The organism is Psychromonas sp. 14N.309.X.WAT.B.A12 (assembly GCF_030397575.1).
Classification (GTDB): Bacteria; Pseudomonadota; Gammaproteobacteria; order Enterobacterales; family Psychromonadaceae; genus Psychromonas.
Genome location: NZ_JAPNXS010000007.1, coordinates 1 through 227,290 on the forward strand (window position 1 = coordinate 1; position 227,290 = coordinate 227,290).

General features: G+C 38.1%; 223 protein-coding genes, 4 tRNA genes and 1 pseudogene. 60 read left to right on the forward strand and 168 right to left on the reverse strand.

Annotated elements, in window-relative coordinates:
• Positions 1–340 precede the first annotated feature (340 nt).
• A complete protein-coding gene (locus tag OW492_RS10245; RefSeq protein ID WP_290039863.1) occupies positions 341–679 on the forward strand; it encodes a zinc ribbon domain-containing protein YjdM in 339 nt (112 codons plus the stop codon).
• Positions 680–1,135: 456 nt separating this feature from the next.
• Entirely contained in the window at positions 1,136–1,600 is a 465-nt protein-coding gene (locus tag OW492_RS10250) for a hypothetical protein (RefSeq protein WP_290039864.1), read from the forward strand.
• Between the two features lie 66 nt (positions 1,601–1,666).
• Here OW492_RS10250 and OW492_RS10255 read toward each other — a convergent pair whose 3' ends face one another.
• The 7 genes from OW492_RS10255 to OW492_RS10285 all read right to left on the reverse strand — a co-directional run bounded on the left by OW492_RS10255 (position 1,667) and on the right by OW492_RS10285 (position 8,569).
• On the reverse strand, positions 1,667–2,086 hold the full coding sequence (locus OW492_RS10255; protein WP_290039865.1) for a hypothetical protein: 420 nt from the start codon (positions 2,084–2,086) through the stop codon (positions 1,667–1,669).
• Positions 2,087–2,091: 5 nt separating this feature from the next.
• Positions 2,092–2,787, reverse strand: a complete 696-nt coding sequence (locus tag OW492_RS10260) for a DUF6796 family protein (protein ID WP_290039866.1) — start codon at positions 2,785–2,787, stop codon at positions 2,092–2,094.
• 59 nt (positions 2,788–2,846) lie between these two features.
• Positions 2,847–4,448 carry a CRTAC1 family protein gene (locus OW492_RS10265; RefSeq protein ID WP_290039867.1) on the reverse strand — a complete coding sequence of 534 codons (1,602 nt, stop codon included), beginning with the start codon at positions 4,446–4,448 and terminating at the stop codon, positions 2,847–2,849.
• Positions 4,449–4,813: 365 nt separating this feature from the next.
• On the reverse strand, positions 4,814–5,245 hold the full coding sequence (gene trxC / locus OW492_RS10270; RefSeq protein WP_290039868.1) for a thioredoxin TrxC: 432 nt from the start codon (positions 5,243–5,245) through the stop codon (positions 4,814–4,816).
• 15 nt (positions 5,246–5,260) lie between these two features.
• Positions 5,261–6,295 carry a glycosyl hydrolase family 8 gene (locus OW492_RS10275; RefSeq protein ID WP_290039869.1) on the reverse strand — a complete coding sequence of 345 codons (1,035 nt, stop codon included), beginning with the start codon at positions 6,293–6,295 and terminating at the stop codon, positions 5,261–5,263.
• 103 nt (positions 6,296–6,398) lie between these two features.
• The gene (locus OW492_RS10280; protein ID WP_290039870.1) at positions 6,399–7,280 is read right to left on the reverse strand and encodes a CPBP family intramembrane glutamic endopeptidase; all 882 of its coding nucleotides are present in this window, start codon (positions 7,278–7,280) and stop codon (positions 6,399–6,401) included.
• Positions 7,281–7,390: 110 nt separating this feature from the next.
• Positions 7,391–8,569, reverse strand: a complete 1,179-nt coding sequence (locus tag OW492_RS10285) for a cystathionine beta-lyase (protein ID WP_290039871.1) — start codon at positions 8,567–8,569, stop codon at positions 7,391–7,393.
• A 189-nt stretch (positions 8,570–8,758) separates the two neighbouring features.
• Here OW492_RS10285 and OW492_RS10290 point away from each other — a divergent pair, with 189 nt between their 5' ends.
• Entirely contained in the window at positions 8,759–9,244 is a 486-nt protein-coding gene (locus tag OW492_RS10290) for a YcxB family protein (RefSeq protein ID WP_290039872.1), read from the forward strand.
• Positions 9,245–9,332: 88 nt separating this feature from the next.
• On the opposite strand, the gene OW492_RS10295 is transcribed toward OW492_RS10290, so the two are convergent.
• Positions 9,333–10,064 carry a hypothetical protein gene (locus tag OW492_RS10295; protein WP_290039873.1) on the reverse strand — a complete coding sequence of 244 codons (732 nt, stop codon included), beginning with the start codon at positions 10,062–10,064 and terminating at the stop codon, positions 9,333–9,335.
• On the reverse strand, positions 10,057–10,839 hold the full coding sequence (gene truC, locus OW492_RS10300; RefSeq protein ID WP_290040069.1) for a tRNA pseudouridine(65) synthase TruC: 783 nt from the start codon (positions 10,837–10,839) through the stop codon (positions 10,057–10,059). Before truC ends, OW492_RS10295 begins: the two co-directional genes overlap by 8 nt.
• A 292-nt stretch (positions 10,840–11,131) precedes the next feature.
• Here truC and OW492_RS10305 point away from each other — a divergent pair, with 292 nt between their 5' ends.
• The 10 genes from OW492_RS10305 to OW492_RS10350 all read left to right on the forward strand — a co-directional run bounded on the left by OW492_RS10305 (position 11,132) and on the right by OW492_RS10350 (position 20,828).
• On the forward strand, positions 11,132–12,349 hold the full coding sequence (locus OW492_RS10305) for a glycoside hydrolase family 88 protein (protein ID WP_290039874.1): 1,218 nt from the start codon (positions 11,132–11,134) through the stop codon (positions 12,347–12,349).
• A gap of 160 nt (positions 12,350–12,509) precedes the next feature.
• On the forward strand, positions 12,510–13,160 hold the full coding sequence (locus OW492_RS10310) for a PEP-CTERM sorting domain-containing protein (protein ID WP_290039875.1): 651 nt from the start codon (positions 12,510–12,512) through the stop codon (positions 13,158–13,160).
• 540 nt (positions 13,161–13,700) lie between these two features.
• Positions 13,701–14,582, forward strand: coding sequence for an NAD(P)-dependent oxidoreductase (locus tag OW492_RS10315; protein ID WP_113820498.1), 882 nt, complete (start codon positions 13,701–13,703; stop codon positions 14,580–14,582).
• Between the two features lie 462 nt (positions 14,583–15,044).
• A complete protein-coding gene (gene katG / locus OW492_RS10320; protein ID WP_290039876.1) occupies positions 15,045–17,198 on the forward strand; it encodes a catalase/peroxidase HPI in 2,154 nt (717 codons plus the stop codon).
• Between the two features lie 165 nt (positions 17,199–17,363).
• On the forward strand, positions 17,364–17,681 hold the full coding sequence (locus OW492_RS10325) for a DUF6693 family protein (RefSeq protein WP_290039877.1): 318 nt from the start codon (positions 17,364–17,366) through the stop codon (positions 17,679–17,681).
• 113 nt (positions 17,682–17,794) lie between these two features.
• Positions 17,795–18,841: a DUF3549 family protein gene (locus OW492_RS10330; protein WP_290039878.1), complete on the forward strand. Its 1,047-nt coding sequence runs from the start codon at positions 17,795–17,797 to the stop codon at positions 18,839–18,841.
• An 11-nt stretch (positions 18,842–18,852) separates the two neighbouring features.
• Positions 18,853–19,173 carry a DUF3301 domain-containing protein gene (locus OW492_RS10335; RefSeq protein WP_290039879.1) on the forward strand — a complete coding sequence of 107 codons (321 nt, stop codon included), beginning with the start codon at positions 18,853–18,855 and terminating at the stop codon, positions 19,171–19,173.
• Between the two features lie 9 nt (positions 19,174–19,182).
• The gene (locus OW492_RS10340; protein ID WP_290039880.1) at positions 19,183–19,521 is read left to right on the forward strand and encodes a hypothetical protein; all 339 of its coding nucleotides are present in this window, start codon (positions 19,183–19,185) and stop codon (positions 19,519–19,521) included.
• 2 nt (positions 19,522–19,523) lie between these two features.
• Positions 19,524–20,300 (forward strand): Zn-ribbon-containing protein, encoded by a 777-nt coding sequence (locus OW492_RS10345; RefSeq protein WP_290039881.1) that lies wholly within the window; start codon positions 19,524–19,526, stop codon positions 20,298–20,300.
• A 36-nt stretch (positions 20,301–20,336) separates the two neighbouring features.
• Positions 20,337–20,828, forward strand: a complete 492-nt coding sequence (locus OW492_RS10350; RefSeq protein WP_290040070.1) for a CreA family protein — start codon at positions 20,337–20,339, stop codon at positions 20,826–20,828.
• A gap of 83 nt (positions 20,829–20,911) precedes the next feature.
• On the opposite strand, the gene hemH is transcribed toward OW492_RS10350, so the two are convergent.
• The 8 genes from hemH to OW492_RS10390 form a co-directional block, all read right to left on the reverse strand.
• The gene (gene hemH / locus OW492_RS10355; RefSeq protein WP_290039882.1) at positions 20,912–21,931 is read right to left on the reverse strand and encodes a ferrochelatase; all 1,020 of its coding nucleotides are present in this window, start codon (positions 21,929–21,931) and stop codon (positions 20,912–20,914) included.
• Between the two features lie 184 nt (positions 21,932–22,115).
• Complete coding sequence (ubiG, locus tag OW492_RS10360; protein ID WP_290039883.1) at positions 22,116–22,892, reverse strand: bifunctional 2-polyprenyl-6-hydroxyphenol methylase/3-demethylubiquinol 3-O-methyltransferase UbiG; 777 nt, start codon at positions 22,890–22,892, stop codon at positions 22,116–22,118.
• A gap of 21 nt (positions 22,893–22,913) precedes the next feature.
• The gene (locus OW492_RS10365) at positions 22,914–23,171 is read right to left on the reverse strand and encodes a DUF3081 family protein (RefSeq protein WP_290039884.1); all 258 of its coding nucleotides are present in this window, start codon (positions 23,169–23,171) and stop codon (positions 22,914–22,916) included.
• Between the two features lie 146 nt (positions 23,172–23,317).
• Positions 23,318–24,652 (reverse strand): DEAD/DEAH box helicase, encoded by a 1,335-nt coding sequence (locus OW492_RS10370; RefSeq protein ID WP_290039885.1) that lies wholly within the window; start codon positions 24,650–24,652, stop codon positions 23,318–23,320.
• 198 nt (positions 24,653–24,850) lie between these two features.
• Complete coding sequence (locus OW492_RS10375; RefSeq protein ID WP_290039886.1) at positions 24,851–25,168, reverse strand: DUF406 family protein; 318 nt, start codon at positions 25,166–25,168, stop codon at positions 24,851–24,853.
• A gap of 104 nt (positions 25,169–25,272) precedes the next feature.
• Complete coding sequence (locus OW492_RS10380) at positions 25,273–27,750, reverse strand: glycogen/starch/alpha-glucan phosphorylase (RefSeq protein WP_290039887.1); 2,478 nt, start codon at positions 27,748–27,750, stop codon at positions 25,273–25,275.
• A 346-nt stretch (positions 27,751–28,096) separates the two neighbouring features.
• The gene (gene pgm / locus OW492_RS10385; RefSeq protein WP_290039888.1) at positions 28,097–29,749 is read right to left on the reverse strand and encodes a phosphoglucomutase (alpha-D-glucose-1,6-bisphosphate-dependent); all 1,653 of its coding nucleotides are present in this window, start codon (positions 29,747–29,749) and stop codon (positions 28,097–28,099) included.
• 29 nt (positions 29,750–29,778) lie between these two features.
• The gene (locus tag OW492_RS10390; RefSeq protein ID WP_290039889.1) at positions 29,779–30,390 is read right to left on the reverse strand and encodes a replication initiation regulator SeqA; all 612 of its coding nucleotides are present in this window, start codon (positions 30,388–30,390) and stop codon (positions 29,779–29,781) included.
• 139 nt (positions 30,391–30,529) lie between these two features.
• Between OW492_RS10390 and OW492_RS10395 the strand changes: the two genes are divergently transcribed.
• The 4 genes from OW492_RS10395 to fur all read left to right on the forward strand — a co-directional run bounded on the left by OW492_RS10395 (position 30,530) and on the right by fur (position 33,203).
• Complete coding sequence (locus OW492_RS10395) at positions 30,530–31,315, forward strand: alpha/beta fold hydrolase (protein ID WP_290039890.1); 786 nt, start codon at positions 30,530–30,532, stop codon at positions 31,313–31,315.
• 617 nt (positions 31,316–31,932) lie between these two features.
• On the forward strand, positions 31,933–32,211 hold the full coding sequence (ybfE, locus tag OW492_RS10400; RefSeq protein ID WP_113820484.1) for a LexA regulated protein: 279 nt from the start codon (positions 31,933–31,935) through the stop codon (positions 32,209–32,211).
• Between the two features lie 10 nt (positions 32,212–32,221).
• Entirely contained in the window at positions 32,222–32,749 is a 528-nt protein-coding gene (gene fldA / locus OW492_RS10405; protein ID WP_290039891.1) for a flavodoxin FldA, read from the forward strand.
• A 28-nt stretch (positions 32,750–32,777) separates the two neighbouring features.
• Positions 32,778–33,203 carry a ferric iron uptake transcriptional regulator gene (gene fur / locus OW492_RS10410; protein ID WP_290039892.1) on the forward strand — a complete coding sequence of 142 codons (426 nt, stop codon included), beginning with the start codon at positions 32,778–32,780 and terminating at the stop codon, positions 33,201–33,203.
• Between the two features lie 88 nt (positions 33,204–33,291).
• On the opposite strand, the gene OW492_RS10415 is transcribed toward fur, so the two are convergent.
• The 6 genes from OW492_RS10415 to clcA all read right to left on the reverse strand — a co-directional run bounded on the left by OW492_RS10415 (position 33,292) and on the right by clcA (position 39,524).
• Positions 33,292–34,335: a TAXI family TRAP transporter solute-binding subunit gene (locus OW492_RS10415; RefSeq protein WP_290039893.1), complete on the reverse strand. Its 1,044-nt coding sequence runs from the start codon at positions 34,333–34,335 to the stop codon at positions 33,292–33,294.
• The gene (argA, locus tag OW492_RS10420; RefSeq protein ID WP_290039894.1) at positions 34,332–35,666 is read right to left on the reverse strand and encodes an amino-acid N-acetyltransferase; all 1,335 of its coding nucleotides are present in this window, start codon (positions 35,664–35,666) and stop codon (positions 34,332–34,334) included. Before argA ends, OW492_RS10415 begins: the two co-directional genes overlap by 4 nt.
• Before the next feature lie 291 nt (positions 35,667–35,957).
• On the reverse strand, positions 35,958–36,584 hold the full coding sequence (locus tag OW492_RS10425) for a trimeric intracellular cation channel family protein (RefSeq protein WP_290039895.1): 627 nt from the start codon (positions 36,582–36,584) through the stop codon (positions 35,958–35,960).
• A gap of 337 nt (positions 36,585–36,921) precedes the next feature.
• A complete protein-coding gene (gene erpA, locus OW492_RS10430; RefSeq protein ID WP_290039896.1) occupies positions 36,922–37,272 on the reverse strand; it encodes an iron-sulfur cluster insertion protein ErpA in 351 nt (116 codons plus the stop codon).
• 105 nt (positions 37,273–37,377) lie between these two features.
• The gene (locus tag OW492_RS10435) at positions 37,378–38,088 is read right to left on the reverse strand and encodes a DUF6776 family protein (RefSeq protein ID WP_290039897.1); all 711 of its coding nucleotides are present in this window, start codon (positions 38,086–38,088) and stop codon (positions 37,378–37,380) included.
• Entirely contained in the window at positions 38,085–39,524 is a 1,440-nt protein-coding gene (gene clcA / locus OW492_RS10440) for a H(+)/Cl(-) exchange transporter ClcA (RefSeq protein ID WP_290039898.1), read from the reverse strand. Before clcA ends, OW492_RS10435 begins: the two co-directional genes overlap by 4 nt.
• 210 nt (positions 39,525–39,734) lie before the next feature.
• Here clcA and hemL point away from each other — a divergent pair, with 210 nt between their 5' ends.
• The 4 genes from hemL to rraB all read left to right on the forward strand — a co-directional run bounded on the left by hemL (position 39,735) and on the right by rraB (position 44,699).
• Positions 39,735–41,012: a glutamate-1-semialdehyde 2,1-aminomutase gene (gene hemL, locus OW492_RS10445; protein WP_290039899.1), complete on the forward strand. Its 1,278-nt coding sequence runs from the start codon at positions 39,735–39,737 to the stop codon at positions 41,010–41,012.
• Positions 41,013–41,231: 219 nt separating this feature from the next.
• Complete coding sequence (gene parC / locus OW492_RS10450) at positions 41,232–43,508, forward strand: DNA topoisomerase IV subunit A (RefSeq protein WP_290039900.1); 2,277 nt, start codon at positions 41,232–41,234, stop codon at positions 43,506–43,508.
• 6 nt (positions 43,509–43,514) lie between these two features.
• Entirely contained in the window at positions 43,515–44,258 is a 744-nt protein-coding gene (locus tag OW492_RS10455; RefSeq protein WP_290039901.1) for a 1-acylglycerol-3-phosphate O-acyltransferase, read from the forward strand.
• Between the two features lie 75 nt (positions 44,259–44,333).
• On the forward strand, positions 44,334–44,699 hold the full coding sequence (rraB, locus tag OW492_RS10460; protein WP_290039902.1) for a ribonuclease E inhibitor RraB: 366 nt from the start codon (positions 44,334–44,336) through the stop codon (positions 44,697–44,699).
• A 106-nt stretch (positions 44,700–44,805) separates the two neighbouring features.
• On the opposite strand, the gene OW492_RS10465 is transcribed toward rraB, so the two are convergent.
• The 4 genes from OW492_RS10465 to OW492_RS10480 all read right to left on the reverse strand — a co-directional run bounded on the left by OW492_RS10465 (position 44,806) and on the right by OW492_RS10480 (position 47,312).
• On the reverse strand, positions 44,806–45,195 hold the full coding sequence (locus OW492_RS10465) for a DUF2750 domain-containing protein (protein ID WP_290039903.1): 390 nt from the start codon (positions 45,193–45,195) through the stop codon (positions 44,806–44,808).
• An 8-nt stretch (positions 45,196–45,203) separates the two neighbouring features.
• Positions 45,204–45,467, reverse strand: a complete 264-nt coding sequence (locus OW492_RS10470; protein WP_290039904.1) for an accessory factor UbiK family protein — start codon at positions 45,465–45,467, stop codon at positions 45,204–45,206.
• A gap of 93 nt (positions 45,468–45,560) precedes the next feature.
• Positions 45,561–46,442, reverse strand: coding sequence for an HTH-type transcriptional activator IlvY (ilvY, locus tag OW492_RS10475; protein WP_290039905.1), 882 nt, complete (start codon positions 46,440–46,442; stop codon positions 45,561–45,563).
• A 9-nt stretch (positions 46,443–46,451) separates the two neighbouring features.
• Positions 46,452–47,312 (reverse strand): sulfurtransferase, encoded by an 861-nt coding sequence (locus tag OW492_RS10480; protein WP_290039906.1) that lies wholly within the window; start codon positions 47,310–47,312, stop codon positions 46,452–46,454.
• 303 nt (positions 47,313–47,615) lie between these two features.
• On the opposite strand from OW492_RS10480, the gene ilvC reads away from it, so the two are divergent.
• Both ilvC and OW492_RS10490 read left to right on the forward strand, forming a co-directional pair.
• Positions 47,616–49,100 carry a ketol-acid reductoisomerase gene (gene ilvC / locus OW492_RS10485; protein WP_290039907.1) on the forward strand — a complete coding sequence of 495 codons (1,485 nt, stop codon included), beginning with the start codon at positions 47,616–47,618 and terminating at the stop codon, positions 49,098–49,100.
• A 293-nt stretch (positions 49,101–49,393) separates the two neighbouring features.
• Positions 49,394–50,716: a PAS domain-containing methyl-accepting chemotaxis protein gene (locus OW492_RS10490; RefSeq protein ID WP_290039908.1), complete on the forward strand. Its 1,323-nt coding sequence runs from the start codon at positions 49,394–49,396 to the stop codon at positions 50,714–50,716.
• Between the two features lie 79 nt (positions 50,717–50,795).
• Here the strand turns inward: OW492_RS10490 and OW492_RS10495 are convergent, their stop codons facing one another.
• The 4 genes from OW492_RS10495 to OW492_RS10510 form a co-directional block, all read right to left on the reverse strand.
• Complete coding sequence (locus tag OW492_RS10495; protein ID WP_290039909.1) at positions 50,796–52,271, reverse strand: HAMP domain-containing sensor histidine kinase; 1,476 nt, start codon at positions 52,269–52,271, stop codon at positions 50,796–50,798.
• Positions 52,271–53,008, reverse strand: coding sequence for a response regulator transcription factor (locus tag OW492_RS10500; protein ID WP_290039910.1), 738 nt, complete (start codon positions 53,006–53,008; stop codon positions 52,271–52,273). The genes OW492_RS10495 and OW492_RS10500 overlap by 1 nt, the downstream gene beginning before the upstream one ends.
• Before the next feature lie 77 nt (positions 53,009–53,085).
• On the reverse strand, positions 53,086–53,799 hold the full coding sequence (locus OW492_RS10505; protein ID WP_290039911.1) for a spondin domain-containing protein: 714 nt from the start codon (positions 53,797–53,799) through the stop codon (positions 53,086–53,088).
• Between the two features lie 8 nt (positions 53,800–53,807).
• The gene (locus OW492_RS10510) at positions 53,808–54,482 is read right to left on the reverse strand and encodes a spondin domain-containing protein (RefSeq protein ID WP_290039912.1); all 675 of its coding nucleotides are present in this window, start codon (positions 54,480–54,482) and stop codon (positions 53,808–53,810) included.
• Between the two features lie 257 nt (positions 54,483–54,739).
• On the opposite strand from OW492_RS10510, the gene tcdA reads away from it, so the two are divergent.
• On the forward strand, positions 54,740–55,528 hold the full coding sequence (gene tcdA / locus OW492_RS10515; RefSeq protein WP_290039913.1) for a tRNA cyclic N6-threonylcarbamoyladenosine(37) synthase TcdA: 789 nt from the start codon (positions 54,740–54,742) through the stop codon (positions 55,526–55,528).
• Between the two features lie 92 nt (positions 55,529–55,620).
• Here tcdA and OW492_RS10520 read toward each other — a convergent pair whose 3' ends face one another.
• Positions 55,621–60,426 (reverse strand): NAD-glutamate dehydrogenase, encoded by a 4,806-nt coding sequence (locus OW492_RS10520; RefSeq protein WP_290039914.1) that lies wholly within the window; start codon positions 60,424–60,426, stop codon positions 55,621–55,623.
• A gap of 408 nt (positions 60,427–60,834) precedes the next feature.
• A complete protein-coding gene (locus OW492_RS10525) occupies positions 60,835–61,434 on the reverse strand; it encodes a DUF4202 domain-containing protein (protein WP_290039915.1) in 600 nt (199 codons plus the stop codon).
• A 261-nt stretch (positions 61,435–61,695) separates the two neighbouring features.
• Between OW492_RS10525 and OW492_RS10530 the strand changes: the two genes are divergently transcribed.
• Positions 61,696–61,857 carry a hypothetical protein gene (locus tag OW492_RS10530; protein WP_290039916.1) on the forward strand — a complete coding sequence of 54 codons (162 nt, stop codon included), beginning with the start codon at positions 61,696–61,698 and terminating at the stop codon, positions 61,855–61,857.
• A 275-nt stretch (positions 61,858–62,132) separates the two neighbouring features.
• Here the strand turns inward: OW492_RS10530 and OW492_RS10535 are convergent, their stop codons facing one another.
• From OW492_RS10535 to OW492_RS10555, 6 genes are all read right to left on the reverse strand, one after another.
• Positions 62,133–63,065 carry a DMT family transporter gene (locus OW492_RS10535; RefSeq protein ID WP_290039917.1) on the reverse strand — a complete coding sequence of 311 codons (933 nt, stop codon included), beginning with the start codon at positions 63,063–63,065 and terminating at the stop codon, positions 62,133–62,135.
• Positions 63,066–63,265: 200 nt separating this feature from the next.
• Positions 63,266–63,649: a GtrA family protein gene (locus tag OW492_RS17035; protein WP_354669231.1), complete on the reverse strand. Its 384-nt coding sequence runs from the start codon at positions 63,647–63,649 to the stop codon at positions 63,266–63,268.
• Entirely contained in the window at positions 63,642–65,036 is a 1,395-nt protein-coding gene (locus OW492_RS10540; RefSeq protein WP_290039918.1) for a glycosyltransferase family 39 protein, read from the reverse strand. Before OW492_RS10540 ends, OW492_RS17035 begins: the two co-directional genes overlap by 8 nt.
• Positions 65,036–66,058, reverse strand: coding sequence for a glycosyltransferase family 2 protein (locus OW492_RS10545; RefSeq protein ID WP_290039919.1), 1,023 nt, complete (start codon positions 66,056–66,058; stop codon positions 65,036–65,038). The genes OW492_RS10540 and OW492_RS10545 overlap by 1 nt, the downstream gene beginning before the upstream one ends.
• A gap of 110 nt (positions 66,059–66,168) precedes the next feature.
• The gene (locus OW492_RS10550) at positions 66,169–67,578 is read right to left on the reverse strand and encodes an ATP-binding protein (protein WP_290039920.1); all 1,410 of its coding nucleotides are present in this window, start codon (positions 67,576–67,578) and stop codon (positions 66,169–66,171) included.
• The gene (locus tag OW492_RS10555) at positions 67,575–68,252 is read right to left on the reverse strand and encodes a response regulator transcription factor (RefSeq protein WP_290039921.1); all 678 of its coding nucleotides are present in this window, start codon (positions 68,250–68,252) and stop codon (positions 67,575–67,577) included. The genes OW492_RS10550 and OW492_RS10555 overlap by 4 nt, the downstream gene beginning before the upstream one ends.
• Positions 68,253–69,085: 833 nt before the next feature.
• Between OW492_RS10555 and OW492_RS10560 the strand changes: the two genes are divergently transcribed.
• Positions 69,086–69,505 carry a DUF3429 domain-containing protein gene (locus OW492_RS10560; RefSeq protein WP_290039922.1) on the forward strand — a complete coding sequence of 140 codons (420 nt, stop codon included), beginning with the start codon at positions 69,086–69,088 and terminating at the stop codon, positions 69,503–69,505.
• Between the two features lie 229 nt (positions 69,506–69,734).
• Here the strand turns inward: OW492_RS10560 and OW492_RS10565 are convergent, their stop codons facing one another.
• Positions 69,735–70,484 (reverse strand): sulfite exporter TauE/SafE family protein, encoded by a 750-nt coding sequence (locus OW492_RS10565; protein WP_290039923.1) that lies wholly within the window; start codon positions 70,482–70,484, stop codon positions 69,735–69,737.
• A gap of 314 nt (positions 70,485–70,798) precedes the next feature.
• On the opposite strand from OW492_RS10565, the gene OW492_RS10570 reads away from it, so the two are divergent.
• Positions 70,799–71,701 carry a LysR family transcriptional regulator gene (locus OW492_RS10570; protein ID WP_290039924.1) on the forward strand — a complete coding sequence of 301 codons (903 nt, stop codon included), beginning with the start codon at positions 70,799–70,801 and terminating at the stop codon, positions 71,699–71,701.
• A gap of 15 nt (positions 71,702–71,716) precedes the next feature.
• Here OW492_RS10570 and OW492_RS10575 read toward each other — a convergent pair whose 3' ends face one another.
• From OW492_RS10575 to OW492_RS10620, 10 genes are all read right to left on the reverse strand, one after another.
• A complete protein-coding gene (locus OW492_RS10575; RefSeq protein WP_290039925.1) occupies positions 71,717–72,778 on the reverse strand; it encodes a carbon-nitrogen hydrolase family protein in 1,062 nt (353 codons plus the stop codon).
• Positions 72,779–72,854: 76 nt separating this feature from the next.
• Positions 72,855–74,807 carry a TRAP transporter fused permease subunit gene (locus tag OW492_RS10580; RefSeq protein WP_290039926.1) on the reverse strand — a complete coding sequence of 651 codons (1,953 nt, stop codon included), beginning with the start codon at positions 74,805–74,807 and terminating at the stop codon, positions 72,855–72,857.
• A gap of 46 nt (positions 74,808–74,853) precedes the next feature.
• Positions 74,854–75,879, reverse strand: coding sequence for a TAXI family TRAP transporter solute-binding subunit (locus tag OW492_RS10585; protein WP_290039927.1), 1,026 nt, complete (start codon positions 75,877–75,879; stop codon positions 74,854–74,856).
• Between the two features lie 1,009 nt (positions 75,880–76,888).
• Complete coding sequence (gene groL, locus OW492_RS10590; RefSeq protein ID WP_290039928.1) at positions 76,889–78,523, reverse strand: chaperonin GroEL; 1,635 nt, start codon at positions 78,521–78,523, stop codon at positions 76,889–76,891.
• A 44-nt stretch (positions 78,524–78,567) separates the two neighbouring features.
• A complete protein-coding gene (locus tag OW492_RS10595; RefSeq protein ID WP_113819130.1) occupies positions 78,568–78,858 on the reverse strand; it encodes a co-chaperone GroES in 291 nt (96 codons plus the stop codon).
• Positions 78,859–79,044: 186 nt separating this feature from the next.
• Positions 79,045–79,290, reverse strand: coding sequence for a DUF1107 domain-containing protein (locus tag OW492_RS10600; RefSeq protein ID WP_290039929.1), 246 nt, complete (start codon positions 79,288–79,290; stop codon positions 79,045–79,047).
• A 114-nt stretch (positions 79,291–79,404) separates the two neighbouring features.
• Positions 79,405–79,875 (reverse strand): FxsA family protein, encoded by a 471-nt coding sequence (locus OW492_RS10605; protein ID WP_290039930.1) that lies wholly within the window; start codon positions 79,873–79,875, stop codon positions 79,405–79,407.
• 128 nt (positions 79,876–80,003) lie between these two features.
• Complete coding sequence (locus OW492_RS10610; protein ID WP_290039931.1) at positions 80,004–81,155, reverse strand: 3-phenylpropionate MFS transporter; 1,152 nt, start codon at positions 81,153–81,155, stop codon at positions 80,004–80,006.
• Positions 81,156–81,328: 173 nt separating this feature from the next.
• A complete protein-coding gene (locus OW492_RS10615; protein ID WP_290039932.1) occupies positions 81,329–81,940 on the reverse strand; it encodes a prepilin-type N-terminal cleavage/methylation domain-containing protein in 612 nt (203 codons plus the stop codon).
• Positions 81,934–82,458 carry a GspH/FimT family pseudopilin gene (locus OW492_RS10620; RefSeq protein ID WP_290039933.1) on the reverse strand — a complete coding sequence of 175 codons (525 nt, stop codon included), beginning with the start codon at positions 82,456–82,458 and terminating at the stop codon, positions 81,934–81,936. Before OW492_RS10620 ends, OW492_RS10615 begins: the two co-directional genes overlap by 7 nt.
• A 196-nt stretch (positions 82,459–82,654) precedes the next feature.
• Between OW492_RS10620 and OW492_RS10625 the strand changes: the two genes are divergently transcribed.
• A complete protein-coding gene (locus tag OW492_RS10625; protein WP_290039934.1) occupies positions 82,655–82,840 on the forward strand; it encodes a DUF3545 family protein in 186 nt (61 codons plus the stop codon).
• Positions 82,841–82,920: 80 nt separating this feature from the next.
• Here the strand turns inward: OW492_RS10625 and rpoS are convergent, their stop codons facing one another.
• The 9 genes from rpoS to OW492_RS10670 form a co-directional block, all read right to left on the reverse strand.
• On the reverse strand, positions 82,921–83,910 hold the full coding sequence (rpoS, locus tag OW492_RS10630; RefSeq protein ID WP_290039935.1) for an RNA polymerase sigma factor RpoS: 990 nt from the start codon (positions 83,908–83,910) through the stop codon (positions 82,921–82,923).
• A 109-nt stretch (positions 83,911–84,019) separates the two neighbouring features.
• Positions 84,020–84,859 carry a peptidoglycan DD-metalloendopeptidase family protein gene (locus tag OW492_RS10635; protein ID WP_290039936.1) on the reverse strand — a complete coding sequence of 280 codons (840 nt, stop codon included), beginning with the start codon at positions 84,857–84,859 and terminating at the stop codon, positions 84,020–84,022.
• Positions 84,860–85,441 (reverse strand): YqaA family protein, encoded by a 582-nt coding sequence (locus OW492_RS10640; protein WP_290039937.1) that lies wholly within the window; start codon positions 85,439–85,441, stop codon positions 84,860–84,862.
• Between the two features lie 67 nt (positions 85,442–85,508).
• Positions 85,509–86,255: a 5'/3'-nucleotidase SurE gene (gene surE / locus OW492_RS10645; RefSeq protein ID WP_290039938.1), complete on the reverse strand. Its 747-nt coding sequence runs from the start codon at positions 86,253–86,255 to the stop codon at positions 85,509–85,511.
• A complete protein-coding gene (locus tag OW492_RS10650; RefSeq protein ID WP_290039939.1) occupies positions 86,252–87,295 on the reverse strand; it encodes a tRNA pseudouridine(13) synthase TruD in 1,044 nt (347 codons plus the stop codon). The genes surE and OW492_RS10650 overlap by 4 nt, the downstream gene beginning before the upstream one ends.
• Positions 87,292–87,774 carry a 2-C-methyl-D-erythritol 2,4-cyclodiphosphate synthase gene (ispF, locus tag OW492_RS10655; protein WP_290039940.1) on the reverse strand — a complete coding sequence of 161 codons (483 nt, stop codon included), beginning with the start codon at positions 87,772–87,774 and terminating at the stop codon, positions 87,292–87,294. The genes OW492_RS10650 and ispF overlap by 4 nt, the downstream gene beginning before the upstream one ends.
• A 40-nt stretch (positions 87,775–87,814) precedes the next feature.
• A complete protein-coding gene (gene ispD, locus OW492_RS10660; protein ID WP_290039941.1) occupies positions 87,815–88,495 on the reverse strand; it encodes a 2-C-methyl-D-erythritol 4-phosphate cytidylyltransferase in 681 nt (226 codons plus the stop codon).
• Positions 88,488–88,778, reverse strand: coding sequence for a cell division protein FtsB (gene ftsB, locus OW492_RS10665; RefSeq protein ID WP_181817696.1), 291 nt, complete (start codon positions 88,776–88,778; stop codon positions 88,488–88,490). Before ftsB ends, ispD begins: the two co-directional genes overlap by 8 nt.
• A 107-nt stretch (positions 88,779–88,885) precedes the next feature.
• Positions 88,886–89,446 (reverse strand): phosphopyruvate hydratase, encoded by a 561-nt coding sequence (locus tag OW492_RS10670; protein ID WP_290039942.1) that lies wholly within the window; start codon positions 89,444–89,446, stop codon positions 88,886–88,888.
• A 262-nt stretch (positions 89,447–89,708) separates the two neighbouring features.
• Between OW492_RS10670 and OW492_RS10675 the strand changes: the two genes are divergently transcribed.
• Positions 89,709–90,341 (forward strand): LysE family translocator, encoded by a 633-nt coding sequence (locus tag OW492_RS10675; protein WP_290039943.1) that lies wholly within the window; start codon positions 89,709–89,711, stop codon positions 90,339–90,341.
• Positions 90,342–90,564: 223 nt separating this feature from the next.
• Here OW492_RS10675 and eno read toward each other — a convergent pair whose 3' ends face one another.
• The 7 genes from eno to mazG all read right to left on the reverse strand — a co-directional run bounded on the left by eno (position 90,565) and on the right by mazG (position 98,353).
• Positions 90,565–91,863, reverse strand: coding sequence for a phosphopyruvate hydratase (gene eno, locus OW492_RS10680; RefSeq protein ID WP_290039944.1), 1,299 nt, complete (start codon positions 91,861–91,863; stop codon positions 90,565–90,567).
• 122 nt (positions 91,864–91,985) lie between these two features.
• On the reverse strand, positions 91,986–93,623 hold the full coding sequence (locus tag OW492_RS10685) for a CTP synthase (protein ID WP_290039945.1): 1,638 nt from the start codon (positions 93,621–93,623) through the stop codon (positions 91,986–91,988).
• A 409-nt stretch (positions 93,624–94,032) separates the two neighbouring features.
• Positions 94,033–94,755 carry an amino acid ABC transporter ATP-binding protein gene (locus OW492_RS10690; protein WP_290039946.1) on the reverse strand — a complete coding sequence of 241 codons (723 nt, stop codon included), beginning with the start codon at positions 94,753–94,755 and terminating at the stop codon, positions 94,033–94,035.
• Positions 94,752–95,402: an amino acid ABC transporter permease gene (locus tag OW492_RS10695; RefSeq protein ID WP_290039947.1), complete on the reverse strand. Its 651-nt coding sequence runs from the start codon at positions 95,400–95,402 to the stop codon at positions 94,752–94,754. The genes OW492_RS10690 and OW492_RS10695 overlap by 4 nt, the downstream gene beginning before the upstream one ends.
• On the reverse strand, positions 95,402–96,073 hold the full coding sequence (locus OW492_RS10700; protein ID WP_290039948.1) for an amino acid ABC transporter permease: 672 nt from the start codon (positions 96,071–96,073) through the stop codon (positions 95,402–95,404). Before OW492_RS10700 ends, OW492_RS10695 begins: the two co-directional genes overlap by 1 nt.
• A gap of 204 nt (positions 96,074–96,277) precedes the next feature.
• Positions 96,278–97,105 (reverse strand): transporter substrate-binding domain-containing protein, encoded by an 828-nt coding sequence (locus OW492_RS10705; protein ID WP_290039949.1) that lies wholly within the window; start codon positions 97,103–97,105, stop codon positions 96,278–96,280.
• 432 nt (positions 97,106–97,537) lie between these two features.
• Positions 97,538–98,353 carry a nucleoside triphosphate pyrophosphohydrolase gene (gene mazG, locus OW492_RS10710; protein ID WP_290039950.1) on the reverse strand — a complete coding sequence of 272 codons (816 nt, stop codon included), beginning with the start codon at positions 98,351–98,353 and terminating at the stop codon, positions 97,538–97,540.
• Positions 98,354–98,461: 108 nt separating this feature from the next.
• Between mazG and OW492_RS10715 the strand changes: the two are divergent.
• A pseudogene (locus tag OW492_RS10715) lies at positions 98,462–98,749 on the forward strand (cation:dicarboxylase symporter family transporter); the annotation flags it as partial.
• Positions 98,750–98,805: 56 nt separating this feature from the next.
• Here OW492_RS10715 and OW492_RS10720 read toward each other — a convergent pair.
• The 7 genes from OW492_RS10720 to lepA form a co-directional block, all read right to left on the reverse strand.
• Complete coding sequence (locus OW492_RS10720) at positions 98,806–100,032, reverse strand: cysteine desulfurase (protein ID WP_290039951.1); 1,227 nt, start codon at positions 100,030–100,032, stop codon at positions 98,806–98,808.
• Positions 100,033–100,108: 76 nt separating this feature from the next.
• Positions 100,109–100,849, reverse strand: a complete 741-nt coding sequence (gene pdxJ, locus OW492_RS10725; protein WP_290039952.1) for a pyridoxine 5'-phosphate synthase — start codon at positions 100,847–100,849, stop codon at positions 100,109–100,111.
• A gap of 24 nt (positions 100,850–100,873) precedes the next feature.
• Positions 100,874–101,575: a DNA repair protein RecO gene (recO, locus tag OW492_RS10730; protein ID WP_290039953.1), complete on the reverse strand. Its 702-nt coding sequence runs from the start codon at positions 101,573–101,575 to the stop codon at positions 100,874–100,876.
• 34 nt (positions 101,576–101,609) lie between these two features.
• Positions 101,610–102,512 carry a GTPase Era gene (gene era, locus OW492_RS10735; RefSeq protein ID WP_290039954.1) on the reverse strand — a complete coding sequence of 301 codons (903 nt, stop codon included), beginning with the start codon at positions 102,510–102,512 and terminating at the stop codon, positions 101,610–101,612.
• A 58-nt stretch (positions 102,513–102,570) separates the two neighbouring features.
• Positions 102,571–103,257, reverse strand: a complete 687-nt coding sequence (gene rnc / locus OW492_RS10740) for a ribonuclease III (protein ID WP_290039955.1) — start codon at positions 103,255–103,257, stop codon at positions 102,571–102,573.
• Positions 103,254–104,174 (reverse strand): signal peptidase I, encoded by a 921-nt coding sequence (lepB, locus tag OW492_RS10745; protein ID WP_290039956.1) that lies wholly within the window; start codon positions 104,172–104,174, stop codon positions 103,254–103,256. The genes rnc and lepB overlap by 4 nt, the downstream gene beginning before the upstream one ends.
• A 142-nt stretch (positions 104,175–104,316) precedes the next feature.
• Positions 104,317–106,113 carry a translation elongation factor 4 gene (gene lepA / locus OW492_RS10750; RefSeq protein WP_290039957.1) on the reverse strand — a complete coding sequence of 599 codons (1,797 nt, stop codon included), beginning with the start codon at positions 106,111–106,113 and terminating at the stop codon, positions 104,317–104,319.
• A gap of 567 nt (positions 106,114–106,680) precedes the next feature.
• Between lepA and OW492_RS10755 the strand changes: the two genes are divergently transcribed.
• Positions 106,681–107,142 (forward strand): RNA-binding protein, encoded by a 462-nt coding sequence (locus OW492_RS10755; RefSeq protein ID WP_290039958.1) that lies wholly within the window; start codon positions 106,681–106,683, stop codon positions 107,140–107,142.
• 74 nt (positions 107,143–107,216) lie between these two features.
• On the opposite strand, the gene OW492_RS10760 is transcribed toward OW492_RS10755, so the two are convergent.
• A complete protein-coding gene (locus OW492_RS10760; protein ID WP_290039959.1) occupies positions 107,217–108,083 on the reverse strand; it encodes a LysR substrate-binding domain-containing protein in 867 nt (288 codons plus the stop codon).
• A 190-nt stretch (positions 108,084–108,273) separates the two neighbouring features.
• On the opposite strand from OW492_RS10760, the gene hisC reads away from it, so the two are divergent.
• Positions 108,274–109,362, forward strand: coding sequence for a histidinol-phosphate transaminase (gene hisC, locus OW492_RS10765; protein ID WP_290039960.1), 1,089 nt, complete (start codon positions 108,274–108,276; stop codon positions 109,360–109,362).
• Positions 109,363–109,378: 16 nt separating this feature from the next.
• Complete coding sequence (locus OW492_RS10770; RefSeq protein ID WP_290039961.1) at positions 109,379–110,155, forward strand: transporter substrate-binding domain-containing protein; 777 nt, start codon at positions 109,379–109,381, stop codon at positions 110,153–110,155.
• 112 nt (positions 110,156–110,267) lie between these two features.
• On the opposite strand, the gene OW492_RS10775 is transcribed toward OW492_RS10770, so the two are convergent.
• The 6 genes from OW492_RS10775 to OW492_RS10800 form a co-directional block, all read right to left on the reverse strand.
• Positions 110,268–112,346, reverse strand: coding sequence for a S9 family peptidase (locus tag OW492_RS10775; RefSeq protein ID WP_290039962.1), 2,079 nt, complete (start codon positions 112,344–112,346; stop codon positions 110,268–110,270).
• A gap of 188 nt (positions 112,347–112,534) precedes the next feature.
• A complete protein-coding gene (locus tag OW492_RS10780; protein ID WP_290039963.1) occupies positions 112,535–113,122 on the reverse strand; it encodes an HD domain-containing protein in 588 nt (195 codons plus the stop codon).
• Between the two features lie 47 nt (positions 113,123–113,169).
• Positions 113,170–114,702 (reverse strand): DHA2 family efflux MFS transporter permease subunit, encoded by a 1,533-nt coding sequence (locus OW492_RS10785; protein WP_290039964.1) that lies wholly within the window; start codon positions 114,700–114,702, stop codon positions 113,170–113,172.
• Between the two features lie 8 nt (positions 114,703–114,710).
• On the reverse strand, positions 114,711–115,892 hold the full coding sequence (locus OW492_RS10790) for an efflux RND transporter periplasmic adaptor subunit (protein WP_290039965.1): 1,182 nt from the start codon (positions 115,890–115,892) through the stop codon (positions 114,711–114,713).
• 96 nt (positions 115,893–115,988) lie between these two features.
• Positions 115,989–116,432, reverse strand: a complete 444-nt coding sequence (locus OW492_RS10795) for a MarR family transcriptional regulator (protein WP_290039966.1) — start codon at positions 116,430–116,432, stop codon at positions 115,989–115,991.
• A 243-nt stretch (positions 116,433–116,675) separates the two neighbouring features.
• Entirely contained in the window at positions 116,676–117,302 is a 627-nt protein-coding gene (locus tag OW492_RS10800; protein WP_290039967.1) for an HD domain-containing protein, read from the reverse strand.
• A 219-nt stretch (positions 117,303–117,521) separates the two neighbouring features.
• Here OW492_RS10800 and OW492_RS10805 point away from each other — a divergent pair, with 219 nt between their 5' ends.
• A complete protein-coding gene (locus tag OW492_RS10805; protein ID WP_290039968.1) occupies positions 117,522–118,721 on the forward strand; it encodes a diguanylate cyclase in 1,200 nt (399 codons plus the stop codon).
• Between the two features lie 199 nt (positions 118,722–118,920).
• Here the strand turns inward: OW492_RS10805 and OW492_RS10810 are convergent, their stop codons facing one another.
• Together OW492_RS10810 and pip are read right to left on the reverse strand one after the other, a co-directional pair.
• Complete coding sequence (locus tag OW492_RS10810) at positions 118,921–119,943, reverse strand: sugar kinase (protein WP_290039969.1); 1,023 nt, start codon at positions 119,941–119,943, stop codon at positions 118,921–118,923.
• Positions 119,944–120,284: 341 nt separating this feature from the next.
• Positions 120,285–121,238, reverse strand: coding sequence for a prolyl aminopeptidase (pip, locus tag OW492_RS10815; RefSeq protein ID WP_290039970.1), 954 nt, complete (start codon positions 121,236–121,238; stop codon positions 120,285–120,287).
• 206 nt (positions 121,239–121,444) lie between these two features.
• On the opposite strand from pip, the gene OW492_RS10820 reads away from it, so the two are divergent.
• On the forward strand, positions 121,445–122,287 hold the full coding sequence (locus tag OW492_RS10820; RefSeq protein ID WP_290039971.1) for a phytanoyl-CoA dioxygenase family protein: 843 nt from the start codon (positions 121,445–121,447) through the stop codon (positions 122,285–122,287).
• 326 nt (positions 122,288–122,613) lie between these two features.
• Here OW492_RS10820 and OW492_RS10825 read toward each other — a convergent pair whose 3' ends face one another.
• The 21 genes from OW492_RS10825 to rlmE all read right to left on the reverse strand — a co-directional run bounded on the left by OW492_RS10825 (position 122,614) and on the right by rlmE (position 142,650).
• Positions 122,614–122,811: a hypothetical protein gene (locus OW492_RS10825; RefSeq protein ID WP_290039972.1), complete on the reverse strand. Its 198-nt coding sequence runs from the start codon at positions 122,809–122,811 to the stop codon at positions 122,614–122,616.
• Positions 122,812–122,908: 97 nt separating this feature from the next.
• Positions 122,909–123,472 carry a hypothetical protein gene (locus tag OW492_RS10830; protein ID WP_290039973.1) on the reverse strand — a complete coding sequence of 188 codons (564 nt, stop codon included), beginning with the start codon at positions 123,470–123,472 and terminating at the stop codon, positions 122,909–122,911.
• A complete protein-coding gene (locus tag OW492_RS10835; RefSeq protein ID WP_290039974.1) occupies positions 123,469–124,656 on the reverse strand; it encodes a DUF3500 domain-containing protein in 1,188 nt (395 codons plus the stop codon). Before OW492_RS10835 ends, OW492_RS10830 begins: the two co-directional genes overlap by 4 nt.
• 48 nt (positions 124,657–124,704) lie before the next feature.
• Complete coding sequence (locus OW492_RS10840) at positions 124,705–125,016, reverse strand: hypothetical protein (RefSeq protein WP_290039975.1); 312 nt, start codon at positions 125,014–125,016, stop codon at positions 124,705–124,707.
• 18 nt (positions 125,017–125,034) lie between these two features.
• Positions 125,035–125,490, reverse strand: coding sequence for a DUF1499 domain-containing protein (locus OW492_RS10845; RefSeq protein WP_290039976.1), 456 nt, complete (start codon positions 125,488–125,490; stop codon positions 125,035–125,037).
• Between the two features lie 81 nt (positions 125,491–125,571).
• Complete coding sequence (locus OW492_RS10850; protein WP_290039977.1) at positions 125,572–127,362, reverse strand: DEAD/DEAH box helicase; 1,791 nt, start codon at positions 127,360–127,362, stop codon at positions 125,572–125,574.
• A gap of 107 nt (positions 127,363–127,469) precedes the next feature.
• Positions 127,470–129,329, reverse strand: coding sequence for a TIGR00341 family protein (locus OW492_RS10855; protein ID WP_290039978.1), 1,860 nt, complete (start codon positions 129,327–129,329; stop codon positions 127,470–127,472).
• A 141-nt stretch (positions 129,330–129,470) separates the two neighbouring features.
• Positions 129,471–130,073, reverse strand: a complete 603-nt coding sequence (locus OW492_RS10860) for a protein-disulfide isomerase (RefSeq protein ID WP_290039979.1) — start codon at positions 130,071–130,073, stop codon at positions 129,471–129,473.
• A gap of 23 nt (positions 130,074–130,096) precedes the next feature.
• Positions 130,097–130,306, reverse strand: coding sequence for a hypothetical protein (locus OW492_RS10865; protein WP_290039980.1), 210 nt, complete (start codon positions 130,304–130,306; stop codon positions 130,097–130,099).
• A 27-nt stretch (positions 130,307–130,333) separates the two neighbouring features.
• Entirely contained in the window at positions 130,334–131,275 is a 942-nt protein-coding gene (gene truB / locus OW492_RS10870) for a tRNA pseudouridine(55) synthase TruB (RefSeq protein WP_290039981.1), read from the reverse strand.
• The gene (gene rbfA / locus OW492_RS10875) at positions 131,275–131,685 is read right to left on the reverse strand and encodes a 30S ribosome-binding factor RbfA (protein WP_290039982.1); all 411 of its coding nucleotides are present in this window, start codon (positions 131,683–131,685) and stop codon (positions 131,275–131,277) included. The genes truB and rbfA overlap by 1 nt, the downstream gene beginning before the upstream one ends.
• Positions 131,686–131,776: 91 nt before the next feature.
• A complete protein-coding gene (infB, locus tag OW492_RS10880; protein WP_290039983.1) occupies positions 131,777–134,428 on the reverse strand; it encodes a translation initiation factor IF-2 in 2,652 nt (883 codons plus the stop codon).
• Between the two features lie 25 nt (positions 134,429–134,453).
• Entirely contained in the window at positions 134,454–135,956 is a 1,503-nt protein-coding gene (gene nusA / locus OW492_RS10885) for a transcription termination factor NusA (protein ID WP_290039984.1), read from the reverse strand.
• Between the two features lie 14 nt (positions 135,957–135,970).
• A complete protein-coding gene (rimP, locus tag OW492_RS10890) occupies positions 135,971–136,429 on the reverse strand; it encodes a ribosome maturation factor RimP (protein WP_290039985.1) in 459 nt (152 codons plus the stop codon).
• A gap of 278 nt (positions 136,430–136,707) precedes the next feature.
• Positions 136,708–136,784, reverse strand: a tRNA-Met gene (locus OW492_RS10895).
• Between the two features lie 313 nt (positions 136,785–137,097).
• Positions 137,098–137,182, reverse strand: a tRNA-Leu gene (locus tag OW492_RS10900).
• 9 nt (positions 137,183–137,191) lie between these two features.
• Positions 137,192–137,515, reverse strand: a complete 324-nt coding sequence (secG, locus tag OW492_RS10905) for a preprotein translocase subunit SecG (protein WP_290039986.1) — start codon at positions 137,513–137,515, stop codon at positions 137,192–137,194.
• 218 nt (positions 137,516–137,733) lie between these two features.
• On the reverse strand, positions 137,734–139,065 hold the full coding sequence (glmM, locus tag OW492_RS10910; protein ID WP_290039987.1) for a phosphoglucosamine mutase: 1,332 nt from the start codon (positions 139,063–139,065) through the stop codon (positions 137,734–137,736).
• 34 nt (positions 139,066–139,099) lie between these two features.
• Positions 139,100–139,930 (reverse strand): dihydropteroate synthase, encoded by an 831-nt coding sequence (gene folP, locus OW492_RS10915; RefSeq protein WP_290039988.1) that lies wholly within the window; start codon positions 139,928–139,930, stop codon positions 139,100–139,102.
• Between the two features lie 77 nt (positions 139,931–140,007).
• Positions 140,008–141,945, reverse strand: coding sequence for an ATP-dependent zinc metalloprotease FtsH (gene ftsH, locus OW492_RS10920; RefSeq protein ID WP_290039989.1), 1,938 nt, complete (start codon positions 141,943–141,945; stop codon positions 140,008–140,010).
• A 51-nt stretch (positions 141,946–141,996) separates the two neighbouring features.
• Entirely contained in the window at positions 141,997–142,650 is a 654-nt protein-coding gene (gene rlmE, locus OW492_RS10925) for a 23S rRNA (uridine(2552)-2'-O)-methyltransferase RlmE (RefSeq protein ID WP_113818231.1), read from the reverse strand.
• 109 nt (positions 142,651–142,759) lie between these two features.
• Here rlmE and yhbY point away from each other — a divergent pair, with 109 nt between their 5' ends.
• Entirely contained in the window at positions 142,760–143,056 is a 297-nt protein-coding gene (gene yhbY, locus OW492_RS10930) for a ribosome assembly RNA-binding protein YhbY (RefSeq protein ID WP_113818288.1), read from the forward strand.
• 80 nt (positions 143,057–143,136) lie between these two features.
• Here the strand turns inward: yhbY and greA are convergent, their stop codons facing one another.
• The 7 genes from greA to OW492_RS10965 form a co-directional block, all read right to left on the reverse strand.
• On the reverse strand, positions 143,137–143,616 hold the full coding sequence (gene greA, locus OW492_RS10935; protein WP_290039990.1) for a transcription elongation factor GreA: 480 nt from the start codon (positions 143,614–143,616) through the stop codon (positions 143,137–143,139).
• 78 nt (positions 143,617–143,694) lie between these two features.
• On the reverse strand, positions 143,695–144,480 hold the full coding sequence (locus tag OW492_RS10940; protein WP_290039991.1) for a TatD family hydrolase: 786 nt from the start codon (positions 144,478–144,480) through the stop codon (positions 143,695–143,697).
• 74 nt (positions 144,481–144,554) lie between these two features.
• Positions 144,555–146,141 carry a peptide chain release factor 3 gene (gene prfC / locus OW492_RS10945; RefSeq protein ID WP_290039992.1) on the reverse strand — a complete coding sequence of 529 codons (1,587 nt, stop codon included), beginning with the start codon at positions 146,139–146,141 and terminating at the stop codon, positions 144,555–144,557.
• Between the two features lie 213 nt (positions 146,142–146,354).
• On the reverse strand, positions 146,355–147,017 hold the full coding sequence (gene leuE, locus OW492_RS10950) for a leucine efflux protein LeuE (protein ID WP_290039993.1): 663 nt from the start codon (positions 147,015–147,017) through the stop codon (positions 146,355–146,357).
• Between the two features lie 117 nt (positions 147,018–147,134).
• Positions 147,135–147,554, reverse strand: a complete 420-nt coding sequence (locus OW492_RS10955; protein WP_290039994.1) for a GNAT family N-acetyltransferase — start codon at positions 147,552–147,554, stop codon at positions 147,135–147,137.
• A gap of 72 nt (positions 147,555–147,626) precedes the next feature.
• A complete protein-coding gene (gene rhtB, locus OW492_RS10960; protein WP_290039995.1) occupies positions 147,627–148,244 on the reverse strand; it encodes a homoserine/homoserine lactone efflux protein in 618 nt (205 codons plus the stop codon).
• Positions 148,245–148,310: 66 nt separating this feature from the next.
• Positions 148,311–148,724 (reverse strand): GNAT family N-acetyltransferase, encoded by a 414-nt coding sequence (locus OW492_RS10965; RefSeq protein WP_290039996.1) that lies wholly within the window; start codon positions 148,722–148,724, stop codon positions 148,311–148,313.
• 256 nt (positions 148,725–148,980) lie between these two features.
• Between OW492_RS10965 and OW492_RS10970 the strand changes: the two genes are divergently transcribed.
• The gene (locus OW492_RS10970) at positions 148,981–149,826 is read left to right on the forward strand and encodes a LysR family transcriptional regulator (protein ID WP_290039997.1); all 846 of its coding nucleotides are present in this window, start codon (positions 148,981–148,983) and stop codon (positions 149,824–149,826) included.
• On the opposite strand, the gene OW492_RS10975 is transcribed toward OW492_RS10970, so the two are convergent.
• On the reverse strand, positions 149,777–150,559 hold the full coding sequence (locus OW492_RS10975; RefSeq protein ID WP_290039998.1) for a TSUP family transporter: 783 nt from the start codon (positions 150,557–150,559) through the stop codon (positions 149,777–149,779). The genes OW492_RS10970 and OW492_RS10975 overlap by 50 nt on opposite strands.
• Positions 150,560–150,799: 240 nt before the next feature.
• On the opposite strand from OW492_RS10975, the gene OW492_RS10980 reads away from it, so the two are divergent.
• Entirely contained in the window at positions 150,800–151,177 is a 378-nt protein-coding gene (locus tag OW492_RS10980) for an RNA-binding protein (RefSeq protein WP_354669232.1), read from the forward strand.
• A gap of 45 nt (positions 151,178–151,222) precedes the next feature.
• On the opposite strand, the gene OW492_RS10985 is transcribed toward OW492_RS10980, so the two are convergent.
• Both OW492_RS10985 and OW492_RS10990 read right to left on the reverse strand, forming a co-directional pair.
• Positions 151,223–151,600 (reverse strand): hypothetical protein, encoded by a 378-nt coding sequence (locus OW492_RS10985; RefSeq protein WP_290039999.1) that lies wholly within the window; start codon positions 151,598–151,600, stop codon positions 151,223–151,225.
• Positions 151,601–151,641: 41 nt separating this feature from the next.
• On the reverse strand, positions 151,642–152,868 hold the full coding sequence (locus OW492_RS10990; RefSeq protein WP_290040000.1) for a cystathionine gamma-synthase family protein: 1,227 nt from the start codon (positions 152,866–152,868) through the stop codon (positions 151,642–151,644).
• Positions 152,869–152,982: 114 nt separating this feature from the next.
• On the opposite strand from OW492_RS10990, the gene OW492_RS10995 reads away from it, so the two are divergent.
• Positions 152,983–154,578: an ATP-binding protein gene (locus OW492_RS10995; protein WP_290040001.1), complete on the forward strand. Its 1,596-nt coding sequence runs from the start codon at positions 152,983–152,985 to the stop codon at positions 154,576–154,578.
• 308 nt (positions 154,579–154,886) lie between these two features.
• On the opposite strand, the gene OW492_RS11000 is transcribed toward OW492_RS10995, so the two are convergent.
• Positions 154,887–155,093: a cold-shock protein gene (locus tag OW492_RS11000; protein ID WP_019613006.1), complete on the reverse strand. Its 207-nt coding sequence runs from the start codon at positions 155,091–155,093 to the stop codon at positions 154,887–154,889.
• 330 nt (positions 155,094–155,423) lie between these two features.
• Here OW492_RS11000 and OW492_RS11005 point away from each other — a divergent pair, with 330 nt between their 5' ends.
• Positions 155,424–155,873: a YaiI/YqxD family protein gene (locus OW492_RS11005; protein WP_290040002.1), complete on the forward strand. Its 450-nt coding sequence runs from the start codon at positions 155,424–155,426 to the stop codon at positions 155,871–155,873.
• A gap of 72 nt (positions 155,874–155,945) precedes the next feature.
• Here OW492_RS11005 and nqrM read toward each other — a convergent pair whose 3' ends face one another.
• The 9 genes from nqrM to OW492_RS11050 form a co-directional block, all read right to left on the reverse strand.
• Positions 155,946–156,170 carry a (Na+)-NQR maturation NqrM gene (nqrM, locus tag OW492_RS11010; RefSeq protein WP_113820155.1) on the reverse strand — a complete coding sequence of 75 codons (225 nt, stop codon included), beginning with the start codon at positions 156,168–156,170 and terminating at the stop codon, positions 155,946–155,948.
• Entirely contained in the window at positions 156,170–157,201 is a 1,032-nt protein-coding gene (locus OW492_RS11015; RefSeq protein ID WP_290040003.1) for an FAD:protein FMN transferase, read from the reverse strand. Before OW492_RS11015 ends, nqrM begins: the two co-directional genes overlap by 1 nt.
• A gap of 5 nt (positions 157,202–157,206) precedes the next feature.
• Complete coding sequence (gene nqrF, locus OW492_RS11020) at positions 157,207–158,430, reverse strand: NADH:ubiquinone reductase (Na(+)-transporting) subunit F (protein WP_290040004.1); 1,224 nt, start codon at positions 158,428–158,430, stop codon at positions 157,207–157,209.
• 67 nt (positions 158,431–158,497) lie between these two features.
• Positions 158,498–159,106, reverse strand: a complete 609-nt coding sequence (gene nqrE, locus OW492_RS11025) for an NADH:ubiquinone reductase (Na(+)-transporting) subunit E (protein ID WP_113820158.1) — start codon at positions 159,104–159,106, stop codon at positions 158,498–158,500.
• A gap of 5 nt (positions 159,107–159,111) precedes the next feature.
• Positions 159,112–159,744, reverse strand: coding sequence for an NADH:ubiquinone reductase (Na(+)-transporting) subunit D (locus OW492_RS11030; RefSeq protein WP_113820159.1), 633 nt, complete (start codon positions 159,742–159,744; stop codon positions 159,112–159,114).
• Positions 159,737–160,516 (reverse strand): Na(+)-translocating NADH-quinone reductase subunit C, encoded by a 780-nt coding sequence (locus tag OW492_RS11035; protein WP_290040005.1) that lies wholly within the window; start codon positions 160,514–160,516, stop codon positions 159,737–159,739. Before OW492_RS11035 ends, OW492_RS11030 begins: the two co-directional genes overlap by 8 nt.
• Positions 160,509–161,714, reverse strand: coding sequence for an NADH:ubiquinone reductase (Na(+)-transporting) subunit B (locus OW492_RS11040; protein ID WP_290040006.1), 1,206 nt, complete (start codon positions 161,712–161,714; stop codon positions 160,509–160,511). Before OW492_RS11040 ends, OW492_RS11035 begins: the two co-directional genes overlap by 8 nt.
• Before the next feature lie 2 nt (positions 161,715–161,716).
• Positions 161,717–163,057, reverse strand: coding sequence for a Na(+)-translocating NADH-quinone reductase subunit A (locus tag OW492_RS11045; protein ID WP_290040007.1), 1,341 nt, complete (start codon positions 163,055–163,057; stop codon positions 161,717–161,719).
• A 279-nt stretch (positions 163,058–163,336) separates the two neighbouring features.
• The gene (locus tag OW492_RS11050; protein ID WP_290040008.1) at positions 163,337–163,648 is read right to left on the reverse strand and encodes a BolA/IbaG family iron-sulfur metabolism protein; all 312 of its coding nucleotides are present in this window, start codon (positions 163,646–163,648) and stop codon (positions 163,337–163,339) included.
• A gap of 327 nt (positions 163,649–163,975) precedes the next feature.
• On the opposite strand from OW492_RS11050, the gene OW492_RS11055 reads away from it, so the two are divergent.
• The gene (locus OW492_RS11055; RefSeq protein ID WP_290040009.1) at positions 163,976–164,692 is read left to right on the forward strand and encodes an arginyltransferase; all 717 of its coding nucleotides are present in this window, start codon (positions 163,976–163,978) and stop codon (positions 164,690–164,692) included.
• Between the two features lie 109 nt (positions 164,693–164,801).
• Entirely contained in the window at positions 164,802–165,020 is a 219-nt protein-coding gene (infA, locus tag OW492_RS11060; RefSeq protein WP_007419779.1) for a translation initiation factor IF-1, read from the forward strand.
• A gap of 151 nt (positions 165,021–165,171) precedes the next feature.
• On the opposite strand, the gene clpA is transcribed toward infA, so the two are convergent.
• The 4 genes from clpA to OW492_RS11080 all read right to left on the reverse strand — a co-directional run bounded on the left by clpA (position 165,172) and on the right by OW492_RS11080 (position 169,843).
• The gene (gene clpA, locus OW492_RS11065) at positions 165,172–167,427 is read right to left on the reverse strand and encodes an ATP-dependent Clp protease ATP-binding subunit ClpA (protein ID WP_290040010.1); all 2,256 of its coding nucleotides are present in this window, start codon (positions 167,425–167,427) and stop codon (positions 165,172–165,174) included.
• A 44-nt stretch (positions 167,428–167,471) separates the two neighbouring features.
• Positions 167,472–167,798, reverse strand: coding sequence for an ATP-dependent Clp protease adapter ClpS (clpS, locus tag OW492_RS11070; protein WP_290040011.1), 327 nt, complete (start codon positions 167,796–167,798; stop codon positions 167,472–167,474).
• Positions 167,799–168,142: 344 nt separating this feature from the next.
• A complete protein-coding gene (locus tag OW492_RS11075) occupies positions 168,143–169,096 on the reverse strand; it encodes a chemotaxis protein CheV (protein WP_290040012.1) in 954 nt (317 codons plus the stop codon).
• A 171-nt stretch (positions 169,097–169,267) separates the two neighbouring features.
• Complete coding sequence (locus OW492_RS11080; RefSeq protein ID WP_290040013.1) at positions 169,268–169,843, reverse strand: hypothetical protein; 576 nt, start codon at positions 169,841–169,843, stop codon at positions 169,268–169,270.
• Positions 169,844–169,917: 74 nt separating this feature from the next.
• On the opposite strand from OW492_RS11080, the gene OW492_RS11085 reads away from it, so the two are divergent.
• Complete coding sequence (locus tag OW492_RS11085) at positions 169,918–171,933, forward strand: methyl-accepting chemotaxis protein (RefSeq protein ID WP_290040014.1); 2,016 nt, start codon at positions 169,918–169,920, stop codon at positions 171,931–171,933.
• 73 nt (positions 171,934–172,006) lie between these two features.
• Here the strand turns inward: OW492_RS11085 and nrdG are convergent, their stop codons facing one another.
• Together nrdG and nrdD are read right to left on the reverse strand one after the other, a co-directional pair.
• Positions 172,007–172,468: an anaerobic ribonucleoside-triphosphate reductase-activating protein gene (nrdG, locus tag OW492_RS11090; protein ID WP_290040015.1), complete on the reverse strand. Its 462-nt coding sequence runs from the start codon at positions 172,466–172,468 to the stop codon at positions 172,007–172,009.
• 30 nt (positions 172,469–172,498) lie between these two features.
• Positions 172,499–174,643 (reverse strand): anaerobic ribonucleoside-triphosphate reductase, encoded by a 2,145-nt coding sequence (nrdD, locus tag OW492_RS11095; RefSeq protein ID WP_290040016.1) that lies wholly within the window; start codon positions 174,641–174,643, stop codon positions 172,499–172,501.
• Positions 174,644–174,923: 280 nt separating this feature from the next.
• Between nrdD and rsxA the strand changes: the two genes are divergently transcribed.
• The 8 genes from rsxA to OW492_RS11135 all read left to right on the forward strand — a co-directional run bounded on the left by rsxA (position 174,924) and on the right by OW492_RS11135 (position 182,375).
• A complete protein-coding gene (rsxA, locus tag OW492_RS11100; RefSeq protein WP_290040017.1) occupies positions 174,924–175,502 on the forward strand; it encodes an electron transport complex subunit RsxA in 579 nt (192 codons plus the stop codon).
• Entirely contained in the window at positions 175,499–176,071 is a 573-nt protein-coding gene (gene rsxB / locus OW492_RS11105) for an electron transport complex subunit RsxB (protein WP_290040018.1), read from the forward strand. Before rsxA ends, rsxB begins: the two co-directional genes overlap by 4 nt.
• Before the next feature lies 1 nt (position 176,072).
• Positions 176,073–178,535: an electron transport complex subunit RsxC gene (gene rsxC, locus OW492_RS11110; protein WP_290040019.1), complete on the forward strand. Its 2,463-nt coding sequence runs from the start codon at positions 176,073–176,075 to the stop codon at positions 178,533–178,535.
• Positions 178,536–178,538: 3 nt separating this feature from the next.
• Positions 178,539–179,594: an electron transport complex subunit RsxD gene (gene rsxD, locus OW492_RS11115; protein ID WP_290040020.1), complete on the forward strand. Its 1,056-nt coding sequence runs from the start codon at positions 178,539–178,541 to the stop codon at positions 179,592–179,594.
• Positions 179,591–180,226, forward strand: coding sequence for an electron transport complex subunit RsxG (gene rsxG / locus OW492_RS11120; RefSeq protein ID WP_290040021.1), 636 nt, complete (start codon positions 179,591–179,593; stop codon positions 180,224–180,226). The genes rsxD and rsxG overlap by 4 nt, the downstream gene beginning before the upstream one ends.
• Before the next feature lie 41 nt (positions 180,227–180,267).
• Complete coding sequence (locus OW492_RS11125; RefSeq protein ID WP_290040071.1) at positions 180,268–180,954, forward strand: electron transport complex subunit E; 687 nt, start codon at positions 180,268–180,270, stop codon at positions 180,952–180,954.
• Entirely contained in the window at positions 180,954–181,589 is a 636-nt protein-coding gene (nth, locus tag OW492_RS11130; protein WP_290040022.1) for an endonuclease III, read from the forward strand. The genes OW492_RS11125 and nth overlap by 1 nt, the downstream gene beginning before the upstream one ends.
• A 180-nt stretch (positions 181,590–181,769) precedes the next feature.
• Complete coding sequence (locus OW492_RS11135; protein ID WP_290040023.1) at positions 181,770–182,375, forward strand: DUF3157 family protein; 606 nt, start codon at positions 181,770–181,772, stop codon at positions 182,373–182,375.
• 185 nt (positions 182,376–182,560) lie between these two features.
• Here OW492_RS11135 and OW492_RS11140 read toward each other — a convergent pair whose 3' ends face one another.
• The 13 genes from OW492_RS11140 to ybgC all read right to left on the reverse strand — a co-directional run bounded on the left by OW492_RS11140 (position 182,561) and on the right by ybgC (position 191,426).
• A complete protein-coding gene (locus OW492_RS11140) occupies positions 182,561–182,980 on the reverse strand; it encodes a GFA family protein (protein WP_290040024.1) in 420 nt (139 codons plus the stop codon).
• Between the two features lie 126 nt (positions 182,981–183,106).
• Positions 183,107–183,313 (reverse strand): hypothetical protein, encoded by a 207-nt coding sequence (locus tag OW492_RS11145; RefSeq protein ID WP_290040025.1) that lies wholly within the window; start codon positions 183,311–183,313, stop codon positions 183,107–183,109.
• Between the two features lie 51 nt (positions 183,314–183,364).
• Positions 183,365–183,646: a hypothetical protein gene (locus OW492_RS11150; RefSeq protein WP_290040026.1), complete on the reverse strand. Its 282-nt coding sequence runs from the start codon at positions 183,644–183,646 to the stop codon at positions 183,365–183,367.
• A gap of 422 nt (positions 183,647–184,068) precedes the next feature.
• Positions 184,069–184,569 carry a DUF1456 family protein gene (locus tag OW492_RS11155; RefSeq protein WP_290040027.1) on the reverse strand — a complete coding sequence of 167 codons (501 nt, stop codon included), beginning with the start codon at positions 184,567–184,569 and terminating at the stop codon, positions 184,069–184,071.
• 59 nt (positions 184,570–184,628) lie between these two features.
• Positions 184,629–185,687, reverse strand: coding sequence for a quinolinate synthase NadA (gene nadA, locus OW492_RS11160; RefSeq protein ID WP_290040028.1), 1,059 nt, complete (start codon positions 185,685–185,687; stop codon positions 184,629–184,631).
• A gap of 108 nt (positions 185,688–185,795) precedes the next feature.
• Positions 185,796–185,871 (reverse strand) — tRNA-Lys (locus tag OW492_RS11165).
• 318 nt (positions 185,872–186,189) lie between these two features.
• Positions 186,190–186,918: a tol-pal system protein YbgF gene (gene ybgF, locus OW492_RS11170; RefSeq protein WP_290040029.1), complete on the reverse strand. Its 729-nt coding sequence runs from the start codon at positions 186,916–186,918 to the stop codon at positions 186,190–186,192.
• Positions 186,919–186,925: 7 nt separating this feature from the next.
• On the reverse strand, positions 186,926–187,480 hold the full coding sequence (gene pal / locus OW492_RS11175; RefSeq protein WP_290040030.1) for a peptidoglycan-associated lipoprotein Pal: 555 nt from the start codon (positions 187,478–187,480) through the stop codon (positions 186,926–186,928).
• A gap of 28 nt (positions 187,481–187,508) precedes the next feature.
• Positions 187,509–188,822, reverse strand: a complete 1,314-nt coding sequence (gene tolB, locus OW492_RS11180) for a Tol-Pal system beta propeller repeat protein TolB (protein WP_290040031.1) — start codon at positions 188,820–188,822, stop codon at positions 187,509–187,511.
• Between the two features lie 9 nt (positions 188,823–188,831).
• Positions 188,832–189,911, reverse strand: a complete 1,080-nt coding sequence (gene tolA / locus OW492_RS11185; RefSeq protein WP_290040032.1) for a cell envelope integrity protein TolA — start codon at positions 189,909–189,911, stop codon at positions 188,832–188,834.
• Positions 189,912–190,343 carry a protein TolR gene (tolR, locus tag OW492_RS11190; protein ID WP_290040033.1) on the reverse strand — a complete coding sequence of 144 codons (432 nt, stop codon included), beginning with the start codon at positions 190,341–190,343 and terminating at the stop codon, positions 189,912–189,914.
• Positions 190,344–190,348: 5 nt separating this feature from the next.
• Entirely contained in the window at positions 190,349–191,032 is a 684-nt protein-coding gene (tolQ, locus tag OW492_RS11195; protein ID WP_290040034.1) for a protein TolQ, read from the reverse strand.
• Positions 191,022–191,426 (reverse strand): tol-pal system-associated acyl-CoA thioesterase, encoded by a 405-nt coding sequence (gene ybgC / locus OW492_RS11200; protein WP_290040035.1) that lies wholly within the window; start codon positions 191,424–191,426, stop codon positions 191,022–191,024. Before ybgC ends, tolQ begins: the two co-directional genes overlap by 11 nt.
• A 517-nt stretch (positions 191,427–191,943) precedes the next feature.
• Here ybgC and cydD point away from each other — a divergent pair.
• Both cydD and cydC read left to right on the forward strand, forming a co-directional pair.
• A complete protein-coding gene (gene cydD, locus OW492_RS11205; protein WP_290040036.1) occupies positions 191,944–193,755 on the forward strand; it encodes a cysteine/glutathione ABC transporter permease/ATP-binding protein CydD in 1,812 nt (603 codons plus the stop codon).
• Positions 193,755–195,554: a cysteine/glutathione ABC transporter ATP-binding protein/permease CydC gene (cydC, locus tag OW492_RS11210; RefSeq protein WP_290040037.1), complete on the forward strand. Its 1,800-nt coding sequence runs from the start codon at positions 193,755–193,757 to the stop codon at positions 195,552–195,554. The genes cydD and cydC overlap by 1 nt, the downstream gene beginning before the upstream one ends.
• A gap of 447 nt (positions 195,555–196,001) precedes the next feature.
• Here the strand turns inward: cydC and cydX are convergent, their stop codons facing one another.
• The 8 genes from cydX to OW492_RS11250 all read right to left on the reverse strand — a co-directional run bounded on the left by cydX (position 196,002) and on the right by OW492_RS11250 (position 203,912).
• Positions 196,002–196,115 carry a cytochrome bd-I oxidase subunit CydX gene (gene cydX / locus OW492_RS11215; protein WP_290040038.1) on the reverse strand — a complete coding sequence of 38 codons (114 nt, stop codon included), beginning with the start codon at positions 196,113–196,115 and terminating at the stop codon, positions 196,002–196,004.
• 15 nt (positions 196,116–196,130) lie between these two features.
• On the reverse strand, positions 196,131–197,270 hold the full coding sequence (cydB, locus tag OW492_RS11220) for a cytochrome d ubiquinol oxidase subunit II (RefSeq protein WP_290040039.1): 1,140 nt from the start codon (positions 197,268–197,270) through the stop codon (positions 196,131–196,133).
• Positions 197,270–198,835 (reverse strand): cytochrome ubiquinol oxidase subunit I, encoded by a 1,566-nt coding sequence (locus OW492_RS11225; RefSeq protein ID WP_290040040.1) that lies wholly within the window; start codon positions 198,833–198,835, stop codon positions 197,270–197,272. Before OW492_RS11225 ends, cydB begins: the two co-directional genes overlap by 1 nt.
• 705 nt (positions 198,836–199,540) lie before the next feature.
• Positions 199,541–200,548, reverse strand: a complete 1,008-nt coding sequence (gene ruvB, locus OW492_RS11230; protein WP_290040041.1) for a Holliday junction branch migration DNA helicase RuvB — start codon at positions 200,546–200,548, stop codon at positions 199,541–199,543.
• Between the two features lie 49 nt (positions 200,549–200,597).
• Entirely contained in the window at positions 200,598–201,221 is a 624-nt protein-coding gene (gene ruvA, locus OW492_RS11235) for a Holliday junction branch migration protein RuvA (RefSeq protein ID WP_290040042.1), read from the reverse strand.
• A 90-nt stretch (positions 201,222–201,311) separates the two neighbouring features.
• Positions 201,312–202,199, reverse strand: coding sequence for an EamA family transporter RarD (gene rarD / locus OW492_RS11240; RefSeq protein WP_290040043.1), 888 nt, complete (start codon positions 202,197–202,199; stop codon positions 201,312–201,314).
• Positions 202,200–202,259: 60 nt separating this feature from the next.
• A complete protein-coding gene (ruvC, locus tag OW492_RS11245) occupies positions 202,260–202,781 on the reverse strand; it encodes a crossover junction endodeoxyribonuclease RuvC (protein WP_290040044.1) in 522 nt (173 codons plus the stop codon).
• Between the two features lie 189 nt (positions 202,782–202,970).
• The gene (locus OW492_RS11250) at positions 202,971–203,912 is read right to left on the reverse strand and encodes a LysR family transcriptional regulator (RefSeq protein ID WP_290040045.1); all 942 of its coding nucleotides are present in this window, start codon (positions 203,910–203,912) and stop codon (positions 202,971–202,973) included.
• 102 nt (positions 203,913–204,014) lie between these two features.
• Here OW492_RS11250 and OW492_RS11255 point away from each other — a divergent pair, with 102 nt between their 5' ends.
• The gene (locus OW492_RS11255) at positions 204,015–204,650 is read left to right on the forward strand and encodes a carbonic anhydrase (RefSeq protein ID WP_290040046.1); all 636 of its coding nucleotides are present in this window, start codon (positions 204,015–204,017) and stop codon (positions 204,648–204,650) included.
• Between the two features lie 132 nt (positions 204,651–204,782).
• On the opposite strand, the gene OW492_RS11260 is transcribed toward OW492_RS11255, so the two are convergent.
• The 3 genes from OW492_RS11260 to OW492_RS11270 all read right to left on the reverse strand — a co-directional run bounded on the left by OW492_RS11260 (position 204,783) and on the right by OW492_RS11270 (position 206,286).
• Entirely contained in the window at positions 204,783–205,076 is a 294-nt protein-coding gene (locus OW492_RS11260; protein WP_290040047.1) for a hypothetical protein, read from the reverse strand.
• A gap of 179 nt (positions 205,077–205,255) precedes the next feature.
• A complete protein-coding gene (gene arfB / locus OW492_RS11265; protein WP_290040048.1) occupies positions 205,256–205,669 on the reverse strand; it encodes an alternative ribosome rescue aminoacyl-tRNA hydrolase ArfB in 414 nt (137 codons plus the stop codon).
• Positions 205,669–206,286, reverse strand: coding sequence for a tRNA-uridine aminocarboxypropyltransferase (locus OW492_RS11270; RefSeq protein ID WP_290040049.1), 618 nt, complete (start codon positions 206,284–206,286; stop codon positions 205,669–205,671). Before OW492_RS11270 ends, arfB begins: the two co-directional genes overlap by 1 nt.
• Positions 206,287–206,319: 33 nt before the next feature.
• Between OW492_RS11270 and rrtA the strand changes: the two genes are divergently transcribed.
• Positions 206,320–206,892: a rhombosortase gene (rrtA, locus tag OW492_RS11275; protein ID WP_290040050.1), complete on the forward strand. Its 573-nt coding sequence runs from the start codon at positions 206,320–206,322 to the stop codon at positions 206,890–206,892.
• Between the two features lie 138 nt (positions 206,893–207,030).
• Here the strand turns inward: rrtA and OW492_RS11280 are convergent, their stop codons facing one another.
• The 4 genes from OW492_RS11280 to flgJ all read right to left on the reverse strand — a co-directional run bounded on the left by OW492_RS11280 (position 207,031) and on the right by flgJ (position 213,650).
• On the reverse strand, positions 207,031–208,764 hold the full coding sequence (locus OW492_RS11280; protein WP_290040051.1) for a flagellin: 1,734 nt from the start codon (positions 208,762–208,764) through the stop codon (positions 207,031–207,033).
• Between the two features lie 302 nt (positions 208,765–209,066).
• Positions 209,067–210,554, reverse strand: coding sequence for a flagellar hook-associated protein FlgL (gene flgL, locus OW492_RS11285; protein WP_290040052.1), 1,488 nt, complete (start codon positions 210,552–210,554; stop codon positions 209,067–209,069).
• Between the two features lie 65 nt (positions 210,555–210,619).
• A complete protein-coding gene (gene flgK / locus OW492_RS11290; RefSeq protein ID WP_290040053.1) occupies positions 210,620–212,629 on the reverse strand; it encodes a flagellar hook-associated protein FlgK in 2,010 nt (669 codons plus the stop codon).
• On the reverse strand, positions 212,622–213,650 hold the full coding sequence (gene flgJ, locus OW492_RS11295) for a flagellar assembly peptidoglycan hydrolase FlgJ (RefSeq protein ID WP_290040054.1): 1,029 nt from the start codon (positions 213,648–213,650) through the stop codon (positions 212,622–212,624). The genes flgK and flgJ overlap by 8 nt, the downstream gene beginning before the upstream one ends.
• Positions 213,651–213,828: 178 nt before the next feature.
• On the opposite strand from flgJ, the gene OW492_RS11300 reads away from it, so the two are divergent.
• On the forward strand, positions 213,829–215,154 hold the full coding sequence (locus tag OW492_RS11300) for a Na+/H+ antiporter family protein (RefSeq protein WP_290040055.1): 1,326 nt from the start codon (positions 213,829–213,831) through the stop codon (positions 215,152–215,154).
• A gap of 84 nt (positions 215,155–215,238) precedes the next feature.
• Here OW492_RS11300 and OW492_RS11305 read toward each other — a convergent pair whose 3' ends face one another.
• From OW492_RS11305 to OW492_RS11345, 9 genes are all read right to left on the reverse strand, one after another.
• A complete protein-coding gene (locus tag OW492_RS11305; RefSeq protein WP_290040056.1) occupies positions 215,239–216,363 on the reverse strand; it encodes a flagellar basal body P-ring protein FlgI in 1,125 nt (374 codons plus the stop codon).
• A gap of 40 nt (positions 216,364–216,403) precedes the next feature.
• Positions 216,404–217,192: a flagellar basal-body rod protein FlgG gene (gene flgG / locus OW492_RS11310; protein ID WP_290040057.1), complete on the reverse strand. Its 789-nt coding sequence runs from the start codon at positions 217,190–217,192 to the stop codon at positions 216,404–216,406.
• 36 nt (positions 217,193–217,228) lie between these two features.
• A complete protein-coding gene (locus OW492_RS11315) occupies positions 217,229–217,975 on the reverse strand; it encodes a flagellar basal body rod protein FlgF (RefSeq protein WP_290040058.1) in 747 nt (248 codons plus the stop codon).
• A 193-nt stretch (positions 217,976–218,168) separates the two neighbouring features.
• Complete coding sequence (gene flgE / locus OW492_RS11320; RefSeq protein WP_290040059.1) at positions 218,169–219,542, reverse strand: flagellar hook protein FlgE; 1,374 nt, start codon at positions 219,540–219,542, stop codon at positions 218,169–218,171.
• A 15-nt stretch (positions 219,543–219,557) separates the two neighbouring features.
• Complete coding sequence (locus OW492_RS11325; protein WP_290040060.1) at positions 219,558–220,253, reverse strand: flagellar hook assembly protein FlgD; 696 nt, start codon at positions 220,251–220,253, stop codon at positions 219,558–219,560.
• Positions 220,254–220,263: 10 nt separating this feature from the next.
• Complete coding sequence (gene flgC / locus OW492_RS11330) at positions 220,264–220,680, reverse strand: flagellar basal body rod protein FlgC (protein ID WP_113820364.1); 417 nt, start codon at positions 220,678–220,680, stop codon at positions 220,264–220,266.
• 20 nt (positions 220,681–220,700) lie between these two features.
• The gene (gene flgB / locus OW492_RS11335) at positions 220,701–221,102 is read right to left on the reverse strand and encodes a flagellar basal body rod protein FlgB (protein WP_290040061.1); all 402 of its coding nucleotides are present in this window, start codon (positions 221,100–221,102) and stop codon (positions 220,701–220,703) included.
• A gap of 276 nt (positions 221,103–221,378) precedes the next feature.
• Entirely contained in the window at positions 221,379–222,209 is an 831-nt protein-coding gene (locus tag OW492_RS11340; RefSeq protein WP_290040062.1) for a protein-glutamate O-methyltransferase CheR, read from the reverse strand.
• 106 nt (positions 222,210–222,315) lie between these two features.
• The gene (locus OW492_RS11345) at positions 222,316–223,221 is read right to left on the reverse strand and encodes a chemotaxis protein (RefSeq protein WP_290040063.1); all 906 of its coding nucleotides are present in this window, start codon (positions 223,219–223,221) and stop codon (positions 222,316–222,318) included.
• A 96-nt stretch (positions 223,222–223,317) separates the two neighbouring features.
• Between OW492_RS11345 and flgA the strand changes: the two genes are divergently transcribed.
• The 3 genes from flgA to OW492_RS11360 all read left to right on the forward strand — a co-directional run bounded on the left by flgA (position 223,318) and on the right by OW492_RS11360 (position 224,865).
• Complete coding sequence (gene flgA / locus OW492_RS11350; RefSeq protein ID WP_290040064.1) at positions 223,318–224,016, forward strand: flagellar basal body P-ring formation chaperone FlgA; 699 nt, start codon at positions 223,318–223,320, stop codon at positions 224,014–224,016.
• Between the two features lie 84 nt (positions 224,017–224,100).
• Positions 224,101–224,421, forward strand: a complete 321-nt coding sequence (gene flgM / locus OW492_RS11355; RefSeq protein ID WP_290040065.1) for a flagellar biosynthesis anti-sigma factor FlgM — start codon at positions 224,101–224,103, stop codon at positions 224,419–224,421.
• Positions 224,422–224,445: 24 nt separating this feature from the next.
• Positions 224,446–224,865, forward strand: coding sequence for a flagellar protein FlgN (locus OW492_RS11360; RefSeq protein WP_290040066.1), 420 nt, complete (start codon positions 224,446–224,448; stop codon positions 224,863–224,865).
• Between the two features lie 45 nt (positions 224,866–224,910).
• On the opposite strand, the gene OW492_RS11365 is transcribed toward OW492_RS11360, so the two are convergent.
• On the reverse strand, positions 224,911–225,390 hold the full coding sequence (locus tag OW492_RS11365) for a hypothetical protein (RefSeq protein ID WP_290040067.1): 480 nt from the start codon (positions 225,388–225,390) through the stop codon (positions 224,911–224,913).
• A gap of 295 nt (positions 225,391–225,685) precedes the next feature.
• On the reverse strand, positions 225,686–226,444 hold the full coding sequence (locus tag OW492_RS11370) for a FlgO family outer membrane protein (RefSeq protein WP_290040068.1): 759 nt from the start codon (positions 226,442–226,444) through the stop codon (positions 225,686–225,688).
• 224 nt (positions 226,445–226,668) lie between these two features.
• Here OW492_RS11370 and OW492_RS11375 point away from each other — a divergent pair.
• A tRNA-Arg gene (locus tag OW492_RS11375) sits at positions 226,669–226,745 on the forward strand.
• The last annotated feature ends 545 nt before the right edge of the window (positions 226,746–227,290 follow it).

The window sequence follows — 227,290 nt, forward strand, 5'->3', positions numbered from 1 at the left end:
CTCTCCTTCCGCACCATGCTTAACCACACGTTAAGAAATAAATAAACCAGCTAATATGCTGGTTTTTTTATACCTAAAATTCAATGGATTGAAAGACACGCTAGGTTTAGGCTCAGCGACTATCAAAGAACGCGCAAGGAGTGAGAGTTCAAGTCTCTCCTTCCGCACCATGCTTAACCACACGTTAAGAAATAAATAAACCAGCTAATTTGCTGGTTTTTTTATACCTAAAATTCAATGGATTGTGCACCCTAGCACTTATTACAATATTTAAATGACTAGTGGTAATATAACTCATGTTTCAAAGGCGATATTATTAAAAATAAAAAACGAGAAATTTATGTCTAATCCCCCCTGTCCAAAATGTCATTCTGAGTTTGTTTACGAAGATCAAAATCTACTGATTTGCCCTGAATGTGGATACGAATGGAGTCCTGCAGAACTGCTTGCAGAAGCTGCGCTTTTACAAGTCAAAGATAGCAACGGCACGCCATTAAATGATGGTGATAAGGTCACCATGATTAAAGACCTTAAAGTAAAGGGTAGCTCTACGGTGATTAAGGTTGGTACTAAAGCAATTGTGAAACGAGTAATTGAAGGCAAAGATCATCAACTTGACTGTAAAGTAGATGACATTGGTGAAATGATGGTAACAGCACAGTTTGTGAAGAAAGCCTGAGAAAAATAAAGAATCAAAACAAGGAAGTTCGACGTTCATAATTAAGGCTTTAATCTTAATTGGGTTAATGCAAATTCTATTAAAAATACCATCAACAAGTTTATATGCCGGACCTTAAACAGGCATTGTTTTGTGTTTAGCCTTACCATGGAATGGGAGCTCTTTAATGCGGTGATCGACACTTCAATTTCAGGCGTAATACTCTTTACTGTTGGTTATTAGGTCGATGGAGTGATTGATATTTGTGGTCTTAGCATAGGGTTAGTTTATCTTTGATACGTCATTTTATTAATGTCGTAAACAAACGATGTTTAAGGCCATTTAAAAATGCACGATGCCGCTACCCTATAAAACAATATTAGGTTAAGTTACAATTAGTTAAGTTTAACTCGTTACAATATCTCATTAAGTTAATGATAATATCTAGTAATGCCATAAAGGAGAAATGGAGACATTATGTTTACTAAAGAAATGGTACATACCGCCTTACAAACTTGGTGTGACAATGTTGTTAAAGTAGGAAAGGTTCACTCTGAAGGTGGCGATGCACAGGCATTTTCTCTTCAAGTATTATCCGAAAGTTACGACTACGATAACGGCCACGTACTGTTTAAGCCAACCCTCACATTTGGCCAACAAACTTTCCGCCCTACTAAAGAAGGCGCACTTTCATATTTTGTTGGTGGCAATAGTGAGTTTCCAAATGATAACGGCTTTAAGCTTAAGCCTTGGGTAAAAGTTTGGTACAGCAAAGAAGATTTTATACTGCATGGTGATTTAGCGATAGTGCAATGTAATGTGCATTTCATCGGTGAAGATGACAGCCATATTTTTGTAAATAAGAGCTTTGTATTTAAGATATGTGAAGATGGCAAAGTACGTATTATCTTGCATCAATCTTCGTTACCTTATCAACCTTAAGTAGTTCTTCATCCACTTATATGTTTTTTAAAAAATGAAACCAGCTCTTTGCTGGTTTCATTTTAATTACCTATTTAGCTTTGTTATTTTTAGCCAATATAAAAGAGCCACAAACACACCAAAGCTCAATGATATATAACAAAGCGGCGTTCCCATTTCACTTCTTGGGCAAACTCCCCCTTGAAAAAACTCCAACAAGCTACCTACAACAGCAAGTAATACAACCGGGATCCAACCTATGATAAATAGCCACTTTGAATATTTTATGCGCTCAAATAAAGTAGCTATCAACATTAAAAAATAACCTATGCTAACAATATAACAAGCCGGTATATTGATAACCGATGGGCAAAGGGCAATACCTGTTACAGTTAAATAAGATACAGAAACGCCGCTGTACAACCCTACACTCAGCGACACTAATAAAGCTGCTGTGATGATTCCGACAATCAATTTTTTTAAACTATCATTTACGTTAGCTGGCATACTAATCATCTTTTATAAAAATTTTTGTACGTTCTGTGTAATGCATAAATTGAAATAGAAAATATAATCAGATGCACGACATTCATTGCTGCAGGTAATAACCACACTCCAATACTTAGACCAGTGAAGTAAGTTGCAAAGATCCCACCTAAAATAACGGCAGGGCTAAACAAAGCTACCCAGCGAGGATAAAGGGTTTTACCTATTGCAATACGCCATATCCAAAGTATAGAGACAATAAGCACTGCTAAACGTAAAGCATTCACCAAGGGTTCATTATGCGCGCCAAATTCGCTTAATAAATGTTGTAATTGCAAAGCAACGTCTGGATCTGTTGTATTAGTTATTTCATGGGCTGTTAACGCTAAATAAATACGCCCTCCTAACCAAGCATTTCCTACCATAAAAGCATACCCCCCCAGTAAAGTAATAATACAACCATGTACTTTACTACCGCCTTTAATAAACATTTGCCCTAAGTGCCAATACCCTAAAATATATAATGGAGCCGCTAAGGTACTAAAAAAGTGTCCTATTGTTAGCCTTTCTTTGCTCACATTGGCGAAGTAACCATACCCTTTAGCTTCATAGCCACCAAGTGGAGAGAACTGTAAAGTAAACTCTCCTATTCCTACTAACAAAGCGGCTAGAAACCCAGCCACACCTGTAACCAGTAGTATGTTATATGTTTTTTTATCCACAAAAATACTCTCTTATTAATAATTTAAAGCGCTAGGCTTTTATTTAATATCAATGTTGATTATTGATAATCAGCAAGGTTAATCGTGGAATCCACTTGAGGTGAATCAATACTCACTGTTTTGCCACTTTGATAATTAACCTGTATTGACTTAATCTCAGTTTGATTATTTAAACCAAAAAACAGGTCACTAGTCTGATCAGAGCCCAAGCCTTCGCTACTATAAAACTGGTTAGTATAGGTTTGGCCATTTTCCATAGTGAGTGTCACTATTGCACCTAATGAGTGAGTTTCGTCTTTAAATCGTACTTTTAACCAATGACGCTCACCACCATTGTTAATAAAAGCACGTAACTTACCGTTTAAATTACCAATAACTGCATCAGGCCAACCATCTTGATTAAAATCAGAGACAACTGTAGTTACACCAAAGTGTTTATTGATAATGCCAGCGACTTCCTCTACGGGTTTGAATGTGTTCTCCTGGTATTGCTGTAATAGGTTTCCAGGATAGAGATCTAAGTGTTCAACAGCAGGAAAACGGATATAGTTTTGAGTTATAAGGTAATCAGCTAAAGAATCGTTATTAAAGTCATAAGAGACAAGCCCCCAGCCAAATCCATATTTTGCTGCATTGTTTTCTAATGCAGTGTCCTTGAATTGAAAGTCACCTTGGTTTTCTAGCAAGATGTAATCTTTATTTAAGGTTTGATCTTCAGTTAAATCCCCTACTACTAAAAAGTCAGGCAAGGTTTTTCCTACGTTACTGAAGTATAAATCTAAGAATCCATCATTATTATAATCACTAACAGCAATACCCATGGGGTAACTATAGGTAACAGGCAAAGTGATATTATTAAAAGTTAAATCGCCGTTGTTTTTAAATACACGGACAAACCCAGTGTCTTGAGCAACAACTAAATCACTTAACCCATTATTATTTAAATCAACAAAAACAGCTGTGAAGGTATTATGTTGCTCAAATACACCTGAAGATTGAGTAATATCAGCGAAAGTATTATCACCGTTATTTAAAAGTAAATTACTAATGCCGCCATAAACTTGATTAAAGATAGTTTCACCTTCTACGTATTCAGGACGAATATAGTTAGAGACATATAAATCAACAGCACCATCATTATTAATATCACCGAATGAAATAGATAAAGGCAATGATTTTTTGTCTAAGGGAAATTCTAATTTTTTCCCAATAAAACCTTCACCTGTGTTTTCATAAAGGTATACCCCACTGCTTCGAGCAACAAAGAGATCTACCCAACCATCGTTATTCGCATCAATCGAAGCAGCCCCATAGGTAGGGTCATCTTTGGCTTTATTAAACCATCCCTGCATTGGCATACTAACCAAGGAATTATTTACATATTTTTGTAAGCTATCTTGCTGGCCAATGCCACCACCAACAAAGATCTCATCGATATTGTCATTATCTATGTCGATAGTAGATAGCGCCATAAAAGGTAATCCCACAACAAAATCAGATTGATGTGTAAAATCAGTGCTAATTTCAATAAAACGTAAATCTGTTTCGCCTTGTGCTTGTTCTGCACCTTGTATGATATAAGTTACAATTCTAGTAAAAAAGAATGAAACACATATTAGAATACCGATAATAATCAACGATATTTTTTTCCATTTACTCATAGTTTTCTCCGGTAGGTGTTCAATATATTCGTCCTTGATAGGAGTAATAATAATGAGACCCGAAAAAACGCTTAAAACATTCAATTTTTATACAAAGTGAGTGTAATAAGTAAAATATAAGGCTAGGAGAAAAATAAAACCGTGATGGTTTAATAGAGGGAATTAAAGAAAAAAGTTATTTCTAGTAAGGAAAACGCTACAAATAAGTAGCGCACGACTGATAAAGTAGCTAAACCAATGATCTATTAAAGTGAGGTCAAATACTTTTAAACACTTATGCAGTTATAAAGCTATGTTGAGATGAGCTACCTGTATTCATCTGTTTGGCATGAGGTTTTACCCTATGCCGGCATACTTTTTAGCAGCTACTTTAACAATGCCTGTGCTAACCATGCTTTGAATTGCCCAGCTGGTAAAGCGCCATTTAGGGTATCAACCACTTTACCTTGTTTAAATACCATCAGAGTGGGAATACTGCGGATATTATATTGTGCCCCTAACAACGGTTGATCTTCAGTATCTATCTTTACAAATCTTGCTGTCGTATTTTGTGTAGCAACTTCTGTAAATGTCGGAGCGAAATTAATACAAGGGCCGCACCATGGTGCCCAAAAATCGATCACAACAGGCTTATCACCATTGATTAACGCAGATAAGTTAGCATTGGTTCCTTCGATAGGAGCTCCCTGTAGTAACTCTTTTTTACAACGCCCACAAGTAGGTGTTGATTCAATTCGCTCAACCGGTAAACGGTTCATTGAGTGACAATGTGGACATCTAGAAGTAATTTTTGTCATTTATTTTCTCTCTTTTTACTGCTTTATCATGGCTAGTTGCGATAATAAAATAAAGGTCGCAGAATAATAGTCAGTTTCTGCATTTATCTCAGGAAAGGTTACCTCAGTGTTACCATTCATCTTAGCCTTAGTAGCATTTTTAATAGCCTGCATACCGCTGTTAGCCGTTAATGTTGAAACTTGTTCTGTTAATAAATCCACTGATGCAGGTACTTTTTCTTGATCCCAAAAGTCTATAAATGGCGCGGTTAATTCAGTTTGATATTCACCTGCTAACATCAGGTAAAGAGGAAGTCTATTAGCACTTTCTCCGTATTTTGAAGAACTCGCACCTTCTAGAGTGACTTTATCTTCTGACAGTATCATCCAATCTGCTGGTAGGCTCCAACGTCCAAAACGAGCCCACTCCATCAATGAAATACCCGATTGGTAGACTTCAGCCCAAATAGGATCTCCAGTAACTTCGCTAAATAAGTTGAAAGCTGGGAACACCCAATAGGATAAATTGATTTGCTCAGATTGATCGCCAACGTCAACACCTTTTTCAGTTGGTAATACCAACTGGTAACCATACTTTTTATCAATCAACTTAGCTTTTATGGCATCTAGCACTCGGAATCCTTCCACCAAATAGATTTGACGATCCCATTTATTTTCTGCTGCTAATAATGCCCAAGCAATAATAATATCGCCATTACTTGCATTAGGTTTGGATGAAATACAGGCTTTATCACAGGCCTGTTCAGAGGAGCTAACTTGTTCGCGGAATAAGTAATCTTCTCGCTGCATATGTTGTTGGGTCCAAGCCCAAATTTTCTCAAATTGTTTTCTGTCATTTGAGAAAACAGCAAATAGTAATGCAAAGCCTTGCCCTTCACTGTTTGATAGATTGTCATTTTCACCATCAATAACTTGGCCATCAGTAATAAACTGCTCTTTATAAGCAATCCAATTTTTTTGATAGGGTGTTCGCTCAAAAGAAAGAAATTGCGGTAGAAGTAATATTATAATGAAAAACAATATTATTAAGGCGAATATAATTTTCTTCATTTTTCCAGTATTCCTTAACTTTTTAAAAGGCTGTTACATTGATAAATAGGCCTCTATGATAAAGGTGAACACTATAAAGATCACTAATAATTAAGCTCAAATACTATTTAAGCATTGGATAGGTAAACAAAAAGAAATGACAAAGATTCAGTAGCCAGTGACACAAAATAGCCCACTCTAAGCATTGTGTTTTATAAAAGATATAACCGTAACCAAACCCTGCTACCGCAGACACTAATACATAATTGAGCCCGCCCATGAAATGCGCAGCTGCAAAAACACATGCAACCAACATAGGCGAAAAAATAGATAGCCGCGTATGGCTTAATCGTTGTGAAAGTTTGGTTTGTAAAATCCCTCTAAATAACGCTTCTTCTGCTACACAGGTAAATAACAAATTAATTGCGATAAACTCAAACCAAAAGTCTGGTACCTTAGGGTTAAAATCCACCAGCTCTAAAAGCAAAGCAAGGGTGAGTGTCACAACAATAGTGCTGATAATAACTAAGATTGGTTGCTTAGCACTTTGCCAATTGATACATAAGGTATTGATGTAGCTTTGGCTAGTATCACTTTTATTCAACTTTTTGAAGAAATAAGCTGTCAATAAAAGGCCAGCAATGCCTTTATCAACATTCGCATAAAGGGTGTAGGTTATCGCATCCTTACTGATTTGCTCATTAATAATAATGGGCAAGTTATTAAAGCCAGGTAAGAAATGCAATGCCAGTGCTACCCCAGTAACAATAAATACGCTAGTAAATAACTTAGATAAGAAAGGTAGCTTTATATTAAGCGCAGCATAATACAAAGCAAAATAAAGCAAGAGACTACTGACTCCTATTAAATTTATATACTGTTCAGTGAAAGCAAAGCAGACACTAATTAACAACAAAAAATACCAAAGTGGCTGCTTGAACAGTGTCATTTTACAGTAAGGAAAAACGGCTAAAATCGCTAAGGCTAAAATATAAAAAGTCATCATCCATGGCTCAGTTTTGCTGTATGAATAGGTTGCTCAGAACAACAATAAGTATTTAAAAATAAAAAAGGAGGCTACTGGCCCCCTCTTTATGTCAATTAGATGCACTTAACCTATTTAATAAGAGCGGCATTGAAACGGTCGAAGCCAGCTTCTAAATCTGCAATTAAGTCTTCTGGGCTTTCTAAACCGATATGCACTCGAATTAATGGTTTGCTGCTATCCCATTCAGTCACAGTTCTGATTTTATCGATACCCGATACACTTAAAATTAAGCTTTCGAAACCGCCCCATGAAAAGCCCATTTTGAAATGATGCATATTTTCAACTAAAGCAGTTAATGCTTTACTATTTCCTTCTTTTAATACAAATGAAAATAGGCCATTTGCGGCACTGAAATCACGTTTGAAAAACTCATGCCCTGGGCATGACTCAAATGCAGGGTGACGGATATGATCCACTTCTGGTCGAGTTGCTAACCAGTTTGCAACTTGTAACGCGTTTTTCTCATGCTGCGCCATACGTACACCTAAAGTACGTAAACCTCGACTTGCTAAATACACATCATCAGGTGATGTGCATTGCCCCATTAGGTAACTGTTTTCACGTAGTTGCTCCCAATGTGCTTCGTTTGAAGTTGCGGTTCCCATCATGACATCAGAGTGACCAACAATATATTTAGTTGCCGCTTGAATCGAGATATCAACTCCCATTTCAAAAGGCCGAGAGTTAATTGGCGACGCCCATGTATTATCTAACATCACTACTAAACCATGCTCATGTGCAACTTTACTTAAGGTTGGTACATCTTGAATTTCCATAGTGATTGAGCCTGGAGACTCTAAAAATAATACTTTAGTATTGTCTTGAATTAGATCTTTAATGCCTGCACCGATCATTGGGTCGTAATAAGTGGTTTCGATACCAAAGCCAGCTAATAAGCTATCACATAATGCACGCGTAGGTTCATAGGCACTGTCGACCATTAACAGGTGATCGCCGGCTTTTAAGAAAGACATTAATGAGTTACTAATAGCAGCCGAGCCTGATGGGTAAAGAGCCGTTCCAACGCCTCCTTCTAACTCAGCAATCGCAGCTTGAAAAGCAAAGTGTGTTGGCCCGCCACGACGACCATAAAACATTTCCCCATTAGCTTTGTTTTTTGAAGCAAAACGCATCTCTTCCATGGTTTCGAAGACCATAGTTGAAGCTCGTACCACAGGCGGGTTGATCACCCCTTTAGTCCATTTTTTATCGCGACCTAGTGTTACTATCTGTGTCTCTTTTTTCATTTCACTCATCCATCCCATCATTAATAAAGCACTGAAGAATCTATCCAGAATATAGAAAGAACATATTACCACTTCAAAAATAGATAAACAGCGAGAAAATTGTCATAAGATAGTCTTGATTAGATGGCTTAGTACCTAAAGAAATAGGTATAATCGCTATTTACACTTTTCAGCTTGAATGGGTTCGTAATGCAGTTAGAGACATACTTCCACCTTAACCGTGAACACTATGCGGAATGTTTTGATCAATCAATGGCGTTAAAAGCACCACAAAAGCCACGTTGGGGATTTATTGTCGGCGCGATGATTACCGGTTTGTTTTTTCTTTTTTTAACCGAGGTTCAAGGTCTATTCGCGTGGTTTTTCTTTGCCATTGCAATACTTGAGTACTTTAGTTTTAAATACCGCCGTGCTTGGTGGCTAACTCGCCAAATGATCAGTAAAAACGCAGGAAATAAAATCACCCTTATTTTCGATGAAAAGGGTATCGAGAATAAAAGCGTTTATATCAATAGCCAATTAGCATGGGAATCGATTAAAAGCTACCAAGAAACAGAAGTGGGTTTTATGTTGAATTTACAACAAGGTGGACAACAATATCTCAGTAAAAGTTGTCTAAATGAAGAAATACAAGATTATTTATTGATGCAACTTAAAGGGAAGAAAGTAGCATAACCCCCCCCCTCAAAGTAGATAGTAAGAAGGCAAGTATATTGGGGTGGCTCACCACCAATACACTTCTTTTTATTTAAAGGTTAAAAAGCTATTCTGTAATTTTCCTAAAAGCCGCGTTTTCATCATTATTTGGGTCTAAAGCAACAAGTTGTAAACTGATAGTATTCTCTTGTGTTGGAAAATCCGCTGCAGCTTGCTCTTCACCATGTGTTTTAAAGTTCACCTTAATAAAGCCTTCTTGTACAAATACTTTGTCCTTCACCACACTTTTTTCTTCAATTATAATTGAAGCATCACGCACCCGATTGCCTAATAGTTCAGAACTGACATGGCGAGCTTGCTCCGTCTGAAAGTCATAAGAGAACAGACCGACATAAGTGAAAACACCACGCCCCATTCTATTAATAATATATGGGGCAGCAAAATAGGCTATACCAGTTCTATTATCATTTAATAAAGCTAATTTAGATATGTTCAAATAAGCCGTCCCTCTATCATAGACAGGTCCAGTATCCTCCTGAGCAGAGGCAACTAAGACATCAAATTGACCATGTAAAAAGTTATTAGATTCAACCTTTTCTAATGAATCTAATAATACTGGCCGCTCATTTTCAGGGTAAATAATAGAAGTGGGATGTGCATTCGATAAAGATTCAAAGATAATCTTTTCAGTATTTTTTTCACAGGCCTGCTTAGCTTCATTCCAAAAACCTTGGTCAGTTATGCAGCTCTGTTGAGTATTGCTTCGACCTTGAAAATAATAGACTAGGCCTATGATAATCAACATGGCTAATAACACTTTATTGAGAGTTTTATTCATCTGATTTCTCTATTAATAAATTAATTTCTGTTAAAACACGTGCAAACTCATCGGTTAAAGGTGCGTGAACTTCAATTTTTTTATCGGTATGTGGATGGATAAAACTTAAATACGCTGCATGTAATAATAAACGATGAATATCAAAATTATCTCTAAACATCGTATTGTGTTTGCCATCACCATGTGAAGTATCACCAACAATAGGGTGTCGAAGGTGTTTCATGTGGCGGCGTAATTGATGTTTACGTCCGGTTTTAGGTTGTAACTCCACTAGAGAATAACGAGAAGTAGCGTAAGGGCCAACAGCAATCGGCACTTCAGTTTGTGATATACAGCGGTACTCTGTCACTGCATCTTGAGCAGGTTTTGTCATATCCGCTTTTTTATCGGCGATTTTGTCATATTGATATTTTAAAGGATAATCTAAAAGACCTTGGCCGATATGCCCTCTTACAACAGCTAGATAATGCTTCTCAGTGGTATGCTCTACAAACTGTTGCATTAAATGGCGTGCACTGTCTTTATCTAACACAAACAACAATACACCAGATGTTGGTCTATCCAAACGATGTACCGGATAAACATGTTGTCCGATTTGATCACGTAGTTTTTGAACCGCAAACTCTGTCGCGTTAGTATCTAACCAACTACGATGTACCAATAAACCAGAGGGTTTGTTGATTGCTACCAGATATTCATCTTGATACAAGATCTCTAATTCTGGGCTGCTGCTTTCTACCACTATATCCTGCTGCTCTGCAACGGTAGCTAACATTAACTCAAGATTATCAAGATCGTTATCAGGTGCTTGCACTGGCTCGGTGGTTTGTTGTTCTGATGGCATCATAAATCTCGCTTACTATTCAACCATATTAACTGTAGACACTTACATAAAAATGGATGAGGCGTTTATTCTATAAACATTGAAAATAAGCGACCAATATAACAATAAACAGCAAAAATTTCATGTCTGTATTGGTTAAACAACACAATGCGAATAGACTGTTTTCCTGAATGACTTGATCAACAAACAACAAATACCACGCTATTTTGTAAAAGGAAAAACAATGCGTCATTTACTAGTAATATCAAAGGTTGTTACTTTAAGTTTACCAATGATTTTAAGTGCCTTGGGCATCACAAATGTAAATGCGGCCACAACCAATTTTAATAAGCGAATTAATATTGCTATTGAAGACTCTCTTGCGCACTTAGAAACCAGCGTTCAACTCATCAAAGACCCAAATCAATTTCCAACTTACGCGAATAAAGACCTTTCTTGGCAGCTCAATGCCGCACACAAATGGACGGCAGGTTTTTATCCAGGAGCCTTATGGCAAGGTTATCAATTAAGTGGTGATTCACGCTTTCAACAATGGGCTAAACAATGGACAGAATCCTTAGCCGGTCAAATAAACGATGCAGGCAGTCATGACTTAGGCTTTAAATTTATGACAACCTATGGGAATGCACTAATACTTAGCAATGATATTGATATGGTAGCTTATAAAAAAGTAATGCTCGCCGCTGCGAGTACTTTAGCTAAACGTTATCAACCTAATATACAGTTACTTAGTTCAGACTGGGATGATAAGTATTATGAAAATTCCATTCCGGTAGTAATCGACATTATGATGAATTTAGAACTATTGTTGTGGGCTGCAGAAAATGGCGGTGATAAACAATGGGCAGAAATAGCAAAACATCATGCCTTAAAAACCTACGAAGACTTTATACGTGTTGACGGTAGCAGCTATCACATCGTTCGCTATGACCAAACAACAAGACAAGTCATTAATAAAGGCACATTACAAGGTGATGGAGACGAAACCACTTGGGCGCGAGGCCATGCTTGGATGATTTATGGCATGGTCGTGATGTACCGTTATACTGAGCAATCCATTTATCTTCAATATGCTCAAACATTAACAGACTATTTTATTAAAAAATTACCTGAAGACGGTATTGCTATGTGGGACCTGAATAGTAAAATTCTGCAACGAGATACCTCTGCTGCAGCCATATTTGCTTCTGCATTAATCGAAATGGCTGATTATATCGATAATAAAAAGCAGAAAGAACGGTATATACAAGAGTACAAATTAATACTTAACTCTTTAATATCAGAGCCTTACTTTATTAAAGACACCACTAAAGCGCCCATCATTGATAAGTCAGTACATTACTATACGAAACCTAACGCGATTGATGTTCCCGCCATTTTTACTGATTATTACTTTCTAGAAGCGTTAAACCGTTACCAACAAACACTGTCGGAAAAATAAGCGTCAGCTTCTTTTACAACGCAGAAAAAAAGAGACTTACCTCTGATAAAAAATCATTCAATAACAAACAGATACCACAATGGCCCTTTTCTTGCATTAGCAGTAGAATTAAGCGCTATTAATTAATATCTATTTAAAGACTTAAGTGTCGGAGTTACAAATGAAAAAAATCATAGGTATATTATTTTCCCTAATAATAAGTACAGCAGCTAATGCAGTAGCCTTATATGATTCGGGTGAGCCTATAGATACGAGTGGACGTTGCGTTGCAGAGGGTTGTTTAGGGTCAACAGAGTGGTGGATTATTTCTGAATTTACTGCAGACGCAAATTGGGACATTACTGGTTTTGAGTTCTTTGCGACAGACAATAATGAGATTAACGGTAACGGTGGTGATGGTACAGGTTTAGGGATTGAAAGTTATCAATCAACCAGCTGGAAGATCATTTCTGCCGATAATCCATTTGGTGAAGCATTATATAGTGGGCAAACAAAAGCAACTACTAGTACTTACAATCTAAATAGCATTAATGTGACTGACTTTCTCCTATCTGATTTAACTATCTCGCTAGGCAGTGGAACTTACTATTTAGCACAACATCATGATTTCTTAGATGAGTCTGAATTCTTAGTATTAGAATCAGGATACAGGTCACACTACTATCAAACAGATAATTTAGCTGGTAAGTATAAGATCAACGGCACAGCGGCTGTAAAAATTATCGGCACAGTACCAGAACCCGCTTTATTCGGTTTATTTGGTTTAGCACTAGTTGGTTTAGGATTATCTAGAAAAAAGTTGCATAAATAACCTTTGCATACTTAACAAAGTTATTTATTAGCCTCTGATACCAGAGGCTTTTTTATGTCATATAATAAATACTACGAAAACTTAATTAGTATGACTATTTGATTTTTCGCTTCGACGTTAACAAATATAAATTCCGATATAAAGAACAATTAATAAGCCACATTTATCGTTCTTTTAAAGATTTAAAGACTCATTTCATTGCCCATGAACGATAAATAATGAATTATTTTTTAAGCCTCTTTTTTTATTTTTACTCTGTAAAACCTATTAGCATTAAAATAAAAACCAAAAACAAAAACATAAACCACTGATAAATATAGATTTAAAAATAAAGCCCCCCCAAAAAAATGCTAAACAGCAATTAACTTATTAATACTTTATGTAGCTCACAAAACTGATAGATAGCAATCAATATCAATACCTAAATAACTGTAATCGTGACCTCAAAAGGATTTCCTCCTATCAAAGATTGATTAAATATAGCGAGCCAGTTATCCTACTTAAAACGTAAACATATAATAAGACATTTAGGAGTTAGATATGACTAAACCAGTAATTGGTTTCATCGGCCTTGGCCTTATGGGCGGCAACATGGTTGAAAACTTACAAACACGTGGTTTTCAAGTAAATGTAATGGATCTTAATAAAGATGCTGTTGCGAAAGTAATTGCACGTGGTAATGCTACTGAAGTTGCTTCAGGTAAAGAATTAGCTGAGAAAAGTGACATCGTGATGCTAGCACTAACTACTTCAAAAGTAGTTGAGTTAGTTGTTTATGCAGAAGACGGCATATTAGCTGGTATGTCTGAAGGTAAAGTACTCATTGACTTCGGTACTTCTATTCCAGACTCTACTCGTAAGATTGGTGCTGCATTAGCAGAAAAAGGCTGTGGTATGATCGATGCACCGCTAGGTCGTACTCCTGCACATGCTAAAGATGGTTTATTAAACATCATGGCAGCTGGTGATATTGAAACATTTAACAAAGTTAAACCTGTATTAGATGAACAAGGTGAAAACGTATTTCATCTTGGCGCACTAGGTGCCGGTCATACAACTAAACTGATCAACAACTTCATTGGCATGACGACGGTAACTGCTATGTCTCAAGCCTTTGCTGTAGCAAAAGCAGCAGGTGTTGATGGACAACAACTGTTTGATATCATGTCAGCAGGTCCTTCTAACTCACCATTTATGCAATTCACTAAATTCTACGCGGTAGATGGCGAAGAAAAATTAGGTTTCTCAGTGGCTAATGCTAACAAAGATCTTGGTTACTTTAACCAAATGGTTGCTGACTTAGGCTCTGAGTCTCTAATCGCTCAAGGTACTTCAGCTAACTTACAAGCTGCTGTTGATGCTGGTCTTGGCCAACACGATGTACCCGTTATTTTTGATTACTTTACTAAATTAGAAAAGTAACTAAAAAGTAGCTTTAAAAGCTTCATACAAGGCCACCTATTCCTAATAAAAATAAGCGTCCTTGAAACACAACTTGGACACTGATATTGTATCGCCTAAGTTAATACTTAATACGATAATAATATCAGTGTCTTTTTTTAAATTAATAAAAAATTCATATAAGCCATGTTTGCTAATACACTAGCAAACAGTTAAAAAATACTTATATTTGATATCTTGTTTATTGACCCGCCTCACAGTAACCGCTTTATTATTCACCATTTATTCGCTATATTCTACATCGTTAGTAGTATTTTTACAATGTGATGCCAATCAAAATTTAAAGTTTAATTACCCTTTCCTATCAATCTAATTGATACAAACAACTTCACATTTAAAATTGAATAAGCAATAGTAGTGCCCAACGAAAACAACATGTGCTGCAAATAAGTTTACTATTTTTTAATTTAAGAGGATTTACATATGTCTGATAGCAAGTGTCCAGTAATGCATGGTGCGGCGACAACACCAACAGCAAATAAAGTATGGTGGCCTAAAGCGCTTAACCTAGATATTCTTCACCAATACGATACTAAAACTAACCCTCTCGAAGCAGATTTTGATTACCGTGAAGCGGTGAAAACGCTTGATGTAGAATCACTTAAAAAAGACATGCACGCGCTAATGACTGATAGCCAACCTTGGTGGCCAGCAGACTGGGGACATTATGGTCCATTAATGATTCGTATGACATGGCACTCAGCGGGTACATACCGTATTGCTGATGGTCGTGGTGGTGCTGCAACAGGTAGCCAACGTTTCGCTCCTCTAAATTCATGGCCTGATAACGTTAACCTAGACAAAGCGCGTCGTCTTCTTTGGCCTATTAAAAAGAAATACGGTAACAAACTAAGCTGGGCAGATTTAATCGCTTACGCAGGTACTATCGCTTATGAATCAATGGGACTTAAAACATTTGGTTTTGCCTTTGGTCGTGAAGATATCTGGCATCCAGAAAAAGACATCTACTGGGGTTCTGAAAGAGAATGGTTAGCACCAAGTGGCAGTGAAGGTTCTCGTTACTCAGGTGAGCGTGATCTTGAAAACCCACTAGCATCAGTAATGATGGGTCTTATCTACGTAAATCCAGAAGGTGTAGATGGTAAATCGGATCCACAAAAAACAGCTGATGATATTCGCGTTACTTTCGAACGTATGGCAATGAATGACGAAGAAACGGTTGCATTAGCAGCGGGTGGTCATACAGTTGGTAAATGTCACGGTAATGGTGATGCCGCTGAGCTGGAAGATGATCCAGAAGGCGCAGCACTTGAAGATCAAGGTTTCGGTTGGTTAAACAAAACCAATCGCGGTATTGGTCGTAACACAGTGTCTAGTGGTATCGAAGGTGCTTGGACTACTAACCCAACAAAATGGGATAACGGTTACTTTGATCTACTACTTAAATATGACTGGGAACTAAAACATAGCCCAGCAGGTGCAACACAATGGGAACCTATTGGCTTAGCAGAAGAGAAAAAACCAGTTGATGTTGAAGACCTAACAACACGTTACAATCCAATTATGACTGATGCGGATATGGCAATGAAAGTTGACCCTATTTACCGTAAGATTTCTGAAAAATTTGCTAACGATCAAGAATACTTCTCAGAAGTATTTGCAAGAGCTTGGTTCAAACTAACGCACCGTGATTTAGGTCCTAAAGCACGTTACATTGGTCCAGATGTACCGCAAGAAGAGTTAATCTGGCAAGACCCTGTACCAGCTGGTAACACTAACTACGATGTTGATGCAGTTAAAGCTAAAATCGCAGCGTCTGACTTAACAGTAAGTGAACTAGTTGCAACGGCATGGGATAGTGCAAGAACCTACCGTAACTCAGATAAACGTGGTGGTGCTAACGGTGCTCGTATTCGTCTTGAGCAACAAAGAAACTGGGAAGGTAACGAACCAGAGCGTTTAGCTAAAGTATTAACAGTGTTTGAAGCAATAGCAGCTGAAAGTGGTGCAAGTCTAGCCGATGTTATCGTACTAGCGGGTAGCGTAGGTATTGAAAAATCAGCAAAAGAAGCTGGCTTTGACATTACAGTACCATTTGCACCTGGTCGTGGTGATGCATCACAAGAAATGACTGATGATGAAGCTTTTGAAGTACTTGAGCCTGTTCATGATGGATTCCGTAACTGGCAGAAAAAACATTACACAGTAACACCAGAAGAGATGCTATTGGATAAAGCGCAACTGCTAAACCTAACGGCACCAGAAATGACAGTGCTAATCGGTGGTCTACGTGTAATCGGTACTAACTACGGTGGCACTAAGCATGGTGTATTTACTGATAACGAAGGCGCATTAACTAATGACTTCTTTGTTAACCTAACTGATATGAGTAACTCATGGGTAGCTACTGGCCGTAACTCTTATGAGATTCAAGATACAGCAACAAAAGCAGTGAAATGGACAGCAACACGAGTAGACCTAGTATTCGGTTCAAACTCGATTCTTCGTTCATACGCTGAAGTTTATGCACAAGACGATAACAAAGAGAAATTTGTTAAAGACTTCGTCGCAGCTTGGGTTAAAGTAATGAATGCAGACCGCTTCGACTTAGTATAATCCAATGATTAGACTGTGATGGTCTAATAACATAATCTCTAAGCCCTGATTTTTCAGGGCTTTTTTGTATCTATACTTCCTGAATTAACAACCTAGACATCAAATAATGGCATTCCTGCACTAGATACGTTAACTTTGGTTTAACCAAATTTACTAAGGAAATATATGAAGATTCAAGCAGATGTAGGAACAATCGATATCTTAGGCCATATCATACTGTGGTTTTTATTAATCATGGTGACCTTGGGCATTGCCGCTTTCTTTTACCCTTACTCATTTTCTAAATTTGTAATTAACCGTTCAGAGTTAATTGATGACCAAGGTAAGGCGAGAAAGATGTCATGTAACACTGACCTTTTTGGCAATATTGGCCATGTTATTTTATGGATGATCATCTCTATTTTGACCTTAGGGCTAGGTTACGCCTTCTACTTCTATAAAGTCTGGAATTATTCGCTAAATAACACCACTCTCAGTAATTAACTGAATGCCCCCAAGTTTGGCGATAAATACAAGAGAGTTTGAATCACAACATAGAGGTCTTGTTGATACCTGTATATAATCGCCATACCATTAATAAATAAAGATAGTTTTTCATGAGCATGAACACCCTGACCGATTTTTTAGAACAAGCCCAATGCCAATCTCGCGTATATGACTTAGGGCGTATTGTGCAAAAAATAGATAACAGCGAATTCCAAAAAGTGGCCAATAATGAACAGGCTTACCCTTACCCTATTCAACAACATGCTTTTCTCGCAATTACCTTTTGGCAAGTTGCAGCACAAAAAGAGCACTTTGTATGGTTTTTAAAAATGCCATTAGACGAACAAGGTTTAATGAAAATTACCGCGCAAACTAGCTTTATTCGCATGGTCGTAGAAGCTATGGGAGAAAATTTAACTGCTGATGTCAGTGATAAAACACAAGAGCGTCTAGCGAGTAACCCATTCGTGTTTAAACCGAGTGCTGAAAAGTTAGCTATCTTTAATGCCAATATGAATAGTGTTTTTGTGCGCCCAGCTTCTTCATTTTATCCTGCAGTACAGGCTTATTTTTCAGGTTCAATAGACAATCAAGATTGGCAAACACTTGGCTTTCAAGGTTTTGCAGATATTGCAGCACGCTTAGATTATGACGACAATCAAAAAAAGATTATTGCAGCTTTACCAACTCTGCCAGAACAACCTTTACAAACTTTATGCTTATGTCTTGAGAACCAAACCAATATCAGTACTGAATTAGTAGAGAAAATAATAGAACAAGCAAAACAACGTTTGCATAACGGTCAGATTACTACTGCGATTTTATTATTAAGAGCGATAGCAAGCGCAAATGCACAAGGGTTAACGAAACAATTATTAGAGACACAGTTCTCTTCTGAATTGTTACATAATGCAGACTGGTATATCACAATCGCAGGTCGCTGCTGGACTCAATTGCAAAATGAAACATTATTAAATCGTTACTTTGAAGCTTTAGCTACACACCAACAGGCCCTATTTCCGCAGTTATTTGCAGACCTAGTAGCGATTCCAGCATTACGTGATAAAGTATTAAAGCAGTTACGTTTAACTGCGCGTTCTCCTGCCTTATCACAAGCCATAGGTTTGCTATTTTCTGGCCTAAAACCAACTACCTAAGGGCAATCATTATGATTATTTGGGATCTGTTATTTATTCTGCTGATGGTTTTAGTGGGTACTACTATTTGGAAGTTGCGCCAACAATCGGAGTTAGCTAAAAAACTAACTGAAGCACACTGCCATAAGCTCAGCTTACAACTATTGTCTTTTTCACGATCTCGCTTCAACTTTACATTAGGCAGTGATTTCTTGCAGGCTAGTTTTGTATTTGAGTTTAGCAGTGACGGTGACAATAACTACCAAGGCGGCTTAACTTTAAACGGATTAATTAAGCCACGTTTCCAATTACCTGCTTATCGTGTTGTTGACGATCAGCAGACTTTTCATTAGAGGTCATTTATGGATCGTATTATCTTAATTGCCCAGCAATTAATTAAAGAAGGAAAAACGCCAACTACTAGCTTAATCAAAGCGCGTTTACCTAAAAATACGCCACTCCCGACGATTATTCAAGGCTTGAAAATGTGGCAAGACAATCCAACAAAACAAATTAATACGCCAACTGAGCCTGCACTCACAGGTGCAAGTATAAGCCAGGAAAATAGCAGTATTGATGAGCTAATTAATAACCGGATTACACAAGCAATCATCCCACTACAAGAAGAGATTAAAGTCTTAAAAATGCAGATACAAACATTAGAAAATAAAATAGCGACAACGCACCCGGCGGAAGACTAACTGTGTATATTAAAGAATTGAGCTTTGAGTGCTACCAAGATACACAATATGCCGCCGTAGAGCGTGCCATTAACAACTATTTAGATATGCTGCGTTACAATGGACAGATACTTGGTAGGGAGTTCCCAGTGGCAATGCAAGGGGCTATTTTCACGACGCGTTTAGTTTGCCCAGAAGAACATAGTTTGCATGCACGTTTTAACAGTCCACAGGTAACACATGCTTTGCAAGGATTAACCAATGCAGGCTTATTAGCTCCAAAAATAAAGACTATCGCGGAAGATCTTAACTCACAACAATGTGCTACCAATTTTAACCCAAGCTGGCAGATCTTATACACTACATTTTTAGATACTTGCTCACCAATACGTTGCGGTGAAACCTTAGCACCTATTCCGCTTTACCGTACACCAGAAGAGATAAGTAATGGTGACCGTAAAAGTGCAATTAAGTGGCAAGAAGAGTGGGTTAACTTAGATGAATTACAGATGAATGGCTCAGCAGTATCAAGTGCCGCATTAAAAGAGTTAGGTGAAGTTGACAGTAAATTCTTTTATCGTGGAACTAATCTGTGCAAACGCATTCAATATATAACCAAAGTCCCTACTTATTATTATTTATATCGAGTCGCTGGTAAATCATTACAAGAAGAGCAAAATAGACCTTGCCCAAGCTGTGGTGGTGACTGGAAATTAAATGAACCCTTATTCGATATTTTTGACTTTAAGTGTGACCAATGCCAACTTGTCTCCAACCTTTCGTGGGACTTTAAAAAATAGGATATAACCATGTTAAAAAAAATAAAAATCATCATTATGGTATTAATATTGTTGATTATCGGCTTCTTTGTATTAAGAGGCTGCTCTCAGGATGAAGTAGGCGATGTCAGCTTAGGTTTATTTACCACTCAAGATATTAAACTCAATATTTTAAAAGATCCTCTAGTGCCGGGTGTAACCTGTCATATTGCATCAATAGAAGCTGATTTAAGCTTTTCTGATCCTAGTGATAGCGCTATTTCATGTCGTCAAACCGGTGAGGTTACATTAGCAATGATAGCTAAGATTGATAAAAGTAAATCTGGTGAAGTTGTCTTTAAGAAGTCGAAAAGTATCTTCTTTAAAAATATGAAAATCCGTCGTATTTTTGATACGGAGAACCAAACCTTAATGTATGTTTCTTACTCAACAAAAGAAACATCGGGTAGCTTCAAACATAGTTTATCAACTGTACCGCTATGGGGCACAGATGCTTATCAAGAAAAGGCAGCTGTAACACCACAGAAAGAGTCACAAGACACGCTATAAAATACCAATTGGTGAATAAAAAATGCCCCGTATAAGCATCACTTAACGGGGCATTTTTGTATATATTAACACTCATTAACACTTTATAGATTAGGTTTTAATACCTCAAACATGGCTTCAATGTGATCATCGCGATCATTTAACGCTGCAATATAACGATATTTTTCGCCACCAGCTTCTTCAAATATCTCTCTATTCTCAGACTCTAATTCTTCTAATGTTTCCAGACAATCAGCGCTGAAAGCCGGGCTAATAATTGCAACGTCTTTGATACCTTGTGCCGGAAAACTTTCTAAGGTTGCATCGGTGTAAGGTTTTAACCACTCTGCTTTACCAAAACGACTCTGAAAAGTACTGATCACTAAGTCTTTGTCTAAATTTAACTTTTCCATCACTAAACGTGTTGTTTGCAAGCATAAACAATAATAAGGATCGCCGTTTTTTAAAAATAGCTTTGGCATCCCATGGTATGAAAAAACAATTTTTTGCGGTGTACCATTCTTTTCTAAATCTTCTGCAACACTATTAGCTAACGATTCAATATAGCTAGTATTTTTATGATAACCGTTAATAAAGTGCAATTCTGGCACCCAACGCCAAGTCTGTAATACTCTAGCAACAGCATCGAAGGTTGAGCCGGTGGTAGGGCTAGAATATTGAGGGTAAAGAGGCAATACGACAATGCGTGTAAAGCCTTTCTCACGTAACGTTTTCAAACCAGACTCAATGGATGGGTTGCCATAACGCATACTCATCACTACTTCTGTATCTTGGTAACCTTTTTCTTTTAATAGCAAGCTTAGCTTATCACGCTGTAACTCGGTAATATGAGTTAAAGGTGAGCCATTTTCAGTCCAAATACTGTTATATAACTTAGCCGACTTTTTAGGTCTTACTCGCAGAACAATACCATGCAGAATTATCATCCAAATAAGACGTGGTATTTCGACAATACGTCGATCCGATAAAAATTCTCGCAAATAAATACGAACTGCTTTAGTAGAAGGCTCATCTGGACTACCTAAATTTGTTAGTAAAATACCTGTTTTTTGATGAAAGCGACCTTCGTGAGGATTATCAGTGATACCAGAGAAACGCGACACATTAAGCTCCTTTGTTGAGCATTAAAAATAATAGTATAAAGTTATGTACTCGACTGGCATTAGTGTAGATCAATATTAAATAACTAATATCAAAGACCTTGTAAACTATTTAATTAGTTTTTAATATGCAATATTAGTGAGTTTAAATAACCTTAAAAACTTAAATAACTAGTTGAAATATAGCTCATTCAACGTTTAAGGAATAATCTTTTTTATCTATTGAGTCCATTGGCTTTACAATGCACATAGCATAATTAACAGATAAATCTTTTTCTGATACAGACCAACTCCATTTTAGTGGATTAAACACAAAGCCTTGCTGATCTTGGATATTTAATTGAGCTTGATTAATCATTTTTTGTAACTCAACAGGCTTAATAAACTTACTCCATTGATGAGTACCAATTGGCAACCAACGCATCACCCTTTCAGCGCCGAAAATAGCAACAATATAACTTTTTATATTACGATTAATTGTCGAACAAATCATTAATCCGCCAGGCTTTAGCATGCGACCACAAGCTTCCAAAAAGTCACTAGGATTAGCAACATGTTCTATCACTTCCATATTCAATATCACATCAAATAACTCGTCTTGCTCCAACAAATTTTCAGCTAATGTGTTTCGATAATCAATCTTTAAACCAGACTGTTGAGCATGCAATTGTGCAACAGGTATATTATTGGGAGCAGCATCTGCTCCCAATACATCAGCACCGAGTGCGGCCATTGGCTCGCTTAATAAACCGCCACCACAACCAATATCTAACAAACGTAAGCCGTTGAATGGCAGTGTTGATTGACTATCTCTACGGTAGTGTGAGGCTACCTGTTGAGTGATGTAGGCAAGACGCGTTGGGTTTAATTTATGTAATGGTTTAAATTTTCCTTGCGGATCCCACCACTCGCTAGCCATAGCTTGGAATTTTTTAACTTCGTCTGGATTCAATGTATTCATCATGATCAACTTATCTGTTAATACTTAATCGTCTAATAACTTCGCGACTTTTTTAAAGAAGATCTTTAGCGTTTCTTCATTGTCATAATCTAAGTCATAAGCACCGTGGAATAGTAACGTCACGGTTAAATCCTTAAAGGCTAGCCAACATGTATAACCATCAAAGTCATGTGAAGCGGTGATGTCCTGATATTGATACACACCTTCGGACTTAACACCTTTACTAGTAATTAATTCAAATACTTGTAATAAATGGCGTTTTTTCATTTTATTAATATCCATCATTTCACCTTTTTAGTATTGATACCCATTACAATAAATACTGTTATGAGTATTATTTATTAATACGCAATGGCAGATAAAAAGATCAAAAAAAGCCCCGGTGATTGCTCAGCGGGGCAGAATAATAATTAATGGTAAGCTAATGATTAATCTTCAGAATCATCAATAATAACGCGTTTTTTACGACGCATTGGAGCTGCTCCAACATCGATTGATTCATGGAAAACATTCTCTTGTTTTTTATTACTTACTCTGGCTTTTTTAACCGCTGGCTTCTTCTTATCAGCCACTACTTTTTTCTCTTTAAAGACCTTCTTAGGTGCTGGTTTTAATCCTTTAAACTTAGGATTAATCCCCTCCACCTTATCAAAGCTAATTTTTTGAGCAACAAAGCTTTCTACTTTTTTAAAATTATCCCAATCTTTTGGACCAATAATAGAAATAGCATCACCCAACTCACCTGCACGCCCAGTTCGACCAATACGATGAATATATTCTTCAGTATGCTTTGGAATATCAAAGTTTAAAACGTGGCTTACATGCACTAAGTCTAAACCGCGTGAAGCGATATCAGTTGTTACTAATATTTTTTGTTTACCGCGAGAGAATGAATCCATAATTTTATTACGGTTCGCTTGAGATAACTCTCCATGCAATGCTACTGCCGACATTCCTTTTTCAATTAAAATAGCACTTAAGCGCTCGGTATCAGCACGTGTTGCAGTGAAGATAATAGCTTGATCAATCTGTTCTTCTTTTAAAAAATGAAATAATAACTTCTCTTTTTGATTCAAATTATCAGCCAAGTAAAAACGCTGCGTAATCTCACTATGTTGTTGGTTTTCTTCACCCACTGTAATGCGAATAGGTGACTTTAATAAATGCCCCGCAAACTCATTTACTTCGCCATGACCCAACGTTGCTGAAAACATTAATGTCTGACGTAAACGGTGATTTGCCGCTTCGTTAATTGCTGTTAACTGCTCAGCAAAACCTAAGTCCAACATACGGTCAGCTTCATCTAAAATTAATAGTTCTAACCCCGGTAAATGTAGCAGCCCTTTTTTAACATGGTCCACAATTCGCCCCGGTGTGCCAACAATAAAATGCGGGTCTTTATCAATGGCTTTTACTTGATCATTAAAGTTTTCACCACCTAAAACTAAAATAGATTTCACACTGGTGTTAGATACTAATAAACGCAATTGCGCATAAACCTGTTTAGCTAACTCACGCGTTGGCGTTAGGATTAGTACACGAGGATCACGTCGCGTAAGAGCACGACTTTTCAAAACACGCTGCATGGCAGGTAATAAGTACGCAAGTGTTTTACCTGAGCCTGTTTTAGAGGATGCTAAAAGATCTTTCCCTGCAATTGCCACCGGAATGGAATCAGCTTGAATTTGTGTTGTTTCTTTAAAACCTAAATGTGAAACAGAAGTGATCAAACGCTGATCAATGGGTAAATCTTTAATTAGCAATGTATGCTCCAAAACAGTCAAAATAATTAGTTAAAGGTTAAGTATAACGATTAAGCATAAAATTAAGAAATGAAGTTTGCAATTGCGAAGAAAAAAACTGATTTTAGCAGCCAGTATATTAAAACAAAGGGCAATAAGCGCTCCATAACATCAGAAAATAGGTTTAGGTAGCTTATTCGGTTGTTCAATTTAAATGCGTTAGATACTACTCAACCCCATTTCAAATATTAGCTTTTCTGCGGTACATTCAAATTTCAGGCTCACTTTACTTTCAACTGCATATTCCACTTCTTTATAGTCGACTGAAACCTGCACTTCTGGAAAGCGAGTTTGTGCAGATTGAATATACTTATCAGCTAATTGTTCAACACTAGCTTTGTCTGGACCGCTAAAAGGCAGAATAAGTAGCGTATCATCCTCTGTAATCACTGAGCCAAGTTCAACAAAAGTACCGCAGGCTTCGCAGATATTATTCTCTTGATTGTTTTTTTGTAGTGCCGTTTCTTGTGTAAACATAATGACCTCTTAACTCGTTATACATCATGCTTAATTGTAACTCGCTTTAAATAAAAAAGGCGACACCTGAGGGTCGCCCTTTCACCTTTTAATGATTTACATCATTAAGCAATGGGAAATTTCTTCAAATTCCAAATTTTGGTTGCATAATCTTCGATTGATCTATCCGAATTAAACTTACCCATCGCCCCTGCATTTAAGATCGCTTTTTCAGCCCAAGCAGACTGATCTCGATATAAGGTATCAATAGCTTGATGCGCATTAACATAAGACTCATAGTCAGCAAGACAGAGGTATTCATCGCCCCACTCTAATAAACTACGTTTAATATCTGACAATAAACCTGGATGACTAGGAGTGAAGAAGTCGCTGTCTAACCAATCCAAGACTGATTTTAACTCTGGATTATTGTAGTAATAATCGTATGGATTATAACCTTCTGCTTTTAACGCCTTCACTTCATCAACACTTAACCCGAAGATAAACATATGCTCTGCGCCAATCTCTTCGGCCATCTCTATATTTGCACCATCCATCGTGCCGATGGTCAACGCACCATTTAAAGAGAACTTCATGTTACCAGTGCCTGATGCCTCCAACCCTGCGGTTGATATTTGCTCAGAAACGTCTGCAGCAGGAAACATTTTTTCTGCTAGAGAAACACGGTAATTTGGTAAGAACACGACCTTCAATTTATCTTTAATACGAACATCATTATTAACTTTGTCAGCGATTTTATTCAGAGCAAAAATAATCTCTTTTGCCATGTGATAGCCCGGTGCAGCTTTTGCCCCGAATAAAAAAACACGTGGCACCATATCGTAGTCAGGATCTTCTAATAAACGTTTATATAAGGTAAGAATATGGATCAGGTTTAACTGCTGACGCTTGTATTCGTGCAAACGTTTAATTTGCACATCAAAAATCGCATCCACAGAAACATCTACCCCCGTTTCTTCTTTAATTATTTTAGCCATGACCACTTTATTTTCTTTTTTAATATCCATAAAGCGTTGTTGAAAAGCACTGTCACTCGCTTTAGGTAAGATACCTTTGAGTTTATCTAAGTTAAGTACCCAGTCATCACCAATAGTCTCATCTAACAAAGTGGCTAAGCCAGGATTACAAGCTTTTAACCAGCGACGTGGTGTAACACCATTGGTTACATTCACTAGCTTGGTTGGGAATAACTCGTGGAACTCAGGAAACAGATCCGTTTTTACTAATTCAGAATGAACTGCCGCGACCCCATTTACCTTGTAAGCGGTAATAACACATAAATTAGCCATGCGTACCATGCGCGGTTGAGACTCCTCAATAACCGACAATTTGGATTTTTTGGCATCGTCACCAGGCCATTTTTTCTCAACTACTTTAGTTAAAAATTGAGAGTTGATTTCATAGATAATCTCTAAATGACGAGGTAATACTTTTTCAAATAATGCGACCGACCATTTTTCTAAAGCTTCTGGCAATAAAGTATGATTAGTATAAGCAAAGGTTTTTTGACAAATCTCCCATGCTTCAGGCCATTCTAAAGCTTCTTCATCAATTAAAATGCGCATTAATTCCGGGATTGCAATGGTTGGATGCGTATCGTTTAATTGAATAGCGACCTTTTCAGGCAGCAATGACCACTCTTCTTTATTCGCGCGTTTAAAACGACGTAAAATATCTTTTACTGAACAAGCACAGAAAAAGTATTGCTGAATTAAACGTAACTCTTTACCTGCATCTGTTGAGTCGTTTGGATAAAGCACTTTAGATACTGTCTCTGCTTTTGACTTCTCAGCCTGTGCATCAACATAACCACCCGCATTAAATACATCCCAATCAAATGCTTCATGGGAACGACTTTCCCATAAACGTAAAATATTAACGGTTTTTGCACCATAGCCAACAATGGGGATATCCCAAGGTACCCCTTTTAGTTTTTGGCCTGCATGCCAAACTTTACGAGAGCCTTTACCTTGTTCATAGACAGTTTCAACGTAACCATATAACGGTACAAATTGAATCGATTCTGGACGGCAAATTTCCCAAGGATTACCGTATTCACGCCACGTATCTGGACGTTCTATTTGACGACCATCTTGGAATTCTTGCTTAAATAAACCATGCTCATAGTGGATACCATAACCTATTGCAGGGTAACCTAAGGTTGCTAAGGAATCGATAAAACAAGCTGCTAGCCGCCCAAGTCCTCCATTACCTAAGGCCATATCTGGCTCTTCATCGCATATTTCGTAGAGGTCTTTACCTAATGCTTTTAACGCTTGTTGCGTAACATCAAATACTTCTAGATTCTGTAGGTTGTTTGATAATAGCCGCCCCATTAAAAACTCAAGAGATAAGTAATTAACCGCACGTGTATCTTTTTCGGCATGATTCTGATGTGTTTGTGTCAACTTTTCAAAAACAAGTTCATTGACTGCTTGGCAAGTTGCGTTCCACCAAGCTTTATTGTTTGCTTTATTTTTATCTGTACCCAGCCCTTTATGGAGGCGGTCGATAATCGCTTGTTGCATTTCAGCACAGTTGACTGATGGAACTGCAACTGATGTTTTTTGTTTAGTCGCCATGATATACCCATTAATTTAATAAATAGTTAAAGTAATACCAATCACACCAATGAAATGATTACTTATTTTATGTAATCGGTATCAGTTCTATCGCGTGTAAAACTTTCTTGTATAAATAATGAGCCCAAAAGAGCAATACAGTCGAATAAAACAGATTATTCTTCGTACAAATAAAGTAATACTAAAAAAACCATCAAAAAACAACTTTAATAAAAATTATATTGAAAAGAGTGACTGGAGATATTAGGCCTGGAAATAAGGTATAAAAAAGGCGAGGTAGAAACCTCGCCTAAAAACAGTAGTTTAACTTTAATTGATACTTAATTCATGGAATACACGTTTACTTTTATAAACCTGCTTTTGCAAACGCTTGTGCGACGATTTGCTGTGCTTCTGTTTGAATTAATGCAATATGCTCTTCGCCCAAGAAAGACTCTGAATAAATTTTATAAATATTTTCAGTGCCCGATGGACGTGCAGCAAACCAACCATTTTCAGTGGTGACTTTTAAACCACCGATAGCTGCACCGTTACCTGGAGCATGCGTTAATTTAGCAGTAATTTTTTCACCCGCTAAAGTTTCCGCTTCCACCATATCAGGACTTAGATTAGCTAATACTTTCTTTTGTTCAGGTGATGCAGGTGCATCAAAACGCTGGTAAACAGGAGCCCCGAATTTAGCAACAAACTCAGCATAATGTTCACCAGGATCTTTCTTGGTAACCGCAATAATTTCAGCAGCTAACAATGCTAAGATGATGCCGTCTTTATCTGTGCTCCAAACAGTACCGTCTTTACGTAAGAAAGAAGCACCAGCACTTTCTTCACCGCCAAACCCAAAGCTACCATCAAATAAGCCATCAACAAACCATTTAAAACCAACCGGTACTTCCGACATTTCACGACCTAAATCGTTAACAACACGGTCAATCATTGAACTTGAAACCAGTGTTTTACCAACAATCGCCTTGTCAGACCATTCACTACGGTGTGTAAATAAGTAATTAATAGCAACCGCAAGGTAATGATTTGGGTTTAATAGGCCAGAAGATTTAGTCACAATACCATGACGGTCATAATCAGGATCATTAGCGACAGCGACGTCGAATTTATCTTTTAACTCAATTAATCCAGCCATTGCATAAGGTGATGAACAATCCATACGGATTTTGCCATCTTTATCTAATGTCATGAATGAGAATGTTGGATCAACACGATCATTTACCACTTCAATATTAATGCCATAGGTTTCAGCAATAACAGGCCAGTAAGCCACCCCTGACCCACCTAATGTATCAACACCAATAGTAATGCCCGATTTTGCAATAGCTTCTAAATCTAAAACATTTTTTAAATCGTCAACATAAGGCTTAATATAATCATACTCTTCAACTAAATCTGACTGCATTGCTTCATCAAAATCAGCTTGTAAAATATCATCGTAATTATCATTCAGTATTTCATTTGCGCGATCTTGAATGATTTTAGTGACATCACTGTCAGCTGGGCCGCCATTTGGAGGATTATATTTAAAACCACCATCTTCCGGTGGGTTATGTGAAGGTGTGATAACAATACCATCAGCCAATGAATCAGGGTTAGCTTGATTATATTGTAAGATTGCGTGAGAAATAACCGGCGTTGGAGTGTAACCTCCACCTTGTTGAACAACGACTTTAATGCCATTTTCAACTAGCACTTGTACTGCAGATATAAATGCAGGCTCAGACAAAGCATGCGTATCCTTACCAATAAACATTGGTCCAGTGTAACCTTGCTCTTTACGATACTCAGCAAGTGCTTGGGTAATAGCGAGAATATGTAACTCGGTAAATGCATACTTAAATGAGCTACCGCGATGGCCAGAAGTACCAAAAGCAACTTGTTGCTCTGGGACTTCAACGTCCGGTAGGTTTACATAATATGCAGAAACTAACTTTGGAATATTAACTAAATCATTTGCTTGTGCTGGTTTACCAGCGCGTGGATGAATTGCCATAAGTGCCTCAGATTTGTTATTGGAATAAATTAAATTTCTTCTTTTATTCGTCCGATCAAATGATGTGGATAACCCATTGATGCCATCATTTGTGTCAAAATAATACGTTTACGTCCTGTATTCGCATTCGTAATCACCCAGTATGGCGTGTTTGGAATGGCTCTAGGCTTGCTGGCTTTGAACTGAGCTAACTCTTCTTCATTATCCGAATTTAATAGCTCTTCAAGTTGCGTTCCTAGATAGGCTCGAGTGCGCCCTTTAGTTGTTTCAGCAGCTTCAATAAACTCTGCCTTTTTTTCAAAGTACATGGTGGTTAACATCATCATAAACTTATTAGTGATCACCGTTTCAGCTTTGAAGGTAGGATCATTAAATAATTCACTAACCCCTTTATGTACAAATACACCTTTGGTGTTATCCGTCTCTTGTTCTGCTGTACTTATTTTCTCAGTAGATGTTGAATCAGACGTGACAGTTTCGACTTTAGGAGGCTGAATTGGGCTTGCCTCTATTTCAACTAAATTGTTTTCTTTAGGTAGCGCCAATAAACGACGAAGAATTTGCGAGGGAGTTTCGCCGAAAGCTTCAATATTGTTTAAAATATGCTTATATAGATCATCTTCTATTTCAATCGTCTTCATTATATCCCCATGACATGACTTATTTATCCACCAAAGTGCTTACTATTTATGTAATAAGTACACTGTAAACGCGTTCAGCTTTGATGCATAATTTGTTATTCTTTAACACTTTATTTATTTTTACTTAAAATGAGCCGTTATGCTACTAAATTACCAATTAAAACCATCTACTCGTGACCAATCGTCAGATAAAAAACAAGTTATTTTTTTAATTCATGGCTTATTTGGTAGTTTATCTAACCTATCTAGCCTTGGAAAAGAGTTACAAAATGATTATGACGTGGTCTTAGTTGATGTCCGAAATCATGGCCAAAGTGAGCGTAATGCGTCAATGAGTTATGCTGAAATGGCTGATGATATTTTTAAACTCGCGGATCATTTACAAGTTGAGCATTTTTCAATTTTGGGCCACTCAATGGGTGGTAAAATTGCCATGAGCTGTGCATTAACAAAGCCACAACGTATTCAACGCCTCATTGTTGCTGATATTGCACCTTTGCCACATGCCGATAAACACAGTGATGTATTTGCAGGTTTAAAAGCGGTAAAAGCATCGAATGTACAAAGCAGATCTGAAGCAGACAAAGTGTTAGCAGAGTATGTTGATACTCCTGAAATTAGACAATTTTTATTGAAGTCTTACCAACGCACTAGTGATGGTTTTCAATTTGTTTATGACTTAGAAAATTTGTACAACAACTACACTTCAATCATAGATTGGCCTGAACAAAGCAATATCTATTCAAACCCTACCTTATTCATTAAAGGTGAGTTGTCAGATTACATTGAAGAAGCTAGCCAACCGGCAATCGTAAAACTCTTTCCGAATGCAAAACTAAAAGTGATTAATGCAACAGGACATTGGCTACATGCTGAAAAACCAAAAACCTTTAACCGCTTAGCGATTAACTTTTTTGCTCAATAAACCACCATTTTAAGAACATATTTATCTATTTTAGATGGCATCTGATGTCGATACCCGTTATCATTCGAGGTGCAAAATTCAAGCAAGTCAAAAACTCAGTTTTCTAGGTGGCTTTATAGTGGCCTAGAAACCGAAATGGACTTTCTAATCTTGATAATGAATATATCATTAATCAGGATTAACTAGAGGATTAACTAAAGTTAATCACTCAAAAACAACTAAAATGTTTGCCTCAACACTTGTCATGCAAGTCGTTAGCTCAAAAACCAACTAACTACTACAATTAACAAAAAGGTGTTATCACCTTAGGTTGTATTTCATGTTAAGTACTGTTTAACACAGTACTAGTTAGGTAGGTATGGCACATATACATTTTTAAAGCAGTAAAAGCAGGTTGTAGGGTAATCTCAATAAACAGATCAAATTGAGTTTACCAGTACTGGATTCAAGTAATGAGCAACCTATGTTGATGCTGAAACAGTGATATTTTGAGTTGTATTGGCTTTATTGCAAAAGCAATGATTGAAATTGTGTGGGTTAATTCAGGCATTGGTTAAATAATTCAATGATTGTATTGTTAGGTAAGTGTAGTTAAGTAAGAATTGTTAGGTAACATAATGGCAAAGGAATCATTTGATCGCATTACTAGCGATCTATTTGCAAACGAGGTACGCCGAGGCAGACCTAAAAGTAATCCTCATTCGCGTCAAGTTCAGCTAAAAATAAATAAGCAGAAACAGACGTTAAGAGATAAACAAAACGGTTTAAAAAGAATCGAATTAAAAGTAGATAGTGCATTATTTGATAAACTGAATGCACTATCGGATACACAATCAATAAGTCGTGCAGAGTTAATTAATCAACTACTTCACGCACAGTTAAATCAAATAAATTAAGGTATAAAGTATGTCTAGCGTAGGTATTTTCTTTGGTAGCGATACAGGTAACACTGAAGCTGTTGCAAAAATGATACAAAAAGAATTAGGTAACAAGTTAGTAGAAGTAAAAGATATTGCCAAAAGCAGTAAAGAAGATATTGCTGAATTCAGCCTTATTTTATTTGGTATCCCTACTTGGTACTACGGCGAAGCTCAATGTGATTGGGATGATTTCTTCCCAGATCTAGAAGATATCGACTTTACAGATAAGTTAGTCGCTATTTTTGGGTGTGGTGACCAAGAAGATTATGCAGAATACTTTTTAGATGCAATGGGACAATTAGGCGATATAGTTGAAAGTAAAGGTGCTATTATTGTAGGTAATTGGCCATCAGAAAGTTATGACTTTGAAGCATCAAAAGCAATGGTCGATGATAACCACTTTATTGGTTTAGGGATTGATGAAGACCGTCAACCTGAATTAACAGCATCACGTGTAAAAGCTTGGTCTGAACAAATTTATAACGAAATGTGCTTAGCAGAATTAGCCGACTAAATTCCACAGACAGCAGTTAGGATACAACATGAGTAATGAAAATTTAGCCCTTAAAGAAGCAGGTTTAAAAGTAACATCACCACGTTTAAAGATTTTAAGCTTATTACAATTGCCAGAAAATCAACATTTAAGCGCAGAAGATCTGTATAAAAAATTACTAGATCAAGGTGATGAAGTAGGTGTAGCAACAGTATACCGTGTATTAAACCAATTTGATGATGCGGGCATTGTTACTCGTCACCATTTTGAAGGCGGAAAATCTGTTTTTGAGCTAACCCACAAAGAGCACCATGACCATCTTGTGTGTCTTAAGTGTGGTGAAGTAATCGAATTTAATGATCCAATCATTGAAGAGCGTCAAATGCTAATTGCTGAAAAATATGGTATAAAATTAACTAACCACAGTTTATACCTTTACGGTGAACCAGTTGATGATGAGTGTAAACATAAGTAGTTTTGCACTGTACGCCTAACGCTTGATAGAAAGCCTGTTTTATAACAGGCTTTTTTATATCCTAAATTTATTAGGTAGGTAAAGCCCCTTAAGGTACTAACCCAACTTCCTTATAATAACGCAATGCACCAGGGTGTAATGGCGCAGTCAAGTACTGTGAAACCATTTCCTGCTTAGTTAAGCCTTTAAAGGAAGGATGCAATTGAATAAATTCTTGGTGATGCTCAAAAACAGCTTTAACCATTTCATAAGCGATATGGTCAGGTAAACTAGCAGTAGTCACAATTGTTGCCCCTACACCAAAGGTTTCTGTCTTATCTGGGCTACCACGATACATACCAGCAGCTATATTGGCACTTTCATAATAACGATGCGTATCAATCAGCGTTGATATTTTTTCACCGGTAATATTCACTAACTGCGTTTTACACGCACTAGTCGCCTCTTTAATAGAGCTATTTGGATGGCCTACCACATATACAATAGCGTCGATTTTTTGATCACAAAGCGCCTGAGCTTGCTCACTAGGGGTTAATGAAGTTAATGCTTCAAAGTCTGATGCTTGCCAATGGTAAAGGTCTAATAACATTTCCATTGTTGCGCGCTGCCCTGAGTTAGCGGCACCAATATTAACCCGCTTACCTTTAAGATCTTCAAAGCGTTGAATATTTGCATCTTCTCGAGCTAAAACGGTAAAAGGTTCTGAATGCACGGAGAAAAGAGAACGTAGATCACTGAACTTGCCTTCTTTCTTAAATAAAGAACTCCCCTTATAAACATGAAATTGCCAATCGGACTGTACAACCACCACATCTATTTGCTTTTGCTTTAATGCTTCTAAGTTATAAATAGACCCCGGTGTGCTTTTAATATCACAATGGATATTATCGAGACCTCTTACTTGGTTTAGTAAAAAGCAGATTGCACCACCCGTTGGGTAATACACTCCACTAATGCCACCAGTGCCTATTGAAACATATTTATCTTGAGCCACTGCACTGGAAGATGACACACAAAGCATGATCCCCACAATAAAGAAATTAATTGGAAAAGCGAGCGCTTTCAAAAAGCGATTGCTGTTCACCAAATTACTAGAGAAAATTCCCTTTTGCTTAGCAGTTATATTGTTCATATTATTTTTTTGACTAGTACCTTAGAATTACGTTTTAAGTTATACATCTCTTTTTTTGCATTCGGTAAGTGTTCTATTTCTGCGAAGACAAAACCACGCTCTCTAAACCAATGAATGCTTTGTGTGGTTAATACAAAAATAGACTCTAACCCTAACTGTCGAGCTTTACGTTCAACATGAGCCACTAGATTATCCGCACGTGCAGCTCTTCGGTATTTAGGGTGACTCACTAAACAGGCTAATTCGCCAGTTTTATCATCGGCAAACGGATACAAGGCAGCGCAGCCGATTACCATCCCATCTCGTTCAACGATAAAGAAAGATTCAATCTCATTTTCTAATAGCTCACGAGAACGTTTAACCAATATGCCTTGCTTTTCAAGTGGTTCAATTAATTGCAATAAACCACCAATATCATCAATGGTAGCTGGGCGGATTTGCTCATAACTCTCTTTAACTATTTGAGAGCCTGTTCCATCACGGGTAAAGAGCTCTTTTAATAAAGCGCCATCTTGATGGTAACTAATTAAATGACAACGAGTAACGTCTGCTTGGCAAGCAGCAACGGCAGCGCGTAAAAATCGCAACGTGCCCGATGCTTGCCCTGACAATTGTTCGTTTTTGTCAATATGCTCTTGCGCTTGTTCTGGTAATAGCTCGGAAATCACATTGCCTTGTTCATCTAACACACCTTGGTTAGAGCAGAAACCGATAAGTTTGTCAGCTTTTAAAGCAATCGCCACCTGCGTCGCAACTTCTTCTGCTAACAAATTAAAGACTTCACCAGTAACCGAGTAACCAATAGGAGAAATAATCGGAATAGCACCAGAAGAAAGCTGAGTACGTAATCCCTCAACATCGATACGTCTGACCTTTCCTGCATGACATAAATCTATACCGTCTTTCACACCAATCGGTTGTGCCGTCACCACATTACTGATTACTGTACGAATAGCAGCACCTTGCATAGGAGAATTCACCAATCCCATTGACAAACCGGCTTGCAACTCTATCTGTACTCGCCCTATTGCTTGCTTAATTAACGCTAAACTTCGGTCGTCAGTGATCCGCACGTCTTGATAGAATTCACTACTATGACCATTCATCTCTAACTGTTTCTGAATTTGCGGGCGAACACCATGCACTAATACCAGCTTAACGCCTAAGCTATTAAGAAGTGCTATATCATTGATAATATATTGGAAATTATCTGTTTCTAAGGCTTCACCACCGATCATTAATACAAAGGTTTTATGGCGATGCGCATTAATATATGGCGCTGAATTACGAAACCAATTAATCAGTTGTGTTGAATTTGTTACTGCTTCCATTTCCCTACCTATTGATCACAACAATTGATAATACATACTAGATGATAGAGTTTATCAATTTGAAGTTTATGTTTGCAAAACAATTGTTTAAAGAATGTTAAATAAACGAGAAAATATCAATACCAATTATATTAAGTAAGTGATCTAAATTTTGCGCAGGAAAAATGACTGAGTTCAAGGCGTAATTTAAGTTAAATAGTTATTCTATTTACGAAAATTACAACGAATAAATAAGTTATTTTAACAACTAAAATAGATCAGTTAATTAGTCTAATTGGTATAACCTTTGCTTTATGCCTCTCTATCATTGCTAAAAACAGGTAACGATAAATGATAATAAATAGCACACAACCTTAAAGATAATGTACCTAGCATTGCAATGGCCATCGAGAAAATAGGCCCCAGCTCAATATAATCACATAGCACATACAAAGCAGCCCCTAGAATGGATGCAGTTGCATAGATCTCTTTCTGCAATACAAAAGGAATTTGTCCGCTTAAAATATCCCGAATCATGCCGCCCACCACACCAGTGATACAGCCCATGACAATAGCAACTGGCCCACTGAACCCTAACATCAATGCTTTTTGTGCCCCCACAATGGTAAAAATAGCTAAACCAAAAGCATCAAAAATCGGTAGTAAATACGCAGGAAAACGGTGAATGCGATGTAACCATAACACACTCAACAATGCGGTTAAGATAATCACATAGATATAAGTATTATCAACAATCCAAAACACAGGCGTGGCCCCCATCATCATATCGCGTAACGTTCCACCACCAATACCTGTCACACCAGCGAGTACAATAATACCAAAAGGATCCATTCGTAGTCTGGTTGCCACTAATACACCAGAAATAGCACAGGTTATCACCCCGATTAAATCTGAAATATAAATGAAATTTTCTAGCATATGATTGTTAATTCCTAGGTCAATGATTAAATTTTTACGCATGTTATAACAAATATAATATCAATCACACTAAATAACTTGTCGTGATTATATTAAATATAAGTATGCTATTTAGTGCATGAAAATAACTTTAATAGCTGACCTAAATGATGGTATTTATCGATAAATATTTAGCTAGAATAATGACTGATTAAGAGGTGCAATAAAACAATAAATATTAGTAAAAGCACAATAAGGAGGTTAATCAATATAATTAAAGCAGGTAGAGTAGATAATCAATGCTTACTTTACAGGGGGGAATAAAGTAAGCACCAGTCTAATAATCAGAACAATTATATTAAATAGAGAATGATGAGCCACAACCACAAGTTGAAGTTGCATTTGGGTTGTTTACTAAAAAGCGAGAACCTTCTAATCCATCGATAAAATCGACAGTGCCGCCCACTAAATATTGTAAACTCATTGGGTCAACTGATAAAGTAACGCCACAATTTTCAATTAAGGTATCATCATCATTGGTTTTTTCATCGAAGGTAAAACCATATGAAAAGCCAGAACAACCACCACCAGTAACATAAACGCGTAACTTAAGGTCAGGATTATTCTCTTCTGCAATCAATGCTTTCACTCGATTTGCTGCACTATCACTGAAATAAATCGGTAATGCCATTTCCACTTCACTTGTCATGTTACTTTGTAATCCTATTAATGTGCCCAGCGCTATTATCTAATGCTTGACTAATTTGTTCAAGTATTAGCAGATTTTATCTTGATTCGATATAGACCCAATCAATTATTCCGATTGAGTTGCTAGCTCTTCTAAAGTGGTTGCTCCATCTTCAATGAAGTTTTTCCAATCATATATTTTCTCAATACGTTGGGAGTGGTTCCATTTCGACCCATCAGCTTCAGCCACTATAAAAACCTGATCAATATTAGCATCTTCAGGTAGCGTAAAACTCCCTTTAAGATGTTGGAAATACTTAAATTTGAAGCTAGATTCAAAGCTACTCTTAAGCTCTTTTAAAGTCACCTTTTTATTATCATCTGCACTTGCAAAAGTAATTTCAACATTACCCTTTAAATCATGACGACCTTTTTGCCCTTGCATTAAAACAAGCTCAAACAACCATGTACCCTGCTCTTCGCCTGCGGTAACATCGAATGAGTAAATATTAAGCCCTGCTTTTGACAATTCAGGTGCCACCACTTGTTCATAAAAATACAATTTGTTGTTACTTGCATCTAAGGCATTGTTAAGAGCTAAGTTGTCTTCTTCTAACACTTTATGAACTTGCTTTTCAGATTGATACTCTGCTTGGGTTAAATTAAGGCGCTCTGTTAACTGTGTATTTTCCAATGTTAAACTTTCTACATCCAACGCTAACGATTGCACCTTATGTTGAAGAATATCTTGTTTAAATTTACCCACCATAAAGCCAAAATAGATACAGATTAAGCTAATCACTAACCATTTTAAAAAGCTTATTTTAAATTGCTTCATGACTTTTCTTCTTGCTTATCATGTTTAGTATATTTACCAGAGATACGATCCATCGCTTTATCAGTGGTTTCTTGACGTTTAGCACGCATAGCTAGTTTAAGAGTTCTTTCTAATAATTGTGTATAGATAGGACGTCCACCTAACGTCTGAGCAACCATAGTCGCGCCCAAACACGTCACAATCAATGGCAGAATCATTTCATAGTTACTAGTCATCTCAATCACCAATAAAATACCAGTGATCGGTGCTCGTACAGTGGCCGCAAATAACCCGCCCATACCCGCAATCGCAAAAGCACCTGGTTCAGTAATTAAGTCAGGAAATAAAGCTTGGGCTATAACCCCAAATAACATGCCAAATAATGTACCGAGTGCGAGAGTCGGTGCAAATACACCACCAGGTGCCCCCGAGCCAAAACTAATTAATGTGGTAAAAGTACGTACTAAGAATAATAGTAACAACCCTCCCGCTAAGAAGTGTCCACCTTCCACATGAGGAATTAACTCAATACCACTAAAAGCGACATCTGGTGCAACAATCGATAATGCGCCAAAGATAGCGCCAAGAAATGCACCTATACCAACAAAATACCAGCGACGACCTTTATGAATAGAGAGATAAATATCCTGTGTTGCTAGAATCATCTTATTAAAATAGATACCAATCACACCAAAGCAGAAACCCAAAATAAGGTAAAAGCCAAGCGTATGTAAATCAGGGTGAGAATATTGAGTCACAGTAACAACGGCGTCTTGGTCTGTGAATAGGCGCATCACTATGGTCGCCATTACTGCACTTAAAAATACACTTTTTGTAGAGGTTAAACTGTAATTAAACTGCGAACGCATCTCTTCAATAACAAACATAATGCCAGCAAGTGGTGCATTAAATGCAGCCGCTAAACCACCTGCCGCACCGGCAGCAAGAAGCGCTTGAGCATCTACTTTATTCACTTTAAAAATATCCGAAATCATGCGACCGACATTAGCGCCAAGCTGTACCGATGGGCCCTCACGTCCTAGTGCCATGCCACTACCTAACGCCAGTAAACCGCCCATAAATTTAACCGGGATAACGCGTTTCCAACGTACTGGACGCATTCCTTCCATCGCGCCTTCAATTTCAGGAATACCGCTGCCACCTGCTTCAGGAGCAAAACGGTGAGTAATATAAAAAGCCGTAGCAGCCATTAAGGAAGAGATAGGAATAGCAATTATCCATAGTGGAATATCGCCTTCACCATAACGGTGAATAAAATCTAAGCGCATTTCAGACACTAAAATAATACCATGGTCGAATAAAGCAGAGACACTACCAGCAAGCAACCCGATAAAAACAGATAACCAAATTAATAACGCACTACTTTTACGGGTAAAAAAACGCTCAATGAAATTTTTGATTCCATTAATAAACACTAAGGGCACTGCTATTTTCATAATTGCGATACAACCTAAAGCAAAAAAGAGGTACAAAACCAGTATTATAAAAGATTAATCATTCATAGACTTTATTTCTCATATGTTAGCAAAGATTTTACAAAGAAACCCTGTTAAAAAGCATTGATCTAACTACTTTCTCAGTTGCATCTTGTTTTTTCATGGGTATATTGCTGTTTTAGTCATTTAATAAATCATTAATGGGAAATTATGAGTAAATCATCAGAGTTATTTAACCGAGCACAATCTATTATTCCTGGTGGCGTAAATTCACCGGTTCGCGCATTTAATGGCGTTGGTGGAGGCCCATTATTTATTCAAAAAGCACAAGACGCTTATATTTATGACGTCGATGATAAACAATATATTGATTATGTAGGCTCATGGGGACCAATGATTTTAGGTCACAACCACCCTGCTATTAAAAAAGCAGTCATTGATGCAGCAGAATTTGGTTTAAGTTTTGGTGCGCCTACTGAAATAGAAATCGCCATGGCAGAAAAAGTGCAGCAACTTGTACCTTCGATGCAACAAGTACGTATGGTAAGCTCAGGCACAGAAGCAACCATGAGTGCTATTCGACTTGCTCGTGGCTACACAAATCGAGATAAAATTCTAAAGTTTGAAGGCTGTTACCACGGTCATGCCGACTCTTTATTAGTAAAAGCTGGCTCTGGCGCCTTAACATTAGGTCAACCAAGTTCACCTGGCATCCCTGCGGATTTTGCTAAACATACATTAACCGCTAATTTTAACGACCTTACTTCAGTCAAAGCACTGTTTGAAGAATATCCAGAGCAAATTGCTTGTATCATTGTTGAACCGGTAGCAGGCAACATGAACTGTATTCCTCCTGCTGATGGTTTCCTACAAGGATTACGTGACCTTTGTGATCAACACCAAGCATTATTGATCTTTGATGAAGTTATGACAGGTTTCCGTGTTGCATTGGGTGGCGCACAAGCTCATTACAACATCAAACCTGACCTAACGACATTAGGTAAAGTGATTGGTGGTGGTATGCCTGTGGGAGCCTTTGGTGGTCGCCAGGAAGTGATGCAATTTATCGCACCAACCGGGCCTGTTTACCAAGCAGGTACTTTATCGGGTAACCCAATCGCAATGCACGCAGGGTTAGCCTCATTAACGGCGCTTGATTCACCAGAATACCAACAACTGGCAATCAAAACGAAACAACTAGCAGAAGGCCTTAAACAAGCAGCAAAAGAAGAAGGTGTGGCATTAAGCGTTAACTATGCAGGTGGTATGTTTGGTTTCTTCTTTACTGAAGAAGCAGAAGTTACTAACTTCCAACAAGTTTGTGCTTGTGACGTAGAAAAGTTCAAGAAATTCTTCCACTTAATGTTAGAAGAAGGTGTTTATCTAGCGCCTTCTGCTTTTGAAGCAGGCTTCTTATCATTAGCGCATACTGACCAAGATATTAGTAATACGATTACCGCAGCTAAAAAAGCCTTCGCGCAACTGTAAACTTTCAATACATATGACAGTAGATTGGTCACCCACAGAAGTGTGGTGATTAATCTGCTTTATGCTGTTAGAAAATCGCGATTTTTTATCTTTCACGCAGTTTTTGATCAAAAAATACCATATTTCATACACACAAATTCATTTCTATTTCTGTCTTACAATACAACTACTGTATACTCTACCTTTAACTAGTTATTTTTAATTACAGGGTTGTAAAATATGAGTGAAGTCATAGACATGAGTTTAGAAGGCATAGAGCAATTATCGCTCGCTAAATTTACTGAAGATGCCTACCTTAACTACTCCATGTATGTGATCATGGATCGTGCGTTGCCGCACATCAGTGACGGTTTAAAACCTGTTCAGCGACGTATTGTCTACGCCATGTCTGAACTAGGCTTATCTGCTTTAGCAAAATATAAAAAGTCAGCACGTACCGTTGGTGATGTGTTAGGTAAATACCACCCACATGGCGATAGTGCCTGTTATGAAGCCATGGTATTAATGGCTCAGCCCTTCTCTTACCGTTATCCATTAATTGATGGTCAAGGTAACTGGGGTGCACCGGACGATCCAAAATCATTTGCTGCGATGCGTTATACGGAATCCCGCTTATCTGCATTTTCTGAGCTACTGTTATCAGAAATTGGACAAGGGACTACCGATTGGAAACCTAACTTCGACGGCACCTTAAAAGAACCAGAATTATTACCTGCACGTTTACCACATATCCTATTAAATGGAATCACAGGTATTGCCGTTGGTATGGCAACGGATATTCCACCGCATAATGCGCGTGAAGTAGCTGCAGCTTGTTTACACCTAATCGATAATCCGAAAGCACAACTTGAAGAGTTAATGGAATTTGTACAAGGCCCAGACTACCCTACTGAAGCCGAAATCATTACTCCACGTAAAGAGATTATCAACATCTACAAAACGGGTCGTGGTAGCTTTAAAAGTCGAGCGGTGTTTACAGTAGAAAATGGTGAAATAGTAGTTACTGCATTACCTCATCGTGTGTCAGGCGGTAAAATATTAAAAGATATTGCCAAGCAGATGCAGGATAAAAAACTGCCGATGGTTGCTGATTTAAGAGATGAATCTGATCATGAAAACCCAACTCGTTTGGTTATCATTCCACGCTCAAATCGTATTGATATAGAAGCGTTAATGAATCATCTATTTGCTTCTACTGATTTAGAAGTGAGCCATAAAGTTAACTTAAACATGTTAGGCCTAAACCAGCGCCCAAGTGTCAAAGGCTTGGTTACCATTCTCAATGAATGGTTAATCTATCGCCGTAATACCGTGCGTCGCCGTTTACAACATCGTTTAGATAAAATTTTGGCTCGTGTGCATATTTTAGAAGGTTTATTAGTTGCTTACTTAAATATTGATGAAGTCATTGAAATCATCCGTACCTATGATGATGCAAAAGCAGAATTAATATCACGCTATGATTTATCTGAAACACAAGCACACGCTATTTTAGAAATTAAACTACGTCAATTAGCTAAGCTTGAAGAGATTCAAATTCGTGGTGAAATGGCAGCGTTATCCGAAGAGCAGAAAAAACTAGAGTTATTACTTGGCTCAGACCGCCGTCTTAACACCCTAGTGAAAAAAGAGATCAAAGCCGATGCTGAAAAGTATGGCGATGACCGTCGCTCGCCAATGGTAGAAAGAGAAGAAGCGAAAGCCTTAACTGAAAAAGAGTTAATGCCAAGTGAATCAGTGACTATCGTATTATCGACACAAGGTTGGGTACGAAGTGCCAAAGGTCATGATGTTGACCCACAAGCATTAAGCTTTAAATCTGGTGATGAATACTTAACCAGTTGCCAAGGTAAGAGTAACCAAAGCTGTTTATTTATTGATACATCTGGTCGAGTTTATTCTCTTGATGCGCATTCTTTACCTTCTGCGCGAACACAAGGAGAGCCATTAACAGGCCGCTTCAATCAGAATGAAAATGTGCCTTTTGCTTGCGTATTAATGGGTGATGATAGCGACCGCTATATTATTAGTAGTGACCACGGTTATGGTTTTATCGCCAACCTTAGTGACATTAATAGCCGTAACAAAAATGGTAAAGCATTAATCAACTTAACCACTAATGCGCAGTTAATTGCACCACAAAAACTATCTAATAATAAAGATGATTTGTGTTTAACCATCAGTAACGAAGGTCGTATGTTGATCTTCCCTGTTGCTAGCCTACCAAGCTTAAGTAAAGGTAAAGGCAACAAAATGATTAACATCATGACGGCAAAAGCGACTAAACGAGAAGAGTTTGTTACTATGCTGAAAATTATATCACCCGAGAGTGCTGTCACCCTCCATGCAGGAAAACGCAAGCTCACCCTTAAACCAAATGATTTAGCTCATTATCAAGGTGAACGTGGTCGTCGTGGCAATAAATTACCACGCGGTTTACAGCGCGTTGATAATATTGAAATCATCACCTCTGAACCTGAACAAGAAGAGAATTAATAAACTATGTTATTTATTATCAGAGCAATTTTAATTATTGCTGTCGTTATTTTAATGAGTGTGTACTCACTGTTTTACTGCATTTTGAGCCCTCGTAACCCTAAAAACACTTACCACTTTGCAATGTTATTCAGCAAAATGTCACGTTTAGTAGGGTTAAAAGTAACGATCAGAATACCTGAAAGTGCAAAAAATAACGGATCAGTAGTTTATATTGCAAACCATCAAAATAACTACGATATGGTGACCACAACAGGTGCTGTTCAACCTGGCTCGGTAACCATTGGTAAAAAAAGTTTAGTACTGGTCCCTTTCTTTGGCATTATTTACTGGTTAACCGGTAACATCTTAATTGACCGTGACAACAAAGATAAATCAAAAAACACGATTACTGACGTGGTTAACCAAATGCGCGCTAAAGATTTAGCCGTATGGATTTTCCCCGAAGGAACTCGTAGCCGTGGCCGCGGACTAATGCCATTTAAAATGGGCGCTTTTCATACTGCACTTCAAGCAGGTGTAAACGTTGTACCAACAGTTATATCTAATACACATCAACAAGTTAAGTTGAATCGTTGGGATAATGGTGAAGTAATTGTAGAGATGTTAGAGCCAATTGATATTAGCCAATATAAAAAGCGTGAAATTCGCCGTTTAATGAATGATTCTCACGAGATCATGCTAGCGAAATATAAGCAACTTAATAAAGAAGTTAATCGCCCAGATAACAACCTAGGTTGTTGCGATTAATCACAACACATAAAATACGAGTGGCTGAGCAAAATTCCAGTCAAAACCGTAAACCTTGATATAGAAGAGATAAACATGTCAGAAGAACTTACATTTGAAGATCTATTAGCCGAATTTGCTGAAGAAACTGCGGATATCGTAGAAGCAATCTTAGAAGATGGTAGTAACCCAGATGCAATTTATATGATCGAACACCACCTTTCTTGCGACAATTTTGACGTATTAGAAAAAGCGGCAGTGGCTTGTTTTAAAAAGGGATATGAAGTTACCGATCCTGAAGAGCTAGAGCTGGAAGATGGCTCAATCATCTTAAGCTTTGACGTGGTTGTTGAAATGAATCTAGATGAAGAAGCCATTTATGAAGATGTGGAAAGACTATTAACATTAGCACAATCTTTTGGCATTGATTACGATGGTTGGGGTACTTACCCAGAAGAGTAATATCATTAATATAAATTGGTATTATATTGACTCTTGCCACTGTTGGTATAAAAAAACCAAGCTAATTAGCTTGGTTTTTTTATACATACTAAACTGAGATTAAATATTATTCAGCTTCAGCAGTTTCAACATCTTTTTGTTGAAAGTTTTCTACTAAAGCGTTTTTAAGTACCATTGCTTCAATTTCTAAACCACACAACTCTTGATCCCAATTCACACCTGCAAACACTTGTTGTTTTTGCATGCCATCTAACCAAGATTCAAAAAAAACATCCAATGCGATACTTTGCACTTGGTAATCAGCCCACTCTTCGTTTTGTAATTTAGCGGCTTGTTTAGCATCAGACCAAAATAAGTAAACAGCTGTTGCATCTTTATTATCATGAGCGTGGCAATTTGCCCAGCCTTGGTTTTCTTCAAATAAACCAAATAACTCACCCTGCTCAGCTACCTGCTCTACAAATAGCTCTGCATTCTTTAAATATTGTTCTTTCATTAAATTCTCTACTTGTCTTCGCTCGTTGCATCTAATTTCTTTTCTAGCTCTGCAAACTTTTCTTCCATTGCATTAAGCTTCTCACGAGTACGAAGTAATACTTGAGTTTGAACGTCAAACTCTTCGCGGCTCACCATATCAAGCTTGCCTAATTGGGCTTGTAATACTTGTTTGATTTTACGATCTATTTCATTACCAAAGCTTTTTACACCTTCAGGCATTGCGTCACTTACTTGCTTTGCGATTTCTTCTAACTTCTGTGGATTTAACATAAAAAAGCTCCTTCAATTATTAATGCATTGTAAACCGCACCCCAAATAAATTCTATGGGAATATCAACAAACTTGGTTTTTGTTAGGAAATGATTAAGCTTCGACACACTTTAAAAAGGCTTCAATCAAAGGTTCATTTAATCGGTTTTTATAACAACACACACCGAGATTAAAAGAAGCAAGTTCTCCGCTATAAGACAAACTTTGCACCCGGTCTCGCACTGGACTATTTTCCACAACAACATCTGGGGCTACGCCAACGCCACAACCCAATGCCACCATGCTAATTAAGGCTTCATGGCCGGCTACTTTTGCATAAATGTGGGGTTTACCTGTTCTATTTGAACGAAACCAAGTATCAAAGCGTCGTCTTATCGCTCCATGCTCAGGTAAAATAAAGGGAATATTCTTCCAGTCAATAGGCGTTTGACTAATTAATTTAGTAACGGCACAAGGGATCGTAGGCGCAATTAATGATAATGGAATTTCGGCCAAAGGAATAAAGTGCATTCGATTAGGGAAGTTATCAGGATAAGCTGTGATTGCAAAGTCCACTTGATGTTGCATCACTTGCTCAATAGCCACCGCACTATCCCCGGTCGTTAATTTAATATCCACATGAGGATGGTTGCGTCTAAAGCGCTCTAATATTGGAGGTAAATGACTGTATGCAGCAGTTACTGAACAATATAGGTTAATTTCACCTTCCAACTCATTAGTGTCTTTCAAAATAGCATGTTTTAATAATTCCCATTGCTCAATTTGCTGTAACGCAAACTGCTTAAAAGCGACACCAGCATCGGTTAACACCACAGAACGATTATCACGAATCAATAAACTTGCCCCTAATTCATCTTCCAATCGTTGAATTAAACGGCTTAGGGTTGAGGGGCTAACATGCATCGCCAAAGCGGTTTTAGAAAAGTGTAAACTCTGGCTGAGATGCACAAATATTTGTAACGATTTATTATCCATGATCCTACTTTATTTTGATTGCACAACAGGTAAGGTTTGATTCGCGCCCCATTCACTCCAAGAACCATCATAAACACTTAATGCATCATATCCGGCGAGTTTAGCTGCTAGTGCTAAAATACAAGCAGTTACCCCAGATCCACAACTAAATACCATACGCTGCTTTTGTGGCATTAGAGCTTCAAAAATTTGTGCTAATTGATAAGCATTTTTCATTGTTTGGTTATGTAACACTTCACTAATAGGCAAGTTAATTGCTGATGGCATATGTCCAGATCGCAAACCTTTTCTTGCTTCAGGTACCTCACCTAAAAAACGATTTCTTGCTCTTGCGTCAATAATGGCAGTCTGCTTATCATTTATTGCATCAACAACCTGCTTAGCATCGCTAATCAAATCAGCATGATAAACCGCTTTAAAATCACCTTGGTGAGCAACTTTCTCAGGTGGTTGCGTATTTAAAGGTAACCCCGCTTCTTTCCAAGCTGGTAAGCCTCCATCTAAAACCGCAACTTGTGTAAAGCCCATGGTTTTAAACATCCACCAAACACGTGGGCTAGAAAAAATACCTAAGCTGTCATAAACCACAATCACGCTATTATTGTTAATACCAAGTAGCTGAGCAGAGAGCTCAAAATGTTGTGGCGTCGGCATCATGTGCGGAAAAGCTGACTCTTGATCACAAACTTCACGATCAAAGTCAAAAAAACGCGCATTATCGATACGTTCATTTAACCATTCTTGATAACCATTGCGTTGTGTTAATGGCATGTGCCAACTGGCATCTAGTAAGATTAACTCCGGATGGTCCCTATGCTCGGCTAACCATTGGCTAGAGACTAACTCTCCTGGCAATACCAGTGAAGGCATAAAAGCTCCTTTATATACAATAAGTTAACAACTATAGGTAAAAATAAAATTACCATCATAAAGCACATCATAATAGTAAATCATTTGTCATAATATCGTGATGCTCACATTTGTATGATAAAAGTGATTCTCACTTTCAATAAACGCAATATAGTTATTGTATCATTTCATTTTACGCAACGTAACATTGCTAATATATCATTTTGCGCAATACGCCTTATGCGTTATAGTGACTCCCGAATTCAAATGACCACTTATTAAAATGTCATTTTCCCTATTAATTTATTTCGGAGTGCAGCTAACATGGCTAACTACTTTAATACTCTTCCTCTACGTGAGAAGTTACATCAACTAGGTCAATGTCGTTTTATGGATCGCAGCGAATTTGCTGACGGTTGTGAAGCATTAAAAGGCAAAAAAGTAGTTATCATCGGTTGTGGTGCGCAAGGTCTTAACCAAGGTCTTAACATGCGTGATTCAGGTCTTGACGTTTCTTACACATTACGTGCTGAAGCCATTGCTGAAAAACGTCAATCTTGGAAAAACGCAACGGAAAACGGTTTTACAGTAGGTACTTACGAAGAACTAATTCCACAAGCAGATTTACTATGTAACCTAACACCTGACAAACAACACACAGCAGTTGTTGGCGCAGTAATGCCATTAATGAAAGAAGGTTCTACACTAGCTTACTCTCACGGTTTCAACATCGTTGAAGAAGGTATGCAAGTACGTGAAGATATCACTGTTATCATGTGTGCACCTAAATGTCCTGGTTCAGAAGTACGTGAAGAATACAAACGTGGTTTCGGTGTACCAACGCTAATCGCTGTTCACCCTGCAAATGACCCGCAAAACCACGGTTTAGCATGGGCTAAAGCATATGCATCTGCAACTGGTGGTGACCGTGCTGGTGTACTTATGTCTTCTTTCGTAGCCGAAGTTAAATCTGACCTAATGGGTGAGCAAACTATCCTATGTGGTATGTTACAAACAGGTGCTATCTTAGGCTATGAAAAAATGGTTGCTGACGGTTTAGAGCCATCTTACGCAGTTAAACTTATCCAATACGGTTGGGAAACAGTAACTGAAGGTCTTAAATACGGCGGCATCACCAACATGATGGATCGTCTATCTAATCCAGCTAAAATCAAAGCATTCGATATGTCTTTAGAACTTAAAGATATCTTACGTCCGCTATTCAACAAGCATATGGATGACATCATCGAAGGCGAGTTTTCTGCAACTATGATGGCTGACTGGGCAAACGATGACGTTAACCTACTTAAATGGCGTGCAGCAACAGCTGAAACTGGTTTTGAAAAGCAACCAGCTGGCGACATGGAAATTGACGAGCAAGAGTTCTACGACCACGGTATCTTCTTAGTTGCAATGGTTAAAGCGGGTGTTGAGCTTGCGTTTGAAGCAATGACTGCATCAGGTATCATCGAAGAGTCTGCATACTACGAGTCTCTACATGAAACACCACTAATTGCTAACACAATCGCTCGTAAGAAACTTTACGAAATGAATGTTGTTATCTCTGATACAGCTGAATACGGTTGTTACCTATTCGACCACGCTGCAAAACCATTACTTGCAGACTTCGTTAAAGCAATGAGCCCTGAGTTCCTAGGTAAGCCATTAACAGTTAAGTCTAACTCTGTTGATAACGCTCGCTTAATCGAAATCAACGAAGAAATTCGTAACCACCCTGTAGAAATCGTAGGTAAGAAACTACGTGGCTACATGAAAGACATGAAAACTATCGTTGAAGCGTCTAACTAAAAGTCGCTTTGATAAGTTTAATATAAGCCAAGCATTTGCTTGGCTTTTTTGTCTCTGTAACCATTAAAGTATTAAATAAAAAATGAATACGCTTTACCTCCCTTACAAAGCACCTAAAAAACAACCTGTGTTGCGATGACACCTTCAAGACTGTCTTTAATTTATAAGCTCCGCACAAAAACACTAATTTATCCTCATTTAACTACCACCTTTTAATTAATTTAACTACACTATTACTTACTGTATATTTTTATAACCTATTCGTTGAAACAAATATTATAGAGAGAAGCTAAATGTTTAAGAGCAAAGCATTAAAGGAAGAAAATCAAAAACTCAAGGATGAACTTTTTGTTCTTAAACAAGTTGGTCAAAGCCTTGAAAAAGACATGATTCATTTTTCATTAGATAAAAGTGGAAAAATAACTTCTATCAACCAGATGGCTGAGAAAGAACTTGGCTTTAATAAAAATGATATTCATGGTAAGCATTTTACCGAAATGGTCCCCGAGTACTACCGAGATACAGGTCACTTTCAAGCTTTAAAAGCGGCATTGCAGACTGGTAGTAAATGGCACGGAGCAGTACAGGCCGATAAAAACAATGGTGAATTAACTTGGCTGAGATCTATGGTTGAGCCCATTGTCGATGAACAAAATAACTTATCTTCATTTGTAGTATTCTGTACTGAACTGACACGTACCATTGAGCACTCACGCCAACAGCAAGATACTTTAGCAGCCATTAATCGCTCTATGTCGACTATCGAATTTACCCCTAATGGAGAAGTGATCACAGCCAATAGTAACTTCTTACAAGGTATGGGATACCGACTAGAAGATATTAAAGGTCATCACCACCGTATGTTTTGTGATCCTGCAGAAACGAACACGGAGCAATATCGTTTATTCTGGGAAAAATTAGGTAGTGGTGAAGCTGTCTCTAATCGCTTTAAACGAATAGATAGTGGCGGTCGAGAAATCTGGTTAGAAGCTTCTTATAATCCAATTCATAATGACCGTGGTGAACTTTACAAAATCATTAAATTTGCAACTTTAATTACTTCGCAAATAGAACAAGAACAAGCTGCAATTGAAGCTTCACAAATTGCTCATCAAGTCTCTGGTGAAACACAAGAGCAATCTGAAAAATGTAAAGAAATCATCCAAGATACCATTAACGGCATGCAACAATTAACGGCTCAAATGGAAAAAGTGAGTGAGAACATCAAGTTTTTAAATGTACATTCAGAGCATATTAGTAACCTAGCAGGTAGTGTAAAAGGCATTGCAGAACAAACCAACTTATTAGCACTTAATGCAGCGATAGAAGCAGCTAGAGCTGGTGAACAAGGGCGTGGGTTTGCGGTAGTTGCAGATGAAGTAAGAAGCCTTGCTTCACGTACCAATGCGACCACAGAAGAGATCAGTAAAGTGGTCAACGATAACGTCCAACAAATGGCTGAAGCCGTCGCTTTAATCGAACAATGTAAAAGAGAAGCAAGCAATGCTTTAGAGTTCTCAACAGAGGCAGGTGTGACTATTGTTGATATACAAAATGGGGCAATTCGAGTAGTTGAAGCTATTGAACACTTTAATGAGAATATTCGTTCAGAATAATTAATCCACACAAAAAAACAGTGCTTACGCCAAATATAAACGTAAGCACTGGTAGGAAAGTAGGAGTTAATTAAGCGTATTAACTTCTATTTAAACTGAAGTGGAAAGAAGTACCTTTGCCGATTTGGCTTTCTACACTAATTTCAGAGTGCAATAAACGTAATAACTTTTGGGTGATTGCTAACCCTAAACCACCATGTTCTTTTTTATCAAAGATGGCATTACTTGCTCGATAACGTGCATCAAAAATATAAGCTAATTCATGCTCATGAATCCCTGTACCATTATCGATCACAGCAAGGTGTAGCTTATTATTTTCCTCTTCACTGACTTCAATACTAATGCAACCACCTTGATGGCTATGGCGAATAGCATTATCAATCAAGTTACTTAACACACGCTCTAATTTACCAATATCCGTATATACCATATGATCACACTGCTCAGGCGCAATGGTTAATTTCAATTGTTTGTCTTGCAAGCGATGTTGAAACTTAGCCACAATATCATGTAACAATTCAGGTAACGGGAAACTCTCTAACTGCAACGTGACCTGCCCACCATCTAAATGTGCTAACTCAAAGATTTGATCAACCAACTTTTTTAGTTGATTGGCATTTTTAAACGCAATATCAATAAAGCGCTGATGTTGTTCTTTATCTAACGTATCACCGCGTAACTGAATGGTTTCTAAGTAACCTTGCAAAGCTGCTAATGGCGTACGTAAATCGTGGGAAAGATCCGTTAGCATCTCTCTTCGGGTTTTATCAATGGACTGCAGCTGCACAAATTGATAATTAATTTGCTCAGCCATCTCGTTAAAGGCATCACCAAGTTCATGGATCTCATTATGCTTTGCTGCTGGCCATTGCTGTAACTCTACTTTGTTCTTTTCAAAACCGGCTTTTTTAAAAGCACGAATGTTATTGGTTAATTGTTTCAAAGGATTAGTTAAAATACGTAATAAAATAATCGAGACTAAAAAGAAAGAAACCACTACACCTAATATAAAAATTACAGATTGTGAGCGAAGTAAGTCAGACTCTACATCTGCAAAAGCTGAGTCATAGGCTTGACCGCCGATGATCACATATAAATACCCTTGTAGATTTTCACCGTTATAAATCGGTGCGGCTGAAAATATTTTTTGTTGTTCACTATCACGGGGATCATCACCATAGATAGGCAATGATTTTTTACGATTTATAAAATCCACTAACGGCGCGACATTAATATTCTGACGCTTAATGGCACTCTTTTCAGCAGAATAACTAACTAACTGGCCACTTGGAGAAATGAAATAAAATTCAAAGCTAGGCCCTAAAATCATTAAACTATGAAATAGGTTTTTTAAAGCATCTTGGTCATAAACTCCCTCTTTTAACAACGGGTTATCATGACCTAGATGTTCGGCAAGCTCTAAGTGAAGGCGCTGTTCAGCTTCATGGTGAGAGGTTTTTTCTAATGTAGCAGACCACCAAGAAACCACACAAGTGATCGCAATAAACAGCAGTACCAAAGCAAGGGTCATGCGTTGATAAAGTGACACCTTCATTAAGCGACACCTTCCGGACTAAATTTATAACCGACACCAAAAACAGTTTGGATGATATGCGGAAACACTTTGTTGTTTGAGTTGGGTTGCCCAGCCACTAATTTATTACGTAGGCGGTTAATATGTGAATTCACTGTGTGTTCATAACCACTGTGTTGATATCCCCACACTTTATCCAACAATTGAGTACGGGAAAAAACTTGCCCAGGGTGTTGAGCCATAAAGCTTAATAGGTCAAATTCTGTAGAAGTAAGATCTAAACTCTGTTCCCGCAACACCACTTCATGAGTGCGTTGATTGATCATCAACTGACCATGACAAATTACACTGCTATCTACCACTGGATCTTGCGCTTGATTATTTTGTAATAGATGAACACGGCGTAATAAGGCATGTACTCGAGCTTGTAACTCTCTCACGCTGAAGGGTTTTGCCATGTAATCATCGGCTCCTAATTCGAGGCCTAATACACGGTCTAATTCAGAGGTTCTAGCGGTGAGCATTAAAATAGCTTGCTCTTGCTTTGCTTCCCTTACTTTACGACAGACATCTAAGCCACTACAGCCAGGTAAATTAAGGTCTAACATCAATAATGAGTAGTCATTTTCTAAAGCTTGTTTAATCGCGTCTTCGCCATTATCACAATGTGTTACTTCTAACCCAAGGTCTTGCATATTGACCTTGATTAACTCTGCAATATCTTGGTCATCTTCTACAATTAAAATACTATCTGCCATTTTCAACTCTCTAAGAAAAAGACTTATTGAAGGCTAATCACCAATTAAGCTTATAACAATCAATAAGTCATACTAGTTTATCTGGTACGAGTGATAGTAACGGACATAACAGGGTTATCGAACTTTTGTTGGTAGGTTAACGCTGATGTAATTAGGCCATCATCACTACTCACAATCCCTGGGTGCATTGTCACTATATCTATATCATCTCGCTCAGCATTAAAGGCTTCGCCAGCAGTACCATCAGGAGAGGCTGCATTAGAAGCGGGACCAGGAACAGTATCTACAGTTTCTGTATTTGCTTCAGTACCTGCATCATAAGCAACTGTTTGATAAGTTACAGAATCATTCAGCGCTAAATCTGTTAAGTCCACTTGGTTGAGACCGGTGAAAGCATCATTACTATTTCCTAACATGCTCACAAATGACAAATATTTTACATTATCAGTATAACTCACTGTAATTGTCGTAGATGTCCCATAAGTAATACCGCCACTAGCACTAGCTGAACTGAGAATAAAACGAGTGTCACTTAATATGCCACTTGCATCTCCTGACTCTGCTAATAGTTCTAATGCCTCAGAAGCAGACTCACCAACAGTAAACAGAGCACCTGTATCATGTAATAGTAATGACGGTGGTGAAATAGGCTGTCCGTTAGTTAAATTTTTCAGTACAACTTCGTACTCAACTGGAGTTTCGATGACAGTCACTGTGTCAGAATCATCATTACATGCCGCTAACGTTAACGCGCCAACGGTAGCAATAGCGACTTTAGAAAATTTAATCATAAAGCCTCCTATTCAACAACAACAGTCAATTTAGCCACAGGATTTAACCAACGATGTGTACTATTGTTTAAATCACTAATACCACCTTCTAAGTCAGCATCTCCAACCACACCAGGGTGAATGTGTACGGTTGCATTACTGATTTCTGTCGTTACCCCTGAACCACCTGTTCCAGCATCACCACCAGGGAAGGCTGGAATGCTTGCTGCTAGTTCATCATTTGCTTCTGTACCTGCATCATATGCATTAAGGTAGACAGTGTAGGTGCCCGCTTCACTTGGAATTTCCCAGCTATCTAAACCAATAAAAGCATCATTAGTAGGTAACATCATTGCTGCAATTGATAGGTAATCGTTACCGCTAGCATTGCTTAATGTAAAACTTGTTGATTCACCTGATGCTAATAAACCACCAGCAGGGTTATCAACAACATCCGCACCTGCATTACCTAATAAGCCACTTACACCAGTGAAGTCCCCTTCTTCCGCTAAAACTTCTAGCTCTTCAGATGCTGCAACCGTTGTTTCAAATATTTCAGTGCTTGAATCATGTGCACCAGCAACAACTGGTGTAAAATAAATATTATGAGTTAAGTTAGTTAAAGTAAGTGTTAAGTCTTGTGCTTGACCCGTTGCGGAAAATAAACCAAATAGGCCTGCGGCAATTAAGTGCTTGTTTGACATGTAGAAACTCCCTTTTATCTTAGTTAAGTTATTGTGCTGTAATTAGTTGATGTGGAGAGTATGGCGGGGAGATCTCACGAACTTATCACGTAATATTCACTATTTTATTCTGAAGTGTTCGCATTGTTATCCTTTCACTAACAGTTCAAACTAATTCAAAATGAATAATCACAAACTAGAAAAAATCTCATCTGTGTTTTTGCATATTTATTATCAGACAGTATAATCCTGCTTCCAAAATCAACATGAGTTAGCCCATGAACGAACAATATGAAAACCGCTTTGGTGGTATTAAACGCTTATATGGCACGACCGCATTAAAAAAATTTAAAGATAGCCATGTCTGCGTTGTAGGTATTGGTGGCGTAGGCTCTTGGGTGGTTGAATCATTAGCTCGATCAGGTATTGGTCAACTTACTTTAATCGATATGGATGACTTATGTGTCACCAACACTAATCGTCAAGTACATGCTTTAGCCGACACGGTTGGACAACAAAAGATTGAAGTGATGGCGGCGCGTTGTAAACAAATTAATCCAGAGATCATCGTTAATTGTATTGATGACTTTATCGATAAACAAAATTGTTTTGATTATCTGTCTAGTGATATGGATTATATCTTTGATGCCATCGATAGTATCCATGCGAAAGTGGCTTTAGTCGCACATTGTAAACGTAATAAATACCCTTTACTTACCTGCGGAGGCGCTGGTGGACAATTAGATCCGACACAAATCCAAGTCACTGATTTAGCACGCACCATTCAAGATCCACTAGCTGCTAAAGTGCGCTCTGAACTACGTCGGCACTTTAATTTTACTACCAACCCTAAACGTAAATTTAGAATTAACTGCGTGTTTTCTACAGAGCAGCTCAGCTACCCAGATTTAAACGGTGAAGTATGTAAAGAGAAAGCAGAATCAGACGGTAATATGAAGATGGATTGCGCCAGTGGTTTTGGCGCGTCTACCATGGTCACTGCAAGCTTTGCGTTTGTAGGTACTGCATTTATGCTGAAGAAGATAGCAGAAAAAGCATCCTCATAAATTTAATACAGCACCTCACGATTAAATCACAGCTAATAAAAAAGCGATGCTATAACTAACATCGCTTTTTAGGTTTAAATATCAACGATTATTTAACTCTTAGATAGGTCAAGTAACTCTCTTAGCGCAACTTGACACATACTAAACTCGGGCGTGCTCACTGCTGATAAAGCCTCTGTCATCTTGTGCCAGCGAGTAGCTAGATTTTTATGTAGCTCTAACCAATCGTCATAAGCTTTTACAAACTCTTTACCTTCAATCATTAATAAGATTGCTCTGGTAATGCGTTTTTGTTGCCACTCTAAGTCATCTCGCATCGCTTCTCTCGCTAATAACTGCCAATGACTATCAACAGGTAACAAGTTTAGCTGTGCAGAAATATCTGCTAGCTTGAGATTCTCTTCTGAGTAAAAATAAACACTCGCAGCAAGTTGTGGGTCTAGTTTTAATTTACTCGCAACATCAATAATATTAAGCAACGCATAAGATTGCTCTGTATTACAGAGTTTTTCTGCAAGTATCGCAGGTACCCCCTCTTTTTCAGCCTTGTCTAACTCAGCTTGACGTTGTTTTAAGCTTTGCTCACTTAATAGTTTAGGTAAATTAGCCTTCACTTCTTGCAAGGACGTACGGTATTTCTTAATTAAAGAAGCACAATCCAACTGCTCTCTATGACTTCTAATTATCCAGCGTGAAGCATGGCGCACCATACGTTTTAACTTATTAATTAACTCCGCTTGTACGGCACTGGCTATCTTATTGTCTAATGACTCAATTTCAGCTAACAACTCAGGTAAATCAAAGATATCACGCGCAGCAACCCAAGCTTTTGCTAGCTCTAGGAATGAACAACCAGTACTGGACATAATACGATAAGCAAAAGAAGCGCCCATAATATTAAAGAGATCATTACTTACTTTAGTCGCAACAAGTTCTGACAATAAAGAGTGCTCATGAATTTCAGCTTTGTACGCTTTAACTAACTCAGCAGGAAAAACCTTTTCAGCCTCTTTAGCTAAATAGCCATCTTCTGCAATACGTGCTTTAGCTAATTCTTCTTTCATCTCATTTTTAGCATAAGAGATCATCACTGAAATAACTGGGCGTGTTAGCCCTAAGCCAGCATTTTTGCGTTCCGTGATTTCCTCATCGCTTGGGATAAACTCTAAGCTTCTATTTAACTTGCCTTTTTCTTCTTGGCTATTAATTAAGCCACGTAACGACTCAATACTTTTATGTCCTTGAAGGAAAGATAAGCTAATACTTTGCGCTTGGCGGTAATTGTTATGCAACACTAAATCAGAAACTTGATCGGTCATATTCTGTAACCAAACATTACGCTGCTTAACGGTTAAATCTCCCTTTGAAACTAGTTTATCCAGGAGGATTTTAATATTCACTTCTAAATCTGAACAGTTTACGCCAGCAGCATTGTCAATCGCATCAGTGAAACATTGACCTCCATGATTAGCAAACTCAATACGGGCACTCTGAGTCATCCCCAAATTACCGCCTTCACCAATCACTTTACAACGCAACTCCTTACCATTAACACGTAAGATGTCATTCGCTTTATCGCCAACATCAGCATGGCTCTCTTTACTGCTCTTAACATAAGTACCAATGCCGCCATTCCACAGTAGATCAACTTGTGCTTTAAGCAATAATGAAATCAGCTCTGTTGGTGTAACCTTTGCTTTTTTAATATCAAAGGCTTTTGCCATTTCCGGCGAAACGGCTATCGACTTAGCAGAGCGCTCAAAGATACCGCCACCAGCAGAAATTAACTTAGTGTTATAATCCGCCCAACTCGTTCTTGGAGTATCAAATAGACGTTGACGCTCTTCAAAGCATGCATCTAAATTACTTGGATTTGGATCGATGAAGATGTGTAAATGGTTAAATGCAGCCATTAACTTAATCTTCTTAGAACACAGCATTCCGTTACCGAATACATCTCCAGCCATATCACCAATACCAATCACTGAAATAGGTTGCGCTTGAACATCAATACCTAATTCTCTGAAGTGACGCTGAACACTTATCCACGCACCTTTAGCGGTAATCCCCATTTTCTTATGGTCATAACCATTACTGCCGCCCGATGCAAAAGCATCGTTTAGCCAGAAATTACGATCCGTTGCTAACTCATTAGCAATGTCAGAGAAGGTCGCTGTCCCTTTGTCAGCTGCAACCACTAAATATGGGTCATCATTGTCGTAACGCACCACTTGTTGTGGCGGTAATAGATTACCGGCTTCTAAATTATCAGTAATATCCAATAGCGCACTGATGAACATTTTGTAACAAGTAATCCCTTCTTGCATGAAGGTATCTCTATCCATTGAAGGGTTAAGGTGCTTAGCAACAAAGCCTCCTTTAGCACCTACCGGTACAATCACCGAGTTTTTTACTTGTTGTGCTTTTACTAAACCTAAGACCTCTGTACGGTAATCTTCACCACGGTCAGACCAACGTAAACCTCCACGAGCAACATTACCGCCACGAAGATGCACACCTTCAAAACGTGGTGAATAAACAAACACCTCGTAACTTAAACGGGGCAGTGGTATTTCGCTTATTTTTTTGTGATCAAATTTAAAGCTAATATATTCTTTAAATTGTCCATCTTGTTGTTGGAAATAATTACTACGAATCGTCGCCATAATTAGCTCAACATATTTGCGTAACACTCGATCTTCATTGAGGTTACTCACTTCGTTTAGCCCTTCTAAAATATTATTTTCCATTGCGGTTTGTTTTTCGAGACTCATCTGCTTTTCAGGATTAAAGCGCGCATGGAATAACTCAACAATTTGTTTAACAAAGCCACTGTGATCTAGCAGAATTTTAGCGATAGCATAATGGCTGAAACCAAAGCGGATCTGTTTTAAATATTTAGCATATGCACGCAACATCGCAATATCACGCCAAGCGATACCAGCCCCTAAGATAAGTTTATTAAATGGGTCATTATCGGTTTGTGCATACCAAATTGCTAAAAAAGCATCGGAGAACAAATGACGGTAACTTTCAGGGTCAAAACCGGCATCATCTCCATACAATAAAGTAAAGTCATATAACCAGAAGGTACTTTCACCAGCTGGACAAACTTGGAATGGGTATTCTTGCGCCACTTTTAATCCTAAATTTTCTAAAATAGGGATTAAATCGGATAGCAGCAATGCGCCGTCTTGGTGGAATAGTTTTAGTTTTAAACCACTGTTATTCGCTTCAATAGAACGGTAGAAACGTAATCCCATTGAACGTTCAGGGGATTTAAATAACGACTCAATACGTGCAATGTCGGTTACCGCAACACGAGAACTAAAGCTATCTTGGTAGCTAGTAGGAAAAGCTGATGCATACTTACGAGCCAGTTTCACAGCCGTTTCTTCACCGTAGTTTTCAATTAACGACTCTTGTAGTTCCTCACTCCACGCTTTAGTTATCTGCTGCATACGTAATTGAATAGCGTTAGTTTCTAAGTCACCTTGATAAGGCTTATCTAGATGAATCACCAAACGCAGACGAGCTAGATTGGACTCACTTAAGTAAGTTTGAAAGTCACTATCCGCAATATCCATAGTGCGCGACAACAGCTCAACAAATTTCAATCTTACTTCTGTATTGTATAGGTCGCGTGGTACGTATAACAGAGCGGTCACAAAACGTTTATTACCGTCTGTTCTTAGGAATAATTTAAGCTGCTTTCTTTCTTGGGCATGTAACACTTCAATCACATTGTTAAGCAAGGTCTCCTCATCACATAGCAATAAATCCTCCACCGCATAAGTGGATAATATTTGTGAGAGCTCTTTGTAGTAATGACTGCCTAAACTTAAACCTGATTGCGCTAAGATATTGCTTATTTTATGGCGAATAACCGGAATACCTAATGGGCTGCCACTGTATACAGAAGATGTGTAAAGACCGATTAAACGAATCCCACCAATCAAATTACCCTGCTTATCGAATTGTTTAATATAGACCACATCAGGATAAGCAATACGATGAACTAATGCTCGCTGCGATACTTTACTAAAATGCAGAAGCGAGCTATTTTTCAGCTCATGTAAACAATCAAAGTGCTCTTGATCAGACATAAACTTATTATGTTTAAATAACCCTAACGCACTGCCTTCTGTAATACTGATCACATCATCTTTAACTTTAAATTCATCACACGCTAAAAAAGTAAAATGATCATCTAACATCCAACTCAAATAAGTTTGCTGCTCGTCAAAACCATCTTTTTCCGTGATAACTGCGCTTTCTTTTTTACTTTTTTGAATAGCTGACTTTACTTTGCTTTGAATAGTTAGGTAATCATCAACCACTAATGACACATTAGCTAAAGCTTGCTCTAAACTACTTTGAATTTTAGCGCGCTCAGTAGCAGAACTAGTTTGGTCGATTTCAATATATAACAGTAACTCAGTATTTAAATCATTAACTTTAATATCATCGGTATTGAGTTTTTTTAATTTTCCACTGACGGTACGCTCACTACATATTTCACTGTAAAAAATTCGGTGTAATTTAGTATTTAATTTGTTTAAAGTTATTTTGATAGTATCAATAACAAAGGGAATGTTACGGCTTAGAATACTGATAATGGTATGAGTGGATTGCCACTCGTCTTGCTCTACATCTGGATTGAATACTTTAACCTTTGCCGCTTGCCCTTTCCAAACGTGCACCTCTCTCCATAATGAAACCGTTAGGCCCGCTAAATCGTCAGGACTAATAGTAGCTAAATCTACAATGCTAACATCACGATAAATACCGGAAATAAAATTTTCTAATAAAGGTTGTTCTCGCACCGGGAAGTGTGCTTTTAATTGAGTGAATACTTGCTCGAGAATGTCTAACTTTTGGCTCATTTTGCTATTCATGTACACCTACCTACTATTGAAGAGTAACTACATAACTTAAGGCTAAGTAAAAAGAATTAAATAAACAATACAATAAATTAAGAAGCGCTTATTAGCACACAAAAAATCACTAAATAGTGCGATTAAATACATAAAATAAAAAATAGTTTTTTACTTAGAAAAAGATAGAAAGGGGAAATAGACTTTTAATTGCATAAACCAGTATTTTTAGACAAAAAATGATGTTTTAAGACAATCCAATAAATCTGCTTTATACCAATTAGATTAGTCAAAAGAAGTAAATAAATGATAATAATTGACAAGCCTCGTACAGGGGAACATGACGACTGAATCAGACAGGGAGCAATGAATCAACGCAGCCCCCTATAAATAGCAAAATCATATCGATTTCATTTTTAAAGATAGAAATTAACTAATGGCTTTAACAATTAAGCTTTGTAGAGGCACGGGTAAAGTAATGCCTCCTGCTAATGCAAACTGGTGGGCATCATCAGACATTTTCTTCCAAGTTTTAAGGATAATCCCCATCCACTTTTCTTCGCTGTATTCAGGATGCTTATTGGCAAACTCAAGCATGTAGTATTCAACAAACACTAAGCCAGCTATATCTTCAAGTAATTGACTATCAGGGTTACGCTTAATAGACTTTTTCCCCACTGCATTTTTAACTTGCTCTATTGTATCTGCTTGATAACCAGCTTGTTGCATTAGTTCAGCCACACGGTTGGCATGAAACGTATAAAGGTTAGTTCGCCACTGGTGATATCCTTGCTTACCTTCTGGGTAATCGCTACGTAATGATTGCCAGCGTTGAATATGCTGCCCTCGCACGGCGATCTGTATTATTTCACTGGCATCATGTTTAAAACGAAACAACATCTCAGTCATTCGCTGTGAATACAATCGCTCTTTAGGCCATTCAACACCTGCAAGCGAAACTATATTAGGATCTTGATTATTTGCATCATCAATTAATGCAATCAGTTGCTCTAGCTGCTGTGTACTCATAGCTTACTCCGATGCTTATCTCAATATTCAATAGATATAAAAAACCTCGAAGATATTAATATATCTTCGAGGTTGAGCAGTCAATTTATAAATGGATTTACTGAGTAGGCGCGCCACTTAACCTTAATATCTCGTTAAGCAGTTGAAAATGGTGAGCTATAAAGTCAGCAGTGTATGATAGCCTCTTTGTCGAGTATTCATAAACTGTCTTGCACTATGTATCTCGCTAATAACTAGATTATCAACAAGAATCGAGGTTTCATGAACATAATCACTAAAACGTGGCAACGCTACTGTAATTGGCTAGATGAAATGGGGTTAACCCCAGAAAATAAACGCTGTTGCGTACCACTTGATGAACGCGCACAAAAAGCCCTTCGTGCAGAGCAAAATCTTGGCACAACAAAAGATGATAAAAAGTAGATAAGTTTACTGGTTATTAATACTCATTAATAACCGCTAACACCGCTTTATTTTTTATGATTGAGCTTGTTTGTAAGCTTTGCCGCCTTTCCACTAAAACAGATTTAGAATATAACTGACAACATCGTTCACATACTTCTTCATTAGTTAATAAGGCGTATCGGAAACAATACTCAAGGTTGGCGAAACGTTGTTATAACAACGACCTCTTCGCATATAAAACCGCATACTCAAAGGTAGAAAACAATAATGGCCCGTCAGAACTCTGTAGTTATTCAATTAGCTATCCGTTTGCGCGTTAGTGCTATTCCAGAAATAATAAATAACATTGCTACCAGGCTGTGCCAATCAATAGTTTCGCCTAAAAGAAGTGCGCCAGTAAAATACGCCACAACAGGAATCACGTAATTTATATAGGAAAGAAATGTAGGACCTGCCGAACCAATAACGGCAAACAAAAGAATGGTGGCAAATGCAGTCGGACCAACACCTAACCACAACATGGATAACGAGGCTTTTAAAGAATAACTTTGTTGCCACGGTAAATCTTGCCACAACCACAATGGCACTATAACGATACTAGAAATAATCATCACACCTGCTGCCGTAACAACAGGATTATAGGAGGGTAATCGCCTCACTAAAATGGCATTTATCGCATAACTAAAAGTTGCGAATAAAATCAATAGACCACTCAGCAAACTACTGTGGGCACCTACAAGTGACGGCCAAAGCACAATCACCACACCAGTAATGCCTAATATAAAACCAAAAACTTTAAAGCGGTTAAGGCTTTCTCCAGACACAAAATAATGCGCCAAAATCATTGTCGCTAACGGCATAAATGCCATCAATAACCCCGTAATGCCCGAGCTAATATCCTTCTGACCTGTTGAGATAAGAAAAAAAGGCAACAAATTACCCATGATACCTAACAGTAAAAAGATCGCCCAAGCCAAGGGCTCCACAGGCAAACGCCACCCCTTGCCATACATAAAGAGAGTGAGAATAATCGCTGCAATCAAGACTCTAAGAGAGACGATAGCCACAGGACTAAAGCTTTGAAGTGAGACAGCGGTAAACATAAATGATGTTCCCCACAACAGAATGAGTAACAGCAGAGAAAGCCAGTCTTTAACGGTAGGCATATAGTTGAGAGTCATGTGTTTGATCCAATTAGCATTATGACTAGAGAGTTTAACCGACACCCTCGTACTTTGTTGAGGTTTTAATATAGAATGACAGAACACCCAAAGGTTTTAAATCGCAAAATTTTGATTTTATTGCAATTAACTATTGGGTGTCCAGAACTTCACAGAACTTCACAGAACTTCAATAACTCAATCCAGGTACGAACTGATATAGAAATATTAATCAGATAGTCTGGTAAATAAGTGAACACCAAGAGTTAGCATTCCTTGTAAACGAACTTATCACTCAATATAAAATTACTAATTGTTCCTGCAATCACTCCTCCTATAAATGCTATATGAATAAAATTAGGTTGTGGTAAAACGGAAGTTAACAGATAAAAAAACGTTATATTTGGTAATAGCGAGCAAAGAGAGCTAACAAAAGCTCTTCTAAGTTGTTTATATATTGGTAATTGCTTTCGCTCTTGAAAAGTAAATGTTCGGTTCCCATACCAAGTAACTAACACAGCAAAAATAAATGCTGTAATTCTAGAGCAATACATTTCAATACTCACTACGTCAAATAAGAACCAAAAAACACTGGCGTCAATACAGAACGCAATTGCCCCAACGGTTAAAAAGCAGAGTTTTTTATTCATTTTGGTTATTCGAACAAAAATACAGAGAGCGCTTTCTATTTTTAGTTTTGAAACTACAGTTATTTAATATTTTCATATTATTTTTGATTTGATTATCAGCTGTCACAATGTAGTAGGGTAACGTAGTTTTTTGATTCTCTTCCCTCCAGATTTTAGCTTGTCCTTGGGTGTAAAATCTTCCAGAAAAACTGTAGTTATTAATATAATAGACTGGAAATTTTTTATTTGTTGCTTCTATTAAAACAGCATCACTTTTTGCTTCAAAGGTTGGTTTTCCAAATATTAGTAAGCAGACGACAACAACAGGTGCAAAACAACCAATGGATATTTCACCTCGACTCAATGTTTGCTTTCTCGAAGTTAATAACAAAGCCAATGCAGGTAAACCAGGTAATACATACATAGGTAAAATATTGCCCGAAAATGTAAATAATAACATGGGAGAAATTAACCAACAGAGCAAAAAAGTATGCCAGTTTTTACTTTCACTATCTGTAAAAAGCATTCTCTGTTTTGAGCTTTTGATTAGTCGATATAAGAGAACCAAAGACCAAGGAAATGCGGTGTATAGCCAAAACAACCAGATCATTCCTCTAGGCTCGTCATGTGCATTACCATAAAGGTCTCCATTCCAACCACTAACAGTAAATCGAGACCAATGCTCACCAACTAAGAAGTAATGAAGAAAGCCTGGCGTTGTTTGTTCTGCAACTATATACCATGGACCAGCAATTATTAACGATAGTAAGAACCCTGAAAAAATGGGAATACGCAACCAAAATTGTTTCGCCCCTTCTAACACTCCATAATTAATAATGATCCAAGGAAGAATAGATAGGCCAATCAACACAATAATAAGTGGTCCTTTAATCAATAGACCAAGACCTATTCCAACGAACCCTAAATAAGCATATTTTTTACTATGGTTTTGCCATCCAAAATAAAAACCAAACATAGATAAGGTCATTGAAAGTGTTAACAATGAATCAGTCATAATCGCACCACTTGCGATATAAAACCCAGCGCAAGTAAGTAACACAAACATACTCAGTGATGGCGACATACGTTTTCTATAAGCAAAATACCCAACAATAAAGATGGTTAGTATGCCACTGATAAAATGAGGAAAACGTAATGAAAACTCACTTATTCCTAATATTTTTCCTGATAATGCACTTACCCAAGTCTGCATAGGAGGCTTACCCCAAAAAGGCACATCATAGTTAAATAAAGGAGTGATCCAATTATTGGTTTCCACCATCAAACGAGCCATTTCTCCATACCTGGCCTCTGTGGTATCCATTAAAGGATATAATTGGAGTGAAGCTAACCGAATAAGCATGATAACGGAGATAAAAATGGTAATGCGGATAGGTAACTTCTGCATTATATGACCTCCTTTCGAGAGCATGAGATTGAAATGACCTTACTCGTTTCTGCTGCTGCTTTATTCACTTCAGACGCAACAATAAATCGAGGTCGATTCTTAACCTCATTATAAATTCTCCCTACATATGCACCTATTAAGCCAATCGACAGTAACTGCACTCCCCCTAACCCAGTAATAGCAACAATAATGGTAGGGAATCCTGTCACCGTTTCACCTAAGATGAATGTTTTTAAAACAGTAAAAACAGCATAAAAGAATGATCCACTTGCAATTGCAGCTCCAAGGTAGGTCGCTATTTGTAATGGTTTTGTACTAAACGAAGTTATACCATCCATCGCCAAAGCGAGTAATTTTTGTAACGGCCACTTTGACTCTCCGCTAAACCGCTGATCTCTATCAAAACTTAAAATAACTTGATTAAACCCCGGCCAGGCTAATAAGCCTTTCATGTATATATTTTTTTCTCGTAATTGAATTAACTCCCTCACGACTTTTTTATCTAACAACCTAAAGTCGCCAACGTTTTCTGGAATATCGCAATCAGCTAAACGATTAATTATTTTATAAAACAAAAAGGCAGAGACTTTTTTAAACCATGACTCCCCATATCTTTTATTACGCTGCATGCAAACAATATCCGCCCCCTCTTTCCATTTATCAATCATAGAAGGAATCAACTCAGGTGGATCTTGCAGATCTACATCAAGAATAATAGTGAAATCACCCTCCGCTTTACTTAACCCAGCTGACATAGCAGCCTCTTTACCAAAGTTTCGACTTAAATTAATTAATGTAAAGTCGTATTCTAAATTGGTTAAGTTTTCAATTATTTGAGTGCTTTTATCATAGCTTCCGTCATTCACATAAATAACATGGACTTGCATATCCAATAACTTTACAACACGATTTAATCTAGAATGGAATTGGGGAATTACATTTTCTTCGTTATAAATTGGGACAACAATAGAGCAAGCCCCTGCATTTTTCTGCGTGGTATCATTAGAGGTATGTAAGATCATATAAAGTTTCCTAAGTTAAGATAGGAAACACTATTTCATGGAAGACTTAAGGTTCACTTAATATAAACTGAATGTTTAATATAGATAATTAAAATACCGCTATCTAGCCGCTAGTTAAATAGCACATCAAACGTAATCGTTTTTTGAGTTAATGTAACTTTAATGTCTGCATCAATGGCATCACAAAGAGAAGCAACAATGGCCAACCCCAGGCCAAAATTTTCACTAGAGCTACGAGAAATATCTTTTTGCCACATAGGCTCAAACATATTCTCTAAATCTTCAACAGATAATGCTTCAGATACTTCATTAGAGATTGAGACATGAGGTAACTCGCCCACTGACTCTAAAGTAAGCAATATCACAGACTCCTTAGGACTATATTGAATAGCATTATTGATTAAGTTTTTCAAAACGGTTTCTACTGCAAATAAATTATTTTCTAAAGGAGGAAGCTCAGTTTGAAAATTCAAAATGATGCGACTTTCATAAGGAGCATATAGTGCATGAATAATTTGTTGATAATCAAAAATATCATCCTTAGGAAGTCCATTACCAGATAACTTATTTAACAATAAAAGATTTGAGATAACATTTTTTAAGCGCCAAGAAATACCTAACACTTGCTGTGGGTAATCAGCTTTGGATATTTTATCTTGAGGGAATTTGATAACAACTTCAGTAAGGTTAATCAACTCTGTAATAGGGGTTTTTAATTCATGTGCAATGTCTGAAGTTAACCGTTTTTCTTTTTCATATAACGTTTTATTCTGATCAATAAAGCTATTAATACTATCTATAAAAGGCACTAATTCTAGCGACAAGTTTTTATTTGATAGCTTTAAATTTTCATCGCTTATTTTAATTTTTTTAAGCTCATTATTTAATTCATTCAGTGGAATTAACCCTAGATCAACCTTATTTCTCACCACATATACAACTAAAAAAACAACAATAAACGTCGCCAGAACAAACAAAAAGTCTAGAAAAACTAGTATCCCCTCTGTATCTTCTGTAGAAGCCGCATAAGCTAAGAGCATTGTAGGTTGAGTTACACCAGCCTCTTTTAAATGTGTGTAAAACCCAGATCTTTTGGCAGTATCGACTTGTGCCTTAAAAGAGTAATAAATAATTAACCCGTCACGCCCATCGGGTAAGCGAGTCTCAATAATTTTCTTTTTACCTTCCAATAAAGGTACAAAAGGCAAACTATTATTTAATTGAAAATCTAATGAATCTGATTTTTCATAGACTTCATCACCTATCCATAATTGAAAATATTCCGCGTTATTTTGCCTCTCAAATTCAGGCATAAACTCACCAGAAAATTCAAACTCAACACCGCGCTCATCTTCTGATACTAAAGCAACTAATAATGAAGCTTTACTCATAAGTGACTGTTCAAATTCTTTATCGACCCAATTATCGAGTACGACATCTATAATTAGCATCACTAAAGCAAAAACAAGCGAAAGTGAAATCGATAGGCTTTTAACTAAATTATTTCTGATAGACATCATAAAGTTTGATCAACCATGTAACCAAAACCACGCTTATTAATAATTGGTAATATTCCTCCAGCTGCTTTTGCTTTTTTTCTCGCTGAGGATAAATGAGCCTCTATTGTATTTTTAGACATAGAATCATATTGCCCAGCCAGGTACTCACTCAATTTTTCTGGAGAAAAAACCAGTTTTCTTTGCTTAAAAATACATTCAATTAACTTATATTCATTTGGTGTTAAATTAATATTTTTTCCATGAAATGAAAGAGTAAATAATTGAGTATTTAAAATAAAATCATTAACCTCAATAATATTTTCATCTATTAGCAAAGCGCCTCTTCTAGATAGAGCTTGTAAACGAACGTGTAACTCATCAAAAGAGAAAGGTTTCGCTAGATAATCATCAGCGCCTGAGACTAAGCCTTCAATTCGATCTTCCGTCTCGCCCTTAGCTGATAGAATAAGCACTTTTAATTCACTTTTTTTACGCCTAATTGTTTTTAATACCGTTAAACCATCAACACTAGGCAACATAAGGTCTAAAATCATAAGATCATAGTTTCCCATTGTCGCCATGGTTAACCCCTCAGCTCCATCACCAGTTGCATCAACAGTAAAACCTAAATTTCCTAAGCCCACTTTTAGGCTATTTCTAAGTGATTCAGAGTCTTCAACTAAGAGTAATTTCATATAAATAGTCTCGTGTTTTTGTAAAATTAAATTATGCACTACAAGACTTAAGTTTTACTGAGGAGTCATACTATTTCTTCATCACTATAATTCTGTGAAATATTATTAATATTGATCTATTAAAATTAAGTAAAGAAGTTACTCGAAACAGCACTTCTGGTTGTAGATATAAGTTAGCCTGTTCTAACTCACTTTGTAATGCAAAGTGTTTTAAAGCTATTTTTTAAGTTTATATTAGTTACTGAGTGACTAAACGACAAATCATACTTCCTATTAAACACAATTAAATGAAAGGCTACTGAATGTAACCTTTGTTATCTTTATTTTCCCCAAGTAGCCACAAGTCCTATTGACTTGTTCAGCGGTAGTAAGCCACCATCAGGGTAGAGACGTGTTGATGTTTTCGCGTGCGTAGGAGCAAAAATCAACCTAGATAATTTAGTGAAATAGCTGTGAAATCGCAGACAGGCAAATAACTATAAAAGTTGATGGCTATTCACTACCTTTATCACTGTGGTGTGCAATTGCGTTGAAAGCTTGAGTTTTTGTACTGATTAATGCAGTGCTCATAGTATTCATCATTTGTTTTAAAAATATTTATCAAAGTAACTCAAACAGCCTAAATATATGGGTTTTCTCGTTAGCTGATTAATACAGCCAGAACCCAAAGAAGTTAAATAAAATTGATTGTTTAGATTAAAACAATCAATTTCGGAGATTGAACTATTCATTAGTACTTTTCGTAACTAACTTATAAATCGTTACTTTATTCATATTTTCAAATCGCTACTACAATCCCCAGCTTAAAACACTTACACATAAGGCATGCCACAATGAGAAAATTCATTAACCATATTCAACTTGGCTATTTAGGATTATTGCCATTTTTAGGCTGCGTAGCCTGGCCGATAATGTTTGGAAGTAATAGTGCAAACTTAGCATTTTTTACTTTTTATAGTATTGCCATACTTGCTTTTATGGCTGGTAATCTGTGGCGCGCTGGTGAACAAAGTTATAGCGGTGTGATAAAAGCAGTAGCCCCCGTTATTCCGGTACCATTTTTATCATTTTTGCCTGTTGAATGGACGCTTGCTTGGTTAGGAGCAAGCTTTTGGTTGGTACTTATATTTGAAAAGACCACAGCGCAATGGAAAACCTATCACAAAGATTATCAAAAGATGCGTTTTGTACTGACCTCTGTCGTGTTTATGTGCCACATGCTTACAATAGGTATGAGCCTTTATCCTAAATAACCGTGAGTCGCTTAACCTTGTTTATGGGCAGCCAAATAATTATAAAAGTTTATGGGTGTCCACGACCTTTGATTAGAAAAGTAGATAAACTAGATGGCTCTCAGTATTCATGAAAAATAATCTAACTTATTTTTGAAAGTGAGCCTCTCCTTTATTATTAAATAGTGGCTCTAGTCCCCTACTTTTCCAAGCTAATATCCAAGTTTTTTCAATATTTTTAAATAAGTTATTAAAGTAATGCTTTTAACGACAAGCTAACTCCGGATAAAAACAATAATATAAGTGCAATACGCTTGATCACTTGTGGAGAAATATTAGGTGGGTAACGTTTAGCCAACATTGCGACAATAAAAACACAAGGTAACCCAGCTAAACTACACCATACCATTGGTGTTGTAATTTGATTACTCACGCCCATAATAACAATTCGTAATAGAGAGGAAAGAAAGAAAACACTGAGTAATGTCGCTCGGATGACACTTAAAGCTATTGGCTGACGGTACATTAAATAAGAGATAGGAGGCCCAGAAGTAGCAAATAAACCACCAAAGACTCCAGAAATACCACCAAATACAAAATACACCCAAGACCTGGAAGGTTTAACGTCTTTCTTAGGCTTTACTAAGCTCATTAGACACGCCAAAATAATGCTTACTCCCAATAAGAGTTGCAACCAATGCAGTGCGTTTTCGCCAAAAAAAGTTAATAGATAAACACCAACGGCAATCATTGGAGTAGAGCCAATAAAAAAGATCAAAAAATTCTTTGCATTTACCTGCCTCCACACTCCACCATACAAACTTGTGCCCGCATTCACCATACTTAACACACTCACAGAAAATGCTGCAATTTCTATCGGTACTAAGGAGAATACACCTGCAATACTCATTGCGATTAAGCCAAACGCAAACCCTGTTATGCTTTGTACGTAACTTGCGACGATAAAGGCTAACAGAAGCCATAAAGAAACATCATTCATAAAAACTCAATTAAAAAATTAAAAGTAAATAGTTTATTTTTTACCCATAATATCGCCTGACTAAAGATCAGAGTGATATGTAAGAAATCGTCTAAAATCAAACGCTTTCATATAATAAGCATGAGTTTAATGCTCTCAGCTTTTGGTACATATGAGTAGTGTTATGAATAGCAGAATTTACTACCTTAAATCAGCTATTTCTAAAACTCACAAAACATCTCAACTTTAATCAATATATTGTGATTGTTGTTTATACTAAATAACATTTCATATAGGATTTAGCTATATTCCCGTCAATAATTAGGATAAAAACCATGGATATAAAACTACGACCTATTCGTTATTTTATAGCGGCGGCAGAATGTGGCAGCTTATCTGAGGCAGCTAATAAACTCCACATATCACAACCGAGTATTTCTGCTGCAATTATAGAAATAGAGAAAACACTCGATCTTCAATTGTTTGTACGCTATCCATCTAAAGGTATCCGATTAACCACTCAGGGCATGAAAGTCTTAGAAGAAGCAAGAATCCTGATAAGACATGCAGAATCATTTCGCGTGGCAACAAGCGCTGTTAAATCACAACTAATCGGTAATATTTCTATCGCTTTCTTTATGAACTTAGGATCCAATTATTTATCTGAAATTATTCGAACCTTTAAAGAAAAATATCCCGATATTAATGTTCATATTCACGACTTAGATCAAGCAGCTATTTTCGATGCACTCAGTAGCGGGAAAGTAGAACTAGCATTAACATTTGATTTAAATATCCCCAAATCAATGAAAGCAAAATATATCGCAACTAGAGAGCCCTATGCGCTGTTACCACTCGACGATCCGCTTGCTCAACAAGAGGAAGTTGAGCTAAAAGACCTGGTACAGCGTCCTTATATTTTAATGGATTTACCTTATACTAATGATTACTTTATTTCGCTTTTTGCAAAACATAAGTTATCTCCCAATATACGTTACCGTACTAACTCATTTGAGACTGTTCGCACCTTTGTTGCGAGTGGTTTAGGTGTATCAGTATTAAACTTAAAACCAAAATCTCCAGTCACCTATAATGGTAATCAGGTCGTGATTAAACCGATCAAAGATAAGGTCGATCCACTCAATATTGTGTTGGTACATTACAGTCGATTAGAACCTCGACGCATTGCAGATATATTTTCAGCCCATATTGAATCTTTTTTTGAAGCAGCCTCATAAACTGCTTAAAAAACTTTAAGTATAATTAATCAGCTCCAAACTCTCTTCTAATGTTGTATTAACATCTGATACAGAATTTGACGCACTATTAATGACTATGTCATGCAATGGTTTTTGTCGAGAGCGATTAACCGATACATTAAACACATCATGTCTATTATAATAACCAGCCATATCATGATGCTGCTTTAATTCTACGAGGCTGCTAACATCTATATCAGCTATTACAAGCCCTTCACGGTCAGATAACGTTTCACCTAATGTTGTTCCGCTAGGAGTGACAATCATAGAAGCAGACCTTGGAGAGCCTTCTAAAATTGCTCTAGCTTCATCGTCATCACACAACAAAGCGATATTTTCATCTGTTATAAAACCTGCTGAAACAATAGAAAACACTTTCGCTTCAAAACAATGCGCAGCAGCACGTACACGAATTGCATCAGCTAAATCATAAGGTTCTGAATTGCGAGGATCTTTAAATGGCCAAATTGGCGGATAGTTAGCACAGTGAATCTCTTCACCTTGCGCCATAAGAGCATAGCGTGATAAAGGATTACCATTTTCTCCACAAATCAAGCCACCCACTCGACCGAACGGCATATCAACAACCGTTAACCCAGCTCCATCACCACGGCTCCACGTTAACTTTTCATAAAAAGTTGGTACTAGTTTACGGTGGTGATTAACAATAATACCTTGTGCGTTAATCAATACCATGGAGTTCCATAAACACCCTGCGGAGTATGAAGCCACTTCTGAAAAACCAAGCGAAACTGATATTTTCTGTTGTGCAGCAGCGCTAGCAATCGCCTTAATTTCAGGTCCATCAACACGCAGCGATGAAGCAGCAAATTTAACAAAATTTTCATGTCCCTTTATTGGGCTTGATAATGCATTCCAGATTGGAAAACCAGGAATAAAACTCTCCGGAAAAACAATAAGGTCAACACCTGCTTTAGCCGCTTCAGTTAGATATTTAATTGCTTTTCTTACCCCCGCTTCAGGATCAAAAAACTCTGAAGAAACATGTGCAGCAGCCACTCGGACGGTATTATTTTTGTTAGTACTTGAAGTCATAGGACTTTCCTTCTCATATTCTTAAATTTTAAAATTAAATAATTTTTCTATTAAATATCGGTATTAGGTCGATAAATTAATTTTGAAGAACAGGTTCGTTATCATTAGATGTTTTTGACTCCGTTACCTTTTTGCTTTTAACCTTGTCACGACGCGTTAATACCACTCGAATAATTATGGTGAGAATTGGCACTAGCCCTACCCAAACATTATGAGTTAATAAATAAACGATTAGCGATAATGGCCCTGCGAACAAATACACTAGACGCTCACATGAACTTAGTTTTCGACCAATAGCCCCGTAAACAACACCAGCGGTTAAAATAGATGCACATAAGAAAACGACAATCCCAAGCACCGCTTGTGAAGTAATATTTTCAGGGTCCAATACACTAGGAATAGAAACAAATACAAAGGGTACAAGCAAAGCACAGCATCCCAATTTCGCTGCTTCAAGTGCACTGCGTATAAAACTACCTCCAGATATTCTAACGGCCACTAAAATACCGACAGCAACAGGGGGAGTAAGAGCTGAGAAGATTGCAAAATAAAAGCCATACATATTTGCTGCAATAGGTGGTAATCCAGCATCAATTAAACCAGGTACAACAATGATAGCAATCAGTGCATAAGCGGCAGGAGTAGGTAGCCCCATCCCTACGATCAGAGACACTGCCATCCCAATCATCAGCGCAATAACAATATTACCGTCAGTGTAAACTGAGATCAGATGCCCCGCTGATACACCAAGACCTGTTGTTGTAAGGGTTTGCACAACCAGTCCAATGGCAGCTAGCACTACAGTCAATTGCACCGCTGTTTCTAAACCTGTTAAACAACCTTTCCACAACTCTTTAAAGTTTGGACGGTATTTAGCAGGACGAACAAAAGAAAGTAAAACAACAATGAGTCCTCCCCAAAAGCCAGCCATAGCAGGAGAATAGCGCAGTACCAATAATACGATTAGCACGGTAAAAGATAAGATAAATGACGGCAGTGTCCATTTAATCTTTTGCCAGTTAATTTTATATTTTTGTGAAAGATTACGCGGTTTATGGCCTACTAAACTATAAAGAGCAATACTAATGGCAAACATATAAAGTAAGCCCGGAATAAGCCCGGCAACAACAACTTCAATATAAGAAACACCCAATATTACTGCCATTAAAAAGGCACCTAACCCCATAATAGGCGGTAATAATTGGCTTCCAGTTGAAGACATCACTTCAATGGCCCCTGCTTCATCCGCAGTAAATCCATTCTTTTTCATTGTAGGGATAGTCATGACACCCGATAAGGCAATATTACTAATTGCTTGACCTGTCACCATACCTATCAATGTACTAGCAACAACAGCGGAATAAGCAACACCACCTTTAACCAACAATCCAATCGCTTGGCCTAGCTCACCAAAGGTATCAATAACACGTGTTCCATGAAGTAAACCGCCGTAAACTAGCAATAAGAAAATCATATCTGCAGATAGCGGCATGTAATTAAGTACTCCACGCGGACCACCAATCCCTCCCAGAAAGCTAATTGCGACATTAAGGGGTTGTTGGCGTGATGCCAAAGACTCTGGTAGTAAATGACCAAATGTCATATAAGCCGCACCCACAAGGCAAACAACAGCAATAGTTGCTCCCCACATACGCCATGTAATTAAAATAACGGCAGCAATAATGCAGGCTCCAGCAATCAAAGCATCATTCTCAACAAAAGGTTGAGTAACCTCTAATATTTCTGCATTTGCGTAGAGATAAATACCTGCTCCAGTTGCTAACACTAAACTTACAAGGGAGGTAATAATATCGATCAGTCTAGAGCTCGATGACTTATCTGCTGAGCGATTCCCCATGATCAATAAAGCACCAATGATCAGTACCGCAGTAAGGTGCATAGTGTAGTGCTTCATTGCGCCATGAACACTCGCCCAGAGAGTGATCATGTGATAGATGAGAAGACAGCCACCTACCAAACATAAAGCCCAATGGCTAATGCTCATGATTTTTGATTTGTTTTCTAACATATCCATTCCTTTAGCTTGTCTTTAATCGAACAACATTTACAAAAAACTATTCTATAAGGCCTAATTCTTTGTACGCTCGTAACGCGCCAGGATGGATATTTTCAGGTCCAATTTTAGCAATTGTCGCTACAGTTTCTTTGTCCCATATTTTTGCTACTGCACTATATTTACCTAATTCAAGCCCAGCTTTTAACCATAACTTGGTCATCTCATAAGCATCTTCTTCAGGGAAAGATTTGTGTACCGACAATAAGGTGTAATTACCAAAACTAGTGACGGGTTTTGGTTGGTTCGCAACCGTATTAGCAGGTAAGACTTGTACGCTAAAAGGAGCCCCTGTTTTATCAATATAAGATTGGATATCTTCTTTATTGATATCGATATACGCATAAGGTCTACCGGAGCTTTCTAATGTTTTGAATGGGCCGGCTTCCAAGGTAACGCTAAAATCATGGTTACTATGGGTTACAAGTGTCCCAATATCAGCTTTGCCATCTAAGATTGCATTAATATTTTGAGCAGGACCTAACGCATCGAATGACTTCAACTTTTCAGTCATCCCCCAACCATCAAGCATCATGCGTTGATGCATCCCCCATTCATTTTGACTCAATAAACCAACAGCAACACGCTTGCCAACAAAATCATCTTTACTCTTAATCGATGGGTCTAAAGTAACAAACATATTACTTGTTCTACTCATTACCCCTAACGCTCTAAAATCTTTAACCGCTTCCATTGGCTTAGGAAAGAAAGGAGATATCCCTTTTTTTGCTGCCCACTCAACGACTTGCCCAGAACCAATAATTGTGTTTTCCCAAAGGTGAGGTGAAGAGGCCAAATATCTAACATTGTAAGTAAACCCCGGTGTTTCTACTGCAGTAGGTGCTATTTTATCTGTATAATCACCAGCATAATTTTGCATAGTTGCCCAAGCAAGGTAAGGACCTGAACCCGAAGGTGATATTAAGATATCAACTTTTTTAGGTGCAGCAGTCACAGAAAGAGAAGTAGAAAGTAAACATATTGCAGAGATAGTTGCAGCTAATGTGTTATTAACAAGCTTTTTCATGGTAGTACTCCTGTAGCGTTATAAAGACATTCCCTAGTCGGTTTTGGTCAAAACTACTAACGACTAATTAATTGTTAAAATTAGTCTAAGAGCTACTATTCAAAGTGTATAGCATGTTATTTGTTACAACTAACAAGGAAAAAACTATGAATAAAAACATGCACTAGACATGTGCAATAAAATTTATTTATGCAATATTATGAGGCGTAATGACTAAAGGTTTACTGTAAAACTAACGGAAAGTATTGATTTTAAGAAAATGCAAAAAATTCTATATTAAAAATAATTTTTTAATGAAGTGATAAAAAAATACGATTCTAAACTGATTTTCAGCCCAATAATTAATACATGTCGCTCTAAGATTGTGAAAATCCCCTACTTGGTACGCTATATATCAATCAAGAAACGCAGTATTTTTACTGATACCCCACCTCAAAAATAAAACGTGTTATCTAGAATCATTTAATTCAAGGCGCTTTGCTACCACCTTTAGTGTTTCTTAATAAATGACAACGAAACGATCAAGTAAGCACTTATTTAATAAATTCCAAAAACAAAAAACTCATCGAAGTGAGCTTTTTTAAATGCTTCATGAGTAGCATTCTGGATAGCAGAAATTGCTTAATTGAAGGCGCTTTGCCACGACGTTTAGTGTTTTCTTAAACGAGTGGCAACCCAACGCTGAAGTAGATTATTTATGTGACAGTTAACCAGATACAAAAAAACTCACCGAAGTGAGTTTTTTAGATGCTTTATGAATAGCAGAAATTGTTTAATTCAAGGCGCTTTGCCACGACGTTTAGTGTTTCTTAAACGAGTGGCAATGCAACGCTGAAGTAGATTATTTATGTGACAGTTAACCAGATACAAAAAAACTCACCGAAGTGAGTTTTTTAGATGCTTTATGAATAGCAGAAATTGTTTAATTCAAGGCGCTTTGCCACGACGTTTAGTGTTTCTTAAACGAGTGGCAATGCAACGCTGAAGTAGACGATTTATGCAGCCAGAATTACATCATTCCGCCCATCCCACCCATATCAGGCATAGGTGCAGACGCTGGTGCATCTACTGGTAAATCTGTGATCATACATTCAGTAGTGATCATTAAGCCTGCAACAGACGCTGCGAATTGTAGTGCGCTACGTGTTACTTTAGTTGGGTCAAGAATACCCATTTCTAACATATCGCCGTATTCGCCTGTTGTTGCGTTGTAACCGTAGTTAGCAGTACCTTGTTGTACATTGTTTGCTACCACAGATGCTTCTTCACCACAGTTTGATACGATTTGACGTAATGGAGATTCCATTGCGCGTAGTGCAACACGAATACCTACGTTTTGGTCGTCGTTATCGCCAGTTAAGCCTTTAAGTAAACCAGCTACACGAACTAGTGCAACACCACCACCAGCAACAACGCCTTCTTCAACTGCCGCACGAGTCGCATGTAATGCATCATCTACACGGTCTTTTTTCTCTTTCATTTCAACTTCTGTTGATGCGCCTACTTTAATTACCGCTACACCGCCTGCTAATTTAGCAGAACGCTCTTGTAGTTTTTCTTTATCGTAGTCTGAAGAAGATGCTTCGATTTGTTGTTTGATTTGACCAACACGCGCTAGGATTGCTTGTTGCTCACCCGCACCATCGATAATCGTTGTTTCATCTTTATTGATTACAACGCGTTTTGCTTGACCTAAATCTTCTAGTGTTACTTTTTCTAGGTCTAAGCCAATCTCTTCAGAGATAACTGTACCAGCTGTTAAGATTGCGATGTCTTGTAGCATTGCTTTACGACGGTCACCAAAGCCAGGTGCTTTAACAGCAGCTACTTTCACGATACCACGCATGTTGTTTACTACTAATGTAGCTAGTGCTTCGCCTTCAACATCTTCAGCAATAATCATTAGTGGTTTTGATGCTTTTGCTACTGCTTCTAATGTTGGTAGTAGTTCACGGATGTTACCGATTTTTTTATCAACGATTAGGATGAATGGGCTATCAAGCTCAACCGTACCTGCTTCTTGGTTAGTCATGAAGTAAGGAGATAGGTAACCACGGTCAAACTGCATACCTTCAACTACGTCTAGTTCGTTTTCTAGACCTTGACCTTCTTCAACTGTGATAACACCTTCGTTACCTACTTTTTGCATAGCAGTCGCGATGATTTCACCGATTTCAACATCAGAGTTAGCAGAGATAGTCCCTACTTGTGTGATTGCTTTTGAATCAGAACATGGTGTTGATAGTTTTTTAAGCTCTTCAACCGCTGCTTTCACTGTTTTATCGATACCACGTTTAAGGTCCATTGGGTTCATACCCGCAGCAACCGCTTTCAAACCTTCAGTGATGATTGATTGTGCTAATACAGTTGCGGTTGTTGTTCCGTCACCTGCAGCATCATTAGTTTGAGACGCTACTTCTTTAACCATTTGTGCGCCCATGTTTTCAAACTTATCAGCAAGTTCGATCTCTTTTGCCACTGTCACACCATCTTTAGTGATGTGCGGTGCACCAAAACTTTTATCGATAACAACGTTACGGCCTTTAGGACCTAGTGTTACACGTACAGCATTTGCTAATACGTTAACACCTTCAAGCATTTTAATTCGTGCATCATTACCAAATTGAACTTCTTTAGCAGACATTATATTTTCCTTTTACTGTGTTCTTTAAAATAAAATAATAACGATTATTCAACGATCGCTAGAATGTCATTCTCACTTAAGATAAGCACTTCTTCGCCTTCAATCTTTTCTGTTTTTAGACCGTAACCTTCACTGAAGATAACAGTATCACCTACTTTTACATCTAATGGTCTTACTTCACCATTTTCTAGAATACGGCCATTACCTACTGCAATAACTTCTCCGCGTGTTGATTTTTCAGCAGCGCTTCCAGTTAAAACAATACCGCCCGCAGATTTAGTTTCTTGCTCAGTACGTTTTAGAATAACGCGATCGTGTAGAGGACGAATAGACATTGTGACTTCCTTTAATAGTAATAGTTAACAGAATTGGTTGATTAAGTGATGGGGTCAAAAAGGTACGATTCAAGAGAATCAATGAAAAAAAATGAAAATAGTTTCAAACAGGCAATAAAAAAGCTTATTCATTATCAACATTACTGCCGATTACAAATAAGCCTTTAGCATTAAAACCAGGAAAAGTTATGCAGGAATGGTTTTAGGGTTAGATAATTCCGAAACCATTTTGTTGATTTCACTAGCAGCGATAAGTACTTTTTGCTCTGCTTTTAAGCATTGATAAGCAACCACTTTGCCTTCTATTACTCTAAAGCGACCTAAACCTGCAATAAAAATACGCCCATTAAAGAAGCCTTTTGCAAATTTAGCAATTTGTCGTGGCTGATATTTTTTGAAAATTCTCAACGTGCTAGGACGATTCATTTTCATCGTGCCTCCCTTTTTATTCTTATTTTACTGTTTCTAGTATCGTGTAATAAAAACTGCCAACATAATGCCTTCATTGTATGACAATTTTATGACTCACTGAGTGCTTGAAAATAATTAATCTAGTTTTTTCTCTTCTCTGCGTTCGAATTCACCCTCAATAATTGTGTCATCAGAAGCAGATTGTCGAGTAAAACCTTGGCTTGAAAAGCCCCCCATTGTTCCCTGTGGTGCAAATTTAACATTCGCTAGAATTAACTTGGCTATATTACCGCGAATAGTCGGTTGTAATAACAGCAAACCTGTTATGTCAGTCACAAACCCAGGTGTTACTAATAAGATCCCTGTAACAATTAACATCATTCCTTCAATTAACTGCTGACCAGGCATTTCACCTTCGGCCATACGTTGCTGTACTTTTTGTATTAGTTGTAAACCTTGGCTGCGCACTAAAGCTGAGCCAATTAATGCCGTTAAGATAACCAATGAAATAGTTGGCCAAGCCCCAATGAAGCCACCTACTTTCACTAATACAAATATTTCTAGTAACGATACGCCAGTGAAAATTAAAAATAACCGAGCAAACATAGGAACCTCAATAAATACAATGAATACACTTTATATATGGGGATACTTTTATTTATTTCAAGTTATTAGAGCTTTAGTACGTTGAGAAGTTCAAATTAGATCTATTTCTCAACGGCTTAAGCATTAAACTAATGGGATGATGGTTCGCATTTCCATTGCTTTAATAGTAATAAAACAGGTAGGAGAATGAGTGCCATCCAAAGAAATAAGGAGCTATCTTGGGGAGCATATATCCAGCCGGATATAAAGGTTAATACTGCCATCACTAATCCCAGTGCAACACCAGAATACAGGGTTTGATAACCAACCATTAAATGCTCATCTTGCATTGCAATAAAGCGCATCGCCGCTAGATGAGCTAAAGCAAAGGTAAAGGCATGAAAGGTTTGTACCAAAAGTAACCACATGAAATCCGCAGTTTGGTATAGCGTCCCCCAGCGAACAAAGCCTGCTAATACGGCTAATAAACACATCTGCTTTACTGACCATTTATTAAATAATCGGTCATTGAAGCGCATCAGTATCACTTCAGCAAAAACACTGAGCCCCCACAGAATAGCAATATTAAACTCGGTGATCCCCATAGACTTCCAATACAAAGCACTAAAAGAGTAATAAGCGGCATGACTACCTTGAATTAAGCCCATCACTAAAATGAAGTAAATAACATTAGGCTTTTTCAATAACGTCATTAAGTTATTTGTAGTACCTGGATTAGGACGACTTTGCTCCTGTAATTGCGGATTAAGCTTAATCAGGCTTAAGCTGTAATTAAAAAAAACGGCTAAAATGATTAGCCATAAAATACTGTCATGACCAAATTCACCAATTGTCCAACCGACAAAGGTTGATCCTACAATAAAACTAACCGATCCCCACAAGCGCACCTTGCCATAATTCATCTGTATCTGTTTAACTAATCGAGTACCGATTATGTCCCCGAGAGGGACCATGGGCGCTAATAAAAAATTAAGCAGCAAAGTGGCTGCAGCCAAGACATACCAGCCTTGAAAAAACATTAACGACAATAAACAGAGTAAAGTAAAAAAGGTTAGATAACAGACCATAGTTATCGGTGCGTTAGCGGTTTTAAGTCGCGGCAAAAGGCTAATATTACTCACAAAGCGTAAGACTAACCCTAATGAAAATAATGTCCCAATTTGCTCTGGGCTAATTCCTTTATCAGCTAACCACACTCCCCAAAAAGGTAAGAAGATTCCCCAGATAAAGAAGAAGCAAGCAAAATAACTGGTTATCCATGATTTAGCTGGTAAGTTCAACGTATTACTTCCTTATAATAGATATATACGGATTATTTTATATTTATTAAAGGTTTATAAATAGTCTATTTTTTTGTTTAACAATAATAGTTAATCGCTATTAGAGTAACAGCAAGGTTATCCATTATGTATCCCGCTAAGGTGACCGCTATTTATTATGCAAAGAAGGACTGCTACTCAGGACGTCTGGTTTGTATCAATGTACTGACCTGATGCTTATAGTCTGTATCTTTAACCCATTCGACATTTATATTAACTTCGAGACTTCGCATAGTCATTTGCGTGTTAGCAACATCACTATCTGAAAAACTTAATGAGGTTATTTTTAAAAAGTTAGGGTCTGTTAGATTAACCCAATAACCGCTAGAAAAGCAGTTACTCGCTTGCTTATCGACTTTACGTCCAAATTGGATACTTTGGTTGTTCACGGAATACCTAAATGCCATGAAATGCTGCGCTTGAGATGTGGCTGAATGATCAAAATTATAAGCGTAAACAACACATTGTTGGTCAACATTGTGACTAAGTTCAAACACCTTATCGCTCTCCTCTCCTACTAGAAATGCATTTCCACCGAATCCAGCACGACGCAAATCATTCTCCATGATTGCAATCAACGCCTGTAAATCGGTGCGTAAACGAGAATGGATTAAGGATTTGTTAGTTATCCCAACATTAGATACGTATGAGCCAATCACCATTGCTAGTAATAACGCACCTAATAATAAGCAAATCAATATTTCGACTAAGGTAAAGCCACTTTCAGTGTGATGTTTGGCTAACATTTTTTATAACCTAATGCAGCTTTATCGGGAGAACAAACCCGTAAACGCATCGCACTTTGTATAACAGATAAAGCACCTTGATATTGATTGGTTAAAGTCACTGAGCCGGTTTTTACCGTAAATCGTAATGCGCCATAGGATGCTTGGTCACCATTAAATTTCATATTGGCTTGGCTAAGCATCACTTCTTCACCGTCAACTAAGGGCTGTACATTATCCACGTCATCTAACTGGCAAGAGTTTGCGGTAAAGCAGTCACAACCAGACGCCTCACTCATTCCTACTGACCATTGCTCTCCTTGCTGACAAAATTGAACATACACTTTTACATTACGTTTAATGGCTTCTGTTTTCGCTAGCTGTAAAGTGTAATACAGCTTGCTAGCTGCACTCGATAAGGCTTGATTCGCTAGTAACATTTGATATGAAGATGCAGAAATAGCAATCACAATACTTAATAATGCTAACGTAACTACCAACTCTACTAAGGTAAATCCTTTACCTTTTAGAATAATCATAACCCTCTCCTTGGTATCAGCCACCTTGATTATTTTAAGGTGAGCTAACTAGCATAGGTTACAAAATAACTTCTGACCTTCTATCTAAAGGAGTAATTTTTATTATTTAAATAAAAATATTTGTGTCATAAAAACGTAATGAAGCGACATTATTGTGTTTAACATGAAATAAACACTGGAAAGTAAAGGAGATAACATGCAGCAAGCTCAGTTGAACGGTACAGAAATGACACTAGATAGTTTATTAGCAACTCCAGCAAAGCGTAAATCAAAACCACGTAAATGGCGTGAAATTGAAAATGCAAAAGCACAACTTTTATTAGCTAAAGAGTTACGAGAAATAGACCCTTCCTTTAGCTTTTCCCAATCCGAATTAATGTAATAATAAACATAAAAAACGCATCCTAGGATGCGTTTTTATTTAGGTGAGAGAAGAAGTTGTCTTTACTGAGTTAAGGTATTTTATACTTGGAATAAAGAGTCTATAGACAATCCCTGCGCCGATAAAACATCATGCAAAGACTTCAAGGCTTCGACTTGGATTTGACGCACCCTTTCACGCGTTAAACCTATCTCTTTACCTACGTTTTCTAGGGTATCTGCTTCATAACCTAACAGTCCAAAACGTCTTGCTAATACTTCACGCTGTTTAGGTTGCAGATCTTCCAGCCAATCAACAATGCGCAACTTCATATCACTGGTCTGTAAGCTATTTTCAGGTGTAGAGTCGGTGCTATCTGGGATAATGTCTAATAAATCTTTATCTGCTGTATTACCAATCGGGCTATCAACTGAGCTAATACGTTCATTTAGCTTTAAGATCTTAGCCACTTCTTTAGCTGACACGTCTAGTTCTTTAGCGATATCTTCAGGTGTTGGTTCATAGGCTAATTTGTGTGTTAATTCACGAGCTGTACGTAAATAGACATTGAGCTTTTTAACGATATGAATAGGTAAACGAATAGTGCGAGTTTGGTTCATAATGGCACGCTCAATGGTTTGGCGTACCCACCAAGTAGCGTAAGTTGAAAAACGGAAACCTTTTTCAGGATCAAACTTTTCCACTGCGCGGATCAATCCTAAATTACCTTCTTCAACAAGATCTAGAAGTGATAATCCACGATTGTTATAGCGACGAGATATTTTCACCACTAGTCGTAAGTTACTTTCGATCATACGTTTACGAGCGACTTGGTCACCTCGTTGTAAACGGCGAGCGTAATAAACTTCTTCTGGTGCTGTTAATAACGGGGAATAGCCGATCTCTCCTAAATAAAGCTGTGTGGCATCCATTACTTTGTATTTCTGGCTTGATTCAAAGGAACCTGTAGTAGCTCCTTTGCTATCTGATCCAGAAAAATGTTGCACGTTATTATCGAGCTGTTCACCTTCCTGGTGCATATGAGTATTATATTCAAGCTTATCTATATTAACTGAGGCCGTTCCTACCATGGTTAGACTCCTTTTACTGCTTAATATTGATGAACTCAATTAAGATGTTCCACATTCATTGTTTATACCTTTAAACAACTAATGCTGTCGTGTATTTATATTTGCCTCATCACCTTTTTGGTAGATAACGCAAAGGGTCCACTGACTTACCTCGATAACGAATATCAAAATGTAAATAAACACTATCTGTGCCACTATCTCCCATAACAGCTATTTTTTGGCCCATCTTAACTTGTTCATTCTCTTTAACGAGTAGTTTGTCATTATGCGCATAAGCACTTAAATAATCGTAGTTATGCTTAATGATCACGAGGTTTCCATATCCTCTTAAACCACTCCCTGCGTATACAACTTGACCGTTGGCCGCCGCATAAATCGACGAGCCTCGATCATTTGCTATGGATATGCCTTTCATACCCTGTGTTGAATTTGCAAATGTTTTAATTAATTTCCCTTCACTTGGCCAACGCCAATCCGATACTTTCTTAGCAACTGGTTGTGAAACAGGCTTTTTAGTCACTTTTTTATCAACAACTTTAGCAGGATATGCTTTTGTTGATTTTTTGACAACCTTTACTTTACTGTTTTGCTGACAGCTTTGCGTTGCACAACTGTTTGAGCTTGTTTTTTGCTTATTTTGTGAAACAGTCGAGGCTTTTTCTGTATTATTTTTGAGCTTTAATACCTCTCCTTGTCTAATTATATAAGGTTTTTTGAGGTTATTTCGCTTAATAAGTGTATTTACGTTCATTTTTGCACGCCAAGCGATCGAATATAGCGTATCGCCTTTCTCCACTATATACGTTGTTTGACCCGGCGTAATACTCTGCCCTGTTGCCACATAGGGCTTAGGTGTCGAAGTCGCATCGTAAATAGGCGCTCGACCACTGTGGCTAGAGCAAGCCGTTAACAGTACAAAAGAGGTAGATAACAGATATTTCACTGTCATTTAATGCTTTATTGTAAAATATAAAATAACGGCAGCCAAAATGGTTATCCAACCTAATACATCGATGTATTTACTTAACTTAGTTTCCATTTTCTCCCCCCCTAGAACCATTAGACCAGCGACTAGGAAAAAACGCATCGCACGGCCTATTAATGCAGTTAACATAAATGGCCAAAATGCCATGCTCATAACACCAGCAGTCACGGTAAACACTTTGAATGGAATAGGTGTAAAACTCGCAATAAAAATCACTAATACCCCCCATTCACTAAACCACGACTGAGCTGTGATCATTTTATCTTGGTAATGCATTGCTTCAATAAAAGGCAGTACCACAGGGTCATATAATGCACTCCCCAAGTAATAACCTAGTGCGCCCCCTAATACAGAAAAAAGTGTTGCCCCGAAAGCAAACTGCCACGCCTTTTCCCGTTTAGCTAATGCCATTGGTGCCAGCATGATATCCACAGGAATAGGCCAAAAAATAGATTCAATAAATGCCGTCACATAAAGATAAAATGGAGCGTGTTTATGTTTTGACCAAAGCATTACTTTTTCATAAAGGGGAGCAAATATTTTCACTTAATTTCTCTTTGTTTTTTGATTAAATGTAACTTAATTCTATTTGGTTTAATAAAACATGACTTAGTTAAATATTGTTTAACCATTTATCTACAATAGGCAATTGTTCGATGGCAGTTAAATCTACTTTTATAGGTGTGATAGAAACATAACCGTGCTCAACAGCATGAAAGTCAGTCCCCTCACCCGCGTCTGCAATATGGCCAGGAGGACCGACCCAAAATATTTCGCGACCTCGTGGATCAATGCTTTCTTCTATCATCTCAGCTTGATGACGTTTACCCAAACGCGTGACTTTAATTCCTTTAATCTGCTCAAAGGGTAAGTCGGGCACATTAATATTGAGTACTTGATGTTGCGCTAAAGGTGAAGCCAACAAATGTTCTACTAATTTTTTAGCATAGCGAGCAGCACTTTCATAATGCTCAGTCCCATCTAATGAAACAGCAACAGCAGGTAATCCTAAAAAGCGCCCTTCCATAGCAGCAGCAACAGTTCCTGAATACAGAACATCATCCCCCATGTTCGCACCAGCATTAATACCTGACACCACTAATTTAGGTGGTGTTGAGCAAAGTTTATTAAGTGCTAAATGAACGCAGTCGGTAGGCGTACCATTTACTGATATAAAACCGTTATCTAATAAGTTCTTTCTTAATGGTTGCTCTAATGTCAACGAGTTACTGGCACCACTATGGTTACGTTCAGGAGCAACAACCATCGTTTCAGTGTCATCAATTTGACTTAAGTGTTTATGTAGCGCAGATAAACCTGGTGCTAGAACACCGTCGTCATTACTCAGTAATAGCATCATATATTTATCTCAATAAGTTCTCGGATCACACTTGTTGCGTAACACCCAGACGGTAAATAGAATGAAAGTGTTAATGTTGTTTGGTCATTCCACTGATAACTAAATTGCTCTGGTATCAATAACAATGGGCGTCGTTCTTGTTTTAAGCCCTCTTTCGCTAAACCAGATTGAAGGTCAGTGTAAGCTTGTAAACAGTTTAACTCATATTGTTGAGCATCATCGCTAGAGGTTAGTTCGCCTTTCCCCCATAAAGGTGCGGTTAAACAGACCTCTCTACAAGATAAACGTTGCAAGGTTTGTTCCGATAAATCGGGTAATGGGAAAAAAGAACGGTTAGCCACGAATTGCACACAATCACCAAGCATTGGAGAAGCTTGCAAGTTATCATCAATGCGTTGTGATATAACACGATTAAAAAGGTAACTTCTAGCCGCGCTAATATACATGCCTCGCTTGAATCTATCTTTTATTTTACGACCGTTAAACATTTGCAATGCCGCATTAACATTATGCCCATCGAATCCAAAACGTTGGTTACCAAAGTAGTTAGGAACCCCGTGTTGAACTTGATCTAATACCGTCTGTAATTGCGCTTTATCTGAAATATCACGCAAAGTAATCGTAAAATTATTACCAGATAAACAGCCCGTACGCAGTTTTTTATTATGGCGAATGACTTTTAAAATACTCACACCAGGTGACTCAAAGGTACTAAAGTCGGGTGTTACTTTTCCTGGAATATACAAAGAGAACCATTGGTAAGTCTCAGCTTGGCGATCTTTTAAACCCGCATAGCTTACATTCTTTGCAGCAATTCCAGCAAATTTTGCCAGTTGTCTGGCTAGGTAATCAGTATTTTCGCCTATTTTTTTTACCCATAAACAAACATGCTCGCCTTCACCAGTTAATTCAAAGTCTAACTGTTCTTCTACACGAAAATCTTCACAATGTTGTTTAAAACGACCTGTACAAGTTGGTTTGCCATAAAGGTAACTAAAATCTAACGGGTAAACCTTTTTTTCAGGCTGAAGCTCACTCATTCTGAGTCCTTTAATAGAATAACCACAGCATGTGAAGAGATACCTTCTTTACGCCCCATCGGTCCTAACTTTTCTGTTGTTGTCGCTTTAACATTGATATTGCCTAAATCTGTTTCAAGTAAACGAGTTAGCTCTGCGCACATATCTGCAATATGCGGCGCCATTTTAGGAGCTTGAGCTATGATAGTAATATCTGCATTACCTAAGCGATAACCTTTCTGTTTTGCCTGTTCATATACATTTACCAATAATTCACGACTATCAATACCTTTAAAAGCATCATCGTTATCAGGAAAGTGGCGGCCTATATCACCTAACGCTAACGCACCTAGTATTGCATCACACAGTGCATGAATCGCAACGTCGCCATCAGAGTGAGCTAATAAACCTTGAGTATAAGGGATCTTCACACCTGCAATGGTAATTGGCCCTTCGCCACCAAATTTGTGTACATCATAACCATGCCCAATACGGATCATAAATTTTCCTTAACAATGTGTCTAAAATTAACAGTGTGTATTAAATTTTTGATAGATAGAATTCCGCTAATAATAAGTCTTCTGCTTGTGTGACTTTAATATTATCACTGCGGCCTTCAATAATTGAAACAGTCCCACCAGACAACTCTATCGCAGAAGCTTCATCTGTAATAAGGTGTTGTGCTTCGATGCCTGTGATGGCATTAATTAGTTGTTGGTTTTGAAACATCTGCGGCGTTAATGCATGCCACAAATTATCGCGATCTACAGTATGTTTAATCTGTTGATCAGGGTCACTACGTTTCATCGTATCACGCACTCGATAAGCCAACATTGCACCACTATCATGTTGTTGAGCATGATCGATCAGCTTATCAATATCAGTTGTTCGGATACAAGGACGAGCAGCATCATGCACCAAAACATAATCAGTGGCAGGTAAAGACTTTAATGCACTTAACACTGAATCTACACGCTCTTTACCGCCTTGAACAATGCTCAATTTAGGATGTTTAGCAACACTTAAGTTGTTGAACCATTGGTCATTTTCAGCAATTGAAACAATGACTTGATTAATGTCAGGATGTGCTAAAAAAGGGGCAAGGCTATATTCAATAATTGCTTTATTTAAAATAGTTAAATATTGCTTAGGAATGTCCGAACCAACACGCTTTCCGATACCGGCAGCAGGTATCACCACAGAAAAACATGGCTTATTCATCTAACTCACCGCCTTTAGGAACGATACGGAAAAATGTTTCGCCTTCTTTAATTAGCCCTAGTTCATTGCGGGCACGCTCTTCTATTGCTTCAGTACCTGTTTTTAAATTATCAATTTCAGAGAACATCATTTGATTACGTGTAGTGAGCTCTGTATTACTTGCTGTAGCGAGATCAACGGCTTTTCTATATTCACGATTATCTTGCAATCCATTTTTACCGAACCATAAATGATACTGCAATAGAGAGAAGAGGAAAACAAACACAAATAACAATAAGCGCATGATAAGTAGACTCAATAATAAAAAGCTAATCATCCCACATTACGCTTAAAATTAAAATCAACCCAACCATGCTAAATTGGGTTGTTAGCCCTTAATTTAAGTGAATACTATCTTTTCCAGAAAAGTAACTTGCTCTCTACTTGAGGGAATAAGGGATGAATGAATAATTTATGGGTCATGATTAACCCAACAATCATTTTAATGACCACCATCTGATCGATGCCTAATAAATAATAAGCATACCCACCAACAAAGGCAGACAGCCACATAAAGCCCTGAAAAAGGCGTATTTTTTTAACACTTAATGCGGTTAAAATAACTGCAAAATCAACCCAAGTTAATAATAAACCTAAAGATGGGTTAGCAAGGTAGTCGTTAACTGAGAAATAAGTCGCATAGGTCAAAAAGGCAATCATGATAACTAAGATAAGCTTAGTTATTCGAGTAGATAACTCAGTAAAATCACATAAATAGCGATAAAGGGTAACACTACCAACAACTAGGTTTAATAAGACTTTCGGCATGACACCGATCAAAATCCCCCAAGATACGTCATTAATAACAGAAAGAAACGAAGCGAGTCGTATATTCTTCATGCCGTTAAACACCATTAAAAAAATGTAAAAGAACACACTCGTCCAACCAAGGATCTCAATAATTAAAGGCATGATAATTCCAAACACTAAATAAAAACGCGCATTTTACGCTGTGTTAAGTAAATAAGATACGGTTTAACTATGATTGTGGCTTAATAGTAGATAAGGCAATAATGCTCGCTCATCACCTTAAGGTTAGAAACATAATCAATAATAAAAAAATGTATTTAAAGTATAGCTTTAGAGTACTGTTTAATTAACCTGGATATAATCGTTCCCAAAAGCTGTTCGTCGGCTTAAAGATTACATAAATAAAATAAGGAAATTATAAGTTATGAATTACGATACCTTGTTAGTCTATATTTTGGTTTCATTCTTTTACATCATAAGCCCTGGCCCTGCTATTTTTTTAGCAGTTTATAATGGTGCAGTTAATGGCTTAAAATGTGTCACAGTTTCTGCTTTAGGTAACATTGTTGGTCTAATGTTCCTATCAACTCTTTCTATCAGTGGTTTGAGTGCTATTTTATTAGCCTCATCAATTTTGTTTATGGTTGTTAAAATCATTGGAGCAATCTACCTAATCTATTTAGGTATTAAACAAATTCTCACAAGCAATAATCACAATGTAAAGGAATCTGAAAAAGGTAATAACCGATACAAAAACCTTTTCTCATATTTTAAAGAAGGTTTTTTTGTCTCTGTTACTAACCCCAAACCTATTATATTTTTTACAGCTTTGTTCCCTCAATTTCTCAATACTGATCAGCCAATTTTCAATCAGTTCTTCATTATGACGCTAATATTTATGTGCTTTTCATTTTTATCTTTATCAACTTATGGATACTTAGCAAATCGAGCTAAAGGTTTTTTATCTAATGTTAATAATGTGAAATGGTTCCATCGTATTAGTGGAGGATTATTTGTAGCTATGGGGATTAGCCTTTTCACCATTAAAGCACATTAATAATAAGGGGAAAATTAGCACTAAAGTGAGGGGGTAATTCTTAAAGTTTAAAAATCATATTCTATTTAAAAAATGACTGACCTTTAACTACTTTAAGACTGAAGTTATGGAGGTGCTTTGCATCTGTCGTTGCACCAAATAACAGGCAAAAAAAATCCCCACCGAGGTGAGGATTTATAAGTCAAAGTAGAATACTTTCCTTAACCGAAATTAAGAAATAATATTACTGACCTTTAACTTCTTTAAGACCGTTGTAAGGTGCTTTTGAACCTAGCGCTTCTTCGATACGTAGAAGTTGGTTGTACTTAGCAACACGATCAGAACGGCTTAATGAACCAGTTTTGATTTGGCCAGCAGCTGTACCAACAGCTAAGTCAGCGATAGTTGCATCTTCAGTTTCACCTGAACGGTGAGAGATAACAACTGTGAAACCAGCATCTTTAGCCATTTTGATTGCAGCTAAAGTTTCAGTTAAAGAACCGATTTGGTTGAATTTGATTAAGATTGAGTTAGCAATACCGTTGTCGATACCACGCTTAAGAATCTTAGTGTTTGTTACGAATAGATCGTCACCAACTAATTGGATTTTATCACCCATTAGTTTAGTTTGGTGTGCGAAACCATCCCAGTCAGACTCGTCAAGACCATCTTCGATAGAAACGATTGGGTACTGTTCAGTAAGATCTTTAAGGAAGAAGTTGAACTCTTCTGAAGTGAATTTTTTGCCTTCACCTTTAAGGTCGTAGATGTTTGCTTCTTTGTCGTAGAACTCAGATGCTGCACAGTCCATCGCTAATGTGATGTCTTTACCTAGCTCGTAACCAGCGTTTGCAACAGCAACTTTGATTGCAGCAAGTGCAGCTTCGTTAGATGCAAGGTTTGGTGCGAAACCACCTTCGTCACCAACAGCAGTTGAATGACCGTCAGCTTTAAGTACTTTAGCAAGGCTATGGAATACTTCAGCACCCATACGTAGACCTTCACGGAAGTTTGCAGCGCCAACAGGTTGGATCATGAATTCTTGGATATCTACAGAGTTATCTGCATGCTCACCACCATTGATGATGTTCATCATTGGAAGAGGCATAGAGTAAACACCAGAAGTACCGTTTAGGTCAGCGATGTGAGCGTATAAAGGTACTTTTTTAGAGATTGCAGCAGCTTTAGCAGCAGCTAGAGAAACAGCTAGGATAGCGTTTGCGCCAAATTTAGCTTTGTTTTCTGTTCCGTCTAGGTCGATCATGATTTGGTCAAGCTCAGCTTGTGCTAGTGCATCTTTACCAGCTAGTGCTTCAGCGATTGGACCGTTTACAGCTTCAACAGCTTTAAGTACACCTTTACCTAGGTAACGTGCTTTGTCGCCGTCACGTAATTCAAGTGCTTCACGAGAACCAGTAGATGCGCCAGATGGAGCAGCAGCCATACCGATAGAACCGTCTGCTAGATGAACTTCAGCTTCTACAGTTGGGTTACCACGTGAATCCATGATTTCACGACCAAGTACTTTAACGATGTTTGACATGATTTTTCCTTTGTTTTAATAAAAATAAATTTTAAAAATTCTTCATTACAAGCTGAGATTTGTGACCACAGCCTTTTAATGTGTAATTTTTTAACAAACTAATGCGATCGGGTCAACAAAAACTATGAAAAACGACCTTGTTGATGATCTATCGCAGCTTTTATAAACCCTTTAAATAAAGGGTGACCATCGCGTGGTGTTGATGTGAACTCCGGATGGAATTGCGCAGCAACAAACCAAGGATGATTTGGGTTTTCAATGATTTCTACTAGTTTCTTATCTTCAGATAAACCAGTGATCTGTAAACCCGCTTTCTTAATTGCTGGTAATAGGTTGTTATTTACTTCATAACGATGACGGTGGCGCTCAAATATTTCCTTGCTACCGTACATTTCCAATACTTTAGAGTTATCCGCTAAGTGACATTTCTGCGAACCTACTCGCATTGTACCACCTAAGTCAGAATCTTCAGTACGCTGTTCAACTTCACCTGACTTATCAATCCACTCAGTAATTAAACCAACTACTGGGTTTTCAGATTTTTCATCAAATTCTGTTGAGTGTGCATTTTTAAGACCAGCGACATTACGAGCAAACTCAATTAATGCCACTTGCATACCTAAACAAATGCCTAAGTAAGGGATTTTATTTTCACGAGCATATTGTGCAGCAAGGATTTTACCCTCTACACCACGCTCACCAAATCCACCTGGGATTAAGATTGCATCAACGCCTTCAAGTAGTGATAAGCCTTTAATCTCTACATCTTGTGAATCAATATATTTAATCTTCACTGTCGCAGCACTTTTTAAGCCACCGTGTTTCAATGCTTCATTCACTGATTTGTATGCATCTGGTAATTCAGTGTATTTACCAACCATACCAATAATAACTTCACTGGTTGTATTTGCTTCTTCTGCAACAACCTTTGACCATTCACTTAAGTCAGCTTCAGGACAATCTAAACCAAAACGCTCAACACAGATTTGATCTAAACCCTGTTGTTTTAATAATGCAGGAATTTTATAGATAGAGTCTACGTCGCGTAATGAGATAACTGATTTTTCTTGCACATTACAGAACAATGCTATTTTAGCGCGCTCATTCGCCGGGAAGCTGACTTCACTACGACAAACAAGAATATCTGGTTGAATACCTAAACTGCGCAACTCTTTTACAGAATGTTGTGTTGGTTTAGTTTTTACTTCACCTGCTGTTTTTAAGTAAGGTAATAACGTTAGATGCATAAACATTGCATTTTCACGGCCTACTTTTAAACCTAATTGGCGAATGGCTTCAAGAAACGGTTGTGATTCAATATCACCTACAGTCCCACCTAATTCAACGATAGCTACATCATGGCCTTCACCACCAGCGATAACGCGAGCTTGAATTTCATTGGTGATATGTGGAATTACCTGAATAGTCGCACCAAGGTAATCACCGCGACGCTCTTTTGCTAGTACGTCAGAATAGATACGGCCCGTTGTAAAGTTATTACGCTTAGTCATCTTGGTACGAATAAAACGTTCGTAGTGACCTAAGTCAAGATCGGTTTCAGCACCGTCGTCAGTCACGAATACTTCACCGTGCTGAATTGGGCTCATTGTACCCGGGTCAACGTTAATATATGGGTCAAGTTTTAGAATCGTTACGTCTAAACCACGCGCTTCTAAAATTGCTGCAAGAGAGCCTGCTGCAATACCTTTACCAAGTGATGAAACAACACCACCAGTTACGAATATATATTTTGTTGTCATAATAACCCTGAGCCATTAAGAGAAAAGGAGTGTTAATTTTATTCCCCAATAAAAAAATCACACGCTAAAAGAGCCTAACTTGTTAATTATTAAAGTTAAGATTTTTAAAGTGTGACCGCTTTATCAAAATGGAAGAAAATTGAACATTTAGATGGGACAACAGTATAACAAGTACCGCTATCCTCGACAAACGATAAAAGCATTTTAATGCATAAATGGTGTTTTTTTGAGAACAACCCGATCACTGCAATATATAATTGCTATTACTTAACAATATTACTGCTGCACATGTAGCAAATATCATCTTACTACTATCTATTGATATTCTGCTTATTTCATAATGTTTAATCGTTTAAGTTTAGCTAAAAATAAAAAAACGGCGCTAACTGCGCCGTTTTTTTTGAAGCGGTTAAAGCACTTTACTTAAGAACTGCTTAGTACGCTCTTTTTGTGGGTTTTCTAGCACTTGTTGCGGTGTCCCCATCTCTTCAATTAAGCCTTTATGGAAGAAAGCTACTTTATCAGAGACTTCTTTAGCAAAAGCTATTTCATGGGTAACACAAATCATAGTCATGCCATCATCACGAAGTAACCTTAGTGTGTCTAATACCTCCCCCACTAACTCTGGATCCAATGCAGAAGTCACCTCATCAAACAACATATACGGAGGATCCATCGCTAACGCTCGAGCTATTGCTAAACGTTGCTGCTGTCCGCCTGACATTTTGGTTGGATACTCATGTAACTTATCTCCTAAACCAACATGGGTAAGCTCCTTCGTTGCTATCTCTTCGGCTTTTTCTTTACTAAAGCCTTTTACCACTTGTGGTGCTAATGCGGCATTTTCTAATACCGTTAAGTGCGGGAAAGAGTTCCATTGTTGGAAGACCATGCCTAAATTTTGTCTTAGTTGGTTTTTATCGGTATTTTTATCATGAACATCCACGCCATCTACTAATATTTGACCGCCATTAATTGCTTCAATGGCATTAATACAATATAAAAGTGTTGATTTACCGCTACCACTAGCACCGATAATACTGACCACTTCACCTTTTTTAACGTCTAGATCAATGCCTTTTAATACTTCTAAATCACCAAAAGATTTATGAACACCTTTGATTTCTATCATCTTGTCATTTTCCTTTCTATGTATTTACCATAAAGCGACAATGGGTAAGAGATCAAAAAATAAAATAACCCTACGCCGACTAAAATCATCACGGCTTGTTGTGAGCGTGATATCAACTGCTCAGCAGTTCTTAACAATTCCATATAACCAATAACAGAGACTAACGCGGAGTCTTTAATAACACTCAGTCCAACGCCTATCCATGATGGTAAGACTGATCTCATGCCAATTGGAATGCTGATATGTCGTACTGTTTGCCAATAACTCATGCCGAGTGAACGAGCTGCTTTTTTCGTGGCATGAGGTACATTATCAAAACCACTTCTAAATACCTCGACCATAAACGCCATGGTATATAGTGATAAAATAATTGAACCAGCAACAAACGGATCAAGTGGATAGCCCATTGCACCTATAAAAGTGCTGAATAAGATAAGTTGAATGATTAATGGAACTGACTTTAAAATGTCTAGTACACCGCCTAAACACATATTCACTATCTTGTTACATTCAGCTCTGGCAAAGCCCAAGATTAAACCTAAGATAGTACCAAAGAAGATAGCAACCACAGAGATGTAAACGGTGTTTAATACACCCGTTAGAATGAAGCCTGCATCATTCCAAGAAATAGGAGTAAATAAATTCATTATGATAACTCCCCTTTAAAGACGCGTTTCGACACAAGATGCGCAGCAAATAACACTAACTTAGCAATCACGTAATACATAGCAGCAGCAACAATAAAGAACTCTAAGGTTCTAAAGGAGCTTGATTGTAAGCGCTGTGTTTCCCCTGACAGATCATTCATCCCTACTAATATCCCCAGTGAGCTCATTAAGATTGACCAGATAAATTGGTTAGTCATTGGATGGTAAATTCGTCTGAACATTTGCGGTAAAATAATATGGCGATATGCCTGTATACGATTCATGCCGAGTGAGCGTGCCGCGTTATATTGTGTTGGTGGAATAGATTGAAAACCACCACGAAATGTTTCCGCTAAGTACCCGCCATTAACAAAAACTAAGGCAGCAAAAACCGATAAGTAAGGGCTTAAATGGATGCCATAAGCACCTAAGCCAAAGTAAGCCATGTAAATAAGAAATAAAGCAGGCGTATTTCTTGAAAGCTCAATCCACACACTTGATAGAAAAGATAAAATTTTAGAGTTAGACATTTTACCTAGCGCCAAAAAAACCGCCGCAACGATCCCCACTAGCATAGATAAAACAGAGACATGTAACGTTGTAAATGCACCGCTTAATAATTGCGGAAAAGCATCCCATACAACATTCCAATGAAAGTTATAACTATCCATATACCCTCTTTAAATAATTCAAACTGCAGTGAGTTAAACTCAAATGCTACTTTGTCCATTACCTGATAAATATTGCGATTATGATCTTGTTTGAATTGTTGATATTACGAAAGTAAAAACGGCCCATCTAAAGGGCTCTCTACCATAAAAGAAAATGGTCTACTTTATTTAAAAAAGTAGACCATTAAATAATGATGTTAGAGTTTATCGGTTTTCAATTAACGCTTTTACCATATCTTCTGATACAGGCGCACCAAAGTGTTTAACGTGTAAATCATTTAATTTACCGTCGCGTACCTGGTGGATTAAGAACAGATTTAAGTAATTGATCCAAGCTAGTTCATCACGCTTAGCAATAATACCCACTACATCATCGTAGTTAGGTACGTAAGGGCCAGCAACGAAGTCATCAAATTGGCCAGAAGCTAGTTTAGTAGCGATATTAGTATTGGTTGAAACCAGCGCATCGATTTTACCTTGGTATAACCCTAGGAATGCATCATTCTCTGATTTGAAAGATGTGTAGTTGTCTCTTCCCCAACCTTTTTCATCGGCATAGTTAAAGTACTCTGTTTCGTAAGTAGTACCAATTGCAGCACCCACCTTAACGTTTTTAAGGTCATCAAATGAGTCGATTTTCACGCCTTTTTTAGATAACACTTGGAATTTAAAAACAAAGTAAGGGTAAGTGAAACCAACTGACTTAGCTCGCTCTAGCGTGTCTGAAGTCGAACCGATAACCACATCTGTTTTTGAAGAGATTAAAGAAGGGATTCTGTCTGCCCAAGTTAAATTAATAACGTTAGATTTTACGCCTAATGCTTCTGCTAAATCGTTACAGTAGTCAACGTCGAAACCTGCTGGTTGATTGTCTTTATCAGTGTAGCCCATAGGTGGGAAATCAAGTACAACGCCACAATTTAGCGCGCCTCGCTCAATGACCGTATCTAAGGCATCTGCATTGGCAGTTGATAAAGCACCTAATGCCGCCATTGAAGCAACAACCATCGAGATTTTCTTAACTAACTTCATACTTCCTCCGTGAGTTTTACAAACAAAAAATTTTATACTGGTCAAATCTATTAACAGTGGTTAATGAACTTACTCAGTAATTTGGGCGTCCGAATCCAGTACCCAAATGCGTATTTGCATATTTATTAACATATCATAAATAAATCAGCGATTCTTAGTTGTACAAAACATCAACACCTTTTACCCAACAAATAACACCACAAATGCTATAAGTTATTCACCTATAAATAGACACCTAGAAAATAGAGCTGACATGCAAAGAAGCCTATGCTGATAGGCTCCTAGTTAATTTCACAGGGAGAAAATAAATGAAGAAATTTAAACTGTAATTTGTAATAAAAAATTTATTAAAATAAATTGTAATAGAGTATAAAAAGCAGCTAATGTGTTTAAAAAACAATCAAAAATTAGCTTGTTTAATCTAATTTCCCTCTATTTTGGTAAGTGCTTAATCTCATTCCAAATTGCATCTAACTCGTTCAAAGTGCAATCGCCCATCTCTTTGCCAAGTGATTTCACATGTGCTTCAACACGCTTAAAACGCCTTGAAAACTTGCTATTTGCTTGAGTTAATACTTGCTCTGGGTTTGCTTTAAGATGGCGAATAAGATTCACATTAGCAAATAATAAATCGCCTAGCTCATCGACAATACGCGCTTTTTGTTGAGTCTCATCTAAATCAGTGCGCTTTACTTCAACTAATACTTCATCAATTTCTTCATGAATTTTAGCAATCACAGGCTCCAACTCAGCCCAATCAAACCCAACACTAGCAGCGCGCTTTTGAATTTTGTAAGCTCGCGTTAACGCAGGTAATGCAAGAGGAATATTGTCTAAAATACTCTCTTGTTTATTTTGAGATTGTGCTTTTTTCTGACGCTCTTTCTCTTTTTCAGCTTCCCAGTTTGCATTAATTTCAGCATCAGTTTTTAGCTCTGAGTTAGCAAAAACATGAGGATGACGACGAATTAATTTCTCGTTTAATACCGCTAAAATATCATCAAATTCAAATACCCCCTGCTCTTTGGCCATTTGTGCATAAAACACCACTTGGAACAATAAATCACCTAATTCACCTTTCAAATCGTCAAAGTCTTTATTCGCGATCGCATCGGCCACTTCATAGGCTTCTTCTATAGTATGTGGCACAACGCTATCAAAAGTTTGCTTTAAGTCCCAAGGGCAACCTGTTTCTGGCGTACGAAGTTGCTGCATAATAGAAAGTAATTGCGTTAAGTTTGCTGACATGAAAGCCCCCCAAAATGATAAAAATAAATTTATTAAGTAATCATATCAACTATATTTATACCAAGCTTTAACTAAAATAGGCAAAAAACATAAAGTTTGTTTAATAAATTAGTAGTGATTATGGCGATTAGCTCATTTGGTATCGCAGGCGTGGGTGGCGGTGCGACTTTCGCTGCTTTAATTGTATTACCGGCAATGGGTTTACCAGTAACGATAGCCGCTTTGCTTATTTCAATTGAACCTTTAATTGATATGGCACGAACAGCGTTGAACGTGAGTAGAGCAATGACAGCAGAGACAATTACGTCGCGCTTGTTAGGTGATAAAAAAGAGATTAATAAGGCATTTAAATTAAGTCCTAAACAAGTCACAAATCAATCTACTCATAGACAGTAAGAACCCACCACCCGGTATTTTAAGAATACTTAAAGGCTAGATGGTGGGATAAAACGTTATTCTTGTAGCATAAGAATAACGTTTTTTAATGCCGTAATAAATGCAGCGGCTTCTTCAAGCGTATTGTATATTGAAAACGAAGCTCTAATCGTACCATTGCATTGTAAACTCGACATCAAGGGCATGGCGCAATGCGTCCCACTTCGCACAGCAATCCCTTGTGCATCTAATAACATAGCAATATCGCTATTATGCTCGCCTTTCACCACAAAACTAATCGCTCCAGACTTTTGTACCTCACTGGCAAACACAGCCACATTAGGTATTTGCATTAGCGCTTGTTGTGTAAAGTTAATAAGTTGTTGTTCATGTTGGTGGCAACGCGCTAAATCTAAACCATTTACAAAATCTAAGGCTGCACCTAGTCCAATCGCCCCTGCAATATTCGGCGTGCCAGCCTCAAACTTAAAGGGCAATTTATTATAGGTGGCTTTAGTAAAGGTAACCGTGTCAATCATTTCACCGCCGCCTTGCCATGGTGGTAGCGCCTCTAGCAGAGCTTTCTTTCCATACAACACGCCTATTCCCGTCGGACCAAATATTTTATGTCCAGAAAATAGATAAAAATCGCAATCTAATGCTTGTACATCAACGTCGATATGAGCAACGGCTTGCGCGCCATCAATGATTACTTTTGCATCAAACTGATGTGCTAATGCAATCATAGTTTGAATAGGGTTAACAATACCTAAGGCATTCGATACATGAGTGATTGAAACAATTTTAGTACGTTCAGATAAAAGTGTTTTAAACGCATCGATATCTAAAGTGAATTCAGCAGTCAGCGGAATAACTTTTAATACAGCGCCGGTACGCTGAGCAACCATCTGCCAAGGCACAATATTAGCGTGATGCTCAACAGCGCTTATAATGATCTCATCACCTGTCTGTAATTGTGCAGACATAACATTGGCGATCAGATTAATTCCCTCAGTAGTACCTTTTGTCCAAATAATCTCTTCAGAATAATTCGCATTAAGAAAGTGCTGTACTTTTAAACGACTGGCTTCAAATAAGCCTGTTGCTTGATTACTCAGAGCATGGCTTGCACGATGTACATTAGCATTACTAGTTTGATAATAGTCACAAATGGCATCAATCACTGACTGTGGTTTTTGGGTGGTCGCGGCGTTATCAAGATACACCAAAGGATGTTGATTAACTTGTTGCTGTAGAATGGGGAATTGTTTGCGTAATTGTTCAATGTAGGGAGCTGAACTCAAGGTGATACCTCATAAGATAAAATAACGCATTAATCGTTACTACAATTAATGCGTTTAATTGCCTTTAATAGAACATTTATCGGCTTTGATTGCGGCCTTCAACCATTAAACGTTTCATTTCACTTACCGCAACAGCAAAGCCATCTACTAATGCACGAGCTACAATCGCATGCCCAATGTTTAGTTCGATGATTTCAGGTAAAGCAGCAATCGGTTTAACATTATGGTAATTCAAACCATGACCCGCATTCACTTTAATGCCTGCTTGTTGACCATAAGTCGCCGCTCTAGCAACACGTGCTAACTCAGCTTCTTGAATCGCATCACTTTCAGCGTCTGCATACTGCCCAGTATGAAGCTCCACATAAGCGGCTTTCATTTTCACAGCTGCATCGATTTGCGCAGCTTCAGGGTCAATAAATAAACTAACTTGAATATTAGCTGCGTTTAAACGGCTCACTGCATCAGCAATTTTATCGTAATTACCGACCACATCTAACCCACCTTCAGTGGTTAACTCTTCGCGCTTTTCTGGTACTAAACAAACAAAAGCAGGTTTCGTTTTTAAGGCGATCTCAACCATTTCATCAGTCACTGCCATTTCTAAATTCATGCGAGTCTGTAATGTTTGCGCTAATACCGCTACATCACGATCATGAATATGACGACGATCTTCACGTAGGTGAATAGTAATACCATCTGCACCAGAGGTTTCAGCCACTGCTGCTAAATGTGCAGGTTCAGGGTAACAAGTACCACGTGCATTACGCAGTGTTGCTACGTGGTCAATGTTCACACCTAATAATATTTTGCTCATCTTCTTTCCTTTATCTGTACTGTATTACTTAGCGGCAAATAAACTGCGGCTATGTAATGGCTTGTCACCTAATAAATTAGCTAATGCTTGACGGCAAAAGCGTTTTGCCATCTTAAGCGTGGCTTCACTATCGAGCTTGCGTTGCGATAGATTAATAATATCTTGGCCATCATAAACTTGTTCGGGTTTACAAATTGCCTGCTTAGCAAAAAAACCAAGTTGTTGCTGGTATTGATATTGAAAGCCAGCTTCAATTAACTCTTCGCTATATACATCTTGTTCAAAATTAACGCCGTATCCTAATGTCTCTAATAGAGTTAGTTCAAACAAACGTAATGACTTTTGTGGGTCTTCATCTCGGGCAACACTAATTAGGGTACGTTGATAGCATTCAAAAAGACCATCACAGGCGGTTTCAGCTTGCAACAAACGATATAATAGCTCGTTGATATACATGGCAATGTAAAGACGTTGACCGTGTAGTGGAACCACTTGAGTTTGCGCTTCGAGTGACTTAACAGTTTTTAAGCTGCCACGTCCAAAATAACTAGCAAGCAATAAAGTAAAGGGTTGAGCCATGCCACGTCTCATACGTGTACTACTTCTGCCCCCTTTGAAAATAAGACTAACTTTACCTATATCTTGGCAAAACAAGTCAACGATTTGACTTGTTTCTCCATAGGGACGACGATGCAATATAAACGCATTGTGACACTCAATAGACATTCAAAAACCCCTATAAGCAACATGCTCACGACTATTAGCCGCTGTAATCATCACCATAACCCAATGAGCGCAATGCACGATCATCGTCAGCCCAACCTGACTTCACTTTCACCCAGATTTCTAAGAATACTTTTGAATCGAATAACTCTTCCATATCGATTCGAGCTTGTTTACCAATGGCTTTTAACTTTTCACCTTTGTTACCAATTACCATGCGTTTTTGGCCATCTCGTTCCACCAAAATAAGCGCATTGATATGTAATACACCATTAGCTTTCTGTTTGAACTGCTCAATTTCAACAGTTACTGAATAAGGTAACTCGTCACCTAAAAAGCGCATCAGCTTTTCACGAACGATCTCTGAAGCCATAAAGCGTGAAGAACGGTCAGTAATATAATCATCAGGGAAGTAGAACTCTGACTCAGGTAAAATATCTTTCGCCCATTGTCTAATTTTCTCTACATTATCACCAGATTTAGCTGACATAGGTAAGATATGAGCAAAGTTAAAACGCTCACCTAATTGTTGAAGATGCGGTAGTAACAGTTCTTTATCTTCGACATTATCAATTTTATTAACAGCCAAAATAACTGGGCACTTTTGATGTGTTAGTTTCTTTAGCACCATCTCATCATCATCGTTCCAGTTAGTACCTTCAACAACAAAAACCACCATTTCAACATCATTGATTGAACTTGATGCTGCACGGTTCATTAAACGGTTAATAGCGCGCTTTTCTTCAATATGTAACCCCGGTGTATCAACAAAAATAGTTTGATAATCACCATCGGTATCAATCCCTAAAATACGGTGACGAGTAGTTTGCGCTTTGCGTGAAGTAATACTTACTTTTTGCCCAAGTAAGGCATTGATTAACGTCGACTTACCTACATTAGGGCGTCCGACGATGGCTACTAAGCCACATTTTTGAGTCATTATTTAGCTCCTAAGAAGGTTAATGATAGTAAAATATAGAATGCAGTGTGAAGTAACATTATTGATCACCTAACAGTGCAGTTAACATAGTTTGTGCAGCCAGTTGTTCAGCCTTACGGCGACTAGTGCCTTTCCCTTGTACAGGTTGCATACCTTCAATTTGACAACTCATGGTAAATTGTTGGTTATGTGCTTCGCCTTTCACATCTAAGACTTCGTAAACAGGTAATGCTTGCTTACGAGATTGAAGGTGTTCCTGTAGACGTGTTTTAGGATCTTTCTGCGTAATACCAGGTTTAATGGTTTTTAATCGGCTATCAAACCAGCTTAATACTAATTTATTCACCGTATCGATATCTGAATCTAAGAATACCGCACCAATGATAGCTTCTACGCCATCGGCAATAATAGAGTCACGGCGGAAACCACCACTTTTTAGCTCACCAGGACCGAGAATTAAACAGTCACTTAATACAAATTCACGGCCAACTTCTGATAGCATTTTCCCACACACTAAGGTTGCACGCATGCGGCTTAAATCACCCTCATCAACTTTTGGGAAACGTTTATATAAGTCAGTTGAAATAGCGAAACTTAAAATTGAATCACCTAGAAACTCTAAGCGTTCATTGTGCAGCCCTAACGCACTTCTATGCGTTAATGCTTGCTTTAATAATCCAAAATCTGAGAATTGGTAACCAATACGTTTCTCTAAACGTTTTAACTCTTGTTCTTTCATCTTCATTTAATACTACCTATACGCTCAAAACGCACATTACTTGGTACCCAACTTGGTAAAAAGTCATCTGCGCCTCGGTCAAACTCAAAACTAATCCATTTTGCTACGGCTTTCCCCACCAGATTACGCTCAGGAACAAATCCCCAGAAACGGCTATCACGGCTGTTATCGCGGTTATCACCCATCACAAAATAATTACCCTCAGGTACAACCCACTCATAGGTATAAGTCGATACATCTTTTTGTTGATAGTAAGCTTCAACTTGCTCTCTACGTAAAGGGTTAATTAATAATTGGTGTTCCACATCACCTAATACTTCAGAATAAACTTTAACTGTATTACTCTCATGTTTAAAGTCTTGCTCGCCTAAGAAAGACGTGTCTAATTTTTTGTAATCACCACAACTATTATCACCACAAGCAGGGGCTATATAGAGTGCTTTATCTTTATAAACGATACGGTCACCAGGTAAACCAACCACTCGTTTGATAAAGTCTACACGTTGATCTTCTGGGTATTTAAATACTGCAACATCACCACGTTCAGGGTGACCTGTTGGAATCAGTGTATTCTGCCAAACTGGCTCTTTAATGCCGTATGAGAATTTCTCAACTAAGATAAAATCACCCACCAATAAAGTTGGCATCATCGACCCCGATGGGATTTGAAATGGTTCATAAATAAATGAACGCAGAATAAATACCGTTGCAATGACTGGAAAAAGGCCACGTGCATTTTCAATAATTGGGTTTTCTGGATACATTTTAGCAAGCTTTTTATCGTCTAATTTAATCTCAGATTTAGCCTGTAACTCTGCATAAGCTTGCTTACGCTTTTTTGCCCATTTTATTTTATCAATAACCCAAATAATCCCAGTTACTAACGTTAAGATGACTAATATTAATGCAAATGAGTTTGCCATTTTTTTTCCTAATAAATGTAAATCATATTAATTAATGTATTTAACTAATATGACTCGTTTAAAATACAAAATGCGCTGATCGGTTAATCAGCGCATTCCCTTAAATAATGATTACTTTTCCTGACTAAATAGCAATCAAAAACTACTTATCTTTACCTATGTGTAACACGGCTAAAAACGCTTCCTGTGGTACATCAACATTACCAACAGATTTCATACGTTTTTTACCTTCTTTCTGTTTCTTCAGTAGTTTTTTCTTACGGCTGATATCACCACCGTAACATTTTGCTAATACGTTCTTAGTCAATTGCTTAACCGTTGAACGCGCAATAATCTTGCTACCTATCGCTGCTTGAATTGCAATGTTAAACATTTGACGAGGGATCAGTTCTTTCATTTTTTCAACTAAGTCACGACCGTAACTTTCTGAATTATCACGGTGCGTAATTAATGCTAATGCATCAACACGATCACCATTGATCATAACGTCTACACGTACCATGTCAGAAGCTTCATAACGAACAAAGTTATATTCAAGTGAAGCGTATCCACGACTGGTTGATTTTAATCGGTCAAACAGATCCATTACCACTTCACCCATTGGGATTTCGTAAGTCAATGCGACTTGATTGCCGTGATAAGCCATCTTAGTTTGAACACCACGCTTATTAATACATAGGGTAATAACATTGCCTAGGTAGTCTTGTGGAACAAGAATATTACATTCTGCGATGGGTTCACGAATTTCATTAATATCATTAGTTGGTGGCAATTTAGCTGGGCTATCTACATATTCAATTTCTCCACCATTTTTTTCTACTTCGTAGATTACTGTTGGTGCAGTGGTAATTAAATCAATATCATATTCACGCTCTAAACGCTCTTGAATGATTTCCATGTGTAATAAACCAAGGAAACCACAACGGAAACCAAAGCCTAAAGCAGATGAGTTTTCTGGCTCATACAATAATGATGCATCATTAATACTTAATTTACCTAGCGCATCACGGAAGTTTTCATAATCATCTGAACTTACTGGGAATAAACCAGCATAAACCTGCGGTTGAACGCGTTTAAATCCAGGTAACACTTCTGGTGATGGATTATCAGCTAATGTTAAGGTATCACCTACAGGTGCACCTAAAATATCTTTAATACCAGAAATAACATAGCCTACTTCGCCAGCTTTTAAGATACCTGTTTCTTTTTGTTTAGGTGTAAAGTAACCCACTTTAGTCACTAAATGAACTTGACCTGTGGTCATTACTTTCATTTTATCACCGACTTTAATTTGACCGTGTTTGATACGCACCAATGACACTACGCCTTGGTAGTTATCAAACCATGAATCAATGATTAGCGCCTGCAATGGTCCATCAAGGTTACCTTCTGGCGGTGGGATCATTTTCACGATCTCTTCTAACACAAGGTCAATACCTACGCCTGTTTTAGCAGAACAACGTACCGCTTCAGTTGCATCGATCCCTACGATATCTTCGATCTCTTCAGCAACACGCTCAGGCTCAGCAGCAGGCAAATCAATTTTATTTAAGATCGGGACAACTTCTAAGTCCATCTCTAGGGCGGTGTAACAGTTTGCTAATGTTTGCGCTTCAACGCCCTGACCGGCATCAACAACCAATAAAGCTCCTTCACAAGCAGCTAAAGAACGCGATACTTCGTAAGAGAAATCCACGTGTCCCGGTGTATCGATGAAGTTTAACTGATAGGTTTCGCCATCTTTGGCTTTATAGTCCAAGGTAACGCTTTGTGCTTTGATGGTAATACCACGTTCACGCTCTATATCCATAGAATCAGTTACTTGTGCTGCCATTTCACGTTCAGTCAGCCCTCCACAGGTGCTGATTAAACGGTCTGACAATGTCGACTTACCATGGTCAATGTGAGCAATGATTGAAAAGTTACGAATGTTTTTCATGAATACGTTAAATACCTTATTAGTGACTACACTTTGCATCGTGATACAGGTTAATCGTCTTTATCACAGCTGACTTAAGACCTTTTGAAAGAGGTTTTAAGTCGCTTTAATGCTAAATTTTTATGTTTGTTGTTAATTTGTCTATTTTGAGTACATTAATTGCCGTGCATTCTAGCGAATTTCTGTTTTAATCTCCATCTTTATAGCGCTATCAAGCAAATGGATCTTTGCGCAGTTTTTTAATGTTATTTTTAACGGTAAGAAAAATTTAACATTCACTTAAAAAAACACTTTAAGTATAAAAAACGAGCACCTAGCGTTCACATTTCAAGCACAAACAGCGAGGCTTGCTTCACATTTTTAACTTTTCTTAAACAAGATCAAAGCGGATCAAGCAATCTATTAACGCTATTACTGTTTTTTGACATACAATAGACCTTGCTTTTAATGGATTGATAATGGCAAGGATTATGCCACCCATTCTCAAAAGCTTCATGAGCTATTTTCATAGATAATGGATTTACGCTTACGTTTCTATTCTTTTCTTATTTTTGAGGTTATTAAATTATGAAGTCAAACACTCCAGTGTTGCTTTCTGTTGTAGTTGCTATTATTGGTGCAGCTGCCATTGCTTTACTCCAAATCAGCCTAGATGGCGCCCTTTTATTTGCAGCCGGTGCTGTAATAAGTGGTTTTCTTATCCAATTTGCAAACTCAGCGAAAAGTGCTTCACCAGAAAGCGCTGCAGAAGTTGATTTTGCAACAACAACACTTTACGTTGGTAACTTACCGTACCGTGCTAACGAAATGGCTATTCGTACGTTATTTGCAGAGCATGGTAAAGTAATTTCAGTACGCTTAATGAAAGACAAACATACCGGTAAACGCCGTGGATTTGGATTTGTTGAAATGCCAGAAAGCGATGCAGCCAATGCAATTGAAGCTTTAAATGAACAAGAGTTCCAAGAACGTTCATTAAAAGTAAGAGAAGCCAACGAACGTGCTCCTCGTAAAGAAACTGCTGAATAACTTATTTCAATAGAAATATAAAAAACCGAGACTAGCATACTACTTCTCTCGGTTTTTTTGTGCCTACCCTTATATCAAGCTAACCAAGTTAATAGTGTTTGTAATGGTAAATGATTACTCTTTTGGGGATAAACTAAATAATAGGATTTTCCTGATCGTAACTGCACTGCGTGAGGCATTATTAGTTGCCCTGATTGCACATCAGAAGACGCTAACACCACATCTCCAATACTAATACCAAACCCTTGTTTCGCAGCACTCACAGCTAAATCTAAAGTGGCAAAATGCTGTTGATGTTTAACCGGTAAATTGTCGCTCCCAGCTAACGCAAGCCATTGCTTCCAGTCATGTTGTTGTGGGGTAGAGTGCAACCAAGGAAACTTTCGCATCTCCTCAATACTGAGCTCAGCAATCCCCTCTGGTAATAGCGAAGGCGCGCAAACCGGTGTTAGCACTTCTTCAAATAGACATTGGCTAGTTAAACTTTTATCGCTAACCTGTTCGCAATAACAAATAGCAGCATCAAAAGCCTCTGAAGAAAAATTAATATCATGTTTAATGGAGGATGTTAACTCAACAGTGATATCCGGAAAAGTCTGTTGAAAAGCCATGATTTTAGGTAATAGCCAGTTACTAATACAGCTAGGTGCTTTTAATCTTACCACAGGGTTAACGCTGGATACCTCAGCCACTGCACTCTTCATCTGATTAATCACTTGCTTTACTAGGGGTAAAAATTGCTCGCCTTTTTCAGTGAGGCTTAACCCACGAGCATGACGGTGAAACAATTGGATATCCAGCTTTTTCTCCAAAGAGATAATTTGTCGGCTAACAGCCCCCTGCGTCACATTTAAACGTTGCGCCGCTAGGGTGAATTTGAGGTGATCAGCAGTAACGATAAAAGCTTGCATCTCAGTGGTAGAGGGTAAACGAATACTCATCGATATCTCGTATTTAAAGTGAAAAATTGTAACGCACTTAGCTATGAATTTTTAGCATAGCTAGTATACCTATTTTTCGTTTCACCTTTCAAATTAGATTTGCTTAAATCGCCTCACATAAAAAATGCATATTTATTCTAAGTTAAAGATTAAATATTCATTTTGTAATTTATTAAATGGAAGTTTGTTAATGCAATCTCTCGCATCAAAATTAGTCCCTAGAGCAGTTGAAAAGCTTATTCCCTATCAATCTGCTCGCCGCATTGGTGGGCAAGGCCACCTATGGTTAAATGCTAATGAATTAGAGCGACCGGTACACTATGGTGATTTAAGTGAAGGTGATAATAGCCATTACAATCGCTATCCTGATTTCCTGCCTCACGATACTGCAAAAGCATACCTTGAATACTGTCAACAAAGTTCAGGCCCACTAAACTGTGAGGCTGTCACAGTGCGCGGTGCAGATGAAGCTATCGACCTGCTTATCCGTACTTTTTGTCACCCAGGAAAAGACAGCATAATTATTTGTCCTCCAACCTACGGTATGTATGAATTCTGCGCTGATTCGTTTTCTGTGGATACTTATAAAATACCACTATTAGCAGACTTCCAATTAGATGTTGAACAGATTAAAAAGCAACTACCTAGCAGCCCATTATTGTTTTTATGTTCGCCTAATAACCCGACGGGAAATAGCATTGATGAAACAGATATTATCAGCCTATTAGAAGCGAGCAAGGATTCGACATTGGTAGTAGTTGATGAAGCTTATATTGAGTTTTCATCGCAGCAAAGTGCCTTACATCTAATGCATAAATATCCACATCTTATTGTTATAAGAACACTTTCAAAGGCTTTTGGTTTAGCCGCTATTCGTTGCGGTTTTTTACTCGCAGATAGTAGCGTCATGACTTATATTAACCGCCTTATTGCTCCTTACCCGATTGCAGATCCTACGGCTGAGATAGCATTAAAGGCACTATCTTCTAATGGACTAGAGATTATGCATAAACAAACAAATCAATTAATTCAAATACGAGAATGGTTTAAATCACAACTGATGTTATTGGACTCTGTACAACATGTATTTGGCAGCGAAACAAATTTTGTGTTAATCCGCTTCAAGGATCATCTTGATACCTATCAACATCTTATTACACGGGGTATTGTGACAAGAAATCAGGCACACGAAGAGATATTAAAGGATTGCGTGCGAATTACTATTGGCTCTAAAGAGAGCATGCTTGAAACATTAAATGCGCTTAAAACATTAAAATAACTAAAAGGAACTTATCATGAAATCATTAAAAATAGCGGCACTATTATTATCAACCATGTTGATTGCACCACTACATGCGGCTAGCTCAAAAACAGTACGTCTATCCTCTGACTTTACTTACCCGCCTTTTAACTACAAAGATGCAACGGGCACGCCTGTTGGTTTTGATATTGAAATTGCCGATGCATTATGTGCACAAGCAGCGTTAAACTGTGAGTGGGTGACTTTAGCTTGGGATGGTCTTATTCCAGGTTTGCTATCGAGAAAGTCAGATGTGATCATGGCGTCAATGCGTATTACAGAAGAGCGTAAAAAACGCGTGTTATTCACAGACAAGTATTACCAAACACCAGCTAGTTTTGTAGCAGCAAAAGATGCAACTTTTAGTATTGATAAAGCCGGCTTAAAAGATAAAGTGATTGGTGTACAAGTAGGTACTATTCACGACAATTATGTAACAGATATGTATGGAGATGTTGCTGAAATAAAACGTTATACAGGGCAAGATCAGGTTTATATTGATTTAGAAAATGGTCGTCTAGATGCCGCTTTTGCAAACTCTGATCAACTAGTATTAGCTTTCTTAGAAAAACAAGCAGGCGCTAACTTTGCACTAAAAGGCAAACTAGTTACTGATAAAGCTTATGTGGGTGAAGGGACGGCCTTAGCACTGCGTAAGCAAGATAAGAAACTAGCAGAGCAATTTAATAAAGCGATTGCTGAGATTCGTGCTAACGGCACCTACGATAAAATTGCTGCAAAATACTTTAGTTTTGATATTTACGGTCAATAATAACCACTAAATTGATACAATAGACAGCTGATTATTTATGATGAATAATCAGCTTTACTAACCTTCATCGACATGCAATAAACGTTACTACTTTCTTGTTTAATTTGTCTTTTTAATCAGCGAGATTAATTAAAAAAGCAAACTCTCTTGCGATATCTTCAAAGTGTTTAAATCGCCCTGATTTACCACCGTGTCCAGCTTCCATATCCGTATACAATAATAGCTGGTTATCATCGGTTTTTAATTCACGTAACTTAGCAACCCATTTAGCAGGCTCCCAATACTGCACCTGTGAGTCATGTAAACCCGTAGTGACCAACATATGCGGGTAATCTTGAGCAACCACTTGATCATAAGGGCTATAACTTAAAATATACTCATAATATTTTGGATCATTAGGGTTCCCCCATTCATCATACTCACCAGTAGTCAGTGGAATAGTGTCATCCAACATAGTTGATACTACGTCAACAAAAGGCACTGCAGCAACAACCCCTTTATATAACTCAGGGGCTTGGTTAATAATTCCTCCCATTAATAAGCCGCCAGCACTGCCTCCCATGGCAAAGACTTTCTCTTTTGCACCATAGCCTTTTTCAACAAGAGCTTTAGACACATCTACAAAATCGTTAAAGGTATTTTTCTTTTGCAGTAATTTACCTTGTTCATACCATTCTCGACCTAATTCTTCACCACCACGGACGTGTGCAACTGCATATACAAAACCCCGGTCTAGCAAGCTTAAATTAGCCGAACTAAAGCCGATATCTAGACTATGCCCATAAGATCCATAAGCATAAATTAATAACGGGTTTTGCTTATTAAATAAGTCACGCTTATAGACCAAAGATACTGGTACTTCTACGCCATCACGAGCAGTTACCCAAACTCGTTCACTTTGATAATCTTCACTCGCAAAATCCCCCATCACTTGGCTTTGCTTTAATAGGGTCGTTTCACCTGTTTCTAAATCTAATTCATACACAGTTGATGGAGTAGTGAAAGAGGTATATTGATAACGAAATTTACTGCTATTTGATTGTGGATTGTAATGGCTAAACACTGTGTAAACAGGATCATTAAAGCTTAATACTTTAGACTCACCTGTTTTAAAACTAATTTGGCGTAATACAGGTAAGCCTAGTTCCCGCTCTTCAACCACCAGCCAATCATCCATTAACTCGTACCCTTCCAATAGCACAGTTTCTCTTGCTGGCACTAAGGTTTGCCACTCACTTGGCTCATTCACCATAAAGCTTTCTGCCGAACAAGTTAACGTATGTAATGCGAAGTTTTTACCATTGATATTACTGCGAATGAAGAACTTGCCTTGGAAATGATCAACGCTGTATTCATGGTCTCGTTGTCTTGGTAAGAAACAAGTGAATGCTTGCTCTGGGGTATTAGCATCTAAAATTAAACATTCCGAGGTCATCGTGCTGTCCGCACAAATCACTAAGTAGTCTTCAGAACGTGTTTTATATAAATTCAAATAGAAGGTGTCATCTAGCTCTTCGTAAATCAATTGATCATGCCGAGGATCATCGCCTAATTTATGGCGATAAACTTGGTAAGGCAATAAAGTTTGTTGATCTTGTTTTACATAAAACAATGTTTGGTTATCGTTTGCCCATACTACATCGGTAACATCTTCAATACTTTCATCGAACAGTTCATTTGTCGCTAAGTTTTTAAAGCGCAATGTATATTGGCGACGACTAACAGTATCTTCGGTAAACGCCAATAACATTGAGTTAGGGGATAAACTCAAGGCCCCTAATTGATAATAGGCAAAACCTTCCGCGCGCTGATTACAATCGAAAAATATCTCTTCTTCGCCCTTCTCCTCGCCATCTTGGCTACCTTTTTGACGAGAGTAAACACTATAATCTTTACCTTCGTCGTAACGGGAGGTATACCAAAAGCCTTTTTTAAAATAGGGAACGGATGCTAATTCAGGCTCTTGTTTCGCTACCATTTCATCGTATAACATTTTTTGAAGATCAGATAATGGAGCCATCACCTTTTCTGTATAACTATTCTCTTCTTCTAAATAAGCTAATACAGCAGGATCTTTACGGTTGTCATCACGTAACCAAAAATAATTATCTTGACGTTGATGACCGTGAGTTTCATGCACATGTGGCTTAATAGCAGCAGTAGGGATCACAAGGTCGACTTTCTGGGTCATATTCTCTCTCTTTTAGGCTGTTCATGATGAAGTAGCAAAACGACAAACAACAATAACGCGGACCAAGAATGAAAGCTACCAAATAAGAGAAGTTATGAGGAATGTTAGGAAGTAAGTAAAGTAAGTAAGTAACGTTTAATGACCACTGAATTAACCATTAAACGTTAAAATTTATGACAAGTAATAGGTTATTTTAGCCAACCGTTAGCTACGGCCAGTTCAGTTTGCTCAACAACATATTGCCACAATTTGGGCGCACTCTTTTCTAAATAGCTATTACGCGCTAAGACTTGAGACCGACTAATCTTATGTTTAGCCCAACTGCCCCCCTGATTATTCATGTTTTGCACCAGTGGTAAAATCCTGTCCATGCCTTTGGCAAACTGTGCGTCGTTGGTTTCGGCCTGTTCAAACTCAAACCATAGGCTTTTATATTCTTGGTGTTGTGCTTCAGGTAATAAACCAAACAATCGTTGTGCCGCTTGTTCTTCTTTTAGCGCTTGTTGTTGGTGATCTTTTGTTTCAGCAAAGGCAAAAAGATCACCCGCATCAATTTCAATAATATCGTGAATCAACAGCATTTTAACCACTCGAGTAATGTCGATTGGTTGCTCTGCATAATCTTGTAATAGCTGAGCAACTAAAGTGATATGCCAGCTATGCTCCGCGCTATTTTCCTGGCGATCATTATCTTCCTTTACCGTCGTTTGACGATACACTGCTTTTAATTTATCAATTTCTATAATGAAGGCTAATTGTTGCTGTAAATCTGTCATATTTTAATTCCTGTATTTAGGATTATTCATTGAATAAGTTGTCAAGGTTAATGCCCACCTACTGCTTCAGGCGATTTTGATGATTTAATAAACGGCCCTTTGGCAAACCACACCACTACAATTAATGCAAAGAACAACCAACCTAGCATATAAAAGTAATCGTTTAAGGACATTAAATAAGACTGTGAATTAGTTAAGGTATTCACCGCAGAAAGGTTAGCTTGAGTTACTCCGCCCATTTTATCCAAATACTCTACAGCACCAGGATTATAAATGCTGACATGTTCTGTTAAGTTAGCATGATGGAAGTCGGCACGACGATTCCAAATCCAAGTCGTTAATGATGAAGCAAAACTTGAACCTAATACACGTAAAAAGGTAGTCAATCCCGATGCATCTGCGACTTGCTTATGATCCAAATTGGATAAAAAGATGGTGGTTAATGGCATAAACATAAAGGCAATACCAATCCCCATAAACAGTTGTACTTCTGCCACTGACGCAAAATCAACAAAGCTATTAAAGTGTGCACGCAAGAAGCATGACACACCAATCACTACAAAGGAGATACTCGCTAATAATCGTAAATCTGTTTTGTGTGCATAGTTACCAATTAAAGGGGCTAAAATCAATGGTAGAATGCCCATTGGTGCAGAAGCTAAACCAGCCCAAATAGCCGTATATCCCATGTAGATTTGTAACCATTGAGGCAAGATAACATTAATTGCAAAAAATGCCGCATAACTGACTACGAGAGCAATCGTACCAAAGGTATAATTACGATCTTTAAACAAGTATAAATTCACAATCGGATTCTTTTCAGTTAACTCCCAAATAACAAAGGAGATCAATGCAATCACTGAGATAATCGTCATGATCACAATCTGCGTAGACTCAAACCAATCGGCATTATTACCAAGATCCAAAACCACCTGTAGCATGCCAACACCTAACACTAACAATGCAATACCGATAAAATCGATAGGCAATTTAGCCGTAGTGTCAATACGCCCTTTCAGCTGTTGCCACACAATCACACAACAAAAAATACCAATGGGAATATTGATAAAGAAGATCCAAGGCCATGAGTAATTATCGGTGATCCATCCTCCAGTTATCGGACCAACAATCGGGGCAACCACAGTCACCATGGAGATCAAAGCTAATGCAGCACCACGTTTTACAGTGGGGAAAATCGCCAGTAATAGCGTTTGGCACATTGGAAACATAGGCCCTGCAAAAAAACCTTGTAGGGCGCGAAAGGTAATCAGCTCAGGCATACTGGTGGCAATACCACATAAAAAAGAGGTAAAAGTAAACAAAGAAACCGAGATGATAAATAACTTGAGTTGTCCAAATCGACGAGAAAGCCAACCAGTTAAAGGCAAGGCAATCGCATTACTCACTGCAAATGAGGTAATAATCCAAGTACTTTGCTCTGAACTAACTCCGAGGTTACCAGCAATAGTAGGCAATGCAACATTTGCAATGGTGCTATCTAACACTTGCATAAAGGTCGCCATTGCCAAAGCAATAGTCGCTAATACAACACTGGGTGGCGTATAAGTCTGATCCTGCATAACCGCCTCTACTTAGCTTCTGTTAAGCTAGTACCGATGTTTTCGCGAAGAATTTTGGCCACCAATTGGTCCGCATCTTTTAAGGTATTCTGATACACATCCGTATCGAAACGTGCTTCAACTTGTGGTTCCTGCTCAAGTACTTTACCGCTGGTATCTTCAATATCAACTTTAGCCACCATGGATAAACCAATACGAAGTGGATACTGTTCTTGATTATCAGGTTGCAAACGAATTTTAACAGGTAAACGTTGCACGATTTTAATCCAGTTACCACTCGCATTTTGCGCAGGTAAAAGTGAAAAAGCACTACCAGTACCAATACCTAAACTTTCAATTTCACCTTTATATTCAACTTCTTCACCATACAAGTCTGAGGTTAAAATAACCGGCTGTCCAAGGCGCATATCTTTCATTTGGCTTTCTTTAAAGTTTGCATCAACCCACACTTGGTGTAGCGGTACAATCACCATTAATTGACTACTTGGTTGAACACGGCTACCTAACTGCACCGAACGCTTTGCCACATAACCACTAATTGGCGCGATGATTTGAGTGCGCATATAACTCAAGTAGCTTTTACGTACCCCTGCTACAGCAGCTTTAATGGCTGGATGTGTTTCAATCACTGTATTATCCACCAGCGAGGTCGACATTTTAAACTCTTCTTGTGCCGCAATATACTGGCTTTTAGTCGTCTCTACTTGGTCACTATAGTGAGTGAGATCTTCTTCTGAAATAGCCCCCGATCTCACAATATCTTTACGGCGTTTATAATCATTAATCGCCTGATTATATTCAACTTTACTCGTATCTAATTTTGCCTTTGTATAATCAGACATAGCAAATAAGCTACGTACTTGTCTGACAGCAACGCCTAATTTTGCCTCCGCTTCCTGCAGCGCGACCTTGGCATCGCTATTATCTAAGGTCACTAACACTTGGCCTTTTTCTACATAATCACCTTCATCAACCACCACCTTGCTAACTGTGCCTGATATTTCTGGCGATAAAGTAACAAGATCTCCATTAACATAAGCATCATCGGTTTCTTCAGAAAACTTTGCGTATAGCTCATAATAAGCAAACCAGCCACCGCCTATTACCAGCAATATTATAAATAGAACTAAAAAGGACGTTTTGCGTTTACTTCTGCTTGAATTAATACTGTTTGTTTGTGTATTTGACATGCTGTGTTTGCTCATTATTTAAAAAACATGAAAAAGTGAAGAGCTAAATTGAATCTTGCTACCAAACCAAATGAACTGGCGATAATAACCCGTTATTTAGACTGACTCTGCAGGTAATAAACGCATCAATAACCCGCTCAACTGCTCTACTTCTTGTACGGAAAGATCGCCTAACAAAAGCGGCCCCACTTGATTTTCCATTGTATCCATACATTGTTGCAGTAAAGACTCACCGGTATTTGTTAAGTTCAGTAATACACCACGTTTGTCTTCTGGATTCGGTTGCTTTTCAAGCAGCTCTTTCTTTACTAAGCGATCTACCATTCGCGTCATCGAACCACCATTGATACTCAAATATTTGCATATATCTACTGGCGCATTCATATCATAAAAATGAATCGCAGCTAGCACCTTAAATTGTGCAGAACTAAGCCCAATCGGTGCTAAGTACTGATTCATTAACTGCTCTTTATGTAAATGTGCTAAACCAATTAATTTAGCTAATGGGATCCCTGGAGATTTTGGTTGAATAGTTAACATCTATAGCTCGCTTTAATACAAATAAACTAATTGCCTAGGCAATTAATTGACAAAAATATTTTACTGCCTAGGCAAGTAAATTGTCAATTTATAATGAGTTGATTATTTAAATAGGTGATTATTTAATAAACGAGTGAGCCATATATCAAGGTAAAAACTCATTACCTGTTAGGTAAAAAGTCAGTCTTATCTAATACTATGATGATATTGGTTGGCTTAATGGAAGTAAGATGAATAATTAGATTAAACTTCTAAGGCAAGTTGCTCAAGGTAACCTTCCATCCATTGGGTTCGTTGTAAGGCGATTTTCTTGCCCATTTTAGTATTCATGGTATCAACTAATTTAAGCAGCTTGGTATAGAAGTGATCAATGGAGAATTGCTGATCATCTAATAAACGTTGTTCGGCAAAGGTATCTAACTCTGAATATAAAGGACGTTGTAATTGGCTGCTCACTTGAATACAACGTGCTACCCCAATCGCTCCTAATGCATCTAAACGATCAGCATCTTGTACTATTTTAGCTTCAATACTTTCAGCCTTAATTCCACCGCTTACGCTATGTGCAGCAATAGCATGATGAATAGCTAATAAATATTGCTCTGGATAATTGATAGAGCGTAAGAAAACTATCGCTTTATCGGCGGCATGTAATGAACTTAAAGCACGTAAAGCATGATTTTTAGGATAACTCAAACAATCATGTAACCAAGCAGCTGGTAATACTACATTTAATTCGGCATGTTCACTTTCTGCTATTTCAGTGGCTAATTTCACCACTCGCTGCACATGTAAAAGGTCATGCGCTAAATCGGTTTTCATATGCTCAACAATAAACGCTTTGCATTGTTGTTGATATTGACTAAACATCTTATTTCTCTGTGACAAACATAAAGTACACAAAATGTTACGTGTTTAAAGTTAAAAGTAAAAGCAACTTCTCATTAACCACCTATCAAAAACACCCATTAAGAGGTAATATAAGGAACATCAAAGATAAATGATATTAATAATTTTAATCTATTTTAAATAAACTAATATATAAACAGGCGCATAAGCAAATATAAGCACCATTGAAAGGATACCAATGTGGAACAAGATGAAGGGAATATCACAAAGCGTATTAATTGTTTAACGCCATTATGTAGCATTATTATTTTTATATTAGCAATACTCTCTGCGATCTCCTCCTACTACTTATTTTCTCAACAGCATCGAGAAACAACCATCTCAGCTGCCAGTAATGAAGGTGGTTTAGTCATTAAGCTAAGCCATGGCTTTGTCCGTGCTTATTCAGATTTTGAAGCACAATACGCTAGTGGGCTGCTACCTAACCCAGCTCTTTTTAGAGCACATGCGTTAAAATTAACAGACTTAAACTCTCTATTTGGTGGCTCACTAGCTTCCGAGGTCGTTGGTTTTCCGGGAAAAGCAGTGAGGTTGGAGCCTAAAGACGACCTAATGCGTGAACAAATGACTGCGCTACAAACCCATAAAGATAAAAAGATGAAGACTAGCCTGTTCATCCGAGATGGACAAACTATCTTACGCTCAGTATGGCCGTTTTACGCCAAAGATAGCACTTGTGTAAATTGCCATAATAAGATTCTAGGGTTAACTGGTTCAGAGCAATGGAAAGTCGGTGATTTGATGGGCGCGCAAGTTGTTGAGAAGAATATTCAACAACAATTAAAAGATGTCAGCAATGAAGCATTGTTGCTTAGCATATTAATTTTTTTGACTGTAATTACAGTCCTCTATTGCTTTATCTTCATTAGACATCAAATCCTTTTAGCTAAACAACTTAAAACATTAGCGAATACTGACCCGATGACCGGCTGCATGAATAGACGAAACATGTACAACAAAATTAACAATATAGAAGAAAATGTAAGTGGTGCTATCCTGATTCTTGATATCGATAAATTTAAGAAGGTAAATGATAATTATGGTCATGCAGCAGGTGATGTAGTGATCCAAACCATTGCAAAGTGCATTAAATCTGAAGTTCGAGACAGTGATTGGACGGCGAGGATTGGTGGTGAAGAGTTCCTAATTTGGTTACATAACGTCTCTAAAACACAAGCAGAAAACATTGCAGAAAGCATTCGTCAACAAATTGAATCAGTGGTTATCGAGTATCAGCAGAAGACTATCCAATGCACAGCAAGTATTGGGCTTTACGCATTTGAAGATGACTCTCCTACACATTTTAATACTTGGTTTAGCAATGCCGATGCATTACTTTATGAAGCTAAATCTAACGGTAGAAATAAAGTGGTCAGTTGACCCTATAGGAAAGCTTGCCTAGATCTGGGTAACTCAGGGTTAAGGTAGTTGATGAGTCTGTAATAGAAGAGATTGGAAGAGATTGCTTAGACTGTCAATAGCACTCAGGATAACGCAAAGTGCTACATAACCATTAAGATTAGGATTAGAAAATAGAGCCGATTAATATTTAAGTTTAACCGGCTCTATTTTTATAGGCTTAACGACTTAATCGTGCATTACTGCCTTTTTGCATCGCAGTACGAATCTCTGATTCAGTCACAAGATTTAAATCACCGCTAATAGATAATTTTAATACACTTGCGGCAATGGCAAACTCAATGGTTTCTTGTGCTTCAAATTTGTTAATCAGTCCATGTAATAAACCTGCACCAAACGCATCACCTGCAGCAACTCCTTCCATAACATTAACATTATGTATAGGTGTGTCATAGAACTGCTCATCTTGGTATAAAATAGCCATCCAATCGCTTTGTTCAACCGAGTTAATATTACGCAAAACACTCGCTACGACTTTACAATTTGGGTAGCGTCTAGTGACCTCTTTCATACCCTCACGAAAATCATCTATCTGTTCAATACCATGTGAAAGATCACCATCAAATGCTTTAATGCCAAGCATTGCTTCAAAATCTTCATCGTTTGCAATACAAACATCAACAAATGGCATTAACTCATGCATCACAACTTGAGCTTGTTCTGGTTTCCACATTTTACCGCGATAATTTAGATCACATACCACTGTAATGTTATTAGCTTTACAGTAATCTAATGCGCTTTTTAATGCCGCCTCTAATGCTTTAGAAATGGCAGGAGTAATACCTGAGAAATAAAAGACTTCGACATCTTTTAAGATAACAGCCCAGTCGAATTCATCCGTTTCTGCCTCTGCAATAGAGCTGCCTGCACGGTCATAAACAACGCCAGTACCACGTGCACCGTTACCCTTTTCAAAGAAATATAATCCCAGTCTTGGACCACCGCGTAAAGAGCGACTAGTATCTACGCCAAACTTTCTTAAAGTACCAACAGCAGCTTCTCCCAAGGCATTTTCAGGAAACTTGGATAGATAAGCAGAGTCGTGCCCTAATTGTGCAAGCGAGACAGCAACATTCGCCTCAGCACCACCATAAGCCGCTTCAAAGGTATTAGTTTGTAAAATACGTTCAAATGCGACTGGTTTTAGGCGCAACATCATTTCGCCAAATGTTAATACTTTCATTAGTTTCCCCTATAAGTTCTAGTATGAATTTCAACCCAAAAACAAACACTTTAGTTATTTGTATTATATTAATATAAATTAAAACTTTCATTGAGGAAAATCAAGGGAAGTGTTTTTATTATCGACAACACAACAAGACAAAAACAGAATAGGAAGACAAAAAAACAAAATAAAACATTGAATTTAAAAACAAAAATTATTCCAATAACTATTAGAATTTAGAATGAAAAGAAGAATCTGAGCTAGAAGCTAAATATAAAAATAACCTACCATAATAATAAGTAATACAATTAAACTTATTGTTTGTTATCCGTGTAGTCGAGATGCTCTCATTACCTGATTCACTTATATGAATTTAACAATAGCATTTCCTTTGTCGCTTCAATCAAATGATGTTTGGTATTCGTTTCAATTGATGCATGACCAGAGGCTTCGCTTACAACCAATTTTGATTGAGGTAATGCTTGATGCAGTTGCCAAGCGTTATCAAATGGGCAAACAATATCGAATCTTCCGTGCACGATTGTGACCGGAATATCTTTAATATGATGGCAGTTTGCTAATATCTGGTTGTCTGATAAGAAACAATTATTAATCATAAAATGAGCTTCATGGCGCGCCATAGTCCAAGCCTGATCATCCCCTGTTGCTGCATCAACAAAGGCTTGATTAGGAATCAATGTACAACAACGAATTTCCCAAATACACCATGCTTTCGCTACTCTCATCGCCAATTTCTTATCATCTCCGAGCATCAAATTGTAAGCTGCTTGTACCGATGCTTTTCCATCAGGTAAAACATCGAGGTATTCTTGCCAATAATCAGGGTAGATACGTGTTGCGCCACCACCAGAAAAAGTCCAATCAGTATCCTGTGCTCGGCCTAAAAAAATACCACGTAAAACCAGACTTAAGACTCTAATAGGATGAGTTTGAGCATAAACTAATGCTAAGGTCGATCCCCATGAACCACCAAAAACATGCCAATATTGAATACCTAATGCTTGACGAATTGCCTCAATATCACAGACTAAAAGCCCTGTTTCATTATTGTCTAAACAACCGTGAGGTAAAGAACGCCCGCAACCTCGTTGATCAAATAAAACAATACGGTACTTTTCAGGGTCAAAGAAACGCCTGTCATTTTTAGAGCAACCACCACCGGGACCACCGTGAATAAATAACACAACTTGCCCATTTGGGTTACCACATTCTTCAACATAAACTTGGTGTTGATTATCGACATTAATTAAGAAGTGATTATAAGGCTCTATTTCAGGGTAAAACTCATTCATTGTGTTAACTCATCTTATTCGTATAGGCTTTTAGTTAGGAAGAACAACTATCTTACGATTCAAACACCTCTTATTTAACAAAGGATAAAGAGACTGTTAGTGTTTATTTAATTCACTTTATTGATTGTTCCCCTTATATTAATAATTCTCTCGTTATCAACTAAAAAATAATCATTGATGGACATTCAATGTAAAGGAATATAATCATGTTATCAGCTAAACAAATACAACACTATGAACAACAAGGTTACATTATCTTAAACGACCTTATTCCTTTACATAAAATTGAAAGTATTAAACAACAGGCTAACAAATTAGTAATGCAATGGGCTGAAGATAGTCCTGACCATGTTTTTACTACCAAAGATAACGACCGTAGCGATAACAATTACTTTTTGGACTCGGCAGAGAAAATAAGATGTTTCTTTGAAGAAGAGGCATTTAATGAACAAGGTAAACTAGTACAAGATCGCGCCCTGTGCATCAATAAAATAGGCCATGCTTTACATCAGCTCGATCCGGTTTTTAGAGAGTTTAGCCATCAAAAAGTATTAGGTGATATTGTCACTGACCTTGGTATGGTATCCCCGCAAATTCGTCAATCCATGTATATTTTTAAGCAGCCAAATATCGGTGGAGAGGTTAACTGGCATCAAGATGCGAGCTTCTTTTTTACTACGCCACAAAGTGTTATTACCCTGTGGTTTGCCATTGAAGATGCCACCATTGAAAATGGCTGTTTGTGGGTAGAGCCTACTGGTCATTTAGGGCCTTTACGCGAACGCTTTAACTTACATGGCACACAAACTACTATGGTTAATTTAGATGAGACACCATGGCCAACAGAACAAAGCGGGCAAAGTGTTGAAGTAAAAGCAGGTAGTTTAGTGGTATTTCAAGGACGCTTACCGCATTACAGCGCGCCTAATCGCTCTGCAAAATCTCGACAAGCATTTACTCTACATGTGACTGACGGTGAAAGCGAGTATGCCTCTGAGAATTGGTTACAGGCTAAGACGTTACCCTTACATGGTTTCAATAACGTATAGATTTTTAGCTAAGTGTTTTCACCTTAGCTAGCTTGTTTAATCTCAGTTCTGGTTAATAGAAACGAAACATTATATAAAATGAGATAGTTAAATCATTTATGAAACAATATTGCTAGTTGTACATAGTTCAGGAAAATTATTGCAGCTGTAACTGGTTAGAGACATAATTTAATGGAGCAATCCTATAATAAATAGTGATGTTAACTCGCGTTTTTATCCAACCTTGAAGTTCATTATAAAGGGCTAGTTAAATATTATTTAGCTGGATTAATACAATAGAGAGCCATACAGCTCTCTGATTTACTTAATTTCAAGCGATAAGAAAACTACTTATCTTTTCCGGAAGTCATATTATTGATGGTGACCGTTAAGATGACACCTAGTAATACAACGACTAGTGTCGATAATGCGCGCCATACCAGACCTGAATCGCCAATATATCCCCAGATACCTAATACAGAAACGGTGGTGCCAAGCAGAATACAGATTATTCCGATGATTAATGCTATTTTATTTACGTTCATATTAACCTTCTCTTTTTATTATTATTTTTAGTTGAATATTAATTATTGCTTTAATTAACTAACTTTATTCACTAACACAATTGGTTAGCTAAATTCGTTAGTGATTTAGACGATGAACAACAGGTTTTCCCTGAGACTTCTTAAACCCAAAGTTAGCTAATTTAGTTAAGCTGTTATCCGCTTCTTGCCAATATACCGTTGCTCTGTGATTTCGTATTTCATGCATTATTACATCGTAACTAAGTTGTAATGGAAACCACTTTTCCGGTGCTTTATGGCTAACTAACAGCGTTACAAATACTGACTTAAAGTAACCCAAGTGTTCATTGTAAACCACATCAACTTCAGCTTGTTGCGCCTTGATCGGTAATTTTTCTCCAGCACGTTGTAAAAATAGATGCTGTTGTAAATAAGCTGCTAGTTCCTCTAACAGCTTAACCGATAGCTTTTGATCGACGTCAACCTGACTTAACGCCTTAAGCTCTGGTGCTGCGATCAACAAGTCTTCCAAAGGAAAGCTAATACTGACACTCAACGCTTGGTCTGCTTGTTCCGATAAGGTTACAACACTGCCAGGTAGCGAATGAGCATGTGTCGCACTGGCGCAAAATAAGTACAATAATGCGAGTAAATTAATGCGTAGTGCTTTACTCAAGATCATTCAGTTTGACCACCGTAATCATCCGTTTTATCACGCCAAACAGAATGGGGATGGTTACCTTTTTCATTGGTTGATTTATTAGATTGTAACGAAAACTCAATCCACAGAGATGGGCCATCAACTCGTACGTAATCATCTTCACTGTTTAAATCGGTTGTGCCTGAGTAGCCGATTACTGTGCCATCCATTTCCGAACGGTATTTATCCATATACTTTTTAGCATCGATTGCATTAATATCGTCAACATAGGTAGCAATTGCTTTTAGCAGCAATACCTTTTGAGTGTCACTGAGTTTTTTAACACTCATCCCTTCTTGTTGATCAGGAATGGCATCATCAGCCTGCGGGCCGGCAAGTATATCGCGGTAAGTACCTTCTAATTCAGCTTCTTTAAGCTGCTCGGGTGTTAACGAGTTAAGTAAAGCGGCAAAAGTATCTCTTTCTTGTAACATCGGAATGTTGGTTCTTCCATTCATTTCAAAAGCATGGAAAGGCTCTATGCCTCTAAACGAAGGTGTTGCACCAATTAACTCACCATCTTTGTATGTGTTTGATAAAGCTAAGTGATGCCCTCCGTAATAAAGTTCCCAGAGACCTGTTTTAGAGGGTGTACCTAAAAAGGCCAGTTTACTATTAAACGAAGAATAACCCGCTTTATAATCATCGCTCACCGTACCGATATAATCATCTGCATTCAGCGTTTGTAATAACTCATCAAAACCTTCATTTTCTTCAATGCCTGTTGCTTCCATTAAGATAGCTTTTACCACGCCACGTTGCTCAACCTTTAACTCACCTAAAAAGATACCAGGACGAGAAGGAAAAGCCCCTGCAGGCAGATTGCTCCACTTTTTAGCTTCGGCAACAGAATAATCTAATTGCATTAATGCTAATGCATCATCGGAAACGCTTGATTTCAAAAGATCAATTAAACAAAGTAATCGAGTCACACCTGGTTGGTCGCCACAGGTTTCTACGGACTCAGGAATAGCAATAGTCCCCATCAGTGTCCCTGTATCACCTAAACGAGCCTGTATCGCGGCATTTTCAGGTGATGGAGGATGCCCATGTTCAGCATCAGGGCCGTGTTGGTGCTCAGATTCAGCATGAACATAACTACTAGTTAGCACACCTGCTAATAACGCGCTCATAAAAACTGGTAAGGTCATTTTCTTTCTATTCATGTGCTTCTCCGATGATGAGGTAATTAAAATGTCGTTCTTTCTGCATTATTAAACGATATATTTTTCAGCTAGCTGCATGACCAATTCATTAGATAGATTCGATAGCGAGTACTGGTCAATAAAAGTAAACGCTTCAGTGCCTGCTTCGCCTGTCCCAACACCAACTACCTCTGGGTGTGCATCTAAAATGATAAACATCAATTTAAGATTACGTTTAATGTTATTAATCGTCACTGCATTAGAAGCTTGTAAGCTTTGCTCTAACAACCCAACAGTACTCGATAAGTCAGGATATTTATCTATTAACTGATCGTTTGTTTCTGCCACTAATGTTAATAGTTGCTCAATATTTTTATCCAAGATAGTTCCTTTTCTCTACTATTGGTCAGCTAATAAAGCCTTAAGTTGCTCAATACGTTTTTTATTTGCACCAAAATCTTTACGCCCTACGCGTGATGACGATCTGAAATGTAGTTGTTGATCATCGGTAATTCTAAACTCTACGTCATCCACAAAACCAAACACTCCCGACGTAAAAGTGCTGGCGATATAGGATGAATCAGACGTTACAATTTCTCCGCCCATTGCCTCAATAGCCGTTTTAAGTTTATCCATAAACACCGGTTTTTCTTGGCTAAAAGTTAAGGATTCAATGGTCGCTGGGTGGTTATCAATAACTTCACTGATCACACAATTCTCAGTGCTAATACAAGCTTGTAAATGCCATTCTTTTAGCCCTAATGCTTGGCCTTTTTTAGAGAGCATCCCCAACACAAAAAATGCGATAACTATAATCACAGCAATTGCAATCAGGATATAGAGTAACTTATTCATAATATTAACCTTATTTGATAACTATATTTAAATTTCAATATGTGTGTTGATGCTTGAAAGATCACCGCTCCCCCCCTTATTTTATGACTCTATTTGCTCTAAAATTTCAACTGCCTTGGGGAACTGCTCGATATTGAACAGTTTATCTCTCACTTGCCAAAATCGCCCTACTTTATGGGCAATCACGATTTCTGGCGCTTGTAATCTATGTTCATTTTGAATCACTTTGGTCACCGACGAATCGGTAAAAGGACGAAAACGATCAATTAAATGTGGTTGAATAAAACGCTGTAAAAACATCGCTTTTTGTTTTACCGTGGTTAACTGCCAGAATTCACTGATCTGTCCTTGACCACCATGATAGGTCACCTTCAACTGGTTTTTACCATGTTTATTTTTTGTACCTTCGAGTTGCATATCATCACAACGAATAATCATTGCATCTTTTAGCTTTAACGCTTCACGTAATTTTTTATCGGGGTCAACTAATACCGCTTCGCAGTGTCCGCATACTCGAGCAGCAATATCATTATCTAAACCGCACTGGTCACAAAATTTAGCACGAAAACGATAATCACAATGTACTCTTTCTTCAAACTTATTACCCTGATCATCGTCGGTTATTTTTAAGGAATAACCTTGGCATTTACGACCATAATGTTCAATCACAAAACCGGCTGGATCAACCTTTCCCCAAAAGTTATTATTAAACTGGCAAGCAGGACAAGGAATTGTAACAATTTCACTACCACTCTCTGGTTTTTCTTGCCCTACTTCAGGTTGATATAAGTCGTAGCAATTCCCTGCAAACTCCATCACTAAACAATCTGTTTTACCTTCTGATAAGCGTAATCCTCGCCCAACAATTTGCTGGTATAAACTAATTGATTCAGTAGGCCGTAAAATAGCGATGAGGTCGACATGTGGTGCATCAAAACCTGTGGTTAACACGGAAACATTTACCAAGTATTTAATCTTTTTAAGTTTAAAGTCTTGGATTATTTGGTCGCGATCTTTGCTCGCAGTATCACCGATAATCAAAGCGGCGCTTTGCTCTGATAAATAGCCCATAATCTCCTGTGCATGCTTTACTGTTGATGCAAAAATCATGACCCCTTGACGATCTTCAGCATGTGCAATGACAGACTTAATAATTTCAGGTGTAGCTCGACCGGATTTTTCGATGACTTTATTTAAATCTGATTCTTTATATGCGCCTGTATTAGCGGGAGAAATTTGTGAGAAGTCATAACTTAATACCGCCATGTCCATCACTTTGGGTTCAGTTAAAAACTTTTCATCTAATAAGAAGCGGATCGGTAAATCAAAAATGCAATCACGGAAAAAACGCGGTGCTTCGCTGCGTACTTGGCCCCGAGTATGGTATTGATAAATCCAGCCTAAACCTAATCGGTACGGTGTTGCAGTTAACCCTAAAACCTTTAGGTTTGGATTGATAGATTGTAAGTGTTTAATCACTTTTTGATAGCTTGAATCACCTTGCATAGGCACTCGATGGCACTCATCAATTACTAAAAGTGAGAAAGCATCATCAAATAGATCCAAGTTATTCACTATCGACTGTACCGATGCAAAGACCACTTGTTGCGAGGTTTCTTTACGTCCTAGTCCAGCTGAGAAAATAGAAGCTTCAACGCCATAGCTTTCGTATTTAACATGATTTTGCTCTACCAGCTCTTTAACGTGAGCAAGTACTAACACACGTCCTTTGGCTATTCTTGCTAGCTCTGCAATGATCAGGCTCTTACCTGCTCCTGTAGATAAAGCCAACACAGCCGGTGAACTAAAGCGACGAAAATAATGCAAAGTCGCATTCACAGCATCTTGCTGATAAGGACGAAGTGTAAACATAAAGAACCGTTATAAATCATTAATAAAAGAGAAGTTTAACATGATTTACTGCCCTTTAAATTAGCTTAGTATCAGAAGCTTTAGAAGCGAGTAAACACTTACTTTATTTATTCCCTGCGAATAACTACTTGTGCTTCCATCACCACTTTTTGTTGTAACTGGGATTCGATACTGCCTTTAATTTTATCCAGTTTTTCGCTATTTAGAGTTTCTGGTGTCACTATTTTCAATGACACTTCAATAGGGGCTAAGGCTCTTGCATAGACTTCACGGAGTACCACTTGCCCTATCTCCTTGCCTTCTAACTGTTGCATTATTTTTGCTTCCTGCGATAAACGTAAGAAACTAAATACTAAAGGAATTGACACTAAAGCCACGCCAATAAAAGCGATCATCAAGCCTTTTTTTGCGCGAGTAAAGGGAGCAAAACCAAGTGCTAGAAACGTTAAAGCAGCAGCAAAAACGATACCAGCTAAGTTAGTAAGAAATAATAACATGGCCCCCCAAGCAACGTGTGAGTCCATCCAACCAATACCAATACCTGTTACCGATAATGGAGGCACTAAAGCAACGGCTATGGCAACACCCGCTAGACTCTTAGCCGCATCGACTCTTGCATGAGCATAAGCACCAGCAATACCTGAAATAACCGCCACCCCTAAATCTAATAAGCTGGGGCTTAATCGTGCCGCAATTTCAGGTGTAGTAATCTCCATTGGGATAATAAAACTAGCGACGGAGGAGAAACCTAGCGAGACTAATATACCGATACTTAGGGTCCGCGCACTGGCAGTTAATAACGAAGGATCCTGTCGAGCAAGTGCCATTGATAGAGAGATAATCGGTGCCATTAAGGGCGCTAAAATCATCGCGCCAATAATGACAGGTGCAGAACTAGCAAATAACCCGACGCTGGCCAATAAGGTAGATAATGCCATCAAGGTTAGAAAAGCAGAAGATGCGGTCGCATTGTCTCTTAGCAGTTGATATAAATCTTTAAACTCATCAGTTGCAGCATGCGCAATAAATGCCAATGGTTTAGAGGCAATCTCAGACACTGCACCACCTGAAGGTAAACGAGTAGTTTTAACCTGCTCTTTTTGAGCACTTGATGCATCTATGATAGGTAATGATTCACCCACTAATAATGCTAATTGTTCGGGCTCAGTTTCAATGGCCAGCGTTTGAGCTTCACGAGTTTGACCGTCAATTGAATATTCAAATTTATCGCCATTAGTGATCGTTAGTGCAGTGCTTTTTATTAAACCTAGAAAACTCGGTAAGGAATAGTACTTAATCACCGACGTCATAATAAAAAAGCGCAATAACTCCATTACACTACGAGGTGCAATAATCATTGCATGGCACATACCATCATTAATATGGCTATTAGGTAAAATATGTTTTGATAACCAAGAGTCATGTACATGCCCGACCACCACCACGCCTAACGCTGCTGTGGTCACTGTACTTTCATTTGCAGTAATAAACGTCATTTTTTTAGGGCAAGCACGACGAATTTTAGTGATGTTATGCCAGCCTAATTTGACTCTTTCTATAAAGCCTAAGCTTTTAGCGGTAGGAATTAAGTTAAAGCTTTCCCCTAACACCAATGAAGATAATAGAATATCACCATTACACCGGACGATATCTACTTTCTTTACTTCACTTTGTTCAGCATCTTGAATCGCTTTTTTAAGATTACTCTGAGCACAAAATCCGCGCTTGGCATATAAAGCATCAGGATGAGGTAAGATAGCCAAGTGCCAGCTGCCTTCAATCGCAGCTTCAATCAAAGCAGGTACTTGCTGATCATTAAGATAAGCATACACACGGGCCCCTTCGGAAAAGGTTAAGGCTTGACCGTCCCACGCTCGAGGTAACACACTTTCTTTAAAATAGGGCAACACATTATCAGCAAGCTGATCTTTTTGTTCAATATCAAAAAGCAGGAAGCTATCGGCCATCTTGTATTCTCACTGAAACAGTTGATAAAAATACAGTATGCGTTTAGGTATTAGGAAGTGCAATAAGTAACTGTTAACAAAATAAAAAGGGAATGTGATTGGTATTAGCACACTCCCTTTAAAGTAGCAGGTTGATATAGCTTAACCTTGTAGCTGTTTTTCTACATCGGCCACAATGCTTTGTGGGTTACTCAAATATTGAGCATGATTTAACAGTACGGCATTATCATTGTGCACCAACAATAAAGCAGGGAAAGAAGCTGTGCCCATAAAGCCTTGTAATTCACTGATGTCTGACTGAACATACATAGCATCTTTACTTAGCTCTTCTTTAAATACCTTATTGGGTATCGACAGTTTTAGGGTTTCAGCCAGTTCTGTAAAATCAATTTTTTTGCCTAAAGAATTACCTTCAACAAAATGAGCATGCTGTAACGCTTGTAATACAGGCAATAACTTTTCTGGTTGCTTAGCAGCAATCCAAGTTAATAAATTTGCACTAATTATGCTATTTTTAGGGCTATCTACAAAACGCACATAATCCTGTGAAAAAACAACATCACTCTCTTGCTCTACTGATTTAAGGGTATTAAATCCAACGCTATTACCACCATCATAATGCGCACAGTGCCATGCATTTATTTCCATATCAGGAAATGCATTTTCCAGTGCAAGCACTAACGGTGTTGCTGCATAACTCCATGGACAATGAGAGTCGTAAATAAAATATAGTTCTGAACTCATATATATTACCTTTACTCGGACTTTTATTGTTCGAGTTCTAAATTAATCTGGGTACAACCTTTACTGCATTGTACGCCACTTTCGCCTTCGCTAAGTACCGTTAAAGTTAATGGCTTGTCACAGGTTTCACAAAGTACCGTCTGTCCTTTTGCAATGCGTTTTATCACGTTACGCTGCTCGTTAAAGGAGTCTGCAGTAGTTTTATTAATTTGAGAAAAGTCTATTTTAGTCATATTGATACCCATTCACTAGAAATACAATTAAGAAGGATCTAAGTTTGCTAATCGTTTCGGAGCAATTAATCCATCATCGTTCATTTGCCCGACGCCAATAAAGGTTTTTTGATCGCCTACTGTGATTCTAACAATTGTATTGTCTGGTGCGCCAAAGACTTGTACCGGTTGGCCGTGCAATACATAAGCCCCCATCTCATCTGAAATGTTGACTTCTGGATAGTTTTTCACTGCCGTATCCATCTCTAATAACAACGGATCTAATAAGTCGTATGGGCTAATATCTTCAGTTTTCGCTTTTACAATCAATGCTTCAAGCTCTTCAATAGTGACCATACGTTGATATGGATAATCAGCAACTTGCGTACGACGTAACATAGAAACATGTGCGCCACAGCCTAGTAATTCCCCTAAATCATCTACAATAGTACGAATATAAGTACCTTTGCTTACATGTATATCTAAATCAACTTCATTGCCTTCAAAGCGCAATTGGTTGATTTCATAAACAGTAATCGGACGAGCAGGACGATCGATGGTAATCCCTTCACGTGCATATTTATATAGAGGTTTACCTTCAAACTTCAAGGCTGAATACATAGAAGGAACTTGCTCAATATCACCACGGAATGTATCCAAAGCTGCATCAAGCTGTTGTTGCGTCACTGATACAGGCTTTTCACACACAACGTCACCTTGTGAGTCACTTGTGTCTGTTCTAACACCCAGCGTAGCCGTTACCGTGTAACGTTTATCAGAGTCTAATAAAAACTGTGAAAACTTAGTAGCCTCTCCTAAACAAACAGGCAACATACCAGTCGCTAGAGGGTCTAAAGCACCAGTATGTCCTGCTTTTTGTGCAAAGAAGATACGTTTAACACGTTGTAATGCATGATTGGAACTGATGTCCGTAGGTTTATCTAATAAAACGATGCCATTAATCGGGCGACCCTTTCCACGTTTTGCCATTACTTTGCATCCTCTTCTTGCTCTTCTTCACGACCCGCTTCTTTCAATTTAACTTTATCGTTTTTCACTGCACCACTAACTAATTCTGAAATACGTAAGCCTTCAGTTAGTGTTTCATCAAAGGTAAAACGGATTTCCGGCACAATACGTAAACGCATTGCTTTACCTAATAAACGACGAATGTAACCAGAAGCAGCGTTTAAGCCTTTTAACGATTCTTCATTCGTTTGGTCACCAATGGTTAAAAAGGTAACAAATACGGTTGCGTAAGCAAGGTCTCGAGTGATATCAACACCTGAGATAGTTACCATGCCAATACGTGGATCTTTTACTTCTTGTTGTAGAATTCGAGCAAGTTCTTTTTGTACTTGCTGAGAAACTCGAGAAGTACGGCTATATTCTTTTGCCATTTTTAACTCCTAATCAGCACCCTTTTAAGTGCTGTTTAAATAAGAATGGAGGCAAAAGCCCCCATTCGTCATCATCATTCAGATATTAAAACTAAAGAGTACGTTTAACTTCAATAGTTTCAAATACTTCGATTTGGTCGCCTACGCGTACATCGTTGTAGTTCTTAACACCGATACCACACTCAACACCGTTACGAACTTCGTTTGCGTCATCTTTAAAGCGACGTAATGATTCAAGTACACCTTCGTAGATAACCACGTTTTCACGTAATACACGAATTGGGTTATTACGTTTAATCGTACCTTCAGTCACCATACAACCAGCGATTGCACCAATCTTAGGTGATTTAAATACTTCACGTACATCAGCAATACCTGTAATTTCTTGTTTAAACTCAGGTGCTAATAAACCACTCATTGCAGAGCGTACTTCATCAATTAGATCATAGATGATGCTGTAGTAACGTAATTCAACCGCTTCGTTATCAATTAATTTACGCGCAGATGCATCAGCACGTACGTTAAAGCCGATTACGATTGCACCAGAAGCTGAAGCAAGAGATGCATCAGTTTCAGTAATACCACCAACACCACGACCGATAATGTTCACTTTAACTTCATCAGTAGATAATTTGTTTAATGATTCGCAAATTGCTTCAAGTGAACCTTGAACGTCAGACTTAAGTACAACGTTAAGTTCAGATACTTCACCCGCTTCCATGTTAGAGAACATGTTTTCAAGTTTCGCTTTCTGTTGACGAGCTAGTTTGATATCACGGAATTTACCTTGACGGTATAATGCAACTTCACGTGCTTTCTTCTCATCTTTAACAACTGTCGCTTCATCACCCGCTTGTGGAACACCTGATAAACCAAGTACTTCAACAGGAATAGATGGACCAGCAGATTCAATCGGCTTACCGTTTTCATCACGCATAGCACGAACACGTCCGTACTCAAGACCACATAATACGATATCGCCTTGTTTAAGTTCACCTTGTTGTACCAAGATAGAAGCAACTGGACCACGACCTTTATCAAGACGAGATTCAATAACTACACCAGACGCAGGGCCTGTAGAAACCGCTTCTAAATCTAGCATTTCAGCTTGAAGTAAGATGCTATCTAATAACTCATCAACACCAGTACCTACTTTAGCAGAAACGTATGAGAAGATGTTTTCACCACCCCATTCTTCTGAAATAACGTCATGTTGTGAAAGTTCCGTTTTAACACGGTCAAAATCAACACCTTCTTTATCGATTTTGTTCACTGCAACCATTAACGGTACACCAGCTGCTTTAGCATGTTGAATCGCTTCAACAGTTTGTGGCATAACACCATCATCTGCTGCAACTACAAGGATAACGATATCCGTTGCTTTAGCACCACGTGAACGCATTGACGTAAACGCCGCGTGTCCTGGTGTATCTAAGAACGAAATCATACCTTTATCTGTGTCTACATGGTAAGCACCGATATGCTGTGTAATACCGCCGGCTTCGCCGTCAGCAACTTTTGCACGACGAATGTAATCAAGTAGTGACGTTTTACCGTGGTCAACATGACCCATGATAGTTACCACTGGTGCACGAGATGTTTTCGCTCCACCTTGTTGTGCTTCAGCTAGTACTGATTCTTCTAACTCATTTTCTTTTGTTAGGATAACTTTGTGACCCATTTCTTCAGCAACGATAGTTGCTGTTTCTTGGTCGATCACTTGGTTGATGGTTGCCATTGCGCCCATCTTCATCATCACTTTAATGACTTCAGTTGCTTTTACAGCCATTTTACTTGCTAGCTCTGCAACTGAAATTGTTTCACCAATTTTAACGTCACGTTCAACTTTAGCAGCAGGTTTTTCAAATGCTTGTTGAAGTGCAGAAGGAGTTGCTGTTGCGCCTTTCTTACCACGACGATTGTTACGACCATTGCGACGAGAGTAAGGTGTTTCAAGAGGCTTATCAGCTACTGCTTTCTTTTTCTTTTTACGGTGAGTTGGACCTTCCGCTTTTGCATCAACAGAATCTTCAGCTGCACGAGCTTCCGAAGAAGTTGTTACGTGGTAATCAGCACCTTCAGCTGCTTTACGGTCAGCTTCTTCTTTTGCCCAACGCGCTGCATTTTCTTCAGCTAATTTTTTAGCGTTTTCAGCTTGTAATGCGGCTTCTTTCTCAACTTTAGCTAAAGCTTCAGCTTCTGCTTTTTTCTGCAAGTCAGCCGCTTCTTTTTCTAATTGAAGTTGCTCTTCTGTTTTAGTTGATTTAGATGCAGCTTGTTTTTGTTTGTTTGCTGCAGCTGCTGCTTTCGCTTTTGCTTCTGCTTCTTTCTTAGCCGCTAATTTTTCAGCTAGTACTTTTTCAGCTTGCTCTTTCTTCGCATCTAACTCAGCTTGAATTTTTGCTTCAGCTTCTGCTTTGATTGCTTGCTCTGCCGCTTTTTCAGCTTGAATCTCTTCATCAGTACGCTTAACAAAAGTACGTTTTTTACGCACTTCTACATTGACTGCGTTTGATTGACCTTTTACGTTTAACGTCGTTTTTGTTTTACGTTGTAAAGTCATTTTTTGTTTTTGCTCACCACCGTGTTGCTTTTGTAGATGAGTCGTTAATTTCTCTTTTTCTTCAACGCTTACTGTGTCGCTAGCTTTTTTAGTAATACCGGCAGCCGCAAACTGCTGAACTAACGCATCTTCAGATTTATTTAAGTCTTTAGCGAGGTCTTTTAATAGAATTTCTGACATTATTTATTTCTCCATACTGACGCTATTACGCATCTTCACTAAACCAACAGATATTACGAGCTGACATGATCAGTGCCGCTGCTTTTTCTGCATCTAGTTTTTCATCAATCTCTAGTAGATCATCAACAGCTTGTTCTGCTAAGTCTTCTAACGTAACTACACCTTTACTTGCCATTACAAATGCAAGGTGAGCTTCTAAGCCTTCAAGTGCTAATAAATCATCAGCTGGTTTTGCACCCTCAAGGCTTTCTTCTTCAGCAAGCGCTTTTGTTGCTAATACATCTTTCGCGCGAGTACGTAACTCTTCAACCATCTCTTCATCAAGACCGTCGATAGCAAGTAACTCCTCAGCAGGAACGTAAGCAATCTCTTCTAGAGAACTAAACCCTTCCTCAACCAATACACCAGCAAAGTCTTCATCAATTTCTAATGCAGATGTAAACACTGAAATTACATTATCAGTTTCAGCTTGATGTTTAGCTTGTAACTCTGCAACTGTCATTACATTTAATACCCAACCAGTTAGTTGTGATGCTAAACGAATGTTTTGACCATTACGACCAATAGCTTGTGCTAGGTTATCTTCTTCTACTGCGATATCCATGCTGTGTGAGTCTTCATCAACAACGATAGAAGCTACTTCAGCAGGTGCCATTGCGTTAATAGCAAATTGTGCTGGGTTCTCATCCCATAGGATAATATCAACACGCTCACCACCTAGCTCATTTGATACAGCTTGAACACGAGCACCACGCATACCAACACATGCACCGATTGGATCAATACGTTGGTCGTTTGATTTAACAGCAATCTTCGCACGAGAACCTGGGTCACGAGCAGCACCCATTAAGTCAATCATCTCTTCAGCAATTTCAGGCACTTCTAAACGGAACAATTCAACCAATACATCTGGCTGTGTACGCGTCATGAATAATTGTGCTCCACGTGCTTCAGGGCTTACCTTAAATAATAAACCACGTAGACGATCACCTGGGCGGAAGTTTTCACGTGGTAACATTTCATCACGGAAAATAACTGCTTCAGCATTGTTACCGAGATCTAATAAAATACTATCACGAGTCATACGTTTAACTACACCAGTGATTAACTCACCTTCTTTTTCAGCATACTGTGCAACAACTTGTGCACGTTCTGCTTCACGTACTTTTTGTACGATAACTTGTTTTGCTGTTTGTGTTGTAATACGGTCAAATGTTACTGAATCGATTTCATCTTCAATAAATTCGCCCACTTGAATTTCTGGGTTATCATATTGTGCAGCTTCAAAAGTCATCTCTTTTGCTGGGTTTTCCATTTCAGCATCAGACTCAAGCACTAACCAACGACGGTATGTATCAAAATGTCCCGTTTCACGATCAATATCAACACGTACTTCAATTTCTAATTCGTATTTCTTTTTAGTTGCGATAGACAATGCACTTTCTAATGCTTCAAAAATTGCTTCTCTCGGTAAGCCTTTTTCATTTGAAACCGCTTCAACAACCAATAAAATTTCTTTATTATTCATTTTTAACGCCTTAATTAATCAAATTTTGGAACTATATTCGCTTTCTGGATATTACTCAGCGCGAAGCGCTCTTCTTTACCCTCAACAGAGATGGAAACAATTTCTCCATCCACATTACTAATTACACCTTTCCATCTGCGGCGATTTTGTATCGGCATACGCAATTGGATTTTCACTTCTTCACCTATAAATGCAGCATATTGAGCAGCATTAAATAAGGGTCTTTCCATACCTGGAGATGATACTTCTAATGTGTATTCATTGGTGATTGGATCTTCAACATCCATAATCGCACTTACCTGACGACTTACCGCGGCACAGTCATCAACTAAAATACCTTCTTCTTGATCAATATAAATACGTAATGTTGAGTGCTTACCCGCACGAACATATTCAATACCAACCAATTCGTAGCCAAGATCTTCCACACTTGGCGCTAACATTTCAGTTAGACGCTCTTCTAAACTTGCCAAATCTATCCCCTTTCAGAAACAAAAAAAGGGCATATAGCCCTATTTAAATAACAACTTATGTTTATTTTTCATAAACATAAGTTGTTAGAAAGCGTACCAATTTAAAAAATCAAATACGCAAATAACAAAAAAGCCCCAATAAATTGGAGCTTCATTCTTTTTGTTTGATTAAATCAAACAAGATATTGCTATTGAGCACTGCAATATCGAATGTAGTAATAAAGTAAAAATCACTTTATTCACCTTAACAAGCTAATTATAAATTACCTTGTAGAAAGTGGTTGCGAGAGCTGGATTTGAACCAACGACCTTCGGGTTATGAGCCCGACGAGCTACCAAGCTGCTCCATCTCGCGTCCGAACTATTGTTTAAACATTATAATAACATTCAAACTGAAACTTTAATTAAGTAATGAATTACTTGTTACGAAAGCAGGATTTGAACCAACGACCTTCGCCTTTTTACCGCTAAGAAAGAGCCCGACTAACTTCTACCAAGCTGCTCCATCTCGCGTCCGAACTATTGTTTAAATGTTGTTAAAAACATTTAAACTAAAATCTTTTATTTGAGGCTTAAACAAAGAGTCTTACTTTTTGTTTAATTGATTGCCTTGAAAACGCGCACATTATAGCGAATTAGTCATATTAGCGCAATCAAAAAACATAATTTGGTGCGGATAGAGAGACTTGAACTCTCACGGCCTAAGCCACAGCCCCCTCAAGGCTGCGTGTCTACCAATTCCACCATATCCGCTTTAAAATATTACTCAGGAATTTGAGTAGAGGTATCAACTTCAACAGGTACTTCTGAAGCTTGTTCAACTGCTAAGTTTGAGAACTCTTCGTTTGTTGATACGTGATGTGAAGACAGGTTACCTAATACTAAGCTTAATACAAAAAATACTAACGCTAAGATACCAGTAGTACGAGTCATAAAGTTGCCTGAACCACTTGCACCAAATACTGTGTTAGAACCACCAGAGCCAAAAGATGCGCCCATGCCTGCTCCTTTACCTTGTTGGATTAATACAAAACCAACTAAAATAATTGAAACAATTAAATAAACAACTAACAGTATTTCATACATATTCACATTACCTAATTTAACTTATTAAAACTTCCTGTGCTCCCACAAAGAAGCGGACGAATACTACCCAATGCTGGTGCAGATCACAAGTGAATATTGATACAAATTAATTACTTGTTATTACAACAGACTAAACCGTTTAAAAAAACATCAAATAGTTTCACATATAAAGTAAGCCTGCATTAAACCATTTCATCAGGCTTACTCTACAATCTAGTTTAAACCTTTACTTTACTTGCAAGAGATTTAGCATAACCCAATACCTTCTCTTCGCTTTCATCGGCTTCAACCATAACCCTAAAGACTGGCTCAGTGCCGGATTTACGTAGTAAAACACGGCCTTTTTCACCTAATAAAGCTTCTATTCGAGCTAACTCTTTTAGTACATCTTCATCTTGCAGTGGATCAATTTCATTATTATAACGGATACTTTCTAGTATTTGAGGGTACTTTCTCATGCCTTGACGTAAATCATGTAGATTCATACGGCTACCTTGCATTGCCCCCATTACTTGTAAACCAGACACAATACCGTCACCTGTCGCTAAATGCTCTGCACAAATAACATGACCTGAATTTTCAGCGCCAATCGTCCAACCATTTTTCTTCATTAACTCCATTACATGGCGATCACCAACATCAGAACGGTCAAATGGAATGCCTAAAGTTTTAAGTGCTTGCTCTAAACCTAGGTTAGACATTTTAGTCCCAACCGCACCACCGTTTAAGGTACCTTTACGTAGTTTATCACGGGCGATAATATACAATAATTCATCACCATCTAAGACATAACCAGTGTGATCGACCATCATTACTCGATCACCATCACCATCAAAAGCGACACCAAAGTCCGCTTTTTCTTCAATAACACGTTTTGAAATGGCGTCCATACTGGTCGCACCACAATTAAGGTTAATATTTACACCATTTGGCTCAACGCCCATAGCAATGACCTCAGCACCTAACTCACTAATGACTGAAGGAGCAATATGATAAGTCGCACCATTAGCACAATCGACAACAACCTTTAGACCAGCAAGACTAAACTCAGAAGGGAAAGTACTCTTACAAAACTCTATATAACGACCTGCTGCATCATTGATACGGTAAGCTTTACCCATTTCACTACTATCAACACACTTCAATTCTTTATCTATTTCAGCTTCTATTTCTAATTCAACTTTCTCAGATAATTTAATTCCTTCATGTGAAAAGAATTTTATACCGTTATCGTAATACGGGTTATGAGATGCACTGATCACGATACCAGCCGTTGCACGGAAAGTATGAGTCAAATAAGCGATAGCAGGTGTTGGCATTGGCCCCATCAATACAGGAATAATACCGGCAGAAGTTAAACCAGCTTGTAATGCAGCTTCTAACATGTAACCAGATATACGTGGGTCTTTACCAATTAATACTTGTTTATTGCCCGATTTAGCTAATACACGGCCCGCAGCCCAACCTAGCTTTAAAGCAAATTCAGGTGTAATTAAAGACTCACCTACTTTGCCGCGAATACCATCGGTACCAAAATACTTTTTATTCATAAAATAACTTTTACCATCATCGGAGATACCTTTACTATTTGAAGGTATTTATTTGCTGTAATACTTTCATGACATCAACAGTTTCTCGGACATCGTGAACACGGATAATTTTTGAGCCTTGCTGCATGGCGATCATTGCCCCAGCTAAACTTCCTGCTAAACGGTCATTTATATCACGATTTAGTAGTTGACCAAACATTGATTTACGAGAAACACCGGTTAACACCGGAAATCCTAAGTCTATGAAACCTTGAGTAGCATTCAGTAGGTCAAAATTATGTTGTAAGGACTTACCAAAACCAAAACCTAGGTCAATAATAATATTTTCTCGCTTGATACCTTGGTCAATACACTGTTCACTACGTTCAACTAAAAACGCTTTTACTTCTGCAACAACGTCTTTATAGTCTGGCGCGCTTTGCATACTTCTTGGTTGACCTTGCATATGCATTAAACAAACGGGCACATCAGCTTCAACTGCTGCGGCCAATGCTCCCTCTTCTTGCAGCGCTCGCACATCATTAATAATATTAGCACCCGCTTTTACTGCTTCACGCATCACTTCTGCTTTACTAGTATCAATAGAGATCCAGCAGTCTAACTGTTGCTTGATCGCTTTAATAACAGGTATAACTCTCCCTAATTCATCGGCTAACACGACATCATCGGCACCAGGACGTGTCGACTCACCACCAATGTCAATAATGGTGGCACCTTGCTCTAGCATCACCTTGGCACGTTCCACTGCTTGCTCTACTTGCGCAAACTTACCGCCATCTGAGAATGAATCTGGAGTTACATTTAAAATCCCCATAATTTGTGGCTGGCTAAGATCGAGGTGTTTATGTCGGCTGGTTAATATCATGGCTTTACACTTAATTGGTTAATAAAAAAAACCTAAGCAAGCTTAGGTTTTTTAGTGGGAGAGTATAAACAATATAATTATTTATTGTCTTTGTCTTGCTCACTTTCTGTCGATTCAGTTTCCGTTGTCGTTTCTGTTTTCTCTTGCTCAACAAAATCTTCAACTTTGTCAGCGGTCACAGGATCTTTAACTGACTCTAGCTCTTTCTCATCGTCCCAATCACTTGGTGGACGAACAGTAACGCGAGCCATCAAATCGTCAACTTGATCAGTATCAATGGTTTCATATTTAACCAATGCATCTTTCATTGCATGTAAGATATCTATGTTATCAGTTAATAGCTGATACGCACGTTTGTAGTTAGTATCGATAAGGACTTTTACTTCATCATCGATAACTTTACCTGTTTCGTGCGAAACAACATTAGAACGTAAACTACCTTGCTCACCAGTTAATAGAATTGGACCAAGTTTTTCAGAGAAACCCCATTCCGTTACCATTGCACGGGCAATTGCCGAAGCTTGTTTAATATCCTGCGATGCGCCAGTTGATACTTTTTGTGCACCATAAATAAGCTCTTCAGCAATACGGCCACCATAAGCAACCGAAATACTGCTTTCTAACTCATCTTTATTTTGCGAAATCTGATCCCCTTCAGGCAAGAACTGAGTTACACCTAAAGCGCGCCCACGCGGAATGATCGTTACTTTATGAATTGGGTGATGCTGTGGTACTAATTTAGCAACAATGGCATGCCCTGCTTCATGGTAAGCCGTTGACTCTTTATCTTTATCTGTCATGACTAAGCTACGACGCTCTGCACCCATTAGGATTTTATCGCGCGCTTGCTCAAAGTCTTCTCTTGATACAGTACGTTTATTGCCACGTGCAGCAAATAATGCAGCTTCATTCACTAGGTTTGATAAATCAGCACCAGAGAAACCAGGTGTACCACGTGCTAACACAGAGGCTTTCACAGTGTCGTCCAATGGAATTTTACGCATGTGTACTTTTAAGATTTGTTCACGACCACGTACATCCGGCAAACCAACCACAACTTGACGGTCAAAACGACCAGGACGAAGTAATGCTGCATCAAGTACGTCTGGGCGGTTCGTCGCAGCAATAACGATAATACCTTCATTGCCTTCGAAACCATCCATTTCAACTAGCATTTGGTTTAATGTTTGTTCGCGCTCATCATTACCACCACCCATACCTGCGCCACGTTGGCGACCTACAGCATCGATTTCATCGATAAAGATAATACAAGGAGCTGATTTTTTAGCTTGTTCAAACATATCACGTACACGTGAAGCACCAACACCCACAAACATCTCTACGAAATCAGAACCGGAAATTGAGAAGAATGGTACTTTTGCTTCACCAGCAATCGCTTTTGCTAATAATGTTTTACCTGTACCTGGAGGACCCACTAGTAATACACCAGTAGGAATACGTCCACCAAGCTTTTGGAATTTGCTTGAATCTTTTAAGTAATCAACTAATTCAACAACATCTTCTTTAGCTTCATCACAACCTGCAACATCTGCAAACGTTGTTTTAATTTGGTCTTCGCTCATCAATTTGGCTTTACTCTTACCAAACGACATAGCACCGCCTTTACCACCACCTTGCATATTACGCATAAAGAAGATCCAAACACCGATTAATAGCAGCATTGGGAACCATGAAACAAAAATAGACGCTAGGAAACTAGTTTCCTCTGGAGGCGTACCTTCTACCTTTACATCATTTTTAATAAGGTAGTTAACTAAATCCAAGTCTGGTGCTGGGATATATGTAACAAATGGTGTTTGATTACTTTTTAACCCCTTAATTTCTTGACCATTAATTTGTACTTGTTGGATCAGCCCTTGGCTTACTTCTTTGTTAAAACTGGTATAGTCGATTTGTGATTTATTCGTATCGTCTGATCCAAAGCCTTGGAATAAAGACATTAAGACTACTGCGATGACTAACCACAATATCAGGTTTTTTGCCATATCGTTCAAGATGTAAACCTCATGTTTAAAATGAATATAATATAATAGTAAATCAGATTACTACAGTTTAAAACCGGTCGCCACTAAATAAACTTCGCGAGATCTCGCTCTTGAAGAATCGGGTTTTCGTGTTTTAACTGATTTGAATAATTTTCGTACTTCGCTTAGGTAAGATTCGTATTCTGCTCCCATGAAAACTTTAACGATAAAGCTGCCATCTTTCACTAAAACATCTCGACACATATCTAAAGCAAGCTCGACCAAATACATTGATTTAGGTTGATCAATACCTGCGTTACCACTCATATTAGGAGCCATATCCGATAACACTACATCAACTTTATTATCCCCAATACGTTGCAATAAAGCATTTAAGACCACTTCCTCGCGGAAATCACCTTGTAAAAAGTCCACACCAGCGATTGAATCCATAGGTAAAATATCACAAGCAATCACTTTGCCTTTCATTCCTACTTTATCAACGGCCCATTGTGACCAACTACCCGGCGCAGCCCCTAAATCAACCACGGTCATACCAGGGCGGATCAATTTATCTTTACCGTTAATTTCATCGAGTTTAAATACGGCACGAGAGCGAAGTCCTTGCTTGTTAGCTTCTTTCACGTACTTATCATTCACATGTTCCTGCATCCAACGTTTTGAACTGCCTGATGCACTTTTTTTAAGACGATTTGTACTGTCTGGTTTTGCCACAATGACTTCCTTAGCGAACGAATATTAGGATAAATAATAATCTAAATAGTAAAGGTTAATATTTAAGGGTAGAATGAACCGTTTTCAACCCTTAATGAAAGATATTTGCATGAAATTATCAAACAAACAGAAACAATTTTTAAAAGGTTTAGCACATCCTTTGAAACCAGTAGTACTACTAGGACAAAATGGCTTAACCGAAGGTGTATTAGCTGAGATCGAAAATGCGATCAGCTTCCACGAATTAATTAAAGTAAAAGTAGCAACGGATGACCGTGAAACTAAACAACTTATTATTGATGCTATCGTACGCGAAACAGAAGCGTTAGCGATTGCAAAAATCGGTCATATTGTTGTTCTATACCGCCCAAGCGAAGCTAAGAAAATAGAATTACCACGTAAATAATTACGTTTTAATCTTATTTTAAATAAAAAGCCCAGTAAATCTGGGCTTTTTATTATCTTGATTTTGTTCAGTTTTGTGAACTAAGCGATGTATTCAACTTTAGTAATATCATAATCAATCACGCCACCAGGTGTCGTAATTGAGATTTCATCGTCTAATTTTTTACCTATTAAGCCACGTGCAATCGGTGAATTGATAGAGATAAGATTACTCTTAATATCTGATTCATCATCACCAACAATTTGATATGTCACTTCTTCTTCAGTATCAACATTAACAATTGTCACTGTTGCACCGAATATAACTTTACCGTTGTTGGCAATTTTAGTCACATCGATTATTTGTGCATTTGAAAGTTTAGCTTCGATATCTTGAATACGACCTTCACAAAAACCTTGTTGCTCACGAGCTGCATGGTACTCTGCATTTTCTTTTAAATCGCCATGTTCACGAGCTTCAGCAATAGCATGTACAATCTCTGGACGCTTAACTGTTTTTAACTGCTCTAATTCAGCACGTAAAATTTCAGCGCCTTTTGCTGTCATTGGGTATTGAGTCATTAACCATCACCTTATTCTGGAAAAAATGTTTCACTAACTATATTTGGAAAAGCGATTATTTTACGCTAATTACTGGCATTAGTCATTTATTATAGAAAAAATGCTTTTGCTATTGTTATAAATTTGCTGTGCGATCACGTCTCGAGGCTCTTCACGCAGAGCACATAATGCATCAAAAATTAAGGGGATATTTAAAGGTGAGTTATACACAGTTTGCTGTTGATAAATAGGCATATCTGGCGCATCTGTTTCTAACAATAAACTGCTTAAAGGTAAGTTTTTCAGCGTACTTTGAGTTTTCTTAGCCGTAGGGTGAGTGATCACACCACCAATACCTAACTTAAAACCTAATTTAATAAATTCATTAGCAATTTCTTCACTGCCCGAGAAAGCATGGTAAACCCCACCATATGAGAATTTTGTTTGTTTTAATAACTGTAAAATACGAGATTGAGTTTTTACCACATGTAAAATAACAGGCAGTTGCAAACGCTGTGCAATGGCTAGCTGAGCTAAAAACAGCGACTCTTGGGTTTCCATACTAGTTTCAATCAACTTATCTAACCCAATTTCTCCCAAAGCAACACAATGACTCCCAGGTTGCCGCTGTAAGTTATCAAGGGTCGATTCAAGCAATGCAAGGTCACCCTCTTTAATACTTGTTAAAAAATGCGGATGAATGCCTAATGCAAAATACAATTCAGGATATTGTTCACAAAGGGCAATGATACCAGACCAATGCTGCGCATCGGTTGCAGGAATAATAACGTGATTGATATGAGCCTGCTTTAAATCAACTAATAAATGGTTAAGATCTTTTTTAAAGCAGTCAAAATTTAAATGGCAATGGCTATCTATAAACATATTATTATCCCAAGCATATAAAAAAAGCGTCCGAAGACGCTTAATTATAAACACTTAACGCATAATAATAACGATTAATGTTCGCGTGTTTTACGGAACTTAACGTCTGGGTAACGTTCCATCGCTAGATTTAAATTAACCATAGTAGGCGCTACGTAAGTTAAATTATTACTTCCATCTAATGCTAGGTTATCGTAAGCTTTTTTCTCAAACTCAGCCATTTTAATTGGATCTTCACAATCAACCCAAAGTGCTGTTGCTACACTGATACCTTCATAGATAGCATCTACTTTGTATTCAGATTTTAAACGTTGTACAACCACTTCAAACTGTAGAACACCAACCGCACCAACAATCAGGTCATTACTACGTAAAGGACGAAATACTTGTACAGCCCCCTCTTCCGATAGCTGCATTAACCCTTTCAACAGTTGTTTTTGTTTTAACGGATCTTTTAAACGGATACGACGGAACATTTCTGGTGCGAAGTTAGGAATACCAGTAAATTTCAAGTCTTCACCTACGGTAAAAGTATCACCGATTTGAATCGTGCCGTGATTATGCAAACCAATAATATCACCAGAGAATGATTCATCAGAAGCTGTTCTGTCCCCAGCCATAAAGGTTACAGCATCAGAAATACTGACCATTTTACCCGTACGCACATGATGCATTTTCATGCCTTTTTCATACTTACCTGAACAGATACGCATGAAAGCAATACGGTCACGATGTTTTGGGTCCATATTCGCTTGAATTTTAAACACAAAACCAGAGAAAACTTCTTCTGTCGGCTCAACAACGCGCTGTACTGTTGCTCGTGGTAATGGTTTTGGTGCCCATTCCACTAATCCATCGAGTACATGGTCGACACCAAAGTTACCTAATGCAGTACCAAAATAAACGGGCGTTAATTCACCTGATAAAAACATATCTTCATCAAATTCATTAGAAGCGCCTACCACTAACTCCATCTCATCACGTAGATCGTCGGCATGGTTTGGTAAGGCTTTATCTAATTCAGGGTTATCTAGCCCTTTAATAATACGAACTTCTTGAATTGTGTGACCTTGACCTGATTCATATAAAATCACTTCATCACGTAAAATGTGGTAAACACCTTTAAATTCTTTGCCCATGCCAATTGGCCAAGTAATAGGCGCACAAGCAATATTAAGGACGTCTTCAACTTCATCCATCAATTCGATTGGGTCACGAGTATCACGGTCACATTTGTTCATAAAAGTAATAATAGGTGTATCACGTAGACGTGTTACTTCCATTAACTTGATGGTACGTTGTTCAACACCTTTTGCGGCGTCAATCACCATTAAACAAGAGTCAACAGCAGTTAACGTACGGTAAGTATCTTCCGAGAAATCTTCATGTCCAGGTGTGTCCAGTAAGTTTACTAGACCATCATTGTATGGGAACTGCATTACCGATGTAGTGATCGAGATACCACGATCTTTTTCCATCTCCATCCAGTCAGACTTAGCATGTTGACCTGATTTTTTACCTTTTACTGTACCCGCTTTTTGTAGCGCGTTTCCGAATAATAATACTTTCTCAGTAATGGTTGTTTTACCCGCATCAGGGTGAGAGATGATTGCGAATGTGCGTCTAGAATTGACTGCCTCTAGAAATTTAGCGTCTGCCATATTTAGTTTTCTCTTTATATGCGCATTAAACTGCGCACAATATTTTTTCTACGAAATGAGTGATTTATAAATTTGGCAGAACTATAGCAAATTGCCTAGATGAATTCATTTCCTATTATCTTAATTAGTATAAATTTGTTGTTTATATTTCGTTCAAAAAGATACACCATTTAATATTGAATATTGAATCCGTATAGCTCCTTCCCCCTAAAATCAGGTGGCACTGGCTAACGCTAATTTAACCGCAAAGCCAACAAATCCGACGCCTACAGTACCACCAGAAACAGCACTGACTCTTTTACGTTTTCTAAAGCCAGCAGCCAATGTTGAGCCCGCGTAAATTAAGGTCGCTAAGTACAGTAAACTAAATACTTGAATGGTGACTGCAAGTATTAAAAAAGGTACGACAGGTTGCGGGTAAGTGGGGTCAACAAACTGTGCAAAAAACGATAAGAAGAACAAAATCGCTTTGGGATTTAATAAACTAACTAACAATGCTTTTCTAAAGGCTTGTGAAGCACTGGTTTTTTTTATCTCAACCGTTTCCTCTAGATTAACTTGACCTAATTGGCGCCAAGATCTTATTGCCCCACTAATTAACTGATATCCTATATATACAAGATAACCAGCCCCCGCATATTTAATAAACATAAAAACAGCAGGGTAAGAGGTCAATATAGTTACCGCCCCTAACGCAGTAGCAATAATCAATAACGAGTCACCAATTAATACCGCGGCAACTGCAGCCCACCCTATACGTCTACCCTGTTGTGCTGCCAATGCTAAAACATATAAAGAATTCGGGCCTGGTAATAAAATAACAAACAATGCCCCAAAAAAATAAGTAATATAATTAACTACGCCAAATGCTTCCATATTCCCTCTTTAATTAACGCTTTACCTTTAAATATACTAACGTATCCAAATTTATTATTGCTGCCAATAGATCATCTAATCACTTGATTTTTTATACTCTTTATTAAGTATATTATTTCATGTATTACATTTTTTCTGATAAATATCAGGTCGGTGTAATTCCATAAAAAGCGCCGGTGATGCTAAGGCCGAAAAGCCAAATTGTTTATATAAATTATGTGCATCATTGGTGGCGAGTAGTACCTGACGTAACTTCTGTAACTTTGGGTCATCAATAATAGTTTGTAAAAGCCATTTACTTACCCCTTTACCGCGATGTTCGGGTAACACAAACACATCAGCCAAATAAGCAAAAGTTGCGTAATCAGTAATCATACGCGCAAAAGCGACTTGCTGCCCTGCATCAGTAAAAACACCAAAGCAAAATGAGTTACTAACCGCAGTTTGCATTGTCGATAAAGAAACACCTTTCGCCCAATAAGAGTCAGATAAATCCATCTGCTTTGTATCAGAACTGATTTTATATCCTACTACCATAACACCCTCCAATCTCCATCACTCACTGTGAATAGACTAGTTGCCAATAATGATATCTAGCTTTGTTTAAACCTAAGCTTCAGATCTAGATAAAGCGATCCCCATCCCTATGAACAGAGTACCAAACACTTTATTTACAAATTCCATTATTTTTTGGCTCGTTAAATAGGGTTTCATAACAACACCCAACAAAGCATAACCAAGCATTACTAGGCTATCGATACTCACTACTGTTAGGCCTAATATTGAATATTGTTCAAATAAAGGTTGCTGTGTGCTAATGAATTGAGGCAAAAATGCAGCAAGAAAAACAATAGATTTTGGATTCATTAAGTTGACGACAAAACCTTGCTTTATTAACTTGCTGTAACCTTTGCCCCTAGATACCTCTTGAGTATTGAGCACTCCCTTATCACGCCACTTTTTTATACCCAAATATATTAAATAAGCAGCACCAGTGTATTTAACAACCTCAAAAAACACCGCTGAAGAAGCCAGTAAAGCCCCCAGACCACATGAAACGATAATGATGTGTAATGCTAGTGCTAACTGTAAACCAATAAGCCCTTGTAAAGCAGACTTCAAGCCCCCCATCATTGAGTTATTAATTGAGGCAATAGTACCAGCGCCTGGCGCTAAACTAAATATGACACAAGCCGCGACGAACACACTCCAAACGCCTAAATCCATTTAACTTCTCCATTTTATAACTCGTTATAATTAATAAATTAAAATAATAAATTTAAAACTTTGGCACTAACCAATAGTTTCATGGGGCTCTAGCACCCAGCAGCGAGGGTTATGATTAAACCCAATTTTTTCGTAATATAAGTTAGCTGCTGGCGCTGCTAATAAAATTAGCTTACATTTTGCTCCCAGCTGTTGTTGCGTTTTAATTTGTAATTGCTTGCCTATACCAAGTTGTTGAAAGCTTTCATCAACAGCCAAGTCTGATAAATAACAGCAAAAGTGAAAATCGGTCACACTTCTAGCAATGCCAATTAACTGCTCACCCTGCCAAGCACTGATTACAAGATTACTATTATTAAGCATTCCTTGTAGGCACTCCTCATCTTCTAAGGGTCTTCTTTCTCCTAAGGAAGTATTACTTAATAGCGCCTTAAACTGCGTAACGGAGATAACCGTATTTAGCTTATAATCTATATTCATACTTACCCTTAAAATAATCTAACCTGTTTATCACTTCTTATCTAGACATTACTTAATGTATAGTTTTCAATCAACACTTTAAATTATCAATCAGATAAACGAGCTTATAAATAAAAATAAACGAGCGCTTACCAATATAGCTTTTACCATATTAAATAGTCACTACCTGAATCGGCTGTAATAAGGTAAGTTACTATCGTAATTAATGGCATGATAAAAACTAACGAACATATTCACCACGGAGAAGCTTTAAGCTATGTTGCTAGAAGGGATTGAAACATTATTGGTACTTAGCAATGAGAAAACCATGAGCCGAGTTGGCAGCCAGTTATATATTAGCCAATCTGCGGTCAGTAAACGTATCGCATTACTAGAAAAGAAGTTAGGTAAAAAGCTGATTGTCCCAGACGGTCGACATGTTCGTCTTACTGCCGCAGCAAATGAATTAATCGCGAGTGTAGGGCCAACTTTTCATGAATTACAAGGACGAATCTATGAGCAACATGCATTACAAGACCAAACTATTATCACATTAAATTGTTCAGAAACTTTAGTTGCAGGTTATTTATCATCTATGATGGGTGATTATTTTCAGCATGATTCATCAATAAAGATCAGTACAGACCACACTCCAAGAATCATAGAAAAGGTGCAATCAGGTAAAGCTACAATTGGTTTTTGTGCTGGTCATTTACCACCACATCATGGCCTTAAAGCTATTTTCCTATGGAAAGAGCCTTTTGTATTAGTTAGTCAAACACCACTATCAGCTCTACCTACTCACATATTAACAAACGACTTAACTAACCCTGCCAACCGTTACCAGTTAGATATTTTATCATCACTTGGCATTGAGCCACTAATGGAAATGGATTCCTATACCGCTTCAGCTCAACTAGCGCTAAATGGTATTGCCGCAGCCTTAGTGCCTCTTTCTATTGTTAATACTCTAAAAATAGAAGAGCAATACTGCTTTAACTTTACTGAATTACAGCCGCTATTCAGACCCGTCCATCTTTGCTTACGCCCTAATACTTATCATAATACTCGAGTTAAAAAGCTCCTTGAAGCCATTGCCAATGTTGTTCCCAAAGTAATTTAATAGCCATCGTCATTGACATAACGATGACCAGAGGTCGAATTAATTTTTGGCCTCTTCCTAATACAACTTTTGCCCCCATCCTTGCACCAATAAAACCACCGCAAGCCATAGCTAAACCCAGTTCCCATAGAGGAAGCCCAGCAAAAATAAAAAAACTCAGTGCTGCAATATTAGAAGTAAAATTCAATACTTTAGTACGAGCAGTTGCGGCAACTAAACCATAACGGCCTATCGCAACAAAACAAACAGTGAAAATAGAACCTGTACCGGGACCGAGAAAACCGTCATAAAAGCCTATACTTCCTCCAATCACAAAAGCAAAAGTAGCTTCTGACAATTTCGCTTTATCTTCAGGGTGTGGTGTAATCGATGAAGAAAAAAGAAAATAACTTGAGATGGCGATCAGCATAATTGGAATAACACTCATCAACAGGTCTGGATTAACATGCTGAACTGTTATCGCACCTAAGGCAGCTCCTGTAAAAGTACAAAAAATGGATAGACGCATCGACTTTATCTGTACTGCTCCAGAACGAATAAAGTACCAGCTTGCAGAAAAACTCCCAAATGAGCTTTGTAGTTTATTAGTGGCTAATGCTTGAGCAGGAGGAATCCCCGCAGCCAGCAAAGCAGGAACGGTTAATAAACCTCCACCACCCGCCATCGCATCTATAAAGCCAGCTAGAGTTGCAACTGCAACCAATAACATGATGATCTGTAATGATATTTCCATTCTTTTCCCTTAACTTTTTATTGGGATGAATATACCACTACAATGGCTTAAGTATGAGTAAAAGAGAGGAAAGCAACCTATTCCATTTTTTCAAGAGTTGCTTAATGAGCTACTCTTATTAATTAATAATTAGTTGATAGCTTATTTTTATTATCTATTTGTTAATTCCTTCCCCTTTAAACAGCAATCAATACGAGTTCCTGTTAAAATATAGAAAATTATTCAATGAAGTGAGTTCCCATGAAATTATTAGTACGTAACCTTGCCAAAGCAACAACAGAAGAAAAATTACTGAATTTATTTAAAGAGTACGGCAACGTTCAATCTTGTAATCTTGTTCTAGATAAAGAAACAGGTGCATCAAAAGGTTTTGCTTTTGTTGAGATGCCTAAAGTAGGTGAAGCGAAAGCGGCTATTAAACAATTAAATAGCTATAAATTAGCGGGTAATTTAATTCGAGTTAAAAAAGCAGATACAAAAAAAGAAGCAGCACCGGAAACTCCAGCACCAAAAACAGAGGCGGTAAAGAAAACTGCAGAGACAGACTCAATGGAAACAGCTGAAATGGTTGATCCGGCAAAAGTCTGGGGTGAAGTAAAGGATGAAATAAAAGAATAATGTAAATATTCGCTTTGAGCTCAAAGAACTTAATAGCACTGATTACTAGTCTTTAGTGCTATTAAGCTTGGCTTTATAGTATTGGCGAGATACTGAGTCGAATCGATTTAAACAGAGCTGGTATAAACCAGCACTGTTTATATAACTTAACAACAAAGTCCCTTTCTCATATTCACTGTTAATATAAGCCAGTTCAGCCTCACTATAAGCAGTATTTTCGGCTAATGTCGTTTGTTTGATATCTTGATAATAATAAGCCATCACAGAGTCACCTTCACTCTCAGCTAAACCCTGACATTTCTCATAGTTAGCTAACGCATCGCCAATACTTTTTAAAGTTTCTTGATTCGGCAATACGGGTTGCTCCTTTGCCAAAGCAAAGAAGCTAAATAAAGAAAATAACAATACAATGGAATATTTCATCGACATTAACACCAAACAACAAGGAGTTTCCCCTTGATTGCTTAAGCTAAAGCTTGTTCAAAGTCAGCAATGAGATCCGCCGTATTTTCAATACCAATCGAGCAACGGATCATGTTTTCACTAATCCCCATCTCCTGGCGTAGCTGTAACCCCATTTCAAAGTAGATAGTAGGTGCAACAGGTAATGCCAATGTACGGTTATCACCTAAATGGGTTGCACTAATCACTAGATTTAATTTATTTAAAAACTCGCAGCAATCAATTCCATCAACTAAATCAAAACTTAAAAGAGCACCGAACCCCCTGAATAATGATTTTGCACGTTGATGCTGTGGGTGCTCACTTAAGCCAGGGTAATAAACTTTAGCGACTTTAGGGTGCGCTTGTAATAACTCAGCTAAAGCCATGCTGTTCACCGCTTGACGCTCCATACGTAGTTCCATTGTTTCACTACCAACAGAGATAAGGTGTGCTCCTTGAGAACTTAAACAAGCGCCCATATCACGTAAGCCTTTTTTCTTAATCTGACTAATACCCCATAGGTTACTGTCACCTTTACGATAACCTTCATAGATATTTGGGTATTTTTCCCAGTTAAACAAACCAGTATCGGTTACTGAACCGCCCATGGCATTACCATGACCCGCTACATATTTAGAGAGTGAAGTAACAATTAAACTCGCTTTAACATCTTTAGCATCGAATAAATAGCTCGAAGTAATGGTATTATCAATCACATAAACAAGCTCATTTTCTGAACAGAACTCGCCAATTTCATCTAGTGCACTTACTTGAGTTACAGGGTTGGCGATGGTTTCTACGAAGACCATTTTAGTATTACTTTTTAAAGCAGCCGTTACATCATTAACATCAGTAGCATCAACTAAAGTCACTTCAATACCGTAACCTTCTAATGTGCCTAATAAAGAAGTGGTATTACCAAATAAAAAGCGGCTACAAATAAGGTGATCGCCAGATTTTAATAAAGTTAAAAACGTAGCGACGATAGCTGACATGCCACAAGAGAAAACAGCGGTTGCAACACCATTATCCATTTTTTGAATTTTTTTACATAAAGCATCTAGGGTTGGCGTTGAAGATCGTGCGTACGCGTGGCCAGGTTGCCCTTGGAAAACATCGATCAATCCTTGTACATCTTTAAACCCGTATGGCACAGAATTATGTATTGGAGCATGAACGGCACCTGCTTCTAGGCCCAACTGATGATCTGAATGCACTATTTTTGTGGTAAAACCTAACGCTGTCATTTAAATTCCTTGCTTTTATTCTCAATAATGATCGCTTTGATCTAAAATGTCGTAAATTTAACGTATTATGCCTAATCTAGACGGATTTAGCATTAGGTGTATTAAGGAAATAAATTGAAGTCAAATATATACAGTGTTTTGGTTTTTTTATTGGGGTTAGCGTTTTCTTACTTCATTTCTGTACACCTGACAGAAAAAGAAAAAATACAGCAACAACAAAATATATTGCTTGAAAGTAAGAGCATTGCTTTTAATATTCGTAACAGCATTGAAAGTAACGCCGAACAAATCCAGCTATTAATTAGCCATTGGACTTCGATTGAAGATCTCAATGGTCATTGGGAAATGGACACCAACCTACTGATTAATAGAAATCGATTTCTTACAACCATTAAGCTATTTCCCATGGTCGATGAATCTCTGTTTGATTTACCTCCACAAACTTTAATTAAAGCCGCTAATGAGATAGAAAAAAGAAGGCAGTTACGAGCTCGTGACCACCTACCTAAAAACGCAAACCAGGTGGTATCGAATTTTGTTTATACTACCCGTGCATCTTATCTGCCAGATAATAATATTGAGTTAAAACTACAGTTTCCAATTGTGATTAATGACCAACTTATCGCCTATGTTGAAGTCCCAATGCAATTAGGTATGTTATTGAACCATAAACTTGACACTTACCAAATTACCAAGCCTTTTGCGATATCGGAAAATGGTACTGTATTATTTAATTATCTACCTGAAAGATTGCACATCAATAACATTACCAAAGAGTCTACCATTCATGTTTTTGGACACACTTGGAAATTAATGGTTTGGTCTAATATAATCCACCAAGAAAAAGGCCTCTTTTTAATTCTATCATTACTCGTTTCTTTACTTGCAGCTATTGTCGTTAAGCTGGGTATGTTAAACCATACTTTGTATAAAAATGATCTTAAAAATAAGCATTTAATTAGACAGGTAGATGATGAATGTAAAAGTAGTCAAGCTAAGCTTATCCAATCAAATAAGCTGGCTTCATTGGGTGAGATTGCAGCAGGAATCGCGCATGAAATTAATCAACCTTTACAGGTTATTTGTATCCATACCGATATTTGCCAAGAAAATATTAAAAATGGCAATTATCATTTAATTGAAAAGAGCTTTAAAGCCATCACTACACAAAGTGAGCGCATTGAAAATATCGTTAAACAAGTAGGTAGTTTTGGACGTGACAGTGAATTGGACAATTATCAGCATGAAGAGCCGAACCGACTCTTTAACAACGTTATTTCAATCGTTATTAACCAATACAAACAGGACCAAGTAGAACTTAGACAAGTTATCCCTAGTTCGCTTCCCCTACTATTTTGTAATAAAACACAAATAGAGCAAGTATTAGTTAACCTCTTAATTAATGCTAAGGATTCTGTTGAAACCTCGGAAAGAAAGGTCGTTTTTTTCAAAGCCCACGCTCAAGATCATAAACTGTATATTCAAATTTCCGATTCAGGAACAGGTATTGATCCTAGTAAAGTCAACGATATTTTCACCCCGTTTTACACGACTAAACCACTAGGAAAAGGGACTGGATTAGGGCTATCGATTAGTTACTCGATTATTCATCAACACCAAGGTCACATTAAGGTATCTAGTGAAATAGGCCATGGCAGTGTGTTTACTGTAATCCTTCCTTTTGAGAAACCAAAAGCTAGTTTAAATTAAAACGTATAACACTATTAATTGTGTTATCTGTAATGTTAGAAATGATAAAAGAAGTTAAAATTGAATTGGATAGTGAAGTGAGTGATAAATCACTATCATCCTAATGAGCAGCAATAGCTTTACTGATTATATGTTTTAACACATAACACAAGCATGTAATTAGGATGATTTGATTTGGGTGTAGCTTAGGAGAGTTGTTACTAGGGTAAATCTACAAATATATTTTTTATAAACGCATAAAAAAAGGCAAGTCATAACCTACCTTTTTTTCAATCAGAATGAGCACTTACATGCTCATCGAAGCAATATTAAAGAGCTACGATGTTTTCTGCTTGAGGACCTTTTTGACCTTGAGTTACAGTGAACTGTACTTTTTGGCCTTCAGCAAGAGTTTTAAAACCAGTGCTTGCGATAGCAGAGAAATGTGCGAAAACGTCAGGACCGTTTTCTTGCTCGATGAAACCAAAACCTTTAGATTCGTTGAACCATTTAACTGTACCAGTAGTAGTAGACATGTGTATATCCTAATATATTTGAGTAATTTAACCTTAAAAATTAAGGCAGTTGGCTAGAAGTGTTGCTATTACTTATGATGTATAGGATTCGGTACATAAATACGGAACAAAGAACATAAATATCAAACGAACTTTCAAGCTAAAAAATATTATATATAGGTTTATTTCGCTGTCAACAGCTATTTAACTTTAATATAAAAAAAATATTAATTTAGACATCAACTTTTAAGCATCCATATATTTTTCAATTAGTTATAACTAATTTAGAATTTAACGATTAATTAACACTTTAATATTTGTTATATTTAGCCTTTAAAAATCGAGGTAAATATGACAATTTGGATTGATGCAGATGCCTGCCCAGTGGCAGTAAGAGAAATGGTATTAAGAGCAAGCACAAGGACCCAAACACCCTTGGTATTTGTTGCGAACTCTCCATTACCAGTTCGTAGAACACCTCTAGTAAAAACAGTACAAGTTTCACAAGGTTTTGATGTAGCCGACAACTACATTAGTCAACATGTAGAGTTAAAAGATTTAGTCGTGACTCAGGATATCCCCCTCGCCGCGGAACTAGTTGAGAAAGGAATAATAGCACTTAATCCTAGAGGTGAACTTTATACCCCAGATAACGTAAGACAACGCCTAGCAATGCGTAATATGGCTGAAGAATTAAGAAGTATAGGGCAAATTAGTGGCGGGCCTAATAAGTTTTCAGATAAAGATAAACAAAACTTTGCAAACTCATTAGATAAATGGCTTCAAAAAGCAAAAAGGTAAGCCTTGACTTACCTTTGTAATAAAAGAAATCTTATAAGCTTAAACTCATACCAATCATTTATATAATTGGTATTAGATAATACGAGTTTCAGCTTGTAATTTCTTTAATCTAAGTTCTTCTGCTTCCTTCTTCTTACGTGTATCACAAGGATCTGGGCAGTCACACTCTTTATCGATGCCTACAGATGCAAGTCCACCACAGCTACCGCCAATGGTTTTTTGATTAACAATGTAACCAATTGCCATCGCAACGATAACTAATAAGAAAACAACAAAGGTAGCAATAAAATAGATCATTATTTTTCCTCTACAAGGTATTGTTCAAACTCAGGAGTGAAAGATTCAATAAATCCATCGCCCTGCTTGGTCAATAAAAAAACAGGCTGTTTTAATTTAGTTGCAAATTCTAAGCCGTCTTTAGGTCCTAATACAGTAATCGCAGTAGCTAATCCGTCTGCAACCATACTACTTTCGTCAATCACAGTAACAGATACTAACTTATGATTGATAGGACGACCAGTTTTTGGATCAATCGTATGGGAATAACGTATACCATCTGCTTCAAAGTAATTGCGGTAATCACCTGAAGTGGCAATGGCACTATCACCAATATGCAATAAACGCTGTACGTTTTGACCTAATCCAGGGCGTTCAATGGCTAAAGTCCAAGGCTGTTGGTTTAACTTAGTTCCACTGGCTCTTAACTCACCACCAATATCCACCAAGTAATTATTGATGCCTTTTGCTTCCATAAACTCAGCAATGGCATCAACACCATAACCTTTAGCAATCGATGATAAGTCGACATATAAACCCGGTTTGGTTTTAATCAGTTTATTGCCTTCAATAGACAAATATTGACTACCAATATTTTGCTTAGTTTTTTCAATTAGTTCAGCATCAGGAATCTTATTAGGTTTTTTATCTGGACCAAATCCCCATAAATTAACTAAAGGCCCTACTGTGACGTCAAAAGCACCACCGCTTTGCTGATATATCTTAAGTGCTTCAGAAACTACTTTTATTGTTGCGTCTGATACTTCTTGTGAAGATTCACTTTTGTTAAATAAAGACAATTCAGAATTAGGTCGGTAAGTCGACATTTGATCATTCACTAATTCTAGTTGCTGATCAATTAACTCTTTTAGTGCATTACTTAATAGTTGTTTGTTAGACGTTTGTTCACTCGACAATACATAAGTCACTTGATAATAAGTGCCCATGGTTTGTCCCTGAACTTTTAATAATGCAGGCTCAGGTTTAGTGCACGATGAAATAAAAAAGGCTAGCCCTATTAAGGCTAGCCATTTAATCGATGCGTTAATCATCGGGGTTAACCACCGAAGTCATCAAGTAAGATGTTTTCGTCTTCTACACCTAAATCTTTAAGCATAGCAATAACTGCAGCATTCATCACTGGTGGACCACACATGTAGAACTCACAATCCTCTGGAGCCTCATGATCTTTCAGGTAGTTTTCATACAATACGTTATGAATGAATCCAGTGTAGCCATCCCAATCATCTTCAGGCTGAGGGTCACTTAGTGCAACATGCCATTCGAAGTTTTCATTTTCAGCTGCAATAGCATCAAAATCTTCAACGTAGAACATTTCACGTTTAGAACGAGCACCATACCAGAAGCTTGCTTTACGTTTAGTTTTTAAACGACGGAATTGATCGAAGATATGAGAACGCATTGGCGCCATACCCGCACCACCACCAACAAATACCATTTCGTTTTCAGTTTCTTTAGCAAAAAACTCACCAAATGGACCTGAAATCGTTACTTTATCACCCTCTTTCAGGCTAAAGATAAACGATGACATTTTACCACAAGGTAATGATAGATCACGTGGCGGTGGCGTAGCGATACGCACATTCAACATGATGATACCTTCTTCACCTGGGTAGTTAGCCATTGAGTAAGCACGAATAGTCTCTTCATCAACTTTTGACTCTAGATCAAAGAACTTGAAGTGTTCCCAATCGCCACGGTACTGCTCTTCAATATCAAAATCTTTATATTTGATATGGTGTGCAGGTGCTTCGATTTGAATGTAACCACCGGCTTTAAACGGTACAGACTCACCATCAGGAATTTGTAGTTTAAGCTCTTTAATGAATGTAGCTTCATTGCCGTTAGAAATAACGGTACATTCCCACTTCTTAACACCAAAGATCTCTTCTGGAAGTTCGATATCCATGTCTTCTTTAACATTAACCTGACATGATAAACGTTCACCTTCTTTTGCTTCACGTTTAGTAATGTGGTCAAGCTCTGTCGGTAGGATATCACCACCACCTGATTTGATTTTCACACGACACTGGCCACAAGTACCACCACCGCCACAAGCAGAAGAGACAAATACACCAGCATTTGCTAATGCACCTAATAACTTACCACCCGCTTGGGTTTTGATGCTTTTGTCTGCATCATCATTAATAGAAATTGTAATATCACCCGTGCTTACAAGTTTTGCTTTTGCCGATAAAATAATAACGACTAGAGCTAAAACGATAATTGTAAACATGGCAACGCCGAGAAAGATTTCCATCGACTTTTTCCTTGTTTTGGGAGGGAAATAAATTCCCTCGAATTCATCTAAGCTAAAACAGTAACAACTACAGCTGGATACCAGAGAATGACATAAAACCTAATGCCATTAATCCAGCCGTTACAAATGTAATACCTAAACCACGTAAACCATCTGGTACGTCAGAGTATTTCATTTTTTCACGGATACCCGCTAATGCGACAATTGCTAATGTCCAACCAACACCACTACCCACACCGTAAACAACAGACTCTAATAAGTTGTATTCACGTTGAACCATAAACGATACACCACCGAAGATGGCACAGTTAACAGTAATAAGTGGTAGGAAGATACCAAGTGCTTGGTATAACGCTGGAAAATATTTATCTAAAATCATTTCCAAGATTTGTACTAACGCAGCAATAACACCAATGAAAGTGATAAAGCCTAAGAAGCTTAAATCAGCGTCTGGAAATCCTGCCCAACCAAGCGCACCAGGTGCTAGTAGGTTAAAGTAGATAACTTGGTTAACAGGTACCGAAATACCTAATACCACGATTACCGCAATACCTAGACCGATTGACGTTTTCACTTTCTTAGAAACAGCAAGGAAAGTACACATGCCTAAGAAGAAAGCCAGTGCCATATTTTCCATGAAAATAGAACGCACAAATAAACTAAGATAATGTTCCATTCAAATTACTCCTTTGGCTCAACTTGTTCTGGTTTAATAACGCGAATAGCCCAGATAATGCCACCAATAATAAAGAAAGCACTAGGAGGTAATAGCAATAGACCATTACTTTGGTACCAACCACCATTAGAGATTAACGGTAAGATTTCGAATCCAAATAAAGCACCTGAACCGAACAACTCACGGAAACCACCAACTAAAACAAGGATTAAGCCGTAACCTAAACCATTACCGATACCATCCATAAAGCTTGGGAATGGCGCATTCTTCATAGCAAATGCTTCTGCACGTCCCATAACGATACAGTTAGTAATAATAAGACCAACATAAACCGATAACTGTGTAGACAGTCCATATGCATAAGCTCTTAATACTTGGTCAACAACGATTACCAATGAAGCGATAATAGCCATTTGTACAATGATACGTACACTATTTGGAATGTAGTTACGAATCATCGAAATGAACAAGTTAGAGAAAGCCGTTACAAATAATACCGCTAATGTCATTACTACAGCAGTTTGTAATGTTGCCGTTACCGCTAACGCAGAACAGACACCAAGAATTTGCAATGCAATCGGGTTATTACTTACAACCGGAGAGGTAAGTACTTCTTTTAATTCAGTTGATTTAGCCATTGTTTAGCGCTCCTTCACGAACTTTGCTAAGAAATGGACCAAACCCTTGCTCACCTAACCAGAAAGTAAAGGTATGCTCAACCCCAACACTAGTTAGTGTTGCGCCTGATAGACCATCAATTTTATGTTTAGAGCCAGCAGGTGCTTGACCTTTAACGATTTCAATAGCAGGGTCACCATTCTCATCGAACAACTCTTTACCTTTAAACAAGTTGGTCCAACGAGGGTTTTGAACTTCACCACCTAACCCAGGTGTTTCACCTTGCTCGTAATAAGTAATCGCTTCAATCGTATTACCATCAGGTTGTATTGCAACAAATGCATACATCGTTGACCATAAACCAGCACCGTGTACAGGTAAGATAATACGTTGTAGCTCACCTTGGTCATTAGACACTAGATAAACCGTAGCAAGGTTTGCACGACGACCAATTTTAGCAATATTATCTTCTGCACTAAGCTTAATGCTCGTTTCAGGGTCTTTAGCTGCTTTACGTTGGTCATAAGTAATTGGATCAGCAGTTGAAACAAACTCACCAGTTGCTAAATCAACTAACTTTGTTTCAATGTTAGAATTAAAAATTTCAGACACTGTTTTATTAGTTGTTAAACCAGCAACATCAAGAATTTTATTTTGCTTATCAATCGCTTTATTTTCGATCTGTAGTGGACGTAAGCCAACGGCTGCGCCTGCTACAATAATTGAACATACTAGACAAACTGCTAGTACGACAATCATCGTTTTGCCAAATGTTTCTTGTTGGTTAGACATTACGAGCTAGCCTCCGTTTGATGTTACCTTGAACGACGAAGTAATCGAATAACGGTGCAAATAAGTTAGCGAATAGAATTGCTAACATCATACCTTCTGGGAAGGCTGGATTTACAACACGAATCAATACCACCATCAAACCAATCAAAATACCGTAATACCATTTACCTTTGTTAGTAAATGAAGCCGATACGGGATCAGTTGCCATGAAGATCATACCAAATGCAAAGCCACCCATTACTAAATGCCAATACCAAGGTAATTGGAACATATGGTTAGTATCGCTACCAATCACATTAAATAGTAATGATGTTGCAATCATACCGATCATCACACCAGAGATGATACGCCACGATGCAATACCAGTAATTACAATGAAAGCACCACCGATTAAGATAGCTAATGTAGAAACCTCACCGATACTACCTTGCATGTTACCTAGGAAAGCATCTACCCAAGTTAATTGTGCGTGAACTGCATCTAGACCACCTTGAGACATCACACTTAATGAAGTCGCACCAGAGAAGCCATCTACTGCTGTCCACACTGCATCACCAGAGATATCTGTTGGGTAAGCAAAGAATAGGAAAGCACGGCCAGCTAATGCAGGGTTTAAGAAGTTACGACCTGTTCCACCAAAGATTTCTTTGGCAACAACGACACCGAAAGTAATACCTAGAGCTACTTGCCATAGTGGAATCGTTGCCGGTACAATCAATGCAAACAGTACAGAAGAAACGAAGAAACCTTCATTTACTTCATGTTTACGTACACTTGCAAATAACACTTCCCAGAAACCACCTACGACAAATGTCACAGCATAAATTGGTAAGAAGTAAGCAGCACCGAATAAGAAGTTATCAAATACACTAGCGCCAGACCCTAAAGTCACACCAAATGTATTTAACAAGGCTACACGCCAATCTTCTAATGCAGAATAACCCGCAACAATTGCATCATTAGCTTGTACACCTGTGTTATACATACCGTAGAACATCGCAGGAAACGTTGCTAACCAAACAAAAATCATCATGCGTTTAAGGTCAATACTGTCACGTACGTGCGTAATACCTTTGGTCACATAACCAGGAGTATAGAAAAATGTCGCAGCAGCTTCATACAGAGCGTACCATTTTTCATAACGGCCCCCTGCTTCGAAGTGCGGTTCCATTTTTTCAATTAAGTTCTTAAGACTCATTATTAGCCTTCCTTCTCAATTTTACTTAGACAATCACGCAAGATTGAACCGTATTCGTATTTACCTGGGCAAGCGTAAGTACATAAAGCTAAATCTTCTTCATCTAGCTCTAAGCAGCCTAACGTTTGTGCACCATCTGTATCACCTACGATTAAGTCACGTAATAATACAGTCGGTAAGATATCTAATGGCATTACTCGTTCATATTGACCGATTGGCACCATTGCACGCTTACTACCACCTGTAGTTGTAGTGAACGCAAACTTTTTAGCACTACTTAACGCAGATAAGAACGCACGAGAAACTGAGTGTTTATTTAAGCCAGGAGCCCCCCAACCAAATAACTCTTTATCGTAACCTTCAATTAATGCAGATACTTGATTATGGTAACGACCTAAATAAGCATGAGGCCCTGTAGCAGTAACACCACATAGCACTGAACCCGAAATAACACGCACTTGACCAGCGATAAGTTGATCAGCAGTTAATTGAGCAGTAGAAGCACCTAGAACGGTTCGCACTAAACGTGGTTTTGTTACAGCAGGACCAGCTAAAGAGATCACTTTTTCACTGTAAACTTCACCCGTTACAAATAACTTACCGAATGCGATCACATCTTGGTAGTTAATTGACCAAACCTGCTTAGTAGCAGACACAGGGTCAATGAAATGTATGTGAGTTCCCGCTAATCCAGCAGGATGCACGCCAGTGAAGACTTTTTCTTCAACGCTAGCAACATCAGAAGTAGGCAATGTCGTTTGATCTTTACAAACATAAACCTTACCTTCAGTTAGCTGAGATAAAATAGCCAAACCGTCAGTGAATGCTTCTTGGTTATCATTAATGATAAGACTTGCGTCGGCTGCTAATGGGTTAGTATCCATTGCAGTAACGAAAATAGAAGCGGGCTGAGCATCAATTGCTGGCACTTTACTAAATGGGCGAGTGCGTAATGCAGTCCAAGCGCCTGATGCAACTAGGTTTTCAACGACTTTGCTACGCTCAATGCTAGCTAGTTGCTGGCTTTCATACTTAGCAAATTGCACACTATCATTGCCTTGTATTGAAATAACCACAGATTGCAGCACACGTTTAGCACCACGGTTGACTTCTTTAACTACACCAGATGCTGGAGCGGTAAAAAGCACACCTTCATTTTTCTTATCAGAAAATAAAGTTTGTCCTTTCTTCACCACGTCTCCGACTTTAACAGCCATTGACGGGCGCATTCCAACATATTCTTCACCCAGTATAGCAACTTCAGAAATGGCAGGACCATTTTGAATGACTTGCTCTGGCGCTCCTGAAATCGGGAGGTCCAGTCCTTTTTTTATAGTAATCATATTCTCTTGCACTATGTTACGGGAGGAAAAAGTTAAATGCCTTTCGGCGATAAAACATTACACGCAATAAATTGAGGTTAACAATTGATTAACATGTACACTAAAAAATTCGGTGAAATATTAACATTAGAGAGGGGTTAATTGCTATATCAAATCAAAAAGCTTACTGCAGTTAGTTCAAATTTAAATAAAAAAAGAAAACAAAGTTTGCAAAAAGCATTCACATTTTAAATTGTGATTAGTTGATTTATCGAACAGACCGTCTCTTGTTGTTATTTCTTACTTTCCACCGCCTAAACATTTTGCTGATTCAGGTGACAACTGATTTTTTTCAGCCCATTGAGTAGGTGTGTAAGTATGTAAAGCTAATGCATGGACAGGGCCAGCAATTTCTTCAGCAAGTAATTCATTAATTAAACGGTGGCGCATAATTAAACGAAGCCCCTCAAATTCCTCACAAACAATAGTAACCTTAAAATGAGTCTCAGAATTTGGTGGTACAGAATGATTATGACTTTCGTTTATAACTTGCAGGTAATCCGCTTGGAAACGCGCTACCAACTTATCTTGGATAGTTTTTTGAACGATCATATTACCTCTATTGACGGTGTACATTGGCTTAGGGAAAGCTAAATTCGTACAACTTAATTAGATGGGACGCATATGTTACCGTATTTCTCAGCTTTTTTTCCAGAATTTTAACATTTAATTTACTTTTTAATATTCAGTCAATAATTTACGTTTTTTTATCAGCTATTATCACCAAAATACAACCGACACTTAGCTCTCCATAAGAGATAAGCAAACTCGCCGATAGACAAGTAAAGGGAATATTATTACCCTAATAGAAACGAGGCCTTAATCATTGTTTCTGAGCCTATACATTTAACAAACGTCCAAAAATTATAAAGGTAAATTGTGTCCCAAACTTCAGAACTAAAAGTTGGCATGACAGCTACTTTCCCCTGCTCGTACTTAGCAGATAAAGAAGAACAGTTAATTATGTTGCTAGATCCTGAAGAAAACGCTAAACAACATTATGCCTCTTTAATGACTATAGGCTTTAGGCGTAGCGGTGAACAAGTATACCGCCCCCATTGCCCTGCTTGTAATGGGTGTGAATCATTGCGTATTAACAGCCAACAATTTAAGTTATCTAAAAGTCAAAAACGCTTAATCAATAAAAATAAACATTTCACAATAGCCATTTCCAATACCATCTCTGAATCCTACTATCCTTTATACGAAAGATACATTAATCAGGTTCACCCTGATGGAGTTATGTTCCCAGCCACACAAGCTCAATTTGACTCTTTTGTTGCCTGTACCTGGGGAGATATTTTATTTATTGAAGTCTATGATGGGGAAAAACTTATTTCAGTGAGTGTGACCGATGTATTAACGAGTGGTCAATCGAGTGTATGGAGTGCTTTTTATTGCTTTTATGATCCCGACTACCATTATGCTTCATTAGGAAAATATGCCGTTTTACAGCAGTTAGATCTGGCTAAAAAACACAATATTGATTTTTTATACTTAGGCTATTACATAAAAAACTGTCAAAAAATGAATTATAAAAATCAATTTAATCCGCACCAACGTTTCATAAACCAGCAGTGGAAGGACTTTGATTAGCTTTTTAGTGTGAATTATGAACAACAATCCTTTACCACTCTCAATTATTCTGGCATTATGCGCCGATTGAAATTAGCACTACTTACCTATTACAAAGGATCCATCGCCAATGGCAAAAGAAGACAGTATTGAAATGCAAGGCACTATCTTAGATACGCTGCCTAATACAATGTTCCGTGTGGAATTAGAGAACGGTCACGTTGTTACTGCACATATCTCAGGAAAAATGCGTAAAAACTACATCCGTATTCTAACTGGCGATAAAGTGACAGTTCAGCTTACACCTTATGACTTATCTAAAGGTCGTATTGTTTTCCGTGCTCGTTAATTACTAGCCGGTAACAAATCAGGCTTTCATTAGCCATAAAAAAACCAGCTTAACGCTGGTTTTTTATCTTTGTAAAAAGATGATCATTATATTAAATAACTAATCTCAATTTCACATAGGAAAAATGATCAGTTAATTAGTGTGGCTGGTATTAATTACTCATCTCTAGTTTTTTCTCGTAATTAAACTCAATACCATCGCCGTCACTATTTAGTATCACGCGAACACTACCACCGTCCTGTAAACTACCAAATAAGATCTCGTTTGCTAATGGCTTTTTCAGTTTCTCTTGAATTAATCGTCCCATTGGTCGAGCGCCCATTGCTTTATCATAGCCATGCTCAGCTAACCAGTTTCTAGCATCGCTACCCACTTCAAGTGACACTTGTTTTTTATCCAATTGTACTTGTAACTGGACAATAAACTTATCAACAACTTGACTAATAACGTTAAGATCCAAGTGATTGAACCAAATAATATTATCAAGGCGGTTTCTAAACTCAGGAGAGAAAATCTTATTGATCTCATCCATCGCTTTAGCGCCCTCTTTTTGCTCTTTGAAACCAATGCTTTGTTTCACTGTTTCTTGAACACCAGCATTCGTTGTCATCACCAAAATAACATTTCTAAAGTCAACTTTACGACCATTGCTATCGGTTAACGTACCGTGGTCCATAACTTGTAACAAGATGTTATAGACATCACTATGTGCTTTTTCTATTTCATCCAATAACACCACAGAGTAAGGATGTTTCACAACCGCATCGGTTAATAGCCCTGCTTGCTCATAACCTACATAACCAGGTGGAGCACCAATTAAACGTGATACCGTATGTTTTTCCATGTATTCAGACATATCAAAACGTAATAGCTCAATACCTAGTGCTTTGGCTAGTTGTTGTGTTACTTCTGTTTTACCTACCCCTGTTGGACCGGCAAAGAGGAATGATCCAATCGGTTTCAACTCGTCGGATAAGCCAGAGCGATTTAAATGAATTGCATCGGTTAATGCTTCAATCGCGCTATCTTGTCCAAACACCGTCATCTTCAGACGTTGATGTAGCTTAGCTAGTGCATCTTTGTCTGAGCTAGAAACTGATTTTTGTGGGATACGGGCAATTTTAGCAATGATGTTTTCAATTTCAGTCACACCAATGGTTTTCTTACGTTTGCTAACTGGCAACAAACGCATTTGCGAACCTGCTTCGTCAATAACATCGATCGCTTTATCCGGTAAGTGTCGATCATTGATATATTTAGCACTCAACTCTGCCGCAGCAATCAAAGCTTTGTTGGTATAACGAATATTATGATGTTCTTCATAACGAGTGCGTAACCCTAATAGAATTTGCCCCGTTTCTTTAATAGACGGCTCAAGTACATCAATTTTTTGGAAACGGCGCGCTAAGGCATGTTCTTTTTCAAATATTTGTCCAAACTCTTTATAAGTTGTAGAGCCAATACAACGTAATTTGCCGCTACTCAACAAAGGTTTTAATAGGTTAGCAGCATCAAGTTGTCCCCCCGTTGCAGCACCCGCACCTATGATGGTGTGAATTTCATCGATAAATAGAATCGCATTGTCCTGTGACTGCAATTTATTTAATACATCTTTAAAGCGTTGCTCAAACTCTCCACGGTATTTTGTACCAGCAAGCAATGCTCCCATATCCAATGAATAGATAATATGGTCTTCAATAACGTCGGGCACATTATTATGTACTATTTGATACGCTAAGCCTTCGGCAATAGCCGTTTTACCAACACCAGACTCCCCCACTAACAGCGGATTATTTTTACGACGGCGACAAAGAATTTGAACACAACGTTCCACCTCTTTTTCACGCCCAATTAGAGGGTCAATGCTCCCTGCAACAACCTGTTCATTAAGGTTGACAGTGAAAGGCATTTCATTGCTTTCCTCTTCAGTCATTTCAGCTTGTTCAGGCTCATGGAAAGTAATGCTATCTGGATGCTTTTCAGTACCATGGGATAAATAATTAACAACATCTAAGCGAGATAAGTTAGATTTTTTAAGTAGGAAAGTAGCCTGTGACTCTTGTTCACTAAAAATAGCCACCAGCACATTAGATGCACTAACTTCTGATTTACCTGAAGATTGAACATGGAAAATAGCGCGTTGTAAAACTCGCTCAAAGGCAATAGTAGGCTGAACTTCTAGTTTCTCTGTTTTTACTTCAGACAGGCTAGGGTTAGTCTCTAAAAAGTTAGTTAATTCAATGTGTAAAGAGACGATATCGACAGAGCAAGCCTGTAGAATTTTCTTTACTTCTTCATTTTCTAATAAGGCTAATAATAGATGCTCTAATGTCATGAACTCATGATATTTTTCATAAGCAATTCGGAAAGCTAAATCAAGGCTATGTTCTAAAGGTTTATCTAGCATGGAGACTCCTTATGAGAGTGTAAATGAATAATCTCGTAAAATTGTTAACTCTCTTTTTCCATTGTACATTTTAGTGGGTGTTGATTGTCTTTAGCATATTGAACAACTTGCATCACTTTTGTCTCAGCAATTTCAGCTGTAAAGGTCCCACAAATACCAATCCCTTTATAGTGAACGTTCAACATCACTTCTGTGGCTGCTTCATGATCTAATCGAAAAAAACGTTGTAACACATCAATAACGAAGTCCATTGGCGAATAATCATCATTATGTAATAACACATTATACATAGACGGCGGCACTAACTTTGTTTGTTCAGACTCAATTGTTGCCGATTCATTGCCAGTTTTTGGAGAATTTTTATCACTCATTTTTTAGTCTAGTCTTCATTATTAAGGTTGTTGAAATAATTAGTCTTTTTATTCAAATAACGTTATGAGCTTCTCAATATTAATCATATAGGAAGACATAAAGCTAGTCATTTATATGTCACACTAACCATATTAAATATACGCAGTACATAATAACTAGGGAAGAAAAATATTTTCCTACTATGTAATCTGCTGATATAAGAAGCAGTTATCACCTCTTATTATACTAACAAACCTTAGAGTAAAGCTTAATCCTGTAGAGTGCAAACAGCAGTGCCTAAAACACTAATATATTACTTTTACTCTATACGACTGTGATAACTAGATTGATCAACTGTACGTATTTATGATTCGATTTTTGCTTTCAAACGGCTTTGTACGACTTCAACTAAACGGTCAGGCTGGAATTTAGATAAAAATTCATTACACCCTACTTTTTCTACCATGGCTTTATTAAAGTCACCACTCAAAGAAGTATTAAGCACTACAAACATATCTGACATACGAGGGTCATTACGAATCTCTGAGGTGAGTTTATAACCATCCATCATAGGCATTTCAGCATCGGTGATCACCATTAGGATCTCATCTTCGATACACTTCCCTTGGTCTAACCACCCCTTTAATAGATTTAATGCTTCAAGGCCATTCTTGGCAGGGATAATCTCAACACCAAGTTGCTCTAGTGTATTCGCAACTTGTTTACGTGCCGTATATGAATCGTCGACATGTAAGATACGTTGTCCAACAAATTCTGGCAAAATATCCGGGTCTACAATACCTTCAGAAATATCAACCTTATAATTGAGGATCTCTGCAAGCACCTTTTCGACATCAATAATTTCAATTAACCCAGTTAAATCGGATCTTGTTTCTTCTTTAAGTTTGGTAATAGCCGTTAAGTAATGGTATCGACCAACCGTTGAAGGAGGCTCCATTATTTCGCCCCAAGTCATGTTAACAATATGCTCAACCTTACCTACTAAAAACCCCTGAATGGTTCGGTTGTATTCAGTAATAATAAGATTAGATTCGCTATCAGGCACTAAAGGCTGCAAACCAATGGCTGCTTTTAAATTAATCACAGGAATGGACTCACCACGGATAGCAACAACACCATCAATATGCGGGTGAGAATTGGGTAGTTTATTGAAGCGAGGCAACTTAACGACCTCTTTTACCTTAAACACATTCAGTGCAAAAAGCTGTCGCCCAGACAAATGAAACAGTAATAACTCTAAACGGTTTTCACCCACTAGATTGGTGCGCTTATCGATATTTTCCAATAAGTTAGTCATATTTATATCCCTATAAAACAAGTCGTGTATTTAATCATTATCACGTTTAATATAATCACTAAAATACTGAGATAATAAACGGTCTACTTATACCAATTACAATAATTATAGCGGCGATGGATCAAAGTGGCTGCTATTCAGCACCTTATCATGTCAACACAGCTGTTTATATTATATGTTGCCCTTTGATAACCCACTTAACAAAGTAGATAATCGCTGAATTTTTATGTTCGATAACTGCCTGTAATCAAAGTAAGGACAAACGATCACTCGTTGACTTACATTGATTGCAAACTCTTCATCTAGCCACAATAACGGGTCTTTTAATTGCTCTGTTTTTATTAACTGCTTTGCATAAGTTCTACCACAGATAATATGTACAGTTTGAGATCTTCTTTTACCATCATAGTCATTATCAATCACTAAACTTGATGCATTAAATAGTAACGCTGTTTGGCTCCCTTCCTGCAATAAATATTGATCTCGATAAGATTGCCAAGTTGGTGCAGATAAAGAAAACTTAAAGTGCTCTGGGTTTAAGGCATAAAGTAATTTGGCGTAAACATTAAACACCTTCCTCCAACCATTTCCACATACTTTACCAATGCTATCAACATCAGTGGATTGCAAAGGAGTCACTCTACTTAACGCTTGCCATTGCGGCATATTCGGTTGATTTTGAATATACACAGCAAAAGTAAAGTCAGCATCTCCTAGACCAATACAAACCTGTTTTTTATCTACCACTCCACTATCACCCTATTAAACCAAAAAACCACGCAAAAAACACCTCATTAGAGATAGAAAAGAGACTTATAACAATGTTACTATCCCGCGCATTCTTTATCTACCTTACTAAGGTAGATACTAGTATTGATAACTTATTTTTATTAATACCAATTTTAATCTTCAACCCACTCAAGAGCCATTACATGTATCTTAACTTCAAAGGTCGAATCGTTTCTGCTGCGATTATAATGTTAACCGTTGCAACAGCCACACTCTCTTTTATCTCCTACACTCAACAATCAAACATCACCATAGACAATGTTGATCGTTACTCTATGCTAAACCTATCCAGTAACGGTGATAAAATTCATGAGTTTATCGATAGAATTAATAGAAGCATCAGTACCTCTGCAGAACTTTTTTCAACAAGAAGTGATGATATTAATACCATTACTAGTCTAATGTTATTACAACGTTCCACAGAAGCCTCTGCCATCGTAGTGGGATATGAAGATGGCTTAGCTTTTAACAGTAATAAAGGAAAATATGCGGCCAGTTATGACCCTCGCACTCGTGGCTGGTATCAACAAGCAAAACGTAAAGGCACGACGATTATCACAGATATTTATACAGGCAGTAGTACAGGCCGTTTAATGGTCAGTATTGCAGCACCTTTTTACAGTAACAATGTGATGCAAGGTGTATTACTGGCTGACGTTGAGCTGAACGGATTACAGCTAATGGTTGATAACACCGTATTTTCAGACGCGACAGCAACACTTTATACTGATAAAGGATTAGTATTAGCTTCTTCTAATCGCACTTTAATCTCAGGTAAAAGTCGCATTGCAGATACTAAAGCCTTATTACCTTTTAAAAATCAGTTATTGAATGAACAACAAGGGTCTTTCTCATACCGTGGTAATGGCCAAAATAACGTTAATTACTTTGAATCAATTAAGATTGATGACAATACCCATTGGCACCTATTAATCACATTGGATGAATCAGTGGTTTACCAAGTTGTAGATCAGTCTTTAAAAACCAGCTTACTTAGCACTATTGCCTTAATTCTGATTGGTTCATTGGTCATATACTTATTACTGAGTTACACCTACAGACCTATGATTGCACTAAAGAATACCGTACAAGCACTCTCAAGTGGCCACGGTGATTTAACTAAACGTTTACCTGTGACGAGCCAGGACGACCTAGGGCAAATATCAGCAAACATTAATACCTTTATTGATAACCTCCAACATATGATGCTAGATATCGCTAAAGCATCTTCTCGTATTGACTCGAGCATCCATGGTTTACAAACATTAACCGAAGAGAACAAACAGACCTTTAATCAACATAAAATTGAAACAGAGCAAGCCGTTACAGCCTTGGAAGAGATGAATGCCACTTCCCAAGATGTCGCTAAAAATACATCAGGTGCCGTTGAATTTACCAGTAAAACCAATACCCAAACAGAACAGTCGAAAGTAGTAGTTCGTAACGCAACACAAACAGTAACAGAACTCGTTAAAAGTGTTGATGATGTATCTAAAAACATCTCTGAAATGGGATTACAAATATCTGAAATCTCAAAAGTATTAGGGATTATTGGTGAAATAGCCGACCAAACTAATCTGCTTGCCTTGAATGCGGCGATTGAAGCAGCTAGAGCAGGCGAGCATGGTCGAGGGTTTGCGGTCGTTGCCGATGAAGTACGTGCGTTGGCTTCAAGAACACAACAAAGTACTACGGAAATTCAACACACCATTAACCGACTCACCACCAGCGGTAACACAGTGACGCAGACCATGAAAGCAACACGAACCAGTTGTGAAGAAACCTCATTACAGATCAACTTAGTGGTTACAGATCTAGATGATATTAGCTTGTCCGTTGAAGAGTTAAACGCGATTAATGTGCAAATAGCTACAGCAGCAGAAGAGCAAAGCGCCGTATCCCATGAGATAAATAAGAATATGGCAAAAATTAGCGAGATGGTAGAGCGTATTGCAACCAGTGGTGACGATGTAAATCACGAAGCCATCAACCTCGCCGATGCAAATTTGCATCTTGCTGATATAGTTAAGAAATTCAAACTACAGTAATTAACCATTTAGCCAGATTAAATGAAAAAGAAGAGCTTATTAAGCTCTTCTTTTGTTTTTGCTGCTGAATGACTTATAAATAATGAATAACTTGGTTCGAACTGCCGCGCCAAGCCAATGAAGGATCAGCAAGATCTTTTTCAAACTTACCATCGATCAATACATCCACCAGCTCAATAACTTGTTTCTGTTTAACATTAAGTTCCGCTAACAAATATCCAGTCCACATCCAAATATCCTTACCTTCACATTCACGTTTGACCCGTTTTAAAAGTGCTAAAACTTGATCAACGTTCGCAGGGTGTAAGGGGTCTCCCCCAGACAAGGTAAGCCCCTGCTTTACAATACGTTGATCATTTAAATCATCAATAATCTGCTGTTCAAGCTGCTCGGTAAATAACTGCCCCGCAGTTAAAGACCAAGTTGATTGGTTATAACAGCCTTTACACTGATGTACACAACCAGAAACAAATAAGGTACAACGAGTACCTTCGCCATTAACCACGTCGACTGGGTAATATTTAGAATAATGCATAACTGATGCCTCAGTGGTAATTATAAATTGTTATAAATGCTTCACTCTGCGCTTTACCTCTTCTTGTTTTCCTTGATTAAAAGGTCTGGCATCTGGACTACCTAAATACCCACAAACACGGCGTGTCACAGCGACTTTTTCAGGATCGGAATTACCACAACTCGGGCACACAAAACCTTTACTGGTACAATCAAACTCGCCTGTGAAACCACACTCATAACACTCATCAATAGGCGTGTTTGTCCCATAATAGGGAACCCTGTTGTAGCTATAGTCCCAAACATTTTCTAAGGCTTTTAAGTTATGTTGCATATTCGGGTATTCGCCATAACAGATAAAACCACCGTTACTAATGGCAGGGTAAACCATTTCAAAATCAATTTTATCGTAAGGGTTTACCGACTTTTCAACATCTAAATGAAATGAATTAGTGTAATAACCTTTGTCTGTTACACCGCTAATCACACCAAACTCCTTTGTATCTAATCGACAAAAACGATCACATAAATTTTCAGAAGGAGTGGAATATAAACTAAAGGCATAACCAGATTGCGTAGACCAGTCTTGCACAGCTTGTTTTAATACCTGGAGTATTTGTTGAGACTTTTGTTGCTTAACTTCATTATCAAAAATATGCTGATCATGACCAAATAAAGCATTTACCGTTTCATGCAAGCCAATATAGCCCAGAGAGATTGAAGCACGGCCATGCTTAAATACATCAGCCACACAATCATCTGCTTTTAATCTGACCCCACAAGCGCCTTCCATATATAAAATAGGTGCCACACTTGCTTTAACGTCACTCAATCGCTCAATACGGGTATCTAAGGCTTTTTTAAGTAAATGTAGCCGTTCAGCTAATAATTCATCAAACACCTTTTGCTCACCCTTTGCTTGCAAGGCGATTCGAGGTAAGTTAATACTTACAACCCCTAAATTACCTCTGCCATCATGAATCAATTCTGAATCTATTTCGCCATCATCAGTAACAGAAGTCTGTTGATAACGGTCGAGAAAGCTTCGACACCCCATTGGGGTTTTAAAGGAGCCAGTCACCTCAACCACTTTGTCATAATTTAAAATATCAGGATACATTCGCTTTGATGCACAACGTAAAGCCAATTGCTTAATATCGTAGTTTTGGTCATCTTCTTTTAAATTGATGCCGTCTTTAATAGCAAATACCAACTTCGGAAATATAGCCGTTTTTCTATTTTTCCCTAATCCAGCAATACGGTTTTTTAAAATAGCGCGTTGAATCAAACGCGACTGCCAATCAACTCCTAAACCAAAACCAAAAGTGACAAAAGGAGTCTGCCCATTAGCGGTATGTAGAGTATTCACTTCGTATTCTAATGATTGAAATGCGTTGTAACATTCAATTTCTGTTTGTTGTGTTGCATAGGCGTGAGCATCTTCGATCCCCCACTGTTTCGCAGTCAATAAATGCTTTTCAAAGCTTTTTGTCACATAGGGCGCCAAAATAGTATCGATAGCATTAATCGTGGTTCCACCATAAATATGACTGGCCACCTGTGCAATGATTTGAGCGGTCACTGCGGTTGCCGTTGAAATTGACTTGGGCTCTTCAATTTCCGCATTTCCCATTTTAAAGCCCTGGGTAAACATCCCCTTAATATCGATCAACATGCAATTAAACATCGGAAAAAATGGTGCATAATCTAAGTCATGATAATGAATTTCACCACGATCATGCGCTTGCACTACCTCTCGTGGCAACATATAAGATTTAGCATAATGCTTAGCAATAATGCCGGCTAATAAATCACGTTGAGTGGGGATGACTTTGCCGTCCTTATTAGCATTTTCATTCAACAAAGAGGCATTACTCTGTTCAATTAACCCGTTTATTTCATGGTTTAACTGACTTTTTCGTTCACGTGCAATATCTCTATCATGGCGATATTCAATATAAATCCGCGCCAATTCAATATGACCATTTTTCATTAAACTGGCTTCAACTGCATCTTGAATATGGTGAATGTCTACTTCTTCCAACATTGACAAGGACTTACTTACTTCCTTTACAATAAGATCAGGTTGTATTTTATTATCTTTAATTACCAATGCAGCTTTACTTATCGCCGCTTTAATACGCGATCCGTCAAAGGGAACTTGGCTACCATCTCGCTTGATCACAACAGGTTTCATTAACCACTCCAAAACACAATATATAGTGATAAATTACTATACTTAACACCAGATATAGATTATTGATGCAAATCAAGTTTGTAAAAGGAGCATCGACAATAGTAAAAAAGTAGAAGATTAAGCAACAAAAAAACCTTTTGCTGACTTGAATCGTAAGATAAATGAATAAATCACCAAAATTGACTTCATTTTCACACTGAAATAGGCTGATTTTGTTGTTACAATACCTCTCTTTTTTTATGCATAAAATAACCTACGGTCAGTAGTGGAATTATTATTTATGAGCGATTACTTTTTACTCTTTTTTGGCACAGTATTAGTGAACAACTTTGTGCTAGTAAAGTTTTTAGGTCTATGCCCATTCTTAGGGGTATCTAATAAAATTGAAACAGCCGTTGGTATGTCTTTGGCAACCACTTTTGTTTTAACCTTAACAGCGGCACTTTCTTATATTGTAAATAATTACTTACTTGAGCCACTAGGCTTACATTATTTGCAAACATTGAGCTTTATCTTAGTTATCGCCGTAGTAGTACAATTTACCGAAATGGTCATGAATAAAACCAGCCCAACACTATATCGTTTGCTGGGCATATTCCTGCCGCTAATCACCACTAACTGTGCCATTTTAGGCTTAGCTTTATTAAACTTAACTGAGCAACATAATTTTGCGCAGTCAGTAATTTATGGATTAGGTGCAGGCGTAGGTTTTTCCTTAGTGCTTATTTTATTTTCTTCTATTCGTGAGCGTCTCAGCGCCGCGGATATTCCATTACCTTTTAAAGGAGCATCTATCGCTATGATTACAGCAGGTTTAATGTCGTTAGCATTCATGGGCTTTACTGGGTTAATTAAATGATCATCAGTATTATTATTGCCATTGTAACCTTAGGTGTTTTAGGGCTCATTTTTGGTTCTCTTTTGGGCTACTCATCGATTCGCTTTAAAGTAAAAGAAGATCCAATTGTAGAAGAGTTGGATGCCATGCTGCCACAAACACAATGTGGACAATGTGGTTACCCTGGTTGTAAGCCTTATGCCAAAGCCATCGCAGAAGGCGACGATATTAATAAATGTCCTCCTGGTGGTGAAGCCGTTATGCAACAACTTGCAGATCGCATGGGGATTGAGCCTAAGCAATTAGAAGGCGAAGAAAAGCCTAAAATGATCGCATTTATTCGTGAAGATGAATGTATCGGCTGTACCAAGTGTATTCAAGCGTGCCCTGTTGACGCCATTTTAGGGGCAACTCGACAAATGCACACAGTAATCACAGACGAATGTACCGGCTGTGAGTTGTGTGTTGCACCTTGCCCAACAGATTGTATTGATATGCTACCTATCCAAATTACCACACAAAACTGGCAGTGGAATTTACAAACTATCCCAACAAAAACTATCTCAACCGACAGTAGCAACGAGCCGTAACATGACACAAAAAAGCAATTTATTAAGTGACAAAAAATTAGAGCAGATTGCGGCTGGTAAAATGTGGGACTTTCATGGTGGTGTGCACCCTGAACAAAACAAATTACAAAGTAACCAAAGTGCAATTACCGACGCAGGTATTCCTGAAGAGTTGATCATTGCTGTTGAGCAAAAAGGTCATATTCCCCAATTACTAGTAGAAATAGGCGATACGGTATTAAAAGGCCAACCCTTAACTAAAGTATACGGCGCGTTAGTAGTACAACATGCTAGTAGCTCTGGTGTGGTCAAAGCCATTGAACCAAGAACTGACTGCCACCCTTCTGGTCTGCCTGTGTTATCAATAGTGATTGAGACCGATGGTTTAGATAGACCTTTCCCTACTCAAGGATTTAGTGACTATCGCCAAGAGATGCCAGCAACCTTAATCGAAGCAACTCAACAAGCCGGTATTGTTGGCTTGGGTGGTGCAGGTTTTGCTACACATTTAAAATTAGCACACAGTGAAAATCGCCTGTTAATCATCAATGCCATTGAATGTGAACCTTACATCACTGCCGATGATCGTTTAATTCAAGAACATGCTGACGAAATAATTGAAGGCATTAATATACTGCAACACATATTGCAGCCTAAATTAACGATATTTGCAGTGGAAGATAATAAACCGGAAGCCATTGAAGCATTCACGAAGTCATTGCAGAGCATACCCGGTGCTGCTGATAATATCCTATTACGTGTTATTCCAACTCGCTATCCATCGGGTAGTGCTAAACAACTGATTGAAGTGTTAACGGGAGAGCAAACGCCAATCAATAAACACTCTTCAGAGTTAGGCATCTCTATGTTTAACGTAGGAACAGCCTTTGCCGTTAAAGAAGCGATCATCAATGGTAAACCACTCGTTTCTCGTATTGTCACCATTACCGGCGATGCTTTTGCACGTAAAGGCAATGCTAGCGTGCGCATTGGTACACCAATTCAACATTTGCTAGATACTTACTGGTTGAATGCACTGCATCATCAACAACTGATCATTGGCGGCCCGATGATGGGCTTTACCGTCAGCGATCCAGGTATGCCAGTGTCAAAAACCTGTAACTGCATTCTTGCTCCTACTGAGAAAGAGTTACCTCAGCCAGAGCCTGAAATGAACTGTATTCGTTGTAGTGAATGTGCTGAAGCCTGCCCAGTAGAACTATTACCACAGCAGTTACTTTGGTACTCACAGAGCGAAGACCATAAAAAGTTAGAAGAATATGATTTATCTGCCTGTATCGAATGTGGAGCCTGTGCTTTTGTTTGCCCAAGTCATATTCCATTAGTTGAATATTACCGCGTCTCTAAATCACAAATTAAAGCCGCTAAGTTCGAAGCAGAAAAGGCTGCTATTGCACGTAAACGCCATGAAGATAGAGAGTTACGTTTAGAGACTGAAAAACAGCAACGTCAATTAAAACACAAATTAGCAGCTGAAAAACGTAAACAACAAATGCAAGATAAGACTGGTGGCGAAGACTTAGTAGCCGCAGCCCTAGCCCGTGCTAAAGCCAAAAAACAAGCGAATAATGAAGCTTCAGCAGAGTCAAGCAGCAAACCGACGGCAGCTAATAGTCAAGTGGCAGCAGCCATTGCCCGCGCTAAAGCTAAAAAACAAGCCGCTGCAGAATCAACACCTGCTGAAACTGAAGCAGATCCGAAAAAAGCTGCAGTTGCCGCGGCCATTGAGCGCGCTAAAGCCAAGAAACAAGCTGCTGCAGAATCTACAGCAACAGAAGCTGAAGCAGATCCGAAAAAAGCAGCAGTTGCCGCAGCCATTGCTCGCGCTAAAGCCAAGAAACAAGCTGCTACAGAATCTACAGCAACAGAAACTGAAGTAGATCCGAAAAAAGCTGCAATCGCGGCAGCAGTTGCTCGCGCTAAAGCTAAAAAACAAGCAGCAGAAACTAAAGATCAACAAGTGACAACAGATGCGCCAGAAAATGATGTTAAAGTTGAAGCAGAAGCCGATCCAAAAAAAGCTGCAATCGCGGCAGCAGTTGCTCGCGCTAAAGCTAAAAAACAAGCAGCAGAAGCTAAAGAACAACAAGTAACAACAGATGCGCCAGAAAATGACGTTAAAGTTGAAGCAGAAGCCGATCCCAAAAAAGCCGCAATCGCTGCAGCAGTTGCTCGTGCTAAAGCTAAAAAACAAGCAGCAGAAACTAAAGATCAACAAGTCACAACAGATGCGCCAGAAAATGACGTTAAAGTTGAAGCAGAAGTCGATCCCAAAAAAGCCGCAATCGCTGCAGCAGTTGCTCGTGCTAAAGCCAAGAAACAGGCGGCAGCAGAAGCCGCATCACAAAGGGACTCTGTACCAACAGAGTCAGCAGAAGAAAAAACTGTGGACGACAAAAAATCCAGAATAGCGGCAGCCATTGCCAAAGCAAAAGCGAAAAAACAGGCAGAGAAGGATCAATAAGTTATGGCATTTTTCAGTTCGACCTCACCACACCAGCGCATAAAACGCCGTACGCCTGAAATCATGAAAATGGTTGTGTTGGCCTTATTGCCTGGCGTCCTTGTGCATAGTTACTTGTTTGGGTTAGGTATCTATGTGCAGATAGCGCTGGCTATTGCGACAGCCGTTGCATCAGAAGCTATTTTTCTTACATTACGTAAGCGCCCTTTTATTAATAGCATTAAGGATTATACAGCGATTGTCACCGCCGTGTTATTAGCGATCTCTATCCCTTCGCTTGCACCATGGTGGGTGATCGTTATTGGTACAGCCTTTTCTATTATCATAGTAAAACAACTCTACGGTGGGCTTGGGCAAAATATTTTTAACCCAGCCATGGCTGGTTATGTCTTATTATTAATTTCATTTCCAGTACAAATGACAGCTTGGTTGCCTATTGAATCAATGCAAGCATTTCCAGTGACCATCAAGGATACATTGAGTTTAATCTTCACTGGTTACAGTATTGATGGGTATAGCGTCACGCAAATTAAGACATCAATTGATGGTTTTACCTTAGCGACGCCATTAGAAACTATCCGTAATGCCCTACACGTAGGTGACACGATTTCTGAAACACTGAAAACCACATTATTCAGTCCAGATTCATTACAAGGGAGTCAATGGGTTAACTTAGCCTTCTTAGTAGGCGGACTTTACCTGCTCAAAAAACAAGTGATTTTATGGTACATCCCAGCGAGTTTCTTAGTGGGTATGATTGTTTTCTCTTTCATTCCTTTTGCTACGGATCCTGAGTTGTTCCCTTCTCCGCTTTATCATTTATTCTCAGGGGCGACCATGTTAGGTGCCTTCTTCATTTTAACCGACCCTGTCACCGCCAGCACGACAGTGAAAGGACGCATCGCCTATGGTTTATTATGTGCATTATTAGTGGTGATTATTCGTGATTTTGGTGGTTACCCTGACGCAGTAGCTTTTGCAGTTTTATTAGCAAACATATGTGTGCCATTAATTGATTATTACACCAAACCTAAAGTTTATGGGAGAAGACGCTCATGATGATGCCAGCAATTAGCCGTAACGCGCTATTACTCGGTATATTTGCAGTACTTTGTACAGGTGCAATCGCCCTAGTAAATGTATTAACGCAACCTGTGATTCAACAACAGGAACAAATTGCCTTACAAAACAATATTAATGAATTAATCAAACCTGATCGTTATGATAATAACATCATTGAAAGTTGCTTTACCGTTGTCGACAATCAGTTATTAGGTGACGCGACTCCTAAACAAGTGTTTATCGCCAAGCAATATAACCAGCCTGTTGCCGCTTTAATTCAAACCAGTACCTTTAAAGGTTACTCCGGTGAAATTAAGTTATTAGTGGGAATTTATGCCGACGGTACAGTGGCAGGAGTGCGTATTAATAGCCATACGGAAACACCTGGATTAGGCGATAAAATACAAACTAACAAGTCAGATTGGATCTATTCATTCGATGGTAGTGACTACCAAGCAGAACAAGATGCTAAGTGGGAAGTGAAAAAGAATGGTGGAAGCTTTGATGCCTTTACTGGAGCGACTATCACGCCACGTGCAGTGGTATTTGCCGTTAAAAATACACTCATGTATTTTAACCAACATAAATCAACTTTATTCAATACTGAAGCAACTTGTGGAGACCTGTAATGACACAAGAAAACAAGGCTAATGCCACTATCGCGAATGATATGACGGAAGAGATAGATGCAGGAGAAGTTGCACCCCAAGCAAGCGATGCGGCTGTTTATAAAGACCTGAGCCTACAAGGCTTATGGAAAAATAATCCAGGCATAGTGCAGTTACTGGGGTTATGTCCATTACTGGCGGTGACCAACACCTTAACCAATGCGCTTGGTTTAGGCTTAGCAACATTATTTGTAGTGATCGCGTCTAATATATTAATTTCATTAATCAGACACCATGTTCCAAAGGCTATCCGTATTCCGGTATTTGTATTAATCATTGCCTCTTTAGTAAGCTGTATTCAATTATTAATGAATGCTTATACTTACCAACTTTACCTGTCGCTAGGTATCTTCATTCCATTAATTGTAACCAACTGTATGATCATTGGTCGTGCTGAAGCATTTGCCTCAAAAAACAGCGTTAAACATTCTGCCTTTGATGGCTTGATGATGGGCTTAGGTTTCACCGCCGTATTAATCATATTAGGCGCAGCACGTGAAGTGTTAGCGCAAGGAACACTATTTGATGGTATAGAAACCTTATTGGGCGACTGGGCAAGCTTTATGACCATTAGCCTGTACAATACAGACACTAGCTTTTTAATTGCAGCATTACCACCAGGTGCTTTTATCCTGATGGGCTTAATCATCGCCTTTAAAAACAGCATTGATAACCTATTGAAAAAATAATGAATACTATAAAACGTAAACAAATTTTAACCCGTTTAAGAGACAACAACCCTCACCCAGAGACAGAGCTAAACTTCAGCTCTCCCTTTGAGTTATTAGTTGCCGTCACTCTCTCAGCGCAAGCAACAGACGTCAGTGTCAACAAAGCCACTGATAAACTGTTTCCCGTCGCCAACACACCAGAAGCTATTTACGCACTAGGGGTTGATGGGCTAAAAAACTACATTAGAACCATTGGCTTATATAACAGTAAAGCCGAAAATGTCATTAAAGCGTGTAAGATGTTAATCGACCTTCATAACAGTGAAGTACCGCAAGACAGAGACGCACTTGTCGCCTTACCAGGCGTTGGTAGAAAAACAGCTAACGTCGTTTTAAACACCGCCTTTGGTTGGCCAACCATTGCTGTCGATACACATATCTTCCGTGTTTCTAACCGCACTAAGTTAGCCATGGGCAAGAATGTTGATGATGTAGAAAAAAAGCTGTTAAAAGTTGTTCCAGCGGAATTCAAAGTAGATGTACATCACTGGTTAATATTACACGGGCGTTATACCTGTATTGCTAGAAAACCACGCTGCGGCTCATGCTTAATAGAAGACCTATGTGAGTTTAAAGAAAAAACCAATTATTAAATTTAACCGCAACCCAATATTAATGGGTTGCGTTAGCCTCTCTTCAACAAACTCAACATCTCTCCAAAACGATTTAAAACTTCAGACTTAAAACAATGAACACTAAAACATAAAGGCCACTTGCCTTTGTCCAACAGAAAGATATTCTGTCTTAAATCAAATAATAAAAAGTTGAAACTTATGCATTTTCGCCACCTACAGCACACACTATTTATCCTATTCAGTTCAGTATCATTTGGGCTCTCAGCAGCAAGCATTGGCACCGTAACATTAGATAATGGTGCCACAGTTCAATTAAACGATGACCACACCTGGGAATATATCGCCGTTAATACTGAGATAACTACAAAAGCTGATAATACAATTGTACCTGTCGTCATCGCCTCGACTACAGTAATACCTGCTAACACAGAACAAACAGCAAAAGATAAATCATCACTAGTGCGTTCAGGATTGTTAAATACGGCCGTAAAAAGTGATGTCAAAGTGACCTTTACTGAAGCCACTTGGCGAGAGCGATCCCTTGGTTTAAAGTTTGCCTTATCCAGTAATAACGCAGAGGGTGTCGTAATAGTAAAAGTTGCAGCCACTTTTTATGATGATCAAGCTAAACAAATTTCCGAGCAAACCTTCAACGTATGGCAAGCCAGCTACAGATTGCCAAATACTTACTTACGCAAAGGTGAAACACGAGACAGTCGAATAATTTGGGTTGATGGTATCGACAAAGCTAACTGGGCAGATAAATTGCTCAGCCTAAAAATCGTTGAAATAGAAACTCGTTAGTTTTTCTTCTTAAAAGCGATGAATATTCACTGGGAGAGTTGTGTTCGTATAGCGAGTTCCCTTTTGGAGAAGCTCTACAAGCTCATGGCGCATAATAAGAAGTTTATCGTTAGCTACAACACTGCATGTAGTGAAGACAGCTAACTGTAAATTTTACTGCTGTAATGACTTGTAAACTGTACTTGCTACGAAGGCTGCTTATCGAAAGTTTTAACGCCCTCAGGAATCTGATACCAATCTTGCTTTTCACTAAGCCATACATGCACAGTTGGCTTTATTATACGAGTGTCTGCTAAGTTGCTTGGTTTTAGTTTTAGCTTGTCAGGTTCATTAGGGTCGAAATGATAAAGCCTATTGCCGCATGACGGACAAAATTTAGCGCCATTAATATTTCCACTATCCGAGGGACGACTCCATTCTTTCATTACCCCACTAAACTTAACACTTTTAGTTGTCACCACAGCCGTAATACTAAATGCACTAGTAGATAACTTTTGGCACTCTTTACAATGACAAGCGACAACCATTAAAGGTGGTTCAAGAAGCTCATAAGTTACTTCGCCACATTGGCAAGAACCTTTAATTGGGTACTTAACGCTTTCCATAATCGACTCCAATGTTTAGGGCAGCTTAGGCCGCATTAAGTAGACAAAATTGATTTGTTGTAATGTATAGCGAAGCGGAACGTAATCCGCTGTTTTAGTTACGTTTAAACGTTTTATTATATAAATTTACTTCGAAAGAACATCTTCAGTTAGATATTTAGTTTGTGCAATAATTATAAGCGTTTTTCCTAGTATGTCTCTGAAGTCAAAATATGATGATTCTTTAGAAATTGTATTCTTAGTCCAAGCTATAAATTTCTCACGGTGTTCAATGTTATTTGTATGCGCAAGGTCACCATAAAGAAAACCTTGGTAAATATCCCAGTTGGACATTCTTTCACCATCGTAAATAAGTGGTGAATCAGAGTTCCAATACTTTTTAATCTAAGCCTGCATCTCTATTAGTGCTTCTAACTTATTATCATCCGCCTTAAGCTTTTTAAAGTGAGAATGTAAATTATTGATACGGAAGTGTTCGTTTCTTTGAAAAAACAATCTATGCGTCAAAAGAAATGCATCAAGCCCTTCGTCAGTTGGACCTACGTAATCTAATACTTCTGCTCCAATTGTGACTTTATGCTCCTTTTGCATTTGCTTCGAAAATGAGCTGGCAATAAGTTTGTCTGCTTTGGAAACGAATAACTCAAGTACTTCTTTAGAATGCATAGCTAAACTCTAGATTCATATAACGAGGCTGTAGAATTTTTCATTCTCAGCCTGATTTTTTAAAAAAAATCACATTAATTCACATTTACTTGAGATTCAAATAGATTATTCACTTTTCAATAAATGATTGATTAAATTGACTTGTAAGAGTGCTTATAAAATTAATTAGATTGGATTATTGCGGTTTAAGGGCTTAGCCCTTGGATTAATGTAAACTATACCTTAACTTCAACTTCTCTATCGTTATTATTTTCACTTTCGACTAAAAGGTAATTGTATTAATCACCAGTGATAGTTAGTTATAATCACAGGACGATACCCGATATTTACACAAGCCTTTATTTTAAAAATGTGGAAACAACTGGCATAAAAAAGCCGAGTTAATTAACTCGGCTTTGGTATTAGATTGAAACTAAGTACGTTTACTCAGCGTCAACTGCGTCAGTACTTGGTTTAGTTCCACGGAACTGCACTGTAATACCGTCAATAAAGCGACGTAGTAGTTGATCACCACAAGGCTTGTAATTACGGTGATCAGACTTTCTAAATAATGCTGATAACTCACCTTTAGATACTGGAAAGTTAGCAAGTGATAATGCATTTAGCATATCTTCATCTTTAAAGTTTAACGCGATACGTAACTTACGAAGAATATCGTTGTTAGATAAAATCGCTTTAGCAGGTAATACAGCTGGTACTGCGCCCTCTTTACGGCCACGTTTTTCATAGATTAAGCCGTCAAGAAACAACGATAAAACGCTATCACGACAAAGTACAAAACCTTCTGCGTCTTCTTTAGCAATAATACTATGTAAAAAATCAACGCTCATTTCGTTATCAACTGAAGCAAAGATGGCTAGCATTTTTGTATCATTTAATTGCAGTGCATAACGTACACGGCGTAAAACATCATTAGTAATCATAAATTCTCAATAAGTTGAGTGATAGTAAGCTCATTATGTCAGAGCTTACAATAAAACGCTTACGCGTTACCTTTAACTTTTAACTGTTGCTCAGCGGCAAAGTTTAACATTCTATCTAGCGATACTAACGCGCCTTTAGCAACGTTAGGATCAACATCTATCTCATGCCCTGAAGCATCAGTTAATGAATCATATATTGCCTTAAGGCCGTTCATAGCCATCCAAGGACAATGTGCACAACTACGGCACGTTGCACCGTTACCAGCTGTTGGTGCAGCCATCATCTCTTTATCTGGACATGCTTGCTGCATTTTATAAAAGATGCCTGTATCAGTAGCTACAATTAATTTTTTATTAGGTAGAGATTGCGCTGCTTTGATCAGTTGGCTTGTAGATCCTACTGCATCAGCTAATTTTACGACACTCTCAGGCGACTCTGGATGCACTAGTATAGCAGCATCAGGGTGGATTGCTTTCATATCGCGTAATGCACTAGCTTTAAACTCATCGTGAACAATACAGTCGCCTTGCCACATAATCATGTCAGCTTGAGTTTTGCGCTCAATATAACTACCTAAATGGCGATCTGGTCCCCATATGATTTTTTTACCTTCGCTATCTAAATGTTCAACGATCTCTAACGCAATGCTCGATGTCACGACCCAATCTGCGCGTGCTTTAACAGCAGCTGAAGTATTTGCATATACAACCACAGCACGTTCTGGATGTTCATCACAAAAGGCAGAAAACTCTTCCACAGGACAACCCACGTCTAAAGAACAAGTAGCGGCAAGTTCAGGCATTAGTACGGTTTTATGTGGTGTTAAAATTTTTGCTGTTTCTCCCATAAAACGAACACCAGCAATAATCAATGTTTTTGCTTTATGATCTCGACCAAAGCGAGCCATCTCTAAAGAGTCTGCAACGTAACCACCCGTTTCTTCAGCCAGCGCTTGGATTTCAGGATCGGTATAATAATGAGCGACAAGTACCGCATCTTTTTCAACAAGTAGTTGTTTGATTTTAGCTTTGTAATCAATCTTTTCCTGTGAAGTTAATTCAACAGGTTTACCAGGAAATGGATAATCAGATCCAACAAGCGGGGAAAATTGGCTCATTATTAACTCTTAGATATAGAAAAATGGGTGCAGATTATAGCAACTTAGAAGAAAAAAAGTAATGAAATATTTACGAGTAGTTAGATATATAAGGGGGAGATAAAAATGTGGTGGGCCGTGAAGGATTTGAACCTTCGACAAATGGATTAAAAGTCCACTGCTCTACCAACTGAGCTAACGGCCCATATAATTTACATATGGTTATGGTTTTAATTTTCAATTCACTTTTAGATTAAAAGTGTATCAATAGCTCTACCAACTGAGCTACATACGTATTTTATAACGTTTTGGTTTTGTTTAATCTTAAAATAGATTAAAAGCTCTACCAACTGAGCTTTAAGTTTAAGCTAGAACATGATTTGCATCACGTGTTGCTCTCAACTGCGGCGTATAATATACAAATATTTTCAGAGCGCAACAAAAAAATGCGACTTTTATTTCATGTGCTGAGAAATTAAACAATAATAGATTTAAGCACAATTATTCTAGGTAAAATATGTGCTTAAAGAGTCTTTAAACGTTTAGCAGCTAAGTTTGCTGCAGATGAATTTGGGTACTCAGTGACCGTTTTCTGATAGAAAGATTTCGCAGAATCAATCGAACCAGCATATTCATCAATGATACCAATTTTAAGTAATGCATCGGCGCGTTTATTAGAGTCAGGGTATTTTTCAGTGACAACTAAGAATGCAACTTTAGCTTCATCACGTTTCTTTTCTTTATAGAGGAGTTGCCCTAACCAGTATTGCGCGTTTGGAACATAACTTGATTCAGGATGATCAATAACAAACGCTTCAAAAGCAGTAATAGCCTGCTGATACTGTTTATCATTAAGCACTAAATCAACAGCAGCTTGATAAGCGGCTTTGTCTGTACCAGGAGCAGCTGGTGTTGCAGATGCAGCAACAGGTTGTGAAGTTTGTTGACGTTCATCTAACATTTGATAGAGGTTACGTTGACGCTCTTCAATTTGCTCTAGGTCATTGGAAAAGACTTCCATTGAACCCTTTATCTGATTTATCTCTTGTCCTAATTGATCTAACTGAGTTTGAAAACGAATCTGCATTTTATTGCGTATCGTCATCACTCTTGTTAACTCATCCATACGTTTTAGTAATTCTGCATTACTAGCCGTACTGACCGTTGCATCTGAAACAGGTGCAGCAGCGTAACTCGGGAAAGAGAAAAAAGCGGTCATAAGCATGGCCGCTGATAGATTACGTTTTTTCATATAGAAATTAGTAAACTAATTCTGCACGACGGTTTTCAGCGCGAGCAGCTTCGTTATGACCTAGGTTAACTGGCTTCTCTTCACCGTAGCTTACTACTGTGATTTGACTTGCAGAAACACCCATGTTTTCTAAGTAAGTAGAAACAGCTAGACCACGACGTTCGCCAAGTGCGATGTTGTACTCAGGCGTACCTAGTTCATCAGCATGACCTTCAACAGTGATTGATTTATCAGTGTTGTTTACTAAGTATTTAGCATGAGCATCTAAAATTGTTGCGTATTTTGGAGAGATAACTGATTTATCAAACTCAAAGTTGATTGTTGTCTCTAAAATCGCGCTAGTGTATTGCTCAACTAACTTTTCTTCAGCAGTTAATTCAATTGCTTGAATTGTATCTGTTTGTACTGCATCTTCAGCTGCTTTTTTAGCTGCTGCCGCTGCTTGTTCAGCTTGTAGCTTCGCTGCTGCTTCTGCATCTGCATCAGTAGTTGAAGAACAAGCACCTAATGCTAACATTGGTAGTGCAATTAATAAGCCTTTTGAAATCATAGAACGATTCATTTTATTTCCTTAGTACGTTTTAATTAAATTATTGTAAAAATGGTGACCATGCCGGTGATTTAACCTCACCATTATTCGCTGGTATATTCGCTTTAAATCGACCATCCATCGAAACTAGTGCTAAGCCTTGTTTACCTTGATAAACAGTGCTGTAAATAATCATACTGCCGTTTGGAGCAATACTTGGTGACTCATCTAACTGTGTTTTTGTTAAGGTTCTTAACTCACCAGATTCAAGGTCTTGCACCGCAATCATATAATTCCCATTATGACGACTTACAAGTACAAGATTATCACCATCTGGGGTCATTGTACCACCTAAATTAATCTCACCTTCCCAAGTAAGGCGTTTCGCTTTGCCCGTTGCTAAAGACACTTGATAAATTTGTGGTCTTCCGCCTCGTTCAGATGAAAATATAATCGACTTTCCGTCAGGTGTCCAACTAGGTTCAGTATCTATGACACGATTATTTGTCAATCGTTTCAATGCTTTTGTCTTTATATTAAAAGTATATATCTCTGGTTGTCCATCTTTCGACAACACTAATGCTAATTGAGTTCCATCTGGTGACCAAGTTGGTGAACCATTAATTTTAGGGAAAGAAGTCATTAACTCACGTTGCTGAGTATAAAGATCTTGAATATATACTTGAGAACGACGTTTCTCAAAGCTTACATAAGCCAGTTTACGCCCATCTGGAGACCAAGAAGGAGACATAATTGGCTGTTTTGAACGTAATACTAATTTCTCGCCTTCACCATCATAATCTGAGATACGTAATTGATATGGGTGTGTACTATCTCTGTCGATCGCAACATAAGCGATACGCGTTAAGAAGGCACCACGCTCACCAGTTAATTTTTCATAAACAATGTCACTAATGCGATGTGCGTATTGTCTTAACTGACTTGTAGTTATAGTACTGCGGCGCTTATCCATCACTGGATCAAAGTTAGGCATATTAACATTACCGGTTAATACGTCTAACAGCTCAAAAGTGACGATGTATTTACCAGCAGTGGTATCTGGTTTTACTTCACCCATAACAATCGCTTCAACACCTAACTCAGTCCAGGTAGAGTAATCAATATCTTTGCTGTTAGAAGGTGTTTTTGGCATTTTATCAATTGATAAAGGGCTAAATTTACCACTGCGTTGTAAATCAGCAGCAACAATTTCAGAGAAATTTTGTGGTTTTTTGCCTTTGCCTAGCCATTTAAAAGGCACAACAGCAATAGGACGTGCACTATTAACGCCTTCTGTAATTAAAATTTCTAAACGTGCTGATGCATTGCTTGAAGCTGCAACCAGTATTATCAAACTAATTAATCGAACAAACATGTTCATTCCTTATAGGTCTGGCTCTAATGTAATATCGAAATCCCTAAACTGACCACTAATATCAGGATCCTTAGGAATAGGTAACGTTTTAGCCTGCAGTGTTGCTCGACGAGCAGAATCACATAACTTTTGATCACCTTTACTCATCACTGCACTTAATACTAATCCGTTAGAAGCTAATTTAATGGCTAATGTACAAGTTTGACCGCTCATGCTTTGATCAACTTTCCAATTACGACTTATTTTAGAGCGAATCAGTGCTTGGTATCTAGCGATTTCAGAGGTTTGCTTTGCACTTCTTGCACTTGAAAAATCATCAGAAAACTCAGCTTCCATTTGTCTATCTAACTCTTCTTGTCTTAAACGTTCTTTTTCAGCTGCTGCTTTTTCTCTAGCAATTTTAGCTGCTTTTTCTTTTGCAGCTTTCTCCTTCGCGGCTTTCTCAGCAGCTAATTTATCAGCTTTTTCTTTCGCCGCTTTTTCGGCAGCTAGTTTTTCTGCTTTCTCTTTTGCCGCTTTTTCGGCAGCTAGTTTGTCAGCTTTCTCTTTCGCCGCTTTTTCGGCAGCTAATTTATCTGCTTTCTCTTTTGCCGCTTTTTCGGCAGCTAGTTTGTCTGCTTTTTGTTTGGCAGCTTTAGCAGCATCATCTGCTTTTTTCTTTTCAGCTGCGGCGATAGCAGCTTGTTCAGCCTGTTTTTGCTCTTCCGCTGCTTTTGCCGCGGCTAATTTTTCATTTTCAATACGCTTTTGTTCTTCTTGTTGACGTACTGCTTCTGCTTTTTCAGCCTTTAGCTTTTCATCTTTTTGCTTCTGCACCAGTGCTTGCTGACGTTGTTTTTCAGCTTCTTGCTCTGCTTGTAATTTACGCTGTTGATCTATTATCTTTTGCTGAGCTTGTTTTTGTTGCTCTGAATGCTTTGCCATACTATCAAGCATATCTTGATTAATAACAGTGGCATCAATGATTGATGCTGCCTCAGGTTTATCTTTCGGCAGCGAGAAATCAATGTTCATCAACAACACACCTCCAATAATGAGATGCAAAGCAAATGCAGTAATAAATGCAATAATATTTGTGCTATTTTTCATCTATTCGTCGGGCTCTGTCATTAAACCTAAAGAAGGCACACCTGCTTGCTGTAGCAACACCATCAATTTCACCACACTTTTATAGTCGACATCACCATCGCCTTTCACGATAAATTGAGCATCAGGATCAAGCTCAATTTGTCCCGCTACAAGCGATGACATTTGCGATGCATCTAACGGTGTATCGGACTCATCACCTACGCTTAAATAGTAACGCCCCTGTTTATCAATTGAAGCAATTAAAGGCGGCTTGGAATCTTCAGGTAACGATTCTGCTGCGGCTTGCGGCAGATCGACTTTAACACCCTGTGTGACTAGCGGAGCCGTTACCATGAAGATGATCAGTAGTACCAGCATCACGTCGATGTAAGGTACTACATTAATTTCCGCAATAACGCGTTTTCGTCTAGGCGTTCGATAAGAATGTCGCATAATAGTTACTCACTCTCAGTCATTGCTTGGCGCTGTAATATCGAGGTGAACTCTTCCATTAAGTTAATGTATGACGCTTCTAAATGACCAACTTGAGTAGAAAACTTGTTGTAAGCCATTACAGCAGGAATCGCAGCAAATAGACCCATTGCAGTCGCGATCAAGGCTTCTGCGATACCTGGAGCAACCATAGATAAAGTAGCTTGTTGTACTTCACCTAAAGCGATAAATGAGTTCATGATCCCCCAAACCGTACCGAATAGGCCGATATATGGGCTAATAGAACCAATTGTTGCTAATGCAGGTAAACCAGATTCTAACTCATCCATTTCACGCGATAAGGTGACACGCATTGAACGATGTGCCCCTTCGATAACGCTATCAACGTTACGCCCCGGCATGCGATGTAAACGAGAGAACTCTTTAAAGCCCATGTAGAATATTTTTTCGCCACCATTAACTCGTTCACTACGAGCAGCGGTTTCTTTGTATAATCGGCTTAAGTCATGACCTGACCAAAAGCGATCTTCGAAATGTTTCAGTGCTAACTTAGCCGACTTCAACATTCTTGAACGTGAGAAAATCAACGTCCATGAATAGATAGACATGCCTAAGAGCAATAACATAACCGTTTTTACAAGCAAACTAGCTTGTAGGAATAACCCTAAAAATGACATATCAGCGTGCACGAGTAATTACCTCAATTATTTCTGTTGGAATAGCGGTTGGTTTCATTTTATTCAAATTTACGCAAGCGATTAGAGTATCCGCCTGACAAAGAAGTTCCCTGTTTTCATCAAAAACTTTCTGTGTAAATAATAAGCTGGCTTTACGGTATGATGCAACCTCTGTTTCAATACTAAGTAGTTGATTAAATCGAGCAGACTTAATGCAGTCCATATCCACCTTTTTCACCATAAAAGCGATGCCTTCGTCTAGTAGCGTATCTTGTTGGATATTAAAATCGCGTAAAAACTCTGTTCGACCACGCTCAAAGAATTTCAGGTAATTTGCGTAATAAACAACGCCGCCTGCATCTGTATCTTCATAATATATTCGAACTGGTAATGTTGAGGTTAACAAACTGTTTTCCTTATGCTAATTCTATTGAGGTAAGTACTAATAATAGTCGATCTGATAGTAAATTAATATGTCCATAGATTACTAGTAAAAGTACTCATCATACTCACTCAATTATGTTATATATAACGCTTATTTTACACAGATATAATGAAGTTGCATGTTGCTCAATAGTTGATTAAAAACAAGGTTGCATCAGTAAGCTGTAATTACTATTGAATTTAGCTGTTCCTCTCAGTATTGTGTGACCTCATTTCATTAATTTAGGCATGATTATTCCAATAGTCACTACGTTATAGTTTTTAGTATGTAACGCAGCTACTTTTGCATGGTTCGCAGTACAAGTTCATAAAAATAATTGTAAAAGCCCGCTTTGTTTATCGATAACTGAGGTGAGTAAAATAGGTCCAAAATAGTAGACGCAACGTACAACTAATTTAAACCCAGAATAAACAAAAGATGATGATCTGATCAGCTGTTTTTTGGTTACTTCAGCACAACACGACAATGAGCTACATAAATGAATATCCCTTTAGAAAAGCAATTAACAAAATGGTTAAAACAACAGAAAAAATCCTGCGGTTTCTTCCTTAATCTAACCGTTACTTTTGGTGTATTAACAGGCTTATCTCTTTTAGTTCAAGCCTATTTAATTGCCTCTATCATTCATAACATTGTGATCCTCGAGTTACCCACACAAGTATTAAGCAATCAGTTTATCGCTTTATTATGTTTAATTCCGGTCAGAGCACTCTTAGCTTTTGCTCGTGAACGCACCAGTTTCGAGGCAGGTAAACGTTTACGCTTACAAATCCGTCAGCAGGTATTAGACAAACTATGCGAATTAGGCCCTGCTTATATTAAAGGTAAACCTGCAGGAAGTTGGGCAACCATCGTCTTAGAACAAATTGAAGATCTACACGACTTTTATGCTCGCTATTTGCCGCAAATGTTATTGGCAGGCTTTATTCCTATGACCATTTTAATTGCGGTTTTTCCGCTGAATTGGGCAGCAGGTTTAATTTTATTAACCACCGCTCCGTTGATCCCTATCTTCATGATTTTAGTCGGCAAAGGCGCAGCGGATGCTAACCGTAAAAACTTTAAAGTATTAACCCAATTAAGTGGCCACTTTATGGATCGTCTAAAAGGTTTGAAAACCCTTAAGTTGTTTAACCAAGGTGAAACTGAGTTAAAGAACATTGAGTCAGCTTCAGAGTCATTCAGAGCTGGCACGATGGCAGTACTACGTTTGGCATTTTTAAGTTCAGCTGTCTTAGAGTTTTTTGCTGCTATCTCTATTGCTGTATTAGCTGTTTATTTTGGATTCAGCTTTTTAGGTGAACTCAACTTTGGCCATTACGGAGAAAGCATTACCTTATTTATTGGTGTGTTTGTATTAATGTTAGCCCCTGAGTTTTATCAACCTTTGCGTGATATGGGGACACATTATCATGCCAAAGCACAGGCTATTGGTGCAGCTGAAGCCCTTAAAGAGTTATTGGACTACCAGATTCCACATCAACAGCAAAGCGATACTGAAAACGCTCATGCTATCGATACCGAGCAAGCATTAACATTACAGGCAACAGAGCTTTGTGTTTATAGCCTAGACGGGAGCTTGTTAGTTGGGCCAATCAGCTTTACTGTCGACCCAGCGCAAGATGTTGCTCTGGTTGGCCCTAGTGGTTCAGGTAAAACCAGTTTGCTGAATGCGCTATTGGGCTTTTTACCCTACCAGGGTTCACTGCTTGTTAACGGTGTAGAGTTATCCAATATCGATAAAGCACAATGGCGTAAAAACTTAGCTTGGTTAGGACAAGATCCTCAACTCTTTTATGGTAGCGTGCGTGAAAATATCTCGATGGGTGATAGCACAGTAACAGACGGCACAATAAAGACATACTTACAGCAAGTCGCTATCTGGGACTTTATTGAGCAAAAACCATTGGGGCTTAACCACCCTATCGGTGAACAAATGTCAGGCCTTTCCGTAGGGCAAGCACAACGTATTGCCCTCGCTCGTGCATTAACTAAAAACGCACAACTATTCTTACTAGATGAACCAACAGCGAGTTTAGACCAAGACAGCGAAAGAGTGATTTTCAATACAATTCAAGATGCAACCCAAGATATGACCAGTATCATGATCAGCCACCGTTTAGATCAGCTACAACACATGGACAACATCATTGTTATGGATCAAGGGAAAATAGTGCAGCAAGGTGACTTCCAAACACTCAATAAAACATCCGGTCTATTTAATGATATGCAACAAGATATGAGTCATCTCGATAGTGCAATTTTAATGAACTCTCAGGCGGAAATATAATGACAGTATTACTTCCCTTTATTCGACTTTTCAAAAAACAATGGCTAATGATGTCAGTGGGTTTGTTACTGAGTGTTATCGCCGTACTTGCTGGTATTGGTTTGTTATCTTTATCTGGCTGGTTTTTATCTGCATCGGCTGTTGCGGGTCTAACGCTTTTAGCCACGCAAAGCTTTAACTACTTCACCCCTGCCGGCGGTGTACGTTTCTTGTCTATTCTTCGAACAGCGAGTCGTTACGGTGAACGCTTAGCAACACACCAAGCTACATTCAAATTATTAACTCAATTACGTGTGTGGGCATGGCAGAAATTATTGCCACTTAGCGCTTCCAATATGCAAGGCAAACGACAAGGTGAAATACTTAATCGTTTAGTATCGGATATTGATACGTTAGATCACTTATATTTACGCTTACTAACCCCACTATTCAGTGCTTTCTTTGTGCTGCTTGCGATGTTTTTCTTCTTAGCATGGTTTGACCTACACCTTGCTATCATTTTAACATCGAGCTTATTAGTACTATGGCTGGTATTGCCGGTTTTATTTTACTTCTTAGGGCGTAAACCAGGTGTTGAGCAACTACAAAATAAACGCCAATACCGTGTACAACTCTTATCTTTTTTACAGGGATTTTCTGAAATATCCCTATTTTCAGCTACGGATCGTTTTCGTCAGCAGTTAGCTGAGTCTGAACAAAAACTATTGGCTAGCCAACAGATGACCGCCAATGTTATGGCATTCAGCCAAGCATTACTGATCTTATGCCATGGCTTTATTGTATTAAGTATTTTATACATTGCCTCATCAGGTGTCGGGGAGTATCAACCACCGGGCGCACTATTAGCCATGGTTGGCTTTATGGCTTTAGCGAGTATTGAAATACTCTTGCCTATCTCAGGAGCCTTCCAACATTTATCATCATGTATTAATGCTGCGACACGTGTAAATGATCTATTAGAACAAACACCCGACATTGTATTTAATGAACAAAGCACTCAATCCATTACTCGCGGTAATATTCATTTTAAAGATATTCAATTTTCTTACCAAGATGAAACATCACCACAAGCAAGTACGGCAGTATTAAATAATATTAATCTGACGATAAAAGCTGGCGAGAAAGTCGCTTTATTAGGAAAAACCGGTTGTGGTAAATCGACTTTATTATCACTAATCACACGTGAATGGGAAGCAAACTCGGGCAGCATAATGCTCGATGGTACTGCCATCGAACAATATTCTCAGTCTGCACTTACCACTGGTATTTCAGTAGTGAGTCAACGCGTATACATTTTCTCGGGTACATTACGCGATAACTTAACTCTTGCTCAACCTAACACAGGCCAACGAACCTTTAATAATGCTGCAGAGCAAAAGGCAGCTCGAGATATTAACGACCAAGTATTAGCGTCTGTATTGAACAAGGTTGGACTGAGTGCATTAATGAAGGGTGAAGCACCTTTTGATATGTGGTTAGGAGAAGGTGGTAGACAATTATCAGGTGGTGAACAAAGACGTATTGGTGTGGCTCGCGCTTTATTACACGATGCGCCAATTTTATTACTAGATGAACCTACTGAAGGTCTAGATAAACGTACTGAGCGCGATATATTAAAACTGTTATTTGAGTTTGCTGAGCATAAGACACTTTTAATGATCAGTCATCGCTTAACCGCTATGGATAAAATGGATAATATCTACTTAATGGAGCAAGGTACGTTGCGCAATCAAGGTACACATCAAACTCTGATTAAGACAGATGATTATTACGCTTGTTTACATAAACACTTGTGCTAATTCTACTAATAGGGTTTAGGTTGGCAGCAGTCAACTTAAACCCTGCTTTAAACACTTTTCTGTACTAATACCAATAACACTAATTAACTGATCTATTTTACTTGTTAAAACAACTTATTTCTTCGTTGTAATTTTCGCAAATAGAACAACTATTTAACTTAAATTACGCCTTGAACTCAGTCATTTTCCCTGTGTAAAATTTAGATCACTTATTTAATGTAATTGGTATAACACACTAATTCTTCAGGCTCTCAACTTTAAAGAGCACTTAAACTAGCCATTGAGATATCGCTTGATACTTCGATTCATGCCTCCTGCTCTTAATTACCTAATCTAGTAGCAAAGGCTTATTTTTCACAAGCGCTATAAATTGAGCTAACTCGCGCCAGAAAAAAGACAAAAAAAAGCGGTTACTTAAAAAGTAACCGCTTAATTTAAAGACCTATTTTATTGGTCTTTTTCATCCTGCTCATTGGCTTCAGTTTGTTCATACCAAAGTCCATTGATAATGCCCAATGAACAAGCCAGTAACACACCTAAAATCCATGCAAAATACCACATAATATAATTCCTTAATTAGTACGCTGAATGTTTATATTTAACTAAAAACTCTTTACCTACACGACCAAACATCTTGATGTAACCGAAGCTGGTGTAAAGTAAAATGATAGGTAAAAATATCGCTGCAGCAATTGTCATAATGTTTAATGTTAACTCGCTTGAAGTCGCATCCCATACAGTCAAACTATGACTTGGGTTTAAACTTGAAGGCATAATGAACGGGAACATGCTAACCGCACACGTTAACAGCACACCAAATTGTGTAATACTAGTTGCAAAGAAAGCAAACCCACTGCGTTTAAAGATGCTCATTACAAACGCAATTAATGGGAACAGTAAACCAACAATAGGTGCTAGCATCGAAATTGGGTAATCGCTGTAATTCTGTAGCCAAGCACCTGGTTGTACTTCTACAACTTTCGCTAATGGGTTAGATACACCGTTCAAATCAATCGCAGAGGTAATAACAAACCCATCAATACCTTTCGCTAACCAAAGGCCAGCAAGAGCAAATAATAAGGTTGTTAATGGAGCAACAATTAATGTCACTTTACGTGCACGCTCGTATAACGCTCCTTCGGTTTTCATTTGTAGCCAAGTTGAACCTTGCAATACAAATAGACACAAAGTGAATACACCCACTAATAATGCAAATGGGTTCAATAGCGCAAAGAAACCACCTTGGTAATTAGCACGTAGAAATTCATCTAATACAAAAGGAACACCTTGTAATAAGTTACCAAATGCAACACCGATTACGATTGGCGGAACGGTACTACCAACAAAGATTCCCCAGTCCCAACTTGATTTCCAACGAGGGTCTGCCACTTTACCTCGGTAATCAAAGCCAACTGGTCTGAAGAATAATGCGAAGAGTGTCAACATCATTGCCACATAAAAGCCTGAAAATGCCGTTGCATAAACAGCAGGCCAAGCTGCGAAAATGGCACCAGCAGCTAATACTAGCCAAACCTGATTCCCTTCCCAGTGAGGGGCAATACTGTTAATCATCATACGACGTTCATCATCACTTTTACCAATCACAGGTAAAAGCGTACCAACGCCCATATCAAAGCCATCAGTTACCACAAAACCAATTAGCAATACGCTAATCAACACCCACCAAATTAATCTTAACGTTTCGTAATCAAACATTATTTTAACTCCTGTTGGTTTTCAAGCTGCTCAAAATGATACTTACCTGTTTTTAAACTACTTGGACCTAAACGTGCAAACTTAAACATTAAATAAGTCTCAACAATCAGTAATACAGTGTAGAAACCGATAATAGATAGAATACTAAACCAAATTTGATCCGTTGAAAGTGAAGATACAGCCATATGTGTAGGTAACACTTCTGCAATAGCCCAAGGTTGACGACCATATTCCGCAACAAACCAACCGGCTTCAATAGCAACCCAAGGTAATGGCAAGCTGTACAAACAAATACGAGCAAATAGTTTACTTTGACCAATGCGGTTAGTTGCTGATTGGTATAGTGCAAACAAGAATATACCTAACATTGCGATACCCGCGCCCACCATGATTCTGAACGACCAGAACATTGGAGCAACACCAGGGATACTGTCATCAACAGCCATTTGAATTTGTTCATCGGTAGCATCAACTACATTTGGAGCATAACGTTTAACTAATAAGCCGTAGCCTAAGTCAACTTTAAGCGCTTCAAACTGCTCAATATTTTCAGGCGTTTCATCACCAGCACGTAATTTTTCAAGCAAGCCATAAGCAATCATACCGTTACGAATACGTACATCATGCTCATCCATTAACTCTTTTAAGCCTTTTACTTCACCATCAAGAGAACGTGTCGCAATAATACCTAGTGCATAAGGGATTTTAACTGCGTAGTCAGTACGCTGCTCTTCTTGATTTGGTAAGCCAATCATAGTAAATGAAGCTGGGGCAGGATGAGTTTCCCATTCTGATTCGATAGCTGCTAATTTCACTTTCTGCACGTCACCAACTTCATAACCACTTTCATCACCCAGTACAATAGTACATAAGATACCAGCAGTACCGAATGCAGCTGCAATCGCAAATGAACGCTTAGCAAAAGGTAAATCACGACCTTTTAGTAGATAGTATGAACTGATCGCTAATACAAACATCGCACCAGCAACATAACCAGATGCTACTGTGTGAACAAATTTAACCTGCGCAACAGGGTTAAATACAACATCTGCGAAGTTAACCATTTCCATACGCATACTTTCATAGTTGAACTCTGCGCCTACTGGATTTTGCATCCAAGCATTTGCCACCAGAATCCATAACGCAGACATGCTCGACCCAAAGGCAACGAAGAATGTTGCTGCAAGATGCTGTAGCTTAGAAAGTCTATCCCAACCGAAGAAGAATAAACCTACAAAAGTTGACTCTAAGAAGAATGCCATCAAACCTTCAATGGCTAAAGGTGCCCCAAATACATCACCCACGTAGTGAGAATAGTATGCCCAGTTAGTACCAAATTGGAACTCCATGGTTAAACCAGTAGCTACACCTATTGCGAAGTTAATCGCAAATAACTTTCCCCAGAACTTAGTCATGTCTTTATAGATCTCTTTCTTAGTCATCACATATAGTGATTCCATAATCAATAAGATCCATGCTAACCCGAGGGTTAAAGGCACAAATAAAAAGTGATACATCGCAGTCATGGCAAACTGAAATCGCGATAAATCAACTATATCGTCCATTATATTCTCCTAAACGTATAAAAATAAAATCTGTAAGTGAGTCAACCAGTAAACTCTTGCACTTTATTACTTGTTAAACCCTTGAGTATTTTGCACTGTTAAAATACCGGGCTGGCTAGGGGAAGCCGGGTATTCTAAATGGTGATTAGCTTATCTTTCTTATCCTAGATCAAAGAATAGTTTTAAATAATGCAGAAACTTTAGGTAAGAATATTAACGACTTAAAGTTACACCATTTTGATTGTTAACCTGATGTAAATATCCCCTTAAAATCAGTAAAAAATCGTGTTAAAAAATAAAAAATTTAAACTTTTATAGGAGAGTGTAAATTAAAAACTTAAAACACATTTTACGGCTTGTTTGTTAACTTAATGTTGCGTGTAAAGGTTAACAACTTGTTGCGTTAACCCTTGTAAAACAAGCATGTAACCTAGCATTAACATCTAGCTTGAATAGCCTAAACTTACTCATTTATACTGCTAATAATGATCGAGATCAAGCTTAGTAAGCCATTTTTAAAGGTTGTTTTTGAAGATTTTAAGAAAAATATACAGACTAAAAAACACGCTAAATTTTTACTTTATAACTACGCGATTTAAAGTAGGAAATGTCATAAAAAAGAGATGACTTAAAAACAAAAACATCCCTGACATTAAAATGTGAGGGCTGTTTAAATGAGTGACAGAAATTAAATGAATTGAGTTGCTAGCTTTTCGGCTTATCAAAGCCAAAATGTAAATAGGTACGGTTAGTAGCAATACGCCCACGCGGTGTTCTTTGTAAAAAACCTTGTTGGATTAAATAAGGCTCTAAAACATCTTCGATAGTTTCTTTCTCTTCGCCAATTGCTGCCGCTAAGTTATCTAAACCTACTGGACCACCTTGAAAGGTATCTAAAATAGCCATAAGTAACTTACGATCCATGTAGTCGAAGCCTTGTTGGTCAACTTCAAGCATATCTAAAGCTTGTTGCGCAATAGCGGCATCAATCGCTATGGCTTTCTTTACTTGTGCATAATCTCGTACACGACGTAGTAATCTGTTGGCGATACGTGGAGTACCACGAGAACGCCTAGCTACCTCTACAGCACCCGACTCCTCCATCGCTAATCCTAGATGGGTTGCACTGCGCATTACAATTTTGGTCAATGATGGTAAGTCATAATATTCTAAACGTTGCACAATACCAAAACGATCGCGTAATGGTGATGTTAAGGAGCCCGCTCGTGTGGTCGCGCCAATTAATGTAAAAGCGGGTAAGTCTAGTTTAATAGAGCGTGCTGCTGGGCCTTCGCCTATCATGATATCTAATTGATAGTCTTCCATAGCAGGATATAAAATCTCTTCCACCAGCGGGCTTAAACGATGTATTTCATCAATAAATAGCACATCATTTTCTTCAAGATTAGTTAATAAGGCAGCCAGGTCACCGGCTTTTTCTAAAATAGGCCCAGAGGTGGTTTTAATATTTACATCTAACTCATTGGCAACAATATGTGACAAAGTCGTTTTACCAAGACCGGGAGGACCAAAAATAAGTAAATGATCTAAAGCTTCTTCACGCTGTCTAGCCGCCTCAATAAAGATCTCCATTTGAGCATTAACTTGAGGCTGCCCTTCATAATCAGCTAATAATTTAGGACGGATTGCTCTGTCTATTAAACTATCATCAATTTTTTGGGTACCTGAAATCAGGCGATCTTCTTCAATCATGGAGTTACTCTATTAGTTTTAGAAATTCAGCTAGCTTAATGGGCTATGATTACATCATATTCTTTAATGAACTACGAATGATGGCTTCACAATCCATCCCTTCTTGATATACACCCTGCACAGTTTTCTCTGCAATTGCTGGTTTATAACCTAGTGCAATTAATGCACTAATAGCTTCATCTTTGGCATTACCACTAACAAACGTATTCTCAAAATCATTGGTAAGTGACAGTTTATCTGACTCAGGTGTCAATAGATCTGAGCCACCCCAGTTTTTCAGGCGATCCTTCATTTCTACAACTAGGCGCTCAGCTGTTTTCTTGCCAACACCAGGAAGTTTAACCAAAGTGGTTACTGCATCATTATTAATGCATTGTACAAATTGGTTTGCAGACATACCTGATAAAATAGCTAAAGCTAATTTAGGGCCAACACCATTAACTTTAATTAGCTCACGAAACATTGCTCTTTCATGCTTATCAGCAAAACCGTATAACAATTGAGCATCTTCACGCACAACGAAGTGCGTATAAACAATCGCTTCTTCACCTACTGCCGGTAAAGGGTAAAATGAGCTCATCGGTAATTGGATTTCATAACCCACACCAGACACATCTAACAATATTTCTGGCGGTTGTTTTTCTAATAAAATGCCACGCAATAATCCAATCATAATACCTTTACCTTATATCAATCGATCTCAACGTAATAATAGTCACAAGCATAAAAAACAACTGAGTAAATATCCAGTATTAGTTTCAATTTATTTTAACCATCGTGTGATTTTATTTTCAAAAACAAAGACTAATATTCCAGTCCATATACAGGCAAAAGTGAATAATTTAATCAATGAAACAGGCTCTTTATATAGAAACACTGCCAAAATGAACATTAATGAAGGACCTAAATATTGGAAAAAACCAAGTGTAGATAATGGCAAGCGTAACGCAGCTTGTCCGAAACATATTAAGGGCAGCGCCGTAACAACGCCTGCTAGCATCAGAAACACATTTAATGACCATTCATTATTGAACAGATTAGATGTTTCACTGTGAGCAACTGTAAGTAAATAAATCATAGCAATTGGCAACACCACCAACGTCTCTAAAAATAAACCAGTGATAGCCTTAACTTTTACTTTTTTACGTAATAAGCCATAGAGAGCAAAGGTGAAAGGCAATACTAAAGAAACCCAAGGTAATTCACCTAATTGCCATGCTTGTGCCGAAACCCCAATAAAAGCTAAGAAGACCGCAAACCATTTTAATCGTGATAAGCGTTCACTCAGAAACACCAATCCTAGAACGACATTAACAATAGGGTTAATGAAATAGCCCAAGCTCGCTTCAAGCATTTTTCCGTTATTAATTGCCCAAATAAACACTAACCAATTACAGCTGATCAATAATGAAGTGACTACTAACATCAATAAACTTTTATACTGACGACATACAGATAACACATTCGGCCAATCTTTTAGGTAACTGACTAATAGTGCAGTAACGACCACAGACCAAATTACACGATGCGATAAAATTTCATAGACAGAAATGAAGTCTAAATACTTAAAATAAAGTGGTGCAATACCCCAAATAAAATAAGCAGATAGCGCATATAACACACCTATCTGAGTCTCTGATAGTTTATTCATCTGTTTTATTGTGTCCGAGCCTTATTCTCAATCCTTGAAAATAAAACCAATATAAGGAGATTAACGGAAACGTCCACGCACCGTTTTTTTTACTTGTCCTGCCATTGCCACCAATGATTGAGCGGTATGAGCGTGGCAAATAGCAACAGCTAAGCCATCGGCAGCATCTGCCTGTGGTCGACCTGACAGATTCAATACCTGCATCACCATTGATTGCACTTGTTCTTTTGTTGCTCCACCTGTTCCCACAACAGCCTGTTTAATCTGCCGAGCAGAGTATTCGCAAACATATAAGTCCGACTGAGTGGCAGCAACAATTGCCGCACCTCTTGCTTGCCCCAGCTTTAGCGCTGAATCAGGGTTCTTAGCCATAAACACTTGCTCAATAGCAAACTCTGTTGGTTGATACTGTTTAATTATTTCAGCTACACCATCAAAAATCATATTAAGTTTAGGTGCTAAGCTTTCGCCTTTAGTACGAATACACCCACTGGCTATATAGCTACAACGACTACCCTTTTGTTCGATAACCCCATATCCAGTAATACGCGACCCAGGGTCGATACCTAATATTATACTCAAAGAGACTCCATACTTTTACGCTAATGGCTCAAATATAAGCCCATCAATATTAGCTGTTTCAATTGCGCTATCATAAACTATTTCACCTCAATTCGGGATGATGAAATAGCAAAATTATTTATAATCAAACAATTACAAGCTAGGATAAACAACAGCAAAAGTACTATTAAAGATTGTATAAATATAATCTTAAGCTTTTTTTACAAAATGGTGTGCTAAAAAACGATTACATAACGCAGGAACGTTTTCTTCAGGAGACAAGACAAACTCTACAAATGCTTTCGCAATCGGTGATAAGTGCTTTGTTTCATGGTGTACTAATGACCAACTTTTTTGCAATGGGAAACCTTCTATATCTAACTCTTTCAGTACACCAGTTGCCAATTCTAATGTCACACTGTGCCGTGAAACAACAGAGATACCCAAGTCTGCCATCACTGCCTGCTTAATTGTTTCACTATTACCTAAAGTCATATTCACTTTTAATGACACCGCATTGGTTTTAATCACTTGCTCAAAGGCTTTTCGTGTTCCAGATCCTTGCTCACGGTGAATAAAGGCATGCTCTGCTAACTCAGACAGAGGGATATTTTTCTTTTGAGCAAGTGGGTGTTGTGGACTAGCAATTATAATAATCGGATTATCAACAAAAGAGTGTTTTGCTAAAGCCATGGTTTCAGGTACTAACCCCATGATCACTAAGTCATCTTTATTGTCATGAAGGCGTTTAATAATCTGCTCACGGTTAACGATATCGAGGTGAAAGTTAACTTTAGGGTAGCGCTTATGAAATGCTCCTAATAAGTGCGGCGTAAAGTACTTAGCGCTGGTTACTGCCGATAAATAAAGATCGCCTGCTAGCTCCCCTTTTAAGCCACTTAATGTCATATCGATATTATCAAAATTAATAAATAGCTGATCGCAAAATACCTTTAGCTCTTTTCCTGCTGGCGTTAAAAATAGCGTTTTACCAATTTTTTCAAATAAAAAGATATCTAAATTATTTTCCAGTTGCTTTAATTGAATACTCACCGCTGGTTGAGATAAACCTAACTCGTCGGCTGCTTTGGTATAGTTCATTGAGATGGCAACTTGACGAAAGACTTTTAACTGATGAAGGGTGGCTCGCATTTAACATTAACCTTTATTTATGGTAAAAATAAAATATATTAATTTTTATAAATGCCATTTATCCTTTATTATCTACACAATGTCAATTATAAGGAAAATCCAATGTTAGCTACTGATAAGTTAATTGCCGGCTACCAACGCTTTCGCCAAGGTTATTACAAAGATCATCAAGAACAGTTGTCAAAGCTATCTGAAGAGGGGCAGTTCCCTAAAATAGCCATTGTTAGTTGTTCTGATTCGCGCGTAGAACCAACACTCATTTTAGACTGTGAACCAGGTGACCTATTTGTTATTCGTAATGTAGCGAACTTAGTACCACCTTGTGAAATTGATGACAACTATCACGGCACGAGTGCTGCATTAGAGTTTGCAGTAACAGGGTTAGAAGTAGAAAGCATTATTGTATTAGGTCACACACAATGTGGTGGCATCAAAGCATTAATGGATGGCGCAGGCAAACAAGTAGATAAAAGCTTTATTTCAAAATGGATGATGCAGTTAGAAGATGTTCGTGATGAAATTTTAGCGGATACTGAATTAACAGATAAAACAGCACACTACGATTGCTGTGAGAAAAAAGGTATCGAGCAATCATTAACAAACTTAATAACTTTCCCTTGGATCAAAGAACGTGTAGAAGCAGGTACGTTAAAACTACACGGCTGGCGTTACGACCTTTCAAGTTCAGAGTTATGCGCCTTAGAAGAAAAAACTGGTAGGTTTTTCCGCATTAGCTAATGGCTTACCTTAGTTTCAGCAAAACTGAGGTCAGTCATATAAACAGTTAGCAATAGCCAGTGTAAAAGTAGTACTATCCCCCGCCCTTTACACTGGCTTTCTTTTATCTAATAACGAGTTGTTTAACAGCGATTAATCATCGTAGCCATCATCATAACCATACTCACTATCGTAATCGTCTTCATCGGCATTAATATATAAACCGTCCTCCAACTCTTCATAACCCGCCGGCATTTGCACAACAAACTCTTCCGCGTCAACATCGAAAGTAGCAACTACTTCTGGCAAATCTTCTGTTTCAACATGAATAAAGCGATATTGCTCACCCGATTGGTTTGCATCTTCCCAAATAAAGTCATCTGCATCTAACGTGTACTCTTCTTCCGTATCTTCGTTACGAATTGCATAAAAACCCATTAATGACATAACTGCCCCTTCCTTAATAATCACAACTTTTAAAACTAATACCAACCACTTATTTTATAGTATTGGTATAACAAGATTCGATGGCATTTTTATGACACCTAATATGCTTTAACAGACCAATATAAACACTAACGTAAAATAGATGAGAGTGTTGATTTTGTCAAAAACTACCTGATAATTTACAGTACTTTACCGCGTAAGGCTTTATTAGTACCAACACGTTTTTTTTCATCAACGCGACGCTTTTTAGCATTACGGGAGGGTTTGGTTGCTTTACGTGATTTTTTAATTTTTACCGCATCTAAAATCAAGGCCTTTAAGCGGCTCAAAGCCTCTTCACGGTTTTTCTCTTGCGTGCGGTGCTCTTGAGATTTCAACACAATCACACCATCTTCTGTAACACGATGATCTGACAATGCTAATAAACGTTGTTTATAAAAGTCTGGCAAAGTAGAGCTTTTAATATCAAAACGTAAATGAATCGCTGAATTCACCTTATTGACGTTTTGTCCACCAGCGCCTTGAGAACGAATCGCAGTTAATTGTAATTGCCAATCGGGAATAGTCACGCCAGCGGAAATAGCTAATGGCATTAGAGGTCATCCTGTGTTGTTTTATTGAGGTAATGCTGTTGATAAACTTCAGCGGGCATACTGGCAATTTGAAAATCGATCATCTGTTTAAACACATTCAATAAAGGCAAAAACTTATCGTAATCATTTTCTAATTCAGATAATAGGTAATAACCTGCCTCGACTGTTGATAGTCCACCTTCTCGAGGTGATTTACGAATTCGGTAACGGCTTTGTTCCTTCACATTAATAGTTAACTTAGGTAATGACTGTAAAAAGGGATTAGTCATTAATAGTTTATAGGCTTTCTTCCAACTACCGTCGAGTAGAATAAACTGTGAATCACTATTTATCTGTGCTGTTTGCTTCAAAGAATCAACGCTTTCAGACTGCTCACTGGGAAACACTAAGAACGTATTACTTAAATCAAATTGTGCCGCATCAAAGATATCCGCAATGGTTAATTTTACCTTAGATAAGGATAAGCCTAAGATACGTGCCGTCCCTATCGCTTTGTTTTGCTCACTGGGATCTTGTAATATATGCAAAAAATGTTGATTATCAAGTGCACAAATTGCATCGCAAATACAGGCAGTTAGTGCTTTGTTACACTCAGTACAGAATGCTCGTTTTGTCATTTATCTCTTTCATCTTTTATTAAGGTTTGCTCAATGCGCACTGTATGGGTCCACACTGCTATTATTTTGACACTCAGTACACTACTGTTTTTATTCCAAGATAATAGTAATCAATGGTTAGCATATTACCACAACGGCATTGCAAAGGGGCAAGTCTGGCGTTTACTAACAGCACACTTTTGCCACACCAATGGTTACCACCTGTTGCTTAATGGAACCGGGTTGATGGTGGTCGCGGCATTATTTTTAGATACCTTCAAGCATTACTCAATGTTAGCCATGATGCTCACAATCGGTTTATTGATTAGTCTGTGTCTATATTGGATTGAACCTGATTTACAGTGGTATGTTGGTTTATCTGGTGTGCTGCATGGTTTATTTGCTTTTGGTGTTTGCGATGAATTGAAAAAAAGAGACAAGTGGGGAGTCATTTTAGGCTTAGGTTTTATTATTAAAGTGGCTTACGAACAGATCAATGGTCCTTCAGCAACGACTGAGGCTTTAATTGGAGCAACTGTCTTGATCAATGCTCATTTATACGGTGCTATTGCTGGAGTAATTTACTTTTCTTTAATGCAAGTCTACTCCAAAGCCGCAATAAAATAGCGAGTCATAAGGCCCTAAAGCAAAAAAGGTAGCCGAAGCTACCTTTAAAATGAACTGAAATAGAGGAGATCATGAGAGTAAAAAACCAAGATATTTCATTTCATCTACCTTAGGGATTCAAAGAACGCTTTATCTCAATTACTGTTGTAATAATGACAATACGTTCTGTGTACTTGCATTTGCCTGTGACAACATTGAAGTACCCGCTTGCTGTAAGATCTGCGCTTTACTCATATTTGATGTCTCAGCGGCAAAATCAGCGTCTTGAATACGAGAGTTAGAAGCGGATAGGTTTTGCGATACATTCTCTAAGTTAGAGATAGTTGAATCTAAGCGGTTTTGAATCGCACCCAAATTCGCACGTGATGATGAGATACTTGCTAAGGCATTATCTACTTTTGCTAAACTATCACTTGCACTTCTTGTGGTCGTTACGTTGAGTTTAAGCTCAGTAACCGCAGTACCACCTACATCAATCACACCTAGTTTAGCTAAAGCCGCTGCTTTGCCAGCATCACTATCTGCCGCACTAGCAATCGTAATATCACCACCAGTTTCATTGGTAAATAAAATACCACCAGAAGCATCTTGTACAGCAGATACTCCCGTTTGCTCTGTTAGTCGATTAATACCTGTAATTTTTTCTTCCAGTGTCAATGAACCGGCAGATGCACCTTTAATATCTAATTCAACACCATTAATCGTTAATGCATCCGCTTCAGTAATCGCACTTGAATCTGAAATAGAGTCACCCGTTACCGCTGCGCCATTGGTTACCATGAAACCAATATTCTTAGTATCTCCAGTAGCACCATTAGTACCAATATCAACACTGATAGGCTCACCTGATTGGCTTGTTAAGCCTAAGTAACCTTCGTAACGAACCTCTTCCCCAGCTGTTGCGCCAGCTTGTAAACCAGCGTTTGAACGCATGCTATCTGGTCCGCCAATAGTAATAGTTTCACCTGTATCATTGTTTAAGATAAGCTGACCATCGTCACCGACATTAGCTTGCAAGCCTGCCACATCACGGTTAATTGTTTCTGCTAAGTTTTCCATTGATGATGTTGGACCTAGGGTCACAGTTTGGTTATCACCAACGGTAAATTCTAATCCGTTTGTTACACCAGTTAATGCAACGCCATTATCATCTAAAGCACGCCCTTCAACAATATTATAAGCATCTGCCACCACACCTGTTGATGCAGTTTGTAGATTAACTGCTTTAGCTATTTCAACTGCACCGCCACCCGCTTCCACTGCAGATAAATCGATACCGTTAATGGCAACTTGTCCATCGACCAACGCGTTTGCACTTACTCGCCCACTGTTTAAGTCGCCTTTATTTACACCGCCATCTAACCCTAGAGCTGCAGTCGTAACTGGATCAATAGAGAAAGTTAAATTTTGTCCTGCATTGGCACCAATTTGTAGGGTCGTTGAGGCATTTGAGCCATCTAATAAATTGCTGCCGTTAAATTGTGTTGTATTGGCAATACGATCTAGTTCAGAGTAAAGCTGATCCACTTCTTCTTGGATGAAAGCTTTATTTTCTGCAGAGTTTGTATCATTGGCAGCTTGAACAGATAGCTCACGCATACGTTGTAGTATGTTTGTCATCTCATCCATCGCACCCTCAGCCGTTTGTGCCATCGAAATACCATCATTCGAGTTACGTACGGCCTGTGTTAAACCTTTAATCTGTGATTGCATCGCAGTAGAGATCGCAAGACCCGCAGCATCATCTTTAGCGCTGTTAATACGCAGACCAGATGATAAACGCTCCATTGCCTCATTTTGCATTGATTGAGTTTTGTTGAGCTGACGTTGTGCATTCAGCGACATGATATTCGTATTAATGACTTGAGCCATGATGTAATCCTTTTATGTCTTGGTGACCCCAATAAGGGAGTGTGGCAATACACTTTCAGTGTTGTAATTTGCCGTCAATTTTTACTCTCACAGTTATTAATGCGATTAATGTGCCAACTTTTAAAATAAAAATAACCATTTTATATCAGTTACTTAAACTTAATTTCTAAGAGTCATTAAACAGTCGGTACATGTTCACCAAATAATTAAAATTAATAGGCAAAAAAAAGAGGCAAACAATTGCCTCTTTTTAAATACAGTTCCTGGTCTCTCTTTATCTAAAGAAAGCGGCAGAATTAGTTTTACATATGATTAAACAAGCTGAGTTTTTGCAGCTGTACAAAAGTTTGCTGAGACACTTCTAACATACTGTGTTTTTGTTGGTACTCGCTGATTGCTGCGGCCATATCTAAGTCTTCTAAAGAGGATAAAGTCGTTTGAATAGTTAAGTTAAAATCCAGAGTAGATTCATATTGATTGTCGATGCTTCTTAACCTTGCACCTACGGCACTTTGCACGTTGGAGACTTTATCTAAGGCACCGTCAATTTGTAATAAAGACATATCAAAAGCAGTATTCTGTTTGGCTAAGGTAGTTTTATCGGTTCCCGGCATACGTAATGCGTCAATGGCAGTTTGGATAGAGGCAAAAATATCTTTCTCTTCACTTTGACGTAATGTAAAAGAGTCTAAATTTTCTACATCCCCTTTGATCTGAGTTTTAATACCATTGAAGGCAATAGCTTGCTCATCTTCATAAGGTGTAGGCGCAATAAACTTGGTTAATCCATAATTATCACCATCGGCAGGTAATCCATCGACTTCCAATGTAATACCATTGATATTTAATAGCTGCGGATCAGCATTATTTGCATCAAAAGTTGTCGATGCTGACGTACCATTTATTGCCACATTAAACTGTTTGCTACCTTGACTTGTCTCAGTAAACTGAATTCCCATTGTACTGTTTACATTAGGATTAACACTGTTAATACCGCCAGCTTCTAGATCAACACTACTAATTGTGACCTTTGCATTACCTTTTACAGCTTGTTCTTTTACTCCATAAACAGAGTACTCAGGACCTTCTTCAGCTGTATTAATTGAAATCGTATAATCTTGATCTAAAAAATCGCGTGCTGCATCTTTATCAACAACATGTCCTGCGCTGACTACACCGCCCCCCATATTGCCTGCACCTAGCTCAGAGACAAACGTCCCATTCCCTTCTGGAATATCCATGAAGATCTTTGCACCAGAATCATTACCTTGTACCAATACACCAGTGCCAATACGGTATTCACGTTCTCCGTTATCACCGTGGTAAACCACTTCCCCAAATTCATTTTTTTGAAAAGGAGCAACATCGACTTCATAACCACCATAAATATATTGGTTATTACCATCTTTTGTATTAGCCACCCCCATTAACTCTTCACGCAATCCTGCTAACTCAATAGCAATAGCCTCGCGATTACCTTCATTCATGGTGCCATTACTACCACTAACCATTAACTCTCGCACACGCTGAATAATATGCGTACTTTGCGATAACGCCGTATCGGATAAGCCATTACTTGATTTAGCAGTTTCACCATTTTTAATATATTGTTCACCAACCGAAAGATCCTGCTTTAAACGCTGGATCGTTGCAATAGCGACCGGATCGTCACTACCATTGATCACTCGCTTGGTGCTGGATAAATGTAAGTTCTTATCACTCAATGAGGCTTGTTGCTCCATCATTGAAGTGGTATTTCGCATAAAAAATAGTGGCGATGAAACGCGCATATAACCTCTCTATGAATCTTTACTAGGCTGACGCCAACTTACACTTAAAAAATAGGTGAAATCGATTAACGAGATGCATTTAAAATACTCTCAAAGACTTCATTTGCCACTGTAATAACACGAGCAGCAGCACTATAGTATTGTTGATACTTTAATAAATTAGCAGCTTCTTCATCCATATTTACACCACTCACTAACTGAATCCTTTCAAATGATTGGTCTTTCAAAATAGAAGCAGATTGCATGGCTACATCGGCATTGGCGGTCTTTGCACCGACTTCTGATATCATGCCGTTATAAACATCTTGAAATGTCGCTTTTTTACCATTCATGATTTTTGCATCTTGCAAATCAGTCATAGCTAACATGTTACGGTTATCACTATCACCGGTTTCATTAAAGACTAAGGTAAACTCATCATTAGGCAGAGGAGCACCTTTCGTTAATTCCACCTCGACACCACCAGCGATAAGTGTCGCTTTACCGCTTAACGGATCAACAGGTGCAGTTAATTCTGCTGCGTTAACTTTAGAACCATTTTTATCAAATACGTTATAAGCCAACACGCTATTATTGCTATTTGCAGAAACTCTAATGGTTAACGGATTATCTTCTTTAACGTAGTGAGGATGAGATTTGTCCACCAGGCCACTCACACGTAACTCAGCAGTTCCTGTATTTAACTCACCGCCTAAAGCTTTTACCTCTGCTTCAGCAGCAGCCACTTTCTTAGGATCAGTTTCTTGTAAACTAGCTTCTAGGGCGCCATAACGCGTTGGGCGTAAGGTAAATGTTTTACCTTCCTGCAATGGAGTCACCATTGAGTCAATGCCAACGCTAATACCAGCCCCAGGAATATCAAAGCGATTATCAGTAGCTAAATCATCAATCGCGACTTGATTTGTTTCACCCGTTCTATTGTTAGTAACAGAAAAAGCGATAGACGTTCCTGGAATATGCTCAGTAACTTTCAATGTTAACTCGTCTGGTGAAAGCGTGGTTAAATCATCGATACGCACACTTAATGCCGCTTTTCCTAAATTATCGTTATGACTTAGAACGCGACTTTCCATAGAGTCTTTGCTGTTTATATCATTAAATAGGTCTTGACCAATTTGACCATCCAGCGTTTGCCCTTGCTTCTGCTGTTCGTTCAGTGCATGAGTCAAACCGATGACACTTTGCCCTAGTTGATTCATCGCAACTTCTAAATCTTTATCTCGACTATTAAATAGCCCAGCTACTTCTCCACCAAGTTGATTACCATTAATCATAGCGGCTTTACCATTAAACTGCAGCGCCAACTGTTTACGCGCAGGATCAGGGTCTCCATCAACAGCTAATACTTCTTGTGCATTCTGCCCCATGACTAAGCCTTGACCACTGCCAATATAAACATTAACCATATGATTATCGGTTGCCACTACTGACGTATTAACATATTTGCTCAGTTCAGTGATTGCTAAATTACGCTTATCCAATAAATCATTAGCTCCCGCTCCGTTACCAGGACCTCCGACAGACGCTATTTGATCATTGAGACTGGCAATACTTGCAGCTAGTTCTGACATCACTGATGCAGAATTCTCGATATCTGCATTGATACCTTTGTATTGATTGTCTAAGTGCTTATACAGGGTGTTATATTGGTTAACCATGCTGCCAGCATCTTCTAAAAAAACCGTACGCGCTTCTAATAGATTAGGATTGTCAGCCACACTGGATAATGATGAAAACATATTAATAACCGGGGTAGTTACAGATGTACTCTCGTTGGATAACAAGCTATCCATTTGATTTGCCTGAGTATACTTTTCTTTGTAATAAGCATGGTTAGTGGTGTTGATCATATTTTCGGTAAAAGCAAACTGATCATAAGCGCGGTCAATGCTACTTACCATTGAGCCAGTGCCAATAAAATGAGAACTTAAACGTTGAGCGCCCGTTGTACTCACATCAACACTTTGACGAGAATAGCCTTCAGTACTTACGTTACTGATATTGTGACTGGTTGTTGCTAAGTTAGCTTGAGAGGTATAAACCCCAGACAGTCCAATTTGTAATAGATCAGCCATTGTTATCTCCTGCAACAACAGCTTTGAAGCTATCGCTATTCATAATTTTTTTCACTTTTTCAGCATATTGTGGATCCGTTGCATAACCTGCATTTTGCAACTCTTCAATGTAACGATCTGCATTACCACCTTGCTGTAAAGCTTGCTCATAACGTTTATTATTTTTAATGAAGTGAGTGTAATCATTAAAGCTTTCTTGCAGCCCTTCATAAACACGGAAGTTAGAGCGACGTTTAACACCCACACCATTTTCTACTTCAAGGCTATTCTTATTGACACTCTCGCCTTGCCAGCCACCATGAGATTTAATATTAAATAGATTAAAACTGCTTTCTTGCTCAGACGTTTGTAGAACTTTCTTACCCCACCCAGTTTCTAAAGCAGATTGTGCAACAAGTACTTCAGGTGTAACGCCTAATGCTTTTGCCGCTTTTTTAGCGTACGGCAATAACGACGCAATAAATGATGAAGGAGTACTAAAGTCAGCCGCCTTAGTTTGCTTGACTTGTTCAGTCACTTCACTAACCCCATTCAATTGATTTTGTTTAGTACTGTCATTAACTCTGGTTATTGATAACTCTCTTAATTGATCCGGCTTATTGAATTGAATATTAGCTGGTGCTGGGTTTAGCTCATGCATTGCCATTGGTTGCGCTTGATTAGGCATGGTTAACTTGTCTTGATCTACAGATTGCAAACGTACCATCGAAGTTGGGTCGAGTTGTCTTACCAAAGCATCCGCTAACCCCAAAGTACCATGCCGGCTGATATCAACAGCGAGCTGCTTATCTTGCATATCTGTATAAAATTTAGTTTGTTGGTTGTTAAATGGGCTTTCCGTCTCAAAAGCTTCATTAGCTTGGCGCATTGATTTAATTAGCATGCTCGCAAACATCGATTCGAATTGATTCGCGACTTCACGTATCGTTTCTTTATCGTTTGTCTTGGTTTTTTGACGCAATTGCTCTAACCCTTGTAAATCAAAGTAATTGCTTGCTTGCGTAATCGTTTGACTGCTCATTAACCAACCTCATTTTTGCTGTAATATTAATAAAGCAAAAAAAATGCCACTTATTTAATTTTCGTGAATAAGTGGCATTTACTAACTAATCATCAAAGCAGATGCAGTTTTTTAAGCAAAGCGCTGTCGCATCGAGTAGAATGCCTGCGGATTTTTGACCCTACCACAAGGAATAATTATGCTTAACCCTGTTTTACTGGCGGTATGTATCATGCTCATACTGTCGATGATGCGTATCAATGTTGTTATCGCGCTGACATTGAGTGCATTAGTTGGCGGTTTAACCGCTGGTTTATCTTTACCTGATACGATTTCAGCTTTTGAAAGTGGTTTAGGTGGCGGTGCAACGATTGCATTAAGTTATGCAATGCTTGGTGCCTTTGCTGTTGCTATTTCAAAGTCAGGTATTACAGATCTTTTATCGCAGGCAATCATTAAACGATTAAATGCCCAACAAGCTCAAAACACATCGCAATTTATTAAGTATGGTGTGTTCTCAGTTATTTTATTAATGACTATCTCTTCACAAAATATTATTCCTGTACATATCGCATTTATTCCAATCCTTATTCCTCCACTATTAGGCGTGTTTAACCGTTTACGTGTCGATAGACGTTTAACAGCCTGTATCTTAACCTTTGGTTTAGTAACACCATATATGGTATTGCCTGTTGGTTTTGGTGGTATTTTCTTAAACAACATCTTGTTAAAAAACCTGCATGATAACGGCTTAGATGTAACAGCTAGCCAAGTACCGACTGCAATGATTTTACCTGCATTAGGTATGGTCACAGGTTTATTAATTGCGATTTTTATTAGCTACCGTAAACCACGTGAGTATCAACAGAAAATTGAAGCAAACAGCACCACTGAATTTAAAACGCTAAACAAACGTCATATTATTGTCGCTTTAATAGCGATTGTGGCGACGTTAAGCGTACAATTAATTACAGGTTCAATGATTGTTGGTTCATTAGCTGGCTTTAGTGTATTCACATTTGGTGGCGTAATTGCTTGGAAAGAAACGCATGATGTATTCACTAAAGGTGTACACATGATGGCAATGATCGGCTTTATTATGATTGCAGCAGCAGGTTTTGCGGCAGTAATGAAAGCAACGGGCAGTGTTGATACATTGGTATCAGCATTATCATCAGGCATTGGCGATAACAAAGCATTAGCCGCACTATTAATGTTAGTGATTGGTTTACTGGTTACCATGGGAATAGGCTCATCGTTCTCAACCATCCCAATTATTGCCACTATCTATGTACCGTTAGCGATTGCTTTTGGTTTCTCTCCGATGGCAATTATTGCCTTAGTGGGTACAGCTGCAGCATTAGGTGATGCCGGTTCTCCAGCCTCTGACTCTACATTAGGTCCAACATCGGGTCTTAATGCAGATGGTCAACACGACCACATTAGAGATACCGTGATCCCAACTTTCTTGCATTACAACATACCTGTTATCACCTTTGGTTGGATAGCTGCAATGACCTTGTAACTAATAAGCCATATACTGTAAATAACAGCCATAACAAAAAAGGAAAGCATCTGCTTTCCTTTTTTAGTTTGTTCTACTTGATTATTAGATAATGATTAACTCACCTTCTAATGCCCCGGCTTGTTTAAGCGCTTCTAATATGGCCATTAAGTCACCAGGAGCAAGACCTACTTCATTAACCGCTCTCACTAAGTCATTAAGGTTCACGCCTGGGTCAAACCTAAACATACGGCTATCAGCTTGAGTGACATCAATGGTACTATTATCAATCACTTCAGTATTACCATTAGCAAACGCATTCGGCTGAGAAACAGTTTTGTTTTCACTGATAGTGACGCTAATTCCACCATGGGTAATAGCTGTTGGCAACAACTTAACGTCTTGGCCAATGACAATGGTACCTGTACGTGAATTAACAATAATTTTGGCACTCGAACGCGCAGGTTCAAATTCTAAATTTTCTAAGGTTGATAAGTATGAAACTCGTTGCGATACATCGCGTGGCGCTAGTACTTGTACTGAAGTCGCATCTAACATACTCGCCGTGTGAGGGCCCACTAAGTTATTAATGGTATCAGCCATTTTTTTAGCTGTAGTAAAGTCAGCTTTGTGTAAATTAAAGGTAATAGTGTCACCCTGTCCGAAAGGTGATAATACCTCTCTTTCAACAATTGCTCCATTTGAAATGCGACCAACTGTTGGAGTGTTAATCACTACCTTAGAGCCATCGGCACCTTCTGCCCCTAAGCCTCCAACGACTAGACTACCTTGAGCTAGTGCGTACACTTTACCATCAACCCCTTTCAAAAAAGTTTGTAGCAACTCACCACCACGTAAACTTTTAGCTTCACCAATTGCAGATACGGTAATATCAATGGTTTGACCAGGTTTAGTAAAAGGTTTTAATTCCGCTGTAATAGCAACTGGTGCTACATTTTTAATTTTTAAGGTTTCACCTGGTGGCACGTTAATACCAAAATTTCGTAACATAGTTGAGAAAGCTTGCTCGGTAAAAGCACTGCTCTTTTCACCAGTTCCAGGTAAGCCAACTACTAGACCATAACCAACCAATTGGTTACTACGTACCCCTTGCACACTAGCAATATCTTTAATTCTCGCAGCATCAGCAATGCTAGCAAACAGTAGTAAACTAAATACAATACAAGTATTTAGCAGTAACTTGGTGTTATTCAATATAGTAAATGGCATATTCTTCTCCAATACATTACCCATTAAGGCAATGTTTACGTTATAACTGTTGGCTAATGTAAGACAACATTTCATCCACAGCAGAAACCACTTTTGAATTCATTTCATAAACACGTTGACTCTCAATCAGGTTCACTAATTCTTCTGTCACATTCACGTTTGAAGTTTCCAACATCCCTTGACGGATAAAGCCTAAACCATCAGCACCTGGTACACCTTCAATCGGTGCACCTGATGCGCCAGTCTCTGCAAATAAGTTTTCACCAAGTGGCTCTAAGCCTGATGCATTAATGAAAGCATTGACATTTAACTGTCCAACTACTTGGTTCGCAGCTTGACCAGCAATACTTACTGATACTTCACCTTGCGCACCAATACTAATTGATTGTGCATCATCTGGAATTTGTACTTGCGGTACTAAAGGGTAACCAGAGCCAGGCGTTACCATCACTCCTTCTTCATTTAGCATAAACTGACCATTACGAGTAAATGCAGAGCTACCATCAGGCATCTCGATTTCAAAAAAACCTTTACCGTCGATCATCACATCCAATGAATTATTAGTCGTTAGCGCATTACCCTGTGAAAAGTTCTTTTGCACCGCAACGACTTTTGCTCCCGAACCAATCATCAAACCAGAAGGTAGTTTAGTATCCTGTGTCGCATTAGCGCCTGGTTGATTAACATTTTGGTAAAGTAAATCTTCAAAAATAGCTCTACTTTTTTTAAAACCAACGGTACTTGCATTGGCTAAGTTATTTGAAATGGTGGCAACGTTAGTTTGCTGTGCATCTAACCCTGTTTTACTAATCCATAAAGCGGAATGCATACACTTCTCCTTAAACTTTTAATTTATAATCAATGATTAAACGATCTTTAATAGAGATTCTGAACTCTGATCTATCTCTTCCGCTTTTTTCATCATCTTGACCTGCATTTCAAAATTACGCTGCAGGTTGATTAAACTCGTCAACTCACCGCTTAAATTTACGTTTGAGGCTTCTAAAGCACCACTAGTAACTACTACCTCATTAGATACTTCAGGCTGTTGCCCATCTATACGTCGAAAATAGCCGTCTTCTCCACGCATTAAATCTTGAATATTGGGGTTCACTAATTTTAGCTGTGCAACCTCTTCCATACCGTCTGCGGGTGCTCCTTCAGGACGAATCTCAATAACACCATCATGACGAATAGAAAACTTTTCAATAGGCATCGGCACAAAAATACTATTGCCTACGCTATCCAGTACTTCCTGCCCATTTGCATCAATTAAGAAGCCATCAGCAGTAATATTAAAATCCCCGCTACGTGTTAGCCCTTCATCTCCAGCATCAGCTCTCACCACAAACCACCCTTCGCCTTCGACGGCAACATCTAACTCTCGACCAGTCTCATGTACTATACCGCTGTCAAAATTTTGTCCTGGAGATTCTGCTAATGAAAAGACGCGAGTCGGTAACCCATCACCATGAACTTGCATACTACGAGCTTGTTCAAAGCTAGCTTTGAACCCAGTTTTGCTTGCATTTGCTAGGTTATTACTGTGAATCGCTAAGGCATTCATGTTCTCTTTAGCGCCAGACATTGATACATAAAGAAAATTATCCATTTTGACTTCCTTAACAATTCAAAGGTAAATAACAGCGAACAAGGTGTTTACTGTTTCGATAAATATAATTGCAAACATTGTGCCAACAAAGTAATTAGAGCGAATAAAATAGGTTGGATAAAAATACTGGAAGGACCTTAAACAAAAACGCACCCAAATGGGTGCGTTTAAAAATAATATAAATTAGCTTCTATTAACGAATTTGTAGGATTGTTTCTTGTAATGAAGAGCTAATCTCTAATGAACGAGAATTTGCCTGAAAGTTACGTTGTGCACTAATCAAATCAACTAACTCAGTGGTTAAATCAACATTAGATTGCTCTAAAGCACCAGAACTAATACTACCAAACGTACCTGATCCAGCTTCTCCAGTAAGTGGGCCGCCAGAACTTTGAGATTCAGTCCAATTAGAGCCAGTTTGCGATAAACCTTGCTCATTTCTAAAACGTACCATTGCCACTCGAGCTAATGGATCTGAAGTACCATTACTATAAGAAACTTGTACTAGACCATCTGAGCCAATTTCAATACCCGTCAAACGACCTACCGTTAATCCATTTTGCTCTAGTCCCGTTACTTGGAAAGCAGAAGCAAATTGAGTAGGCTCTTCAAACTCAAGTGTAATTGCTTGAGTGCCATCAGCACCTGCAGATAAAACATCTGCGCCGTCAACACCTAAATTTTCAAAGGCCAAGACTTCAGGGCTTGAATCAACATAACCACCGTTTTCATCAAAGTTAAGTACGATACCATTATGCACTACTCCATCAGCATCTGTGTAACTTGCTGAAGTACCAATTGCATCATCAAAAGCGCCGTCGCCATTTGCATCTTGGAAGTAGTTGGCCGCCTCAACGCTATCCACAGGCTTGTTATCGACAGTTACAAATGAAACCCATTGGTTAGTGCCATCGGCAGAACCATTTTCCGGTTTAACATAGTAGGTATTTAGAACATGCGGCTCACCTAGAGAATCATAAATAGTAACCGAAGTGGCATTATTGTAGGTATCTGGATCTGAAGGATCGAAATCAGCAAGTGGTTTCTCTTCATCTCCCGCAGGTAAATTAAGGCTAATACTAACCGCATCTGTTTTAACGGGTGTACCCGCTGTTTCAGGAATCTTAATTGGTTGTGTTGTAGCCAAACTTAGCGAAGAAGAACTACCATCAGGGTTAACAGGAAATGCTTGTAAATAGTTACCACTGTTGTCAACCACATAGTTTTCTGAGTTTAATTTAAATGTACCAGAACGCGTATAGTTAACATTATTATCGTCAAGACCAGGTGCGGTAGCGAAAAAACCACTACCAGTAATCGCTAAATCTAATGGGTTATCGGTAAACTTAAGGCTACCTTGATGGAATTGTTGCGCTACAGCAGATACTGCCGCACCATCGCCCACTTTTGTCGCACTATTAGTGAATAAGGAGTTTGCGTATACACTATCAAACTCGGCACGAGACTCTTTAAAACCAGCAGTACTGACATTAGAGATATTATTAGCAGTTGCATCTAAATCTGTTTGTGCAGCTGAAATTCCGCTTAATGCTATATTAAATGACATAGTAATTTCCTTTAATTATATATTTTCTGCAACTTCAATTGCTTCATCCAGTTCAATACCGCCTAACCCTTTCAGGTTTAAATAGACGCTTGCAGAACCACCACCTAAACTGACACTTTCAACATGCGCATAACTCGCAGTTGTTAATGCCTCTCCATTTCCGTTCACAGAACCAAAAGCTTCAAAAGTATAGGTGCCTTGTGGGGCAGGTTTGCCGTCGGCATCTAACCCATCCCAATCAAAGCGTTGGTTACCCGCACCAATTTCACCTAACTCAATGGTTTTAACAACATTACCAGCACTATTTTTAACAGAAACGGTAGTATTGATTGCACCAGTATTACTGGTGATAGAACCCGATGCGATCCCGCCTTCAGGAAGGAAAGCTTGATTATTTGGCACTAATACTTTTTTACCAACCAGTGAAGAAGCTTCTAAGGCTTGACTAGAATTAAGCACTTCTTTTATACCGGCAAATTCTGTTCCTAATGTGGCAATACCTTCGGCTGTAGTAAATGATGACATTTGAGAAATCATTTCCGCATTTTCAACGGGTGAAAATGGGTCTTGATAAGCCAGTTGCTGTGAAAGCAAGGAGAAAAAATCTTCTTGATCTAATTGTTGCTCAGCATCAATTTCTGTATTTTTCTTAATTTGTTCTTCAGTTAATGGCTTGGTTAAACTGAGACCTGATGAGGTTATAGTAGTCATCTAATTATCCTTATTTACCCATTTGCAATGTACGGCTTAACATCTGTTTTGCTGCATCGGCAATTTGCACATTAGTTTGGTACGAGCGTGAAGCACTTATCATATTAGCCATCTCTTCCATTACATTGACATTAGAGTGAAAAATAAAACCATCTTCATCCGCTTTAGGATGATTAGGCGCATATTCTCGATTTAATTCGGCAGTACTTTCTACAATCCCCTGCACTTTCACTCCGACACTACTATCGAGTCCACCCATTGCTCTGTCTAACTCTGCGGCAAAAACAGGGTGACGCGCTTTATAAGTTTCATCAATATTACTACTAACGCTATTGGCATTCGCTAAGTTACTAGCAGTGGTATTTAATCGCACAGATTGCGCACTCATCCCAGTGCCGGCAACATCTAATACTTTTAATAAACTCATGATTTTTCTCCCACTAGCAATTATTGACCTTTAATGGCCATGCGTAATCCTGAAATCTTACTATTCAAAAAATCTAAACTAGCTTGATATTCCATACTGTTTTTCATAAACAAATTACGTTCAACTTCTAAATCAACAGAATTACCATCACCGGTGTCTGGTTGATTGGAAGCACGATACAATAATCCATTTTGTGCCATTGAACTTGAGAAACCAGGCTTATGAAGCGTGTCGGTACGATTTAACGACATACCACTCCCTGACTTAGCTGCATTTAAAGCATCTTTGAAATTGATATCTTTTGCTTTGTAATTAGGTGTATCTGCATTAGTAATATTCGACGCTAAAATCTCAGTACGACGAGAGCGAATACCTAATGTGTGCTGATGAATGCCTAATGCTTTTTCAAAGTTAAGTGCCATAAATTTCTCCTTTGTTTAGATAAATGCAAAGCTTGTGCCAAAAATATAAACAATAGAGTTGATAAGGTGAGTTTTTGTCAAGAGCGAGGGATAGAAAGCTATAAGTGTTTATTTATATCAATTAGATAAATATCATAAAGCCTCAATTCTATCTAATCTTGGCCAATACAGAAAATGAAAGCAATACCCTGTTAATGAAAAATGGCACATCGATAAAGTGCCAAAAAAAAGAGGCAATAGTTGCCTCTTTAATATCATCTTAAAACCGCTTTATTGCTACTTTTTCAATTTATAAATAATACCCGGGTTACAACGTACCATTTCAAACTTATCAGTTAATCCGTTTAAGGATTCAGAAGCACCTAAAATAAGATAACCACCTGGATTTAAAGCACCTGCAAACTGGTTTAATATTTTAGCTTTAACGTCATTAGAAAAGTAGATCAAAACATTACGGCAAAAGATTAAATCAAACTTGCCTAGTGATGCATAACTATCTAATAGATTAAGACGTCTAAAAGAAGTCAATTTTTTGACCTCTGGTCTGACTTGCATTTTGTTAGTTAAACCATGTACAGGAATAAAGAACTGGCGTTTACGAGTCTCTGATAAACCTCGAGATAAAGCTAACAAATCGTATTGCCCCAGGTTGCATTGCGCCAACATTGAGTCAGAAATATCAGTACCAATAATTTGTGTTGTCAGCTTGCTCGTAGGTTTAGCTTTTACATACTCAAGTGCAGTCATCGCTATTGAATAAGCTTCTTGGCCCGATGAACTAGCAGAAGACCAAATTTTAATATTTTTCTTTGTCTCTAATAACTCAGGGAAAAGCTTATGAGTTAATAATTCAAAAGGATAAGTATCACGAAACCATAAAGTTTCATTGGTTGTCATCGCATCAACCACAGCACTACGTAACTGTGAGTTCATACTGTTAATAACTTTTTCTATTAATTCATCTAAATCAGTTAAGTTAAATTGAGTTATAAGTGGACTTAAACGACTTTTAACTAAATATTGCTTATTATCCCCTAATACGATGCCGCATTGTTTTTCTAGAAAAAGAGCAAATTTTTTATAAAGTTGATCAGACAAAATTTTCACTAATAATTACCTGCATTCCATTGTTTGAGTTGAAGTCATATATGTTAATAAACAAAAAATATTGTAAATAACTTACCATTAAAAGCTATTCTATTTATTATACTTCTTAACAGTTAATGACCTTTTGTACTGCTATCGCCAGTTCATCTGGATTGAATTTAGCAATAAAGTCATTCGCCCCTACTTTTTCAACCATCGCCTGATTAAAGATACCACTGAGTGAAGTGTGTAAAATAATGTATAAGTCTTTCATATCAGGATGTGTTTTTATTTCAGACGTTAAGGTATACCCATCCATTTCAGGCATTTCCACATCGGAGATCATCAATGCATATTTTTCAAATACTGGTTGTGTTTTAGAGACTTCTTGTAAAATTTGCAGCGCTTCTTTACCATTTTTTGCTAGGTCACATTCCAAACCAAGAGCCGTTAAAGTGCGTTGTATCTGTTTACGTGCCACCGATGAGTCATCTGCCACTAAGATTTTTTTGTTTTCCATATTATCAATGGTAATTTGCTCTGTGACCTCTGTGTTAACTGGCGCGATTTCATCCAGTATTTTTTCAACATCAAGTACTTCAACCAATGAGTTATCTACTTCAGTCACAGCAGTTAAATAACTGTAACGGCTACTTCCTGCTGGCGGTGGTAAGATATCTTCCCAATTAATATTAATGATACGTTCAACAGAACCCACTAAGAAGCCTTGTACCGAGCGATTATATTCAGTAACGATAATAAAGCGATTTTCAATGTCATCAATTGCTCTACCACCAGTTGCTAGGTTCATATCAATAATAGAAATTGCCTGTCCACGCACATAAGCAACACCACGAATAGCGCCATTTAATTTAGGTAGAACAGTTAAAGGAGGGCATTGTAAAACTTCTCTTACTTTAAAAACGTTAATGCCATAACGTTGAATTCCGCCTAATTTAAAAAGCAATAGCTCAAGTCTATTTTGTCCTACCAACTGAGTACGTTGGTTAACTGAGTCTAAAACTCCTGCCATATTCTAGTCCTTTTTGTTATGGTTATTGTTAAGTAAAAAAAGTTTATAATATTTTACTACGTTATTTCACCATGAAACAAATTCACTTAACTTAAGGTGAGCAAATTGCTTCGATTTATTTTCATAGTCCTAAGTCTAGGTACTTCTCATATTTTTGCATCATCTAATTACTCAAAAGAGGTAGAAAAGTTTGCTGAAACGCTTATTTTTGATAAATATCAGGCTACTTTTGAATTAACAGAAGAACAAAAGTTATATATAAAAGCAAATCCAATTACCAATAGAGTCAATTTTACTGAATGTAAAGTCCCTTTAGAGGGGTATATTGTTGGCGATAAAATAAAAAGTAATACCGCTGTTAAAGTATCTTGCAAAGATAATAATCCGTGGGATTTATACGTAAGAGTTAAAGTACAAACGCTGATCCCATTAATTGTTAGCAGTCGTCCACTGAGTAAAGGTGAAACATTAGATGAAGAAAATATCGAGCTAATTTACAAAGCGAAATCACAAGTAAGAGGCAGTACTTTCTCTGAACTAGCTCCTTTAAATGGTGTCAGACTTAAACGCAACGTCTCCTCTAAAAGAAGTATTCGTTTTAAAGATGTTTGTTATGTCTGTAAAGGCGATAAGGTGACTATTACCGCAAACCAAAGCGGACTAAAAATAAAAGCCTCGGGTATTGCTTTAACAGATGGTAATATAGGCAGTACAGTAAGAGTAAAAAATACTCGTACCCAACGCGAAGTAGTTGGAACAGTATATGCTTTAAAAGAAGTACAAGTTTCTTTTTAAAAAGTCAGCTTTTCGCTAATTTTAGCTAAAGTTATTTACTCCCTTGCCGATACGTTAACTATGTAGACTAATTGGAATACGATTATGAGTATAAATATCAACCGTCAATCATTACAAAATAGTATTGCGATTGACCAAAATAACTCACTCAAGAAAAATAGTGGCAACATAGCCGATAAAAAAGATGTGCAAAATCCCCATAAGGACTCTGTACAACTAACATCGCAAGCAGTGAATTTAAATAAAATGCAAAAACAAGCTTCAAGTGAGTCTCAAGTGGATATGAAACGTGTTGAAACATTAAAAGCAGCTATTTTGAAAGGTGATTACAAGATTAACTCCGCGCAGTTAGCTGAAAACATCGGTAAATTTGAAAATGACTTTAGCGACGCATATCCAAGTTAACCTGTTACCTAAAAAGAATATTGCATGTTAAAAGATCAGTTAATTGAACTACTCGAATCGATTAAAGTACTCCATGGATTACTTGATGAAGAAAGAACATGCCTTAAAGAAAAGTCCTTCGACAATTTAAATCTAATATTATCCAACAAACAAAAGCTGCTGCAAAGCATTGGTGGCTCAAATAAAGCAATTAGCAGCAAAGATAATTTACGTTTAATCCAAGAAGATAGTCAATTATTAGCGTTGAAGCAAGATATAGAAAGTCGCTTGTTAGCTTGTCAAAAAGATAATGATATTAACGGACGTTTAATAGAGTTAAGCATGCAAAGTAATAAGCACTTAATGCAAGTACTGACACAAGCTAAAGGAAAAAATACCGTAACCTATGATCAAAAAGGAGTCTTAAATAGTGCGAGTTTGTTAGGAAAGAACATTCAAGCTTAACACTTTTAATCCTTCCCCTATCATCAGCTAACAATAAAGAGCAAGTTAGTAATATATTTGGCTTGGCACTTTTATAACTTCACTTCTGTCAGTAAATTCAGCACTTTTAAGATAAGGTAAAGTCTCCATGTTCAAACCTAATTCAGTTATATAGAGGTCTTTTTCATGGTAACTACGTAATACCTTAGCCCCCCTTACTAAACCCTTCACCTTAGTGCTCATGCCATCATTGCGTAGTTGATATTGTTGTACACTATTCTCAGAACTCAACATTACGCCATAGACCTGCTCAGCGAGCTCTTTATAAGCTTCTAACTTTGAAGCCTTAATAGCATTCAGCATTTTAATATCATCGGTAGCGCCAGTCTGAGCACTCATTGTTGCATATCCGATGGCGACAAATTTATAGGTATCCACCTTTTCAACTTCTACAACTTCTTTCTTAAACAAAGAACACCCCGTTAACAACAGACTAGAAAATAATGCTGTTACTAATAGGTTCCCTTGTAACTTACTCTTGGACATCGAAAACTCCTTAAATATAAACTGATAAGCTGTCTGAATATAATTTCTTATAATTTAGATTAAGCAATATTCATACCCACTATAATTATTAATGTTATTGAGTGGCACTTAAGGGAGTCTTATTGATAGATAATGGAGAATTGGCTGCTAGGAACCACAATAGGAAGCTAAAAAAATAGCTGAACGGCTTAGATTTATAAACAGAAAAATCATTCATTACCTCAATGATTTTTCAACAGTCGGAACGGGTAGCACTCATAAACGATGCAACCCACTTTAAATTAGATAGCTGTAATTACTCAACTAAACGAACTAACACACGATTATCGTTGCTGCTACTGTTACGTGAAATATAGTTTCTAGGACGGTAATCATAAATGCCACCGACGAACATACGCTCTGGTATAAATGCGCTAGAAGTTGATTCTACTGCATTATCTAATGCATTAACGATACGGACATTCACAATAACCCCTTCTTCATTACGTGAAATGGTTCCTGTTAAAATACGACCAACATCAACATTTTTATTGAGTTTCTTCCAGTCTCTGGTAACAGCAAATTCACCTGCAGGAGTAACCTGGATACTACCGGTTAACTTGTAATCAACTACACGTAGTTGTCTGATATGCAACTCATGTATAAACTGTTCAGAGATAGTTTGCCCTAACCAACTAGTATTGTTGTAATCGTTAAGATCAACTAAAGAAGTTAATGCTAATGAGCTGTTATGGTATTGGTCGTGATAGTTATGAAGTAATTGATCCGCCATTTTACTGACGATCTCAGATAAGATTAATGATTTCTTACCTTGAAAAGTATAAAGATGTCCATATCCATTAGAGCCAGTTTTAACGCCGCCAGTGTCACTGTCATCGTCAGATAAGTAATTATTACTCGTTGAATGGGCAATATAATAATAAAGATAATTCTCACTATTACGTGCAACTTCTTTTTCTTTGATCGCTTCATACTCTTTAGCTGACATAAGCTTTACAGAGGCACATCCTTGAAGCATAAAAATCAATGTTGAAATAATAAGTAGTATTTTCATTAAGCCCTGCCTTGGTAATAAAATGTTATCTGATATTACTATCGGCACGATGAGCTATAACTTTAGAGATAAAGAGATAAAAATTAAGAAAGTAAAAATATAGAATACTTCTAGACTTTAAAGAATAATAATAAAAATCAATAATATGATTGTCTATATCTTGTCTTTAAGCCGTTTATGATAAAAAATAAACTTTCCTAATTCATTACAATTAGATTGATATACGGGACGTAGCTCAATGGGATAGAGCAGCCGCCTCCTAAGCGGCAGGTTGTGGATTCGATTTCCACCGTTCCGACCATCACACCAATCAAAAGAAAACCATAATAAAAAACAAACAGCATAAAAGGCACTAGCAGAGCTCTTCTGCTTATTGCTATAACCTTGTTCAAGGTAGCTTAAAGGTGCGTAATAAAGCTTTTAAAGCAATAAAATTAAACATAGAACGATAATACCTACGTATTATTCACCCTCGATTCCATCTCCACATCAATGAATTTTAGACATAAAAAAACCTGTCGATGTTAATCAACAGGGGTTGTTTAATGAGGCGCTTGGCGATGAAAAGTCGTCGCAGCGCTTCTCTGCTCGTGGGCCATCGCTGTCGCGGATCCACCAGGGCACGCCGAGCTTAGCCCACTCATAAACTGATACTGGCGTATCATTCGCCCCTAGCTATCACACATAAGGCCGGCCACTGCGTGGCGCTTATTTATCCCATGCTCAAGTCGGCATAAACCAACAGCCAACAACGAAAAAATCCCTGCTGACATAGTCAACAGGGATTGTTCGAATTAGGCGCTTGGCGATGACCTACTTTCACATGGGGAGACCCCACACTATCAT

Bases quoted from the DNA above. Each gene is read 5' to 3' on its own strand.
- OW492_RS10350 (WP_290040070.1), top strand. From the start codon at position 20,337: ATGGTATTAATATTGTTGATTATCGGCTTCTTTGTATTAAGAGGCTGC.
- rpoS (WP_290039935.1), bottom strand. From the start codon at position 83,910: ATGGTAGGAACGGCCTCAGTTAATATAGATAAGCTTGAATATAATACT.
- OW492_RS10305 (WP_290039874.1), top strand. From the start codon at position 11,132: ATGCGTCATTTACTAGTAATATCAAAGGTTGTTACTTTAAGTTTACCA.
- pal (WP_290040030.1), bottom strand. From the start codon at position 187,480: ATGAATCGTTCTATGATTTCAAAAGGCTTATTAATTGCACTACCAATG.
- cydC (WP_290040037.1), top strand. From the start codon at position 193,755: ATGACAGTATTACTTCCCTTTATTCGACTTTTCAAAAAACAATGGCTA.
- cydX (WP_290040038.1), bottom strand. From the start codon at position 196,115: ATGTGGTATTTTGCATGGATTTTAGGTGTGTTACTGGCTTGTTCATTG.
- OW492_RS10980 (WP_354669232.1), top strand. From the start codon at position 150,800: ATGAAATTATTAGTACGTAACCTTGCCAAAGCAACAACAGAAGAAAAA.
- ispF (WP_290039940.1), bottom strand. From the start codon at position 87,774: ATGATCCGTATTGGGCATGGTTATGATGTACACAAATTTGGTGGCGAA.
- OW492_RS10275 (WP_290039869.1), bottom strand. From the start codon at position 6,295: ATGAAGAAAATTATATTCGCCTTAATAATATTGTTTTTCATTATAATA.
- arfB (WP_290040048.1), bottom strand. From the start codon at position 205,669: ATGCCATTAGCTATTTCCGCTGGCGTGACTATTCCCGATTGGCAATTA.
- OW492_RS11360 (WP_290040066.1), top strand. From the start codon at position 224,446: ATGTTAAAAGATCAGTTAATTGAACTACTCGAATCGATTAAAGTACTC.
- OW492_RS10780 (WP_290039963.1), bottom strand. From the start codon at position 113,122: ATGACAGATTTACAGCAACAATTAGCCTTCATTATAGAAATTGATAAA.
- OW492_RS10295 (WP_290039873.1), bottom strand. From the start codon at position 10,064: ATGAATAAAACTCTCAATAAAGTGTTATTAGCCATGTTGATTATCATA.
- rsxA (WP_290040017.1), top strand. From the start codon at position 174,924: ATGAGCGATTACTTTTTACTCTTTTTTGGCACAGTATTAGTGAACAAC.
- OW492_RS10855 (WP_290039978.1), bottom strand. From the start codon at position 129,329: ATGGCCGATAGCTTCCTGCTTTTTGATATTGAACAAAAAGATCAGCTT.
- OW492_RS10325 (WP_290039877.1), top strand. From the start codon at position 17,364: ATGAAGATTCAAGCAGATGTAGGAACAATCGATATCTTAGGCCATATC.
- OW492_RS10315 (WP_113820498.1), top strand. From the start codon at position 13,701: ATGACTAAACCAGTAATTGGTTTCATCGGCCTTGGCCTTATGGGCGGC.
- nusA (WP_290039984.1), bottom strand. From the start codon at position 135,956: ATGAATAATAAAGAAATTTTATTGGTTGTTGAAGCGGTTTCAAATGAA.
- OW492_RS10785 (WP_290039964.1), bottom strand. From the start codon at position 114,702: ATGCAGGATCAGACTTATACGCCACCCAGTGTTGTATTAGCGACTATT.
- nqrE (WP_113820158.1), bottom strand. From the start codon at position 159,106: ATGGAACATTATCTTAGTTTATTTGTGCGTTCTATTTTCATGGAAAAT.
- OW492_RS11260 (WP_290040047.1), bottom strand. From the start codon at position 205,076: ATGTCATTAATGGGTTTTTATGCAATTCGTAACGAAGATACGGAAGAA.
- argA (WP_290039894.1), bottom strand. From the start codon at position 35,666: ATGGAAGCAGTAACAAATTCAACACAACTGATTAATTGGTTTCGTAAT.
- rsxB (WP_290040018.1), top strand. From the start codon at position 175,499: ATGATCATCAGTATTATTATTGCCATTGTAACCTTAGGTGTTTTAGGG.
- OW492_RS10985 (WP_290039999.1), bottom strand. From the start codon at position 151,600: ATGAAATATTCCATTGTATTGTTATTTTCTTTATTTAGCTTCTTTGCT.
- rarD (WP_290040043.1), bottom strand. From the start codon at position 202,199: ATGAATAAACTATCAGAGACTCAGATAGGTGTGTTATATGCGCTATCT.
- lepA (WP_290039957.1), bottom strand. From the start codon at position 106,113: ATGAAAAACATTCGTAACTTTTCAATCATTGCTCACATTGACCATGGT.
- OW492_RS11035 (WP_290040005.1), bottom strand. From the start codon at position 160,516: ATGTCTAACCAACAAGAAACATTTGGCAAAACGATGATTGTCGTACTA.
- OW492_RS10255 (WP_290039865.1), bottom strand. From the start codon at position 2,086: ATGCCAGCTAACGTAAATGATAGTTTAAAAAAATTGATTGTCGGAATC.
- OW492_RS11145 (WP_290040025.1), bottom strand. From the start codon at position 183,313: ATGTCCAACTGGGATATTTACCAAGGTTTTCTTTATGGTGACCTTGCG.
- folP (WP_290039988.1), bottom strand. From the start codon at position 139,930: ATGATATTAACCAGCCGACATAAACACCTCGATCTTAGCCAGCCACAA.
- OW492_RS10830 (WP_290039973.1), bottom strand. From the start codon at position 123,472: ATGATCTTGAGTAAAGCACTACGCATTAATTTACTCGCATTATTGTAC.
- OW492_RS11325 (WP_290040060.1), bottom strand. From the start codon at position 220,253: ATGACTACTATAACCTCATCAGGTCTCAGTTTAACCAAGCCATTAACT.
- OW492_RS10670 (WP_290039942.1), bottom strand. From the start codon at position 89,446: ATGCCTTTAATTATTGAGATCCTTGGTTGGACGAGTGTGTTCTTTTAC.
- OW492_RS10675 (WP_290039943.1), top strand. From the start codon at position 89,709: ATGAATTACGATACCTTGTTAGTCTATATTTTGGTTTCATTCTTTTAC.
- rrtA (WP_290040050.1), top strand. From the start codon at position 206,320: ATGCGCACTGTATGGGTCCACACTGCTATTATTTTGACACTCAGTACA.
- nrdG (WP_290040015.1), bottom strand. From the start codon at position 172,468: ATGCATTATTCTAAATATTACCCAGTCGACGTGGTTAATGGCGAAGGT.
- OW492_RS11140 (WP_290040024.1), bottom strand. From the start codon at position 182,980: ATGGAAAGCGTTAAGTACCCAATTAAAGGTTCTTGCCAATGTGGCGAA.
- OW492_RS10285 (WP_290039871.1), bottom strand. From the start codon at position 8,569: ATGAAAAAAGAGACACAGATAGTAACACTAGGTCGCGATAAAAAATGG.
- erpA (WP_290039896.1), bottom strand. From the start codon at position 37,272: ATGACAAGTGAAGTGGAAATGGCATTACCGATTTATTTCAGTGATAGT.
- pdxJ (WP_290039952.1), bottom strand. From the start codon at position 100,849: ATGAGCAAAATATTATTAGGTGTGAACATTGACCACGTAGCAACACTG.
- OW492_RS11150 (WP_290040026.1), bottom strand. From the start codon at position 183,646: ATGCATTCTAAAGAAGTACTTGAGTTATTCGTTTCCAAAGCAGACAAA.
- flgB (WP_290040061.1), bottom strand. From the start codon at position 221,102: ATGGCACTTAACTTTGAAAAAGCATTAGGCATTCATCAGCACACATTA.
- OW492_RS10365 (WP_290039884.1), bottom strand. From the start codon at position 23,171: ATGGATATTAATAAAATGAAAAAACGCCATTTATTACAAGTATTTGAA.
- OW492_RS10265 (WP_290039867.1), bottom strand. From the start codon at position 4,448: ATGAGTAAATGGAAAAAAATATCGTTGATTATTATCGGTATTCTAATA.
- OW492_RS10825 (WP_290039972.1), bottom strand. From the start codon at position 122,811: ATGAACGTAAATAAAATAGCATTAATCATCGGAATAATCTGTATTCTG.
- katG (WP_290039876.1), top strand. From the start codon at position 15,045: ATGTCTGATAGCAAGTGTCCAGTAATGCATGGTGCGGCGACAACACCA.
- OW492_RS10435 (WP_290039897.1), bottom strand. From the start codon at position 38,088: ATGAAGCAATTTAAAATAAGCTTTTTAAAATGGTTAGTGATTAGCTTA.
- OW492_RS10770 (WP_290039961.1), top strand. From the start codon at position 109,379: ATGAAATCATTAAAAATAGCGGCACTATTATTATCAACCATGTTGATT.
- OW492_RS11040 (WP_290040006.1), bottom strand. From the start codon at position 161,714: ATGAGTCTTAAGAACTTAATTGAAAAAATGGAACCGCACTTCGAAGCA.
- truC (WP_290040069.1), bottom strand. From the start codon at position 10,839: ATGTTAGCTACCGTTGCAGAGCAGCAGGATATAGTGGTAGAAAGCAGC.
- flgG (WP_290040057.1), bottom strand. From the start codon at position 217,192: ATGCATTCCGCTTTATGGATTAGTAAAACAGGGTTAGATGCACAGCAA.
- flgC (WP_113820364.1), bottom strand. From the start codon at position 220,680: ATGAGTTTATTAAAAGTATTAGATGTTGCCGGCACTGGGATGAGTGCG.
- OW492_RS10545 (WP_290039919.1), bottom strand. From the start codon at position 66,058: ATGATCTTACATACCTCTAATGATACCACGCAGAAAAATGCAGGGGCT.
- OW492_RS11125 (WP_290040071.1), top strand. From the start codon at position 180,268: ATGACGGAAGAGATAGATGCAGGAGAAGTTGCACCCCAAGCAAGCGAT.
- trxC (WP_290039868.1), bottom strand. From the start codon at position 5,245: ATGACAAAAATTACTTCTAGATGTCCACATTGTCACTCAATGAACCGT.
- OW492_RS10955 (WP_290039994.1), bottom strand. From the start codon at position 147,554: ATGGTAGTAGGATATAAAATCAGTTCTGATACAAAGCAGATGGATTTA.
- OW492_RS10505 (WP_290039911.1), bottom strand. From the start codon at position 53,799: ATGATTAAATTTTCTAAAGTCGCTATTGCTACCGTTGGCGCGTTAACG.
- OW492_RS10800 (WP_290039967.1), bottom strand. From the start codon at position 117,302: ATGTTTAGTCAATATCAACAACAATGCAAAGCGTTTATTGTTGAGCAT.
- OW492_RS10340 (WP_290039880.1), top strand. From the start codon at position 19,183: ATGGATCGTATTATCTTAATTGCCCAGCAATTAATTAAAGAAGGAAAA.
- OW492_RS11255 (WP_290040046.1), top strand. From the start codon at position 204,015: ATGTTAGCTACTGATAAGTTAATTGCCGGCTACCAACGCTTTCGCCAA.
- fur (WP_290039892.1), top strand. From the start codon at position 32,778: ATGAGTAATGAAAATTTAGCCCTTAAAGAAGCAGGTTTAAAAGTAACA.
- glmM (WP_290039987.1), bottom strand. From the start codon at position 139,065: ATGAATAAAAAGTATTTTGGTACCGATGGTATTCGCGGCAAAGTAGGT.
- nadA (WP_290040028.1), bottom strand. From the start codon at position 185,687: ATGAGCCAATTTTCCCCGCTTGTTGGATCTGATTATCCATTTCCTGGT.
- flgJ (WP_290040054.1), bottom strand. From the start codon at position 213,650: ATGAGCAGTCAAACGATTACGCAAGCAAGCAATTACTTTGATTTACAA.
- OW492_RS10555 (WP_290039921.1), bottom strand. From the start codon at position 68,252: ATGAAATTACTCTTAGTTGAAGACTCTGAATCACTTAGAAATAGCCTA.
- OW492_RS10395 (WP_290039890.1), top strand. From the start codon at position 30,530: ATGCTACTAAATTACCAATTAAAACCATCTACTCGTGACCAATCGTCA.
- infA (WP_007419779.1), top strand. From the start codon at position 164,802: ATGGCAAAAGAAGACAGTATTGAAATGCAAGGCACTATCTTAGATACG.
- OW492_RS10310 (WP_290039875.1), top strand. From the start codon at position 12,510: ATGAAAAAAATCATAGGTATATTATTTTCCCTAATAATAAGTACAGCA.
- prfC (WP_290039992.1), bottom strand. From the start codon at position 146,141: ATGGCAGACGCTAAATTTCTAGAGGCAGTCAATTCTAGACGCACATTC.
- OW492_RS10605 (WP_290039930.1), bottom strand. From the start codon at position 79,875: ATGTTTGCTCGGTTATTTTTAATTTTCACTGGCGTATCGTTACTAGAA.
- era (WP_290039954.1), bottom strand. From the start codon at position 102,512: ATGACTCAAAAATGTGGCTTAGTAGCCATCGTCGGACGCCCTAATGTA.
- OW492_RS10625 (WP_290039934.1), top strand. From the start codon at position 82,655: ATGCAGCAAGCTCAGTTGAACGGTACAGAAATGACACTAGATAGTTTA.
- infB (WP_290039983.1), bottom strand. From the start codon at position 134,428: ATGTCAGAAATTCTATTAAAAGACCTCGCTAAAGACTTAAATAAATCT.
- OW492_RS10685 (WP_290039945.1), bottom strand. From the start codon at position 93,623: ATGACAACAAAATATATATTCGTAACTGGTGGTGTTGTTTCATCACTT.
- OW492_RS11370 (WP_290040068.1), bottom strand. From the start codon at position 226,444: ATGAAAATACTACTTATTATTTCAACATTGATTTTTATGCTTCAAGGA.
- OW492_RS10615 (WP_290039932.1), bottom strand. From the start codon at position 81,940: ATGTTAGCCAAACATCACACTGAAAGTGGCTTTACCTTAGTCGAAATA.
- rnc (WP_290039955.1), bottom strand. From the start codon at position 103,257: ATGAAGATGAAAGAACAAGAGTTAAAACGTTTAGAGAAACGTATTGGT.
- OW492_RS11045 (WP_290040007.1), bottom strand. From the start codon at position 163,057: ATGATTACTATAAAAAAAGGACTGGACCTCCCGATTTCAGGAGCGCCA.
- OW492_RS10790 (WP_290039965.1), bottom strand. From the start codon at position 115,892: ATGTCAAATACACAAACAAACAGTATTAATTCAAGCAGAAGTAAACGC.
- tcdA (WP_290039913.1), top strand. From the start codon at position 54,740: ATGAACGAACAATATGAAAACCGCTTTGGTGGTATTAAACGCTTATAT.
- rsxC (WP_290040019.1), top strand. From the start codon at position 176,073: ATGACACAAAAAAGCAATTTATTAAGTGACAAAAAATTAGAGCAGATT.
- OW492_RS10580 (WP_290039926.1), bottom strand. From the start codon at position 74,807: ATGTTAGAAAACAAATCAAAAATCATGAGCATTAGCCATTGGGCTTTA.
- OW492_RS10775 (WP_290039962.1), bottom strand. From the start codon at position 112,346: ATGACCCAGAAAGTCGACCTTGTGATCCCTACTGCTGCTATTAAGCCA.
- OW492_RS10690 (WP_290039946.1), bottom strand. From the start codon at position 94,755: ATGATAGAAATCAAAGGTGTTCATAAATCTTTTGGTGATTTAGAAGTA.
- OW492_RS10865 (WP_290039980.1), bottom strand. From the start codon at position 130,306: ATGACTAAAATAGACTTTTCTCAAATTAATAAAACTACTGCAGACTCC.
- OW492_RS11005 (WP_290040002.1), top strand. From the start codon at position 155,424: ATGACAATTTGGATTGATGCAGATGCCTGCCCAGTGGCAGTAAGAGAA.
- ubiG (WP_290039883.1), bottom strand. From the start codon at position 22,892: ATGATGAATACATTGAATCCAGACGAAGTTAAAAAATTCCAAGCTATG.
- OW492_RS10500 (WP_290039910.1), bottom strand. From the start codon at position 53,008: ATGGCAGATAGTATTTTAATTGTAGAAGATGACCAAGATATTGCAGAG.
- OW492_RS11155 (WP_290040027.1), bottom strand. From the start codon at position 184,569: ATGATTACTAATGATGTTTTACGCCGTGTACGTTATGCACTGCAATTA.
- clcA (WP_290039898.1), bottom strand. From the start codon at position 39,524: ATGAAAATAGCAGTGCCCTTAGTGTTTATTAATGGAATCAAAAATTTC.
- secG (WP_290039986.1), bottom strand. From the start codon at position 137,515: ATGTATGAAATACTGTTAGTTGTTTATTTAATTGTTTCAATTATTTTA.
- OW492_RS10375 (WP_290039886.1), bottom strand. From the start codon at position 25,168: ATGTTTACACAAGAAACGGCACTACAAAAAAACAATCAAGAGAATAAT.
- eno (WP_290039944.1), bottom strand. From the start codon at position 91,863: ATGTCAAACATCGTTAAAGTACTTGGTCGTGAAATCATGGATTCACGT.
- flgK (WP_290040053.1), bottom strand. From the start codon at position 212,629: ATGGCTGATCTATTACAAATTGGACTGTCTGGGGTTTATACCTCTCAA.
- OW492_RS10700 (WP_290039948.1), bottom strand. From the start codon at position 96,073: ATGGATAGTTATAACTTTCATTGGAATGTTGTATGGGATGCTTTTCCG.
- OW492_RS11225 (WP_290040040.1), bottom strand. From the start codon at position 198,835: ATGGACGATATAGTTGATTTATCGCGATTTCAGTTTGCCATGACTGCG.
- OW492_RS11345 (WP_290040063.1), bottom strand. From the start codon at position 223,221: ATGGCAGGAGTTTTAGACTCAGTTAACCAACGTACTCAGTTGGTAGGA.
- OW492_RS10620 (WP_290039933.1), bottom strand. From the start codon at position 82,458: ATGATTATTCTAAAAGGTAAAGGATTTACCTTAGTAGAGTTGGTAGTT.
- ispD (WP_290039941.1), bottom strand. From the start codon at position 88,495: ATGAATAAGCCATGTTTTTCTGTGGTGATACCTGCTGCCGGTATCGGA.
- OW492_RS10835 (WP_290039974.1), bottom strand. From the start codon at position 124,656: ATGAATAGAAAGAAAATGACCTTACCAGTTTTTATGAGCGCGTTATTA.
- fldA (WP_290039891.1), top strand. From the start codon at position 32,222: ATGTCTAGCGTAGGTATTTTCTTTGGTAGCGATACAGGTAACACTGAA.
- OW492_RS10330 (WP_290039878.1), top strand. From the start codon at position 17,795: ATGAGCATGAACACCCTGACCGATTTTTTAGAACAAGCCCAATGCCAA.
- OW492_RS10575 (WP_290039925.1), bottom strand. From the start codon at position 72,778: ATGACTTCAAGTACTAACAAAAATAATACCGTCCGAGTGGCTGCTGCA.
- OW492_RS10280 (WP_290039870.1), bottom strand. From the start codon at position 7,280: ATGATGACTTTTTATATTTTAGCCTTAGCGATTTTAGCCGTTTTTCCT.
- clpA (WP_290040010.1), bottom strand. From the start codon at position 167,427: ATGCTAGATAAACCTTTAGAACATAGCCTTGATTTAGCTTTCCGAATT.
- OW492_RS10755 (WP_290039958.1), top strand. From the start codon at position 106,681: ATGAAGTCAAACACTCCAGTGTTGCTTTCTGTTGTAGTTGCTATTATT.
- nqrM (WP_113820155.1), bottom strand. From the start codon at position 156,170: ATGATCTATTTTATTGCTACCTTTGTTGTTTTCTTATTAGTTATCGTT.
- lepB (WP_290039956.1), bottom strand. From the start codon at position 104,174: ATGGCAAACTCATTTGCATTAATATTAGTCATCTTAACGTTAGTAACT.
- OW492_RS11280 (WP_290040051.1), bottom strand. From the start codon at position 208,764: ATGGCTCAAGTCATTAATACGAATATCATGTCGCTGAATGCACAACGT.
- leuE (WP_290039993.1), bottom strand. From the start codon at position 147,017: ATGGAAGCATTTGGCGTAGTTAATTATATTACTTATTTTTTTGGGGCA.
- OW492_RS11250 (WP_290040045.1), bottom strand. From the start codon at position 203,912: ATGCGAGCCACCCTTCATCAGTTAAAAGTCTTTCGTCAAGTTGCCATC.
- cydB (WP_290040039.1), bottom strand. From the start codon at position 197,270: ATGTTTGATTACGAAACGTTAAGATTAATTTGGTGGGTGTTGATTAGC.
- mazG (WP_290039950.1), bottom strand. From the start codon at position 98,353: ATGTCAGCAAACTTAACGCAATTACTTTCTATTATGCAGCAACTTCGT.
- flgE (WP_290040059.1), bottom strand. From the start codon at position 219,542: ATGTCATTTAATATAGCATTAAGCGGAATTTCAGCTGCACAAACAGAT.
- ruvA (WP_290040042.1), bottom strand. From the start codon at position 201,221: ATGATTGGATTATTGCGTGGCATTTTATTAGAAAAACAACCGCCAGAA.
- OW492_RS11030 (WP_113820159.1), bottom strand. From the start codon at position 159,744: ATGGCTAAATCAACTGAATTAAAAGAAGTACTTACCTCTCCGGTTGTA.
- OW492_RS10795 (WP_290039966.1), bottom strand. From the start codon at position 116,432: ATGTTAACTATTCAACCAAAATCTCCAGGGATCCCATTAGCTAAATTA.
- OW492_RS11135 (WP_290040023.1), top strand. From the start codon at position 181,770: ATGCATTTTCGCCACCTACAGCACACACTATTTATCCTATTCAGTTCA.
- OW492_RS10635 (WP_290039936.1), bottom strand. From the start codon at position 84,859: ATGACAGTGAAATATCTGTTATCTACCTCTTTTGTACTGTTAACGGCT.
- OW492_RS10650 (WP_290039939.1), bottom strand. From the start codon at position 87,295: ATGAGTGAGCTTCAGCCTGAAAAAAAGGTTTACCCGTTAGATTTTAGT.
- OW492_RS10470 (WP_290039904.1), bottom strand. From the start codon at position 45,467: ATGTTAAATCCACAGAAGTTAGAAGAAATCGCAAAGCAAGTAAGTGAC.
- OW492_RS10565 (WP_290039923.1), bottom strand. From the start codon at position 70,484: ATGAATGATGTTTCTTTATGGCTTCTGTTAGCCTTTATCGTCGCAAGT.
- hemL (WP_290039899.1), top strand. From the start codon at position 39,735: ATGAGTAAATCATCAGAGTTATTTAACCGAGCACAATCTATTATTCCT.
- OW492_RS10965 (WP_290039996.1), bottom strand. From the start codon at position 148,724: ATGAATATAGATTATAAGCTAAATACGGTTATCTCCGTTACGCAGTTT.
- nrdD (WP_290040016.1), bottom strand. From the start codon at position 174,643: ATGAAACCTGTTGTGATCAAGCGAGATGGTAGCCAAGTTCCCTTTGAC.
- OW492_RS10490 (WP_290039908.1), top strand. From the start codon at position 49,394: ATGTTTAAGAGCAAAGCATTAAAGGAAGAAAATCAAAAACTCAAGGAT.
- OW492_RS10520 (WP_290039914.1), bottom strand. From the start codon at position 60,426: ATGAATAGCAAAATGAGCCAAAAGTTAGACATTCTCGAGCAAGTATTC.
- OW492_RS10465 (WP_290039903.1), bottom strand. From the start codon at position 45,195: ATGAAAGAACAATATTTAAAGAATGCAGAGCTATTTGTAGAGCAGGTA.
- hisC (WP_290039960.1), top strand. From the start codon at position 108,274: ATGCAATCTCTCGCATCAAAATTAGTCCCTAGAGCAGTTGAAAAGCTT.
- truB (WP_290039981.1), bottom strand. From the start codon at position 131,275: ATGGCAAAACGTGGAAAGGGTCGCCCGATTAATGGCATCGTTTTATTA.
- OW492_RS10940 (WP_290039991.1), bottom strand. From the start codon at position 144,480: ATGTTTATAGATAGCCATTGCCATTTAAATTTTGACTGCTTTAAAAAA.
- OW492_RS10290 (WP_290039872.1), top strand. From the start codon at position 8,759: ATGCAGTTAGAGACATACTTCCACCTTAACCGTGAACACTATGCGGAA.
- nth (WP_290040022.1), top strand. From the start codon at position 180,954: ATGAATACTATAAAACGTAAACAAATTTTAACCCGTTTAAGAGACAAC.
- OW492_RS11270 (WP_290040049.1), bottom strand. From the start codon at position 206,286: ATGACAAAACGAGCATTCTGTACTGAGTGTAACAAAGCACTAACTGCC.
- OW492_RS10425 (WP_290039895.1), bottom strand. From the start codon at position 36,584: ATGCTAGAAAATTTCATTTATATTTCAGATTTAATCGGGGTGATAACC.
- rhtB (WP_290039995.1), bottom strand. From the start codon at position 148,244: ATGGATTTAGGCGTTTGGAGTGTGTTCGTCGCGGCTTGTGTCATATTT.
- OW492_RS10415 (WP_290039893.1), bottom strand. From the start codon at position 34,335: ATGAACAATATAACTGCTAAGCAAAAGGGAATTTTCTCTAGTAATTTG.
- pgm (WP_290039888.1), bottom strand. From the start codon at position 29,749: ATGGCAATTCATCCACGCGCTGGTAAACCAGCACAAGCAAATGATTTA.
- OW492_RS11300 (WP_290040055.1), top strand. From the start codon at position 213,829: ATGCTTAACCCTGTTTTACTGGCGGTATGTATCATGCTCATACTGTCG.
- OW492_RS11000 (WP_019613006.1), bottom strand. From the start codon at position 155,093: ATGTCTACTACTACTGGTACAGTTAAATGGTTCAACGAATCTAAAGGT.
- surE (WP_290039938.1), bottom strand. From the start codon at position 86,255: ATGATGCTATTACTGAGTAATGACGACGGTGTTCTAGCACCAGGTTTA.
- ruvB (WP_290040041.1), bottom strand. From the start codon at position 200,548: ATGATTGAAGAAGATCGCCTGATTTCAGGTACCCAAAAAATTGATGAT.
- OW492_RS10860 (WP_290039979.1), bottom strand. From the start codon at position 130,073: ATGAGTTCAGAACTATATTTTATTTACGACTCTCATTGTCCATGGAGT.
- pip (WP_290039970.1), bottom strand. From the start codon at position 121,238: ATGAATGAGTTTTACCCTGAAATAGAGCCTTATAATCACTTCTTAATT.
- ftsB (WP_181817696.1), bottom strand. From the start codon at position 88,778: ATGCGCTTATTGTTATTTGTGTTTGTTTTCCTCTTCTCTCTATTGCAG.
- OW492_RS10705 (WP_290039949.1), bottom strand. From the start codon at position 97,105: ATGAAGTTAGTTAAGAAAATCTCGATGGTTGTTGCTTCAATGGCGGCA.
- clpS (WP_290040011.1), bottom strand. From the start codon at position 167,798: ATGAGTGATAAAAATTCTCCAAAAACTGGCAATGAATCGGCAACAATT.
- nqrF (WP_290040004.1), bottom strand. From the start codon at position 158,430: ATGGAAATCTTTCTCGGCGTTGCCATGTTTACAATTATCGTTTTAGCT.
- flgM (WP_290040065.1), top strand. From the start codon at position 224,101: ATGAGTATAAATATCAACCGTCAATCATTACAAAATAGTATTGCGATT.
- OW492_RS10695 (WP_290039947.1), bottom strand. From the start codon at position 95,402: ATGAATTTATTTACTCCTATTTCTTGGAATGATGCAGGCTTCATTCTA.
- OW492_RS10845 (WP_290039976.1), bottom strand. From the start codon at position 125,490: ATGAATAAGTTACTCTATATCCTGATTGCAATTGCTGTGATTATAGTT.
- tolR (WP_290040033.1), bottom strand. From the start codon at position 190,343: ATGCGACATTCTTATCGAACGCCTAGACGAAAACGCGTTATTGCGGAA.
- OW492_RS10455 (WP_290039901.1), top strand. From the start codon at position 43,515: ATGTTATTTATTATCAGAGCAATTTTAATTATTGCTGTCGTTATTTTA.
- OW492_RS10975 (WP_290039998.1), bottom strand. From the start codon at position 150,559: ATGGAAATATCATTACAGATCATCATGTTATTGGTTGCAGTTGCAACT.
- greA (WP_290039990.1), bottom strand. From the start codon at position 143,616: ATGACTCAATACCCAATGACAGCAAAAGGCGCTGAAATTTTACGTGCT.
- OW492_RS10335 (WP_290039879.1), top strand. From the start codon at position 18,853: ATGATTATTTGGGATCTGTTATTTATTCTGCTGATGGTTTTAGTGGGT.
- ybgF (WP_290040029.1), bottom strand. From the start codon at position 186,918: ATGAAAAAACGTAATCTATCAGCGGCCATGCTTATGACCGCTTTTTTC.
- ilvC (WP_290039907.1), top strand. From the start codon at position 47,616: ATGGCTAACTACTTTAATACTCTTCCTCTACGTGAGAAGTTACATCAA.
- OW492_RS10245 (WP_290039863.1), top strand. From the start codon at position 341: ATGTCTAATCCCCCCTGTCCAAAATGTCATTCTGAGTTTGTTTACGAA.
- OW492_RS10560 (WP_290039922.1), top strand. From the start codon at position 69,086: ATGAGAAAATTCATTAACCATATTCAACTTGGCTATTTAGGATTATTG.
- OW492_RS10390 (WP_290039889.1), bottom strand. From the start codon at position 30,390: ATGAAGACGATTGAAATAGAAGATGATCTATATAAGCATATTTTAAAC.
- OW492_RS10380 (WP_290039887.1), bottom strand. From the start codon at position 27,750: ATGGCGACTAAACAAAAAACATCAGTTGCAGTTCCATCAGTCAACTGT.
- yhbY (WP_113818288.1), top strand. From the start codon at position 142,760: ATGAAATTATCAAACAAACAGAAACAATTTTTAAAAGGTTTAGCACAT.
- OW492_RS10510 (WP_290039912.1), bottom strand. From the start codon at position 54,482: ATGTCAAACAAGCACTTAATTGCCGCAGGCCTATTTGGTTTATTTTCC.
- OW492_RS11315 (WP_290040058.1), bottom strand. From the start codon at position 217,975: ATGGATAATTTTCTTTATGTATCAATGTCTGGCGCTAAAGAGAACATG.
- OW492_RS10250 (WP_290039864.1), top strand. From the start codon at position 1,136: ATGTTTACTAAAGAAATGGTACATACCGCCTTACAAACTTGGTGTGAC.
- OW492_RS10585 (WP_290039927.1), bottom strand. From the start codon at position 75,879: ATGAAAAAGCTTGTTAATAACACATTAGCTGCAACTATCTCTGCAATA.
- OW492_RS10550 (WP_290039920.1), bottom strand. From the start codon at position 67,578: ATGATGTCTATCAGAAATAATTTAGTTAAAAGCCTATCGATTTCACTT.
- ybfE (WP_113820484.1), top strand. From the start codon at position 31,933: ATGGCAAAGGAATCATTTGATCGCATTACTAGCGATCTATTTGCAAAC.
- rsxD (WP_290040020.1), top strand. From the start codon at position 178,539: ATGGCATTTTTCAGTTCGACCTCACCACACCAGCGCATAAAACGCCGT.
- OW492_RS10540 (WP_290039918.1), bottom strand. From the start codon at position 65,036: ATGCAGAAGTTACCTATCCGCATTACCATTTTTATCTCCGTTATCATG.
- recO (WP_290039953.1), bottom strand. From the start codon at position 101,575: ATGTCTATTGAGTGTCACAATGCGTTTATATTGCATCGTCGTCCCTAT.
- OW492_RS11365 (WP_290040067.1), bottom strand. From the start codon at position 225,390: ATGTCCAAGAGTAAGTTACAAGGGAACCTATTAGTAACAGCATTATTT.
- OW492_RS10595 (WP_113819130.1), bottom strand. From the start codon at position 78,858: ATGTCTATTCGTCCTCTACACGATCGCGTTATTCTAAAACGTACTGAG.
- OW492_RS10850 (WP_290039977.1), bottom strand. From the start codon at position 127,362: ATGTTTACACTTCGTCCTTATCAGCAAGATGCTGTGAATGCGACTTTG.
- cydD (WP_290040036.1), top strand. From the start codon at position 191,944: ATGAATATCCCTTTAGAAAAGCAATTAACAAAATGGTTAAAACAACAG.
- OW492_RS10990 (WP_290040000.1), bottom strand. From the start codon at position 152,868: ATGACAGCGTTAGGTTTTACCACAAAAATAGTGCATTCAGATCATCAG.
- OW492_RS10970 (WP_290039997.1), top strand. From the start codon at position 148,981: ATGTTGCTAGAAGGGATTGAAACATTATTGGTACTTAGCAATGAGAAA.
- OW492_RS10820 (WP_290039971.1), top strand. From the start codon at position 121,445: ATGTTATCAGCTAAACAAATACAACACTATGAACAACAAGGTTACATT.
- flgL (WP_290040052.1), bottom strand. From the start codon at position 210,554: ATGCGCGTTTCATCGCCACTATTTTTTATGCGAAATACCACTTCAATG.
- OW492_RS10570 (WP_290039924.1), top strand. From the start codon at position 70,799: ATGGATATAAAACTACGACCTATTCGTTATTTTATAGCGGCGGCAGAA.
- OW492_RS11085 (WP_290040014.1), top strand. From the start codon at position 169,918: ATGTTACTATCCCGCGCATTCTTTATCTACCTTACTAAGGTAGATACT.
- OW492_RS10530 (WP_290039916.1), top strand. From the start codon at position 61,696: ATGAACATAATCACTAAAACGTGGCAACGCTACTGTAATTGGCTAGAT.
- OW492_RS11305 (WP_290040056.1), bottom strand. From the start codon at position 216,363: ATGCCATTTACTATATTGAATAACACCAAGTTACTGCTAAATACTTGT.
- rraB (WP_290039902.1), top strand. From the start codon at position 44,334: ATGTCAGAAGAACTTACATTTGAAGATCTATTAGCCGAATTTGCTGAA.
- groL (WP_290039928.1), bottom strand. From the start codon at position 78,523: ATGTCTGCTAAAGAAGTTCAATTTGGTAATGATGCACGAATTAAAATG.
- OW492_RS10525 (WP_290039915.1), bottom strand. From the start codon at position 61,434: ATGAGTACACAGCAGCTAGAGCAACTGATTGCATTAATTGATGATGCA.
- tolA (WP_290040032.1), bottom strand. From the start codon at position 189,911: ATGAAAAATAGCACAAATATTATTGCATTTATTACTGCATTTGCTTTG.
- OW492_RS11015 (WP_290040003.1), bottom strand. From the start codon at position 157,201: ATGATTAACGCATCGATTAAATGGCTAGCCTTAATAGGGCTAGCCTTT.
- rsxG (WP_290040021.1), top strand. From the start codon at position 179,591: ATGATGATGCCAGCAATTAGCCGTAACGCGCTATTACTCGGTATATTT.
- OW492_RS10810 (WP_290039969.1), bottom strand. From the start codon at position 119,943: ATGAAAGTATTAACATTTGGCGAAATGATGTTGCGCCTAAAACCAGTC.
- OW492_RS10600 (WP_290039929.1), bottom strand. From the start codon at position 79,290: ATGAAAATGAATCGTCCTAGCACGTTGAGAATTTTCAAAAAATATCAG.
- OW492_RS17035 (WP_354669231.1), bottom strand. From the start codon at position 63,649: ATGAATAAAAAACTCTGCTTTTTAACCGTTGGGGCAATTGCGTTCTGT.
- tolB (WP_290040031.1), bottom strand. From the start codon at position 188,822: ATGTTTGTTCGATTAATTAGTTTGATAATACTGGTTGCAGCTTCAAGC.
- OW492_RS11050 (WP_290040008.1), bottom strand. From the start codon at position 163,648: ATGATCGTTCAAAAAACTATCCAAGATAAGTTGGTAGCGCGTTTCCAA.
- OW492_RS11075 (WP_290040012.1), bottom strand. From the start codon at position 169,096: ATGACTAACTTATTGGAAAATATCGATAAGCGCACCAATCTAGTGGGT.
- OW492_RS10760 (WP_290039959.1), bottom strand. From the start codon at position 108,083: ATGAGTATTCGTTTACCCTCTACCACTGAGATGCAAGCTTTTATCGTT.
- ilvY (WP_290039905.1), bottom strand. From the start codon at position 46,442: ATGGATAATAAATCGTTACAAATATTTGTGCATCTCAGCCAGAGTTTA.
- OW492_RS10495 (WP_290039909.1), bottom strand. From the start codon at position 52,271: ATGAAGGTGTCACTTTATCAACGCATGACCCTTGCTTTGGTACTGCTG.
- rbfA (WP_290039982.1), bottom strand. From the start codon at position 131,685: ATGGCAAAAGAATATAGCCGTACTTCTCGAGTTTCTCAGCAAGTACAA.
- OW492_RS10480 (WP_290039906.1), bottom strand. From the start codon at position 47,312: ATGCCTTCACTGGTATTGCCAGGAGAGTTAGTCTCTAGCCAATGGTTA.
- parC (WP_290039900.1), top strand. From the start codon at position 41,232: ATGAGTGAAGTCATAGACATGAGTTTAGAAGGCATAGAGCAATTATCG.